This is a genomic window from Streptomyces sp. Ac-502 (assembly GCF_045222935.1).
Lineage (GTDB): Bacteria > Actinomycetota > Actinomycetes > Streptomycetales > Streptomycetaceae > Streptomyces > Streptomyces monomycini.
This window is the reverse complement of record NZ_JBHFFO010000001.1, coordinates 511,949-742,634: the sequence shown is the minus strand read 5'-3', so window position 1 is coordinate 742,634 and position 230,686 is coordinate 511,949. Positions and strand designations below refer to the sequence as shown.

Below are 230,686 nucleotides of genomic sequence, written 5' to 3'. Positions count from 1 at the left end.
CGCGGCTGGGACCTGGACCGGCTGCTGCACGGCGACCGGGACGGCCACGGCCGGACCGTCACGAGCGAAGGCGGGTTCCTCTACGACGTGGCCGACTTCGACCCCGGGTTCTTCGGGATCTCGCCGCGCGAGGCGATGGTGATGGACCCACAGCAGCGCATCCTCCTGGAAGCCACCTGGGAGGCCCTGGAGCGCACCGGCGTCGACCCCGCCCAGCTGCGCGGCGGCGACACCGGCGTGTTCATCGGCGGCGGCTCGGGCGACTACCGGCCCGAGGCGGGCCAGCTGGGCCACGCGCAGACCGCGCAGTCGGCCAGCCTGCTCTCCGGCCGGGTGGCCTACCACTTCGGTCTGGAAGGCCCCTCCGTCAGCGTCGACACGGCGTGCTCGTCGTCCCTGGTGGCACTCCACCTGGCCGCCCAGGCCCTGCGCGGCGGCGAGTGCTCCCTCGCCGTGACCGGCGGCGTGACGGTGATGTCCAGCCCGGTGAACTTCGTCGAGTTCGGGGAGATGGGAGCCCTCGCGCCGGACGGCCGCTGCCGGCCCTTCGCGTCCGCCGCAGCCGGCACCGGCTGGTCCGAGGGCGTGGGCGTGCTCGTCCTGGAACGGCTCTCGGACGCCCGACGCAACGGGCACGAGGTCCTCGCGGTGCTGCGCGGCTCCGCCGTCAACCAGGACGGTGCCAGCAACGGCATCACCGCGCCCAACGGCCCCTCGCAGCGCCGCGTCATCCAGCGGGCGCTGACCAGTGCGGGGCTGGCGCCGGCCGACGTGGACGCCGTGGAGGCCCATGGCACCGGCACCACCCTGGGCGACCCCATCGAGGCCCAGGCGCTGCTGGCCACGTACGGACAGGACCGCCCGGAGGACCGGCCGCTGCTGCTCGGGTCGGTGAAGTCCAACATCGGCCACACCCAGGCGGCCGCCGGCGTCGCCGGCGTGATCAAGATGGTGCTGGCGATGCAACACGGCGTGCTGCCCAGGAGCCTGCACATCGACGAGCCGTCGGCGCACGTCGACTGGAGCGCCGGAGCCGTCGAACTGCTGGCGGACGCGGCCGACTGGCCGCGTACCGGCCGCCCGCGCCGGGCCGGCATCTCGGCCTTCGGCGCCAGCGGCACCAACTCCCACGTGATCATCGAGCAGCCCGTGGAAACCGTCCCGGACGAACCCCGGCAGCCCCAGGAGGCAGGCGGTCCGCTGCCGGTGCCCGTGTCCGGCGCCGTGCCGGAAGCGCTGCGCGCCCAGGCCAGGCAGCTGCACGCCTACGTGACTGCCCGGCCCGGCCTCGGTGTCGCCGAGTTCGCGCTGTCCGCGGCCACCACCCGGTCGGCCTTCACCCACCGGGCCGCCGTCCTCGCCGAGGACCGCGAGGAACTGCTCGCGGGCCTGGCCGCGCTCGCCGACGGACTCGGCACTCCCCAGGTCCTGCGGGGCCGGGTGCCGGAGCGCCGCGGCAAGCTCGCGGTGCTGTTCACCGGCCAGGGTGCGCAGCGCGTGGGCATGGGCCGGGAGCTGTACGACCGGTTCCCGGTGTTCGCCGAGGCCCTGGACGCGGTGGCGGCACGTATGGACGCGGAACTGGACCGCCCCCTGCGGGACGTCATGTTCGAGGACGCGGAGCGGCTGAACGAGACGGGTTTCACCCAGCCCGCGCTGTTCGCCGTCGAGGTGGCGCTGTTCCGCCTGGTCGAGTCCTGGGGCATCCGTCCGGACTTCGCCGCCGGGCACTCCGTCGGCGAGATAGCGGCCGCCCACGTGGCCGGGGTCTTCTCCCTGGACGACGCGTGCCGCCTGGTGGCCGCACGGGCCCGGCTGATGAACGCCCTGCCCACGGGCGGCGCCATGGTCGCCGTACAGGCCACCGAGGAGGAGGTCCGGGTACACCTGACCGACGGCGTGTCCGTCGCGGCGGTCAACGGGCCGCGGTCGGTGGTCCTCTCCGGCGACGAGACCGCGGTCCTCGACATCGCGGAGAAGTTCACCGCCGACGGGCGCAAGACTAGGCGTTTGCGGGTGAGCCATGCATTTCACTCACTGCACATGGACGCCATCCTGGAGGACTTCCGACGCGTCGCCCGCAGCATCGGCTACGACACCCCGGCGATCCCGCTCGTGTCCAACGTGACCGGCGGGACGGCGACCGGGCAGCAGGTGTGCTCCCCGGACTACTGGGTGCGCCACGTCCGTGAAGCCGTCCGCTTCGGCGACGGCATCCGCACCCTCGCTGAACGCGGCGTGACCGTCTTCCTGGAACTCGGCCCCGACGGCGCGCTGTGCGCCATGGCCCAGGAAACCCTGGACACCCTGCCCACGCAGGCGGTCACCGTCCCGGCGCTGCGCCGGGACCGCGGGGAGCAGGAAAGCCTGGTCACCGCACTCGCCCGGCTGCACGTCGACGGAGCGAACCCGCGCTGGCCCGCCGTACTCACCGGGGCACCGGCCGCGCCCCGCCGCACCGACCTGCCCACCTACCCCTTCCAGCACCAGCGGTTCTGGCCGGCCGGCCGGCCCGCCACCGACACCGGCCCGGCGACGGCCGCGGACGACGGCTTCTGGTCGGCCGTACGGGAAGCGGACTTCGCCACACTCGAATCCACGCTCCACGTCGAGCGCGACGCGCTGTCCAAGGTGCTCCCCGCGCTCGCGGACTGGCGCCGCAGGCGCGAGGAGGCCGGCACCGTCGACGGCTGGCGGCAGCGGATCACCTTCCAGCCGCTGACCCGCACGCCCTCCCACACCCCGGCGGGCACCCACCTCGCGGTGATCCCGGCAGGACACGAGCAGGACCCGTGGGTCGCCGACGTCGTCACCGCCCTGGGCCCGGACACCGTACGCCTCACCGCGCCCGGCACCGACCGCACCACCCTGGCCGGACTGCTGCGCCAACAGGCCGCCGAAGGACGCGAGTTCCGTGCCGTGGTCTCCCTGCTCGCCCTCGCCACGGAACCCGCCCACCCGGCCCACGCCCCCGAGGCGCTGGCCCTCACCACCACCTTGATCCAGGCGCTCGGCGACGCGGACCTCGCCGCACCCCTGTGGTGCGTCACCCGCGCAGCGGTCACCGCCGTACCCGGCGACTCCACGACCGCACCCGCCCAGGCCGCCGTGTGGGGCCTGGGACGGGTGGCCGCCCTGGAGCACCCGCGGCGCTGGGGAGGCCTGATCGACCTGCCCGGAACCCTCGACGAACGGTCCGCGGCCCGCCTCGCCGAAGTCATCGCCGCACCCGGCGGCGAGGACCAGATCGCGATCCGGCCCTCCGCCGTACTCGGCCGCCGGCTGGAACCCGTCCCGGCCGGCCGGGACGTCCAGGAGTGGAACCCCACCGGAACCGTCCTGATCACCGGCGGTACCGGAGCACTGGGCGCCCACGTGGCACGCGAACTGGCCCGGGCGGGCGCACGGCACCTGCTGCTCCTGAGCCGCCGGGGCCCGGACGCCCCCGGCGCGGACGCACTGCGCGCCGACCTCAACGCGCTCGGCGCGGACGTCACCCTCACCGCATGCGACGCCGCCGACCGCGACGCCCTCGCGAAGGTCCTGGCGGACATCCCCGAAGAGGCGCCCCTGACCGCCGTCGTCCACACCGCAGGCATCATCGACGACGGCGTACTGGAAAGCCTCACCCCGGACCGCTTCGAGGACGTCTTCCGCGCCAAGGCCGCCTCGGCCCTGGCCCTGCACGACCTCACCAAGGACCTGGACCTGGCCGTGTTCGCCCTGTTCTCCTCGTCCTCCGGAGCGGTCGGCAACGCCGGCCAGGCCAACTACGCCGCCGCCAACACCTTCCTGGACGCCCTCGCCGAACAGCGCCGGGCCCAGGGCCTGGCCGCGACCTCGATCGCCTGGGGCGTGTGGGGCGGCGGCGGGATGGCCGACGACGACCGGGCGGCCGACGTGGCCCGGCGCATCGGCATCCGCCCGCTGGACCCGGACCTCGCCGTCGTGGCGCTGCGCCGGGCCGTCATGGACGGACGGCCCACCGAGGTCGTCGCCGACATCGAACGCGACCGGTTCGTCCGCTCCTTCACCGCCGTACGGCCCAGCCCGCTCCTCGGCGAGCCGGCCGGCACCGGACACCAGGCGGCGGACACCGGTACGGACGCCACCGACGCGGACGCCACCGGCGACGCGCTGCGCGAGAAGCTGACGGGCCTGCCGCCCGCCAAGCGCTCCGAAGCCGTACTGGCCCTGGTCCGCACCCGGGCCGCGGCCGTACTGGGACACCCCACGGCCGACGCCGTGGGCGCCGACCGGGCTTTCCGCGACCTCGGCTTCGACTCCCTGAGCGCCGTCGAACTACGCAACCAGCTCGGCGCCGCGACCGGACTGACCCTGACCGCCACCCTCGTCTTCGACCACCCCAACCCCGCCGACCTGGCCGCCCACCTGCTGAGCCTGCTCCTCCCCGACGAAGGACCGGGGGAGGGGGCCGGCGACGGCGACCTGGAATCCTCCGGCATCAGGGCCCTGCTCGCCTCCGTCTCCGTGGCCCAGCTGCGCGAGATCGGCGTGCTCGGCCCCCTGCTGAAGCTCGCCGAACAGACCGCGGCGTCCCACACCGAGACCGCCGCCGGGACGGCAGCGGACGCCTACGAAGAGTCGATCGACGCGATGGACGTCGCCGATCTGGTCCAGGCGGCACTCGACGGCAACTCCTCCCAAGAGCACTGAAAGAGCGGACCATGACCACATCCAGTGAAACCGTCGTCGCGGCCCTCCGTGCCTCGCTGAAGGAAGCCGAGCACCTGCGCCGCCAGAACCGCAAACTCGCCGCCGCGGCCACCGAACCCGTCGCGATCGTGGCGATGAGCTGCCGCTACCCCGGCGGCGTGAACTCGCCCGAGGACCTCTGGGACCTCCTGGCCTCCGGGAAGGACGCCATCGGCGCGTTCCCCACGGACCGCGGCTGGGACCTCGACGCCCTGCGCGACGCCGGCGTCGACCGGCGCGGCAACGCCGTCAGCCAGGAAGGAGGCTTCCTCGACGGTGTGGGCGACTTCGACGCGGACTTCTTCGGAATCTCACCGCGCGAGTCCGTCACCATGGACCCGCAGCAGCGGCTCCTGCTGGAGACCTCCTGGGAGGCGATCGAACGCGCCGGGATCGACCCGGTGTCCCTGCGCGGCAGCCGCACCGGAGTGTTCGTCGGCACCAACGGCCAGGACTACGCCTACCTGCTGGTCGGGTCCCTGGCCGACGCCACCGGTGACATCGGCACCGGAATCGCCGCCAGCGCCACCTCCGGGCGGCTGTCCTACACGCTGGGCCTGGAAGGCCCGGCAGTGACGGTCGACACGGCATGCTCGTCCTCGCTCGTGGCCCTGCACACGGCGGCCCACGCCCTCAGGGCCGGCGAGTGCTCGCTGGCCCTGGTCGGCGGCGTGAACGTCATGTCGTCCCCAGGCTCCCTGATGGAGTTCAGCCGGCAGGGCGGCCTCGCGGCGGACGGCCGGTGCAAGGCGTTCGCCGACGCCGCCGACGGCACCGGCTGGTCGGAAGGCGTCGGCATCCTCGTCGTCGAGCGCCTGAGCGACGCCCGCCGCAACGGACACCCCGTCCTGGCCGTCGTACGGGGCTCCGCCGTCAACCAGGACGGCGCCTCCAACGGCTTCACCGCGCCCAGCGGCCCTGCGCAGCAGCGGGTGATCCGGCAGGCACTGGCGAGCGCCGGACTGTCGGCCGCGGACGTGGACGTCGTGGAGGCACACGGCACCGGTACGCCCCTGGGTGACCCGATCGAGGCGCAGGCGCTGCTGGCCACCTACGGCCAGGGGCGGGCCCCGGAGCGGCCCTTGCTGCTCGGCTCGGTGAAGTCCAATCTCGGCCACACGCAGGCGGCGGCCGGGGTGGCGGGGATCATCAAGGTGGTCCTGGCGATGCGCAACGGTGTGCTGCCGCAGACGTTGCATGTGGACGCGCCGTCGTCGCACGTGGACTGGTCGTCCGGCGCGGTGGACCTCCTGACTGGGCCCCGTCAGTGGCCGAAGGCCGACCGGCCGTGGCGCGCGGGTGTGTCGTCGTTCGGCATCAGCGGAACCAACGCCCACGTGATCGTGGAACAGGCGGACCCGGCCGAAGAGCCGGCGCCGGAACCACAGCTGGTGCCCGCCGTGGTGCCGTGGCTGGTCTCGGCCAAATCGGAGGAGGCACTGGCGGCGCAGATCGAACGGATCTCCTCGCTCAGGGGAACCTCGGCACCCGTGGACGTGGGCTTCTCGCTCGTCTCGGGCCGTTCGATCTTCGCGCACCGTGCGGTGCTGCTGGCACAGTGCCCCGACGGAGAGCTGTCCGAGGCGGCCCGGGGCCGCGCGGAGACGGGCCGCTCGGAGACCGGCCGCCCGGTCGCGGTGCTGTTCTCGGGTCAGGGTGCGCAGCGGGCCGGGATGGGCCGGGAGCTGTATGCCCGGTTCCCGGTGTTCGCGGAGGCGTTGGACGAGGTGCTGGGGCATTTCGACGGTGAGTTGCGTGATCTTCGTGCGGTGATGTTCGGTGAGGTGGGGGGTCTGGATGGGACGGGGTTCACGCAGCCTGCGCTGTTCGCGGTGGAGGTGGCGTTGTTCCGGTTGGCGGAGTCGTTGGGGGTTCGTGCGGACTGTGTGGCCGGGCATTCGGTCGGTGAGGTTGCGGCGGCGCATGTGGCGGGGGTGTTGTCGCTGGCGGATGCGTGTGTGCTGGTGGCGGCCCGTGCGCGGTTGATGCAGGCGTTGCCGGTGGGCGGTGCGATGGTGGCTGTGCAGGCCTCCGAGAGTGAGGTGGCGGGGCGGTTGGTCGGCGGGGTGTCGATCGCGGCGGTCAACGGGCCGGAGTCTGTGGTCGTTGCCGGGGGCGAGTGCGAGGTGCTGCGGATGGCGGAGGAGCTGGCGGCGGAGGGGCGCAAGACCCAGCGGCTGTCGGTCAGTCATGCGTTCCATTCGCCGTTGATGGAGCCGATGCTGGCGGAGTTCCGGCGGGTGGCCGAGGGGCTGTCGTACGAGGCTCCGCGCATCCCGCTCGTCTCCAATGTGACGGGCGGACTCGCCACCGAGAGCATCGTCTGCACGGCCGACTACTGGGTGCGGCACGTGCGGGAGACCGTGCGTTTCGCCGATGGTGTACGTGCCATGGCGGCTGAAGGCATCGATACCTACCTGGAGTTGGGCCCGGACGGGGTGCTGACGGCGATGGCCCGGCACAGTCTGGACGCGACGGCTGTGGCTGTTCCGGCCCTGCGCAAGGACCGCCCCGAAGAGACCGCGCTGCTGACCGCGCTCGCCCACCTGCATGTCAACGGGGTCGGGGTGGACTGGTCCGCCTGGTTCGCCGGCACCGGTGCCCGCCGCGTGGACCTGCCCACCTACCCCTTCCAACATCAGTGGTACTGGCCCCGGCCGGCCGCGCAGTCGGGGGATGTGACCGGCGCCGGTCTGCTGCCCGCGGAGCACCCCCTGCTGGGCGCGACGCTCACCCTCGCGGACGATGGCGGGGTGGTGCTGACGGGCAGGCTGTCCCTCCGGACGCATCCGTGGCTGACCGACCACGCCATGGGTGGCAGTGTGCTCTTCCCGGGAACCGGTTTCCTGGAGCTGGCGATGTGCGCTGCCGACCAGGTCGGCTGTGACCGCATCGGGGACCTCGTCCTGATGCAACCTCTGGTGCTCCAGGAGGAGCGCGCCACTCAGATCCAGGTACTGGTAGGGGCAGCCGACGAGGCGGGCGCCCGCACGATCTCCGTACATTCACGCCCGGACGGTGACCCCGGCCTGCCGTGGTCCCAGCACGCGGGCGGCACGTTGACCTCGGGGGAGCGGATCGGGGACTTCGGTTCCGCGGTCTGGCCGCCGCCGGACGCGGAGGCCGTTGACCTGGAGGGCTTCTACGAGGGGACCGGGTACGGCCCGGCCTTCCAGGGGCTGCGCTCGGTGTGGCGCTGCGAGGACGGGGCCTTCGCCGAGGTGGTATTGCCGGACCAGGCCGCCGAGGAGGCCGCGTCCTTCGGACTGCACCCGGCGCTGCTGGACGCGGTGCTCCAGACACACCGCATGGCCGGGGTCGGCAGCGAGAACGACCGGTTCCTGCCCTTTGCCTGGCGGGGCGTGTCGCTGCACGCGGGCGGCGCCTCGGTCCTGCGGGTCCGGGTCGTGAAGACCGGCGATGACTCGATGTCCATCACGGCTGTCGACGTCGAAGGCGCGCCGGTCCTGTCCGCCGAGGCGATGGTGATGCGGGCCTACCGCGACCCCGGCACCGGCGAATCGACGGCACGAAGCGGCGCGGAGCACGGTGAGCTGTTGTCGTTGGAGTGGGTGGCGGGTCCGGAGGTGCAGCCGGCTGAGGTGCGGTGTGTGTCCCTGGGCGCGGATGAGCTGGGGGTCGGGGCGTCGGTCGGGTCCCTGTCGGAGCTGACCGGTGACGAGGACCTTGTGGTGGTCCCCGTATCCGGGCGTGGGGCCGGTGATGTGCCTGCCCGTACGCACGAGTTGACCGGCCGAGTCCTGGGTGTGCTTCAGGAGTGGTCGGCCCGGGAGGAAACGGGGTCCTGCCGTCTGGTGTTTGTTACGCGGGGTGCTGTGGCGGCTGGTGTGGGTGAGCCGGTGGTGGATGTGGCGGCGGCTGCGGTGTGGGGTCTGGTGCGTTCGGCGCAGTCGGAGAATCCGGGACGGCTGGCGCTGGTGGACCTGGAGGACGGGGCCCTCGACCCGGTGCTCGGAGAGCTGCCGGGTCTGCTGGCTGCCGGGGAGGCCCAGTTCGTGGTGCGTGGTGAGGCGCTGCGGGTGGGCCGGCTGGCTGAGCTGGGCGGTGGTGCGGGGGAGGTGCCGGGGGAGTGGGATGCGGACGGCACGGTGCTGATCACTGGTGGCACCGGGGGACTGGGACGTGAGCTGGCCCGGCATCTGGTGGCCGAGCGGGGGTGCGGCATCTGCTGCTGGTCAGCCGTAGCGGTCCGGATGCGCCGGGTGCTGGGGAGCTGCGGGAGGAGTTGGCGGCCTACGGCGCCGAGGTCGCGGTCCGCGCCTGTGATGTGGCGGACCGGGTGGCGGTTCAGGCTGCCGTGGGTGCGGTGTCTGCCGCGCATCCGCTGACGGCTGTCATCCACACGGCGGGTGTGCTCGATGACGGTGTGGTGACGTCGCTGACGCCGGAGCGGTTGTCGGGGGTGTTGCGTCCGAAGGCGGATGCCGCCTGGCATCTGCACGAGGCCACCAAGGACCTCAACCTGGCCGCATTCGTGCTCTACTCGTCCGTCTCGGGCGTGCTGGGGGCGCCGGGGCAGGGCAGCTACGCCGCGGGCAATGTGTTCTTGGATGCGCTGGCTTCGTACCGGGCGGGTGAGGGGCTGCCCGCGCAGTCGCTGTCGTGGGGTGCCTGGGCGCAGGGCGGTGGCATGACCGCCGCCCTCTCCGACGCGGACATGCAGCGCATGGCCGTCTACGGTGCCGTACCGCTCAGCCCGGAGCGGGGACTGGCGCTGTTCGACGCCGCCACCTCCAGCGACGCGCCCCACCTCGTCGCGCTCGGGCGGGTGTCCGGCCCGGCCCGTGCGCAGGGCCCCGTGCCGTCGGTGCTGCGCGGGCTGGTCAAGGGTGCCCGGCGTACGGCGGTGAGTTCCGCGGGCGGTACGGCAGCGGCCGCCTCGCTCATCGACCGGCTGCGGGCCGCGCGTCCGGAGGAGCGGACGCGGCTGATGGCCGACGTCGTACGGACCGAGGCCGCCGCCGTACTCGGGCACGCCTCGGCGAAGAATGTCGACGCGCGGCGGGAGTTCCAGGAGCTGGGCTTCGACTCGCTGACCTCCGTCGAACTGCGCAACCGGCTCTCCACCATCACCGGCCTGCGGCTGAGCGCGACCCTGGTCTTCGACTACCCCAACCCCACCGCTCTCGCCGACCACTTCGTCTCGGAGCTGGTGGACGAGGCCGCCACCGGCCCGGCCCTCCTGGCCGAACTCGAACGGCTCGACTCCGCACTCACCGCCAGCGATCCCGACGCCCGCACCAGGGCCGCCGTCGCCGCCCGTCTGGCGCAGCTCCTGGACACCTGGCGGGGCACCCCGGCGGAGGAGGACGACGCAGGGGTCGCCGACCGGATCGAGGCCGCCAGCACCGACGAGATCTTCGCCTTCATCGACAACGAGCTCGGCCGTCACAGCGATCGCTGAACCCGGCCCCCTTATTCACACGGAAGGTTCCACGGCATGCCGAACGACAAGAAGCTCGTTGACTACCTGAAGTGGGTCACGAACGACTTGCACCAGACCCGCCAACGGCTTCGGGAGGTGGAGTCCGCACAGCAGGAACCCATTGCCATCGTGGGGATGTCCTGCCGGCTGCCGGGTGGTGTGCGGTCGCCGGAGGAGTTCTGGCAGTTGTTGAAGGACGGCCGGGACGGCATCTCGGCGTTTCCCACGGACCGCGGCTGGAACCTGGATGTTCTCGCCGGTGACGGAAGCGGCAGCAGCGCGACCGCCGAAGGCGGCTTCATCGACGCCGCCTCGTTCGACGCGGACTTCTTCGGCATCTCGCCCCGCGAGGCCGTGACGATGGACCCCCAGCAGCGCCTCCTGCTGGAGACGTCCTGGGAAGCGTTCGAGCGCGCCGGAATCGACCCCGGGTCCCTGCGCGGCACCGACACCGGCGTCTTCGTGGGCACGAGCGGTATCGACTACACCAACACCGTGATGAACTCCCGTGAGGACATCGAGGGACACGGCAGCACCGGCCTCATCGCCAGCATCCTGTCCGGCCGGGTCGCGTACAGCTTCGGCCTGGAGGGCCCGGCCGTCACCCTCGACACCGCATGTTCCTCCTCACTCGTCTCCCTGCACCTGGCGTCCCAGGCACTGCATTCCGGGGAGTGCTCGCTGGCACTGGCCGGAGGGGTGACGGTGATCTCGACGCCGATGAGCTTCGTCGGCTTCACCAGGCAGGGCGGGCTGGCACCGGACGGCCGGTGCAAGGCGTTCGCCGACGGAGCCGACGGCACCGGGTGGTCGGAAGGCGTGGGCGTCTTCGTCGTGGAGCGGCTGTCCGACGCCCGCCGCAACGGACATCCCGTTCTCGCGGTCCTACGCGGCTCGGCCGTCAACCAGGACGGCGCCTCCAACGGCCTGACGGCCCCCAGCGGCCCCGCGCAGCAGCGGGTGATCCGGCAGGCACTGGCGAGCGCCGGACTGTCGGCCTCGGACGTGGATGCCGTCGAGGCGCACGGCACGGGCACTCCGTTGGGTGACCCGATCGAGGCGCAGGCGCTGCTGGCCACCTACGGGCAGGACCGTGACCCGGAGCGGCCGCTGCTGCTCGGCTCGGTGAAGTCCAATCTCGGCCACACGCAGGCGGCGGCCGGCGCGGCGGGACTCATCAAGATGATTCTGGCGATGCGGCACGGAGTCCTGCCGAAGACGCTGTACGCGGATGTCCCGTCGTCGCACGTGGACTGGTCGTCCGGCGCGGTGGAGCTGCTGACGGAGCCCAAGGAGTGGCCCAAGGCCGACCGGCCGTGGCGCGCTGGCGTGTCCTCCTTCGCCATCAGCGGCACCAACGCCCACGTCATCATCGAACAGGCACCGGCCGTGGAGGAGACAGCCGACGAGGAAGGGCCGCTGGCCTCGCCGTCGACCGTGCCGTGGCTGGTCTCCGGAAGGACCGAGGAGGCACTGGCCGCTCAGCTTGAGCAGATCTCCGCACTGACCGACCGGTCGCCCCTCGACCTGGGTTTCTCGCTGGCCACCACTCGGACGCACTTGGAACACCGCGCAGTCCTGCTGTCCGAGGACGGCGAAACCGTCGAGGTGGCGCGCGGATCCGCCGAGCACACGGCCGGGAAGCTGGCGGTGCTGTTCTCGGGTCAGGGTGCGCAGCGGGCTGGGATGGGCCGGGAGCTGTATGCCCGGTTCCCGGTGTTCGCGGAGGCGTTGGACGAGGTGCTGGGGCATTTCGGGGCCGGGCTGCGGGATGTCATGTTCGGTGAGGTGGGGGGTCTGGATGAGACGGGGTTCACGCAGCCTGCGCTGTTCGCGGTGGAGGTGGCGTTGTTCCGGTTGGCGGAGTCGTTGGGGGTTCGTGCGGACTGTGTGGCCGGGCATTCGGTCGGTGAGGTTGCGGCGGCGCATGTGGCGGGGGTGTTGTCGCTGGCGGATGCGTGTGTGCTGGTGGCGGCCCGTGCGCGGCTGATGCAGGCGTTGCCGGCGGGCGGCGCGATGGTGGCTGTGCAGGCGGCGGAGGGTGAGGTGGCGGGGCGGCTGGTCGGCGGGGTGTCGATCGCGGCGGTCAACGGGCCGGAGTCGGTGGTCATTGCCGGGGGCGAGTCCGAGGTGCTGCGGATCGCGGAGGAGCTGGCGGCCGAGGGGCGCAAGACCCAGCGGCTGTCGGTCAGTCACGCCTTCCATTCGCCGTTGATGGAGCCGATGCTGGCGGAGTTCCGGCGGGTGGCCGAGGGGCTGTCGTACGAGGCTCCGCGCATCCCGCTCGTCTCCAATGTGACGGGCGGACTCGCCACCGAGAGCATCGTCTGCACGGCCGACTACTGGGTGCGGCACGTGCGGGAGACCGTCCGCTTCGCCGATGGTGTACGTGCCATGGCGGCTGAAGACATCGATACCTACCTGGAGTTGGGCCCGAATGGTGTGCTGACGGCCATGGCCCAGCACATCCTGGACGAGACGGCTGTGACTGTTCCGGCCCTGCGCAAGGGCCGCCCCGAGGAGACGGCCCTACTCACGGCTCTGGCGCGACTGCATGTAGCAGGTGTCGGGGTGGACTGGTCCGCCTGGTTCGCCGGCACCGGTGCCCGCCGCGTGGACCTGCCCACCTACCCCTTCCGGCACGAGCGGTACTGGCCCCGGCCGGCCGTACTGTCCGGGGATGTGACCGGCGCGGGCCTGCTGCCCGCGGAGCACCCCTGCTGGGTGCGGCACTGACCCTCGCGGACGATGGCGGGGTGGTGCTGACGGGCAGGCTGTCGCTCCAGGCATACCCGTGGCTGACCGACCACACCATGGGCGGCAGCGTGCTCTTCCCGGCCACCGGATTCCTGGAGCTGGCGATGCGCGCCGGTGACCAGGTCGGCTGCGAGCGGGTCGAGGAATGCGTGCTGATGTCCCCGCTGGTGCTGACCGAGGAACGGGCCACCCAGGTCCAGGTGCTCGTCGCGGCCGCTGACGGCGCGGGCGCCCGCTCGGTCTCGGTGTATTCGCGCCCGGACGGCGCCCTCGACCAGCCATGGGAGCAACACGCGGGCGGCACGTTGACCTCGGGGGAGCGGATCGGGGACTTCGGTTCCGCGGTCTGGCCGCCGCGGGACGCGGAGGCCGTTGACCTGGAGGGCTTTTACGAGGGGACCGGGTACGGTCCGGCCTTCCAGGGGCTGCGCTCGGTGTGGCAGTGCGAGGACGGGGCCTACGTGGAGGTGGCGCTGCCGGACCAGGTCGCCGAGGACGCCGGATCCTTCGGACTGCATCCGGTACTGCTGGACGCGGTGCTCCAGTCCCGTCGGATGGCCGGTATCGGCAGGAAGGGCGACCAGCTCGTGCCGTTCGCCTGGCGGGGTGTGTCCCTGCATGCCGGAGGGGCTTCGGTGCTGCGGGCCCGGGTGGTGAAGACCGGTGAGGAATCGGTGTCCATCACGGCTGTCGACGTCGAGGGCGCGCCCGTCCTGTCCGTCGAGGAAATCGTCCTGCGCCGCCAACAGGGGGATGTGAGAGCCGCGTTGACGACACAACGTGGCGCAGGCAACGACTCGCTGTTGTCGTTGGAGTGGGTGGTGGCGCCGGAGGTGCAGCCGGCTGAGGTGCGGTGTGTGTCCCTGGGCGCGGATGTGTTGGGGGTCGGGGCGTCGGTCGGGTCCCTGTCGGAGCTGACCGGTGACGAGGACCTTGTGGTGGTGCCAGTGTGCGGTACGGACGGCGACGTTCCTGCCCGCGCTCACGAACTCACCGCTCAGGTGTTGGGTGTGCTTCAGGAGTGGCTGACCCGGGAGGAGGCGGGGTCCTGCCGTCTGGTGTTCGTGACGCGGGGGCTGTCCGGGCTGGTGTGGGTGAGCCGGTGGTGGATGTGGCGGCGGCTGCGGTGTGGGGTCTGGTGCGTTCGGCGCAGTCGGAGAATCCGGGGCGGGTCGCGCTGGTGGATCTGGAGGGGGCGGGGGCCTCGGCCCGGTGCTTGCGGAGTTGCCGGGGCTGTTGGCTACCGGGGATGCCCAGTTCGTGGTGCGTGATGGTGTGCTGCGGGTGGGCCGGCTGGCCGAACTGGGCGAAGAGGTGGGGGAGGTACCGCGGGAGTGGGATGCGGACGGCACGGTGTTGATCACTGGTGGCACCGGAGGGCTGGGGCGTGAGCTGGCCCGGCACCTGGTGGCCGAGCACGGTGTGCGGCATCTGCTGCTGGTCAGCCGTAGCGGTCCGGATGCGCCGGGTGCTGGGGAGCTGCGGGAGGAGTTGGCTGCTTACGGTGCCGAAGTGACGATTCGGGCCTGTGATGTGGCGGATCGGGCGGCGGTGGAGGCGGCCGTGGGTGCGGTGTCTGATGCGCATCCGCTGACCGCGGTGATCCATACGGCCGGTGTGCTCGATGACGGCGTGGTGACCTCGTTGACGCCGCAGCGGTTGTCGGGGGTGTTGCGTCCGAAGGCGGATGCCGCCTGGCATCTGCACGAGGCCACCAAGGACCTGAACCTGGCCGCATTCGTGCTCTACTCGTCCATTTCCGGCGTGGTCGGTTCTCCGGGCCAGGGCAACTACGCGGCGGGCAACACGTTCCTGGACGCGCTCGCCGGGTACCGGGCCGGGCGGGGGCTGCCCGCGCAGTCGCTGGCGTGGGGTGCCTGGGCGCAGGGCGGTGGCATGACCGCTGCCCTCTCGGACGCGGACATGCAGCGCATGGCGTCGTACGGAACTGCCCCGCTCAGCCCGGAGCGGGGACTGGCGCTGTTCGACACGGCCACCGCTACCGGCGCGGCACACCTTGTCGCGGTGGGCCGGGCTTCGGGGCAGGTGCGTGCCCAAGGGCCGGTGCCGCCGGTGCTGCAGGGGCTGGTCAAGGGCTCGCGGCGGGTGGCCGCGAGTGCCGCGGCGGGCGCCGGGACGGCCGCCTCGCTCATCGACCGGCTGCGGGCCGCGCGTCCGGAGGAGCGGACGCGGCTGATGGCCGACGTCGTACGGACCGAGGCCGCCGCCGTACTCGGACACGCCTCGGCCCAGGGCGTCGATGCCCGGCGCGAGTTCTACGAGCTGGGCTTCGACTCGCTGACCTCCGTCGAACTGCGCAACCGGCTCTCCACCATCACCGGCCTGCACCTGTCGGCAACCGTGGTCTTCGACAGCAAGACCCCCACCGACCTCGCAGCCCGGCTCTACGCCGACCTGGCCGCCCAGTCGTCCCTGGACGGCTCCGCGTCGCAAGCGGGCTTCCTCCCGGCCGCCGCACCGGAGACCGACTCGCTGGAGCGGATGTTCCTCGACGCCTTGGAGAGCGGCAAGGTCCCGGAAGCCCAGCACATGCTCTCCGCCCTCGGTGCCCTCCGCCCGAGCTTCGAGAACACCGCCGAACTGGAGGATCTGCCGCTCCCGGCCACCCTTGCCGAGGGTCCCGGCGCGCCGCGGCTGATCTGCGTCAGTACACCCACCGCCAACGGCGGCGTTCACGAGTACGTCAGGCTCGCCGCACCCTTCCGGGACGAGCGGCACGTCAGCGCGCTGCCGCTGGTCGGCTTCGCCACGGGGGAGCGTCTGCCGGCGAACCCCGAGACCGCGGTGCGGGTCATCGCGGAGAGCGCTCTGCGCGCGAGCGACGGCAACCCCTTCGTCCTGGTCGGGCACTCGTCCGCCGGTGCCTTCGCCTACCTGGCGGCGGCCCTGCTGGAGAACACCTGGGGCATCAGGCCCGAGGCCGTGGTGCTGCTGGACACCCTCAGCCTCCGGCACGAGCAGAACGAGAGCATCGACTACGCGGGCCTGATGCGACGCCACTTCATGGTCGACGAGGTCTCGCCGGTACGGATGACGAACTCCAGGCTCTCGGCGATGGCCCGCTGGATGGGCATGCTGAACCAGCTCGAAGTCCGGCACACGACCGTCCCCGTACTGATCGTCCGTGCCACCCGGGAGACCTTCGGCATCGGGACCGACACCGGGATCTACGGCGAGGACCACGGCAGCCCGGTCGACGTCCGCAACGTGGACGCGGACCACTTCTCCATGGTCCGCGACGACGCGCCGGAGACCGCGCGCATCGTCAAGGAATGGCTCGACAGCCTCGGCGCGGCGTGACGCCGGCTACGGCCGGCCCCGTAGCCGGGTGACGACGGCACGGGCGCGGAACGTTCAGGCGGGCGGCAACCGGGCCGCCCGCCTGCACGTGTCATGTTGATGCATCTTGACAGGCGCGGGCGGGCAGCGGAAAGTGCCGCCGCCGTGAGGGATGCTTCCCTTCACGGCGGCGGCACGGCCAACGGTCTGCTGTCAGGAGCAACCCCTACCAGGTGATGCGCAGCTCGGCGAAACCGCCCGACAACTGGCCCTCCTTCAGGCGCAGGTCCTCCACCGGGAGTTCCAGGCGCAGTTCCGGCAGCCGGGTGAACAGCTTGGTGAACACCGTTGTGAGCTCCAGGCGCGCGAGCGGAGCGCCGATGCAGTGCCAGATGCCGTGGCCGAAGGTCAGGTGCGGGTTGGGGGCCCGGGTGACGTCGAACTCCTCCGGCCCCGTGAATGCCCGCTCGTCGAAGTTGGGCAGGCCGAGGTCGAACAGGACCAGGTCCCCGGCCCGTATGGTCACCCCGCCGAATTCCATGTCCTCGCTGGCGTAACGCGGCGGCAGGACCGACCCGCCGGCGCGTGCGGTGCGCAGCACCTCTTCCACGGCACGCGTCATCACGGCGGGGTCGGCCAGCGCGGCCGCGCGCTGGCCGGGGTGGGTGGCCAGCAGGGCCACGCCGTTGTCCATGATGCTCGCGACGCTGTCCAGCCCGGCGAACAACAGCCCCATGGCCAAGTGCGCCACACGGTCCTCGGGCAGTTCACCGTCGTTCAGCCGGGAAATGATGTCGGGGCCGGGCTCGGCCCGCTTGTGCTCGACCAGTCCTTCCACGTACGCGTACAGCTCGTGCTGGGCCTTCATGGCGCTGTCGCGGTCGTCCAGCTTGGCGATGCCGGCCAGCAGCGTGGTCAGCTCGTCGCGGCGCTGCGGCGGTACCCCGATGACCTCGCAGAGCACGGTGAGGGCGAACGGCACCGAAAGCTCACCGTGGAAGTCGCCGGGAGACCCCTTGGCGATGAACGCGTCCAGCAAGGTGTCCGCGGCGTCCTCCACCTTCGGCCGCATCTCCATCACACGCCGGGCCGAGAACAACGGCGTGAGCAGGCGGCGGGTCTCGGCGTGCTGACGGCGCCCGGTCTCGGCGTCGCTGTCGCTGATCAGCAGGTCCAGGAACGGGCTGCGTACGTACTGCGCGGCGGAGGACGGATCGGGGTGCGTGCGGCCGATGCGCTCGTCGTGCAGCAGCTGCTTGAGTTCGGCGTGGCGGGTCACCAGCCACGCCTCGTCCCCGGCGGGTGTGCGCACCCGGTGGATCGGCCCCCGGTCCTGCAACGCGCGCAGGAGCGGGCTCAGCTCCAGCATCTTGGGCGGTTCGAGGTCGAGGCAGGGCAGGTCTTGGGAGGCAGCGGTCATAGGAGACCCCTTACGTGTGCTTCATGGCGTGACGGGTGAGGTGTGACGCTAGCGACCTCGGGACCGGGAAAACCCTACAAATTGCTCGGGCGCGGCCCCGGCTGCCGCCCTCCCCGACGGGGTGGCGGCTGTCCGCGGAGTGGAGACCCCGCCTCCGGGGAGCGGCGCGTGATCTAGGGAAACCCGCAGTCCGCCTTGTGGAAGATGGCAGGGAAACGGTCGGACGTGCGTGTCGGCGCTCTGTGCCCCAGGTCCGGCATTCCCACCGAGCGATTGGCGTCCTGATGTCGAACGAGGAGAAGCTGCGCGAGTACCTCAAGCGCGCGATCGCGGACCTTCACGAGACTCGTCAGCAATTGGACGAGACGGAGGCGAAGCAGACGGAGCCCATCGCGATCGTCTCGATGGCCTGCCGCTTTCCCGGCGGCGTCCGCTCGCCCGAAGAACTGTGGGAGCTGCTGCGCGACGGCGTCGACGCGATCTCCTCCTTCCCCCGCAACCGCGGCTGGGACCTGGACGCGCTCTACCACCCCGACCCGGCCCACCAGGGCACCGCCTACGCCCGCGAGGGCGGGTTCCTGCACGACGCGGGCGAGTTCGACCCCGGTTTCTTCGGGATCTCCCCGCGCGAGGCGCTCGCCATGGACCCCCAGCAGCGGCTGCTCCTGGAGACCGCGTGGGAAGCCGTCGAACGGGCCGGCATCGACCCGGCATCCCTCGCGGGCAGCCGCACCGGCGTGTTCGTCGGCACCGGCCACGGAGGGTACGACGCCGAGGGCGGGCGGCGGGCCGACGAGGTCGGCGGGCACCTGCTGACCGGCAACCACATCAGCATCGCCTCCGGCCGGATCTCCTACGTCCTGGGCCTGGAGGGACCCGCGCTGACCGTGGACACGGCATGCTCCTCGTCGCTGGTGGCCCTGCACCTCGCCGCGCACGCGCTGCGGCGCGGCGAGTGCGCCATGGCCCTGGTGGGCGGCGCGACCGTGATGTCCACTCCGCAGATGTTCGTGGAGTTCTCCCGCCAGCGTGGCCTGGCTCCCGACGGTCGCTGCAAGCCGTTCGCGGCCGCCGCCGACGGCACCGGCTGGAGCGAGGGCGTGGGTCTGCTGCTCGTCGAGCGGCTCTCCGACGCCGTACGCAACGGCCATCCCGTACTGGCCGTGCTGAAGGGCTCGGCCGTCAACCAGGACGGCGCGTCCAACGGACTGACCGCCCCCAACGGCCCCTCGCAGCAACGCGTCATCCGCCAGGCACTGACCGGCGCCGGCCTGACCGCCCCGGACGTCGACGCGGTGGAGGCGCACGGCACCGGCACCACGCTCGGCGACCCCGTCGAGGCGCACGCCCTGCTGGCCACCTACGGGCAGCAGCGCCCCGCGGACCGACCCGTGCTGATCGGCTCCATGAAGTCCAACATCGGGCACACCCAGGCCGCCGCCGGCATCGCGGGCGTGATGAAGATGGTCCTGGCGATGCGGCACGGGCACCTGCCCAAGACCCTGCACCTGGACGAGCCCACCGGGCACGTCGACTGGAGCGAGGGCAGCGCCAGGCTCCTCGCGGAGCCCGAGCCCTGGCCCAGCGCCGAGCGGCCGCGCCGCGCCGCCGTCTCCTCCTTCGGCATCAGCGGCACCAACGCCCACGTCATCCTGGAGCAGGCCCCCGAGGCCGCGGCCCACAAGGCCGGACCGGGCCCCGAGGCGGCCGCCCGTCCGGGCGTGCTGCCCTGGATCCTGTCGGCCCACACCGAAGCGGCCCTGCACGCCCAGGCCGCGCGCCTCGGCCGCCACCTACGGGACCGCGCCGACCTCGAACCGGCCGCCGTCGCCCACGCCCTCGCGGGCACCCGGACCCTCATGGAACACCGCGCGGTCCTGGTCGCGGACGACCGCGAGGCGTTCCTGCGCGGCCTGGACGCCCTCGCCGCGGGCCGCACGGCCACCGGCCTGGTCAGCGGTGTCGCCGCCAAGGCCCGCACCGCGTTCCTCTTCGCCGGGCAGGGCTCCCAGCGCCTTGGCATGGGACGCGAACTGCACGCCGCGTACCCCGCGTTCGCCGACGCCTTCGACGCGGTGTGCGCCGAACTCGACCCGCACCTGGACCGGCCGCTGCGCGACATCGTCTTCGCGGCGGAAGGCAGCGCCGAGGCCGCCCTGCTCGACCGGACCGCCTACACCCAGGCCGCACTCTTCGCCCTGGAAACCGCCCTGTTCCGCCTCGCCGAATCCTGGGGTGCGGCGCCGCAGTTCGTCGCCGGGCACTCCATCGGCGAACTCACCGCCGCCCACGTCAGCGGCGTACTGACCCTCCAGGACGCCGCACGGCTGGTCGCCGCGCGCGGCACGCTCATGCAGGCGCTGCCCGAAGGCGGCGCCATGGTGGCGATCCAGGCCACCGAGGACGAGATCCGCGACCGCCTCGCCGGCCACGAGGACCGTGCCGCCCTCGCGGCGGCCAACGGACCCGGCTCCCTCGTCGTCTCGGGCGACGAACAGACCGTCACCGAGATCGCGGCCCACTTCGCGGCACAGGGCCGCCGCACCAAGCGACTGCGGGTCAGCCACGCCTTCCACTCCCCGCACATGGACGGCATGCTGGAGGACTTCCGGCGCGTCGCCCGCGGCCTGACCTTCCACGCCCCCCGCATCCCCGTGGTGTCCACGGTGACCGGCACGCTCGCCACCGAGGAAGACCTGCGCTCGCCCGACCACTGGGTCCGGCAGGTCCGCGAAGCAGTACGCTTCTGCGCCGCCGTGCGCACCCTCGAAGCCGAGGGCGTCACCGCCTTCGTGGAGATCGGCCCCGGCGGCGTCCTCACCCCCATGGTCCAGGACAGCCTGACCACCCTTGAGCAGCCCGTCCCCCCTGTTCTCGTATCCCTCCTGCGCACCGGCCGCCCCGAAGCATCCGCCCTCACCGAAGGCATCGCCACCGCCTTCGCGCACGGCGCCCACATCGACTGGTCCGCCTGCCTCAGCACATCAGGCACGTCCGGCGCTCCCGGCGCCGAACTGCCCACCTACGCCTTCCAACGCCAGTGGTACTGGCTCGACCCGGCCGGCCGCGACGAGGAGGAGGCGGACGCCCCCGAAGCGGGCGAAGCCGGATTCTGGGCAGCCGTCGAACGCGAGGACCTCCAGGAGCTGACGGCCGTCCTGGCCATCGACGGCAGCGACGCGGACTCCCTGGGCACCCTCCTGCCCACCCTCTCCTCCTGGCGCAGGCAGCGCAGGACCCAGGCCGCGGCGGACCGCCTCAGCTACCGGACCCACTGGGCCCCGCGCACCGCCTCCGACGGCCCCGCCGCCACCGGACACTGGCTCGTCGTCCTGCCCGACGGCACCACCGACGACCCGTGGACCGCCCGCCTCCTGGACGCCCTGCGCGACCACGGCCTCCACACCGATGTACGCGAACTGTCCGCCACCCACGAACCCGGCGTCCCCTTCGCCCGGCCCGACACCCCCGTCGACGGCGTGCTCTCCCTGCTGGCCCTCGACGAGCGGCCCCACCCGCACCTGTCCTCCGTGCCACGCGGTCTGGCCGCCACCATCACGCTGACGCACGCCCTGGAGGCTGCCGGCATCCAGGCACCGCTGTGGTGTGTGACCCGCGGTGCCGTCGCCGTCGACCGGCACGAGGCGCTCGACAGCCCCGTACAGGCACAGACATGGGGCCTGGGCCGGGTGGCCGCGCTGGAGGCCCCGCAGAGCTGGGGCGGGCTCGTCGACCTCCCCGAGAACCTGGACGGGCGGACCGTCCCCGCGTTGCTGAGCGCCCTCGCCTCGCAGGAGGACCAGGTCGCGATCCGCCCGGCCGGGACCTTCACCCGCCGCCTGGAACGGATCACGCCCGGCGGCGACACCGGCGCCCGGTGGAGCACCCACGGCACCGTCCTGGTCACCGGCGGCACCGGCGCGCTGGGCGCACACCTCGCCCACTGGCTGGCCGACGCCGGAGCCGAACACCTCGTGCTCACCAGCCGCCGCGGCCCGCAGGCCCCCGGCGCGGCGGAACTCGCGGCCGCGCTCACCGACCGCGGCATCGAGGTCACCCTCGCCGCCTGCGACGCCGCCGACCGCGGCGCACTGGCGGCCGTCCTCGCCGACATCCCGCCGCACCTGCCGCTGACCGGCGTCGTCCACGCCGCGGGCGTACTGGACGACGGCGTACTGGACGCGCTCACCCCCGAGCGCTTCGAAACCGTCCTGCGCCCCAAGGCCGGAGCCGCACAGAACCTGCACGAACTCACCCAGGACCTGAGCCTGGACCACTTCGTGCTGTTCTCCTCCATCGTCGGTGTCCTGGGCAATGCCGGACAGGCCAACTACGCCGCTGCCAACGCCTACCTGGACGCCCTCGCCGAGCAACGCCACCGGCAGGGCCTCCCGGCCACCTCCGTGTCCTGGGGCCCCTGGGCGGGCGAGGGCATGGCCACCGACAGTGACGCCGCCGACCGGATGAGCCGCGACGGACTGCTGCCCATGGCCGCCGCTCCCGCACTCGCCGCTCTGCGCCAGGCCCTCGGCCAGGGCATGACGCACGTGACCGTGGCCGACGTCGACTGGAGCGCCTACGCTCCCGTCCTGACCGCCGTACGCCCCAGCCCTCTCATCGGCGACCTGCCCGAGGCCCGCCGCGCACTCGGCCCCGCCGACGCACCGCGCCGCGAACGCTCCCCTCTGCGCGAACGGATCGGCGCGCTGCCACCCGCCGAACAGGAACAGGCGCTCCTGGCCATGGTGAGGGAAGAGGCCGCGAAGGTCCTGGGCCACCCGTCACCGGACACCGTCGACGCCCGACGCGCCTTCCGAGAGCAGGGCTTCGACTCCCTGATGGCCGTCGACCTGCGCAACCGGCTGTCCGCCGCCACAGGCCTGCGGCTGCCCACCACCCTGCTGTTCGACCACCCCTCCTCCGTCGCGGTCGCCGCGTACCTGCGCTCCGAGGTGCTGGGCGCCGCCGGGCCCGCCACCGTCGTACGGGCCTCGGCCGCAGCCCAGGACGAACCGGTGGCGATCGTCGGCATGGCCTGCCGCTTCCCCGGCGGCGTGAACTCACCCGAGGCCCTGTGGCAGCTCCTCGCCGAGGGTGGCGACGCCATCACCCCCATGCCCGCCGACCGGGGCTGGGACCTGGACCGGCTCTACCACCCCGATCCCGACCACCAGGGCACCAGCTATGCCCGGGGCGGCGGGTTCCTGGACGGCGCCGCCGACTTCGACGCGCACTTCTTCGGCATCTCGCCGCGCGAGGCCCTCGCCATGGACCCGCAGCAGCGGCTGCTCCTGGAGACCACCTGGGAGGTGCTCGAACAGGCGGGTATCGACCCGGAGACCCTGCGGGGCAGCAGCACCGGCGTCTTCGCGGGCACCAACACCCAGGACTACGGCACGGTGCTGGACACGGCACAGGAGGAAGCCGGCGGACACCGGCTCACCGGCAACGCGATGAGCGTCGTCTCCGGCCGGGTCTCCTACACCTTCGGCTTCGAAGGACCGGCCGTCACGGTGGACACGGCGTGCTCCTCCTCCCTGGTGGCCCTGCACATGGCCGCCCAGGCGCTGCGCCAGGGCGAGTGCTCCCTGGCGGTCGCGGGCGGTGTGACGGTGATGTCCACCCCGTCCTCCTTCGTGGAGTTCGCCCGGCAGCGCGGGCTGGCCCCCGACGGCCGCTGCAAGCCGTTCGCGGCCGCCGCCGACGGCACCGGCTGGAGCGAGGGCGTCGGCCTGCTGCTGGTCGAACGGCTCAGCGACGCCCGGCGCAACGGCCACCAGGTGCTCGCCGTGGTACGGGGTTCGGCCGTCAACCAGGACGGCGCGTCCAACGGCCTGAGCGCCCCAAGCGGACCGTCGCAGCAGCGGGTGATCCGGCAGGCCCTGGCCAACGCCCAGCTGGACACCACCGAAGTCGACGCCGTGGAGGCCCACGGCACGGGCACCACGCTCGGCGACCCGATCGAGGCCCAGGCACTGCTGGCCACCTACGGCCAGGAGCGTCCGCCGGAGCAGCCGCTGCTGCTGGGCGCGGTGAAGTCCAACCTCGGGCACACCCAGGCCGCCGCCGGTGTGGCGGGCGTGATGAAGATGGTGCTGGCGATGCGGCATGGCATACTGCCGCGCACCCTGCACGTCGACGAGCCCACCGGGCACGTCGACTGGGCCGCGGGCGCGGTCGAGCTGCTCACCGAGCACACGGACTGGCCCGAGACCGGCCGGCCCCGGCGGGCCGCGGTCTCCGCGTTCGGCATCAGCGGCACCAACGCGCACGTGGTCCTGGAACTGCCCCCGGCCCCGCAACCCGAGCCGCCGTCCACCGCTCCTGACGGGACGGTCACCGCTCCTGACGGGCCGGCACCGCTGCTGCTCTCCGCCAAGAGCGAGAGCGCCCTGCGCGTCCAGGCCGCCCGACTGCGCGCCCACTTGGAACGCGAACCAGCGCCCCGGCTCACGGACGCCGCCCACACGCTGGCGACCCGCCGCACGGCCTTCACCCACCGCGCGGCCGTCCGCGCCGACGACCGTGATGCCGCGCTGCGTGCCCTGGCCGCCCTGGCCGCGGGCGAGGCCGACCCCGCCGTGGACACGGGCACGGCCCACCCCGGCCGGGACGCCGTCCTCTTCTCCGGCCAGGGATCTCAACGCCTCGGCATGGGGCGCGAGCTGCACGCCCGCCACCCGGTCTTCGCGGCGGCGTTCGACGCGGTGTGTGCCGCGCTGGACGAGCACCTGGACCGCCCCTGCGGGACGTCGTCTGGGGTGAGGACGCGGAAGCGCTGAACCGGACGGCCCACGCCCAGGCCGGGCTGTTCGCCATCGAGGTGGCCCTGTTCCGGCTCGTGGAATCCTGGGGCGTACGTCCCCAGTACGTGGCCGGGCACTCCGTCGGCGAGATCGCCGCCGCGCATGTCGCCGGGGTGTTCTCACTGGCCGACGCCTGCGCGCTGGTGGCGGCACGCGGACGGCTGATGCAGGCCCTGCCCGCCGGCGGTGCGATGGTGGCGATCAGGGCCACCGAGGAAGAGGTGCGCCCGCACCTGACCGAGGACATCGCGATCGCCGCCGTCAACGGCCCCCGGTCCACCGTGGTCTCCGGCGCCGAGGCCGCCGTACTCACGCTCGCGGCGCACTTCGAGGCCGAGGGCCGCAGGACCACCCGCCTGCGGGTCTCGCACGCCTTCCACTCGCCCCTGATGGACCCCATGCTGGCCGATTTCCGGGCCGTCGCCGAGGGCCTGTCCTACGGCGAGCCGCGACTGGCCGTCGTCTCGAACGTCACGGGCGAACTCGCCACCCGCGACCAGCTGCGCAGTCCCGAGTACTGGGTGACCCACGTCCGCGCCGCGGTACGGTTCGCCGACGGGATCCGCGCCCTGCGCGCGCAGGGCGTGACCCGCTTCCTGGAGCTGGGCCCCGACGGCACGCTCGCGGCCATGGCACGCGAGTCGCTGCCGGACGAGGACCTGGCGGGCCCGAACACTCCCGGCGAAACCGTTCTCGTACCCGCCCTGCGCCGGGACCGCCCGGAAGCGGCGGCCCTCCTCGCGGCCCTGACGCGACTGCACGTACACGGCGCCGAGACCGACTGGTCCGCGTTCCTCGACGACCGGGACGCGCGCGTGGTCGACCTGCCGACGTACGCCTTCCAGCACCAGAGGTTCTGGCCGACCCCCGACCACACCCGCACCGGAGACCTCGGCGCCGCGGGCCTCGAAGCGGCCGGCCACCCGCTGCTGAGCGCCTCTGCGGAACTGCCCGACGGTGACGGCCTGCTGTTCACCACCCGTCTCTCGCTCCAGACCCATCCCTGGCTGGCCGGGCACACCATCATGGGATCCGTCCTGCTGCCGGGCACGGCCTTCGCCGAACTCGCCGTCCGCGCCGCCGACGAGGCGGGCTGCGACCGCGTCGACGAACTGACCCTGGCCGCCCCGCTCGTCCTGCCCGAGCACGGCGGCGTACAACTCCAGCTGCGCGTGGGGCCCGCCGACGAGACCGGCCGGCGCACCCTGACCGCCCGCTCCAGGGAGGAGAGCGACGGCGACCGCCCGTGGCGGCAGCACGCCACCGGCATCCTCGCCACCGGCCCGCACCCGGCCGCCGACGGCTTCGACTTCACCGCCGCGCCCTGGCCGCCCGCCGACGCCGAACCCGTCGAGCTGACCGGCCTCTACCCGCGCCTGGCCGACCGCGGCTTCGACTACGGCCCCCACTTCCAGGGCCTGCGCACCGCATGGCGCCGAGGCGACGAGGTCTTCGCCGAGGTCGCGCTGCCCGCCGCGGCCGAAGGCGACGCGCCTGCCTACGGCCTGCACCCGGCGCTGCTCGACGCGGCCCTGCACGTCGTCACCTTCAACGGGGTCGACCAGGACGTCGTGCCCTTCTCCTGGGAAAGCCTCTCGCTGCACGCCTCCGGCGCCGCGGCGGTACGGGTCCGCGTGACCCGGCACAGCGCCGACACGGTGTCCGTGGACGTCGCCGACACCGCGGGCGAACCCGTCGCCTCCATCGGCACGCTCGTCCTGCGGCCGGTCTCCGCCGACCAGCTCGAAGGCGGGGCGAACCCGGCCGTCCGCGACGCGCTGTTCCGCCTCCAGTGGAACCCCGTACGCCTGCCCCCGGCCGAGGCCGCGGAGACCGTCGCGGCGATCGGTTCCCCCACCGACCCGTCGTTCCACCGGTACGCGGACCGGGTCGAGCACCACGCGGACCTGGCCTCCCTGGCCGGCTCCGGACGTGTGCCCGGCGCGGTGCTGGTGGCGCCGCCCGCAGGCACGCCGGAGGCGGTGGAGTCCGTGCACGCCGTGACGGCGTGGGCCTTGGACGTGATCCAGTCCGGGCTGGCGGATGACCGGTTTGCCGCTTCGCGTCTGGTGTTCGTGACGCGGGGTGTGGTGTCGGGTGCGGATCTTGCGGGTGCGGCGGTGTGGGGTCTGGTGCGGTCGGCACAGTCGGAGCATCCGGGCCGCTTCGGTCTGGTGGATGTGGACGGTGACGACGCCGATGTGGCGCTGGTACCGAGGGCGTTGGTGTTGGACGAGCCGCAGTTGCTGGTGCGTGGTGGTGAGGTCCTGGCGGCGCGGTTGGCTCGTGCTCAGGCACAGCGGGCTTTCCCCTGGGATCCGTCCGGCACGGTCCTGATCACTGGTGGTACGGGTGGTCTGGGCCGTACTGTCGCCCGGCATCTGGTGGTGGAACATGGGGTGCGGAGTGTGGTGCTGGTCAGCCGCAGAGGCCCGGGTGCCGGGGGTGCCGGGGAGCTGGTGGCTGAGCTGGAGGGGTATGGCGCGGGGGTGGTGGTCGAGGCGTGTGATGTGACGGATCGTATGGCCGTGGCCGATCTGGTCACCCGTCATGTTCCTACCGCGGTCGTGCATACGGCCGGTGTGCTGGACGATGGTGTGGTGGAGTCGCTGACTCCCGAGCGGTTGTCGGGGGTGTTGCGTCCGAAGGTGGATGCTGCCTGGTATCTGCACGAGGCCACCAAGCATCTTCAGCTGGATGCGTTTGTGGTGTTCTCGTCGGTGGCGGGCACGATCGGCAGTCCCGGCCAGGCCAACTACGCGGCGGGCAACGCCTTTCTGGACGCGCTGGCGCACCGTCGTCGGGCGGCTGGTCTGCCTGCGGTGTCGCTGGCGTGGGGGCCCTGGTCGCAGGACAGCGGCATGACCGGCACCCTGACCGAGGCCGACCTCCAGCGCATCGCCCGCCAAGGCATGCCCGAACTCACCCCCGCCCAGGGCGTGACCCTCTTCGACGCCGCGCTGGCAGCCGGCGACGCCCAACTGCTTCCCGTACGTTTCGACCTGGCTGCCCTGCGCGAGCAGGAGAGGTGCTCCCGCTGCTGCGCGGCCTGATCAGGACCCGCGCCCGGCGCTCGGCAGTCGGCGGTCCGGCCGCGGTGGCCGGTCTGGCGGGACGCCTGAGCGGGCTGGGGGCGGAGGAGCGGCGCGAGGTGCTCCTGGACCTGGTACGCACCCAGATCGCGGTCGTCCTGGGCCACGCGAACCCGGAGACGATCGAGGCGACCCGCGTCTTCCAGGACCTCGGCTTCGACTCCCTGACCGCGGTCGAACTCCGCAACCGCCTCAACAACGCTACCGGCCTGCGCCTCTCGCCCACCGCCGTCTTCGACTACCCCACGGCGGACGCGCTCGTCAGCTTCCTGCTGGACGAACTGTTCGGCGCGCAGGGGGAGGCCGAGCTGCCGGTGCGGGTGCCGTCGCCCGCGGAGGCGGCCGACGACCCGGTGGTCATCGTCGGTATGAGCTGCCGCTATCCGGGGGCGTCGCCTCGCCGGAGGATCTGTGGCGGCTGGTGTCCGACGGCGTGGACGCCGTCTCCGACTTCCCCACCGACCGCGGCTGGGACGTGGAAACCCTCTACAACCCGGACCCCGAGGCACTCGGTACCTCCTACAGCCGCTCCGGTGGCTTCCTCCACGAGGCGGCTGAGTTCGACCCCGAGTTCTTCGGGATGAGCCCGCGGGAGGCGCTGGCGACCGACGCCCAGCAGCGGCTGCTGCTGGAAACGGCCTGGGAAGCCATCGAGCGGACGGGCATCGACCCGGCATCGCTGCGGGGCAGCCGGACGGGCGTCTTCGCGGGCGTGATGTACACCGACTACGGCGACCTCCTCGTCGGCGACCAGTTCGAGGGCTACCGCAGCAACGGCAGCGCGGCCAGTATCGCCTCCGGGCGGGTCTCCTACACCTTCGGCTTCGAGGGCCCGGCGGTCACGGTGGACACGGCATGTTCGTCGTCGCTGGTCGCCCTGCACCTGGCGGCCCAGGCGCTGCGCTCCGGCGAGTGCTCCTTGGCGCTCGCCGGCGGTGTGACGTTGATGTCGACACCGACCACGTTCGTCGAGTTCTCGCGACAGCGCGGACTGGCGGCGGACGGGCGCTGCAAGGCGTTCTCCGACGCCGCCGACGGTGTCGGCTGGGGCGAGGGCGTGGGCATGCTCGTGCTGGAGCGTCTGTCGGATGCGCGCCGTAATGGGCATCGGGTGCTTGCGGTGGTGCGGGGCAGTGCGGTGAATCAGGATGGTGCGTCGAATGGTCTGACGGCGCCGAATGGTCCGTCGCAGCAGCGGGTGATCCGGCAGGCGCTGGCGAGTGCTGGTCTGTCGGCTGCTGATGTTGATGCGGTGGAGGCGCATGGCACGGGTACGACGTTGGGCGATCCGATCGAGGCGCAGGCATTGCTGGCCACTTACGGTCAGGGCCGTCCGGGGAGCGGCCGCTGAGGCTGGGTTCGGTGAAGTCCAACATCGGTCATGCGCAGGCGGCTTCGGGTGTCGCGGGTGTCATCAAGATGGTGCTGGCGATGCGCCATGGTGTGCTTCCGCGGACACTGCACGTCGATGAGCCGTCGAGGCACGTGGACTGGGACGCAGGTGCGGTCGAGCTGCTGACCTCTGCTGCTGAGTGGCCGCAGGGGGAGGGGCCGCGCCGTGCGGGAGTCTCCTCGTTCGGCGTCAGTGGGACGAACGCGCACGTGATCCTGGAGCAGCCCGAGCCGGTCGCGGCCGACGCAGCACCGGACACTCCGGTGACCGAGCCCGGCGCTCTGGCCTGGGTGCTTTCCGGCAGAAACGAGGCCGCGCTGCGCGGCCAGGCGGCACGCCTGCTGCCCCTGGTCGCCGGCCATGAGCCACTGTCCGCGCTGGATGTCGGCCACTCGCTGGTGACGGGGCGGTCGAACTTCACCCGCCGCGCGGTGGTGTGGGGCCAGGACAGCGACGCACTGGTACGGGCACTGTCCGCGCTCGCGGTGGGCGAGGCCGACGCCGGTCTGGCGGAGGGCTCGGCCGGTGCCGGGAAGACAGCCTTCTTGTTCTCGGGCCAGGGTTCGCAACGCCTCGGCATGGGGCGCGAGCTGCACGCCCGCCACCCGGTGTTCGCGGCGGCGTTCGATGCGGTGTGTGCCGCGCTGGACGAGCACCTGGAGCGTCCTCTGCGGGACGTTGTCTGGGGTGAGGACGCGGAGCTGCTGAACCGGACCGCGTACGCCCAGGCGTCCCTGTTCGCGATCGAGGTGGCGCTGTTCCGCCTGGCGGAGTCGTGGGGGTGCGCCCGGACTTCGTGGCGGGCCATTCGATCGGTGAAGTATCCGCGGCGCATGTGGCGGGCGTCTTCTCCCTCCCGGATGCCTGTGCGCTGGTCGCGGCACGCGGCCGGCTGATGCAGGCCCTCCCCGCCGGCGGGGCGATGGTGGCGGTCCGGGCGACGGAGGACGAGGTTCTCGCGCATCTGACGCCGCAGGTGTCGATCGCGGCCGTCAACGGCCCGTCGTCGGTCGTCGTCTCGGGCGCCGAGGAGGTGGTACTCGCCATCAAGACACACTTCGAGGGTGAGGGACGCAAGACCAGCAGGCTGCGGGTCTCGCACGCCTTCCACTCACCACTCATGGAACCCATGCTGGACGACTTCCGCGCGGTGGTGGCACGGCTGTCGTTCGGCACACCGGCGATCCCCGTCGTGTCGAACCTGACAGGCAGCCTCGCCGAACCCGACCAGCTCACCCGAGCCGACTACTGGGTCCGGCACGTCCGCGAAGCAGTGCGTTTCGCGGACGGGGTACGCGCTCTGGACGCGGCAGGGGCGACGCGGTTCCTGGAACTCGGCCCGGACGGTGTGCTGTCGGCACTGGCCCGCGAGTCCGCACCTGAGGAAGCCGTACTCGCCCCCGTCCTGCGCAAGGACCGCCCCGAGGGGACGACGCTGCTGGGTGCCCTGGCACAGCTGTACGTCCGGGGTGTGAACGTGGACTGGACGGTGCTGTTCGGTGGCACGGGTGCGCGCTGGGTGGATCTGCCGACGTACGCGTTCCAGCACGAACGGTTCTGGCCGTCGGGTAGGGCGGTGCGCGCGGGTGACGTGCGGTTCGCGGGTCTGGGCTCGGCGGGGCATCCGTTGCTGGGTGCGGCGGTGGAGCTGGCGGGTTCGGGTGGTTTGCTGTTCACGGGCCGGTTGTCGGTGTCCTCGCATCCGTGGTTGGCGGATCATGTGGTGCTGGGTTCCGTCCTCGTCCCTGGCACGGCGTTGGTGGAACTGGTGTTGCGAGCGGCCGATGAGGTCGGCTGCGATGTGGTGGAGGAGCTGACGCTCGCCGCGCCCCTGGTGCTGCCCGCCTCGGGCAGTGGTGTGCAGGTCCAGGTATGGCTGGGGGAGCCGGACGGTTCGGGTCGACGGCAGGTCTCGGTGCACGCGCGTGAGGACGAGGACCCGTGGACGCTGCACGCCGAAGGCGCGGTGACCACCGGGGCCGAAGCGGCTCCCTTCGATGCCGCCGTATGGCCTCCGAAGGGCGCGGAGGCCGTGGACGTGGCCGACTGCTACGACGAACTCGCCGACAGTGGGCTCACGTACGGCCCGGTGTTCCAGGGCCTGCGGGCGGCCTGGAAACTCGGCGGGGACATCTACGCCGAGGTGACGCTTCCCGAGGGCACCGACGGTGACGCCTACGGCCTGCACCCGGCGCTCTTCGACGCGGCGCTGCACGCGGCGGCACTGGGCGGCGGTGAAGCGGGCGGCGTCCCGTTCTCCTGGGCCGGAGTGTCCCTGCACACTTCCGGCGCCTCGCGCCTCCGCGTCCGTATCCGTGACACGGGCGGCACGTTGTCCGTCGCGATCGCGGATTCGACCGGTGCGCCCGTCGCCTCGGTGGAGTCACTGGTGATCCGCCCACTCCTGCCCGGACAGCTGCGGACCACCGACCGCGACTCCCTCTTCAAGGTCGACTGGAACCCCGTCCCGCTCACGGACGAGCGCGTCGAGCTGGGCACCGGTCCGGAGGGCGAGCCGTTGCGGACCCTCGCGGACCTGGAGCCGCCGGCGGGAGTGACCGTGCCCGGAGCGGTCCTGGTCTCGCCGCCCGCCGGCACCACTGGAACGGTGGAGTCCGTACACGTCGCTGCCGGCTGGGCCTTGGAAATGGTGCAGTCGTGGTTGGCGGATGGCCGGTTCGCGGCTTCGCGTCTGGTGTTCGTGACGCGGGGTGTGGTGTCGGATGCGGATCTTGCGGGTGCGGCGGTGTGGGGTCTGGTGCGGTCGGCTCTGTCGGAGAATCCGGGCCGCTTCGGTCTGGTGGATGTGGACGGTGACGACGCCGATGTGGCCGTCCTGGCGCACGGGCTGGCGACCGATGAGCCCGAGCTGCTGGTGCGTGGTGGTGAGGTGCTGGCGGCGCGCCTGGTCCGGACACAGCCCCAGCAGACTCATGCTTGGGATCCGTCCGGCACGGTCCTGATCACTGGTGGTACGGGTGGTCTGGGCCGTACTGTCGCCCGGCATCTGGTGGTGGAACATGGGGTGCGGAGTGTGGTGCTGGTCAGCCGCAGGGGCCCGGGTGCCGGGGGTGCCGGGGAGCTGGTGGCTGAGCTGGAGGGGTATGGCGCGGGGGTGGTGGTCGAGGCGTGTGATGTGACGGACCGTATGGCTGTGGCCGATCTGGTCACCCGTCATGTTCCTACCGCGGTCGTGCATACGGCCGGTGTGCTGGACGATGGTGTGGTGGAGTCGCTGACGCCCGAGCGGTTGTCGGGGGTGTTGCGTCCGAAGGTGGATGCTGCCTGGTATCTGCACGAGGCCACCAAGCATCTTCAGCTGGATGCGTTTGTGGTGTTCTCGTCGGTGGCGGGCACGATCGGCAGTCCCGGTCAGGCCAACTATGCGGCGGGCAACGCCTTTCTGGACGCGCTGGCACGCCGTCGTCGGGCGGCTGGTCTGCCTGCGGTGTCGCTGGCGTGGGGGCCCTGGTCGCAGGACAGCGGCATGACCGGCACCCTGACCGAGGCCGACCTCCAGCGCATCGCCCGTTCGGGTATGCCGCCGCTGTCGGCCGAACAGGGCCTGGCCCTGTTCGACGCCGCCCTCGGGACCACCGAGCCCATGGCCCTCCCCGTCCGCCTGGACCTCGCCGCGCTGCGCACACAAGGCGACCCCCAGCCCCTGCTGCGCACCCTCATCCGCACGAGGAACCGTCGTTCCGGCTCCCCCGCGGCCTCCGGCCTCACGCAACGCCTGGCCAGGCTGACCACGGCGGAGCGTCGCGAGGCGCTGCTCGATGTCGTACGCGGTCAGATCGCGACGGTCCTGGGCCACGCGAGCCCGGAGACGGTCGCCCCGGACCGGGCCTTCCAGGACCTCGGCTTCGACTCCCTGGCCGCGATCGAACTCCGCAACCAGCTGGGCAGGGCCACCGGACTGCGACTCCCGGCGACGACCGTTTTCGACTACCCGACGGCCGACGCCCTGGCGGGGCACCTGCTGGACGAGCTGTTCGGAGCGGCGGCGGAGACGTCACTCCCGGTGTCCGCTCTGCCGTCCCTGCCGCCTTTGACGGACGATCCGGTCGTCATCGTCGGCATGAGCTGCCGCTTCCCGGGGGCGTCGCCTCGCCGGAGGATCTGTGGCGGCTGGTGTCCGACGGCGTGGACGCCGTCTCCGGCTTCCCGGGCGACCGCGGCTGGGAGATCGACGACGCCTACGACGCCGACCGGGAAGGCGCCATCGCCACCCGTTCCGGCGGGTTCCTGTACGACGCGGCGGAGTTCGACCCCGAGTTCTTCGGGATGAGCCCGCGGGAGGCGCTGACCACCGATGCCCAGCAGCGGCTGCTGCTGGAAACGGCCTGGGAGGCGTTGGAGCGCACCGGACTGGACCCGGCCACCCTCCGCGGCAGCCGCACCGGCGTCTTCGCGGGTGTGATGTACCACGACTACTCGCAACTGCTCTCCGGGCGCGAGTTCGAGGGGTACCAGGGCAGTGGCAGCGCGGGCAGTGTGGCCTCGGGCCGGGTCTCCTACACTTTCGGCTTCGAGGGGCCGGCGGTCACGGTGGACACGGCATGTTCGTCGTCGCTGGTCGCCCTGCACCTGGCGGCCCAGGCGCTGCGCTCCGGCGAGTGCTCCTTGGCGCTCGCCGGCGGTGTGACGGTGATGTCCACCCCGCTGACCTTCGTGGAGTTCACCCGCCAGGGCGGGCTTTCCCTCGACGGGCGCTGCAAGGCGTTCTCCGACGCTGCCAACGGTGTCGGCTGGGCGGAAGGCGCCGGAATCCTGGTGCTGGAGCGTCTGTCGGATGCGCGCCGTAATGGGCATCGGGTGCTTGCGGTGGTGCGGGGCAGTGCGGTGAATCAGGATGGTGCGTCGAATGGTCTGACGGCGCCGAATGGTCCGTCGCAGCAGCGGGTGATCCGGCAGGCGCTGGCGAGTGCTGGTCTGTCGGCTGCTGATGTTGATGCGGTGGAGGCGCATGGCACGGGTACGACGTTGGGCGATCCGATCGAGGCGCAGGCATTGCTGGCCACTTACGGTCAGGGCCGTCCGGGGAGCGGCCGCTGAGGCTGGGTTCGGTGAAGTCCAACATCGGTCATGCGCAGGCGGCTTCGGGTGTCGCGGGTGTCATCAAGATGGTGCTGGCGATGCGCCATGGTGTGCTTCCGCGGACATTGCACGTCGATGAGCCGTCGAGGCACGTGGACTGGGACGCAGGTGCGGTGGAACTGCTGACCTCTGCTGCTGAGTGGCCGCAGGGGGACGGGCCGCGCCGTGCGGGAGTCTCCTCGTTCGGTATCAGCGGCACGAACGCGCACGTGATCCTGGAGCAGCCCGAGCCGGTCGCGGCCGACGCAGCACCGGAAGGAGCCGAACCGGACGCCGCCGAAGACGGGACAGCCGGGGCCGGGGCGCCGGTGCCGGTGCTGCTGTCGGGCCGGAGCGAGCCGGCCTTGCGAGCCCAGGCGGCACGGCTGCTGTCCCATCTGGACGGTGAGCTGGGCGGTGAGCCAGGGCCGCGGGTCACGGATGTCGCGTACTCGCTGGCAACGGGCCGCTCGGTGTTCCAGCACCGTGCGGTGCTACTGGCCGCGAACCGAGAGGATCTGCTGCGTTCGCTGTCCGCCTTGGCCGAAGGCCGCAGCGACGCTTCCATCGCGGCGCAGGACCGGGCCCGTGCGGGCAAGCTGGCGTTCCTGTTCTCGGGCCAGGGTTCGCAACGCCTGGGTATGGGGCGCGAGCTGCACGCCCGTCACCCGGTGTTCGCGGCGGCGTTCGATGCGGTGTGTGCCGCGCTGGATGAGCACCTGGAGCGTCCTCTGCGGGACGTTGTCTGGGGTGAGGACGCGGAGCTGCTGAACCGGACCGCGTACGCCCAGGCGTCCCTGTTCGCGATCGAGGTGGCGCTGTTCCGCCTGGCGGAGTCGTGGGGGTGCGCCCGGACTTCGTGGCGGGCCATTCGATCGGTGAAGTATCCGCGGCGCATGTGGCGGGCGTCTTCTCCCTCCCGGATGCCTGTGCGCTGGTCGCGGCACGCGGCCGGCTGATGCAGGCCCTGCCCGCCGGCGGGGCGATGGTGGCGGTCCGGGCGACGGAGGACGAGGTTCTCGCGCATCTGACGCCGCAGGTGTCGATCGCGGCCGTCAACGGTCCGTCGTCGGTCGTCGTCTCGGGCGCCGAGGATGCGGTACTCGCCATCAAGACACACTTCGAGGGGGAGGGGCGCAAGACCAGCAGGCTGCGGGTCTCGCACGCCTTCCACTCACCACTCATGGAACCTATGCTGGACGACTTCCGCGCCGTCGCCGACGGCATGACGTACGGAACGCCGCGCATCCCCGTGGTCTCGAACGTCACCGGCGAGCCCGCCACCGCGGAGCAGCTGTGCGCCGCGGAGTACTGGGTCAGCCACGTCCGCGAGGCCGTGCGGTTCGCCGACGGGGTCGGCGCGCTGCGCGCGCAGGGTGTCGAGGCGTTCCTGGAGCTGGGCCCTGACGGCGCCCTCTCCTCCCTCGCCGTGGAGTCCGCCGCGGACGAGGCGGTAGTGGCCCCTGTCCTGCGCAAGGACCGGCCCGAGGTGCCGGCACTGCTCACGGCCCTGGCACGACTGCACACCCACGGCGTGCCGGTTGACTGGCCCGCCGTCTTCGCCGGTTCGGGTGCGCGGTGGGTGGATCTGCCGACGTACGCGTTCCAGCGTGAGCGGTTCTGGCCGTCGGGTGGGGCGGTGCGCGCGGGTGACGTGCGGTTCGCGGGTCTGGGCTCGGCGGGGCATCCGTTGCTGGGTGCGGCGGTGGAGCTGGCGGGTTCGGGTGGTTTGCTGTTCACGGGCCGGTTGTCGGTGTCCTCGCATCCGTGGTTGGCGGATCATGTGGTGCTGGGTTCCGTCCTCGTCCCTGGCACGGCGTTGGTGGAACTGGTGTTGCGAGCGGCCGATGAGGTCGGCTGCGATGTGGTGGAGGAGCTGACGCTCGCCGCGCCCCTGGTGCTGCCTGCCTCGGGCGGCGCGATGCAGGTGCAGGTGTGGGTGGGGGAGCCGGACGACGGTGGCTGCCGTCCGGTGTCGGTGCATGCGCGTGAGGGCGAGGGCCCGTGGACGCTGCATGCCGGTGGCGCCCTGGCCCCAGCCACCGAAGCCGTGTCGTTCGATACCACGGTGTGGCCCCCGCAGGGCGCCGAGCCGCTTGAGGTGGCGGGCTGCTACGAGCGGTTCGCGGATGCCGGGTTCGAGTACGGCCCGGTGTTCCAGGGCCTGCGGGCGGCCTGGAAACTCGGCGGGGACATCTACGCCGAGGTGACGCTTCCCGAGGGCGCCGACGGTGACGCCTACGGCCTGCACCCGGCGCTCTTCGACGCGGCGCTGCACGCGGCGCTCCTGGGCGGCGGGGGAGCGGACGAGGGGGCTGTCCCCTTCGCCTGGAACGGAGTGTCACTGCACGCCGCCGGGGCTTCCCAAGTGAGGGTGCGCATCCGTCCCACCGAGGACGGCACGTCGATCGTCATCGCGGACACGTCCGGTGCGCCGGTGGCCTCGGTACGGTCCCTGACCGCGCGCCCGATCACCGTCGGGCAGCTGCAGACCGGCGACCGTGATTCCCTCTTCAAGGTCGATTGGGCCGGCATTCACCTCACCGGTGAGCCCGCGGGCTCCCTCACCCTGCTCGGCAAGGACACCGAGGGCATCCTCGACGGGCTCTCGCTCCGGCCGCACGCCGATCTCGACGACCTCGCGGAGGCCGGCGGCCACGACATCGTGCTCGTTCCGCCGACGACCGGGCCCACGGGAACGGTGTCGGCCGTCCACGCCGCGACGGCCAAGGCGCTGGACGTGATCCAGGCGTGGTTGGCGGATGGCCGGTTCGCGGCTTCGCGTCTGGTGTTCGTGACGCGGGGTGTGGTGTCGGGTGCGGATCTTGCGGGTGCGGCGGTGTGGGGTCTGGTGCGGTCGGCACAGTCGGAGAACCCGGGCCGCTTCGGTCTGGTGGATGTGGACGGTGACGACGCCGATGTGGCCGTCCTGGCGCACGGGCTGGCGACCGATGAGCCCGAGCTGCTGGTGCGTGGTGGTGAGGTGCTGGCGGCGCGCCTGGTCCGGACACAGCCCCAGCAGACTCATGCTTGGGATCCGTCCGGCACGGTCCTGATCACTGGTGGTACGGGTGGTCTGGGCCGTACTGTCGCCCGGCATCTGGTGGTGGAACATGGGGTGCGGAGTGTGGTGCTGGTCAGCCGCAGGGGCCCGGGTGCCGGGGGTGCCGGGGAGCTGGTGGCTGAGCTGGAGGGGTATGGCGCGGGGGTGGTGGTCGAGGCGTGTGATGTGACGGACCGTATGGCTGTGGCCGATCTGGTCGCCCGTCATGTTCCTGCCGTGGTCGTGCATACGGCCGGTGTGCTGGACGATGGTGTGGTGGAGTCGCTGACGCCCGAGCGGTTGTCGGGGGTGTTGCGTCCGAAGGTGGATGCTGCCTGGTATCTGCACGAGGCCACCAAGCATCTTCAGCTGGATGCGTTTGTGGTGTTCTCGTCGGTGGCGGGCACGATCGGCAGTCCCGGTCAGGCCAACTATGCGGCGGGCAACGCCTTTTGGACGCGCTGGCGCGCCGTCGTCGGGCGGCTGGTCTGCCTGCGGTGTCGCTGGCGTGGGGGCCCTGGTCGCAGGACAGCGGCATGACCGGCACCCTGACCGAGGCCGACCTCCAGCGCATCGCCCGTTCGGGTATGCCGCCACTGTCGGCCGAACAGGGCCTGGCCCTGTTCGACGCCGCCCTCGGGACCACCGAGCCCATGGCCCTCCCCGTCCGCCTGGACCTCGCCGCGCTGCGCACACAGGGCGACCCCCAGCCCCTGCTGCGCACCCTCATCCGCACCTCAGGCCGACGCGCCGCTGCGGCTCCCACCGAAAGCGATGCCGCGGCCGCCTTCGCTCAGCGCCTGACCGGCCTGTCGGCGGCAGAGGGACGCGAAGTCGTACTCGATGCCGTACGTGGCCAGGTCGCGGTCGTCCTCGGTCACGCCGGGGCCAGGGAAATCGACGAGGACCGCGCCTTCCTGGACCTCGGCTTCGACTCCCTGACCGCGGTCGAGCTCCGCAACCACCTGAGCGCTCTGACGGGTATCCGCCTGCCGCCACCCTGCTCTTCGACTACCCGACGCCGGCGGAACTCGTCGACCACCTCCATGCCCGGACCGCGCCCGAGCCGTCCTTCGGCCCGGAGGCACTCCTCGGTGAACTCGAAAAGCTGGAGAAGTCCTTCGGCGGGCTCGACATCACGGAGGAGATCCACGAGCAGATAGCCGGCCGGCTGGAGGTACTCAAGGCGAAGTGGAACGCTCTGCGGGACGTGACCGCGGCAGCCGAGCACGACGAGTCCCGGGCGGACGAGGACTTCGACTTCGAGTCAGCCTCCGACGAGGAGGTCTTCGACCTCCTCGACAACGAACTGGGCCTGTCCTGAACCGGCGGCGGTCCGCCGCCCGGTAGCGACAAGAAGCTCCCTCCCGGCGATGTGCCGGGAGGGAGCGTTCTTTCCGCGGACTGTCAGGGCCTTTCGGCGGACGGACCAGGCTGCGGCCGGCCGGCCGTCAGTCGGTGAGCAGCGCCTTCCGCAACCCCTCCAGGTCCTGCTCGCTCAGACCCAGTCCGTTCCGCAGGTAGGCGTCGAACGTGCCGAAGCGGGCTCTGACCTCGTGGAAGGCCGTGTCCAGGTATGAGGCCCTGGTGTCCAGGAGCGGCTTGAGGCGGGCGGCGGCCCCGGGCGGCTGCCGCGCGAGTTCGGCGGCGTTGACAGCGGCCAGGTAGTCGTTGCTGGCCAGGTAGTCGCGCATGACCGTGCGGCGGTCCACGCCGAGGGCCGTGAGCAGGGCGGCACTGGCCCAGCCCGTACGATCCTTGCCCGACGAGCAGTGGTAGACCAGTCCGTGGGAGCCGGGGTCGGCCTCGTAGGTGAACAGTGAGCGGTACGCCGTGAGTGCGGAGGGCTTGGAGACGGCCCAGCGGTAACCGGCGAGCTGCGTCCGCACGGACTCCTGCGGGGTGGCGGGCAGTTCGGCCGAGGTGTCCTCGCCGATGACGTCGGCGACGACGTAGCGCGCGCCCGAAGGTATGCGGTCCGGGGCTTGGGCGCGCTCGCGCGGCATGCGCAGGTCGACGTCCGTGCGGATTCCCAGGCGCTGGAGCTTGGCCAGGTCGGCGTCGGTGAGCGCGTGCACTTCGTTGGAGCGGTACAGCACACCCATCTTCACCCACCGGCCGTCGGCGGTACGGTAGCCGCCCGCGTCGCGGAAGTTGGCTGCACCCTCCAGGTGGAGCGAGCGGTCGGCGAGGGTGAGCGGGTCGCCCTGGTCGGGTACGAGACGGAACCACTGGCGGTCGGCGGCGGGCAGCCCCCGTACGGTGACGGTGGCCTCGGCCCCGCCGCGCGCCACGGCCCTGCCGCCGGTGTGGACGGTCACCGAGCCGACGCCTGGCGCCCTCCAGGACACGGTGAACGAGCCGTCCTTCCGCCGGGTCACCGTGGCGTCGGTGAAGGGAATCCCGTGCGCGGCGCGTGCCGCCTGCGGCGCGTACTGGCCCGCTCCGGCAGGCACGCCGAGGGCCTCGGCCGGGGCGGGAGAGGCGGTGACACCCACCGCCGACACGGTGGCCACGAATGACACGGCGATACGGCGGGCGGTCAGTACTGCCGCCGTGGAATGGGAGTTCATGGCGGGACCGTACGGCCTGGTATTGCTCGAAATAACCTAGAGATGACGAGTGCCGCCTGCCCACGGTGCCCCGGCAGCGGATACGGGGCGATGCCCCGGCCGGCGGGCAGCCTCTGGCATTTACCCCAGTCTTTCTTGAACAGGATGGTGGCGCGCGGCGGCTCGGACCGGTGGACACGGCCCGTGGTCCCCACCGGGACGGCGCCGCGAAACAGCCCTGCGGGGAAGAATCCTGTCGGCGAAGGTCGGGTACTACCAGCGTGTTCGAGAACCAGCAGAACCAGCATCTGTCACGGCGCCGTCTGCTCGGACTGGCCGCCCTCAGCGGCGCCGCCGTAGCCGGAATGACCACGATCTCCGCCGCTCCGCGCGCCGCGGCCGCCGGCCAGGGCGGCCCGCAGGCCGGCAGCGGTTCGTTCGTACCGGCCGTGGTGATCGGTACGGGATACGGCGCCGCGGTGTCCGCGCTGCGGCTCGGCGAGGCCGGCGTCCCCACGCTCATGCTCGAAATGGGCCGGCTGTGGAACGAGCCCGCCGACGACGGCAACGTCTTCTGCGGCATGCTCAAGCCCGACCGCCGCTCCAGCTGGTTCAAGACACGCACCGAGGCCCCGCTCGGCTCGTTCCTGTGGCTGGACGTGATCAACCGGAACATCGATCCGTACGCGGGCGTGCTGGACAAGGTGCACTTCGACGAGATGTCGGTGTACGTGGGGCGGGGAGTGGGCGGCGGGTCGCTGGTCAACGGCGGCATGGCGGTCGTGCCGAAGCGCTCGTACTTCGAGGAGGTCCTCCCGCGGGTGGACGCCGCCGAGATGTACGACCGGTACTTCCCGCGCGCCAACTCCATGCTCAAGGTGAACCACATCGACAAGGGCTGGTTCGAGGAGACGGAGTGGTACAAGTACGCGCGGGTCTCCCGCGACCAGGCAGCCAAGGCGGGCCTGGGCACCACCTTCGTTCCCAACGTCTACGACTTCGGCCACATGCGGCGCGAGGCGGCCGGCGAGGCGCCCAAGTCCGCGCTGGCGGGCGAGGTCATCTACGGCAACAACCACGGCAAGCAGAGCCTGGACAAGACCTACCTGGCCGCCGCGCTCGGCACCGGCAAGGTCACCATCGAGACCCTCCACCAGGTCAAGGCGATCCGCCGGCAGCCGGACGGCAGCTACGTACTGTCCGTGGACCAGATCGACTCCGACGGCAAGACCGTCGCCCACAAGGAGATCGGCTGCCGCCACCTGTTCCTCGGCGCCGGCAGCCTCGGCTCCACCGAACTGCTGGTGCGTGCCCGGGACACCGGAACGCTGCCCGACCTCAACGCCGAGGTCGGCGCGGGCTGGGGCCCCAACGGCAACATCATGACCGGCCGGGCCAACCACGTCTGGAACCCCACCGGGGCCCACCAGTCGTCGATCCCTGCCCTGGGCATCGACGACTGGGACAACCCCGCCGCCCCGGTCTTCGCGGAGATCGCGCCGATGCCGGCCGGCCTGGAGACCTGGGTCAGCCTCTACCTGGCGATCACCAAGAACCCCGAGCGCGGCACTTTCGTCTACGACAAGGCGAGCGACCGGGCCGTGCTGCGCTGGACCCGGGACCAGAACACGCCCGCGGTCAACGCGGCGAAGTCGCTGTTCGACCGGATCAACAAGGCCAACACGACGATGTACCGCTACGACCTGTTCGGATCCCAGCTGAAGAGCTTTTCCGACGACTTCAGCTACCACCCGCTCGGTGGCTGCGTGCTGGGCAAGGCCACCGACCTCTACGGCCGGGTCGCCGGCTACCGCAACCTCTATGTCACGGACGGCGCGCTCGTACCCGGATCCATCGGCGTCAACCCCTTCGTGACCATCACGGCGCTGGCCGAGCGGAACATCGAGCGGATCATCGCGGAGGACGTCAGGGCCGCGCGCCGGTGACACCGTACGGACCGCTGTACCCGCTGGTCCGGGCCCTCCCTCGCACGGAGGGCCGGTTCGGTCCTGCCCCGGAAGCCGCACCACGGGCTCTCCAGGGATTTTCCGGTGGGGGACGCGAGAGCACAGAGCGCGCGGCCGGTGGCCCGCATGCCGGTGCGCTTGCCGACCCCGTCCGTCATCGCTGAAAGGAAAACAATGGATTCCGCCCGACGGCCGATCCTCTTCGTCAGTCTTCCGGAGAGCGGGCTGGCCAATCCGCTGCTCGTACTCGCCGAGGAACTCTCCCGCCGGAATGTTCCGGATCTCTGGTTCGCCACCGACGAGCCGCGGCGCGGGGACGTGAAGAAGACCGGGGTGGGGTCCCCCGTGGAGTTCGCCTCGACGGGTGAGGTGGTCACCGAGCTGTCGGCGGTGACCTGGGACGACGCGGTCTACCGCGAGGTCACTCAGTCCTCGCGGTTCAAGGCGCACCGCGCGGTGGTGCGGCACTCCTACAAGCCCGGACGGCACGAGGAGAAGTTCCACAAGCTGGCGGCCGTCGTCGACGAGGTGAAGCCGGCGCTGATGGTCATCGACTGCATCAGCGCGTTCGCGATCGAGCTGGCGATCTCCCGCAAGATCCCCTTCGTGCTGAGTGTCCCGTTCGTGCCGAGCAACGTGCTGACCGCGTTCGTGCCCTTCACCAAGGGCTACACCCCGCGGGGCTTCCCGGTGCCGCACACGGGCCTGCCTTATCCGATGACGTTGCCGCAGCGCATGAGCAACGCGCTGTTCAAGTGGCGGAACCTGGCGATGTTCCTCACGCCCGAGATGAGCAAGGTGGTGGCGGAGGAGAACCGGCGGCGCAAGGCACACGGCATCGGGAAGCTCAGTCTGATGACGCGAATCGACCGCGCCGACCTGGTGCTGTGCAACTCGATCGCCGAGCTGGACTACCCCTTCGACATTCCGGAGAAGATACGCCTGGTCGGTGCGATGGTGCCGCCGCTGCCGGAGGCGTCGCAGGACGACGATGTGTCGCGATGGCTGGACGAGCAGTCCTCGGTCATCTACGCGGGCTTCGGGACGATCACCCGGCTCACCCAGGAGCAGGTCGACGCCATGGTGGAGGTCACCCGCCGGCTCGAAGGGCGGCACCAGGTGCTGTGGAAGCTGCCCTCGGAACAGCAGCACATGCTGCCGCCGAAGGAGTCGCTGCCGGCGAACCTCCGTGTCGAGAGCTGGGTCCCGTCGCAGTTGGACGTGCTGGCCCATCCGAACGTGAAGGTGTTCTTCACCCACGGTGGCGGCAACGGCTTCAACGAGGGTGTGTACTTCGGCAAGCCGCTCGTGGTGCGGCCGCTGTGGGTGGACTGCTACGACCAGGCCGCGCGCGGCCGGGACTTCGGCATCAGCCTGACCCTGGACCGGCCGCGGGACATGGACGTCGACGACGTGATCGACAAGCTCACGCGGGTGCTGGAGACCCCTTCCTTCCGTGAGAACGCGGAGCGGCTCGGCGCCCTGCAACGTGCGGCGGGCGGCCGGGAGACCGCTGCCGAGCTGGTCCTCGGTCACCCGGCCCTGGCATAAGGCCGCACGAGCACACACGTACGTACGAGGACTACAGGAAGACGAGGAAGAGGCAGCGGATGTCGTTCAAGTACCCCGTGTCCAGGCCCCACCTGGACGGCAGAGAGCTGGAGTATCTGACCGGTGCCGTCACTGACGGCTGGATATCGTCCCAGGGCCCGATGGTCCAGCGTTTCGAACGCGCCTTCGCGGACTACAACGACGTCGCGCACGGCGTGTCCTGTTCCTCCGGGACGGCGGCCCTGACGCTGGCCCTGCGGGCCCTGGGCATCGGCCCCGGTGACGAGGTGATCGTCCCGGAGTTCACCATGATCGCCTCGGCGTGGGCGGTCACCTACACCGGCGCGACGCCCGTTTTCGTCGACTGCGGGGACGACCTCAACATCGATGTCACCCGCATCGAGGAGAAGATCACCGCCCGGACGAAGGCCGTCATGCCCGTCCACGTCTACGGCCGCCGCTGCGACATGGACGCGATCATGGACATCGCGTACCAGTACAACCTGCGGGTCGTGGAGGACAGCGCCGAGGCCCACGGCATCCGCCCGGTCGGTGACATCGCGTGCTACTCGCTGTTCGCCAACAAGATCATTACGGCGGGGGAGGGCGGCATCTGCCTCACCGACGACCCCCGGCTGGCCGGACAGCTGGCACACCTGCGGGCCATGGCCTTCACCAAGGACCACAGTTTCCTGCACAAGAAGGTCGCCTACAACTTCCGCATGACAGCCATGCAGGCCGCCGTGGCACTCGCCCAGACCGAGCGCCTGGACGACATCCTCGAAACCCGCCGCGAGATCGAGCGGCGCTACGACGAGGGGCTCGCCGGCATTCCCGGCATCACGCTGATGCCGCCGCGTGACGTGCTGTGGATGTACGACCTGCGGGCCGAACGCCGCGAGGAACTGCGCGAGTTCCTGGCCGGGGAGTCCGTCGAGACCCGGCTGTTCTTCAAGCCGATGAGCCGGCAGCCCATGTACTTCCACCCCGACTGGCCCACGCTCAAGGCGAACACGTTCGCCGAGGACGGCCTCTACCTGCCCACGCACACCGGACTGACCGCCACCGACCAGGAATTCGTGATCGACCGGGTCCGCGCGTTCTACGGCGCCGGCTGACCGGGCCGTTCGAAAGGGGACACCCACCCATGACGCACACCGACCCGGCCCCGCCGCGGACCTGCCCGGTCTCGGCACAGACAGCCGCCACGGACGTGGCCGACCCCGCCGAGCCCGGCACGGAACCCCTGGTCGTCGAGTTCCCCGCGCGCGAGCCCGGCGTGCCGTTCCCCCGCCCGACTACGCCGGCTACCGCGGCCGCAAAGGGCTGGTCCTCTCGCACCTGTCCGACGGCAAACGCGTGTGGCTGGTCACCCGGCACGAGGACGTACGCGCCGTACTGACCAACCCGGGCATCAGCTCCAACCCCCAGCACGAGGGATTCCCCAACGTGGGGGAGACCCTGGGCGTGCCCAAGCAGGACCAGATCCCGGGCTGGTTCGTGGGCATGGACTCACCCGATCACGACCGGTTCCGCAAGGCCCTCATCCCGGAGTTCACCGTCCGGCGCGTGCGCGCGATGAAGCCCGCGATCGAGCGCACGGTGGACGCGCAGCTGGACGCCATGCTGGCCGCGGGCAACACCGCCGACCTGGTCGCCGACTTCGCCCTGCCCATCCCCTCCCTGGTGATCTCCTCGCTGCTCGGCGTTCCGCCCGCCGACCGCGAGTTCTTCGAATCCAGGACCCGCATCCTGGTGGCCCTCCGCTCCTCCACCGACGAGGACCGCATGGCCGCCGCCAAGGACCTCCTGCGCTACATCAACCGGCTGGTGGAGATCAAGCAGAAGTGGGGCGGCGACGACCTCGTCACCCGGCTGCTGGCCACCGGCACCATCGCCCCCCACGAGATGTCCGGCGTGCTGATGCTGCTGCTCATCGCCGGCCACGAGACCACGGCCAACAACATCGCGCTCGGCGTGGTCACCCTGCTGGCCAACCCGCAGTGGATCGGCGACGAGCGGGCGGTGGAGGAGACGCTGCGCTTCCACTCGGTCGCCGACCTGGTGTCCCTGCGCGTAGCGGTCCAGGACGTGGAGATCGCCGGACAGCTCGTCAGGGCGGGGGAGGGCATCGTGCCGCTGGTCGCCGCTGCCAACCACGACGAGAACGTCTTCGCGTGCCCCGACCGGTTCGACCCCTCCCGCTCCGCCCGCCACCACGTGGCCTTCGGCTACGGCGTGCACCAGTGCCTGGGGCAGAACCTGGTGCGGGTCGAGATGGAGGTCGCGTACCGCAAGCTCTTCGAACGCATCCCGGGCCTCGAACTCGCCGTGCCCGCCGACGGCTTGGACATCAAGTACGACGGCGTGCTCCACGGCCTGAAAGAGCTGCCGGTCCGCTGGTAGCCGGAACCCGGCCCCGTCCGCCCGGCGGCGCGCGCCACCGGCCGCCGGGCGGTCACTTCCACCGCAGGAGAGACGAACGACATGCGTATCACCGTAGATCCCGACCGCTGTGTGGGGGCCGGCCAGTGCGTGCTGAACGCACCCGCGGTCTTCGACCAGGACGACGACGGGCTGGTCACCCTCCTCACCGAGCCCGGCCCCGACCAGGAGTCCACGGTCCGCCTGGCGGGCGCCCTGTGCCCGTCCCGGGCGATCACCGTGCACGAGGGCTGAGCCCTGACCAGGGCAGGAGCCCGTGTCCGGACCCCGCCCCGTCCCATGACTGACGAGAGTGCTTGAGAGCGATCCGGGAGTAATGGTGCCCGTCCCCACAGATGACTACGCGATGAAGCCGCCCACCGACACGGCGGGGCCACCGGGCGGCCGCACACTGCCCGAGGTGTTCGAGACCGCCGTGGAGACCGCCCCTGACGCGGTGGCCCTCGTCGACGGGGACCGCTCGTGGACGTGGGCGCGGTGGCGGTCGGACGTCGACGCCCTGGCGCGTGGCCTCCAGGAATCGGGGGTCGCGCCCGGTGACGTGGTCGCTGCCCGGCTGCCGAACTGCTGGGAGTACGTCACCCTGCACCTGGCTGCCGCGGCCGTCGGAGCTGTCCTGCTGCCCGTCCACCAGGGCACCACGGCCCAGGAGCTCCAAGCACTGCTGACCCGGGTGGAACCCGTTCTGCTCGTCCTGTCGGACTCCGGAAGTGAGAGTGGGGCGACGGTCCGTTCGCTCCTGGAGAGTGTGCCGTCGCTGCGCAGCGTACTGCTGGCCGGAACACCGGCAGAGGAGCGGGGGATCAGGTCGCTGGACGGGCTCCTGGCGGCCTGGGCGGGCAGCGTACCCCAGCCGGTCGACGTCACTCCCGACATGCCGCTCGCCCTGATCCCCTCGTCCGGGACGACCTCGGCGCGGCCCAAGCTCTGCGTGCACAGCCACGACGGCCTGCTGGCGAACACCGCGGCCGTCACCGCCGAGGCCGCCGACGCCTTCACCGGTACGGTCCTCACGGCCTGCCCGATGACGCATCTGTTCGGCCTCCAGGCGATGCACGCGGCGCTGTCCGCCGCCTGCGGGCAGGTCCTGCTCACCGGCTGGGACGTGGACCGGTTCCTGGAACTGGCGCGGCAGCACGACCCCCGCGTCGTCTTCGCCGTCCCCGCACAACTGCGAGACGCCGTCGAGCGGCTGGCCAGGACGGACAAGCCGGCGGGGTTCGCGCCGTACCAGGTGCGCACGGCGGGAGCCGACGTCGCCCCCGCGCTCGCCGCCCGGGTCCGCGACACCCTCGACTGCGAACTGGTCGTGGTGTGGGGAATGACCGAAATCGGCACCGGCACCCGCACCCGGGCCGGCGACCCCGACGGCAGTGTGGGGAAGCCGGTCACCGGCGTGGCCGTACGGGTCGTCGACGAGGACGGCGAGCTGTGCGCGGCGGGGGAGCGGGGCGAACTCCAGTACCGGGGGCCGAGCCTGTTCCGCGGCTACTTCCGCGAGCCGGAGCTGACGCGTTCGGCCCTCACCGAGGACGGCTGGCTGCGCACCGGCGACCTCGCGGCCATCGGCGCGGACGGTGTGGTGGTGCTGCACGGCCGGGCGGCCGAGCAGATCAACACGGGCGGCCGGACGTTCTCCGGCACCGAGGTCGAGGCCCTGCTCGCGGGCCTCACCGGCCTGGGGCCGCTGGCCGTGGCCGGCGCACCGGACGACCGGCTCGGTGAGTACCCGTGCCTGGTCGTCACCGGCCGCGCGGACCGCACGATCGGCCTGCGCGAGGTGACCGCCTTCCTGCGCCGGCAGGGTCTTGCCGACCACAAGATCCCCCTCGAACTGGTCACCGTGCCCGAGCTTCCCCTCTCCGCCGCCGGAAAACCCGACCGCAGGGCGATCAAGCGGCTGCTCACCGGCCTCGCCGCGGTGACCGTTCCGGCCCGTCCCGGCGCGGTCCCCCCGGACACGGCCGAGGAGGCGCTGGACCTCGTACGCGACTGCGTCGGCCAGGTGCTCGGCCACGACGGCACGGCCGTCCCCTTCTCCTCCGACACGGACTTCCGCCGACTGGGGCTCGACTCCGTCCGAGCGGTCCGGCTGCGGAATCTGCTGCGCGAGGAGACCGGCCTGCCCCTCCCGGTCACCCTGGCCTTCGATCACCCCACTCCCCGGTCCGTCGCGCGCGTACTGGCCGAGCAGGAGGAGCCGTCCCCGGAGGAGCCGTACCGGATTCCGGCGGACGGCGCCGACCCGGTGGCGATCGTCGGCATGGCCTGTCGGCTGCCGGGCGGCGCAGATTCCCCCGAAGCCCTGTGGGACCTGCTCACCGACGGGACCGACGCGATGTCCGGCTTCCCGGACGACCGCGGCTGGGACCTCGACCGGCTCTTCGACGAGGACCCCGACCGCCCGGGCACCTCCTACGCGCGCGAAGGCGGATTCCTGCACGACGCGGGCGACTTCGACGCCGGTTTCTTCGGCCTGTCCGACCAGGAGGCGACGGCGACCGACCCGCAACAGCGACTGCTCCTGGAAGCGGCCTGGGAGACCTTCGAGCGGGCAGGCATCGACCCGGCATCCCTCAAGGGAACCCGTACGGGCGTGTACACGGGGGCGATGGACCGCGGCTACGCGGCCACCGCATCCGCCGCGCCCAGCGCGTGGGAGAGCATGCTCATCACCGGAACCGCCGGCAGCGCGGTCTCCGGACGCATCGCCTACACCTACGGGCTCGAAGGCCCCGCGCTGACGGTCGACACCGCCTCCTCGTCCTCCCTCGTCGCCCTGCACCTGGCCTGCCGGTCCCTGCGGTCGGGCGAGACCGACCTGGCACTGGCCGGCGGCGTCACCGTCATGGCGACGCCGGCGCCCTTCGCGCACTTCTCCCGGCTGCGCGCGCTGTCCCCCGACTCCCGGGCCATGGCGTACGCCGACGCCGCGAACGGCTCCGCGTGGTCGGAGGGCGCGGGACTGCTGCTGCTGGAACGGCTGAGCGACGCCCGGCGCAACGGACACCCCGTCCTCGCGCTCATACGGGGCTCCGCCGTGAACCAGGACGGCGCCTCCAACGGGCTCACCGCGCCGAGCGGTCCCGCACAGCAGCACGTCATCCGCCAAGCCCTGACCGACGCCGGGCTGACACCGCGGGACGTGGACGCCGTGGAAGGCCACGGCACCGGCACCCCGCTCGGCGACCCCATCGAGGCCCAGGCCCTGCTGGCCACGTACGGCCAGGAGCGACCCGAAGGCCGGCCGTTGTGGCTGGGCTCGGTGAAGTCGAACATCGGGCACACGCAGGCCGCCGCCGGGGTCACCGGAGTCATCAAGACGGTACTCGCGCTGCGCCACGACGTCCTGCCCGGCACGCTCCACGTGGACGCCCCCTCGGCCAAGGTGGACTGGACCGCCGGATCGGTACGGCTGCTGACCGAGTCCCGGCCCTGGCCACGGGAGAACGGACGCGCGCGACGGGCAGGGGTGTCCTCCTTCGGGCTCACCGGGACCAACGCCCACGTGATCCTGGAGGAAGCACCGGACGGGAAGACGGCAGAAGCGGGAGTCGTGGCTCGGGACGCACCCGGGACGGCCCTGGCCACGGAACCGGCCGACGACACGGCCGTGCCCTGGGTGCTGTCCGCCCGCAGCAGGACGGCGCTGCGCGCACAGGCACATCGCCTGAACGAGCATGTGGCCGCCCACCCCGGCCTGCGCGCCCAGGATGTCGCCCACGCCCTGGCCACCATCCGTACCCTGCACCGGCACCGGGCCGTCATCAGCGGACCCGACCGCGCACAACTGCTGGCCGCCGCGGCGCAGTTCGGAAACGGCGAGCGGGCCGCAGGCGTCACCCTGCACGATGCCACGCCGGGCGGGCTGGCCTTCGTCTTCTCCGGCCAGGGCAGCCAGCGCAACGGCATGGGCCGCGCGGCAGCCGAGGCGTTCCCCGTCTTCGGGCAGGCGCTCCGGGAGGCGTGCGCCACCCTGGATCCCCTCCTGCCGCGGCCGCTGACCTCGGTGATGTGGGCCGACCCCGGCTCCGAAGAGGCAGCCCTCCTCGACGACACCACCTACACGCAGCCCGCGCTGTTCGCCGTGCAGATCGCCCTGTACCGGCTGTTCGCGTCCTGGGGCGTGATCCCGGACCACCTGGTGGGGCACTCGGTCGGCGAGATCGCCGCCGCACAGGTGACGGGCGTGCTCTCCCTCCAGGACGCGTGCACCCTGGTGGCGGCCCGGAGCAGACTGATGGGCGCGCTGCCGCCCGGCGGCGCGATGGTGGCCGTACGCATCACGGAGGCCGAGGTGACCCCGTGGCTGGCGGAGCTGACGGACACGGTGTCGATCGCGGCCGTCAACGGTCCGCACTCCCTCGTCCTCTCGGGCGCCGAGGCCCCGCTCGCCACCCTCACGGACCAACTCGCCGCCGCCGGCCACAAGACCCGCAGGCTCCTGGTGAGCACTGCCCCCCACTCGCCGCTGATGGACCCCGTGCTGGACGAGTTCCGCGCGATCGTCCGCACTCTGTCCTACGCCGCGCCCACCATCCCCCTCGTCTCCACCGTCACCGGCCGCCCGCTCACCGGCGAGGAGGCACGCGACCCGGAGCACTGGGTACGGCACGTACGGCAGTCCGTACGCTTCAAGGACGCGATCGGCCGGGTGCTGGACGCACGCGGCACCGGCTTCCTGGAACTGGGCGCCGAGCCGGTGCTCACCCCGATGATCGACGAATGCCTGGAGACGGCGGACCCACGGCCCGGGGCCGTCGTGATCCCCGGTCTGCGCGCCGGAACCCCGGATCGGGACGCCCTCCTCACCGCAGTCGCCCGGGTGCACGCCCATGGCACCCCCGTCGACTGGAACGCGGTGCTCCCCGGGGCCCGCCCCGCGGCCCTGCCGACGTACGCGTTCCAGCGGCGGCGGTTCTGGCCGGCACCAACCCCGACAGGCGCGGCCGCCCCCGGTGGTTCCGCGAAGTCCGCGAACATCCCGGGCACCGCGACCGTACAACCCACCGCCGACGAGGGCGGAGCCCTGAGCGCCCGCCTCTCCGGCCTCGAAGACACCGAACAACAGACATACCTACTGGCCCTGGTCCTCGCCGAGACCTCGGCCGTACTCGGCGGACAGGAACTGCGCGACGAGAAGGGCAGCCACACGTTCAAGGAGCTGGGCGTCAACTCGGTGAACGCCGTCGAACTGCGCAACCGCCTCATCGAGGCCACGGACCTGCGGCTCCCCGCCACGCTCGTGTACGACCACCCCACGCCACACGCTGTCGTCCGCCTCGTACGCGGACGGCTGGCGCGCCAGGCCGCCCCCGCACGCGACGTGGCCTCTGTCGTGGCCGAGCTGGAGTCCCTGCTCGCAGCCGGTGCGGAGATCTCCGAGGAGACGGCCGCACGCTTGAAAGCGGCGACCACAGGACGCGACGGCGGTACGGACGCCGACTCCGGCGCGGCTCTGGACCTCACGTCGGCCAGCGACGAGGAACTCTTCCGGCTGATGGACGGGGAACGCTGACGCGGGGTGCGGATACTCTCCCGAGCACCCGCACCCACCCGCCCGCCTCGTCTCCGTCAAGGCCGTTGCCCTCGACGGCCGACGAGGTTCAGGGCCTGACCATGCCCGACGCCTGCAAACGCTCCATTGCGGCCTGGTTCCGGCAGAAATAGCCCGCTGCCGGAACGGGCACAGCCACGCACCGCGAACAGCGACCCCTCTCCGGAGTGGGGTATGCGTCCGCTTCTGAAATGGGCAATCGACATTTCTAGGGTTGCGGCTGAGATCCGGCAAGTGCATGGGTGGGTTCATGTGCTCAGGGGTGTGGCTGCGGGAACGTGGGAGTAGGCTCCGAATGGCAGCGTGAGGTCGGGAGGCGTCATCATGCGCGTCCGCATACGTGGCGGTTTTGTCTGCCTGATCGCCCACTGTCTCCTCCTGGGCGGCATCCTTGCGGCTCTTCGCAAGATGGCCCGCCCGAGTAACACGCAGGCCGTAGGTGGTGCCCACTCGGCGGGATTCACCGCACAGCAGAAGTGGACCATCGGTTTTCAGCGCCACGACGGTCATCATCACTCTCGCCACCCTGGTGCCGCTGACGTTGCAGACCGAGGCTGCGTTGGACCAGGCCCGGTCGTTTCCCCGGTGGTGTCCGGCCGTGGCACCTTAACGGGGTGCCCGAGCGACGGGTGAGCAGGGAATGAGCGAGGACGGGTGACCACCGTCCGGCACCTGTTGATGTCGGCCGAGTCCGGCAAGGTCGTCGAAATCCCCGACCTTGGCCCCTTGGACGAAGGCCGCGATCTCCTTGCGGGTGTAGCTCAACGCTGGCCCCCGCGTGCCGGGAATTGCGTACCGCCACCCCGCCGTCGGCGAGAACACCAGCTCAACGCAATCACCGGCCTCGCACGACGTCTTCCATCGGGGAGCGGGTGAGGAACGGACGGGCGTCGGCCTCGGCCTCTTCGCGGTGTGTGCGCTGAGCGGCGCCCACAGCACCGTCGCCGACACCTCTCCCTTACGCTCCCAAGGCCAGGGCGCCGATCACCGGCGCCGCGAATATGAGTGGGGCCGGGATGTGCGCGTACCGGTGCGCCCGGATGAGGGTGATCACGGCCCCGGCGAAATACAGAGCCAGTCCGATTCCCGCCATGACGCCGACGACCGGTAGGAACAGGCCGACCAGCAGGCCCGCGGCGCCCGCGGCCTTGGCCACACCGAGCCAGGTCCACCACGAGCGGGGAACGCCGTAGTCGGTCAATGAGCGTTCGGCCCAGGTGGTGTTCAAGAGACTGACGGTGGCGGAGAAGCCCGCCATGGCGGCGGCGAGCAAGGTGGTGGTGAGGTGGGCAGCGGACATCAGGAGTGCTCCTCGTACAGTGCCTGCCGGGCGTCGCGCTCCGGCAGGGTGTAGTGAGTTCGTCGCCGCGTGGACGAAACGCAGGCGCAGGAATGTGACTCGAACGAGCGTTCGGGATGCGGCTTCGTCATCGCGTGGCTGTGCCGTGCTGCGCGGGGCTGCTGACCATGGCCGCCTACTGTCTGGCGATGACGGCCCGCGGCACCTACCCGTACCCGCGCGGAACACGGTGGAACCCGGGAAACCCGGGAGTGGAGTACCGGCAGCCACATGGCCCGGAGGCTTGTCGGCCATACTCTCTGGCGCCTCACAGCCCTACGAAAATCGGACGATGCCCGTCCCAGGTGACGTCATCACAGCTGGGTACTGCGGACTGGGGCCCTTGAGAAGTCGGACGCAAGACCGACGTGAAGAACTGCCAGTGGGCCTGCGGGCTGGTCACCCAGGCTGGGCCCGGTGCCGCGGCCATGAGGCGGGGTGTGCGCTGAGCTGGAACGAGGGCCTGCGGCGGAGCACCATGGTGCATGCGTCGGCCGGAGTACTGTCACGGCAGACTCGCACACCGACCCTGGATGCCCCCTATGGTGGTGGCGCTGAAACGGCCCCGCACCGCTACTCAAGGTGACTCGACACGGGAGCGTCAGATGGGCGAGAGGGCACACGGACCCGCACATCGTGGACACGGCAGCGGTCCCGGGGCGTTCACACCGGACGGGAACGCGGTGGAGCTGTACTCCAGGCTTCCTGCCGGAGCCGAGCCGGAGATCATTGCTCAGGCAGTTCCACCGGGGGCCTCGATACTCGAACTGGGTGCGGGGGCCGGGCGACTGACCCATGTGCTGCTGGAGCGCGGATATCGAGTGGTGGCCGTGGACGAGTCGGAGGAGATGCTCCGCCGGATCAAGGGTGCCCGTACAGTGCACAGTTCCGTCGAGGAGCTGAACCTCGGTGAGCAGTTCGACGCCGTACTGCTTGCTTCACACCTGCTCAACACCGCCGAGCCGGCCTCATGCGGCGCGATGCTGCGAAGCTGTCGTCGGCATGTGGCGGGCGCGGGGCAGGTGTTGGTGGAGCGTCAGGGCGAGGACTGGTACGGCCCCCGCAGGGCACCGGTCGGCAGAGAGCGGGCGGGCATCCGCATGCGGGTCGTCTCCGTGGACCGCTCGGTGCCCGGCGCCTCCGACGTACGCATCGAGTACGAGATCGACGGGATGCGATGGACCCACTCCTTCCGCGCCCGGGATGTCCCGGACGCGATGCTGGAGCGCATGCTGACGGCGGCCGGGCTCCGCCTGGTCCGGTACCTCACCGAGGACCACAGTTGGGTGGAAGCGGTTCCCGTTTGAGCTTCCTCGTCCGCCTACGGGATGGTGGTGCTCAGCGGCCAGCGGCGGATCCGGTACGGCGTCCACCACAGGAAACGTCCCGCCCGGTGGATCAGGCCGGGTGGCAGATACCTCGCGATGACCGAAGAGGGCACACCGGTTTCCGGCAGACCGCGCAACAGAGCCCGGAACAGCTCGTCATGCTGGTGGGTGCGGATGACGAGGCGCTTGAACGAGCCGCTGCGGCGGTCACGGATCTCGATGAAACCGGGGCCACGGCGGTAACCGCACTTCGCGGCGTGGAACGAGTCGCGCCACCGGACGACAATATCGTCGCCGGAGCCGCCGAGGCCGCCCGCCCCGTCACGGATCACGGCGGTGGGCGGGTGGAGGTGGCTGAGCGGCTGCCAGTCGTCCGGCGTGCCCGTGCCGGGCTCGGGCAGGCGCAGCGTCCAGTCGACGGCGATGCCGAAGGCGGTGAGTTCGCGGACGGCTACAAGGGCCGTCACCGCGGCGGCGCCGTCGCGATCCGTCAGGTCGACGGTCCGGGACAGCCGGGCGAACTGGACATGACGGGCGGCAAGGGCCGCGACGGTGCCCACGTGGTCGCCGATCAGGTCGAGGGTGCCGACGTACACCCCTGGGATGTTCCTGGCCGCCGGGTCGCGTTCCCTCCACAGGTCCAGGGCCACTGGCGCGGGGGGCCGTGCGGCAAGCGGGCTCATCGGATTCCCCCGGTGGCGGCGAGGGCCGGGGCCAGGGGCTCGGCGCTGTGCAGGCGGCTGCCGTCCAGGCGCATCAGGTCCTGGTTGGCGACCTCCGGCGCGACATGGATGTACTGGCCGCCGTCGGTGAAGACGAGGCCGAGGCAGCGCCAGCGGGCGAGGATCTCATTGATCCGGCTCTCGGTCGCGTCCTCGTGGCGGGCAGCGGCCTTGTGCAGCACGGCCGCGGGGGAGTGCGGCATGTCGAGGAGGCGGAAGACGGTCATCTCCAGCGGGTCCGTCAGGTCGAGGAGGTGCCAGGCGAACCCGGGGCGGGTGTCGACGAGGACGATGCGGTCTCCGAGGTCGCAGTGGGTCAGACGGCAGTGCACATAGGCGTCCTTCCAGCCGCTCACGGCCCGCTTCAGACGGTCCAGGCAGGACGGTGAGATGCCGCGTTTGGGGGAGTCGAAGAGGTAGACCAGATCGGCGAGTTCGGAGTCGGGCAGGTCGTAGATGTGGTGGTAGTGGGAGGCGGGCCGCAGCTGGTCGAAGCCGAGTTCGGGCCGGTCGAAGTAGGGGCTGAAGCGTTCGACCTTGATGCGGGTGGCGTTGAAGGGCGGGGTGAGGTGATGCAGGGCAGGGACCTGGTCGGAAATCTCGTCGTAGTCCTCCTCCAGTTCGCCGGGGAAACCGTAGAGGTAATTCCAGTTCAGGTTCATGCCGACGGTCTCCGCGTCGCGCAGCAGCCGAACGTTCTGGCAGCCGGTCACGCCCTTGTCCATGATTTTCAGGACCCGGCTGCTGAGATTCTCGACACCGGCCTGGATGTAGCCGATGCCGGCCGCGTCGAGGGTCCGGAGCTGTTCGCGCCGCAGGTTCGACTTGATCTCGTAGCACAGCCGCAGGTCGTAGCCGGACTCCTGAAGCAGGGGCGCCATCGAGGTGAGGTAGGCCATGTCGAGGATGTTGTCGGTGACCCACACGTCGAGGATGCGGTATCGCTCGACCAAGCCGAGGATCTCGTCGACGAATCGCTGCGGGTTCTTGCTGCGGAACTCCATGAACGAACCGTTGAGCCCACAGAACGTGCAGTGGTGCTTCTCTCCCCACCAGCAACCGCGCGAGCCCTCCACGACGATGCGGGGCTCCACCCAGCTGCCCGCGGTGGACCGTGCGTGGCGGTCGAAGTAGTCGCCGTACTCGGGGGTGACCAGCGCCGCCGGGGGCAGGGGCTTGTCCTCCATGGGATTGGTGACGCAGCGGCCGTCGGTGTCACGCCAGCACAGGCCGGAGATCCCCGAGAGGTCGCCACCGTCCCGGAGCGCGGCCAGCAGCTGGGGGAACGTCGCCTCACCCTCACCGCGTACGACGAAGTCGACGAACGGGAAGTTCCGGTGCAGTGCCGCGCCCTGCGGGCCGTCGCAGTTCGCGCCGCCGAACACGGTCATGGCGTGCGGAGCGCGGGCTTTGACCGCCCGGGCGGTGGCGAGGGCGGCAGCGTTCTGTGCGAACGTCGTGGTGAAACCGACGACGTCGGGCGCACCGGCGGCGATCCCGGCGGCGGTCTCCCGAACGAACAGCGGGGCGAGTTCGTGCAGTTCCTGTGCCTTGGCGAGCAGCGGCTCGGGTGCCCGTTCCCCCAGCGCCCCGCTGAACGCCGTGACGTTCCAGCGGGGAAGCTCGTTGAGGGCGGCCGAGAAGATCCACTCGCTGTGTCCGGAGAAGTACGAGCTCGCGCAGAAGTCGTACTCCTCGAAGGTGAAGCCGGTACGTGCCGTCAGCCAGTCGACGTAGTCGAGGTTGGCGTGCACGACATCGACCCGGGCGTCCGGGAAGACGTCGAGGACCCGGCGTTTGAGGATGCCCAGGGCCAGCGACGGGGCGTCGATCGCCGACCACGGCATGTCCACCAATACGATGCGCATGACAGTTCGTCCCCTTTCTCACCGAGGCCGTCCGGTGTGCCCGCCGAGGTGGGCGGCGTCACCAGAGCCCGCGCCCGGACAGCGCGCGGCGGGCTGCGTCGCCCTCGGCCGATGGGGTGGTCTCGAATGCCGCGGTGATCTGCGCGGAGACGGCTCCGCGCGTGACCCCGGCGGGTGTGGCGAAGTACGCGTAGGCCACCGGCCTTCCGTTCTCCTGCCGGGCGGCGGCAGTCGGGCGATCCGCCCAGGAAGCAACGGAGCGGGGCGTATAGCGGCGCAGGGCCGCATGGCCCCGGCCGGTCGTGACGATTCCCTCGACGGCGATGTCGAACGACAGCGGCTGTTCGCAGACCAGCGCCGTGAACAGGGCCGTCATCAGTTCGTGCGTCACGGTTTCGCGCAGTACGACGGGCGCGTCCACGTCTGCGCTCGCGAGCCGCTCCGGGTGCCCGGCGACGAAGCCGAGCAGATACGAGGCGAATGCCTCCTCCGCGGACAGGCCGCGCCCGGTGTAGGGAACAAGCCGGAACCTGCCGAACTCCTCGGAGTGGAGGAACCCGGTGAGCAGTTCCGCGTCCTTGACGCCCGCCGCCGCGAGTATGCGCAGGCTGCCCGGGAACGCGGAGGCGATGCCGCCGTTCCTGCCCAGCTTCCAGATCGCCGTGCGGAACTGACGTGCGGCGCTGTCGAGTTCGGTGAGATCGACCGTTTCCAGGCACTCCAGCTCACCGGCTCCCGAGGCGACCGCTGCGGCGCCCTCGGCGGCCAGGCGTTGCCTGAGGCGTTCGTCCAGCAGCAGTCGCATCAGCAGGTCGGTGAGCTGCTGACCGTCCAGCCGGCGACCGGGGTGTGCCCTCATAGGGGCCCCTCACCTTGCCACTCGTCGACCAGCGCCTTGAGCCGGTCGTAATTGCGCAGGGACTTCTCCACCAGCCGGCCGTCCTCACGGAACACCGGATCCTCGTAGGTGACGCCGGTGAGATGCGGACAGCGGGACAGCAGATGGGCGGTGAGGTCGATCTGCTCGTCGAGGAGCACGCCGTGGTGCAGATCGCGGAACTTCCCGTTGACGATCTGGCAGCCTGACAGGTGGAGTTCGCGGCAGCGGCGCAGCGGGAGTGCCTCCATCCCGTCGAACATGTACGGGCCGGTGCGTCCGCGCAGCCACTGGTAGCTGAGCAGGTGACCGACGTCGAGCGTCACCCACACATCGGCGTCGTCGGCCAGCCTGGCGAAGTACTCGAACGCGTCGAGGCTGCCCAGCGCGAACGAGCCGCCCTCGGTGAAGCCGGGGAACTCGACATGCAACGGCGGAACCAGGAGCCGCGCGGCCTGGGCCGCATTGCGGGTGGCGATCTCCAGCCCGGGCTCGGTCAGCGGCGGTGGGAGCGGATACGGCAGCGGACAGCCGCGCAGGCTCCAGATGCCCAAGTCCTCCACCACCCAGGCGAAGCCGTACCGGGCGTGGAGCTCGTTGGCGAACTCGGCGGCCGGCCGGCGGTCGTAGCGCTCGGGCGTGCCCATGTTGAGTTCGGTGTGGTGAAAGGCCCGGGGAAGACCGGCAGGCAGCGCCTGACCGAACCGGTCGTAGGGGCGGACGTAGTCGGCTGCCCGGGGAAGAGCACGCGAGCGTGGCTGGAAGGAGTGGGACGCGTATCCGAAGTCACCGCCATGGCGCCGGAAGAAGGCCCGCAGCCGGGGGCTGATGTCGCCACCGTCGTCCGTGTCCACGAACCCGACGCCCCGCCCGCCGACACCCTTTCCTGACCATGGCATGTCCACAAGGACACCGAGACCCAGCCGGTGTGCCGGCCCGCTGCCCGCGGTGCGCGCGGCGGTGGGAGAGGGGGTGGTCACGTCGACCTCCTGGTGCGCTGGGCGGCTGCGGGTACCGCCGGATACGGCTCGGCGGCCGATACGTCGACCAGCCGCGCCAGCAGCCGCTGGCCACGGGCGGTGCGGGCCGTGAGCAGACCGTCGGGGTGCTGTTCGATGTCACGGCGCGGCAGCGCGTAGAACTGTTCCCACACCAGATCGGCGACCAGGATGCGGTCGGGTACCGCGTCGAGACGGGCGGGCACGGTACGTACCCACGGGTGCGGCCGCGCGGCATCGGCCGGGTGCGGGCCGCCCCGGTCCGCTGCGCGGCGCGACGGCGGGTGGACGGTGCTCACCCGGCCGGGCCGTACCACCTGGAAGACCCGCTCCAGCCGGGCGAGGGCTTCGGCGCGCGTCGGACCGCCGTGGACCGCCAGTGGGTAGCCGACCCGGCCGGCGAGGTAGCTCAGTTCGGGGTTTCCGGCCAGCCGGCCCGAGGTGTCCAGCGAGACCCCGAAACGCTCCGGGGACTGTGCGAGCCTGCTGCCCGGTTCGGGCACCAGGAGTTCGAGTGCGTCGATGCCGATGTGCCGCTCGTTGGCGACCAGGAACCGCAGGGACTCCTCGAATTCCTCCGGACGCTCGTCCAGGACGTGGCCCATCACCGAGAACCGCAGAGTGATCCCCGCCCCGGTGACGTTGTCCACGATCCGCTGGTAGTCGGCCGCGCGCACACCCCGGTCCATCAGGTCGAGCAGGCGCTGCGAGTTCCCCTCGTAACCGACGGCGATCATCGCACAGCCCACTTCGGCCAGCGTCCGGCAGAACGCCGGGTCGGCCAGGCTGGACTCCAGTCGGCTGCGCACCCCGAACCGGACCCGCACACCGCGCTCGCGCACGGCGCGCATCGCCTTCGAGACCAGGCGCAGATTGGTGTTCTCGTCCACGATCGCCACGAACCGTGTCCCCGTGTCACGGACCACCGTCTCGACCGCATCGGCGACCTGCCTCACGGTGGCCTGCTGGTACCTGCCGGGCGGCAGCGACCGGTTGCCGTACGCGCAGAACGCGCACCGCCCCCAGTAGCAGCCGACGCAGGAGATGATCGCCACTTCCATGCCCTCGTTGAGGTACGAGCGGACCGGCAGGCCGCCGTGGTCGGGAGGCCCGAGATCGCGGAGACGCAGGGCCGGCGGCCGGCGGGAGCGGCCGGCGGCCCCCGAGCGCGGCAACCAGGTCATGCCGGGCACTGCGGTCGAGGGAATCGTTCCGTCGAGGGCGTCGAGCCAGCGTTCGAGTGGCTCCTCTCCGGCGGTCCAGCACAGTGCGTCGACCGTGCGGCGGAGGCTCGGCAGGTCCGCGAGGTCCGTATCGCGGAGCATGACCTGCTGCCCACCCAGGCAGATCCTGGTGCGCGGGCGGAGCCTCCTGACCCAGGCGGCGATCAGGAGGGCGGGGCCGAGCTGGCTGAAGAATGCCACCGACAGCCCGACCACCCGCGGCGGATGGCGGGCCAGCAGTTGGTCCACCAGCCGGTGGAGCGCCTCCACCGCGGATCCGGATGCGGCGGGCGGCAGATCCGCCGCCCGCCGCACCGCACTGTCGAGTTCGTCGAGACCCCGCCAGGCGGATGTCAGGAAGGTGTTCCGCACGAACAGTTCGAGCGCCTGCCGGGCGAGTCGCACCGAGCGTGCGGCGCCGAGCTCACCCGGTGACGTCTTCCGCATGACCTGTGCGCGGATCTCGTGGATGTGCTGGTCGACGGCACGGGCCATCTCCCTGCGGTACCAGTCGCTCATACCGTCGCCGCCCTCGGCACGCGCCGCGACCTCCAACACGCCGGGGTCGCGCAGCAGTTCGTGGAGCAGGGCGATGTTGAGGTCGGCCTGGTGGACCCGCCGGCCCCGGCGCCGCAGATGGCCGGTGAGATAAGGCAGGCTCAGATACGGAAAGAACCTGGCTTCGGTCTGCGGTGGGAAGAGGAGGAGCACGTCGACGGGGTCACCGTCCACCGCCGATACGCGCGGCACGACCCACCTCCTTGACCGACGGACGGCCGTACATCACGGTGTGCTCTTCGCGGATGCGTGACGCAGCGTGCGACCCCGGGGACGACCGGGTCAGAACCGGACTCGACCCGCAGTAACGGGGCGGGCCTCAGTCGGCGGTCTGGTAGATGTCCTCCGCGTAGATATAGGCGTAGGCGTGGTAGGCGCCGCCGAGCTTCAGTTCCTTGGAATCAATCACTTCCAGTTCGTCGAGCTCCGAGAATTCATCTTCCACGGTCGTTTCGGAGTGCAGAGCGGTCATGATCCCTCCCTGACGGGAAAATGGCAGATTGCCGAATGGAAGATCAGTTTCGCGCTGATTTCGAGTCGCACCTCGTGTGCGTCGCCAGAGCGGCTCCCGTTCCACGGTAGTTCCGGGCCGCCGAAGTGCACAACGCCGATGGAGTCGCGAATGTGAGACATGCTCCGGGATCTCTGCGGACATCCGCAATCCGGAGCCCGTTGTATCGCTGACAGCGTCGACTGTGACTCCGGTGTCACCGGGCAACCCGATGTGCCTTCCTGTGGCACGCACTTCCGGCTCCGCGCGGTGCGGCACTGCCACGCCGGCCTTGACGACCAGGAAGAACAAGGAGAACCTCCCGTGATGGGGAAGGCACAGGACATGAAGCCCATGACGGCACAGGAATGGGATCTGACCTATCAATTCGGCGACCCGGTGTGGGACGAGCCGCCCACCGCGACCCTTGCCCGCCTGCTCACCCGCCACGCGCCGCCACCCGCAGAAGTGATCGATGTGGGATGCGGGCTGGGCGCCACGTCACGCTGGCTCGCCGAGCACGGTTACCAGGTCACCGGGTGCGATTTCTCGTCGCAGGCGATCGAACTGGCTCGCGCCCGGATCCCCGAGACGCTGACTGTCCGATTCGCGGTTGCCGACGTCATGCGCGTACCACCGCAGTTGGGCCAGTTCCCGGTGGTACTGGAGCGGGGGGTTCTGCATGCCATACCGCAAACGACGGACAGACGTCGCTTCGTCGAGGCGATGGCGCGTGTCTGTCTCACAGGGGGCTCTGGGTCCATGTAGGCGCGAGCGCCACGACGCTGGAAGCGGAACGTTGCGTGGCGCGGGGCCCCTCCCGCATGGCCGAACAGACCTTCCTCGCCCTGGTCGAGCCCTGTTTCACCGTTCTGGCGACCGACTACGCGCCGTTCGGCAGCCGCTCGGCCACATGGCAGGCGCGGCACGCCGTACTCCGCTGCCAGGCGCCTCCCGATCAGCCCTCGCCTTCGACCCGGCCACCTCGCGGATCGACTGCCGCGCCACCACAGTCGGCCCCGGCCTCATCGTCCGCGCCAGCCGCTCTCCCGCCCTCGAAGAAGGTGGCGTCCCGGCCGTTCCCAGCGGGTCCCTCACCGACAGCCACGTCTCCCCGCAGGGTTGTGTGACGGGCGTTCGCCACCTCCGGACGCCGGAAAACCCCTTGGGATTCCGGCGCCCGGGCGCCATCCGCCTCCTAGGCGCAATGCCGTCGCGTTACTTGTAGGCGTACGCTGCTGGCACGGTGTCGGGGGTGGTGCCGGTGGCTGAGAGTGTGCCTGAGCTGGCGGGGCTTGGCGTTCTGACCTGGGTGTATCCGCCAGGGCTGGTGGACCGGGTGGTCGCGGGCGTGTGGCCGGGCAGAGCGACGGAGACGGTTGTTGCCGGCCCGGCTGACGGTCTGTTTCGTGCTTGCTCTGGCGTTGTTCTCGCCTGCTCCGTATCTGGAGGTGCTGCGGCATCTGGTGGAGGGGCTGCGCGGCCGGCGTCTTGGGTGACTGGCGTGTTCCGGCGAAGTCTTCGTTGTTCCGGGCACGGGACCGGCTGGGGCCGGAGCCGTTGCGGGTGCTGTTCGCCGCCACCGCCCGGCCGCTGGCCGGACAGAGGGCACCCGGGGCCTTCTGGCGCGGGCTACGGCTGCTCGCGGTGGACGGGATCTGCTGGGATACGGCCGACACGGCGGCCAGCGAGGAGGAGTTAGGCCGCCCGGGCAACACCCGCCCTGGCAACAGGGCCGCGTTCTTGCAGGTGAGGATGGCCGCTGTGGTCGAGGTGGGCAGCCATGCGGTCCTGGACGCGGAGGTGGCCGGCTGTCGCGCCGGGGAGGTCACCCTGGTCGCCCGGCTGGTCCGCTCCTGCGGGCCGGGCCAGCTGGTCCTGGCGCCGGCCGGGAGTTCCTCGGCGTGCCGTTGTGGCAGTCGTTCACCGCGACCGGCTGCCATCTGCTGTGGCGGGTGCCGGCCAGCCGGGTACTGCCGGTACGGCAGCGCCTGCCGGACGGCTCCTGGCTCGCCGCGATCCATGCGCGAACCGACGGCAAGAAGAACTGTCCCGTGCGGGTGCGGGTGATCGCCTGCCGGCTCCAGGGGGTCCCCGGCGCTGAGCCGGATGGCTACCGGCTGGTCACCGACCTGCTCGATGGCGAGCACTATCCGGCCGGTGAGCTGGCCGGGCTCTGCCGGGAACGCTGGGAGACCGAGTCCGTCCTCGGAGAGATCAAGACCCACCAGCGCGGCGCCAAAGTGGCGCTGACCGGCAAGACCCCCGACGGAGTACGCCATCAGATCTGGGCTCATCTGCTGGTCCACCACGCACTGCGGGAACTGATGGCCAGAACGGCCGCTGCCCGCGGCCTCGATCCCGACCGGCTTTCCTTCACCGACACCCTGCGGTCCGCCCGGCGCAGTATCACCACCACACCGGGCGTCTTTTCTCCCTGAACTGCTGGTCACCGCACTCGCACGGCTCCGCGACGACCTCCTCGCCCAGCTCCTGCCGCCCCGACGAGTCCGCAGCCAGCCCCGTGCCGTCAAACGCAAGATGTCCAACTACCGGCTCAAACGGGCAGAGCACCACGCCTGGCCCCAGCCCACCAGAGCACCGACCGACCCCATCATCATCCACCCACCCTGAACTCGACACCGGTAACGCAACGGCATTGCCTTTGGGGCCTGTTGCGAAAGTGGAGTTATCGGACTGGATGTGCCCTGCGGCAGGTACCGTTTTTTGTCAGCCTCTCGGGGGCCGCTGCCTCTGGGGACCGTCAGTTGCCATCGGGAGGCTGCGCAGTGTCAGGGCAGCCGGCGGGGGCAGCGGTTTGTTGGCCGTGTCGGTGCGGAACGACTGGAGGAGATAGGCCACCAGGCGACGGGACGCTGCACCATCATCCGGTAGGGCGGTCACCAGACCGCAGTGTGCCAACAGGACCACGGCGAGGTCGGAAGGGTGAAAATCGGCCCGCAGCGCGCCCGACGCCTGGGCCCTGCGTACCAGGGTCGTGAAGTCCCGCTCGGCTCGCTGCCGGGACTGCGCGTGTTCCGACGTGGTTTCCGGGAAGGCCGCGACGAACGCGGCCGGGAACCCGCGTTCCTCCCGTTGCAGAGCACAGACCGTCTCGACCAGCTGCTGGAAGCCTTGCCACGGGTCAGGGGCGGCCAGAGCCTCGGTGAGCGCCCGCTCGCAGGTCTCCATCTGCTGCGCGAACGCGCCCCGCACCAGAGCGTCCCGGGTCGGGAAATGCCGGTACAGCGTCGCCACGCCGACCCCGGCCCGTCGGGCCACGGTCGCCATCGGGGCGTCGATTCCGTGCGCCGCAAAGACCGCACGGGCGGCGACGAGGAGGCGCTCCCGGTTGCGCCGGGCGTCCGCCCGTACCTCGTTCCGGGCTGTGATCCGAGAGGATTCCGCCATCACTGTCTCTCGCTTCCGGTCCAAGCGGACGATTGCGTCCACTTAAGAGTTTACGGTCGATGCCAGATCCCTGTTGGGCCCCGGCGGCGAAGGCAGAACGATGAAGGACCGCATGATGAAGGCAGTGCTCTACGACCGCTATGGCGGCCCCGATGTGCTCTATACGGGCCGCGTGCCACGACCCGAGCCGCCCCCGGCGAGGTCCTTGTGAAGGTGCGCGCGTTCAGCGTCAACGGCGGCGAACTGGCAGTCCGTGCCGGCCGTCTCCGCCTGCTGAGCGGCCGGAAATTCCCCAAACGCGTCGGCTTGGACTTCACCGGCGAGGTCGCCGCACCGGGTGCCGGAGTCACACGGTTCGCGGCCGGCGACCGCGTATGGGGGATCTTGGGCCGCACCGCCGGGTTCGGCAGCGCCGCCGAGTACGTGACCGTGCCCGCCGAGCGGGTCGGCCGGCTCCCCGACGGCCTTGACCTGGTGGACGCCGCCGCGCTGCCGGTGGCCACCACGGCCATCACCGCACTGCGGGACAAAGCCGGGCTGCGCCCCGGCGAACGACTCCTCGTCCGGGGCGCGGCGGGCGGTGTCGGCAACGCCGCCGTCCAGCTCGGACGGGCGTACGGCGCCGAGGTCACGGCCCTGGCCCGAGCAGCCAACCTCGACTTCGTCCGCGGGCTCGGCGCGCACCAGGCCGTCGACCACCGGACCGTGCGGTCGGCGGAACTGGGCCGCTTCGACGTGGTCCTGGACACCGCGGGGACCGACCTGCGGGCCTTCCGGCGCCTCCTGAATCCGGGCGGGCGCATGGTCACCATCGCCTTCGACTGGAAACGGCCTGCGGCGTCGCTCGGCTACCTCGCGGCCGGCACGGTCCACGGACACGGCCGGGTGCGTTTCTTCAGCGGCAACCCCACGCGGGCGGACTTCGACGACCTCGCCCGCCATGTGGTCGAGGGCAAGCTGAGCCCTGCGGTGGACACGGTCTTCCCCTTGGAGGAGACAGCAGCGGCACATCGGGCGCTGGAGGCGGGCGGCGTCCAGGGCAAGTACGTGGTCAGGGTCGCGTAGGACGTCTGTGGAGGTGCTGATCACAGCCACTCGTTGATGGCAGCGATGAGGACGGTCGCCTCGTAGCGGACCGCCAGCTTGTCGTATCGCGTGGCGACGGCGCGGTGCCTCTTGAGGCGGTTGATCCCGCACTCGGCCGCATGCCGCTGTTTGTAGTCGTCCTTGTCGAACTTCGGCGGCCGGCCGCCACGCGATCCACGCTTGAGGCGGTTGCGCGCCTGGTCGGCTTTGTCGGGGACGGTGCAGCGGATTCCGCGGCGGCGGAGGCAGGCGCGGTTTCCGTGGGAGGCGTATGCCTTGTCAGCGCGGGCCCGATGGGGACGGACACGTGGCCGACCCGGCCCGATGCGGGGCACGCGGATATTCTCCAAGACGGGTTCGAACTGCGGCGAGTACCCGCGCTGCCCAGCGGTCACCACGATCGACATGGGCTTTTGGCCTTGCTCGACGGCCAGGGACTGGAGCTGGGTGAGTATCCGGTGCCAGGTGCCGTTCCGCTGCCATCGGCGGAACAGGGCGTAGACCCGGTTCCATGGTCCGTACTCGACGGGTACGTCCCGCCATGGAACTCCCGTCCGGACACGAAACCGTATGGCGTCGATCAGCTGCCGCCGAGGCCAGACGGGTGGCCGCCCCGTCCTGGCACCCTTCGGCAACACCGGCTCCAGCACCGTCCACTGCTCGTCCGTGAGATCTCCCCGACTCATGAACGGTGATCATTCACAGCCCAAGATCCACTTTCGATACACGGCCTAGGTTCTGCGGTTTCGTGAGCACTTCCGCGTGATCGGAAGCACCGCTCGGGCATTTCCGCGTGATCATGGGCAGCGGTAACGTTCGGTAGCGGTCAGCTGTCGACTGTCAACGAACTTCCGGCGTTTGAGGGTCTTGTTGAGTGGTGGCTCCCGACGGCTGTTCAGGTGGCGATGTCGGCAAGCCTCGTAACCTCATCGAGGTCGTCCGTGGCGGGAATGAAGATGATCTCGTCTATGCCGAGATCGGTGTACTCCGTGATGGTCTGCTCGATCGTCGCCCGGGTGGTGCGGAGCACCGCGTTGGCGGCGATGTGTTTGGGGGCCAGCCGGTAGAAGTCCTGGATGTTCGCCCGTCCGGTCTTGGTGTCGCCCAGTGCGAAGTAGGCGAGGACGACGAGTTTCGGAGCGCCCTGGCGGCCCGCCTCCCGCCAGGTCCGTTTCGCCGCCTCGAATCGGGGCGCCGTCATTTCCGGCGGCAGCGAACCGCCGATGTAGCCCTCGCCCCAGCGCACCATGCGGTCCAGCGCACGTGCGGAGTAGCCGCCGAACAGCAGGGGGACTTGCCGGGTTCCCGACGGCACGGCCGGGTTCGGTCCGTTGCCGACCGGCGCCCCGCTCCAGATCTCGCGGTACGTCGCCAGGTCGGATTCCAGCCGCGCGCCACGACCGTGCATGTCGTGCCCGGCTACCGTGAACTCGTCCTCGCGCGATCCCACGCCGACACCGAGGGTGAGGCGGCCGCCGGCGATCCCGTCGATGCCCGCGATTTCCTTGGCCAGCAGGGCACCGGGCCATGCCGGGGCCAGCAGGACCGCGCTGAGCAGTCCGATCGTGGTGGTCGCCCCGGCCGCGGCCGCGAGCGCGACGGTGTCGCTGACACCGGGGTATGCGTAGCGCCCGGTCGTGGCGAGGGTGGAGAATCCCGCTTTCTCGGCCCGGGTCGCCCAGCGTGGGAGGGCCGACGCGGTGACATTGCGTACCTGATTGGGAAGGCCGATGCCGATCTGCACAGTGGTTCCTTTCCGTGGTGGGGGCAGTCCTGCTCAGGGCTTGCCGGGCAGGCTTCGGAAGAACTCCCGGATGTCGGCAACGAGTAGCTCGGGTGCTTGCAGGGCGGGGAAGTGCCCGCCGCGGTCGTACTCCCGCCAGCGAGTGACCGCGTGGGAGCGTTTCGCCAGGTCCTGGATCGCGTTGTCCCCGGGGAAGTTCGCCACCGCCGTCGGTATCCCCGACGGCAACGGCCTTGCCGCCGGCAGTTCGGCTGCGGCCTCGAAGTAGAGGCGTGCGGCCGAACCCGCCGTCTTGGTCAGCCAGAAGATGGTGACGTCGGTCAGGATCGCGTCGCGATCGATGGGGGCCTGCTGAGTCTGGGTGGGGTCGTAGTCGACGAACCACTCCAGGTTCCAGGCCAGTTGCCCGGCCGGCGAGTCGTTGAGCGCGTAGGCGATTGTCTGCGGGCGGGTGCTCATCTCGTGCATGTAGCCGGAACGCCCATGCCACCAGCGTTCATGGTGGAGCGCTCGTTCGCGATCCGCTTCGCCGAGTGTTTCGAGCTCGTCGGGGGACTGGGGCCAGGCGGCGAAGGCCAGCGCGTTGACGTGGACCCCGATCACCCGTTCTCCGGCTACCCGGCCGAGCTCGGGCGCGATGAGGCTGCCGAAATCCCCTCCCTGGACCGCGTAGCGCTCGTACCCCAGGCCGCTCATGAGGTGAGCCCAGGCAAGGGCGGTGCGGTTGACGCCCCAGCCGCGATCGCGGGTCGGACCGGAGAAGGCGTACCCGGGCAGTGAGGGAGCGACAATGTGAAAGGCGTCGGCCGGGTCGCCGCCGTGCGCGCGGGGATCGGTGAGCGGTTCGATGATCGCCTGGAAGTCGGCAACCGTGCTGGGCCACCCGTGCGTGATGATCAGAGGTGTCGCGTCCGGCTCGGGGGAACGGACGTGCAGGAAGTGGATGTTCTGCCCGTCGATCTCGACGGTGAACTGCGGGTGTGCGTTCAGCGCCGCCTCGTGCGCTCGCCAGTCGTAGCCCTCGCGCCAGTAATCGGCCAGGTCCCGCAGCCATGCCTTGTTGATGCCGTAGGACCAGCCGGCCCCAGGCAGCTCATCGGGCCAGCGGGTGCGGTCCAGGCGCTCCGCGAGGTCCGTGAGATCTGCTTGGGGTATGTCGATTCGGAAGGGGTGGGGTTCGGATGCCATGAGACTCTCCTGTTTGTGCAGAGCACAGTGCGGCGGCACGCCGCTGAAGGTGGTGTTGGGCGTGCGGCAACGTTCGCCTCTGCGCGTCATGGTTCGGCGACATGCGAACGTTTCGTGGAGCCATGTCGAAGTGGTGCGACGGGTGCGGCAGTTCGAGCACCGCAGGGCCGTGGGGTGATGTGGTCGGTTGCGGCCGACCGCTGCAGGTGGGCCGGGCGGGGGTTACCCGGCCGACTGGTTCAAGCGCCGTTCTCGACCAGTGCCTTGAGCCGCGGCAAGGTCTTCTCGATGCCTTCGGCGTTCCAGCGGGGCCACGGTGTGCGCACGAGCAGTCCGCGCACCGGCGAGGTGGAAAAGTCGCAGGTCTCGGACACCCGCGTGGTGCCGTCGGCCTCTTCGAGTTCGTAGCGCCAGCGGTGCTTGCCGGGGTGGCACCACGCGATGCGCCGGTCCGCCTCGAACTCCACAACCGTGTTGACGATCTGGTAACGCACACCGAACAGTTTCATGGCTGTTTTGAACGTGTCGTTCATGCCCAGCCGGGCCGGTCCCGAGACCGCGTTCTTCACGGTGCCTGAACCGTCGAAGTCGGCGTGGCGGTGCGGATTGGCGAGCACCGAGAACACCGCCGAGGGTGGGGCGGTGATGACGATGCTGCGTGAGATCAGGAGGGGGCGGGGTGCGGAGGACATGCGGTTCTCCTCGTCATTGCGGCCCGAAACGCAACATGACAACATGTTGCCATGCCTGAGAAGCTAGTGACACGACAACATGTTGTCAAGGATGGTGGCCGGGCCTGTGATGCCTACAGCGCGCTGATCGACCAGGTCGGCAGACTCGCCGACGTCGTCGAGGCGATCGGCAACGGCATCGCCCGACCGACCGGCCAGAGCCTGGCGCGCTGGCAGGTCCTCGCCGAGGTCGAACACGAATCCGCCCCGGTCGGGGCCATCGCCTGCCGGCTCGGCCATACGCGCCAGGCCGTCCAGCGTGTCGCGGACCTGCTCGTCGAGGACGAACTCGCCTGCTACCGGCCCAATCCCGCACACCAGCGGGCCAAGCTGCTCGAAGTCACCCCGAACGGCCGCGCCGCACTGCACAGGATGCAGACGGCCTACACCCAGTTGGCCCTCCGCACTACGGAAGGTCTCGCCCCGGAAAGGCTCGACCTCGCACGCGAGACCCTCAGTGAACTGCAGCACCGCCTCGAATCCGAACTCCCCTGATGCATCGGATGGCGCGGCAGTACCGGTGGCTCGACGTACAGATCCCCGGCGGGACCGCCACCAGGGCCCCCTCGCCCCCGGCCGACGAAACGGTCAGGACCCGGGCGCGGACCGTCGAAGACGCCCGCAGATCGAACACGCAGAGAACTCCAGCGCAAGGCATGAGGGCGATCTTCCTTGCCATGCTTACCTCTGCGACGAAGTAAGGGAGTTCGGCAGGAATGGCCGAGTAGCCAAAGCGCATTGGTGCCGGACCGTTCCGGCGCACGCATCTTCACCTATAGCGCCGGATCACTGTCCTTCCATCGCCGCTCATCCAGCCCGTGGAAGGACACCTTCGTGCCCAAGCCGCCCGCCATATGTTCCTGTCAGCACCCTCACGCCCGACATGGTGGCCGTCCTCTTCTCGTCGGCTGGCCTGCCATCGGCGCCGCACCGAACTGAAACCCTGTCCGCTGGGCCCGGGGGCTGAACTGTCCGAACGGTGTGCGGTGACTATCCGGTCGACATATGCGTCAGCTCGGCCCGGTCAGATCGCCGAAGTTTCCGGCTCCAGCTCGGGGGGCGAAGGCCATGGCCTCATCGCGGGTGGAGGACAACGCCTGCTCTCCCGCGCCGCGCGGAGCGCGCACCGCCCTCGCCGCGGGTCCGAACGGCCAGCTCCACCTGGACTACGTGCTGTCCATCGGATCCGGCGTCACCGCCCACCCCTTGCGGGCGGTCCCCGAGGCGCCCGCCCGCAAGGGCGCGAACGGCTGCCGGCCCCAGCCCCGCTACCGCCAGGCCCCGCTGACCGTGGCCGCGCACGCCGCCGGCCTGGGAGGCCGCGGCTTCAGCGAGGTCACCTGGCGGCAGGGCTCGCGCGGCCCCGATGCGCTCGCACTTCGCGGCCCTGCGCATCCGCCCGGCCGGAAACTCCGTCACCCGACCGCTCAGAGCCCGGGCCTCGGCCGAACAGGGCTGGTGGGACGGCATCCTGCCCGGCCCGTGGCTACTGGCCGAATGGCCGGCCGCGGCGGAAACACCCACCGAGTACTGGTTCTCCGACCTGCCCGCCGATACCGCACCGCAGGACCTGGTGCGCTGGGCGAAGCCGCGCTGGCGCGTCGAGCACGACTACCGCGAACTCAAACACGGCCCGGGACCCAACCACTTCGAAGGACGCTCCTGGCCGGGCTGGCACCACGTCACCCTGGTCACCGCCGCCCATGCCTTCCTCACCGAACAGCGGCTCTCCCCAGAAGCCCCCAGGCCGGCCTCACCCTCTGCCACGTCCTCGACCTCCTCCAGGACGTGCTGAAGTGCTGGACCGGCGTATGCACCACCTGTCACCGCCCACTTACCAGACAGCGGACGGCGACAAGACCCACTCGCACTTAACGGAGTCCTATTAGCCGAGGCGGTGGTGGTTGAGGACGTGTTGGGCGGTGTGGAGGAGGGGTTGGTTGTGGTGGAAGGAGTGGGCGCGCAGGCGGGCGAGGGCGTCGTCGGGGGTGAGGTCGTATTTTTCGGCGAGGACGCCGGCGGCCATGTGGACGGTGGGCGGGTAGCCCTGGGGGCCGCGCTGGGCGGGGCGGGAGGGGGCGTTGAGGAGGTGGGGGTGTTCGTCCAGGGCGAGCAGGGCGAGGATGCGGGCGTAGGCGGCGGCCCGGGTCTTCTGGTCGGGGGTGAAGGGGACGGGCTGGCTGCGGTAGAGGTCCATGGCGCCGACGGGGAGGGTGCCGATGGTCAGGGGCAGGGCCAGGACGCTGCGGGCGCCGTGTTCGCGGGCGATGGGGGTGTAGGCGGGCCAGCGGGCGGCCGTGTGGTGCAGGTCGGCTGCTTCGGCGGGTTCGCGGTGGGTGTAGGCGTCGGTGCACGGGCCTTCCCCGGTGACCAGCTGGGCGTCTTCGAGCGCCCGGGCGCGTTCGTCGGTGGCCGCGGCCAGCAGCCGCAGTTCCCCGGCGACGACCAGGGTGGCGCCGGCGAAGTCGGCGTGCAGGTCGTCGGCGCAGGCCCGGCAGGCGGTGGTGAGCGTCAGGCCGTCGGTGAACACGGCGGTGCTGATGCGCTGCCACGCCGCGGCGTGGTGGTCGTGGTCCACGGGGTGTCCCTTGAGCGGGGTACGTGCCGGGCAGGGGCGGGAGGGACACGTCCTTCCGCCGGGGTCCGGGGCGGGATGGGCCCAGGGTACGGGCCGGGGCGGGGCGGGCGGTCTTGCCTGGTCAGGGGCGGGGGATGGCGTCGGTGTCGAGGGCGCCGTCGATGAGCTGGCGGCACAGTCCGGTCAGGGCCAGCTGGTGGCTGCGGGCGTAGCGGCGCAGGGCGTCGAAGGCGTCGTCGAGGGTGGTGTTCCAGCGTTCGGCCAGGACACCCTTGGCCTGCTCGATGACGATGCGGCTGGACAGGGCGGCCCGCAGCTGGGCCCGCTCGACGTTGCCGAACATGATGGTGCGCTGCTGCAGGATGGCGATGGTCGCCACATCCGCCAGCGCCTGCGCGACCCGGACATCGGCCGCGCTCAGGCTCTGCTCGCGGGCATCGAAGAGGTTCAGGGCGCCCACGGCCTGCTGGCGCAGCCGCATGGGCAGGGCGTGGGTGGTGGCGAAGCCGGTCTGGCGGGCGCGTTCGGCGAACTGCGGGAACGCGGCGGTGTGCTCGGGGCAGACGAGGCTGATGTTGAGGCGGGCGGTGCCGCTGCGGTGGCACTCCACGCAGGGGCCCTGGTCGGTCTGCAGGGCGAACAGTTCCAGCAGCCGGGTGTGCTCGTCGGAGGCGGCGATCAGCTGCAGCCTGCCGTCGGGGTCGGTGAGCATCACTCCCACGGCCGTCACGTCCAGCAGGTCGTTGCAGCGGTCGCACAGCTGGTGCAGGAAGTCGATCAGGTCGAAGTCGTCGACGAGGGTGTCCACGGCATCGACCATGGCCGCCAGCAGCTGCTCTTCACGTGTCATGCCCGTCAGTCCCTTCGCCGGCACCTGCGTCCGGCCCGTTTTCATCATCTCTGAAGTGCAGCCGCCGGGCCACCACGTCCTCGGCGACCTCCGTCACCGGGCGGCCGTGGCGAAAGGCGTGGGCCCGCAGCCGCAGCAGCGCCTGCGCCAAGGGCACGCCGGCCTGCACGCTGACCATGCCGCTGGCCTGGTGGACGGCGGCCCGGTAGAACTCCGAGCCCTCTTCCCCGCAGGCGAACGCGCCCTGCTGCGGGCCGCCCTTGAGCAGCACGGCGGTCAGCGCGTTGGCCACCACCCACGCGTCGGTCATCGCGGCATCCGGCAGCGGGCCGGGCGCCGCGCGCTGCAGGGTCAGGGTGCCCAGACAGGCGGACCCGACATGCAGCGGGAAGCAGAAGAGCGCCCCGATGCCCAGGGCCGCGGCCTCGGGCAGCAGCGCGGGCCAGCGGCCGGCCGGCACCCGCGCCAGATCCGGCACCAGCACCGGCGCACAGCAGGCCGCCACCTCCGGGCCCGGCCCCTGCCCCAGCTCGTACTGCAGGTCCTCCAGCCGCGCACTCGCGCCGGCGGAGCACCACACCACCTCACTCGGGCCGCTGTCCGTCGTCACCGAGGCGGCGACACCGTCCACCCCCAGGGCCCGGGCGCACCGGTCCGGAGCGGCACCGACCAGGCCCGTATCACCGGCAGACGGGGGCAGGCCCTCCAGCACGGCAGCCAGGTCATTGTCGGCACCCACGCTCCACACCTCCTGTCCCAGCCGCCCTCTGGCTCGGGAGGCCAGCCCCTGCGGCGCGGCGCAGGGACGGTCTCAGTCTATGCAGTTCTGACCGCTCCAGTGCTCCGCTCTGACCGCTCAAGTGCTCCGCGCAGCAGAGGCCGGCATAACGGCTCCGAAACCTTCGTGCGGAGCCCGGCCGGGCGAAGAAACTGCTGCCGGATGCGCGCGGGCCCTGTGGAGCGCCGCAGCGAGGCGTAGGGTGAAAGTACGGCTGCCCGCAGGTGACGACCTCGTCCACCCAGGCTGACATTGGCTTCCGATCGGGGCAGCGTCGGCGGTGAATGCCGGAGATCGGAACACCCGATGCCCACGCACCGCAGGGCCGCGAGCCCGCCCCTTTCCGCACCGAGCTTGCGATGACGGCCCCGCGGCCGGAAGCCGTCGCCCTCGCCTCCCGCTTCGCGGGCCAGACCCACCCGGCCCGGCACATCGGCGAAGCATGCCGGACAGCGCTGCGCGGCGCGTATTCGGTGGGACTCACACTGGCGGCGGACGCCGCCCTGGCCCAACGCGTCTCACTGTGCGCCGCCGCCCGCTGGCCGCCCGCGGCGAAGCACTGCAGATCAACCTCGGAGAAGGCCCCTGCGTCCAGGCCCTGGACCGGCGCATGCAGGTACGCGCCGACACCCTTGACGACCCCGCCACCACCCGCGAGTGGCCCCTCTACGCCCAGCAGGCGATGGCTCACGATATCCGCGCGGTCTTCGCCCTGCCCGTCCTCAACGGGCCCGCCCCGGCACGGCAGGCCGGACTCGTCCTCTCGCTCTACCGCGACCGGCCCGGCCCGATCTCCGAGGCGGACCTGCGCACCGCCCAGGACCACACGGACGCCGCCGACCTCCTGCTCCTGACCACCCCCGTGCCCACCGAGGACGACCTCGCCCACGCCTGGCTCCTGCCCACCGAAGCCGTCGTCCACCAGGCCACCGGCATGATCAGCTACCGCCACACCCTCACCACCGGCCAGGCCCTGGCCCTGCTCCGCGCCCACGCTTACACCCAGGAAACAGACCTGACCACCCTCGCCCACGCCATCGTCCACGACCACCTCACCCTCCCCGACCCGCCGCCCTCCGACCCCCCACCGAACTGAGGGCCTCGAAGCCGGTCCGAACGGATTTGGTGACACGGACGTCTTGCATGAGGCAGATGAGGCCGTCGTGCGTACTGGGTGCAGGCGGTGCGTGATCAGAGAAGGCTTATTCGGCTTTCCTAGTCGCGAACTGTTCGAGACCGTCGTAGTAGGCGTCGGTGTAACGCCATGGGGCCAGGAACGTGGGTCACTACTGAGTTTGTGGCGTGATGCCGTCAGGGTGAGCCCGGTGGCTGTGAGGCATCCATCGATGACGTCGCTGCGGTCTGCATCTCGCGGAGACGGCGCCGCAGCACGCGGATCAGGTGGTCGGGGCCGGTGAAAGAGGTGTTGCACTGCCCCGTGCGCCGGAGCACTGAGCTGGTGGGCGGCGGTCAGCAGGTTCCGGTAGTCGGTCCAGGTGAAGCTGTGCCGGCCGCCCCGCTTGGATGTCCATGCGGGTGATGGCCCGCATCTCCCAGCCGGACCAGTAGGGCGATACGTGGTTCTCGATGCTGGAGGCGTCACCGCGCAGGGTGGTGGCCTCAACGATGCGGGCGTTCCACCAGCGGTCGTGCCATTCGCGGAAGGGCACTGCGCTGACCCGGGGATCGCGTAGCGCCCCGCGGGCGGACTGGGTCTCCGTCTCGGTGTCCCAGGCGCGCGATCGCCGGCAGATGCCGCCACGCGCACCCGCTGGTCAACACGTACACCGCCACCGTGAACACGGCCCGCTCATCGCTCGGAGCGGCCTCACCGACCTGCGGACGGGACGTGAACGGCGGCAGCGGGGCGATGGTGCCGCAGTTCACACCGTCGCCCCGCGGAACGCTCTCTTACCCCTTACCGATGAGCGGTGGGAACCGCGCACCCAGCACCCTTCCGGGAACGTTGCGCTCCGGGGGGATCAATATCTATTCCCGCGAGATGAGGGTTTCGCGGGGCATGCGGGAAGAGTTTTTGCCGCAGTGAACAGATCGAAGTTATTCAGTGCACACAGGCCGCCCCAGCGTGCTACTGTCGTTCTCAGTTGCAGTTGTGGTTCCCGAACTTCAAGTGCCCCCATTCGGCTCGTGCCGACGGGAGCGTGTTTGTATTTCCGGTCATTTTCCGGGCGGGGTAATCATTGCGGCGACACGGTGTCCGTAAAGTGCGGATTCCGATGTACTGCCCCGAAGGAGATATGACATGGCTGCTGGTACCGTGAAGTGGTTCAACGCGGAAAAGGGCTTCGGCTTCATCGAGCAGGACGGTGGCGGCGCTGACGTGTTCGCCCACTACTCGAACATCGCCGCCCAGGGCTTCCGTGAGCTGCTCGAAGGCCAGAAGGTGACCTTCGACATCGCGCAGGGCCAGAAGGGCCCGACGGCCGAGAACATCGTTCTGGCCTGACACTGAGGCACATTTTGCAGCTGGGGCCCGCATCCTTCGGGGTGCGGGCCCCAGCTGCACGCAGTTTCCGCGGCCGTTCCGCCGGCGGGACGAAACGGAGGTATCCGTAGTCTCGCCACGCGCGGGCCCCCTTCAGGGATGCAAGTGCTTCCTGAAGAGTTACACCGCAGTCGACGCCCGGACTTCGCGTCCCCCGTCGCGTCACATAATTCAGCATCTGTGCCCGCGTGAATTTCCGCCGGCCGGACGTGCTTTCTTTTACCATCGGTCCATACCTGTAATTCTCCATGTCGCTCATTGCTGCGGGAATTCCTTGATATGCGCCGCATCGAGGAAGGTTCCGCATGGACCGCACACCCACGAACGACCGTTTCACCCGCAACCGTGGTGGCAGCGCCGCCGCAGCAAAGGGCGGCAGCCGCTTCGGCTCGACGGCACCGCGCCGGTCCGGCGGGCCCGCCCGTTCCGGCGGTAACGGCCGCCGGAACGGATCGGCGCAGGGTGAGTTCGCACTCCCCAGGACGGTCACCGCCGCACTGCCCGCCGTCGACAGCTTCGCCGATCTCGGCATGCCCGAGCAGCTCTTGGCCGAACTCGGCAGGCAGGGCATGAGTACCCCGTTCCCGATCCAGGGCGCGACGCTGCCGAACTCCCTGGCCGGCCGCGACGTCCTGGGCCGGGGGCGCACCGGTTCCGGCAAGACCCTCGCCTTCGGCCTCGCGCTGCTCGCCCGCACCGCCGGACAGCGTGCCGAGCCCCGGCAGCCGCTGGGTCTGGTCCTCGTACCGACGCGCGAGCTGGCGCAGCAGGTGACGGATGCGCTCACTCCGTACGCCCGCTCCGTCAAGCTGCGGATGGCCACGGTGGTGGGCGGGATGTCGCTCGGCAAGCAGGCCGGCGCGCTGCGGGGCGGGGCCGAGGTCGTCGTCGCGACCCCGGGCCGGCTCAGGGACCTCGTCGCCCGTGGTGACTGCCGGCTGAACCAGGTGGGCATCACGGTGCTGGACGAGGCCGACCAGATGGCTGACATGGGGTTCATGCCGCAGGTCACCGCGCTGCTCGACCAGGTGCGTCCGGAGGGGCAGCGGATGCTGTTCTCTGCCACCTTGGACCGCAACGTCGACCTGCTGGTACGCCGCTACCTGACCGACCCGGTCGTGCATTCGGTCGACCCGTCGGCCGGTGCGGTCACCACGATGGAGCACCACGTCCTGCACGTGCACGGCGCCGACAAGCATGCCGCCACCACGGAGATCGCCGCCCGCGACGGCCGCGTGATCATGTTCCTGGACACCAAGCACGCCGTCGACCGGCTCACCCAGGACCTGCTCAACAGCGGGGTACGGGCCGCCGCGCTGCACGGCGGCAAGTCGCAGCCGCAGCGCACCCGTACGCTGGCGCAGTTCAAGACGGGGCACGTCAGTGTGCTGGTGGCGACCAATGTCGCGGCGCGTGGCATCCACGTCGACAACCTCGACCTCGTCGTCAACGTCGACCCGCCGACCGATCACAAGGACTACCTCCACCGCGGTGGCCGCACCGCCCGCGCCGGCGAGTCCGGCAGTGTGGTCACCCTCGTCACACCGGGCCAGCGCCGCGGCATGGTCCGTCTGATGTCGGACGCCGGCATCCGGCCGCAGATCACCCAGGTCCGCTCGGGCGAGGAGGCATTGAGCCGGATCACCGGCGCCCAGGCCCCGTCCGGCATCCCGGTCGTCATCACCGCGCCGGTGGCCGAACGCCCGCAGCGCAGCAACTCCTCCGGAGCCCGGGGTCGGGGCCGACGCCGCCCCGCTTCGGCGGCCCGGCGCGCGCCCGTACGTCAGTCCGTCGTCAAAGCGGCGGCCTAGAACCTTCGGGATCAGGAAGCTGACCCATCTCTGCAGGAGGCACCTTTTGTCGCTGATTCGGATGCAGCCCCTCCCGGCGGATGCCGGCCCCGTGCGCAGGAAGGCGGTTGAGGCCATGGACGCGGCCGGACCGCAGGTCTGGGACGACATGAGCGTCGAGGTGGCGCTGTCCGTCATGGCCGCCGCCCGCACGGGCCGGCTGGTCGTCTGCGACCAGGACAGCCGGTGCACCGGCCTGGTCACCCGGAACGAACTCACCGCCGTCCGCGACAGCTCCGCTTACACGGACCGCGTCCGCCTGCGCGACGTCCTCGGTGCCCACGCGCCGTTCGCCGCACCCGTGACCACGATGGCCGAAGCCGAGCACGCGATGCGCACCCGTCGGCTCGGCGGCCTGCCGGTGGTCGATGAGCAAGGTGAAGCTCCGGGCGCCCTCGCCCTCTCCCGCTGAACGGCCGCGCCCGGCCGGGCCGTCCTTCCCCCTCTTTCTTGCGAGGTCACATGCGCTGCGTCATCGCCCGTTTCCCCTTCGAGCTCACCAAGAGCGGCGTGCTGGAGTCGATGAAGGGCATCAAGCCCGAAGCCGGTACCGGTGAAACCGTGACCATCGGCCGCCGCCGCTATCCCGTCAAGCAGGTCGGCCAGGTCATCACCGGCCAGGACCGCCGTGATTTCACCGCAGGCGAAGTCGTCCGGGCCATGACGCGGCTCGGCTTCACCTGCCACACCCTCCCCGAGGCCGTGCCCGCACGAGTCCTCAGCCCGCTCCAGCAAGCCTCCGCGATGCTCGGCACCCCCGTCTCCGCCTGAACGAGGGAACAAGGCACGAGCCGACACCTGCACGCGGTGTGGGCCCGGCCGGCGCGTGCCGGCCGGGCCCACACCGCGTGCAGCGGGTTACCGCCGCAGTGGTTGCTCAGTGGTCGGAATAGCTGAAGTCGCCTACGGTCCAGGCCCTGACGTCGTTGATCGCGACACGGTACATCCCGCCCGTCTCCGGGATCCCGACCGTGCCCTGCGGGATTCGGGCGACATGGAAGTGCAGATGCGTAGGCGGCCCGTTCGTCACGGGGATGCCGAAGACGGCGGAGAACTCGCCCACACGGTCCGGATCCGTCAGCACCTCCGACACCCAGTGCCGCCACACTGCTTCGGGAGTCAGCCGACCGGTGGCGACAGCCCCACCGGTGGACGCGTTGGCAGCGGTGACGGCATGGCGGACCGAGTCGTACTCATGCCTGCTTTCGCGCGATGTCCTGTTCGAGCTGTGTGACGTGTTGCTGTGCACGGTCGGTCCGGTCCGCACGCTCGTGGACCCGGCCCTCGCCCCCGAGCACCGGCGTGGACACATGCCCTCTACCGCAGGCTGACCAGGGCCGAATCGTGCCGCTCGGCTGCGTCGGGCTTTGGCCGGGGTGTCGTTGCCCCGGGCGCTTTGCTGGCCGCCTGCCAGACCTTTGGCCGGGGCCGCCCTGGGAGTCGACCCTGCCCCCAGAGCACCACCTCCCGCACCAGCACCAAGCAGGGCACCCCCGCCGACCATCTTGTGAACTTCCTCAGCCGGGACTCCCGCGCACTCCGGAACCTGGCCGACTCGGCTGACCACGCGGCGAAGACGGTGCAGGCAGCGGAGGCGGCACGGCGAAGATCCACCGACGCGCCCAGCTAGGCCAGCAGACGCGCTCTCCGTGGCCAACGCACGAACCGGACAGGGGGCTCTGGTGCCAAGTGACGCAGCGAAGGGCGGACAGCGGTGGTGGATGGATCACGCCTCATGCTTCCTGCGGCACGAGTAGTGCTCGGGCAGCCCTTCGGGTCCTGGAAGGCTTGCGGGCTGACCGCAGCCGAAGCGGCAGAGCGGGATCGCTTGACCCGATGCATCGACCGGAACCCTGGCGGCCTCGGTTTCCCGGGGGCGGGATTCAAGGACGATCGCGCGGCTGCCGCGTCCCTGCTTCGGTGCAGCCCGCACCTCCGATGCCGGACGGTCCTCGGTGCACCTGTCGCGCCGGGCCCCTTGCCGTACGGGTGGCCGGCGCTCCTTGTCGTCCCGGGCGGGCCCGTTCGCCTCGAGGTACTGCTGCCACTGCTGGGCGGGGAGCCACCCGTGGTGGCCGCCCCGCTGGAACGGGATCCGCTCACCGGCCGCAGCTTCCACGATGAACTGGGTGAGGGTCAGGCCGCCTTCCCCTGTGAAGGTGCTCGACTGATGGGCGGGCACGAGGACGCGGTGCCGGCCTCCGCAGTACCCAGTGTCGGTGGGTTTCTCCGGGTCGTACGGCTTCTCCGGGCACCGGGTGAGCGCGCCGTTCGGGCTGCACCGGCCCTCCTCCAGGACGAAGTTGCCGTCCTGGACCGCGATGGGGTTCTTCTGTACGCGGATGACGGAGGCCGGCAGGTTGGGCGTGCGGACGTAGGGGACGGTGCCGATACCTGCGTGGTCGGGGTCGGCGAAGTCCCAGACCGACTGAAATACCGCCCCGGCGCCGGAATCCCTCCCGTGCACGCATCCCGCGGGCTGTCTGGGCGCTCAGCTGAGGCTCGTAGCCCAGGACGATGCCGTCGGCGCCGTTTATGCGTACATCGAGGCGCGCGTGCCCGTCTGCGCTCTGCGATGCGATGTCGGCGTGGAAGCCGTGATCTTCGGAGTCCTTCGCGACGCGTTCCTTGCGGGCGAGGTGCTCGTCGGACTCATGGCTGATGGGCTTCTCCCCGGGTTTCCGGTAGTGGGAGGCAAGCCATATGCCGTCACGCTGGACGAGGTACATGGGGACGCGCCGGCCGCGGAGATCCCGGCAGTCGGGGCAGATGAGCCCGCGCTTATCGACGGGCACACGTCCGCGCATGCGCAGGAGCACGTTCAGGAGGTCATGGCCTTGCGGGACGCCGAGGTCGAGGCGGTCCAGGTCGAGGTTGCGACCGGCCGGTTCGTAGTAGACGGGATTACGGAACAGGTCTTCGTCGCTGTCGATCTGAAGGTCGTCGCTCATCGGAACTCCCCGCAGCCGTCACGAGTAGGACTCACTACGCTACGGGGAGGGTCTGACAATCGTCCGCGGCGTCGAAGCGGGGGCGGCGGTCCGCGCGGATTCGGCAGGCTCTCACACCCTGGGCACCCCCTCATCGACTTCGTTGAAGGCACTCTGCGGCTGGGCGAACGCCGCACCGTCCCCGTGTCTCGCCGGACCGTGTCTTATCGGGCCGAACCCGGGAACCGCCGGGTGACTACTGTCGTACAAGCCCCGTGTACATCGGCCTCCCACGTCGCGGCGCGTGAGGGATCAGGTCATTTCTCCTCGATCAGCTGCCCGAAGCCGGGCCGGGGCGGGCGGTCAGGTGCGCTTTCCGAGGGTGGGCAGACCACCGGAAACTGTGCGGACGCTGCTGCTGGGCGCCCGGTCGTCACAGCCACGATGCAGACGCTGCGGTCGCCTTGCTCCCGGCTGCCGGGGCGGCCGCCATGTCCGTTCCGCAAGAACGCGGTCGAGCAGAACCTTCCATATCTCCCGTCGCTCGGAGCTGGCGGAGGGCATGAGGAAGACGCGCGAGCCGGCGCTTGGTTCCATGGACACGCTGTACCTGGGGCCCACATGCGTCACCCAGGTCACAGGGGCGGGGGACGGGTCGGGGCAGATGTGCAGGTCCGATCACCTCTGGTCGCCGAAAGCGGCTCGCGAGAGGGGAACGACTCCCTCCGTCACCATCCGATGGAAGCGACTGCCGGCTGCTTACGAGTTTCTTGCGCCCGCTTGCCGACCTTCACACATCGGCAAGCGGGCGCAGGTTCGGCAGCGGAACCGCCATGTCGCGGGCTCCGCACGAAGGAGGGGCGCTGTCGAGGATCGTCAGGGGCGACGATCTTCGGTACGTAGGAACTTCGGTACGTAGCTGCCTACGCACCGTCGCGACGCCATGAGGGAGTGCGTCGTACAAGGGCTGCAGAGCGGCGCTCTGCCCGTCTGGGGTGCGGGTGCGGTGGCGTGCCCGGGAGCGCATAAGGCAGCCGGGGTGGCTGTTGTGGAAGCTGTCGCTGAGCAAGAGATCCTTTCCGATGAGGTCGAGCCAGATGATGGTCATCTCGTGCTCTTCCAGCCATTGGTCCAGCCAGAACAGGTCGATGGGGGAGTACCCGTACTCGCCGAGGAGGTCGACTGTGGTCGCGATCGTGGGAACGCTGAAGGGCTGTCCGTACTCGTGCGCGTGCACGTGTGCTTCGGCTGCGTCATGTTCACCGAAGGGATATTCGCCTGCAAAGCCGTCTCTGTGGCCAGTTCCGCCCACACGGCTGATCTCATCGGCCAGGTACTTGGCCGCCAAGGGGCCGTCGCGAGTTCGCGCGGTGATGACCACCACGTCATCGGTCACGTCAACCGACTCGACCACCACCAAGGCCGGCAAGGGGCCCTGACCTGCGGATTTGTGTGCGCGCATTATGTGCGGTGTGGGCGTTACGGGCGAGACCTTGACGCCGAAATGACGCTCGTGATGTTCATTCGACGCTCGTCCTGATGGGGCGTCAGGTGTACTGCGTCGCTGGTCAGGCGATCGGGTGCGAAGCCCGGTCAAGCGGTGTTGCGGGGAGCTTCATGACGACCAGCGGCCATGCTCACCGACTCGCGCACCCCCAGCAGGTTCTTGGCCCACGGTCGGTACCGTGCTCATGATGCGCTGAACTGCTGCGATGCCGGCTGTGACTGCCGCTGGCGGAGTATTGGCCCGTGTATGGTCCGGTCTTGGCTTCTGCCGGCGGGAGCTGGGACGGGCTGGGCTGTCGGGGCGGTCCGGGGGCGGTCATCGCCAGGTGAGCACGTACGTGGAACCAGCTCCTCACGAGCGGAGACCGTCTCGACAACATCGGGACCGCCGTCATCGGCCATGGGAACCGCACGTCCGCGTTCACGCGCCGTCTCGTGACGGAACGATGTCCGCTCCGGCGTGGAGCGGACATCGGTACGGCTACCGATCGGCGTTGCGGCCAGGGAGTGTCGGACCCGCCGCGTACAGCCGGTCCCGGGCAGCGCCGGGCGGTGCCGACGGAGGGCTTCAGCCCAGGGGGAGTTCGAGGTAGGACGCGTTGCCGTCGGGGGAGCTGACGGTGAGGGTGTGCGGTGCCTCGTTGGTGTCGCTGTAGAACGCGTCCTTGCTGTCGATGACGAGCATCAGACGGCGCCCGGCCCGGACGTCGTAGCCGGTGGCCTGGAGTTCGAGGTCGACGGTGTTGGAGCCGCCGACGGTAGCGGCCGGCGCGGTGAACGGCGCGTGGGTGATGATGTGCGCATTGCCGTCGGCTCCTGCATCGAGCAGGTAGGCGATGAAGGTGGCTTCGCGCGTGCTGCCGGTGACGGTCAGGTGCAGCTTGGGGGTGCCGTGCAGGCGCAGGCGCTCGGAGGCCGCCGGCGCGGACCAGACAAGCGCGTCGGAACGGGGGATGTCAGGTGTCGCGTACACCTTGGGACGCCCCAGCATCTCTGCCATGCCGGTCCAGATGACGGTGTCGGCGACCACGGCCAGGGTGGGCGTACCGATCTGGAACGCCCGCTCCCAGCCGACCGACTCGGCTTCGGCCAAGTGCCCGTCGTCACCACCCTCGGCGGGTGTGGTGAGGTACAGCTTCCGGGTGTCTTGGGTGACCGAGTCCCAGTCGGGGTGGGTCTCCAAGGCGCGGGACCACATGATCTGGCTGACGACCTTGCCCTCGTTCCCGGTGCCGTTGTCCTCCTCCATGAGGAAGTGGTCGAACCACCGGTTGGCGGCGGACCAGATCCGGTTGGGCAGGCCGATCATGCCGGACATTTCCGGCCCTGAGTGGTCGCCGACCGAGAAGAGCAGCTGCTTGGGTCCTTCGAGCCTGTTGAACATCTCCAGTGTCTGGTTGGACGGGAAGAGCGTCTCGTGCCATGCCTGTGCGAACAGGACGGGTACCTGGCGCGCGTTGAGCGCGTCGATGTGTGTCAGCGGGGAGCGGTCCTCGGCCCACAGCAGGATGTTCTCGATGTCCGCGCCGGCCAGGACGAGGTCGAAGATCTCCTGTGTGCGCTTGCTGAGCCGGGCGTTCTTGGCGGCGCCCAGTAGCGCCGTGACGGAGGCCAGGTGGCGGGTGCGGTTCTCGTAGAACGCTTTGCCCAGGTCTCCCCAGGTGCTCATCGCCACGACGGCGTCGACCCGGGAGTCCTGCGCGGCGACGATCTGGCTGATGCCGGAGCCGTAGGAGTCCCCGAGGAACCCCACCTTGGTGGGCGGCTGCCCGAGTGCGCCGGTGAAGTAGTTGAGCGCCTCGATGCCGTCCTGGATGTCGGCTTCGCCGGCGACCTCGACCTCGCCCTCGGACTGGCCGAAGCCGCGGGCGCTGTAGGCGAGCACGTCGTAGCCCTTGACGGCGAACCGGAGGCCCTGGACCGCATACGCGAGCCAGCCCATGTCCGCCCACGGGGAGGGCATGATGATGGCCGGCCGCGGCGTGCCGTCGCCGTGGATCCACTGGACGGCGTCGAGCGCGTCACCGCCGGCTCCGGGGACCCGCACCTTGCTGAAGCGGGTCACCCTGCGGGCCTCGTCCACCTCGGAGGCGAGGGCGGGAGGCAAGCCGGAGGTGTCGCCGGTTTCCAGGGCGTGGGCGACGCCGGGGAGGTCGGTTTCCTCGGGCGAGATGTACAGGCCGGCCATGGGCGGAACCTGTAGGGTGCTCGGCTCGCCGGTCGGCCGGGCGGGGCCCGACTCCTCAAGCGGGGCGTTGAGCGCCAGCAGGCTTACCGGGTCGTTTGCGAGACGTCGTGCCCAGACGGTGCGCTCGGTCATGGCGGGGTGCTCCTTCTCGGAAGAACGTGCGACAGGATGCGGACGTCGGCGCGAATTCACCTGGTCGCCTGGTGGAGGGAATGGCAAGCGGCCGAGTGGTCAGCGGGGAGTGATTCCGGCGAACATGCTCGCCGTATGCCAACCGAGCAGTAATTGCCGTTTCATGCGGTGGTCGGCCCGCCGCATCAGGATGTACTTTCCGAATTCGACCGTCAATGGTGCCTCAAGATGGGGCGCTACATGGCCGGTTCTCGCCCGGCGGGCCGTCACGTGGGCCGCGGGCCGAGAACACCACAGGCCCGTCAAGTGCCCTGTCGGAACAACAGTCGCATCAGCTTCAGCCCGGCACCTCGGTCGTGACCGTCCGTGCCGGTCGCGGCCAGGAGAATCGGCGTGCCAGGCCGACCGGGTCCGGGGTCGTCGTCCGGTACGGCCCAGGGAGGCGTGCGGATCGTCTCCCCGCTGCTGTGGTCATGGGCGCGGTATTGTCCGGCGCGTACTTCGAACGTTAAGTCGGTCGTGCGCCCGAGAAGGCCAAACGTCAGCCTTGCGGCACCATTCTTCCAAACGGGACACGTCCCCCGCCTGGTGCGGCCGGAAGGTGAAATCCGAAGCTGTATGCGGGGCGCCCCGGGCGCCACTGACACGTCGTTTACCCAGCTCCCCATGAAACGGCCCACCTTGAAGGGCCGATTTCGGGATCAGCGGTACGGTGCGGCTGGTGCTCCGTGCGAATCGGTCGAGCAAGGCACCTCGCCTGCGCCTCAGCGCCAGGAACGGTCTCAGCTTTCACTCTTCTCTCCGCAGCCGTCATGAGTTGATCGCAAGAAGTGACGGAAAGCGGCTCGGGAGTTGCCCGCCACCGGGATCGGGACACTCGACTCACTCACTCTCGTCACGGACACCACACGAATCTCCGCTTCACCGATTTCGGCACGGACCATTCGGACACCCTCGAACGCGACCTGCCGGTAACTATGCTTTTCAACAGTGCTGCCACCCTTGTGCCGAGGGTCGGTGGCGCAAAATGTGGAGTGTGCCGACGAAAGGTGTGGCCTGTTCTGTTGCGGACTCATCGTCCTGCATCCTCTGGCTGATACGGACCCTGCCCGTATTTCGTCGCCGGCAGGAGACTCCTTTCACCCGCCGAGGACTGTTTCTCTCCTCGCCCGGGCCTGCGACACATCGGGCGCATGCATCGGCGCGTTCAGCCTGATGCCTGCAAGGGGAAAGGAAAGTACATGGCAGAATCGGTATACAGCGTCGGCATCGAGATGGCGGTGCAAACGGCCCTCGCGCTGGAACAAGGGGGCTACCGCCTCTTCGGTTTCAAGGGGGTCCAGAGCTCCACTCCCAACGGAGCGCCGGTGGTGTGGCTCAACACGGGTACGTTCTCCACGGAAACCGAGATCAGGTGGGAGCGGCAGTTCGAGGCCTACGGCTCGACGAGCGAGATCAAGCCGGGCGTCGAAATCAGCGGACGGAACTCCCAGCCCATCAAGTTGGGGGAGAAGTTCACCATCATCTCTGATCTGGGAATCGGAGAGGTCTCGACCGGTGGGCCGTCCGGGATCATCACGGTCATCAACAACCGGACGAAGCCGTTCGCGGTCGGCGTCTCGCAGGCTCAGACCGGCCAGCGTGCCGCGCCGTTGTGTGCGGTCCAGCTCTACGGCCTCAACTCGGCCACCTTCCTCCCGGTGGAGAAGGTCCTCCTCACCTTCGCCACCCAGCCCTTCCAGGTGGGCACGGTCATCGTCCAGATGTTCGCTCCCGGGCTGTTGATCGACATGGGCACGGAGCAACAGCGGAACGTCACCTTCGACATCAACCATGGGTGGTCCGCAGCGGGGAACCCGCCGTGGGCGTACAAGGTGAACTCGGGTGATCTCATCACCCCGCTGCTCATGACGCACTCCATGGACCTGGCCATGCAGGTCGAGGAGGTGAAGGTGCTTCCCTGAACAGCCGGCGACAGGAATGTGGCCCCTTACCGGTATCCGGCCGGTAAGGGGCCGTTTCCTGCCGGCGGGTGCGCAGGCCCGGGGGCTGCGCGGACGCACACGCGAGCAGGGCCCGTTCCTCGTCCAGGGGTTCGTCGCCGGTGCTGCGCGGCGTGGGGGTGGTCACCGCGTCGAGTCGCCGGTCCCTCGGTGCCCATGCCGTACGGGCCTGTCGTCCGGGTCCTCAAGGCCGCAGGTCACCACGCCTCGGCCGGCCCGTCGGCGGACCATTCGGCCCACGGACGCGGTGGAGACGGGTTTCGGGCCCCTCGGCGGGACGTACACTCGGCCCATGGGTCGCATCAATGACACGAGGGACAGCCTGCCGCAGGCCACCTCCGTGGTGCGCCCGAACGCTGCGGGCCCGGAGGGCGTCGGGCCGTATGCGGCGGTCGACGTCGGGGTGCCCGAAACCGGCCGCCTCGCGTTGCACGGCCACGGCTAGCGACTCGTCACGCGCCCCTGGCGCCCTGCTGTTCCGGGAACACCGCGGGACTTCCTCTGCCGCGCCGGCCTGACGCTCGCGTCCGGCTCTCCTCGGACACGCCTCGGTCACACGTTCCGCCACCACCCGTTCCACGTCATCACCGCGGTCTCGGCGTTCCGCCGGCACTGTTGCCCGGCTACGGCCGCACGACCGGGTCTGGCCGCCTTCGAAGGGTTCATTGTGAAGCTGAGCGAGTTGCTGGCCGGGCAGGACTACCAGGTTCTCCGTGGTGATCCGGAGCGGACGTCGATCACCGCGGGAGTGGCCTTCGACGCCGACCGGGTAATGCCGGGTTCACTGTTCATCGCGGTTCCCGGTCACCTTGGGGGCGGTCCCCGCGCCGTGGCACCGGCCCTCGCCCGTGGCGCTGCGGCAGTGTTCGTGGACGGCAGCGCTCCGGCTGTACCGGAGTCGGTGTGGGCCGGGGCGGCGGAGGTGTGCGCCGTGCGGGTTGCGGACAGCCGCGTGGTGGCGGCGGTCGCCGCCTCCCGGTACTTCGGGGAGCCGGGGCGGCAGATGGACATGGTCGCGATCACCGGCACCAACGGGAAGACCTCGGTGTCGTACATGGTCGAATCGGTGCTGCGGATCTCCGAGGGCGCCAAGGTGGGCGTCATCGGAACCGCCGGAAGCCGGATCGGCGACGAGCTGATCCCGATGCCGCGGTCGGTGCTGACCACGCCCGAGTCACCGGATCTGCAGTACCTGCTGGGGTGCATGCGGGACGCCGGGGCCGGCAGCGTGGTGCTGGAGGCCACGTCCATGGGCCTGCTCACGCACCGGGTGGACCGTACGTTCATCGATGTCGGGGTGTTCACCAACCTGACGCAGGACCACCTCGACGACCACGGAACGATGGAGAACTACCGGGACGCCAAGCTGCGTCTGTTCCAGGGCCTGTGCCGGCGCGCGGTGGTCAACGCCGACGACGCCGTGGGCGCCGGGATCCAGCAGATGATGCCCGGCGCGGTGACCACGTACGCCCTTGACGCGCCGGCGGACTATCACGCGACCGACCTGGCCGCGGACGCCTCCGGAACGCGGTTCATCCTGCACCACGACGGCCGCAAGTACCCGGCCGCGATCCCGGCTCCGGGCCGGTTCTCGGTGGCCAACGCGCTCGCCACCGTGGCGGCCTGCCACATCCTGGGGCACGACCTGGACGCGCTGGTGGCCGCGCTCGAACAGACGCCCGCTGTCCCCGGCCGCTTCGAGCGCTTTCGGACCCCGCGCGGCACCTTGGTGATCGTGGACTACGCCCACTCGCCGGACTCCCTGAACAAGGTCCTGGCCACCATCCGCGGCTTCGCCACCGGCCGGATCGTCACCGTCTTCGGCTGCGGCGGGGACCGGGACACCACCAAGCGGGCGTCGATGGGAAGGATCGCCGGGACCCACTCCGACCTGTGCGTCCTCACATCGGACAACCCGCGCAACGAAGACCCCCGGGCCATACTGGACCAGGTCGCCCCCGGCCTCACGGCGACCGGCACCCCTTTCGAACGGTACACCGACCGCCGCCAGGCGATCGCCTTCGCCCTTGCCGAGGCGGGACCGGACGACATCGTCCTGATCGCCGGAAAGGGCAGCGAGCCGTACCAGATCGTCGGTGAAGAACTGCTCCCCTTCAGCGACATGGCAACCGTGCACGAACTCGCGAGCCCGTGACCGGAAATGCGGTGCCTTCGGAAGGGAGCGCCTGATCGGTCTCCTTGAGTCACGCTGTGCCGAGGTGGGGACGCTGGGACAGCTGGACGGGTCAGGGAGGCTCCGCTGGAGAGGGCCTCGTCATGTCCACATCTGCAGGATCCTCGTCCGCAAACACCCAGCTGTCTGGAAGAAGTCAATCCCGATGCGGGCACGTGGCCGCCGTTTCCTGCCCGTGCCGTGTCATCGCATCCGGCTGGTGCCTCTCACCGGCTGATACGTCCGCAGTTGGTGCCGCTCTTGCCGGCCGACTCATCTGCGATCACTCCGCCCCAGGAGACGCAGTAACCCTTGGCTTCGAGATGGACCGGCCCCGCGTACGAACGGTAATAGCCGCCTTCGTCGGCGTAGTCTCTGGTGTCGTCCCGCTGGACCCAGACGTACATGTAGACAGCAGGACCGGTGGCGCTCCGGATGGTCACGGCACAGTTCTTACCCGTCGCGGCGTTGTAGGTCAGATAGGACGTACCTGCCTTCCCTATGTCGGCCTGGTTCACGACCTTGTAGCCGGCGCCACACGCCTTGTTGTAGGCGGCCGCAGCCTTGGCCGGAGCTGCCGCTGCCCCGGTGGCGGTGGCCATGACGCCCCCGGTCGCCAATGCCACCGCGGCCCCCGCCAGCCGGATGTACCCCCAGCGTCGCATCATGTGCCCTCCCCGAAACCATGCCCGGTGCGCCACCCACGCCCCGCCCATCTTGCTGGGACCCGGGGTGACGCTCTTGCCTGCAAAGACACAGTCGAAGCCCCGGCCAGTTGCACCCCTCACACCGCGAGCCGCCGCCATTGGCAGATTTCAGCCCCAGCACTCACACCGGCCCCGTCCGGCATGCCGGACGGTGTATCAAGCACTGCCTGACACCGAAGCCAGGTCGACCGATCGGCGTACCCCTCCCGTCCACGAACCCCCGGGCGTGCGGCGGCGGAACGCCGAGGCAGCGGCGTTCATCCGCGCCCGTCTCTCTTGCTCTTGACAGGCTCGCTGCCTGAGCGTAGGACTGCAGACAGGGCTTACCTTGTACGGGGCCAACTTTGGGCAACGACCAGCGCCGTCAACCAGCGCGGGCACGGACCACCGCGGCCCAGGCGCCGACGACGCAAGCCACCATCCAGGACACGTACGGCCAGGCCGGAGTGGTCCTGTGATCTGGGAAAAGCGACCGGCCCGAGCCCCCGGCCATGGAGAAACCGCATCGTATCCGCGTGGCTGGCGCCGACTGGGCCCCTGGCACCTCTACAGGCCATCCTGGCCCGCCTCCTCGCCGCTGTTCAGTACTCACCAGGAGTCCACGACCGGCAAAGCCGTCGTCGCCGTTTGACCACGGACCGCGCTGAGACCACGGATCTCCCTGATGAAGCCGTGCTTGCAACTCCGCCTACCGGCGACCCATGGGGACAGCGGTACACCGACCGTCATGCCCAGCCGTGAACCGCTGCCCGAGGAGGGCACCATGTCACTGGCCACCCCCTACCCCACTCAGCTCGAACTCCATGCCCCACCGCGAATCGCCCGCTGGCGACCACTCGCGCAATGGTTCCTCGCCATCCCGCACCTGCTGATCGCCTACGCGCTCGGCGCGTTGCGCGAGGTACTCACCCTCGTCGCCTTCTTCGCCGTGCTGTTCACCCGGCGTGTCCCCCGCCCGCTCTTCGACGCGATCGCCATGACCTTCCGCTACGAGTGGCGCGTAGCGAGTTACGCGCTGTTCCTGCGCGAGGACTACCCGCCCTTCGACTTCCGGGCCACCGCCACCGACGACGGCGTCGACTCGCACACTCTCGTGACGTTCACCTACCCCGGGAACGTGTCGAGGTGGCAGCCATTGGTCAAATGGCTGCTCGCCCTCCCGCACTACGTAGTGCTCTTCGCGCTGGGCATCGCAGCGACGGCCGTCGTGATCGCGGGATTCTTCGCCGTGCTGATCACTGGCGCGTATCCTCAGGCGCTCCGCGGCTTCCTCGTCGGTGTCTACCGCTACAACCTGCGCGTACAGGCCTACGTCGGCCTGCTCACCGACGCATATCCGCCCTTCAGCCTGCAAGCGGGATGAGACCGTTCCGGACTGCCGGCGCGGAACGCGGGACCACTGTCCGAACTGTTGCTACTCGACGGTCGAGCCGGGCAAGGGCCTCTCGGCCAACGTCGGCTCGACCCCTGCACTCCGGCTTGGCGGCAGCACCACCGGCCGGGGCGCACGATGTACCAGGGCGTCTGGCCCGCACGCCCTCGACGGTGCGCCGTGCTGTGCCCGGACGGAACTTCGGGCTCTACGGCCCGAGGCGTGGCTTGGTGGCCGGCGGGCGGCGGGCGGCGGGCGGCGGGCTGGTACGGCCCAGATAGACCGTGGGCAGCCAGCGAGCCCAGAAGACCACCTCGGGGCAATGGGGCAAAGTCCACGACGTCAGTCCCGGCAGCGCGGAGCCCGCATGCTGACGGCAACGCGGGCGCGAGGTGGGTGACCTTCACCCGTACGGGGTAACCGGCGGGTTTCTGGGCGTCTTTAATCGGCCACCTGGCTACCTTCGTCCCGTCACCCCCAGACCTCGGGTGCTGTCGCGCCGCACAGCACACGATCTCGCCACCACCGGGCGCGGGGCGTGTCAACCGAGGATTACGCCATGGCGAAGCCCCCACGCCCTACGGCCGGGCCTCCGGCCTCCTTCGACCCAAGAAACGTTTCTGGTCCGGACGGCCGTACGCACTCCTATCGCGTGCAGGGGTTCACCGTGATCGAGCTGCGCGGTGAAATCGACCTCTACACGGCCGATCACGCCGGTACCCCGCTGGAGACGGCTTGCGCCCGCCCCGGCCTCCGGATTCTGGTGGACCTCCGCCCGGTGGACTTCTTCGACGCCTCCGCCCTGTCCCTGCTGTGCCGGGCCCGCCGCCGCGCGCTGGCACACGGCGGCTATCTGGGACTCATCTGTGCTCACCCGTGGCACCTGCGCATCCTGCACATAGCCGGGCTGAGCGAGGCTCTATGTCCACAGCCCACAGTGGAGCAGGGCATCGCGGCGGCCCTCCTCCACTTACAGACGGAAACCGCGTGTGACAGGGACGGGGCGAGCGTAACGGTGACCGGGCAGGCCGGCACCGGCTCCTGACGCGCCGGACCGTACGTCGAGCCCAGCCACGCCCGTACGGCCCGGTGCGTGTCCGTACCTCAAGGGGCGGGTTCGGCGCGTGCCCGCCTCGTACACGCTTCCGCGCCCCTACAGCGGCGTCCGCGACTACGTCGGCAGGGTGCTGCGTCGCAAGCCCCAGCCGGTCGACCCCCGACCGCCATCGGCCCGTGCCGTCACCCGCTGGATCCTCACCCACCCCGGCACTCTGGCCGATGGTGACCGACTTCAGCTCAAGGCCGCACTGGTCAACTGCCCCGGCCTGGACGGACTCACCAGGCACGTGCGCTCCTGCGCCCGCACGGGATTCGCACATCTCCGCAAGCGAGTCCTGTTGGCGTGACCGAGCGGCACGCGGCCACAGGAACCGGGTGGTCAGGGCCACTTCGGTAGCCATCAGCGAGTCGACGCCGAGCTGGTCGTGAACGCACCTCGGCCAAGTGCCGCGGTGAGTGGTGCAATACCTTTGCCAGCACCTCGGACAGCCTTGACCAGCACCTCGGACAGCGTCTCCACGGCCAGTGCGTGTGCCTGTCCGGCCTCGGCGTCCAGCAAGCGTTGCCGCAGTTTGTCCGCCGAGCACATCGCCGCCGCGAAGCGGGAGGGCACCGCCGGCAGGATCCGCCGTACCCGTCCCCAGTCGGAGCGGCCGGCGAAAACCACGTCGGTGCCCTGGCGCAGGTACTCGTTGAGCGCGTCGAGCGCCTCCTCCGCGGTGATCGGTGCCATCCGCAGGCGCTGGACGGTCAGCGGGTCGGTCGCATGGGCGGAGACTTGGAAGGGGCCATCGCGGGGCTCTCCATGTAGGTGAAGGTCGGGGCGGAAGCGGTGGCCGTCATTGTCAGTGTGCTCGCGGCCGGCTCGCCCCGCCCGAGCCGCATCAACGTGAGGCGCTTCCGTCCCCGCGGCGTTGGCGAAGTGGCGGGGGCTCTTGCGGCTTGCGGCGACGGCCCGTTCCCACGCCTCTCGCGCCGGACCGGCGCGAGAGGCGTGGGAACGGGTGTGTGAGCAAGGCGATGCACGCCGCTCAGGCCGCTCGTCCACCGCACGGAGTAAACTGGGTACCACCGAGAGTATTTCGTACACCGGCCCAGATGCCGACGTCGTTCTCGGAGAACGATGACCTTTGGCGGACGACGCAGGCGAACTGCCCGTCGTGGTGCCTCTCAGGTGGACCGAGCCATGACGGTGCTCGCCGAACCGACGACCCTCTCTTCCGGCCGGCGAACGGCGAGGCTTTCCCTGACGCCGGCGGACCGCTGCGATGGCCCGCTGGACGGTGCCTGGTGGCCCTGTTCCCGCGACCTGGGACGTGAACTGCCCGCTCTCGCCGCGTCATTTACGGCGAGCGGTCTGATGGAAACGGTTGGGCCGTCAGCGGTTCCGGCCGCCCGCCGGGCGGGTACGTGGAACACGCTGTCCGGCCCCGCCGACGATGCGGCCGGGCGGGAGAGCGAGGCCGGAGCCGCCCGCACGGCTCCGGCCCCCGCGCGGCCCGGAAGGACTACTCATGACATACCGACGCCCGCTGTCCGGCCGCCCCGAGCGCACCACCCCTCGGCCTGGGGCCGCCGCGGCGGCCGGGGAGCCGTTGCCCGGGCCGGGCCTCGCCGAGGTCCGCATCGTGGCGGCGTCGCCCGAGGCGGCCCGGCTGGTTGCCCAGACGCTGCGCGACCGCTATGGCGCCGCGGAGCAGCGCAGTTACCCCGCCGACGCGTCCGACGGCGGTACCAGGCTCCACCTCACGCTCGACACCACCCGTACCCCTGGTGCCGGGGAGCCGCCCCGGCCGTGGCCGGTCGCCGGCCGGCCCCACCATGACGAACTCGCGAACGCCGTTCCGCGGCGGTCCGTACCCACCACCCCGGACGGACCGTCCGGAGACAGGCCGACCCGATGACCATCATCAGTGTGCCCCCGAGCGCCCCGCAACGGTCTCTTCCTGCCCGGTTCGCCCTGCTCCCTCAGGGCACCGGCTTGCACCGCATCGACGGCGCGTGGTGGCCGCGCACCCGCCACCTGGCCGCCGAACTGCCGCCCCTGCTGGAAGGGTTGGCCTCCCGCTGGGGCCGTATCACGCGGGTCACCGTCGACGCCTCGATGTGGAACGCCGGCCCCCACCGTCTGGTGCTCGGCCGCCGGGTGATCCACATCAGCCGGTCCGCCGGGATGGGGCACCGGCACACCGTATGCCTGCTCTCCCTCGGCACCGGCCGGTGTGACCTGCTGGTCATACCGCCCGACACCCCGGCGGAGCGGGCCGGCCGCCTCATGGCGGATGCCTCCTGCACGGGCGGCGGAGGCGGGCGGGGCTTCGGCACACACACCGCGGCCGGCTGACGGCCCCGCGGCGGCACGGAACGCCGCCTACCCCCAAATTCCGGCACCCCAAACGCGCAGGCCCAAGCCCCCGGCCGCACCGGACCCCTCCGATCCGACCAGGCCGAGGAGCCACGCATGACCACGACCACCGCACCCCAGGCACCGCCCGAACGCCCCGGGAGGCCACCCGCCTATGACGGGACCTCCCCCTTCCCGTCCTCCGGGCATCCCGCTCCGCGTACCGGCGCCCAGCGTCTCCAGATGGTCCTGACAGGGCTCATCGTGACGTTTCCCCTGCTGGCCGTGGTCCTGGCCGGATGGCTGCTGTGGGGACGCCTGCTCGGCCCGGCCGACCTCCTCATCGCCGTCGTCTTCTACGTCGTCACCGGCCTGGGCGTGACCGCCGGATTCCACCGGGGCCTGACCCACCGCAGCTTCACCGCCACCCGGGCACTGCGCCTGGCTCTGGCGGTGGCCGGCTCGATGAGCTTCCAGGGGGACGTCATCGGCTGGGTCGCCACCCACCGGCGCCACCACGCCTTCACCGACCGCCCCGGCGACCCCCACTCACCGTTCCGCTACGGCACCAGCCTGCGCGGGCAGCTGCGCGGTCTGGCCCACGCCCACGTCGGCTGGCTCTTCCACCGCGAAACCAGCCTCACGGTCCCCGCCGAACGCTACGCCCCCGACCTGCTCGCCGACCGCGGGCTGCGCGCCGTCTCCCGTGCCTTCCCCGCCCTGTGCGTCCTCAGCCTCGCCCTGCCCTTCGCTGCCGGCTGGGGCGTCGGCGGCACCCTGCACGGCGCGCTGACGGCGCTGCTGTGGGCCGGTCTGGTGCGCGTCGCCCTGCTCCAGCACGTGACGTGGAGTGTGAACTCGCTGTGCCACATGGTCGGCCGCCGCCCCTTCCGCACCCGGCGCCACGACCGCGCCACCAACCTGTGGCCGCTGGCCCTGCTCTCCTTCGGCGAGAGCTGGCACAACCTGCACCACGCCGAGCCCACCTGCGCCCGCCACGGCGTCGACCGCGGCCAGCTCGACCCGACCGCCGCCGCCATCCGTCTCTTCGAACGCCTCGGCTGGGCCACCGACGTCCGCTGGCCCAGCCCCGCCCGCCTCGACCACTGCCGCCGATGACCCGGGCCATCTCCGTCCAGGCCGCGTAAGCAGTGGTGCCGGAGCGGGGCCCGGCGTGCCCGTGGAGGGTCGGCCGCGGGCTCCGGCGCCCTTTCCTTTCGGGTGCCCTGCCGGTGTCTGCCCCGCCGGGCAACTGTCGCAGGCGCCGGAGAGGGATGAACGGTGTCAACGGCCGGACGCGGAACAGCACACGGACGCAGACCGGCACGGGCCGCGAGGCACCGGTCGTGCGCCGCCTCGCCGTGGGGAGCGGCGGACGGCACGGTAACAACACCCGCCCGCCCGCTCTCCCGGCCGCAGCCGAGGTGATCGTGTGGGCCGCGTCGTGCTGGGTACGGTGGTCCGAACCGGTCGGGTACCGGAGTACGGTGGCAGTACCGGGCGTATCTCGTATGCCGTCATCCCTTTCGGTGTCGCTCTCGGCGAACGGCAAGCCCGGGGGCCCGTCGGCTCCCGAGGACGTGGGAGCGATGTATTCGCAATCCTCCATCTACAGCCGCTGCAACAGCCGTTCGGCGCCGACCGAAGAGATGCTCTTCGGTCTGACCTGCGTCATCTGCGGCATCGACTACCGGAGCGCACCGACCGCGGAGGCCTTGGTGGTCTCCCGCAGCGCTGAGGGGTCCACACTGGCCTGCCGGGGCGTGTGCGCCCGCCTGGCCAGCGGGTCCGCCAGCGGCCTGGACGAGAGCCCGCCGCCCCTGGCCGAGCGCGTACGCCGGTACGAGGCGCACGCCCGGAAGCACGCCGGTCAGACGCAGGACGACCAGCGGGGGAGTGCCGCATGAGCCTGATGACTCCTCGTCGCTGGACGGAGCCGCGGACCGCAGCGGCGCCGACGACGATCGCCCCCTGGAAGAGGCTCTGGGCGCGGCGGAGGAGGACTTCGGGCTCGTCGAGGGCCGGGAAACGGTCGAGCCGGCCCTGGCACGCCTGACCGAACGTGAGCGTCGCATCTCGTACCTGCGGTTTCTCAGAAATATGACGCAAAGCGCCATCATCGCCGAACTCGGCGTCCCCCCTGTGCACATCTCACGCCTGCTCAGCAATGCCGTGGTGCCGGGGTAGGAAACGAAACCACCGGCAGCCGGTTGTTCGGGACAGCACCGCACCCACCGGTCAGCGCTTGAATGCCTTCCTGGCCTTGGCGGCGGCTTGCTTCAGGCTCCCCATCGAGCGGTCCGTCCTGCCTTCGCGCTGTGTCTGCCTGTTCTGGGTGGTTCGGCCGAGAGCCTCCTTGATCCTGCCTTTGGCTGTCTGTGCTGTGTTCCTGATGGCTCGTCCCATGGTCATGGTGGTCCTCGTCTCATGGCGAGATCATGCGTGCTGTTGTGGACGGGGGCTGCCGGTGTGGCTGGTGCCCGACGTGCCGACGGGGGTGCCGTCGGCTTCCAGGAGGGTGGCGCTGAGCGCGAGAAGGGCCACGTCGTCCGCCGGGCCGACGGGAAAGGTCGCCAGCAGGGCGGTGAGGTCGTCGATGACGGCGGCCGCGCGGGGCGCCGTACTGGTGGCTGCGTGGTGGGTGAGGTGTGCGGCCAGGCTTTCCTCGTCGAACCGGGCGCCGTGCGAGGTGCGTGAGGCGGTGAGGCCGTCGCTGTGCAGCACAAGTGCCTCGCCCGGTGCCAGGTGCAACGTGCGGGAGACGATCGGGGCATCGGCGAGGGCACCGAGGAGCATGCCGCCGGACAACTGCACCGGTTCGGCGCGGGGGCGTAGCCCCTGGCGGGCCGGCCGCAGGTGGTACGCGGGAGGGTGGCCGCCTCCGGTCAGGGTGATGGTGAAGCCGCCCGCGGGGTGGGGAGCCAAGGTGCCGAGGATCAGGGTGCACAGGCGGACGTCGGCGGCCGGGTCTGCCAGCAGGGCCGTGTTGAGCGTCTCCAGAACGGTGCGGGGGTCGGGCTCCAGGAGTGCCGTGGAGCGGAGGGTGTGGCGGATCATGGAGGTGAGCGCGGCTGCCGTCGTGCCTCTGCCGCTCACGTCACCGAGGCAGAAGGCCCACCGGTCGGCGCCGAGGGGGAAGATGTCGTAGAAGTCGCCGCCGATGTCGTGGGGGAGGCCGTCGTGTAGTGGCAGGCTGCCTGGAGGCCCGGCACGTGGGGGAGGGCCGGGGGCAGCAGGGAACTCTGCAGGGCCGCGGCGAATGCGGCGGTCCGGGATCGGTCCTGCTCGGCCCGGTCGTGTGCCGCGCGTGCGACCTCCAGCAGTTCGCGTTCCCTGCGCAGCATGCGCAGTGCGGACAGCCGCAGTTCGAGTTGGTCCATGACCAGTGTGGCCAGGTCGGTCAGCGCGGCGGCCTGCTCGGGGGTGATCCGGCGGGGCCGGGTGTCCAGGACGTCGACGGCGCCGAGCCGGTGACCGTCGGGAGTGGTGATCGGTGCGGCGGCATAGAAGCGGATGCCGGCCGGGCCGGCCACCATCGGGTGTGCGCGGGTCAGGGCATCGTGCCGGGTGTCGGGGATGACCAGGGGAGTGTCGGAGAGGATCGCCGAGGTGCTCAGGCAGGCCTCCCGGCCGGTCTGGGCAGCGCCTTCCAGCCCGTAGGCGGCCTTGAACCAGACCCGGTCGGAGTCGACGATCGTCACCGTCGCCATCGGGACGTCGAAGAGCCGTCCGGCCAGCGCGGCGATCCGGTCGAACGCCCCGTCCGGAGGGGTGCCCAGGATGTCGTAACGGCGCACCGCCGCGATACGTCGCGCCTCGCGTGACCGGCAGTCCGCGGAGACGGCTCCGGGCTCCCCGTCCTGTTCGTCGACCGGCATGCGCCCACCTCGCTTCGGTTCACTCGGGACGCTGCGTACGGGCCTTGTGCGCGAGGCCGTGGCGTTCCCCCAGGGGCAGCACCAGTGCCCGCAGCGCCGCGGGGCCGGACGGCCTGCGGACCTGCCCGATGTCCTGCCACCCCCACGCCCGGAAGGCGCTGTGGGCGGCGTGGTCGGCCTGATCCACCAAAGTCGCGCCGAGCGAGGCGTGGTTGTCCGCAAGCAGCCGTGTTTGCAGCCGCCGGGCGAGGCCGGAAGCGTGTTCGTGCGGGTGGACCACGATCTCCGTGACGGCGAGGGTGTGCCCGGAGGAGGTCAGCTGCTCGACGGACCGGGGGAGACCGCCCTCGAAGCCGATCCACCAAGCCCCGTCGCGTGCGACGGGGAAGCCGAAGGCACAGCCTGCCAGGGTGGGCGTCTCGGCGACCAGGAGGGAAAGCCCGGGCGCCGCACGGAGTCCGCGAGGCGGCGAAGGAAATCCTCCCTACGGCGGTAGGTCTCGCCGGACGCGGCCTCCGCAGACTCCACGTACAGGTCCGCCAGGTCATCCCGGAGCGCCTCGGCCTGCCAGCGGTGCAGGCGGCGCAGGCGCACCGCTTCCAGGGCGGACCGTTCCTGCCCTGGCCCGGGGCCCGTCACGGTGCACCAGGGGGCCATGATGGCGCCGGTGTGCTCTCGCGGTGACTTGCAGGAATGCCGCTCAGCAGCAGGGCGGTGTCACTGGGCGTGAGGATGCGTCGCAGTGCGAGCGGCGGGTGATGCAGTCGCAGGGTTCCGCCTCTCCGGGTGGCCTGCGCGGCGGCGTGCAGGAAGGCGTTGAGGCCGCTCACGTCACAGAAGGTGACGGCGGTCAGGTCGACGTCGATGGTGCGTATCCCGCCGTACAGGCACTCCCGCAGGGACGCGCTGACCAAAGGCGCCGTCGCCAGGTCGATCTCACCGGCCAGAGTGATCAGCGCACGGCTTCGCTTGTCGTGCCGGTAAACGTTCAGATCGGGCAGGGGCATGGCGCCTCCGGTTCCGGGCGACCGGGCCGGGACGGGGGCGGTGCGGGCCGGGGCCCCGGCAGGGATGTGCGCTCAGCAGCAACGCGCCGTCGGGGTCTGGAACGTCGACGTCCTGATGTGAGGGTAGCCCCGGGCCCAGCGGACCGGGAGCTGTGGGGGGCATCAATACCCGTACGGCCGAGAGGCGTTGGGGTATGGCGGTAATGGGGCGGTCAAGGCCGGGTAAGCGGTCGGGGACGCGACAGCGTACTAGCCGGGGGCCGGCCGGGCCGCGCCCGAACGGCACGGCAGGCCCGGTCACAGGCCCGCCGTGTCGCGCTGTTGCCCCTGTCAGGCCCTCCGGTCCTTGAAGGATCCGGTGGTCCTGCGCCGCGGGCGCAGGCGTCCGCGGCCTCCGTCCCTGTGGTCCCGGCGGTCGTGCAGGGCGGGTGGAGCGGCGGTGACCGGCTGCGACCGGGTGGGCTCGTGGGCGCCGCGGCGGTCCGGAAGGCGGCGGCTGTACCGGTACAGCGCGATCCGGTCGTCGTGCTGGGCGTTCAGCAGATGGATCACGAATACTCCCAGAGCGGTCATCGCGAGTAGGACGGTGACGGTGAGACCGGTGCCCATGGCCGCGTCACCTCCCGTCGGCCGTGCAATCGCGCGCGGCCATGGCGCCGCCCTCCGCTTCCCATGTCTCGGTGCGGACCGGCGGGTCCGCCTCGGCAGGGGCCGCGAGGTGCCGGGCCGACTCGGCCGCCATGAGATCGCTGCCCGTCCGGGCGGTGTGCGGATCCGAAGCGGCGTCCATGAGCCGTGCGGCGGCGGCCGCGCCGGTCTCCGGAGGAACGATCAGCAGGTCCCAGCGCCCTACGCGGTAGGAGAGCAACAGGAGTTGATGGGGGTCCTGCTCTTCGGTGAACCAGCCCACCTTGATCACACGGCCGTTGGCCGGGATCGCGCGTGGCACGGCCGGCCAGTGCGTCGGGTTCACCGTGATGCGCGTGATACGGCCCCACAGCGGTTCCAGCCGTTCGGTCAGGGCGGGAAGCTCACGTGCGAGGTCGCGGGAGCGGGGCCACCAGGCGCCGTCGAGCAGCCCGGTCTGCGGGCCCGCGGGCTTGAGGGAGAGGCGGACCGGCGGGTGGCCGGAGGGACTGACGTCCGGCGCGGCCGGCGGGGGTCGTTCGGTGATCACCGTCATGGTGTCGACCCGTCCCCGGACCTGGCGTGCCCGGCCCGGTGTTTAGATCCGAGAGAGATACCGGCAAGGAAGCCGGTCAGAAAATGCTCTCGGTGTCACCAGCGTACTCCGCCGTCAGCGCCGACCACGACTGCCGACGGCCGGAGCCCTGGACAGAGAGCTGACCAGGGGAGTGGTGGTTCAGGAGTAGGCTGGTTGCACCGAGGGCTCCTCGTACGCGGGCTCCGTTGCCTGTGTCGTTCTCGGCGAATCACCACACCGGGGCCGCCCCGGGCGAGGTCATGTGATGACCACGAACACACTCGGTCCGCCGGTGATCGGCAGACGGGCCTTCCGGTCGTGGACGCCTCGGCAACTGCTGCCGTACTCGGGTGCGGACGGTGCGCCATGACCGTTGATCCCCTGCTGCCCGTGATGCTGCCGGACGGCGCCCGTGCCCATCAGGCGGGCCCAGGGGTAGCCGTACTGAGGATGGAGACGACCCCTCGCCGCGACGGGACCTTCGACGGCACGTGGTGGCCGAGATCCCGGGATCTCGAAACCGAGTTGCCCGGCTTGATGCGCGTGCTGACCGAGCGGCTGGGTCCCCTCGCACGTCTCGGACTGGATGCGAGCGCCTGGGACGCGCACCCGCACCACTTGGTCGTCGACGGTCACCTGATACGTATCGACTGGTCCGAGGTCGGCGACGGCACGATGCTCGTCACCCGCGGGCGGCAGGACATCTTCTCCTTCCTGATGCTCCCACCACAGGCCGACGCGTCCGCCGCACGCGCAGCCATGGCCATGGCTGTCCAGGACGGCAACAGCGCATCGGCCGCGGAGATCTTCTCCGCCGCCGGAATCATTCCCGCTTGAGGGGCAGAGCCGGCCTTGGCCTGCCCCGCGGTCTTTGTGTGTTCGCCGCGCTGGACGGTCAGGCCCTGCCCGGTTTTCGACGACCTCAGCCCGTGCCGCGTCTGAGCCGCCGCCCCGCTACGAAGCCTTTGCCCAGGGCCTGCTCCGTCGCCGTAGAGGTGCGGGCCGGCGTCAAAGTGGACAGGCCGGGACCGGGCTGGGCGCGAGAGTGCCCGGTCCCCTACTGCGGGAGACCGAGCACATTCTCCGGGTGCTGCCGCTCGTCTGGGGGAGGCCGGTTCGACAGCCCGTCTTCCGGGGCCTCACTCAGGGCCAGCAGCGCGGGGAGACCGGCGTGGGGTACGAACCGGTCGAGCAGGACACCGATGCGCCAGTCGTGGTCGTCACGAACGGCCTGCACGATGGCTTCGATGCTCTGTAGCCGGGCGTATGAGACGCCCAAGAGAACACCTCCGACCCCGGGGGACCGGCAGCCGGTCCCTGGCTTCACCCTCCTCTCTTCCGCGGAGTTTTGTTCTGCGGAGAGGCTGCTGACGCGTTTGCCGCATTCCTTGTCCACTCGCGTCGCCGAGGCGGCGCCTTCTTTCTGCTCCGGTGCCGGTATCGGACCGTTTCCGGTATGGGGCTGATCGCTGTGGATGCGGAAGGAACGGTGAAGCCGGTGGCGACCACGTCACCCGGGCACGCGGCACGCGGCCGCCGATCCCTACGGACACGGATCCACCGCCGTCCGGGACGACGCCGGCCGGCGCGAAGCCATCGTCGGCCGGGCCGCGCCGCGGCTCCGGAGGACGTCGACGCGGTGATCGACAACGTGGGCGGCGAGCAGCTCCGGGCATCGATCGCCGTGGTCAACCGGGGTGCCCGTATGGGCCTCGTCGGCGCGCTGGGCACCCAGCTCACGGAGTCCGGCACCCCGACGACGGCCATCGGACATTCTCCCCACTGGCCTGGGCATCATGCTGCGCGGCACCGTCCTCCACGCGGACCACCTCGACCTGACCCCCGAGTGGCACCAGGACGTGGAGCGGTTGCGGGCCGACCGGATGGACAGGGGCGTCTCCAGTTCCAAGGACCCGTTTGCCTCGCCCTACGGGCCACCGGGCCGGCTCTGCCCGGTGGCGCCCACCCGCTGTCTGGAGTGCCGCAACGCGTTCGTCCTGCCCTCGAACCCGCCGCAGCTTCTGCTGTTCGCCGCCCACCTGGAGCGGCTTGTGCCGCGGCTGTCCCCGCAGCACTTCCACGCGCTGTGGGGACGGCAAGCTCAACCACTGCACCATGGACGACGAACCCGCTGGCGCGAGATGCTCTTCACCGGCAAGCCGGCCCGCACCGGCGGCAAACTCACGAAGAACAACCTCTGGCGCGAGGCCGGCGTCAGCCGGGCCACCATGAACCGCGCGGCTGGCGTGCTCGCCGACTGGGACGCTCGGGCCGGCCAGAGCCCGGCGAGCCGGCGCGACCAGAAGCAGACCGAACGGATCGCTCTTCTTCGCCGCCAGCTCAGGAACAGCCGACAGGAGCGACGGCGTCCAGAAGCAGGTCGACGCAGCCGCCACCGTCATCGCCGTCCTGCTCGCAGGGAACACCGCCTTGCGCGAGCAGGCCGCCAAACGTTCGGCCGTCCTCGTTCCGCTCGCCAGGTCGCAAGCCATCCGCGAGTGAGCCGAGTGGGACTGGTGCAGTCAGGCTCGGCCGGGCCGGAGCCCGGCCAGCAAGCTCCGGACCCTGCGCTCGATCTCATCGCGGATCGGCCGGACGGCCTCGACCCCCTGCCCGGCTGGGTCGGCGAGCCTCCAGTCCAGGTACTGCTTGCCGGGGAAGACGGCGCAGGCATCCCCGCAGCCCATGGTGATCACGACGTCGGACGCCTGCACGGCCTCGGTGGTCAGCACCTTGGGAATCTCGGCGGCGATGTCGATTCCGGCCTCGGCCATCGCCGCCACGACGGCCGGGTTGACCGCGTCGGCCGGGGCCGATCCGGCCGAGCGGACTTCGATGCGGCCCTGGCCGAGGCGGGTGAGGAAGGCGGCGGCCATCTGCGAGCGGCCGGCGTTGTGGACGCACACGAACAGCACCGACGGCTTGGCAGCGGTGTCAGACACGGGCGGAACCTGCTTCCTCGGCGGCAGCCGCAGGGGCCGGCAGGGGCTTGGACCGGGGAAAGTACCGGCGGGCGGCGAGGGCGACATGGACCAGGCCGATCAGCACGGGCACCTCGATGAGCGGGCCGACCACCCCGGCCAGGGCCTGGCCGCTGGTGGCGCCGAAGGTGGCGATGGCGACCGCGATGGCCAGCTCGAAGTTGTTGCCCGCGGCGGTGAACGCCAGCGTCGTCGCCCGCGGATAGTCCAGTCCGGCCGCGCGGCCCAGGGCCATGGAACCGGCCCACATGAGGGCGAAGTACACCAGCAGCGGCAGCGCGATCCGGGCGACGTCCAGGGGCTGGGAGGTGATCGCGTTCCCCTGGAGGGCGAACAGGACGACGATGGTGAACAGCAGCCCGTACAGGGCGAACGGCCCGATCCTGGGGATCAGCTTGGTCTCGTACCAGGTGCGGCCCTTGGTCTTCTCGCCGATCCGGCGGGTCGCGAACCCGGCGACGAGCGGGATGCCGAGGAAGATCAGTACGCTGCGGGCGATCTCCCACACCGAGATGTCCAGCGTCGTCCGGTCCAGGCCGAGCCAGCCGGGCAGCACCTGGAGGTAGAACCAGCCCAGCGCGGAGAACGCGATCACCTGGAAGACGGAGTTCAGGGCGACCAGGACGGCGGCGGCCTCGCGGTCGCCGCGGGCCAGGTCGTTCCAGATGATGACCATGGCGATGCAGCGGGCCAGCCCGACGATGATCAGCCCGGTCCGGTATTCCGGCAGGTCCGGCAGGAAGAGCCAGGCGAGGGCGAACATGACGGCCGGTCCGACGATCCAGTTGACGACCAGGGAGGGGATCAGCAGGCGGCGGTCACGGGTGACGGTGTCCAGACGGTCATAGCGGACCTTGGCCAGGACCGGATACATCATCACCAGCAGGCCCAGGGCGATCGGCAGGGAGACGCCGGTGACGCTGACCTCGGCCAGCGCGTCCCCGAGTCCGGGGACGAGGCGGCCCAGTCCCAGGCCGAGACCCATGGCCAGCAGGATCCACGCGGCCAGGAAGCGGTCCAGGAAGGACAGGCGGGCGGCCACCGGTCCGGCGGCGGGCGTGGCCTCGGCGGTCATGAGGCGGCCCCGGAAACGATCGCGGGCTGGGGCAGCGGCTGTCCGGCCGGGCGGGCCAGGAGGCCGGCGAGCCGGTCGGTCATCTCGGGCAGCAGCCAGTAGTACACCCAGGTTCCGCGGCGTTCGCAGTCGATGAGGCCGGCCTGGCGCAGCAGCTTGAGGTGGTGGGAGATCGTCGGCTGAGACAGCTCGAAGGCCGGGGTCAGGTCGCACACGCACACCTCACCGCCGGCCCGGGAGGCGATCATCGACAGCAGCCGCAGCCGCACCGGATCACCCAGGGCTTTGAAGACCTTCGCCAGTTCGGTGGCCTGGTCCTCGTCCAGCGGGACGGTCAGCAGCCCTGGGCAGCAGGCTCCGGCTGGGCCGAGCCCTTCGACCTCTTGTTTCGACATCCTTCTATGTTGACGAACGTCGATGCAGGGCGCAAGCTGCCTTGCATCGAAACCTTTCGATGCAACGACATCAGGGAGGACGTCATGTCCCGTGTCCAGCTCGCCCTCAACGTCGCCGACCTGGAGGCATCGGTGGAGTTCTACTCCAGGCTCTTCGGCGTCGAGCCGGCCAAGCGCCGCCCCGGATACGCCAACTTCGCCCTCACCGAGCCGCCGCTGAAGCTCGTCCTCATCGAGGGCGAAGCGGGCCAGGAGACTCGGCTGGACCACCTCGGCGTCGAGGTCACCTCCACCGAGCAGGTCGTCGCGGCCACCGGCCGCCTCAAGGAGGCGGGCCTGGCGACCTTCGAGGACAACGACACCTCCTGCTGCTATGCCCTGCAGGACAAGGTCTGGGTGACCGGTCCGGGCAAGGAGCCCTGGGAGGTCTACGTCGTCAAGGCCGACGCCGACCAGATGGGCAAGAGCCCCGCCCTGGACGGCGACGCCTGCCGCACCAGCGAAAGCACGGCCGCCGAGCCCGCCCGGTCAGCCACCGGTTGCTCCTGCGGCAGCTGACCCGCCGGCACCAGGCAGCCGCGCGCCGTCGAGACCCCACAGTGACGCGCGGGCGGCTGCCCGGCCGCCACCGGCGAGCACCAGGAAGTCCCTGGCCCGCAACGCCGGAGACGCACCGCGGACAGAGATGCACACGGACACCGATGTGCCACCTGAGACACAGCAAAGTCTGGAGAAGACTGGGTGGCCCGGCTCGTTCGGCACGTCGGCCTCAGAGGCGTGTCCTCGAAGTGGGGCCAATACTCGTGCACAGGTCACACCACAGTGATTGCGATGTGAAGCCGGAGTTCGCTCCTCAACAGGGCCACATCTCATCGCTGAAGCCATGCAAAGGAGTACCGTGACAGTAGTCAGCCCTCGTCCGGGTGGTATTCCACCCAGACCCCGTAGTGTGCTTCCGGCCCCGGTTGCTGGCACTGTTCCGACCGGAGGCTGCCATGCCCAGTTCGTCCTTCCCCCTTCCGGATCCGCCCTCGTCGAACGGGCCGCCTGGGCTGCCGCGTGAGGCGCGGATCACCGCCGCGCTGATCGACCTGGCCGACACCCTGGTCGACGACTTCGACCCGGCCGAATTCCTCTACCGCGTCGCCGAACACTGCATGGACCTGCTCGACATCGGCGACGCCGGCGTCATGCTCGCCGTGCCCGGCGGTCCGCTGCGCCTGGTCGCCGCCTCCTCCGAACGCGTACGCCTGGTCGAACTCTTCGAACTCGACGCCAGCGAAGGCCCCTGCTGCACCGCCTTCGACCAGGCCGTCCCCGTCGACCACACCCTCAACGCCACACCCTCACCGCGCTGGCCGCGCTTCAGCACCCGCGCCCACAGTGCTGGTTACACCTCCGTGCACGCCACCCCGATCCGGCTGCGCGGCGACACCATCGGCGTGCTCAACCTCTTCCGCCGCGTCCCCGGTTCACTGCCGGCAGCCGACCGGCACCTGGCCCGCGCCCTGGCGGACGCCACCGCCATCTCCCTGCTCCAGCAGAGCACCCTCGACCAGCACCGCACCGTCCGCGCCCAGCTCGAAAAAGCCCTGGACACCCGCACCATCATCGAACAGGCCAAAGGCTTTCTGACCGCCCGCCACGAAACCGACCTGGACACGGCCTTCCACCGCCTGCGCGCCCACGCCCGCCACCACCACCTGCGCCTGGTCGACCTCGCCCGCGACATCGTCGACGGCACCACCACCCTGCCCCCACCCCCGGGCACCGGCAAGACTCCCACCCCCCCTGACACCTGAGCGCGGGCACGGGCCCGAGCTGCACAAGACCGGGCGGTTCGGTGGGCACGTCGGATCTCCACGGACCGCTCGCCCGTGCTCACCGATACGCGCGCCCACGCCTCCAAGCCTGCTGGGTTCACAGAGCACAGACGCCGATGTGTCTCGTGAGACATGGCGAATTCTGGAGAACGACGGCTACCGCCGCCTGCCACGCACCCGGGCGCATGCCTGTCGCCTTTCGGAAGAACACCGAGAAGTTGGATGCGTCGGGGAAGCCGAGCGTGGCGGCGCAGCGAGCCGCGGTGAGGCGGTCGTGCGCGAGGAGTCGTTTAGCTTCCAGGACGATCCGGTCGACGATATACGCCTTCGCGGTGCGGCCGGTGGCCTGCTGCACCGCTCGTGAGAGGGTGCGGGGCGCGTATCCCAGAGCACGGGCGTAGTAGCCGGCGTCGTGGTGTTCCCGGAAGTGCGCTTCGACGCTGGAGCGGAACCTCAGGAACAGCGGGTGGCGGGAGCGTGCTCCGGAGTGGGGTGGCCGCAGCCGGGCGATGAGCGCGGAGAGCAGGATCTGGGGCAGTTCCGTCGAGAAGTTCTCGGATGGTGCGGACGCTTCGAGGAGGAGATGGTCGCGGGCCACGCCGATGAAGGGCCAGTCGGCGTCGGGGATGCTCCAGTGCGCGACGAGGTCCGGGGAGGCGACGAGTTCCCGGGTGGCGTGGGTGACGGGCGCGGTCGGCACGAACAGCACGAGGTGTCCCGCCACACCGGCGATGTCGTCCCACTGGTGTACCGCGCCGGGTGGGATCCATACCGCGGACCGCTCCTTGAGCGGGTGGTGGAGGAAATCCACCGTGACCGAGCCGTGTCCGGTGTCGACGACGGCGAGGACATGGAAGTCGGCGCGCTGCGTGCCGCCGTCGTTCAGCTCGCGCAGGCGGTCGAACGACATCGTCTCGACCGCGGCGGCGCGGCGCCCTGCGGGCTGGTAGGTCATCTGCCGGATCACACGCACGTGTCCAGTTTCCACCATCGGGCGACCAGTCACGCCGATGCCTTGCCCGGGTGCGGAAGTTTCAATGAACACACGGGGAAATCGCCTATGACACTGACCGGAAGAGCCAGCATGAACACGCCGCCGTCGCAGCCGCTTCTGCCCGCTTACGACCACCGGCCCGGGACCGGGCCGACCCTGGTGTTCCTGCACTACTGGGGTGGTTCCGCCCGCACTTGGGACCTCGTCGTCGACCGCCTCGCGGGCCGTGACGTGCTCACAGTTGACTTCCGCGGATGGAGCCGGTCGAGCGCTCTGCCCGGCCCCTACACGCTCGGCCAGCTCGCCGACGACACGCTCGCCGTGCTCGCCGACGCGGGGGCCACCGACTATGTCCTGGTGGGGCATTCGATGGGAGGCAAGGTCGCACAACTGGTCGCGGCCACCCGGCCCGCCGGCCTGCGCGGCATCGTCCTCGTCGGCTCCGGCCCGGCGAAGCCCGCCGCACAGATCACCCCCGAGTACCAGGAAGCCCTCTCCCACGCCTACGACTCCACCGAATCCGTAGCCGGGGCACGGGATCACATCCTCACCGCGACCGAACTGCCCGCTCCGGTCAAGGCACAGATCGTGACCGATTCGCGCACCGTGACCGAAGCCGCCCGCACCGAGTGGCCGCTGCGCGGCATCGCGCAGGACATCACCGAGCACACACGCATGGTCAGCGTTCCCGCCCTCGTGGTCGCCGGAGAGAACGATCAGGTCGAGCCCGTCGACGTGCTCCGTTACCACCTGGTGCCCTATCTCTCCCAAGCCGACTTCATGGTGATCCCGCACACCGGCCACCTGATCCCGTTGGAAGCCCCGGCCGACCTCGTCGGGGCCATCACGGCCTTCGCGCCAGCAGCCTGACCATCCGCGCGGTCCGACGACGGGTTTGCTCTTGATCACCCGCCTGCCCCCTGCATGACAGGCCGCTCCCTCATCCCGTCGCCAGACGCGGACTACGTGGACATGTTTACAAAGAGCATCGGGCGCGGATGCAGCGTGCTGGAGGTTGCGGCTGGGGGTGGCGCGGTCGGCGTCGACCCACAGCTTGGACTTGTCCCGGTCGTGGCCGGTCCGGCTCCCACGGGCGAACTCCAACTGGTCGACCGCCTTGGCCGGCGCCGGCCCGCTCGGCGCCGGCGGGGCGGCCGACCGCGGCGGCTTGGCGTCCTCGTGAGAGGTATCGGCAGAGCAGGCCACCACGGACAGCAGCTGAACGGAACAGGCAACGGCCGCGGCGCGGCGGAAGAGGTGCACCACGCCTCTAGGTGAATCGGCGTCAGGTTCCTGGAGCTACCCAGCCGTACGACAGTGCCGAACCGCGTACGTCAAGAGGCAGGGCCCGCGGGCCAGAAGCAGCAGTGCGGGCGGAAGCGAGAGCGGACGCCCTGAGGAAGAGGCGGCAGGCAGAGCCTTCGTGGTGTCTGCCCGTTCAGGCGCCGGGGGCGCGGCATCTGCATGGGCCGGGAAGTCTGCGGGCTGTGGTGGGGCGGGCGCTGCCGGCAGGCAACCGGCAGGACAGGCCGACCATGGCCGAATGGCCGGCGCTGGACCGGTCCCAGCCGGTGCTGCCGTTGGTGCCCGGTGCTCCTGAACGCCGCAGCCACGACTACGTCCGGGCCGGCACGACCACGCTCTTCGCCGCCTACAGGTCGCCACCGGCAAGGTCATCGGCTCCCTCCACCGCCGACACCGGGCAGTGGAGTCCGAGCGCCGCGGCCGGGCCCTGGGCTTCGACCGGCCGCCCGGGCCCAACCTGCGCGAGATCATGAACGCAATCCTGTACGTGGACCGCACCGGCTGCCAGCGGGCCTACCTCCCGCACGACTTCCCACCGCAACAGACGGTCTACGGCTACTTCGCAAAGTGGCCGAAGGGAGGCCACTTTGCCCAGCTCAACGGGCTGTTACGGGCTCGGTGCGCCAGCAGGAAGGCCGCACAGGCACCCGTCGGCGTACGTGATCGACGCGACATCCACCTCCGTCCCCCTCCTCGGTCTCCTTCAGTGCGTCCAGGTGCTCTTGCGCCACTACGCCAAGTTTCTGGACGGCGTCCGGGAGCAGGCCGACCGGCTCATCGAGCAGTCCATGCGGGAGTGGGACCGCGTCAGCGGAGGAGGCGCTACCGCGTGGTGAACCGCTCTACGAGCTCCGGACTGTGCCGCAGTTCCGGGGCCGCCGCGGGCGACTGCGCCGCGAACCTTGGGCGCGGTATGCCGACCGCGGCTACGACCACGAGCTCTACCGCCACCGACTGCGACAGCGGAGCATCGTTCCCAGATCGCTTACCGTGGGCAGGTTCACGGATCAGAGCTGGGCCGTGTCCGGTGGGTCGCCGAAGCGGCCATCGGCCACCCTCCACTGCCCCGTTATGTTTTCCGTGGTCCTGCAAGAGGACCGCTGGCCTTCGGGCCCGGCATGGCTGTTGCCCCCTGTCGAAGGCATGACCTGGGGGGCGGTGTCACCGGGCCCGGGGGTGCCGTCGGAGACGCTGATAAGAGGTCCGACCGCTGCCTGGCCTGGCGCAATGCCCGGTCTTCGTGGGCGGCAGGTCTGCATAACGTGGATGCGCGCGTACGACACCAACGCCGAGGCCGGCACCGACAACGTTCCGGGCAGGTGCGATGTTCGACACCGAAGACGTGAGCGTGTTCCTGGGCCTGGACGTCGGCAAGAGAGCCCGTCACGGGCACGGGCTGACCCCGGCCGGCAAGAAGGTCTTCGACAAGCCCCTGCCCAACAGCGAGCCGAAGCTGCGGGCCGTCTTCGACAAGCCGGCCGCGAAGTTCGGCACGGTCCTGGTGATCGTCGGCCAGCCCGCCTCGATCGGCGCCCTGCCCCTGGCCGTGGCCCGCGACGCGGGCTGCCAGGTCGCCTATCTGCCCGGCCTTGCCATGCGGCGGATCGCCGACCTCTACCCGGGCGAGGCAAAAACCGACGCCAAGGACGCCGCCGTCATCGCGGACGCGGCCCGCACCATGCCGCACACCCTGCGGTCCCTGGAACCGACCGACGAGATCACCGCCGAACTGGCCGTGCTCGTCGGCTTCGGTGAGGACCTCGCAGCCGAGGCCACCCGCACCTCCCACCGGATACGCGGCCTGCTCACCCAGTTCCACCCCAGTCTGGAACGCGTCCTCGGTCCCCGCCTCGACCATCAGGCCGTCACCTGGCTCCTGGAGCGTCACGGCTCCCTGGCCGCCCTGCGCAAGGCCGGCCGCCGCAGGCTGGCCGAGGTGATCCGGCCCAAGGCGCCGCGCATGGCCACCCGGCTGATCGACGACGTCTTCGACGCGCTCGACGAACAGACCGCCGTCGTCCCGGGCACCGCCACCCTCGACCTCGTGATCCCTTCCCTGGCCGCCTCGCTCGCCGCTGTCCACACCCAGCGCCAGGCGATGGAAGCCCAGATCACCACCCTGCTGGAGGCTCACCCTCTTCACCAGGTCCTGACCTCGATGCCCGGCGTCGGCGTCAGGACCGCCGCCGTCCTGTTGGTCACCGTCGGCGACGGCACCAGCTTTCCCACCGCCGCCCACCTCGCCTTCTGCGTCGGCCTCGCCCCCGCCACCAAGTCGTCCGGCACCTCAAGCCACGGCGAACACGCTCCACAAGGCGGAAACCGGCAGCTCAAACGCGCCATGTTCCTGTCCGCCTTCGCCTGCATGAACGCCGACCCCGCCTCCCGCACCTACTCCGATCGCCAGCGAGCACGCGGCAAAACCCGCCGAGTAGCCGAGGGGAGTCTCACCCCTCGGCCCCCGGATGCAACGTTCACAGGTGCATGGGCACCGATTTGGCCGGTACTCGGGATGTACCGCTTCGCGCCGCCGTCCTGGGCATCTGGGGGCTGTGAGGTTCGGCCTGTTGCTCATGACGGTGCGGGATGACAGAGGCGCCGCTACCCGATAGGTGGGTCAGGGGGCGGTCCGGGTCTCCTGGCGGATCGGGGTGCCGGCGTGGTGCAGGCTCGTGAGGACCTGCCGGTAGGAGGCGAACAGGCCGGTCTCCAGGTAGTCGATGCCCGTCTCCTGGCAGTACTGGCGGACGATGGGCTGCGCCTTGCGCAGGTGCGGGCTGGGCATGTTCGGGAACAGGTGGTGTTCGATCTGGTAGTTCAGGCCGCCCAGTGCGATGTCGGTGAACCAGCCGCCGCGTACGTTGCGGGAGGTGAGAACCTGACGGCGCAGGAAGTCGGGGCGTTCGGTGCCGCTCAGGGTCGGCATGCCCTTGTGGTTGGGAGCGAAGATGGAGCCCAGGTAGACGCCGAACAAGCACTGGTGAACCGCCAGGAAGGCCACCGCCATACCGGGCGGGAGCACCACGAACAACGCTGTCAGGTAGAGCGCGAAGTGAGCGAACAGCAGCGTGCCCTCCAGGCCCCGGCGCTTGAGCGAACGGTTGGCCAGTGCCCTGACACCGGCCACATGCAGGTTGAACGCTTCCAGGAGAATCAGCGGGAAGAACAGGAACGCCTGGGCGCGGCCGAGCAGCCGGGGGAGCCCGGCGGCGGCGCGTGCCTGGGCCTGGGACCAGACCAGCAGGTCCGGGACGACGTCCGGGTCCAGCTCTTCATGGTTGGGGTTGGCGTGGTGGCGGGTGTGCTTGTCCTGCCACCAGCCGTAGCCCATGCCGATGCCCAGGTTCGCAGCTCCCCGGCCGGAGCGTTCGCTGGCCCGGCGCAGCCGGAACACCTGGCGGTGGGCCACATCGTGGGTGACGAGGGCGACCTGGCCGAAGACCAGGGCCAGGAACGCGGCCACGGCCAGACTCCACCAGCTGTCGCCGACCAGGGCGAAAGCGGCCCAACCGATCACGTACAGCGCGGCCACCAAGGCGACCCGCACCGCGTAGTAGGTTGGCCGCCGTTCCAGCAGGCCGGCCTCCGCGATCTTCTTGGAGAGCGGGGCGAAGTCACTGCCGCCCTTATGCTGGGGCGGCGGCAGAACCGGGTGCAGCGGGATGTCAGAACTCATACAGCCAATCTCGCCGGCCCCAACGGGCCGGCTGTGCTCACGGACTACGACAGGGCCGGACACTGCCTGCGGTGCGACCCCACGGTGTACCGGAAGACGGGGCACTACACCGAGCGAGTTCCGTGGACTCATCGGCAGTGGCATAGGCGTTGGGGTACTTCGCCCTCCGGGCGGGTCCTCACGCGACCGGGGGCTGGGGCCTCTGTATTCACCGTAACCCTCCCCGCCCTCCTTGAACAGACCGACTCCGGCCAAGCACTCACACATGACAAGGTGACAGGGGAAGGGCCGGGCGCACGGGCACCTTGCCGGATGGAAGGGAGAGCGGAGGGCGGGTAGTCAGCCGCTGCCCCGGCACGTCTCCGGGAGGCATCACCGTCGCCATGGGCATCAGACCCTTAAGCAAGCAGTCCGCGGCACTTGGCATATGCGGTCACTAGGGCCATCGCCCCCTGTGTATCCGGTTGATCCGCACGGTCGGCCAGAGACGGCACAGTGCTCATTCTCGGCCCGCGCCACCAGCGTCCTGGGCGGCATCCTTCACCGAGGACACCGTCACCGGGCTCTACCCTCACCATTCCTGTATCGCCTCACGTGTGCCGTGAACCTGCTGCCTGCTGCCTGCTACCGGCGCTCCCGGTCCCGTTCGCGCTCCTCGCGGTCCCAACGGCTCTCGTTTTCCCGGCGGTACCAGCGGTCCCAACGTCCACGGCGGTCGCGGTCCTCTCGGTAATCCCGGTACTCCGTGTGACCCCGGCCCCCGCGCAGACTGCCTTCGCGTCGGCCGTAGTGGAAGACTCCGTAGAGCAGCACGGCCGCGGCCACCCCCCCAGAGAGGCTGGAGGAAGCCGAAGCCGACCAGGGCGGCAGGACGAGCGCGGATGTTTCTTCCGGGCAGGGAGGATCGCAGCTGGGGGTGCTGAGGGAGCAAGACAGTGCCGTTGAGCAGGGATCGGGTAATGGGTGTCCCATGTGCGCGCTGCTCGTCCCGTCCGTCCCCCTCAGTCCCCATGCTGTTTCGCCCGGGCCCCGCGAAAGACAGGGAACTCCCTGTGACCTGTGGAGGTCCGATCATGGTCCTGTGGGTCATTCCCTTCCTGCTTGTCCTGGTGCTGATCGGTTTCGGCTTCGCCATGAACCTCCTGTGGATCGCCGCAGCCGTACTCCTGGCAGTACCGCCGGACCGTCCCGCCTGCCCCGACGAACTAGATCATCCAGCCGTGCACCCTCACGGCCAGCGTTCAACAACACTCACTGACCTGGGAAGTCTCCGGAGCGCTCACGCGTCATCGCGACGCCGGGATGCGGTGGCGGAGGTCGCCATAACGAAGCGGGCTGTGCGGGCGCAGGCTGGCTCACTGCCTTTGGCTTCCAGGTCAGCCAGTCAATGGCGTTCGGCGGTCTGCCCGTGAAGGTCCAGCAGTCTGGTGAGTAGGCTCCCGAGGCAGTCTGTTGTCACGGGGGCGGTCGGGTGTCGTGGTACTGGCACGGGCATTCGGCCAATTACCTTTGGTGCGCCCGGACGTGCCTACGCAGGCCACCGCATTGTGCGGGCGCGCGCTCGCCGGATACCACAGATCGCGGGTGGCGGGATGCGCCTCCTGGGTGGGCGTCCGTTCACGCGGTCGTGGTTACGTTGCCCTCCGCCGGGCCCGGGACGACTCGACGTACGCAGCACCCGTCGTGCTGCGCGACGAGAGGAATCCGCGTATGCCTGACTTATCGGCCCTCGCAAGCAGGCTGCTGAATGTGGCCTCCTGGCTGACCAGCCCGCTCAGCCCGGACGACTATCTCGGACTGATCGACCCCCTGCTCGGCGCCCGCTTCCCAGTAGGGCGGGTGACAGGGGTGTGGCCGGAGACCGCGGATGCTGTCACGCTTGCTCTCCGGCCCGGCCGGGGCTGGTCGGGGCACCGTCCCGGGCAGTACCTTCCGGTCGGCGTCGAGATGGACGGCGTATGGCAGTGGCGCACGTATTCCCTCACCTCGGTGCCGGGCCGAAAGGACGGGCTCCTGACGATCACCGTCAAGGTCGCGCCCGACGGCAGAGTGTCACCGCATCTGGCCCGCCGCTCTCCACCGGGCACGGTGCTTCGACTCGGCCCCGCACGAGGCGAGTTCGTTCTTCCGGACCGTCTCCCGCCCCGCATCCTCCTGGTGACCGCCGGCAGCGGTATCACCCCGGTCATGGGCATGCTCCGTACGCTCATGAGCCGTCGGCCACCGCACCCCGATGTCGTGCTGGTGCACAGCGCGCCCTGTGCTCGGGAGGCCATCTTCGGTCCCGAACTGCGCGCCGCTCAGCGGCGGTTGGAGTGGCTGGACTATGTCGAGCACCACACTCGGCCGCACGGCAGGCTCACCCCGGACGATCTGGCTCGGCTCTGCCCCGACTGGCCGGAGCGGGAGACCTGGGCCTGCGGTCCGGCCGCCCTGCTCGACGCCGTGGAGTGCCACTGGGGCCGGGCGGGGCTCGGCGAGCGGCTCCATGTGGAGCGTTTCCAGCTGGCTCCGGTCCTGCTGCCGGATCGCCATGCCGCTTTTGGTGGCCGGGTGCTGTTCACCCGTACCGGTACTGAGGTCACCGGGGACGCTGTCACCCCGCTTCTCGTCGTCGGCGAGTCGGCGGGGGTGGTGATGCCGTACGGGTGCCGGCGCGGGATCTGCTTCGGTTGCCTGACCCCGCTGACGTACGGCCGCGTGCGTGACCTGCGTACCGGCGAAGTCTACGACCGGGCCGGCCAGATGATCCAGACCTGCGTCTCGGCGGCGGCCGGACCGCTGGCCCTCGACGCCTAACCACCAAGGATTCCCCGTGACTGTGACCCCTCCCGCTTCCCTCGAAGCGGCCCTCGGTAAGGACGTCAGCGAGGAGCTCGGTGCGGAGCTCGATCGGATCCGCTCCGAGATCATCGTCGCGCGCGGTGCCGACGACGCCCGCTACATCCGCACGGTGATCACCGCCCAGCGTGGCCTGGAGGCGGGAGGGCGGGCCGCTCTGGCCGTCTCGCTGTTCCCGCCCGCCTGGGCGGCGGGTACAGCCATGCTCGCCGTCGCCAAGATCCTGGAGAACATGGAGCTGGGCCACAACATCCTGCACGGCCAGTGGGACTGGATGGGCGACCCGGCGATCCACTCGGCCACCTGGGAGTGGGATTTCCTCACGCCCGCCGAGGCGTGGAAGCACACCCACAACCACCTGCACCACGCCTGGACCAACGTCGTCGACCGCGACCGGGACCTCGGATACGTCGTCTTCCGGATGAGCGCCGACCAGCGCTGGCGTCCGCGCCACCTCGCCCAGCCGCTCTACAACTTCGCGCTTGCCCCGCTCTTCGAATGGGGCATCGCGCTCTACGACCTGGAGCCCGATGCCGTCGCCGCCGGCCGCAAGACGTGGCGTTCCTTCGCAGCCGACCTGACCGGGTTCCTCACCAAAGCCGCCCACCAGCTCGCCAAGGACTATGTGCTCTTCCCGCTGCTCGCGGGGCCCTCCGCCCTGCCGTGCCTGCTGGGCAACCTCACCGCCAACACCGTGCGCAACCTGTGGTCGCACACCATCATCTTCTGCGGCCACTTTCCCGGCGCCGTACAGACCTTCACCGAGGAGCGCATGGAGGGCGAGACGCGCGGGCAGTGGTATCTGCGGCAGATCCAGGGCTCGGCCAACATCGAGGGCGGCCCGCTCTTCCACGTCCTCAGCGGAAACCTGGGCCACCAGATCGAGCACCACGCCTTCCCCGATCTGCCCAGCAACCGTTACGCCGAGATCGCCCCGCGCGTGCGGGAACTCTGCGAGAAGTACGGCATCCCGTACGTCACCGGCCCGTTGTGGCGGCAGTACGGCTCCACCTGGGGACGCATCCTGCGCTTCGCCGTGCCGGGGCAATGAACTCCACGGACGGAATCCAGGCGTTCGCTCGGAGGGTGAGTCCTGGGTCTGTCTGCCCGCACGCCTCGTGGGCCCGGAATTCTCTGCCTGGCCTGCCAGCGGTTCAGCCGGCGCAGACGCACGGTATCCATGGCGGACAGCTGGGAACTGTCGGGTTCGTGCGGGTGCTGCGGCGTGTGCACGAGGCGCCTCGGTTCAGGAGACCGGAAGACGTGCAGGACAGCATCATGCCCAACTTGCGGCGCGTGGACGGGATCCGGGGCGTCTGCTTCGCAGCATAGCTCCGGATGGACGCTGCGTTGCCGTCTGCTGATAGCCCGGAATCACGGTGGCGCGGGCAGGTAGACGGTGAAGGCGCGGCTCCTCTTGTCGAGGACGAGGGTGTCGGCGGCGGGACCGCTCCCAGTTCCTCGCCGACCGTGTCAGCGCTGGCCAGACGACCGTGGACGGCCTGTTCTACCGGCTGGCTGATGGCAGCGCCCGCCTCGGCGCCCGTGGCCTGCCCGCGAAGCTGTGAGCACGTGCGGGGCCGAGACTGCGGATCCGGTAGCGGCTGAGCGAGCCGGTGCCCGGGCCGTTTCGTCAGGCCGGGGATTTGCGCTGCCTGCTCAGGAACGCGGCGGTCGTAGGAGGCGTGTTGGCCCTTTGCAGTGCATCAGCCAGCTCCGTGAAGGCATCGTTGCGCGCCACCACCTCAAGGAATTTGTGCAGGGCGTACTTGTCGGTCCACAGTTTTTGTGCGATGTGGATGATCAGTGACTGCAGCTGTTCTGTCTCGTTCACGGCGAAACCTTTCTGTCGTTGGCGGCGCAGCGTTATCGGCCACTGTGCACCCGGCGCGGTGCCTCGCTGCTGCGCCACGTGCGGTGGAGCGGCGCGTGGCCGCGTCTCGCCGACAGCGGGACGGGGCCGCTTGCGTCAGGCGCCTCACCGGTGCTGTGCCAGGCTGGGCGGGAGCGGTGCAGGAGCGGTGGCGAGGGAAGGCCGTCTGCCGGCGAACGAGGCGCTGGCGTTCATGTCTGCCGCCGGGCGGGCTGTCCGTCGGAGTGCAGCCGCCACAGCGGCGGTTCGGACCGGGCAGGCGCGGTGTGCTGCAGCTGGCGGCGCAGGGCCAGGAGGGCGGCCGCGGGCAGGCCCAGTTCCTCGGCGAACCGGCGGGTGGTGGCGTACTGGATGCCGGTGGCCGCGGTGTGCCGCTCCCAGTCGGTGAAGCGCCGGTAGAGGAAGGCGGGGTCCACCTGTTCACCGGGTCGGCGCTCTGTCCTGCCGTGTGCCGCTCGCTGCCGGCCGGCGCGTGCGCGTTCGCGGTCGACTTCGGAGAAGCCGCACACGCGGCGACTGGCTTCTTCGGCTTGCGCCAGGTCGGTGGTGGCGTCGAGCGCCTGGGCCAGGCGGTTGATGTCCAGGACGCGAGTCAGGGGGAGCCGGTAGACGTGTGCGCTGGCGGGGCCGAGTACGACAGGGCCCGGTGCGTCGCGGATACCGCAGACGCCCTGGATGCCGCGGGCCGCGGCCACCAGAAGGGCGCTCGCCTCGGAGGGGTGCCAGTCGAAGACGTCGCTGACGCAGTGCGTGTGGGCTGTGGTGAGGGTGAATTCCGGGTCGTCCAGGCGGGGCAGGAGTACGGCTTCGGGCACTTCGCAGTCGAGTCCGGGGCCGGCGATGTGGACCGCGGCCGGCAGGCCGGTGCGCCGGCACGCCGCCACGACGAGCGCGTCGCCCAGGGGACTGCGCAGGGTGGGTTCGCAGCCGTCGGCCAATACATCCCCGCCGACATCGACGATCTCGATGCGGTCGGCGCCGCAGTACTCGGCGGCCTGGGCGATCTGGCGGGCCAGGCCGACCGCGCCCTCGTAGGGATCGATCAGGCCGAGCGCGGGCCGCAGGTCGGCCGCGAGCCGGGGCAGCAGCGAGCCGGCGGGAGGGAGGGGGCCGACGCCGGGGTGACCAGGTGAACTCGGTCTCCGGGGCGTTCGGTGCCGGTGAAGTCCGTACGGCGCCGGGGACCGGGAACCGGGTCGACGACCAGGCGTTCCCAGGCGTAGGTCAGGATGAGGGCCGGGACGTCGTCCCCGTGCAGAGCCGTGTGGACCATCGCCGTGGTGATCGCGTCCCCGCCGCCTCCGGCGGCAATCAGGAGTTTCGCAGTCAATACCGTTACCTCCTCGGGTTTCCCGGCGGCGCCCGCCGGCCGGGGTGCGGGACGCAGGCCGGAGGCGGTGTTGCGCCCTATGCTTACGCCTTCGAGTCCTCGGCGGCTATCGTGCTTTGAGAGTCGTTCCTCAGTTCCCTTTCCGGAAGAGGGAAGGTGTTGTCCATGACCGCCTCTGCTCCCGTCCAGATGACCTCGGGCAGGCCGGTTCCCCCACAGACTCCCTACCAGCAGTACGTCTACGTCTATCCCCACCAAAAGGCCTACCGGCGGCGGAAGAACGGGCCGTTACTGAGCGAGTTATGGGGCAGCGAACAGCTCGGCTCCCTCTCGCTGTACGTGCACATACCCTTCTGCGAGATGCGCTGCGGGTTTTGCAATCTGTTCACCCGCACCGGCGCCCCGGAAGAAATCACCGGCGCGTTCCTGGACACGCTGAGGCGGCAGGCCCAGGTGACCCGCGAGGCGATGGACGCAAGCGGGCGCCCCGTGCGCTTTGCGATGTCCGCCTTCGGCGGCGGCACCCCCACCTACCTCACCCCCGCGGAGCTCACCCGGCTCTGCGACATCTGCGAGAACGAGATGGGCGCGGACCTCGGCGCCGTTCCCTGGTCGGTGGAGACGTCCCCGGCCACCGCGACCGCCGACCGGCTCGCGGTGCTCGCCGAGCGCGGCGCCACCCGGCTGAGCATCGGCGTGCAGAGCTTCATCGACGAAGAAGCCCGCGCCGCGGTACGCCCGCAAAAACGCCCCGAGGTGGAGGCGTCCCTGGCCCGGCTGCGCGAGGCGGGTTTCCCCGTCTTGAACATCGACCTCATCTACGGCATCGACGGCCAGACGGAGAGCTCCTTTCGCGTCTCCCTGGACGCCGCGCTGGCCTGGGAGCCGGAGGAGGTCTACCTGTATCCGCTGTACGTGCGTCCCCTGACCGGCCTGAGCGCCCGGCGCGCAAGGGACCGTCGGCAGTGGGACGAGCAGCGCCTGCGCCTGTACCGGTACGGCCGCGACCACCTGCTGGCCCGCGGCTACGAGCAAACGTCGATGCGGGTCTTCCGACGGCTGGGAACGCCCGCCGGTCAGTCCGCGGACGACGCGAGCATCAACGAGTACAACCAGCAGGCCGGCATGGTGGGACTCGGTGTCGGTGCCCGGTCGTTCACCACCTCCCTGCACTACACCACCGACTACGCGGTGGCCGTGCCGGAAGTGCGGCGCATCATCGACGACTACATCGCCACCCCTCGCGAAGACTTCCGCCGGGCCCAGTGGGCCTTTGCGATGGACGACGGAGAACGGCGCCGGATGTACGTCCTGCAGCGGCTCCTGGAGACCGCCGGACTGCCGGTCGCCGGCTACCGGAAGCTGTTCGGCACGGCGCCGGCGGACGACTTCCCGGCCGAGTTCGCCCTGCTCCGCGACAAGCGGTGGCTCGACGCCGGCGAGCACACCGTGCTCAAGCTCAGCCCGGAGGGGATGGCCTGGTCCGACGCCATCGGCCCGCTCTTCTTCTCCCCCGGGTCAACGAAGCCATGGCGGGGTACCAGGACAAGTAGCACCCGCGCGGAGCAGCCGTGCGAGGGACGACACCAGGTGGCATCCCTGTACGCGGGCGGCACACCACAGCACTGACGTGTTTTCGCTCCCCACTGGTTGACCCGCTTTCGAAAAGATTCCTAGCCTGTCGCACGGCCGTTCCATGCAGTGCTCTGAGTGACCAATCCTGGAGAGTTCCGCCCACGAAGCGGGCCGCAGGGACCTGGAGGGTGGCACCATGGCGGAATCCCAGCAGCCCCACTTACCGCTTCCGCCCAAACCGGTGGACGTGGACGTGATCGAAAATGCCATCAGCGAACTGCTGCGCGGCCTCGGCCAGGGCGGCAAAAGCGAGGTGATGGCACAGACCCCGCGCCGAGTGGCGGAACTGTACGCCCAGTCGATCAATCCGGGCGACATCGATATCGAAGAAGACTTCAAGGTCTTCGACAATCCCGGAATGCAGGACCTGGTCCTGGTCAACGACGTGCACTACGTCTCGCTGTGCGAACATCACCTGGCGCCCGCCTTCGGCGTCGCCCATGTCGGCTACGTCCCGGACCGTAAAGTGGCCGGCTACTCCAAGCTCAAGAAGGGGCTCAACTACCTCGCGCGCCAGCCGCAGCTCAACGAGCGTCTGGTCGTCGACGCGGTGGACTTCCTGGAGGCCCGGCTGCAGCCGAAGGGCATCGCCCTGATTCTGCGCAGCGCGCACTGCTGCATCGCGCTGCGCACCAACGCCCCGAGCCAGGAGGTGGTCACGGTCATCGAGCGGCGTGGCGTACTGTGCGAGGAGCGCTACTGGTCGCCGCTGTGGACCAGTGCCGTCGCGCAGAAACCGGCCTTCCTGGGGAGGTAGGTGAGCCACATGGACCACGCAGCAGCACAGCCGGCGTCCGTTGCCGACGAGGACGTACGCCGGCTCGCCGACCAGATGCGCCAAGCGCTGCAGACCTGCTCCGTTCACACCGTGGGGCCCCTGGCGGCGTACGGCAGATGCACCGACGCCCTCGACGGGGGACGCATCAGCTCGCAGCAGTTTGAGGAGATCGGCCGCAGGCTGGTCGCGCTGTCCGAAGAACGCATGCACGCGTACGAGTCCCAGGGGAGCACCCCGACACCTCGCCGAAGATCAGCCGGGAGAGGCGGCTGATCAGCTTCGTCGACGCGCTCTTCGCCCTCGGCCTGCGCACGACGAAAGAGAGCTGAGCGGGCAGTGGAGAAATGGCCGGACACCCTCATCGCCGTGGTCGGCAAGGGACGCAACTGCCCGCCGGCGGTCTACCAGCTGGCCCGTGAGGTCGGAGCGATCGTCGCACGGCAGCCCGGCTGCCTTCTGGTGACCGGCGGGCTCGGGGGCGCGATGGAAGCAGCGGCCCGCGGCGCGAAAGAACACGGAGGCCGCGTGCTGGGCCTGCTGCCGGGCGTCTCCAACCGCACCACCCAGCCGCACGCCGAGGTGGACCTCCGACTGGACACCGGTCTGACGGCCAACGGCCGCAACATCGTGCTGGCCAGTGTCGCCCACGCCATGATCGCTGTCCCGGGTTCGCACGGAGCGCTCCAGGAGATGATCGTGGCCGTCGACGCCGGCCGCACCGTATGGGCAGTGGGCGAACACACCACCCGCCTCCCGGGCGTCAACTACCTCGCCTCCACGGCCGAACTGTCCGCACACCTGGATGCCTTCACCACCGCCGCACCCCCCGACCCGGGGTAGCCGGTGTGCGGTCCACCCCGAGGAGTGCCCGATGAGCGCCACCGTCCTGACCGCTGACCTGGTGGTGCTCGCCCACGAGGCCGGCAGCTGGCACCTCCTGCTGGTCCGCAGGGGCAAGGACCCCTTCGAGGGCCGGTGGGCCCTGCCCGGCGGCAAGGTCGGCGCCGACGAAGACGCCACGGCGGCGGCCCGCCGCGAACTGCGGGAAGAAACCGGCCTGCAGGTCGCCGACAGCGAACTCATCCCGCTGACCTGGCGCACCGCACCGGACCGGGACCCGCGGGGACGCTATGTGAGCTTGGTCTACGCCGCCCTGCTGCCCCAGCCGCAGCAGGTGCACGGCGGCGACGACGCCGCGGCGGCCTGGTGGCAGCCGCTGCCGGTCCCCGTGGACAGCTTCCCGGACGCCGCAGCGGAACCCCACCTCGCCTTCGACCACGCCGGCATCCTGCGGGAAGTGCTGGCGTCCGCATCCCTCGGCCGCTCGTCCGTCCCGCATATCAGGGAGGCCACCGCGGCGGACCACCGCGAGTTTCTGCGCCTGCTGCAGACACACACCCCGGCCGGCCACAGCGCCGCAGGCGCCCCCGCCCCGGGGCCCGGCCGCCGGATGCACGTAGCCGCGCTCGGGAGCTTCCTCGTCGGCTGCGCCGGGCTTCTGCCCCCAGGCACCCCAGCGGCGACAGGCCAGGTCCTGGTCCACCCCCGCTGGCAGGGCCGCGGCATCGAAGAGCAACTGGCCGCCGCGCACGCCAAGGAGAGTTCCCCACGGTGACCCGCAAGAACACAGCGTCCACGGCCGCACCGCACACCACACGCCGTCCCCGGGCAGCCGGCCCGGGCCGCGGCGTGGTCCTGCTGCTCACCGTTGGCACCGGTCTGTCCGTGGCCAACAACTACTACGTGCAGCCGCTGCTGGGCGACATCGGACGCGACCTCGGCCTGCCGGAAGGACAGGCCGGCCTGCTGGTCACCGTGGCGCAGAGCGCCTACGCGGCGGCCCTGCTCCTCGTTCTCCCCCTCGGTGACCTGCTCGAACGACGCCGGCTGATCGTCGGCCTGTCCTCGGCCTGCGCCGCGAGTCTGGTGCTCATGGCGACCGCCCGGTCCCAGCCGGCCCTGTTCCTGGGCGCCGCGCTGGTGGGACTGTGCTCGGTCACCACCCAGGTGATGGTGCCCTACGCCGCCTCCCTGGCCGCTCCCGACCAGCGCGGGCGCGTCGTGGGCACCGTCATGGCCGGACTGCTGTGCGGCATCCTGTTCGCCCGTACCGTGGCCGGCGCACTGGCACAGTGGGGCGGGTGGCACGCCGTCTACTGGTGCGCTGCCGGCCTGATGGCCCTCCTGGCCGCCGCGGCAGCGCTCTTCCTGCCCCGCTACCAGGAAACGGGCACACCCGGCTACCGGCACCTGGTCGCCTCGGTGTTCCAGCTGTTCGCCCGCGAACCGGTGCTGCGGCTGCGAGCGGTGTACGGAGCACTGTCCTTCGGGGCCTTCAGCGTGCTGTGGACCGCCCTGACCTTCCTGCTCTCCGCCCCTCCGTTCAGCTACTCACCCGGAGTCATCGGCCTGTTCGGCCTGGCAGGACTGGCCGGGGCGCTGGCGGCGGCACGCGCCGGACGCCTCGCGGACCGGGGCCTGGCGCACCTGGTGACCGCAGTCTCGTCCGTACTGCTGCTCCTGGTGTGGATCCCTCTCGGACTGGGCGGCACACTGCTGCCGGTCCTGGTCCTGGGCATCGTGGTTCTCGACCTCGCGGCGCAGGCCCTGCACATCACCAACCAGAGCGAGATCTACCGCCTGGCACCGCAGTACAGGTCCCGTCTCACCGCGGCCTACATGACCACGTACTTCCTGGCGGGAGCCGGCGGATCGGCCCTCGCCTCCCTGGCCTACGCCCGCCTGGGCTGGCCCGGCGTCTCGGTGCTCGGCGCGATGCTCGGCACAGCGACCACCTCGCTGTGGGCGCTCGCAACCCTGCGCCGCCGGTCCCGGCACAGGAGAGCCCCGTGAGGCCGCAGGAGGCGTGCCGCTGCTCCGGCGCCGCCCCGGAAGGGCCGGAGACCGTCCGTGCGAGGGCGCAAGAATTCGTGACCTTGTACCACCGCGAGAATCCCGCCGCCGGCTGCCCCGGCCGACGACTGGAAGAAGTAGCCGCAGAGATCTCCGACACCGGGACGTACACGCACACGGCAGGCGAACTGGATTTCGGAGCCAAGGCCGCCTGGCGCAACAGCGTCCGCTGCATCGGCCGCCTGTACTGGCGCTCGCTGACCGTGCGCGACCGGCGGCACGTCCACAGTGCCGACCAGATCGCCCAGGAAGCTGTTCGGCATCTGCGGCAGGCCACCAACGGCGGCCGGATACGTCCGTACGTGACCGTCTTCGCCCCGGACCTGCCCGGGCATCCGGGCCCGCGCCTGTGGAACGACCAGCTCGTGCGCTACGCGGGCTACTCCCGGCCCGACGGCTCGGTCCTCGGCGACCCGGCGAGCGCCGGCATCACGGCCGCGGCCCAGAAGCTGGGCTGGCCCGGCGGCCCGGGCACCCCTTCGATGTGCTGCCTCTCATCGTGCACGGCCACGGCGACAAGCCCCGGCTGTTCGACCTGCCGGAATCCGCCGTGCTCCAGGTGCCGATTGAGCACCCCGAACACGCGTGCCTCTCCCGGCTGGGCGTGCGCTGGTACGCGGTGCCGGCCGTCTCCAACATGCGCCTGGACATCGGCGGCATACGCTACCCCCTGGCCCCCTTCAACGGCTGGTACATGGGCACCGAGATCGGCGCCCGCAACCTGGCCGACACCAACCGCTACAACCTGCTGCCCGACATCGCCCGCCGGCTGGGCCTGGACACCACCCGCGACCGCACGCTGTGGAAAGACCGCGCACTGGTCGAACTGAACATCGCCGTACTCCACTCCTTCGAGGCCGCAGGCGTCACCATCAGCGACCACCACACCGAAGCGCGGCACTTCCTGACCCACATCGACCGCGAGGAACACGCTGGACGGACGGTCTGCGCCGACTGGTCGTGGATCGTGCCGCCCCTCTCCGGCGCCGCCACCCCCGTCTTCCACCGCTACTACGACACCGCGCAGCGCTACCCCGCGTTCGTCTACCAGCCGAAGGCGCAGACCGACAGCGCCTGCCCCTCCTCGCAGCAAACCGCCCGACGGGACCCGGCCGGCACGTCAGACAGTCCCGACGGCGTCACATCCCACGACGGCTCCGCAGACCCCCGCGGCTGACCGCCGCCGAAACAGGCCGATCCCGCTGTACGCCCCTCATCACGCGCGCACTTGCAGTCTGCAGCCCGCACCGGAGCACCCCACGAGCAGCCGGACACGGCCAACGCACGAAAGCCGGGAACGCGGCCGCAGCCGGCTCACGGTCCACCGCGCACCCACCTGGCCCTCGCTTGCGGCACACCTCGGACACCGGCCCCGGACTCCCCGAATCCGCCACCCGCAGCACCCGTCTCCCGCGCCCCGCCCGGCGCAGCCCGGCCGCGCGACGGCAGGGAGACCACGACCAGACCGCAGAGCAGCAACGCGCCCCCGCACACCGCTACCGCACCCGGCCGCTCGCCCAGCAGCGCCACGCCCAGCACCGTTGCGACCAGCGGTTCGCCGAGGCTCAGTGTGCCCGCGGTGGCGGCACTGATCCGGAGGACACCACGGGCGAAAAGAAGATAGCCCAGCGCCGTCGTGCCCAGCGCCAGCCAGCCGATCAGCAGCAACGCGCGCGGCGCCGACAGACCGCCGGGCGCTCCAAGCAGCCACGGCGACAGGACCAGCCCCCACATACCACGCTCACCGGCGCCGCGGACGTGGTGTCCGCACCGCACCGGGCGAGTTGCCTGGTCGCCGCGATGTACGAACCGAAGCTGCTGCCCGCCACAACCCCAAGCAGCACACCAGACACGTCCGCCCGGGCAGCCCCGTCCGGCAACAGCAGCAGCCCGATACCGATCAGCGAACACGCGGTACCGCACCACCAGACCGCAGGGGCGAGCTCGCCCTCCCGCCACCGCGCCCACAGCCCGGTGACCACCGGCACGGTCCCGAAGGTCACCGCCGTAGCCAGTGCCGCCCCCGTACGCTCCACCGCCTCCAGGAAACACACCTGGAAGGCAGCCGTCACCAGCACGCTGGCCACCATCCACCACCGCGCCGCCGGCCGCCACAGCGTACGCAGCCCCGCGACCCGCACCGTGAACAGCCCCAGCACCGCACCGCCCAGCAACATCCGGCACGCCCCCAGGCTCACCACAGAAATGTCGGCGTCAGCGATGAGCTGCGCGGGCCCCACCGTGCCCCACAGCACCGCCGCAGCCGTAACAGGCACAATCCCATTCAGCCGGGTACCCACGATGGCCATACCCCTCGATTCGCCGTACCGAGCAGAAACACGGCACGGTCCGCGGACCGACCGCACCCGAGCGCCGACACCTCCCAACGCCGACGCTAACGAAGCGTCGCGGCGCACGCCCATAGTGGGGAACTCCAACGACGAGCCGCATCGGCCGCGTTCGTTCGTCAGCTCCTACGACACCACCGCGCTGACGGCGCAGGAAACGCTGTCCTCGGACAGCGGCGCGGTGCAGAGGCACAAGAGCCGCACCAGGCAGCCTCCGAGAGGTTCGCCGTCGTGGCGCAGGTGGGTGGATCCGTAGCACCGCCGATGGAGGTCGAAAGACCTGCTGGCTCGCCGACGGTGCCGTGCACTCGGGAACCGCAGCCGAGTACGCGAGCCTCTGCGGCCCGCTGGTCGCCCTTTGTCCGCACGACGCGCGGGCGCGGTTCCCGCAGCCGTTCGATCTCGCTGCCGCCGAGACCTACGCTATCGAAAAGGAGACGTTCGGAGGTCGGCTCGACGCGCTCGACCTGTCCGCGTACGACCGGGACGAGCTCGACGGAACACTGGCGCCGCTGGTCCACTCCTACAGCGAACAGTGCACCACCCAGCTCCTCCTGTGGGCCGCGACCACCTTCGGCGACTAGGGTGCGTTCCTCGAAACCGTCGGCAGCCGAACGATCGAGGGCGGGACCAAGCGGCTGCTCGACGCGATCACCGGCGAGTCCAAGGCCGAACTGCGCCTGTTCACCCCGGTGACGGCGGTCGAGGGCGATGGGGCCAGGGCCACCGTGATCACCCGGGAGGGCGACCGCGTTCGAGCACGGCACGCCGTCGTCGCGCTCCCGCTCAACGCTCTGGGCGACGTGACCATCACTCCTGAGGTGGCCCGGTCGGTGCGCACGATGATCGAGCAGAAGCACCCGGTGAAGGCGCTCAGGAGTCCTTTCAGAAAGATCGTTGTGTGGCACGGTGGAGGGACGGTGTTGTCGTTCCTCGGGGGTGAGGATGGCCCGGCGCAAGCCGTGGGAGGTCAGTGACGAACTGTGGGCGTTGACCGGACCGCTGCTGCCCCGGCGTGAGCGGCGCTACCGGTACCCGGGCCGCAGGCGGATCGATGACCGTAAGACGCTGCAAGGCATCCTGTTCGTGCTCTGTACCGGCATCCAGTGGGAATACCTGCCGCAGGAGTTGGGCTTCGGGCCCGGCCCGACATGCTGGTGCCGTATGGCCGTATGGCCGTATGGCCGTATGGCCGTATGGCCGAGTGGCGGAAGGCCGGCGTCCGGGCAACCCTTCAGCAGATGCTGCTGATCCGCCTGCGGGCGGCGGACCGGCTGGACTTCTCCCGCGCCGCCATCCATGCCTCGCCTGTGCAGGCCGAGCGGGGGCGAAGCCGCCCAAAAGCCGGTCCGAGTCCGGTTGGCCGAGGGCGGCCGGGCTCCAGGCACAGACGCTCCATGCCGAGCGGAGCTATGACCATGAGGTTTACCGTCGCCGTCTGCGACAGCGAAACATCGTTTTGAAGATCGCTCATCGCGGGCAGCCGCACGGCTCGGGACTGGGCCGCATCCGCGGTTCGTCGAAGCAGCCATCACCCACCTCCACGGACCCCGCCCGGCTCCGAGTCCGTTGGGAGGCACGCGACGACATGCACAACGCCTTCCTCCAACTCGCTCACGGCATGATCCTCGCTCACAGACTCCCAGCTTTCTGCAAGGTCTCCTCAACCTCGTCGGCGCCGTGCATGTTGGCGACGTGGCGCTGCCGCATGCTGTCAACTGGCTGTGGCTGCGCACCGCCCGTGCGTCCCGGGTGCACCGTCACCAACAATGACCAACGCGCCCCCGCACGCCGTCACCGAAAACCTCATCAGCTTGGGCGTGGCCGCCGCTGTCGACGACGTCGTCACCGTCGCCCAGGAACCCACCCGGCTCGGTGCCGTCGGGCATGGCATGCAACCGAGGCACGGTCACTGCCGCCGAAATCGCCCGGAGACTGCGGTGACGGGCGGCGTGCCGGCCGGTTGCAGCATCTGACCGGCGGCCAGTGTGCGGTAGACGGGACTCTCCGCCAGGAGTTCCTCATGCCTTCCGGAGGCGATGGCCCGGCCGCCTGACAGGACGACGATCCGGTCGGCGTACCGCACCGTGGACAGCCGGTGCGCGATCACCAAGAGGGCGCATTCCGCCGAGACGTCCCTCATGACCGTGGTCAGCGCGGCCTCGTTGACGGCGTCGAGGTGGGAGGTCGGCTCGTCGAGCAGAAGGATGGCCGGGCGGGCGAGCAGGGCACGGGCCAGGGCGATCCGTTGCCGTTCCCCGGCCGAGAGCGTGCTCCCTCGCTCGCCCAGTACGCCGGACAGACCGCCGGGCAGCCTCCGCACGACGTCTTCCAGTTGGGCGAGTTCGACGACGCGGCGGATCTCGGACTCGTCGGCGTCGGGTACGGCGTAGGTGATGTTGTCCCGCAGTGAGCCGTGCACGACGTGGGTGTTCTGGTCGACGACGGCGATACGGGCCCGGCATTCCCCGCGGCTCAGCTCGGCCGCGGGCTGCCCGTCGAACAGAAGTGTCCCGGTGTCCGGTTCGTAGAACCTGGCCACCAGCGCGAAGATGGTGCTCTTGCCCGCTCCTGACCGGCCCACCAGGGCGACCTGCCGTTGGCGCGGGACGGTGAGGGAGACGCCGCGCAGCACCGGCCGGTGCGGGTCGTAGCCGAAGCCGATGTCCCGCAGAGCGAGGGCCGGCGGCCGGTCCGTCCCGGCCGTCGCTGTGGGCTTCCGTACGCCGGCGGCCGCGGAGAGGGGCCGGGAGGGTTCCGCGGGCAGCGACAGGGCCTGTTCGATCCGCCGGTAGGCGCCCATGCCGCGCTGGATCAGGCCGACCGCCCGGAACACCGAGGAGAGCGGCATCACCAGGTAGGAGGCGTACAGCAGGAAGGCCACCAGGTCACCGAGCGAGTTGGCCTGCCCGCTCACCCGCATACCGCCGATGACCAGGACGATCAGAAAGGAACCCTGAACGGCGAGTTCGACCGCCGGGCTCATCACGGACGCCAGTTTCGCGGTGCGCACGCCCGCACCGTACGCCGATTCGACGCGTGCTCCGATGCGCTGTCCCTCGCGTTCCTCGGCGCGGTGCACCCGTACCATCGGCAGGGCGCCGAGCGCCCGTTCCAGATCGGCGGCGATCGCGCCGATCGCATTCTGCAGGCGTTCGGACGCCGCGCGGATGCCCTTCAGCAGGGCGGCCACGATCACGGCGGCGAGCGACACGGTCGCGGCGATCAGGAGCAGCAGCAACGGATCGATCAGTGCCATCAGGACGACGGCCCCCACGGCGGCGAGAGCTCCGGTCACCAGGTCGACCAGGGCCTGGGAGACCACTTCCCGCAGCAGGGTGGTGTCCGTGGTCACACGGGAGATCAGATCGCCGCTCCGGTGCCGGTCGTACTCCTTCATCTCCAGCCGGAGCAGCCGCGCCACCAGGCCGTGGCGCAACCCCTGACGATGCCCTCGCCCATGCGCTCCAGGACGAAGCGTCCCACCGAGCCGGTCACCGCTTCGGTGAGGAACAGCCCCGCCAGGACCAGCAGCAGGGGCCAGGGCGCCGGGCCGTGCCCGTGTGCGTCGACGATCCGCTGGGCGACGAGTGGCTGGGCCAGGCCGAGGGCCGAGCCCGCCAGCGTGAGCACCGTGGCGACGACGACGGAGGGCCGGTGGTCGGCGGTGAGCCGGTACATGGTGGCGACCGCGGCCCGGGTGGAGCGGTCACCACCGGGCGGCGCCTCCCCGCACGCCGCGGTGGCGGGGTCGGTCACCGGTCCGGCCGGCTGACCGGCGCGACCGTCACCAGCCGGGCGAAGTAGTCGTCCGGTACGCCCTCGTCCACCGGGCGCCCCGCCACCTCGATCCAGGCGTGTGCGGTGAAGGGCGGCACCACGCGCACCCCGGTGCACCAGGTCGGCCAGCTTCCGCCCAGCCGGCACAGCAGTGCGGCGCCCAGCGAGCGGGGCAGACATCCGCGCGGCCCGGCGCAGCGCAGGCTCACGGCACACATCGCGTCCCGCGCGTGCTTGGCCTGGGTGGCGGAGGCCGGTACGGCCCCGCGGCGCACGAGGCCGAGCACGGCGCGCAGCCGGCGGGGCGGCAAGAAGGACAGGGCGACGGCGGGGACCAGGACGAGACGTGCCGCCAGGCGCCGGGCGAGGGGAACCCCGGTGGGCCGGTCCAGTGCGCTCGGTGTCGTCATTCGGCCAGCCCCGCCGTCCGCAACTCCCGCACCAGGGAGGCGACATCCTGCGCCGCCCGGGACCGGTCGATGTCGTACTCGGCCACCAGCGCGTCGGCCGCCGCCGCTTCGTCACCGCCCGCCAGCAGCGTGGTCACCACGAGTGTGCCGCTCGGGCTCAACTCCCAGTAGTCACCCCCGCGCTCGTCCAGGAGAACCGTGCCGTAATCGGTCTTCGCCATGGAGACATCGGCGCCGAACCGCAGTGCCATGAGAGAACACCTTTCTTTCGTGAGCCGACGGGGAGTGCGCGCTAGCGAGCCGTACCGGCCTGGCCTGCTGTGACCTGCGAGAGGCCCCGCAGCCACACTTCGCAGGCGATGGTCGAGTACAAGATCGCGTCCCTCAGTCCTGGTGCGGAGGGACGTTGCGCCAGCCGGCGCAGAACGGCGCCGTCCACCAGGCCCAAGCGCTCCAGGTGCGAGTTCTCCCACAGCGCCATCAGGTCACCGCGGTGTTCCCGCAGCCCGTTGGAGGCGTCCATGGAAGCCTGGGCCTTGTTGGTGCGCCGCAGGCAGGTCTGCGGTACGACTCCCTGCATGGCGGCGGTCAGGAGGGGTTTGTACCGCCAGGGGGACACCCGTTCGTCGGGGCGGACCGCGAGGCACGCCTCGATCACACGGTCGTCGAAGAACGGTGACGCCATGGGCAGCCCGGCCCCGGCCGCCATCCGGTCCCACTGCCGGACGATGCGCGTGCAGGACCGGATCTGTTCCAGATCGGTGTGCAGGCCGCGGTCCGGATGCAGGGGCACCGCACACTGGGCCGCCGCGCCCAGTGCCTGTTCGGCCATCCGCTCGGCATCAGGGGTGACCCAGTCGAAAAGGCGCGGTGGCACACCCCAGCCGAGACCGCTGCTGACGGACGTGGGCAGCGGGTCACGCAAGCGATGGCCGCAGTCCGCCAGCCACTTGCCGTACGGGCGGGTGTCGGCGAGGGCGCGCACCGTGCCGCCGAGGGGCCATTGCCACAGCGCCCGGAAACCGCGCAGCTGCTTCAGCGCGAACAGCGGGCGGGTCCGTACCAGCCGGTGGTAGTACGCCTCGGAGCACCAGGCCACGTTGTCGCCTCCGATGCCGGTCAGATGCAGCCGGCTGCCCCGCCGCGCCAAGCCCGGCAGGTGATGCAGGGCCCGTGACCGGTCCATGACGCCGATAGTCGGTTCGTCCAGAAGATCGTCGATACCGAGCAGGTCGGTGTAGACCAGCGGGGAGGCATCAGCGTCCCACACCACGTGCTCGACGTCGGGCAGGAACGTTGCGGCCTGTTCGGCCCAGTACAGGTCGGTGTCGGCGGGATCGCGCCCCGGCCAGGTGCTGGCCACCACCCGGGACGGCGACCGGTCCGCCAGGAAACAGATGGACGTGGAGTCCAGGCCGCCCGACAGGTCGCAACTGACCACACCGCCGTGCCGCGTACGGGCATCGACGGCCTCGGCGAGTGCATCGCGGACGAGGGCGCGCTCTCGGCAAGCGGCCGGTCCGGCTCAGGCGGTGTCCACCAGCGCGACCGGCGTGCCGTACGCCCGTCCGCCGAGATGATCAGCGCGTCCTGCGGGGGCACGGCGGTCACCCCGCGCCAGACCGACGTCTCGCACAGCGGATGCGGGACGGGCCACAACAGCCGGACCGCCAACTGTTCCTCATCGGGTCCGGTGCCGAGCGCGGCAGCGAGAACATCGGCGCGCGTAGCCGCCACCTGCACACCGCCGATGGCGGCGTGGAACACCAGCCGGAGACCGGACGCGGTTCCCTGCACCCTGATCCGGCCGTCGAGTACCGCCACGAGGTGGCAGCTGCCGGGCAGCGTGCGTGCCAGTACGTCGAGGTCGGCGAGGTCCCGCAACCGCCCGGCCCGGCGCTCCAGTTCGGCAGTGTCGAGCGGGCAGCAGCCGACCGCCGCGACGGCGGTCGTCCCCACGCGGGCGGCCACGATCTCCTCGTCGTGCCACCGGCCGACCAGCCAGGGCCGCCCCGAGGCGTGCGAGAGGACACGGGTTCCTGGGTGGGTGACGGAGCGGGCCGCGGCAGCCGCGTCCTCGCGGTCGGCGAAGACCGCGAAATGCGCGTCGCCGCGGCCCGGACCCGCACTCTCGTGCGATTCAGTCATGGCTTCGATTCAACGAGCCGTCGACCGTCAGTTCTTGCTCAGAACGAGACGGTCGTTTCCGTGCCGCGCGAGCAGCCCGGTCTTCTGGCGGAACGAACCCAGTCGTACGAGCGTCGGGGTTTCGTAAGCCTTCTTCATGACGTCTCCTCGATGCGGTGAGCGCCGCTCTCCAGGAACGGCCACCTGTCGGCATGCCGACCCGTGGTCGCCCGTGTCCAGGCTCATCGGGAGTCCGGAACCAAAGAGCGGAGGCGCATATCAAAGGTAGCTGTGAGTCACCTGTGATGCGCAATGGAAAGTAGAGAAGTGCTTTTATATGAAGTAGTGCGAGCAAAAGATTGTCGCATTGTTTCTTTTTTATTTGCTTACGAGAGGAAGCGTGACCATTTGGTGACGTGGTGCTTTCGATGGGTGCGGCACTCCTCGTGCGAGGGTGCCTCTATGTCTTTTGTCAGGCGAGGCGTGGGGTTCTGGTGTGGCAAAAGGTGCTGTCGCGGAGCATCGCGAAGAGCGCGTTGATGCGTTGTCGGATCAGGCGGAGAAGTGCCTGGGTTCGGGGTTTTCCTCGGGTTCGGAGCTTTCGTCTCGGGTTCAGCACTTGTCGTAATAGGTGCGGAAGGCGGGGGCGTGCAGGGGGGCGAATGCGGAGAGGAACATCGCGCGATTCAGGACGCGGTCGCCGCCGCGTGGTGCGTGTTCGCCGTGGATTGAGGTTCCGCACGACTACGGGGACGGCGCCGAGCGAGCGGGTCAGGGAGGGGTGACGACGTCGAGGGTGCAAGTGCCCGGGGCCACGACGGTCTGCTCGTCGAGGGCCTGGAAGACGCCGGCGCCCAGTCGGGTGGCCATGCGCGGGGCCTTGGGCCAGATCACCTCGGCCAGTCTGTGGTGGCTGGCTTTGCGCGGGACGGCCGGGGATCCGTAGCGTTCGAGGAGCCAGGTGACGGCCAGCCCAGACGTGGCCCGAGGGCGCGTTCCAGGGACGGGTGGAGCTGGGGGAGCAGGCCGCGGATGCGGTTGGAGGTGCGGAGGTGCGGCCGGCCTCGGCGGCGAGGTCCTGGCCGAGGCCGACGAGCACGGTCGGCTCGGTGGTGATCTCGTCGGTGAGTTCCCGCGAGCGCAGGGTGTGTGGCATGGTCCGGGCTGCGTCCGCGATCACCGCGGTGTCGCGGGCAGTGGTCTTCGCCTCGATGGGGTAGAGGTTGGCGATCCGCCGCATCGACAGGCCCGGCAGCTAGAAGTTTGCTGAAGATGCTGGCTGGTCGGCGTGGGTTTTGGTGCGGGCTCGCCCCTTGCCGTCAGGGGGTGGCAGGGGTGAGTGTCCAGGTCCTGTCGGTTCGGGTGAGTCCGAGGTTGATCAGTCGGCGGAGGTTGAGGGCGGCGGCTCGGGTGTGGAGCCAGGTGTTGTTCTTCAGGGTGCCGAGGTAGCGCAGTCGGCGGTTGCCGTGGGCGGTGAGCCAGGCGACGCCGCGTTCGGCCGGTGGTCTCCACCGCTGGTAGGCGGCTTCCCTGTCGGGGTCGGTGACGGCCTGGCGGCGGGCGGCGGCCTGCTCGTCGTGGTGGGGCCATATGGTGAGGATCCGTCCGATCTTGCAGGTGGTGCATCGTGGCAGGAGCGGGCAGTCGGCGCACAACTCGGCGAAGAACGCCTTGCGTTGAAGGTGTTGTCCGGCCGGGTCGCCGAGCGGGACGGTATGGCCGGCCGGGCAGGTCACCTGGGCGGTGGCGGTGTCGATGCGGAAGCCGTCCAGGGTGAATCCGCCGGGGACAGCGGACTTGAGCGGGGCGGGTTTGCAGTGGTCGCCGGCGTCCTGCTCCCGTACGGCACGACGACGCTGTTTCTGATCTGTGGCAGCGCCGTCCTGGCGTGCGCCGGCCTGGTATCCGCGAGCCCGGCGATCCGCTCCTTGCGTTGACCGTGCCGATCGCCGAATTCTGGTGTTACGACGAACCGGTACGTGCCCACCACTGCTCTGTGACCTCTCCTTGGCAGGGCGCGGTGCCGCAGGCGCGGCCATGCCGAAGCAGCCCTCGGCCGGCGGGGCCCTTATGGGTGCCTCGCGTCATTCTTTCTGCGGGGCGGGTACTCGCGTCGGGCCTTGGGAGGTGGTCACATCACGGCGTCGGTCTGAAGCGGGCCCGCGGTGATGCGGAGTGTGCGGACGCGGACCGGCTCTTCCTGGTCGAGATAGAAGATGTGCATGAACGGGGCGCGCACCACCTGGTCCGGTGCGCTCTTCTTGGCCATGGTGGCCTCGCCGCGCAGCAGGCGGACGCCGTCGCCCGCGCTCCAGTACTCCAGGACCTGGTGGGTGATGCTCAGCGGTTCGTCGATCTTGACGAAGAACGCCTTGATGGCCTCGGCGCCGTGGATGTGCTCGGTGCCGAAGAACATGTCGGTGTTCTCGGTCAGCGGCGCGAAGCCCTCACCGAACTCCAGGGTGTCGATGGCGTCCATGAATTTCAGGACCCAGCCGGGTACGGCCGTCGCGTGTGCGGTCTCTGCCATGGTGTTGGTCTCCTGGTCAGGCTGTCGCGGGCAGGGAGGCGAGGAAGGCGTCGATCTCGGCGTTGACGCCTTCGGGGTTCTCGCGAGCGGCGAGGTGTGCGGTGTGCTGGAGGACACGGAAGGTGCTGCCTTCGACGGCGTCCGCCATCTTCCGCACCACGTGTACCGGGAACTGGCTGTCCTCCTCACCGGCGATGATCAGGACGGGCACGTTCTGGATGGTGTTCAGGCGGCGGTGCTCGTCCTTGCGTCCTATGAGGATGCTGCGCAGCGCCCACGCCACCGACTTCGGGTCGTTGCGCAGAACGGACTGGGTGAACTCAACGAACTGAGGGTTGCTGGCCTCGGCGGTAGGGCCGGCGAAGGCCGCCCTGGCCGCCTTGGCGGCCAGCGGCGGCATCTTCGCGTGCAGCGAGAGGAAGGTGGACAGCGCGCTGGCCCAGATGCTCTCGACCGTCGTGGGCAGGGAGGCGGTGCAGTTGATACCGATTGCCGCCGCGGTCCGCTGCGGGTAATAGGCAGGGAAGACGCCGGCGAGCATGCCGCCCCAGCTGTTGCCCACCAGGATGCACGTGTCGATGTCGAGCGCGTCGAGGATCTCGGCGAGCGCGTCGGAGCAGTCCTTGAGGTCGATGATCTTGCGTAGCGCGTCGGACCTGCCGTGTCCGGGGCTGTCGATGAGCACGACGCGGTGGGTCGGGGCGAAGTGCTCGTACTGGTACTGCCACATGGTGCCGTCCATCATCAGGCTGGGCCAGAACACCATGGCGGGGCCGTCGCGACGGCCGCCGACGCGCACGTTGATCAGGCCCAGCGAGGTGGGGATCAGCTTCTTGGCAACTCCTTTGAGCCAATGCGTGGTCATGATCGGTCCTCTCCGTGACCAGGGGGACGTTCAGCCACTAGTACCGTAACGCTACTAGTTGCGAAACGCTACCACTTGGCTCCGGGTTGAGGCGCTCAGCTGCCCGGCGCCGCGGAAGCCGGCCCTCCCGGCCGGTCGGCGCCGCTCTCCCCGGCGGCCGTCGGACGCAGGGTCGAGGCTTCGACCGGCTGATGGCAGCTGCTGCACGCGAGGTACGGATTGGTCGGGTTGCCGCACGTCGTGTGCATCAGCGGGTGGTGCGTGACATCGGTACCGGTCGCATGGGTTTCGGCCCAGCGCGTGACGGCCGCGATGGCGGGAACGACCAGCTCGCGGGCGCTGTCGGTGAGCGCGTACTCGTACCACGGCTTGTCGGAGCGGTAGGCGCGCTTGGTGAGCAGGCCCAGCTCGGTCAGGCTGTTGAGCCGGGCGGTGAGGATGTTCGGCGAGATTCCCAGAGCCCGTTTGAGTTCACCGAAGCGGCCGACGCCGAAGAACACCTCCCTCAGGATCTGGTAGTTCCAGCGCTCGGAGATCGCGGCCAGGAACTCCTGCCCGTGCTGGAAGTTGACGCGGTTCTTGTGGTCGGACACGGCTTCTCCTCTTCGGTGGCCCCGGTGTGGTTTCACACCAAAAGTAGTCCCACAATGCTGCTACCTGTGGTGTCCGCCTGGCGCCGGCCGTCGCCCGGCGGCTCACGGTGGGGATGGGAATGTCCCAGCTCACCGTGCAGCCGACCGCTTCCCCAGCCGCGCGGCACACGTCCTCGCCCACCAACTACGCGAGATGCCCCCGGCCCCACGCCCTCGCCACACACCCGGCGAACGCCTGACGCCCTGGCCTCCCAGTCACGCGACAGTCGCGAGCGGGCCTTCCGCGTCCCCCTCCGGGCGCTGCCGCGACCGCCGCGCGGGGCACGCTCTCCGTGCGGCAGGCTGACCCGGCGTGTGTGGGACTCGCTATAGCCCTGCAACAAGAGGCCTTGTCACTTGAAACGGAGGGGCCCGCAATGGGACCTCATAGCACCGGCACGTCGTGCTCGCTGTGGCCTTCCTCGCCGCCCCCGCGGTTGACGCGGCTCCCGACCGGCCCGACGGCCTTCACCAACCCGCATCCAGCCCGACCCCGTTGACCACCCCGGAATCACGCCACCCGCTCGCCAGCGCCTTCGCCCCACCAGGCCTACGGAACAGCGGCTCTCCCCCAAAGCCCCCGGACCGGCCTCACCCTCTACCACGTCCTCGACCTCCTCCAGAACGTGCTGAGGAGCTGGGCCGGCGTGTGCATCATCTGCCGGGCAGGTGAGCGCGGCGTTCAGGAGTGGGCCGACGTGGGCGACGGTGAAGAGGTCGATCTCGCCGTGCAGTTCGATTACGGTGACGCCGTTGACGACGTAGGCGTACGCGTTGCCGCCCGCCTCAGGCAGGGCTTCCGGTCCTTCCCACGGCCCCGCGTCCCGGAAACCTGGCCTACGGTTTTGTCCATAACCGGTCGTGGGTCGGCACGCCCCGCACCGACGATGACGGGATCGCGTGCTGAGCGCACAGCACCACCGGGCACTCGGGTGACGAACAGCAGGATAGGAAAGCTGCCCACGGGAAACGGCGGGGCACTCGCCGTTGCCCCGAATGAGTGAGCACGCACGGGAGGTTGGTCGGAACGCCACCGGACCTGCGCGCGAGCGGCCGGCGGAGACGTTCCCTCCCCGATCGCCAGCCCGGCCGTCAGCAGCCCCCAGCCCTGCCCGCGGACTTGGGAACACCGCAAGCACCCTCTATGTGTCTCCTGCTGAGAAAGAGAACGTCTGGATCCTTCGCCAGGGGAAGTGCCCCGGAGAGCGGTCGCCCGGTGAGCGTGCCCGGATGCAAAGGACGACCGTTGAGCACAGCAGCCCCAAGGCTACCCGGATGGGTGAACATGGCCGAAGCGCGGGCGGACAGGTGCCAGGGATGAACATCATCGGACGATTCGAACGGGCCATGGAACGCTGGACGGCCACCGTATGGACCACGGTACGCAAGCCCGCCAAGAAGCCGTTGGACGTGGTGGTCCGGCTGCGCCGGGAGTGCGATGACCACGCCCTGATCGTGGGACGGGGACGCACGGTGGTGCCCAACTGCTTCGTCGTCGAGCTGCCCGCGGCCAGCCATCGGCGGCTGGCCGGCCACCAGGAGCAGCTCGGTCCCGAACTGGCCGCCGAGGTCCGGCGCTACGCCGCTGAGCGGTCCTACAGCTTCGCCGGCCCGGTCACCGTGGGGCTCACGGCCCACCAGGACGGCGGGCGCACCCGCTACCGGGTGCGCAGCCGCCTGGTCCCCTGCCAGGCTCCGGCACTCGCGGACGACCTGACCAAGGCACTGCCGGTGGTCGCTGCGCCCCGGGCGCACGTAAGCACACGCGCCTGACCCCGGGCAGGTCGGGCAGGGGGCGCCTTGGGCGGGCGCGGACACAGGCAGCAGAACTGAGGGCATGGCGGTAACAGGCACCACGGGCCCAGGTTTGCGTCACAACGTGCCCGACCCATGCGGGCCTTCGCCCGTAACGGCCCCGGCCGAGCCATGGCCGTCTCCCGCGCGGCTCTGCCGCTCACCGTCTCACGGTCCCGCTCCCCAGACCGTTAGCCCTTGCGGCCACGGGGCTGGTGCGGGTGGCTGACCTTGATGCGCCCCCGGTCGGCTATACCGGACAGACGAAGCGTGGGCGCGGCGGGGTCCGCGGGAAACGTGGTGTCGTTGACGACCTTGCCATTGCCACGGATGACGACCGCGTCGGTGTGCACTGCCCAGCCCCTCGGCACCACGAGGGTGATCGGGCCGTTGCTGACACATGCCGCCTCGATGATCACCACACGGTGGGGGCAGTGCGCCTGGGTGAAGTCCAGGTGAATCCGGCCGTCCTTCTCCGCGACGGCGCGGATATGCTGCGGCACCGGCCATCGGCCCTCCTTGCGTACACGGGCGTTGTGCCCCGCGCGCAGCTCCATGGCGGCGGGCTCCGGGGCCGGCGGCGGGGCCACATCCTGGGCGAGGGCCGCGAGGTCGTCGCAGGTGGCGGCCTGCCACAGCGAGTCCAGACGCTCGTGGAGCAGAGGAAGGTCCAGCCGCCCTTCGACGTATGCCTGTTGCAGAATCCAGGCCACGCGTTCTCGCTCGGCCTCCGACGCGCGCATAGGGAGCGGCTCACGGTCGACACCGCCCACGGTGGCCTCCCTTCCCTTGCCGTTCGGGCACCAGGCTGGCACAGCCGTGAACGGCGCTCATCGTTCTCAAGGGCGACCCTGCCCAGTAAGGGCTGAACGGCTCGGGGGAGGCGGGGCGCACTCCGACCGCTCACTGTTCCGCTTCCTGCCGCTCCCCAGGCCGTAAGCGTAGCGGTTGGATGTGCGGTGTTGTCCGAGCCGAACGCGCGCGTGCCCGGCCGACTTCGGCTCTCGGGCCTCGGCCGGCGCGCTGATCGGCGTGGCCGTGGCAACCCTGCGCTGGGCGGGGAGCACGGCCATGCCGACTTCGACCGCACCATGGGACCCGTCGCCTGAGCCGCTGATCCGCGAAGACCTCCGCAGTCGCTCCGGCACCTGCCTATGAGCTTTCACCGGCCGGATGCCGCTTGCTGGGGCCGGCCGGGCGAAGGAGATGCGCCGAGGTGAGGTGGACGGCGGCGGCCAGGGCGGGGCCGGGGAGCGTGGCGGGGGAGCCGGATGCGGCATTGATGGCGAGGTCGGCGAGTTGGACGGCGCCGGCCAGGACGAGCATCGGGTGCAGGTCGCGTCTGGTGACGGCGAGCCAGGTCACCGCCGCGGCGATCAGCAGGGAGCGGGCGCCGTACATCTCGGCGAAGAGGTCGGGACCTGCTTGCCCGGTGGCGCCGGGGAACGCCGCGGGAGCGAGCAGGGCCAGCAGGCCGAAGGCCGCTGAGACGGCCGCCACCAGTACGTTCACGAGACGGAGAATTCGTTCGTAACGAGAAGCGTTCATGGTGTGAATCATTTTTGGACGCTACCATTCCTGCCATGGTGGAGAAAGAGGCGCGTTCGCCGGTGGGTACCGTCACCTTCCGGCTCGGGGTGCTCGGCGCCTGGCAGGAAGCCCGCTATACCGAGCGGCTGGCCGGGCTCGAACTGAAGCCCAAGCACGTGGCCCTGCTCAGTGTTCTGCGGATCCGGGGGCCGAGTCGCAGCTTGAGCTGGCCGGCGTCATGCGGGTGGCGCCCAGCCTGGTCGTCCAGCTCGCCGACCACCTCGAAGCGCTCGGCGCGATCGAACGCGTACGCGATCCCGCCGATCGGCGCCGGCAGCGCCTGACCCTCACCGAAGGTGGCAGCCGCCTGCTCGGCGCGGCCGGCGGCCTCGCCGAAGCGCTCGACGAGGAGCTGACGGCGCCGCTCACCCCGGAGGACCGTGCGGCGCTTTCCCGCATCCTCGAACGCCTGGCCGCCCGCGCGGGCATTCCGACTGAGTGACGAGACGACGGGGCGGCCCGCGGCTCTCGGCGGGGAGCGGGATGGACTGGGCGGCCGGGCCGGGGGCGGCCTTGCCCGGCCCGTGTCCGGCGCCCGTCCGTGGAGCTGGACGGCCGGAGCTGCTGCGGCGCCGAGGCGGACGTAAGCGTTCCGGCCGCCGCCGGGGCCCGTCCCGCTGTGGTGGGGTGCGGCGGATGCCGCCGCGTGATGGCCGACGCGTGATGGCCGGCGGCTCTCGCGCCGGCCTGTGTGGCGACGTGTCGGGGTGTCAGCTGTGCGTCCCCCGCTCGTCGTAGCGGGCGCGGGCGGTTTCGACCGTGTCGAGGTGGTCGACGACCCACCCCAGCATGGCGCGCAGCGGTGATTCAAGGCTCCGGCCCAGGGGGTGATGCGGTACTCGATGGCCACCGGTTCCGTGGACAGGACCACTCGCTCCACCACGCCGTTGCGCTCCAGCCGCCGCAGGCATGCGGTCAACGACTTCGGTGTGACGGCGGGCAGGTGCTGGTTCTTGGGCGCCGTCGGCGTCCCGTGTATCGCCCAGCGCGATGTGCCGCGGGCGGATTCTTCGTGAGCCGCGCGCCAGCGACCGACCAGTCCCTGCTGAGCTCGTCCAGCAGCTCGATGCATGCGAGGGTGATTACCTCACAGCCGGACAGGCGGAGCCTCCGTTCCCGGATCCGTTGCCGGCTCGCCTGGCGAGCTCAGGTGGTCGGGCGGGTGGCCTGCTGGAGCCTCCAGTATTCCGGAGCAAGCCGCGGCGGGCAGGGGCGCGAAAGGCAGAGCGCCGCGAAGTTCAGGCGACTGTACGACGTGACGGTGCGTCTGCCACGCTGTGCACGGCCTCAACGCCACGGCGCTCCGGGCCAGGAGGCCCGGAGCGCCGCTGTCCGCCGGGTCAGGCCAGGAGGAACGCCGCGGCGGTCACAGCGCCGCAGGACGCGCCGGCCACGGTCTGGGCGACGGTGTGGTACGTCAGCACGACCCGCGACCAGCACACCGCGATGGTGAGCAGGTAGGCCAGCAGCCACCAGGGCGAGTGCACGACGGCGAGCAGGGCGGGGGCCGCGGAAGCCACCGCGGAGTCCACGGAGATCTTCCAGACCGTGTTGACGGCCAGGAGGACGACGGTCATGGCCCACAGGGCGAGCATGGCGACGAGAATGCCGGTCGGGGCATGGCCGAGGACCATCACGATCGCCCCGAGTCCGACGGACGTCAGGATCACCAGGAAGATGGGGCCCCGCTATCGTACGGTCGACAACGTGCCGGTCACCCCAGGTGCCGCGCTTGCGCTGCCACTCGATGTACCCGGCCGGGACGAGCCCGGCGCACAGTGCGCCGAGCAGGCCCCACGGCAGACCGGTCCAGTCGCCCGCGGCCGCCAGACCGATGCCCGACATGCCCACCACGAGGACGTTGCGGGGCTGGAGCACGTCGGTCACGGCGCGCGCGGCCGTCGTGGTCGAGGTGGTGGTCGTCATATGGCTGTCTCCGCGGTGTCGAGCAGGCCCTGCACCAAATCGGTCTGCGTGCACGGCGTGGTGACGCGCAGGCCGGGCCGGGGCCGCCAGGACGCTTGGTGCACGGTCCTCCGGCCACGGTCGGCTTGGAAGGCGACCTGATACTCGGTGCGGCCGTCGGCGTGGCCCAGGCGCGCCACCACCGGCGCGTACGTCCCGGCGCCGACGTCGATGTACAGGGTCGCCTGATCGCCGGGTGGTCGGCACCGCACGCGCGGCTCGGGTCCGTCCTCGGGCCGCCAGGGTGGGATCTGCTCGGGGGTGTTGAAGTGCTCGCTCACGTGTCCATTGTGCGAGGGGCTCCGAAAGTGGCTGACCGCCGGTCTGCAAGGCGCGGGCCTGGTGCCGTTTGAGGGGTTCGGCGAAGAAGTCGGTGAGGCTCCGCTCGCCGTGTGAGTGGGTCTGCTCCCAGCCGCCGAAGCGGTAGGCCTCGTGCCCGGCCAGACCCAGGCGGCGGCCCTGGGCGACCATCTCCGCGTATGGCGGTGGCGCAGGGCTACAGGTCACCCGGCCCTCGGCGTCCGGCGGATTCTTGCGTGCGCAGTGCTGTCCGTCATCGATTTCGTTGACGGTGCGGGAGCGGTCCGGAGCCAGGAGCAGACGATCCACCTGCTGTCGGTGCAGTGCTTCGGACTGCTTGCCGGGCTTGCCGGGCCCAGCCAGGACGCACGCTCCGGCCAGCAGCGTCGACGTCGGTCACCGACGGCGGAGAAAGCCCCGGAGGCCGAGACTCCCTGCGAATGCGCCAAGCGCGCCGATCACTTCGAGGCAGGGGATGTCGAAGCCCCGGCCCCGGTCCGACGTCGTCCCGGTCAGCCTGGAGACACGGCCCGACGGTGAAGCGTCTCGTGGCACGCCCCCGATCAGGAGGGCCTGTGCTCGTGGGTGTCTTCGGGCCGGATCAGCCGCTCGGCTGCCCCGTAGCTCAGGCTGATGCGAAACCAGATGTCAGGCAGGCCAGCAACTGGCCGGGCGCGTCTTCCTGGAGGAGGTGGCCGGCGGCCTCGATCCAGTGCAGTTCGGCGTGCGGAACCCGTTCGTGCAGCCACTCGGCGTACTCCGGAGGGAGAATGCGGTCCTCGCGGCCCCAGACGATCCGTACCGGAATCGACACATTGCCCAGCAACTGCTCGTACGCGACCGTGTCCGCCTGCCTGATCTGGCTGTACTGACGGTAGAACGCCGCCTGCCCTGCCTCCCCTGCCACGGTGCGAGGAACGCGTCGAGGATTCCCGGCCGGAAGCCGGCGTGCGTGGCGTGCCGCAGATGGCTTGCGACCAGCGCTTCGTGGGCGTAGTCCGGAAGCTTGCGGAAGACTTCCTCGTGCTCCAGGAAGAGCCGGAACAGTCCCCGCTCCCACTCGCCGCCGGTCACCGCGTCGAAGAGGGTCAGGTCCCGGTAGTTCCTCTGCTCCAGCAGGAGGGTCCGCAGTGCTACCGCCCCGCCGATGTCGTGAGCCACGACGCTGGGGCGGGACAGTCCCCAGTGGTCGAGGAGCTGTGCGAAGTTCCTTGAGTGAGCCGCGAGGCTCAGGTCCTGGCCCTCGCGCTGCTCGGACCGGCCGAAGCCGAGATGGTCGAAGAAGAAGACCGTGCGGGTACGGGCGAGCGCGGGAGCGATGTCCCGCCACAGGAGGGAGGAGTACGGCGTGCCGTGCACCAGTACGAGTGGGTCACCGCTGCCCAAGGCCCCCCACCGCACCACCCCTCCGGGTGTCTCGAATGCCTCGTCCAGTGTCCAGTCCACCATTTTCTCCTCTCCTGCCTCGTGAGCACCACCTTCCACGCGGAGCGTTCTTCGATGCCTCATCACAAGAATCTGCCGCACCCGCGGGCCTCGGGCTCGTCCGCCTCGCCCTTTGTCTCGAAGCGAGCCTGCGCGCGGGCGCGGTTGCCCGGAGGGCCCCTGATGAGTGCGCTGGAAGCTTGAGGCGGCGCGTTTTCCGAAGCTCGTATCGCTCGTAACGACTTCATCGCGCGCGCCGTTGACGCATCCTGGCGGTGCGGGTGGGCGGGCGCAGTCCCCCTTGGTCGGGCTGGTGGCGTCCTCCGTCGGCGTCATCGTGGGGGAGCGGTGACGCTGATTTTCCGACTTCCGGCGGACAGGCAGCCGACGCTGCGGCGCAGTTCGTGGGCGCTGTAAAGGAAGGGCTTGCTATGGCGCGGTGACCAGATGCGGGGTGGCTCGCGCCACCGAAGCCCGAAGCGTCTGTCGAGCGCCCACGCTGGAAGCTGAGCGAGATGGACTGCCAGGTGCGCGCGTTGCCACCGGGGAGGCATCGCTGTGCTGGTCGCACCCGCAACGCGGTGCTGGTCAGCGCCCGCACGTCAGTGAGGGCGTAGGCGACGCGACTTTGTGCATTTCGCTCGCATCGCGCGGGCTGTCGGTCAGCCTATTCGCCCACGGCAGACGAGTGCGAAGGACTGGAACCTGCTCCAGGGCCATGTGAACGTAAAACGCCCCCGGAGGGGCAGGGGCTCAACAACAGCTCGCCGGGCGACATGTGAGGAGTCTGTTCTGTCGACCTGGCGCTCTCCGACCTGTTCGGATGACTTTCCCAACCGCCTTACGAGTCCTTGCCGCATGGCAGCAGGCCGGCGTCCGGGAAGACCTGCGGCAGGTGCTGCTGGGCCGCCTGCGGGCGGCGGACCGGCTGGGCTCCTCCCGCGCCACCATCGATGCCTCGCACGTGCGGACAAACGGGGGTGAAGCCGCCCAAAAGTCGGCCCGGGTCCGGCTGACCGGGGCCGGCCGGGCTCCAGGCACCATGTGCTGACCGACGGCGGCGGCATTCCGCTGCGGGTCTCGCTCACCGGCGAGATCGCCCACCGCGGGCAGCCACACGGCTCGGGGCCGGGTGCGACGGGTGGCCGAAGCAGCCATCGCCCACCTCCACGGACCACGCCGACTGCGCGTTCGCTTGACGGCTTGACACAGCCAGCGGAACTCCTGGCGGCGCCCCGCCCCGCTCTTGTTCACTGAGCCTTTTCAGCGTTGCCGCTCCAGGGTGAGGACAGCCCTGGCGATTGACGTCATTCGATTCGGGCTGCAGCGGGCGTGACGGAAGATCCTCCAGGTCTTCAGCCGGGCGACACCACGCTCGACCGGGACTCTTGTGCGGGCGAGCGCGTGATTGACGGTCTTCTGGGTCAGGGTGAGCTCTTGGCGGGGTCGTCGTTTGACCGCCGTGGTCAGCCAGGGGCCGGCTCCTTGGTAGGCGAGGTCGGCCACGAGTGGGACGCCCTGGCGTCCGCAGATCCTGATGATCCGGTGGGTGCGGGCGGCGGTGAGGTCATGGGTTCGGCCCGGCAGAGCGGGCGAGAGCCACAGCAGCCGTCCCGCCGGATCCGTGACCACCTGCACGTTCACTCCGTGACGCCGGTGCCTGGCCGAGTAGTCCGCCTGGCCGTCGCCGACGCGGTCGCACTCGACAAGAGTCCCGTCGAGCAGGGCGAAGCCGGGATCGCTCTCCCGCAGGACCTTGAGCAGGCCCGGCGCACGGACGGCGAGCAGAGTGATGACGGCGCCGACGTAGGCGTGAGCGGTCCCGACGGAGATGCCGAAACCGGCCGAGAGCTGGGCAAGCGTGTCGTGGCGGCGCAGGTACACCAGACCGATCAGGGCACGCTGGTGCGGCGGGAGCTTGCACCGGCGGTCACCTTCGCGGGTGACGATGAGCATCGTGACCCACTCGACCACGGCGTGCGGCAAGTCGAGTGCGGCAGGATAAGGAACCAACGAGGCACCTGCGCTGTTGAGTCGAGACGTTGAACACCTCCCTCAACGGCACGGGTGCCTCGTGCGTTGCGCACCGCCTCACCATCACCCGATCAGTGGGCAGACTGAAAAGGCTCACTCCTACTACGTCGGGGCCGGGGCTCTTCCAGACACCGAAAAAGGCGCCTGACACGGGCTCTGCCCGTCAGGCGCCTGACTGCTCGATGAGCTGACCGACCTGCTCGCGGATGCCGTTCGGAGTCAACCCCAGTTGAGCCATGCCCACAGGGCGAACGCCACGACGAATCCGGCGGACAGCTGAACCGTCAGCCGCTTGTTCGCCGGGGCCGATTTGCTGGCCGGAGTGCCCAGCGGGTCCTCGCCCTGCTTCACCGCTATGAGCATGTCCGCGCGCCGCCCTATGACACCGAGAATCATCCCGACGGACACGGTGGAATAGATGGAGAGGAGTTTTGTGAGATCGTGCCCCCGCAGCTTCCCGAGCACCGTCAGGAAGACAATACCGAAGAGGGGGATCATGGCGATCTGCTTCTTGGCCCGGGACGTTGGCATCATGGGCAGCCAGACCGCGAGGAAAAGGACCGTCGTGCCGGCCGCGATGAGCCACCAGACATTTACGGGGATGTGCGGGGCGTGCAAGATTCTCTCCTTACCACTGTGGGGCCCGCGAGCGGGCCCCACAGCTCAGCTCTACAAAAGGGTCGGTCAGCCGAACAAGCCGGTGACGCCCGAATAGATCGAACCGGCGGCGTCGCCGAACACTTCCTTGGCCTTCGTGCCTGCCGACTTTACTAGACCGGCACCCTTCGTGACGGCGCCCTTGAACTTGCCGCCGACGAAGCCGACGGTGGTACCGAGCGCGGACGCCCAGAATTCATCGCTGCCGAATCCGTAGGCGACACCGGTGAAGATGCTGCTGCCGACTCCTGAGAGGAGGGATATGCCTCCCGCGACAGCGCTGACGCCCTGCGCGACGCCCGGGGCCGGAATCAGGTTCGCGGCCGCCGCGGCCCAGCCGGTCCAGGTGCTGGTCTCACCCATGTAACCGGCCCAGTCGCACCAGGTCTGCTTCCCCGGCGGGCAGCCGCCACTGCTGCCGTCGTCGCCGCCGCCCTTGCTGCCGGGCAGCTCGGCCTTGTCGTTCTTGGCGTCGTCCTCGGGCCGCTGCTTCTGCTTCGCGGCCTCCTCGACCCTCTTGCGTGCGGCTTCCGCGGCCGCGCGCTGCTCGGCCTCGCGCTTGTTCTGGGCGATCTGCTTGGCTTCGCTGGCGGCCGCACGCGCGGCCGCAGCGTCCTTGCCGGCCTCAATGGCGGCTGTCTTGGCACGGCTGGCCGACGCTTGGGCGCTGGCCGCGGAGGCCACTGCCTGCTGTGCGGAAGCGGTGGCCTGGGTGGCCGAGTAGTTGGCCTGGCGGGAGGCGACCTGCGCCTTGGCGGCCGCGGCCTTGGCCTTCTTGGCGGAGGCGGCCGCGGAGGCGGCCGACTTGTCGGCCTGGCTGGCGAACTCCTGCGCCCGGTTGGCGTGGCCCTGGGCCTCCTTCGCCTTGGCCTGGGCCTGAGCGGCGTACTTCTTGGCGTCGTCCGCCTTGCCCTGGGCGCGGGCCGCGGCCTCGAAGGCGGTCTCGGCGTTCTCGTACGCCTGGGAGGTGGCCTTCGCCGCGACGCTGATCTGGGCCTGGATCGCCGCGGTGTGGGCCGCCGCGTCCTGGTCCGCCTGGGCGGCGCGGTACTGGGCACGCTCGACGAAGACACGGCGCATGGTGTCGGTGCCCTCAAGGGCGACCTGCGCGGCGGCCTTCATCATCGGCCCGCCCCGCTCCAGCTGCTGCAGTGCCTGGAAGCGGTCGTCCTCGGCCTGCGCCTTGGCGTAGCCCTCGGTGAGGAAGGAGTGCAGCGCCTCGGTGGAGCCGTCGTCGAGCGCCTTGGTCGCGGCGTCCTTCACCGCCTTGCCCGCCTCGTTGACGACCTTGAGGATCTGGAAGCGGTACTCCTCCTTCTGCCCTTCGAAGGCCCCCTTGGTCAGGAATTCCTGCACCGCCTCGGGTCCCTTGTCCAGCGCGGCCTCGGCAGCCGCTGCCGTGCGGGGCGTGCCGATCCGGCTGAAGAAGACGGCCTTCTCCCGGTCGTCCTGGTGCTCGGCGTCGATCCGGTCCTGCTTGATCCACGCCTTCACGTCCTCGTCGGAGCCCGACAGGGCGTCCTCGGCGGCCGCGCGGGTCCAGGTGCCCTGGCTCGACAGCAGGTTGACGGCCGCCTGGCGGGCCGCCCCTACGGCCGCCTGGTCGTCCTTGCCCAGCTTCTCGCCGGCCTCGGACATCAGCCGCTTGGTCTCCTCGCCCGTCTGGGCGGCCTGTGTCTGCTGCTTGGCGAGGACCGGCTTGAGGTCGTCCTCGAAGCGCTTGGCGTCGCGCGCCTGCTCGATCGACGCGGCGAGGTCGGCCTCCAGCATCTTCTCCTCGGCGGCCCGGGCGACGTTGAAGACCTCGGTGGCCTGCTCGGTCGCCTCACCGGCCGTCTTGGCGGCCTCCAGCGCGGCGGCGGCGTGGGCCTTGGACTTGTTGGCCGCGTCCTGGGCCTTGCCCGCCTCGTCCGCGGCCTTGTCGGCCGCCTTGGCCGCCGCGTCCGCGTGCGCGGCCGCGTTGTCGGCCGCGGTACGGGTCTGGCGGGCGGCCTTGGCCGCCTGGTCGGCCAGGGAGACCGCGCTGTTGGCGGCGGTGGTCGCGCGGTTGGCCTCGGCGCGGGCCGTGGCAGCCGCCCGCCTGGCGTGGGCCGCTTCGGCCTGCGCGGCGCCCGCGCTGGCACTCGACTGCGCGGCGGCCTCGGCCGCCGCGGCCGCGTTGCGGGCGGCGCTGGCCGCCGCGGCACCGGACCTGCCGGCCGCCGCGGAGGCGTTCGCCGCCTGGCCGGCCGCGGCCGCGGCGGTACGGGCACCCGCCGCCGCATCGCGTGCCTGCTGGGCGGCCTGGCGGGCCGCCTTGGCCTGTCCGGCGTCCGACACCGCGGCGTTCGCCGCGCGGTAGGCGCGGGACGCGGCCTGGCTCGCCGCGGCAGCGGCGGAGGCGGCGTTGGAGGCGGCGCGCGCTGCCGTACGGGCCGCGGCCACCGCGTTGTTGGAGGCGCGGATGGCGGTACGGGCCGCATCGGCGGCGCCCTCGGCGGCCTGTGCGGCCTTGGTGGCGAAGCGGCCGGCCTTGTCCGCGTCGGACTTGGCCGCCGCGGTCTGCCGCGCGGCCTCCTCGGCGGCCGCCTTGGCCTTCGCCGCGGCCTTGTCCGCGACCTCGGCAGCTTCCAGTGCCTCGTCGGTCTGGAGCTTGGCCTTCTTGCCGGCTTCGGTGGCGACTCGGGCAAGTTGCGCGACCGTCATCGTTTCCTGGTCGCGCGCCCGGGCCAGTTCCTGGCCGCGCTCCAGGAACTCGGCGATGTCCCCCGCGTCCCCGTTCAGCGCGCGCTCGGCGGCCTGCTTGACGGCCGGTCCGCCGGAGTTCATCACTTGCAGGACTTCGAAGCGGTTGTCCTCGTTGGTGGCCTTCTCCAGGCCCTCTTGGAGGAACTTCTCCAGCACCGCGGGGGCGCCGTCGTCCAGGGCCCGCTGGCCCTCGCGGTTGACGGCCTTGCCGCCCGCGTTCATGGCGCGCAGGACCGCGAAGCGCCGGTCGTCCTGGAGCGGCTTCTCGTATCCGTCCTTGACGAAGGCGAGGACCTCCTCGTCGGAGCCGGTCAGTGCCTTGTCCGACGCGGCGGACACGCCCTTGCCGGCGCTCGCCATCGTCTTGAGGATGGCGAACCGGGCGTCTTCCACCTCGGCCCGGTGCAGCGCGCCGCCGAGGAACGCGTTCATGTCGGCGGCCGAGCCGGTCAGCGCCTTGGCGGCCTCCCGCTTGGTCGCCGCGCCGCCGGCCTTCCACGCCTCCACGGCCCGCGCGCGGGCGTCCTCCACGGGCGCCCCTTCGCCGGGTGTCGCCGGGAGCGCGTGCGCCACGGTCGTACCGAATATCACCGCTGCCGTGGCCGCCGCGGCCACGGCGGTGAGTCTGCCGCGCAGCTGCCGAACTTGGCGCGACATGCTTGACGGTTTCATGTCAGGTGCTTCCCCATCCGGGATCTCTTGTTGAAGTCGAGAAGCGCGGCCACGCGTTCGGAAAGATGATCACACACGCGAAACCTTGACAATGGGGGCTTCTTGCGAGTGGCGGGCCCGTGAGTGGAAGCAAAGCGACGGGCGCGGCGCGTCAACCACCCTTTGAGGAAAGGATGTTGAGGGCGGGGTGGTGCCTGGGTATCGATGGATACGTGAGCCGATAGGCGGACGGGTGACGCTTTGATAACAAAGCTCCAGGGTTTGATGATGTGTGACGCCGAGTGATAATCCTTCCGCTGGGGGCGGTTTGCTCCCTTCAGCCTTCACCAACCGAAACGTGAGTCATCGATGCGGATACCCCTGCGGCCGCTGGCCCTTGGCCTGACCGGAAGCGCCCTCGTCGCCGGCGCCGTCCTGCTGACCGGAGCGGCCAGTGCCGCCGACCAGACCTCGGGCCCCGGCGCGGACCGGATCTCGGTCGCCGCCGGCTCGTCCGAGCAGCCCCCGCTCGCCATCGAGGACTTCTCCTACCCCGGTGCGGACCGCATCCTCAAGGAGAAGAACCTCAAGCTGAAGCACGGTGACGGCCACATCGTCCTCGCCGAATGCGACAGCAGCCCGAACCTGCTTCGGTTCATCGCCCGCGACCGCGCGGACTTCTGCTTCAAGGTCTCCGGGGACAGCGGCTACCTCGCACTGGAGGTCCCCGCGGTCGGCGGCGTGCAGAGCCACGACTACAAGGCCAAGGTCAACATGACCGTCGGCACCGAGAAGAAGTCCTTCGACGTCCCGAAGAACTCCTGGAAGGGAATCGGCGAGAACGCCGACCCCGCGGGCCGGGAACACACGCTGCTCGAAATCATCGCGAGCAAGTAATCCCGTCCGGGCCTGGGCCCCCGTCCGGAGGGCCCGGCCCCCGGAAGGCGCTGCCGCGCCGGCCCTCGCGAGCGCCCCGCGCCTTTCCCGCCCCCTCCCCGCAATCTCCCTCCCAAGAATTGAGGAAGCAAGAGTGTTTGGCAGACGTCCGCGCGCCGCATGGCTCACCGGAGTGGCCGCGACCACCGTCGCGGCGAGCATGCTGACCGGTGTCCCCGCCCATGCAGTCGTCGGTGACGCCGCCAAGGACGGGGCGAACCCGTTCACGGCGAAGCTCGACATCGGCAGCGGCCAGCGCGCCTGCACCGGCGCCCTGGTCGACCCGCAGTGGCTGCTCACGGCCGCCAGCTGCTTCGCCGACAAGCCCGGCCAGGACCAGGTCGCCGCCGGCAAGCCGAAGCTGGCCGCCTCGGCCACCATCGGCCGCACCGACCTGTCCGGCAAGGGCGGGCAGGTGCGCACCGTCACCGAACTCGTGCCGCGTACGGACCGGGACCTGGTGATGGCGAAGCTGTCCGCACCGGTCGAGGACGTCACCCCGGTCGCCGTCGCCTCCGCGGCTCCCGCCCAGGGTGAGACCCTGCGCGTGGCCGGCTACGGCCGCACCAAGGACGAGTGGGTCCCCGGCCGCCTGCACAGCGGCGGCTTCTCCGTGGACGCGGTGGACAAGAGCACGCTCGCCGTCACCGGCAAGGACGGTGCGAGCGTCTGCAAGGGCGACACCGGCGGCCCGGCCCTGCGCGAGACGGAGGCCGGCGGCCCCGAGCTGGTCGCGGTCAGCCACGCCTCCTGGCAGGGCGGCTGCTTCGGCTCCGAGGAGACCCGTACGGGCGCCGTCGAGACCCGCGTCGACGACCTGCACCGCTGGGTCCAGCAGATCCGCCTGACGGCCCTGCACAGCCATGTCACCGACGTCGTCACCTCGGCCGACTTCAACGGCGACGGCCGCCCCGACGTCGCGGCCGTGCTGGACGACAAGAACCTGCACGTCTTCTACACCGGCCCGGACGGCACGCTCGAATACGGCCGCGAGCTGTGGAACCACGACGGTTCCTGGGGCCGCAAGCGCGCGATGACCGCCGGCGACTTCGACGGCGACGGCCTGACCGACATCGCCGCCCTCAACGTCGACGGCTACCTCGACCTGTACCCGGGCACCAAGAGCGGCAAGCTGGGCTCGCCCCGCTCGATGGCCAAGGAAGGCTCCTGGAAGACCGTCTCCAAGTTCGCCCGCTACAAGGCCGACGACTCCGGCCGCGACGGCCTGGTGGGCATGTGGAACGACGGCTCGCTGTACGCCTACACCACCACCGCCGACGGCCGGCTGTCCGGCTTCAAGCGTCAGGTCTGGCACGACAAGACCTGGTCCAAGAAGCACCTGACCACCGCCGACTTCAACGGTGACCGCCGTGACGACATCGCCGCCGTCTCCCAGACCGGCGGCCTGGGCCTGTACACGGGCAACACCAAGGGCACATTCGACTACGACAAGGCGATGTGGCCCGACGAGAGCTGGGGCGGCTTCCGGGCCGTCATGGGTGGTGACTTCAACGGCGACGGCAAGGCCGACATCGCCGCCATCAACAGCTCCGGCGGCCTGTACCTCTACCCGGGCAACGGGAAGGGCACCCTCGGCTCGCGCACTGCCATGTGGCCCAGCACGTCCTGACCCCCGCAGCAGCGCATGACGAGAGGGGCACCCGGCAGCATGACCGGGTGCCCCTCTCCGTTTTGCCCCCTGGCCAGGCAGGTGCCCCGCGCGGTGTTCGCTCGTTACGGCTGGTCACGCTCGACGGTGGCAGATGAGGTGCGCCGCTATTGCGGTGCGAGCCCAAAAGGGTTTCAGGGCTGAATTCGCGTCAGTTCGCCGCCAGGTCCGGCCCGGTCATTCCGTACCGTCGCGAGCGCGGCCGGGCCGAACTCCCGGCGTGGAAACCACCTGGCACGATGCCCTCATGAATGCCGATGAATCGTGGGAATCCGTGCCGACCGTCAACGTACGGCTGTGGCGTGCCGATGCCATCGTGCTGTTCGACTGGCTGATGAGCACCGACCTGAACGCCGTGACGATCACGCACCCGGCTCAGAAGCAGGCGCTCGCAGATCTGCTGTCCCGGTTCGAGTGGGCATGCGATGTAGACATCACGGAGTCCACTGCGGAAGAGATCGCCGCAGCCCAGGAAGAGGTGGCCAAGGACATGGGCTGGTAGATGCCTGGGGTTGTGCGTGGAGAACCCACGGAGAATGGGGGAGCTGATTGGAGCGCTCCTGCCAGTAGGCAGGTCGGTCGCGGTCGCGGCCGGGCGCCGGTCACCGTGCCTCGTCGAACGCCATTCCGCGCAGTTCGGCGCGGGAACCCACACCCAGTTTGGGGAACGCCTTGTAGAGGTGGTAGCCCACGGTGCGGGGACTCAGGAAAAGGCGCGCGCCGATTTCGCCGTTGCTCAGCCCCTGTGCCGCGAGATGCACGACCTGGTGTTCCCGCACGGTGAGGGAGGACTCGTCAGCGGCTTTGGCGGGCGCCGCGGCCCGGGCGGAGCGGTCGCCCGCCGCTGCCAGTTCCATACGGGCCAGCCGGGCCCACGGCAGGGCGCCGATCCTGTGCAGATGGTCTTCGGCCAGCCGCAATTGCTTGCGGGCGAACTTGATGCGGCGCTCGCGGCGCAGCCACTCGCCGTACAGCAGCAGGGTGCGGCCCGTTTCGAAAGGGGAGACGTCGGCCTTGTCCAGGGCGGCGGTGAAGAGTTCTTCAGCGCGGTCGCCCTGGGCGAGCAGGGCTTGACAGCGCAGCCGGGCCGCGAGCAGGTGCGGGCCGTCGTGCGGGTGGAGGCCGCCGATGCGCCGTAGTGCCTCCTCGGCGCGCCGGGGTTCGCCGGCCCGGACGCCGGCCTCGACGTAGTCGGGGAGGACGAGGCGGCGCAGCATGAAGTGGCCGGCCGTACCGCCTTCCGAGCAGACCTCGCCCAACAACTGCGCGGCGTGCGCCGGCCGGCGCTCGGCCAGGCTGTTCAGGCCCAGTGCCCAGTGGCCGAGCGTCACCGCGCTGGCGATGCGGCGCGGTACGGCGATGTCCAGGGACTCCCGCGCCAGGAGCAGACAGCGGGCGCTGTCGCCCTGGGCAGCGGCCATCCAGGCGAGCATCGCGCGGAGGTGGCTCGCGGCGCCGAGCTGTCCGGTCTCCAGGGCCAGGGCGAGGGCTTCGTTGCCGTGGGCGGTGGCTTCGGACCACGGGCCGGTGACCATTTGGAGGGCTACCAGAGGCGCAAGAGACATGGGCAGCGCGCCGATCGCGCCGTTGCGGCGCAGGGTGTCCACGGCCCGTTGGAGGGTGTCGCGCAGGGGCAGGGTGACGTTCAGCAGGTGCGGCAGGAACGTCGGCGGCCAGACCCACGGGCGGGGGTCCTCGGGGCGGATCCAGGTGTCGGGGATGCGCGCGCCGCGTACGTCGGCGTCGGCGGAGCCCGGGGGAGCGGTGGTGCGGTCGGCGGCCAGGCCGCTGAGGTACCGCAGGTGCCGGGCGAGCGGATCGGGGGACTCGCCCCGCTGTACGCCGGTACGGTCGCCGTCCGGCGTGGCCAGACGTTCCAGCAGACCGGCCACGTGGGCCAGACGGCCGGGATCGTCGGCGACCCACGCGGAGCGGGCGGCCATGGCCAGGGACTCCCGGGCGTGGTACGGATCGGAACGCCCGGTCAGCTCGGCGCCTTCGAGGAGCGTCACGCACGCTATGGACGGGTCGCCGGAGGCATGGGTGATGGTGCCGCGTACCCGCACCAGCCGGGCCCGTAGAGCCGGCCGGTCCACCAGCGGCTCCGCCTCCTTGAGGAGGGCCTCGGCCTCGGTGGCCTGGGCCGCGGTCCAGGCGCAGTCGGCGGCGTCGATGAGCAGCTGGGCCCGTAAAGGGGACGACGGCGCGAGGGCGGCGGCGCGGCGCAGGGCCTTGGCGGCGGTGGCGACGCCCCCGGTGGACCGGGTCCGGGCGGCCATCTCCGCCAGCAGGCGGCAGACCTGCTGGTCCGGGCCCACGGCCGCGGCGGCTCGATGCCATACGTGCCGGTCGTCGCCCGCGTCTAGGGTCTCGGCCAGGGCGATGTGCGCGGCGCGGCGCAGGCTCAGGGGCGCGCCCTGGTAGAAGGCGGAGCGGACCAGGGGGTGCCGGAAGCGCAGGTGCTGCTGGTCGAGGGTGAGCAGGCCCGCGCTCTCCGCGGCGGCCAGTTCGTCCATGGCCCGGTCGGTGTCACCGGCGGCGCGCAGGATCACGGCCAGTTCGCCTTCGCCCTCGGCCGCGGCCAGCAGGCAGGCGTTGCCCGGCCGGGCGAGCAGGTCGCTGATCCGGTGCCGGTAGAGCCGTTGCAGCCGTTCGGTGAGCGGCAGTTCCTCGGGCAGCGCCGCCGCGCCGTCGAGCTGGGCGCGGCTGAGGGCGAGGGGGAGTTCGGTCAGGGCCAGCGGATTGCCGCCGGCCGCGCGGAGCAGCCTGTCGCGGGTGGCGGGGGCGGTGTGCGGCAGGTGCCGGGCCAAGAGGGTCGTGGCGGCGGCCGGGGCCAGCGGGCCGACGGGCAGCTCGGCCAGGCCCGGTGCGGGAAAGGGGCGCGAGCCGTCGCGTACGGCGAAGACGATGCCGACGGCTTCCGCGCCCAGGCGCCGGGCGACGAACAAGAGGGCGTCCGCCGACGGGGCGTCGAGCCATTGGGCGTCGTCGACCAGGAGCAGCAGTGGAGTGGTGCGGGACGCCTCCGACAGGAGGGTGAGCGCGGCGAGCGCCACCAGGAACCGGTCGGCGGGGGTGCTCTGAAGGCCGAAGGCCGAGCGCAGGGCGACGCTCTGGGGCGGCGGAAGCCGGTCCATGGAGCCGAGTAAGGGCAGGAGTAACTGATGCAAAGCGGCGAAGGGGAGTTCGGCCTCGCTCTCGACACCGACCGCGCCGAACACCGTCACGTCCGGTTGCGCCTCGTGCCTCAGCTGCTGCAGCAGTGCGCTCTTGCCGATACCGGCCGCGCCTCTCAGGACGAGAGAGCCGCTCCGGCCCTCCCGCAACGCGGCAGCGATCCGCGTCAGTTCACGTTCTTCCTGCTCACGCCCGACGAGCATTCGGTGTGCCTCTCTTGGTGACCGCCCCCGCCGACTGATGCATTGACTGATGCGCGGCGGTTCATGCCGTCCCGTTACGTGATCCTCGTCCGCCGTGCCGCACAGAAAGCGCACAGGAAGACTCGTAACCCGACAGATGCCCGGCCGTCGGTCTCCGGCGGAAGGTAGCTGCCGAGGCCGATCACCGGATGCTTTGCACAGAGCGCCGACTCGGCCGCACAGGACCGTTCTCACGAGGAATGCACGCCTGGCGTGGGTGGATATATGTCGGTATCTGAAGTGGATTCGAGTCACACTCAGCATGCGGCGGAAGCGCCGCACTCCGGCCCACCGGGCCCGTTCGAGGTGGTGGACGGCCGGCTGGAGCCCGCCGAGATCCTGGCGGCGGTGCGTACGGTGATCGCCGGCCAGACCTGGCCCCGGGGGCCGGCCCGGCTGGAGGACGAAGGGCCCGGCCGGTGCACCGTGCGCGTCGAGGGCACCGCGCTGACGATCCGCAGCGCCCCCTGCCGCACCGGCCACCCGGCACGCTCGACCCCGTTCCGTCCGGACCCGGCGAGCGCCGCGTGCTGGTGACGGCGTCCGGACCGCTGCCTCCCCGTGCGCAGACGGTGTTCGCCGCGCTCGTGGAGGAGCTCGGCCGGCGGGCCCGCTGCTACACCGACGCCGAGATCGCCTCCATCGTCGACGCGATGCCGCTGCTCAGCCGCTTCGACGCCCCCGAACCGGCTCTCGCCGACTGGGCCCTGGTCTTCCGCGACCACTACGTGGAGAACAGCGTCGGCTTCCTGCTCGCCATGGAGAGGGCCGGGCTCGACCCCGCGTGGGTCTACGCCCTGTCCAAGGGCGACCGCACCCTGCACCGCGACCGGGTGCACGCGTGGTTCGTGCATCGCGGCTACGCCAGCGACGTGCTGGACAACTCGGTGATCAACGGTACGGCGGACGAGTCCGCCCGTGCCGAGGCGCTGGCGGTCGACGCCCGCGTGGAGGACTTCGTCCGACGGGCGCACGCCGTCGGCCGCAGGGTCCTCGTCATCGACGACGGCGGCCTGCTCGCCCAGGGCCGCGGGAGCGACAACGGCCTCGTCGAACGGGTGGACGCGGCCATCGAACTCACCGTCAGCGGTCTCAAGCGCATCAGGAACGCCCCCGGCCGGCTCGCCGTCCCGGTACTGAACATGGCCCGCTCGCGCCTGAAGTCGCACCTGGGTTACAACGAGATCGCCGACTCCTGCATCCGCAGGCTGCGGGCCATCGTCCCCGGCGAGAAGTTCATCGGCCGGCACGTCCTGCTCCTCGGTTACGGCACGCTCGGCAAGCGCGCGGCGCAGGCCCTGCGCGGGCTCGGCTGCCGCGTCCACATCGTCGACACCGACATCCTGGCGCTCATCACCGCCGCGGAAGACGGCTTCGAGACACACCGCACCATCGCCCAGGCGCTCACCCTGCACCGCCCTTTCCTCGTCGTGGGCAGCAGCGGCGGCACCGCCATCACCGAGCAGGACGTACCGCTGCTGCCCGACGGCACGTTCCTGGCAGGCTTCGCCACCAAGGACTTCAGCGTGCTCAGCGAGGGCCGCTGCGGTGCCACGGCGACACCCGTCCCGCACGTCGGGGTGCGCCACCACCTGCCGCACGGCGCGACGGTCACCCTGCTCGGCGACGGCCGCTCACTCAACCTCTTCGAGTACGAGGGCATCGCCAACCGGGGGTACGACGCGTACCGGGCCGGAACCCTGCTCGCGGCGAAGAGACTCTGCCGGGACGCGGATTCCCTCCCCCGGGGGTCCACCTCGACGTCGTCGACGAACTCATCGACGAGGCCGGGCTCTTCGCCGCGTACTACGACTGCTACCTGCGCGACGGGCAGCCCGGCGGCACCCTCCCGTACGGCACCACCGCCGCGCCCGCGGGGACGCACATGCCCAGTAGGACACACGTGTGCGTCATCGGCCACGGTGTCGCGGGCCGGCTGCACCGCCAACTGCTCACCGGGCTGGGCGTACGCGTCTCCGTCGTCGACCCGCTCGCCACCACGCTGCCGTCCGCGACTCCCGCCGTCACCCGGATCGAGGACGTACCGCACGATCCGCCGGTCGACGTCTGGTCGGTGTGCACGCCGACTGCCGCGCACCTGGAGACGGTCGCCGCCGTACTCGAGCGGGACCCACGCGCCCGGCTGCTGGTGGAGAAGCCGGTCTGCCGTTCCTGGGAGGCCCCCGAACTGTCCGCCCTGCTCGCCAAGTACGACGAGAGCCGTCTGGTGGTGATGAACCAGTACGCGCACACCACGGCACTGGGCGTACTCAAAGCCGCCATGAAGGAGTGGGCGCCCGGCCACCGCGTCGACACCGTCCGGATCGCCTTCGGCAAGGACCGGCGGGCGGACATTGCGGCGGGCCGCTTCGTCGACCGGGACTACGGCGTGTTCGGCTACGAGTGGCTGCACATGCTCGCCCTGTTGGGCGGGGTCCTGCCGCGCCACGTCCAGCACCGCTACCTGACCGCCGACCCCCGCCCGGGGGACCTGCGGGTCGCCCACGACCCGGAACTGACCAGCGTCGCGGCCCACGACCTGTCCCGCCCGGACGGCGGCCCCACCGTGGAGCTGTACTCGACGATCACCGGGCCCCGGGCGGCACCCGGCTGGACGGTGCCCGCGTGGTGCCCCCGTCCGCTGCCGGGCCGCGAGAGCCGGCAGCGGCTGGTACAGGTCGGTGCCGGACCGGTGCGCTTCACCCTCGAACTGGCCCCGGTCAGCCTGCCCGGCGGCACCCCACTGCCCCGCAACATGCACCGGCTCACCATGTGGCGGCCCGCAGGCGAGCGCGAGTGGCTCATCCACGACTCCCCCATGGAGAACGCCCTGCGCTGGGCCCTGTCCGCGCTGTTCGCCCCGGGAGCGCGCCCGGAGACGGACCTGCGCGGCATCGGCCGTATCAGCCGGCTCGCCGCCCTGGCCCGCAGCCGTGAGCGGCTGCCCGTCGGCGCGCTCAGCCGCCGTGCCCCGGACCCGACTGTGGAAGTGAAGCCATGAGCAGTGTCTGCCTCGTCATCCCCAGCAACCCCTTCGACCAGTACTTCATCCAACTGCCCCTGGACGCGGTGACCGCGGCCGGCCAGCTACGGGCCGCGGGCCACTCCGTCACCATCTGGGACCAGCGCCTCCAGGACGCGCCGGCCGGCGACGCGTACGACGTACTGGTCGTCTTCACGGCCATCGCGGACCGGGCCCAGTGCTACCCCTCGACCTGGACCCGGTACGGGCGGCTGTGGAACGGGCCGTCGCCCGCTTCCCCTCGGCCCGCACCGTCGCGGTCGGCCCGCACGGCACCCACCTGCCCGGATCGACGCGCGCCGACCTCGCCGTCGATCACATAGCCGTCGGCGAGACCGACTCGGCGACCGTCGGCGCGGTCGCCGACGTACTGTCGGGCGTCGAAGAGCCGGTGCTGTGCGACCGGAGCGCCCCCCACAACCTGCTGAACTCCCCGGACTCCCGCCCGCGGCCCTACCCCAACATCCCCCTCGACGCCTTCGCCTTCCCCGCCTTCGACCTGGTGCCCACCGCCGACTACACGGCCGAGGTCATCTCCGGCGGGCTGCCGCTCCCCGGCCCGTGCGGCATGGTCCTGGCCGCCCGCGGCTGCACGTACGGCTGCACCTTCTGCCACCTGCCGTTCGGTACCCGCATGCGCAACCAGCCGCTGGACCGGGTGCTGGCGGAGATCGGCGCCCAGCAGGCCGCGGGGCTGGAATTCGTCTTCTTCCTCGACTATGTCTTCGGCATCAACCGCACCTTCTACGGCGAGCTGTGCGAGCGGCTGCGCGGCCGCGGCCTGGGCTGGGTGGGACAGACCCGCGCGGAGATCGTGCTCAAGAGCGACGTGTCCCAGTGGGCGCGGGCGGGCTGCCAGGGCATGTGGCTGGGCGCCGAATCCCCCGCCATCGCCGGCACCGGCGTGCACAAGCGGGTCAGCGAGGAGCAGATCAGTCAGGCGGTGATCAAGCTGCGCGACGCCGGCATCGTGCCCTTCGCGTTCGTCCTCATGGGCCTGCCTGATGACGAGGCGTGCGTCTCGGGCCGGCTGGTCGACTGGGCCGCCGGACTGCCGGCCTGGTTCGGCATCAACCAGCTCTTCCTGCGGCCGGGCACCACGCTCTACGACCAGCTCGCACCCGCGCACAACGGCGGCCGGACACCGACGACCTGGCGGGAGGTGCAGGAGGTCACCCGGCACTACCGCGCCACCTACCCGGCCGACCTGGACGCCCAGCAGAAGAGGCTGACCGAGCTGCCGAACTACCTGGGCAACGCCATCGTCCCGGCGGCGGGGTGAGCGCCGTGCTGCGCTTCGGCATCATCGGATGCGGTGTGCTCGGCTCCTTCCTCGGACGGCTGCTGACCCACGAGCGGGAGGGGCTGCCGGACGCGGCCCGGCTGACGGCGGTGGCCGGCCGCGACGCACAGCGCACCAAGGACACGGCCGACGCCCTGGGCTGCGACCCGCTGACCGTCACCGACCTGCTCGCCCGCCCGGACATCGACGCCGTGGCAGTGTGCACCCCGAGCGGCACCCACGCCGAGCTGGGCGTCCGGGCGCTGCGTGCGGGCAAGCACGTACTGGTCGAAAAGCCCATCGACGTCACCCCCGACGCCGCCGACCGGCTGCTGGGTGCCGCACGAGAGACCGGCCTGACCCTCGGCGTCGTCTCCCAGCACCGCTTCGACCCCGCCGTCCGCATCGTCAAGTCCGCCGTGGACAACGGCCGCTTCGGGCGTCTGACCTCGCTCGTCGTCGAACTGCCGTGGTGGCGCGAGCAGGCGTACTACGCCGTCGGCTCCTGGCGCGGCACCCGGGAACTGGACGGCGGTGGCGCCCTGATCAACCAGGCCGTGCACCTGGTCGACCTGGCCCAGTGGCTGGCCGGGCCGGTCACCGAGGCCGCCGCGCACACCGGGCTGCTGGCACACCACGACATCGAGGTCGAGGACGTGGCGACCGCGAGCCTGCGGTTCGCCTGCGGCGCGCAGGGCGTGCTGCTGGCCACCACGGCCGCGTACCCGGGACGCACCGCTCGCCTGGCGGTGCACGGCGACCGCGGCGGCGCGGTGATCGACAACGACGAGCTGGTCTACTTCCACGCGGCCCGGGACGGCGAACAAGCCGCGGTCTACGGGGCGTTCGACGCGGGCAACCAGGTCGCGGACATCCTTCCACGGCAGCGGACCGAGCTGGTGCGCGACCGGAGCGGGCTGCTGTACCAGCCGCACCGCGACCAGATCGCCGACTTCTGCGCCGCCGTGCGCGAAGGCCGTCCACCGCTGGCCGACGGACCCGGCGCCCGCCGGGCGCTGGAAGCGGTGACCGCCGTCTACGCCTCGGCCCGCGCCGGCACCGCGGTCCGTACTCGCCATGTCGCCCCCACGGATCCTGCCGGCTCCGCCGACAGGCCGGACGTCCCCGAAAGGACAGCACCGTGACCGAGACCGCGCCCGCGCAACTCGTCACCGACGCCGCGCCGCGCCCCACCGCGCAGGACCGCAAAACCGCGCTCGCCGGGCTCTTCGACCGCAGCGCGCCGACCTACGAGCGGGTCGGGGTCGACCACTTCGCCGAGCTGGGACGGCGCCTTGTCGGACATGCCGCCGTCCTCCCCGGCGACCGGCTGCTGGACGTCGGGTGCGGCACCGGCGCCGTACTCGTCCCGGCCGCCGAAGCGACCGGCTCCACCGGCAGTGCGATCGGCGTCGACCTGTCCTCCGGCATGGTGTGGCGCTCTCGCGAGGCGCTGCGTGAGGCGGGCCTGACGCACGCCCACGCGGTGGTCGCCGACGCCGAGACGATCGACTGGGACGCCGGGGAGCACGCGGTGCCGCCGCCCGCGAACGGGTCGCTCGACGCCGTGTTCGCCGGTATCTCCCTGTTCTTCTTCCCGCACCCGCACCAGGCCGTGGCCCGCTACCGGGAACTGCTGTCCCCCGGGGGCCGGCTCGCCATCTCGTGGTGGGGACGGCCGGACCCCGCTGGGACCCGGTCTTCGCCGCCAGCGCGCCGTACGGACGGGGAGGCTCCTCGCACGCCTTGCCCGAGGACAGCCCCTTCCGCTCCGTCGACGCGCTGCACACCATGCTGAAGGAGGCCGGTTACGCCTCCGTGGAGACCGACGAGCAGCAGTACGTGACCCGTTTCCGAGGGGCGCACCAGTGGTGGGACTGGGTGTGGTCCACGGCCGGGCGGATGTTCTGGGAAGGCGTACCGGCCTCGTCGATGGAGCGGGCCAAGGCGGCGGTCGACGCCGAACTCGACCGGCTGCGGGCCCCCGACGGCAGCCTGACCAACACGTCGGCGGTGCGCTTCACGATCGCGCGTACGCAGCCGTCGACGGCCACGGAGACGATGCCGTGACGGGGGTCGGCGAGACGGTACAGGCCGATGTCCGGGCAGGGAGCCGTGAGGTGGGGCAGGCCGATGCCCGGGCAGGGATTCATGAGGTGACACAGGCCGATGCTCGGACGGCCACCGCCCCTGCCCCCTGCCCCCTCTTCTCCCCGCCCTGGCTCCGGTGCGCCGCCGAACTGACTGGCGCCGGCCCCCTGGACACGTCATCGGCGCTGGCCCTGGGCCTATGCCTCACCGACGCCCCGGCCGGCACCGCCGATCGCATTTTCGTCCAGGCCGACTTGTCCGCCGGTCACCTGCGTTTCACCGGCGAGGGCTGGGACGAGCGGCCCACCCTGGTGCTCACCCTGAGCGTCGCGGACGCCACGACCCTGTTGTTCGGGGACGGCAGACAGCGGGTGCAGCTGTTCGAACGCGGTGGGCTGCGTCTGGAAGGCGTCTTCCTGTTCGTCTTCTTCCTGGACCGCATGCTCCAACAGGACCGGTCCGGCGTCCTGGCCCGGCTGCGGACCGTGACCGAGGGCCTGGCTCCGGCCGCGGACCACGGCCCGGCCGCCGCACAGCGGACATCCGCGGGAACCGGTCGCCGCCCGTCGTACCCGCCGGAGCCCGAAACCGGCGACGAGGACCCGGACACGGAGGCGAGAAGGCAGGCCGAGCGGGTGCTGCCGCGCACCATGTCCGTACTGCGCGACGAGATCGGCCGTAGTACGCCCGGCGCGCAGTTCGCCATCGCGCACCACGACTCGGGCACCAGGCTGTCCGTGGCCCTCGGCGACTGCCGGCCCGGCGTACCGTTCACCCGCGACGCCCTGCCGATCTGGTACTGCTGCTCCAAGCCGGTCGGCGCCGTGGCTGTCGGCCGGCTGTGGGAGCGGGGCCTGCTCGACCCGATGCGGCCGGTCGCCGCGTACCTGCCGTGGTTCACGGGCGACGGCAGGGAGACCGTCACCCTGTACCAGCTGCTCACCCATACCTCGGCCGTACCGATGGGGCTCGACCCCCTGCACGGCACCATGGCCGCACCCGTGGCGCTCCGTCGCGAGCAGCTGCGCGCGATGACGGTGCCCCGCGACGTCCGGCCGGGCACGAGGATCACGTACGGACCGTGGTGGGCGTGGTTCCTGCTCGCCGATGTGGTCCGGGCGGTCGACGGACGTGCCTACGAGCGGTTCCTCGCCGAGGAGGTCCTGGCGCCCTGCGGTATGCGCGACACCCGGGTGGTCCTCACACCGCGGGAGTACCGGCGTACGGCGGACCGGCTGCCGCTGATCCATGTCGCCGGGGGCGGCGCCCCCATCCAGCCCACCCACTGGTACGCCACCGAAGCGTCCTGCACCCGGCCCATCCCCGGGCTCAACCTGCGCGGCCCGATGTCGGACCTCGTGCTGTTCTTCGAGGCGCTGATGGACGGCGGCCAGGGCCGGGTGGACCGCGTACTGCGGCCCCAGACCGTCATGGCGCTCACCGCTCGCCACCGGGTGGGCCTGGTCGACCCCTTCGGCAACGCCGACTGGGGGCTGGGCTTTCGCAACGAGTCGCACCACCTGGGGGACATCTGCACGGCCTTCAGCCGCCACGCCTCGCTGCGCACGTTCGGCCACTACGGACTGTGGACTTCGGCGGCCTTCGCGGACCCTGACGCCGGACTCGTCGTGGCGCTGCACCTCAATGGCAAGACGTGGCAGGAGGAGCATCAGAAACGCATGATCGCGATCGGCGACGCCCTCTACGAGGACCTGGGCCTGGCATGACCCGGCCGCCTTCGCCCCTTCTTCCTCCTCCGGCCTTCCGGCCAACGGCCCTCATTGCTCACGACCATGAACGGAGTCCCGCATGACCAAGCCCTCGGTGTCCGACTCGCCGCACGCCATCATCGATCTCGCGGTCGCCTTCTGGAAGTCGAAGGTCCTGCTGAGCGCCGTGGAGCTGAAAGTCTTCGAGACCCTGGCCCGGCAGCCGGCGACCGGTGCGGAGCTGTGCGCCCGCCTCGGCATCACCGGCCGCGGCGGCGCCGACTTCCTCGACGCCCTGGTGTCGATGGGCCTGCTGGAGCGGCAGGACGGCGTCTACCGCAACTCCCCGACGGCCGACCGTCATCTCGACCCCGGCAAACCGGGCACCGACATCTCGGGATACCTGGACTTCCTCAACGCGGGCTTCCCCTGCTGGGCCGGTCTCACCGAAGCCCTGCGCACCGGCGGACGGCTCGACTTCTCCCGCGCGCTCGCCGTATCCGGCGGTTCCGGCGGCGCGGCACCTGCCGACCCCGAACCGCTCGCCTCCGACGCCGGCAACGACACCTTCGGTGCCGCGTTCGCCGCCCCGGACCAGGTGACCGGCTTCCTGCGGGCGATGACCGGATACAGCATGGGCGCCAACCACGCGTTGGCCGAGACGTACGACTGGCACAAGGTCGGCTCCGTGGCGGACGTGGGCTGTGCCGAGGGCGCTCTGCTGGCCCAGATCCTCACCCGCCACGAGCACGTGGAGGGCATCGGCTTCGACCTGCCCGCGGTCGAAGCGGGATTCACGGCCCACACCAAGCAACTGGGCATCGCCGACCGGGCGCGGTTCGAGGGCGGGGACTTCTTCACCGGGCCGCTGCCGACGGCCGACGTCCTCATCATGGGCCACGTCCTGCACGACTGGGACCTGGACACGAAGAAGATGCTCATCCGCAAGGCGTACGACGCGCTGCCCCGGGGCGGTGCGCTGCTCATCTACGAGTCCCTGATCGACGACGACCGCAAAGCCCGTACCACCGGTCTGCTGATCAGCCTCAACGTCTCGCTGGTCTCCGCCGGGGGACTGGGGTACACCGGCGCCGACTGCCGGGCGTGGATGGACGAGGCCGGTTTCCGGAACGCGTCCGTCCGCCACCTCGACGGTCCGGAGTACCTCGTCGTCGGTACCAAGTAGCCGGCGTCGAAGGAGCGGGAGTGACGGGAGCGGCAGGCGGATGACGCGGGGGCGGGCAGGCGAACGGCCCGGCGTCCGGCTGCCGCCGTCCGGTCGTTCGTCCGGCCGTCCCCGTCCGACCGCTTCCTCCGGGCTGCCCCACCCACCCCTCCACCGGGAGAGAGCGAACACCGATGAATCACCCGGCCCGGCCCGGCGGGGCCGCACCTGACAGGCCCTGTGTCCCCATTCCCCCCACGGCGCCTGCCGACCACCCCAACCTCGCTCGAACCACCCAGCGCGGGCCGCTTCCCGATTTCCTGCCCACCGGGGACAGCGTCGCGGACGTCGTCCCCGTCGTCGCTCCCACGGGTGACCACATCTGGCTCGTCACATGTTTCGGCCTGGGCCGCAAGGTCCTCACCGACGACCGGTTCAGCCGCGCCACAGCGGTCACCCCCACCGCGCCGGCCATCCACCCGCTCCGTCCCGACCCGGCCGCCCTCACCAGCCTCGATCCGCCGCAGCACACCCGGCTGCGCAGACTGGTGAACCGGTCCTTCACCCCGCAGGCCGTCGCCCGCCTGGAGGACGGCATCCGGCACACGGCCCGTCAGCTGCTCGTCGGCCGCACCCGCATCGACCTCGTCGCGCAGTACGCCATGCCCCTGTCGGCCACGACGATCTGCCGCGTACTCGGCGTCCCCGAAGCCGACCACACGCGCTTCGCCGGCTTGGCGGACCGCGCCCTGGGTATCACCACCGGGATCTTCGAGGAGCAGAGCCTGGCCCGTGACGCGATGCGCGACTACATCCGGGATCTGATCACCGAAGCCCGGCGCCGCCCCGGCGGCCACATGCTGGGCTCGCTGGCCACCGCGCACGACGAGAGCGGAGCGCTGAGCCACCAGGAGCTGACGGCCCTGGTCGAGCTGCTCCTCAACGCGGGCTACGAGACCTCCGTCGGCCAACTGGGCCTGGCCGTCGTCGCCCTGCTCGACCACCCGGAGCAGTGGCGCCTCCTGGCCACGGCGGCGCACCCGGAGCGCGCGTCGTCCGCGGCTGTGGAGGAACTGCTGCGCTACGCCCCCGTCGTACCGATGAGTTTCTCCCGCGTCGCGCGGCAGGACCTGGTCCTCGGCACGGTCCGGATACGTGCCGGAGAAGCCGTCGTGGTGTCCCTGCTGCACGCCGGTTTCGACCCGCGTACGCATCCGGACGCCTCCCGCCTGGATGTCACCCGCCCCCACGCCCGCCACCTGACCTTCGGACACGGCGCCCACACCTGCCTGGGCGCCCAACTGGCCCGCACCCAGCTGCGCGTGGCCCTGGAGGAACTGGCCGCGGCGGCTCCCGGCCTCACCTCGCGGGTTCCGCTGCCTTCCCTCCGCTGGCGGCGGCCCGAGGCAGTCGTCCGCGGGCCGGTCGCGCTGCCGGTGACCCTTTCCGGGAAGGCCTCGGGTGCAAGAGCGAGTTGACCGGCCACCGAGGGCGTCGAGCTTCCGGCCGCCACCGGCAGCGGCGCCTGCTCAAGCTGACAGCCGCTCGACATACCGCCCCCGAAGGAATACATCGAAAGATGTATCCGACCTTGTACTTGGGAATGAAATGTCCACTACCGCGTTAAGGCCGTACCTCCCCCTGCTTTTCGCTTGTACAGTATTTTTGCGACTTCGGTGCAGGGCGAGCGGTGAGGCGGCATGGGGGCATAAATGGTAATGGGGGAAGACTATGCCTTTCTCGAATGGGCTGCGAAGTGCCAGCCCTTAGCGGGCTCCCTGCTTTCCGGTACGGGTTGCGTCTTGGCGGCGATGCACTGGCGCAGGGAGTTCAGGAGCAAATGACGAAAAAATTTGTCGCCTTCGGTGCCGCGGTCATGGGCATGGCCATCATGACTGCCTGCGGTCCGACCGGGGGTGAGCCCGGCTCATCGGGCCAGGTGACTACCGGTACCTCCAGTGCCAACGAACTGAGCGGAGCCCGGAAAAAGATCTTCTTTGATCTCCTGGAGAACACCAAGAACAAGCCCTCCGGGGTCAGCGACGAGGAACTCGTCAGGCAAGGCAACGCGATCTGCGCCGCCGACGGCAACGGTGGTGTGGGCGGCGCCATCGGCAGCGCCGTCGATGTCACCCGAGAGACCAAGAAGAAGCTCGATATCTCCTTCAAGGACGCGGTCGCCGTGGTCGGCGCGGCTCGCGCGGCCTGCAAGGCGCAGCCCTGAACTGACCTCGCGCTTTCACGAGGTGGGCTGTCCGGCTGGTGATCGCGAACGCAGAATACTCGCGGTCGCCCTGGGTCTTCACGGCGACCCGGTCGGCGGGGTAGCGGCACCTCGCCGCGGCCGAGGCGGCTGTTCCCGAGGCCGGGTTCGGAGCAGGGATGTGAAGGGCCCCGCACGGAACCGGGAGGCCGGAGTTCACGTGCGGGGCCGCTCACGAGGTGTGGGTCGTCAGACTCCGATCAGGGTGTACGTACCCGTACCGTCCGGCCGGCCGCTGGAGTACTGGCGTATGAACTCCCCGTCCGCGTACCGGTCATGGCCCATCATGGAGCCGGTGTACTTGTTCTGCACACCGATCTTCGAGCTGCCGGGCACGTCGCGGTAGATGTAGAACCGCTGGAGGTCGTCCTCCGCGCAGGGGGCCGTCTGCAGGACCGCCCGTTCGGTGGACGCGTTCTGCGAGGCGATGGTCGCGCACCCGCCGTTGCCCCAGTTCCACAGGGACGCCTCAAGGACCCCGTCGCGCTCCGTCACGTTGCACAGGCGCCAGTTGTCCAGGTGGGCGCTGAAGATCGACGAGGGCCGCAGGCGGACACCGTCGGACTCCAGGAGCGGCGCGCCCCAGGACAGGGGCTTGCCGGGTACGGCGATCTTGTAGACCTGAGTCTGGCAGTCGAGCGCGGCCCGCGCGCCACGCCCGGTGGCCTTGGGCTGTTCGGCAGACGTGCCGCTGGTGAGAGCCGGGCGCTGCACGAGGCGGTCCCGCACCTGCTTCGCCGTCGGCGCCACCGCACCTGCCGGGTGCTCGGCCTTCGCGGCGGCCGAGCCGCAGTCGAGGAGGGTCTGTGCCTTGGCCATGATGCTGCCTGGGGGCACCCGGTCCTGGCAGCGCACCGCGCCTTCCTCAAGGGTGGTGTACGTGGTGAAGTTGCCGCCGTCCGGACCCTCGGCCCACTTCAACGCCCAACCGCCGCCGCTCTGTTGCACGCGGTTGCAGTTGAGGCTCGAGTAGGTGCCGGTGACCTTCTTGGTGCCCTTGTAGGCGCCGTAGTAGCCGGGCTGGTTGAAGTTCCACGTGACCGCGTTCGACTCGGTGCTGGTGGAGGTGTAGTCGACCTTGACGTCCAGGCCCAGGCTCGCGCCGACCTTGCCGAGGGCCTCGGTGCCGAAACCGCCCTCGACCTTGCCGTTGAGGCCGACGGAGACCGTGATGGTCGTCTGGGTGGTGGTGGTGACGGTCTGGGTGCCGGTTGTGCCCTCGGTGACGTACCAGCCCTTGAAGTGGGTGATGGTCGGCAACACTTCGGTGGACTTGATGTACGGGTGGCGTCTGCCGAGATCGGCCGCCGTGCAGGTGTCGCCGGGCGCGGGCGTCTGCGCCGTCGTGGTGGCGGGTGCCGCGGCAGCCGGTGAGGCGGCGAGGCCCATGGCGGCGACTGCCACGGCGGCCGCCGTGGCGGTCACCGCCATGAGTGATCTTCCGACGTGTCTGACGGGTCTTGTGGGGCGCATCGTTGCCCATTTCCTACTGGTCGTGTACATGTCCGGTCGTAGGTGAATGTAGCGGCCACAGGGGTGGTGACGTGAGGTCGGAACTGGCCACAAAGGGCCATGGAGGGGCTTATTCCGTCCTGGTGTGAACGGGCCGGTCGCGTCGTTCCGCTGTCGCCGCCGCTGGTGCCGAACGCGAGGGAGGCCCCTGGTGCATGCCGCCGGACCAGGTTCACGACCTGCTCGAAGAACGTCGCAAAGGCATGCCGTGCATGACGATCAGTCCAGCGTGCCGGTTTCCCGATACACGGAGCCGCCGTCCCAGCGTGAGACGGCCATTTCGCTCTCCACCTCGTGAGCAGCGCTCTAACGGCCGCCGAGACTGCTTCCGCCGTCGACGTCGAGGACATGACCGGTGATGAACCCCGCGTCGTCGGACAGCAGGAAGGCCACGGCCGCGGCGACGTCGTCGGGAGTGCCCAGGCGTCCCAGCGGGATCGAGGCGATCGCCGCGCGTTCCGCTTCGCTGCCGACGGGGCGCGTACGGCGGAACAGTTCGGTCGCGGTGGGGCCGGGCGAGACCGCGTTGGAGGTGATGCCGTCCGGCGCGAGCTCCAGGGCCCAGGCACGGGTGCACCCCACGAGCGCGCTCTTGGCCGCCGCGTAGGAAGTCCGGTTCCTGGCACCGTACGTCGCCCGCGAGGTGATGTTGACGATGCGGCCGAAGCGCTGCGCGCGCATACCCGGCAGCAGGGCCTGGACGATCTGGACCGATGCCCGCAGGTTCAGGTCCACCACCTGATGCAGGGTCGCCAGGTCGAGGTCCTGGAGGGGCTGGGGTTCGGCGATTCCGGCGTTGTTGACGACCCGGCACACCGCGCGTTCCCGGGTGACCTCGTCCAGCAGCTGTGCGGTGGCGTCGGTGTCGGAGAGGTCGCAGCGCAGGAACGTACCGGGAAACTCGCCTTCGGGCGCGGTCCGGGCCACGCCGATCACCTCGTACCCCGCCTTCGCGAGCCGCTGGGACAGCGCGAGCCCGATACCCTTGCCGGCGCCGGTGACCAATACGCGCGATACCTCTGACATGCCGTTCACCTTGCTCCCGGTCTTCCGCTTACGGTTTTGTGCCGAGCCGCCGAGCCGCCGCGGCCGCCGAGCCGGTCAGTGGCAAGGACAAGCGTGGCTGGACAGCACCCTCGACCATGCTGAGACAGCGAGTCTGTTCGAGGACAGAAGGCTCAGAAGCCTACTCCAGTCTCATGCTCCCCTCCCGTATGGAGGTTCCATGGACGTCCAGATGAGCACCGAGGCCGACAGTGACCTCGGTGCACTTGAGGTACTTGAGATGGACGAGCTGCAAGTCAGCGGTTCGCCCACGGCCTGCAACCACATCGCCAAGACAGTGTCGGGCCTCGTGGCACGGGGCGCCCGGCATGTCGCCCTTCCCGAACCCTTGATCCTCGGCGATGGCGAGGAGAAATCGCGGCGTTCACGAAGGCAGGTCTCGTTCACCAGATCGGCTCCCTTCTGTGATGGCTGCCCTGCCGCATCACCCGCTGGCCGGTCGTGGGGTGACGAAGCGGAACAACGGCCGCGAGAGCTGAGACCTGGGAGACAGTCAGTCGCACAGGGCGGCTGCGGGGGCCTTCTGCAACCCCTTGCTCAGCGGGAAGGGGGCTTTCCTCCAGCTCGGCGCCGAGGTCGTAGATGTTGGCGGCGAGGACCAGCTGCCGTGCGCCGTCGGCGGTGGTCAGGGCGATGCTGAAGTACCCGGGACCGCCGCCGTCGGTCTCCCAGGCCGTGACCGAGTTAGCGTCCGGCTCCGTGCCGCACGACACGTCCATGCGCTGCACCCCGAGCCCGTACGCAGGAGCGTCGGGAAACCGCACCGTGGTCTGGAGCTCGCGTTGTTGGGCCGGGCGCAGCAACGTGCCGGAGAACAGCGCCCGGTGGAAGCGGGCCAGGTCGTCGGCAGTGGAGATCATGGCTCCCGCCGTCCAGTCGTAGGACGGGCTGAAGCGGGTCAGGTCCCGTCCCTTGAGGTCGTAACCGTGCAGGTGCGGCCCATGGATGTCCGGGTCGGTCAGCGGGAAGGAGGTGTGCCGCAGGCCGAGCGGCGCGAGGATCCGCCGCTGGATCTCGGCGGGCGCGCCGCGGTGGGTGACCGCCTCGATCACCAGCCCGGCGAGCAGGTAGTTGGTGTTGGAGTACTTCCAGCCGGTGCCGGGCGCGAAGTACGGTGCGTGTCGGACAGACCGGGCGATCACCTCGCGCGGGGTGTGGACGTGGCCCCAGTCGTGGTCCTTCAGATAGGGGGCGAAGAACTCCGGCTCGGTGGTGGGGTCGTAGATCCCCGACGTGTGGTTGAGCAACTGGCGGATGGTGACGGCCGCGCCGTCGTTGCCGTTGCCTTGGACGACGCCAGGCAGCCACCTCTCCACACTGTCGCCGAGCGAGAGCCGCCCCTCGCCCTCCAACTGCAACAGCACCGTCGATACGAACGCCTTGGTGTTGCTGGCGATCCGGAACCGCTGGTCCGGCCGCGCCCGCTCGCCGCGCGCCGTGTCCGCGAGCCCGGCCGCCAGCCGTGACTGCCGCTCTCCGCGCCTGACGTACGCCACCGCACCCGGGAAGCCGTCCGCGACCGTCTGCTCCATGGCCTCCTGGAGACGGGCGGATGGCGAGGCCGGCGCCGTGGACCCGGCGGCAGCCCATCCCGTTTTCGCCAGAGGTACGGCACCGGCCACCGCCGGGACGGTCCCTGCTACCCCGACCGCCACTGCCACCGCGCACACACCTGCCCACCGTGTCGCGGCCCTTGCCCGTGCCTTCACCGCTGCTCCCGCACCTGTCGCCCACATCGTTCGTGCCCCAGTGTGCCGTGCTGCCACACCAGTCGCCCATCCTGCCGACACCCGGGCTGTACGGGGGACAACCCCCGTACGGCTGAGGGCCCGCCGTTCAGGCCGACAGACGCAGCAGCGCCTCGTGGTCCGGTGTCCCCGGCGGTGCCTGGTAGACGATCAGCCGCTGGCCTTCGCTGCGGGCCACGTCGTACGCCTCATAGGTCAGCGACAGCCGGCCCGCCACCGGGTGGTGGTACACCTTGCGCCCGTTGGTGCGCGCCCGGACGTCGTGACGCTGCCACAGGGAAGCGAAGGCGGCGCTGCGGCCGGAGAGCTCGTCGACGAGTTCGCGGATGTCCGGTGCGCCCGGGTGCAGCACCACGGCGGCGCGCAGATGGGCCACCACGCCGTGGGCCACGTCCTCCCAGTCGGCGTACAGCTCCCGGGCGGAAGGGTGGAGAAAGGCGTAGCGCGCGGTGTTGCGTTCCCGCTCGGGCCAGTCCTCGATGCCGGAGAAGAGGCGCAGCGCACCCTGGTTGGCGGCCAGCAGGTCGCTGGACCGGCTCAGCACACAGGCCGGGTACGGGTGCGTGATGTCGAGCATCCGGCGGACCTCCTCCCGGACCGTGCGCGCGGCGCTGCCCGCCCGCGCGTCGGTGAACGGGGCCGGCGGTCGGCCGCGGCTCAGCTCCGCGAGATGGCGGCGCTCGTCGTCGGTCAGCTTGAGCACCTGCGCGATCGCCGCCAGCACCGCGGGACTCGGCCGCTGCTGCTTGCCCTGCTCCAGACGTCGGTAGTACTCGATGCTGACGCCGGCCAGGATCGCGACCTCCTCACGCCGCAGCCCGGCCGTACGCCGACGCCCCGCCGACGGCGGCAGACCTGCCTCCTGTGGTGCGACGCGGCCCCGTCGGCTGCGCAGGAAGTCACCCAGCTCCGTTCTGTTCCCCATCGGCACGTTGCTCACAGATGCAGTATGCATTCACCGGGGCGGGCGAAGGGGGCCCTGCCAGGGCACCCTTCGGCAGGGTCTCCCAGCGGGCGGGCTCCCGGGGCACGCTGAACCCACCGCGGCGATCTGCGCGCGGCGGGCAGGGAACCTGACAGGGGCGACGCGGAGGCCCACGAAGAAAGGACGGTGGGCCCGGCTGTGTCCACTCAAGCCGAACTCACTCGCCGGGGACGCCATCTCGTCCTGGCGGTCTGTTGCACGAGCGTCTTCCTCAGCAATCTCAACAACACGGTGCTCAACGTGGCGCTGCCGGCGATGCAGCGTGATCTGCGCAGCCCGCTCTCCGGACTGCAGTGGACCATCGACGCCTACCTGATCGTGCTGGCCGCGCTGCTGATGCTCGCCGGTTCCGCCGGGGACCGGCTCGGCCGCCGCCGCGTCTTCCGGACCGGCCTGGCCCTGTTCACCCTCGGCTCGCTCCTGTGCGGGCTCGCCCCGGGCCTGGGCTGGCTCATCGCCTTCCGCACGGTCCAGGCGGCCGGGGCCTCGATGCTCAACCCGGTGGCCATGTCCATCCTCACCAACACCTTCACCGCACCACGGGAACGTGCCCGGGCGATCGGTGTCTGGGGCGCGGTGATGGGTGTGTCGATGGCGGTGGGCCCGATGGTGGGCGGGGTGCTCGTCCAGGGCCTGGGCTGGCGGTCGATCTTCTGGCTCAACCTGCCGATCGGACTGGCCGCGTTCGTCTGCGCCGCGCGCTTCGTACCGGAATCCCGTGCGCCCCGGCCACGCCGGGTGGACCCGGTCGGACAGGTCCTGGTCACGGTGCTGCTGGGCTGCCTGACGTACGCGATCATCGAGGGCCCCGGCACCGGCTGGACCGCCCCGCGCACCCTCGCCTGCGCCCTGGCCGCACCGGCCGCGCTCCTCGCACTCGTCCGCTACGAGCGGCGGCGCACCGAACCGCTGGTGGACCTGCGGGTGTTCCGCAGCGCCGGGTTCAGCGGCGCCAGTGCCACGGCGGTCTGCTCCTTCTTCGTACTCGGTGGCTTCCTCTTCCTCAACACGCTCTACCTGCAGAACGTACGCGGTCTGTCGGCCATGACCGCGGGCCTGTACCTGCTGCCCATGGCGGTCATGAACATCGTCGCCTCGCCGCTCTCCGGACGGCTGACGGCCACCCGCGGGCCCCGGCTGCCGCTCCTCCTGGCCGGGGCCGCCACCGCCGCGGGCGGTGCCCTGCTCGCCACCGGCGGCGCTCTCACGACGGACGCGCTGCTCTTCACGGCGTACGTCCTGATCGGCGTCGGTGTCGGACTGGCCAACACGCCGGTCACCGACGCGGCCATGTCCGGCCTGCCGCGGGAACAGGCCGGCGTGGCCGCGGCGATCGTTGCCACCAGCCGCCAGTTCGGGCAGGCACTGGGGGTCGCGGTGCTCGGCGCGGTACTCACCGCCAACCTGCACCGCTCCGGTACGCCGTTCACCCAGGCGGTGCTCCCGGGATATTGGATCGTCACCGCCTGCGGCCTGGCCATGGTCGCCCTCACGTTGGCCACCACGCGCCGTCCCGCGCCCGCCGCCGGGGCCGCCGCGCCCGCGCGACAGCCGTCGGCTCCGGAGGTGGCCGAGGTGGCCGAACCGCGAGCTTGACGCGGGCCGGGCCCGGGATGGACGCGGTCCCTCCTCCGGTTCCGGCGTGAGGTCATCGCGTACGGAACCCGCAGCCCGCATCCCGTGGTGACGACGCTCGGCAGATCGCTGACCAGGCCGAACGTGGATGCCATCAGGTTGCGGGCAGCGTCGTCGTCGTGCAGCGCCTTTGCCTGAACGTGCGGATCGTGCCCGCTCACGGGTCCTCCCTGCCCCGGCGGCCGGCCAGGCCCAGAGCGCTCCCGTCCGGTCGCATTCCGCAGGACGAGTCTGCAAGGTGCCCCGGAAGCTGCCGCCCCGGCGGGAGCGTGAGCGGGCGGCGCACGTCGGTTCGGTACGTCTGCCGGTGCGGGCAGGGGAGTGGGTCCAGCCCCACCCATCCGTGGGTCCAGACCCGTACTCCGCCGCTCACGTGCTCCGTAGCGTCGGCATCACGACACGACGGAGGAAGTCCATGACGAACATCAGTGACAGCACAGCCGGTACGGCGCACCTCGGCGAGCCCGGCGTCCAGCGGGCCTTCGCGACGGTGCGCAAGTGCGTCAAGCTCTACGGCGCCCTCTGCGCCCTCGCCCTTGTGACGGTGGCCGCGGTGGCGGTGAGCGGGCACGCGGTGACCACGTTCATGTGGGTGCGGGCCGCCGTGCTGCTCGCGATTGCCCCGGTGGTCCACCGGCTGGCGGTGCGCGCGGCGCAGGGATCGCGACGGCACTTCGAGCGGGTGTGCACGCTCACCGCCGTCATGCCGATCGCGATCATCGCCGTCGACGCGATCCCCGGTGTCTGCCCGCCGTGGTACGCCGTGCTGCAGGGCGTCTGCTCCGTGCCCCTGATCGGTGCCGCGTTCCTGACCCGGGGGCCGCGCTGCGCACCGCGTTTCCCAAGCAGCGGCCGGAAGGCCGATCCTGAGCAGGCACGGGGCACGCCTGGGGGCACGCTCTACGCGCTGTGCACGATCTGGATCAGGTTGCCGCAGGTGTCGTCCAGTACGGCGGTGGTGACCGTGCCCATCTCCAGGGGCTCCTGGGTGAAGGTCACGCCCAGTCCGCGCAGCCGCTCGAACTCGGCCCGCACGTCGTCCACGGCGAAGGAGGCGGCCGGGATGCCGTCCTGGACCAGCGCCGTCTTGTACGGCTGCACCGCGGGGTGGCCACAGGGCTCCAGCAGCAGCTCGGTCCCGTCCGGATCCTCGGGGGAGACCACGGTCAGCCACCGGGCCTCCTCGCCCAGGGGGACGTCGTGCTTCTTCACGAAGCCCAGCATGTCGGTGTAGAAGCGCAGCGCTTTGGCCTGGTCGTCGACGAAGACGCTGGTCACGTGAATTCTCATGGGGTGCTCTCCGGCGTGTCGGTGTTGAGCCATCGGGTCACGATGTGCTCAAGGGGTGCGGTGTTCAGGTCGTGGAACTTGTAGCGGCCCTGGCGCCGTGAGCGGACCAGGCCGGCGGATTCGAGTACGGCCAGGTGCTGGCTGATCGCCTGCCGGGACAACCCCAGGCCGTGCTTGGTCACCAGCCGGGCGCATATCTCGAACAGCGTCTGGCCGTTCCGCTCCGCCAGTTCGTCGAGGATGCGCCGGCGGGTGGGGTCGGCCAGCGCCTTGAAAACATCCTCTGCCATGACCTCACCATAGGCAAGTGGAGACTTGCCTGACAAGGCGGGGGAGCCGACGGTACCGGGACGGGGAACTGCCGGGTCCGTGCCGGACGACCGATGTCCTCTCGTCGCCGTCCGGGCACGTCAGGCGCCAACTGGACGCGGACATCGGCACGGTGGCGGCGTTTGGCGTACGCGCCCTTCCGTGCGGAACAATGCCCGGGTGGAAGATCGAATAGCGCTGTCCCCCCTGCGTCCCGTCCGCGGAGCGGCCCGCTGCGCCGTGGCCGCCCTCGTCCTCGCCGGTGCCGCCTGGGTGGCCCGGGCCCTGTGGCAGATCCGGCTCGCCGCCGCCGGCATGCCGGCGTCCGGGCCGCCGGACCAGGGCGAGGGGCGGCACCGCCCGCTGACCGCCCTGGAGGACGGCTACCACATCGTCACCACCCTGGGCGGCGTGGCCACGGTGCTCTGCGCGATCACCTTCCTGATCTGGCTCTCGCGCGCCCGGGACAACGCCCGCGCCCTCTCCGGAGAGCCGCCGCGCTACGGCTGGCCGTGGGTCTACGCGGGCTGGATCGTGCCCATCGCGAACCTGTGGGTACCCCGCGGAGTCGTGGCCGACATCCACCGGGCGAGCGCCCCGGGAGAGCGGCTGCCGCACGCCGTGAACTGGTGGTGGGGCCTGTGGCTCGTCGGGATGCTGAGCGGGACGGGCCTGATGTACACCGTCTCCACGGACCACGTCATCGAGCGTGCTTACCAGAACGTGTACCCGCTCCTGGCCGCCGACACGGCCGTCGTCGCGGCGGCGGTGGCCGCCGTCTTCGTCGTCCGCGCCCTCACCGCGGCACAACGGCGACGCGGCGACGTCTGAGTACGGTACATCCCCGCCGCGGCCACCGGGCGCGCATGACCGGGGAACCGGACGGGAGCTAACCTGCGGACTTGTGACCAGGGTGCATCAGCTCGCCGGCGTGGCCGGCTCGGCCGTGTCGGAGGCGACGTCCGCGGCGTACTACGCGTCGATCGCGCAGGCCGAGGAGAGCGGCGACGGCACGGTGCGGCACCGGCTGCGTCCGGAGGTCGGCGACGGCACCATCGAGGTGACATCGCTGCGCAGCGGGTTCGACATCGTCCGCTACGACGTCGCGTTCGCCGGCGGACACCAGGTCGGGTTCCGGTTCCCGGGGGACCACTTCGAGCTGGAGCACTGCGTCGACGGGCGGATGCACATCCGCGAGGCCGGAGCCGGCGCCGGTGACCTGCGCGCCCGCTCGGTGGCGCTGAGTCCCCGCGGTGCCATCGACGGCGTCGTGGCGCACGGCGACGGCGAGCGGTACCGAGCGGTGTCGGTCACCGGAACCTGGTCCGGACTGGAGTCCTACCTCGGCGGCCTCGGCGCGGGCGCCCTGCCGCCCACCGGACCGGAGAGCGTCGCCCGCGACCGGTACCTGGGCCGGTCCGCCGCGTTGCGCCCGGTCGCGGGCCCGCTGGAGGAGATCTTTCTGCACCGGCGCTCCTCCCCAGGACGCCTGCTGTTCATGGAGTCCCGGCTCGTGGCGGCACTCGCCGCGCTGGTCGACGGGCTCTCGGCCGGGGCATCGCCCGACGACGCATCACCCGCCGGCGCCCGGGGCCGCGCCGAGCCGAGCCTGGCCGACCACGAGACGGCCGCGCTGCGCCGGGTGCCCGGGCTGCTGTGGCGGGAGCGCCACGCACCGCCGACGCTCGCCGACCTGGCCCGGGCGTCGTCGATGTCGGTGCGGCGCCTCACCACCGGATTCCGCGCGCTGTACGGGACATCGGTGATGGAGTACCACCGGCGTCGCTGCCTGGACCGGGCCGCGGCGCTGCTCGTCGAGACCGACTGGCCGGTTTCCCGGATCGCCCACGAGGTCGGTTACGCCTCGGCCGGCAACTTCGGCTACGCCTTCCGGCGCGACCGGGGCACGTCGCCCGCCCGGTTCAGGCAGGCGCACTCCTGACACCAGCCGTCCGGGCCGCGGACGGGCGCGCTCCTGCCGCGGCCCGCCGAGGGCTGCCCCGCGCTCCACGCCCCGAGCCGAGCCCTCCACGCCCTCGGGCCCCGCCCTCCATGCCCCGGCCCCGCGCTCCACACCCCCGGGCCCCGCCCTCCACACCGCGGCACGTCCGCGGCGCCGACGATGGGCGCACCACAGGCACCCTCGGAGGGAGTCCGATGACCGTCCGCACCGCTTCCGTACCTCCACGGAATTCCGCACCACCACGGACCGGAACAGGTCTACTGATCATGGTCCTCGGCGGTCTCTCGGCGGTGTCACCGTTCGCCATCGACATGTACGCGCCCGGCTTCCCGGAGATCGTCACCTCCTTCGGGACCTCGAAGACGGCCGTCCAGCTCTCCCTGACGGCGTGCCTCGTCGGGCTCGCCGTCGGACAGGTCGTCCTCGGCCCGGTCAGCGACGCGACGGGGCGACGGCGCCTGCTCCTGGCCGGTTCCGGCGCGTTCAGCCTGCTGTCCCTGGTCTGTGCGTCCGCCCCGACCATCGTCGTGTTCGACGCGGCCCGGCTGCTGCAGGGCGTCGCGGGCGGCGCCGGCATCGTCATCGGGAGGGCGGTCGTCAGCGACCTGTTCACCGGCGCCCCGGCGGCCCGCCGGCTCACCACGCTGAGCGTCATCGGGTCCACCGCGCCGGTGCTGGCGCCGGTGGCCGGCGGCCTCCTCCTCGGCGTCGGCTCGTGGCGGCTGGTGTTCGTGGCACTGGCCGTGACCGGGCTGGTGCTGCTGACCGCGATCTGGGCGTGGGTACCCGAATCGCTGCCCGTCGAGCGGCGGAGGACCGGCGGCCTGCCGGCCGTGCTCGCCGCGATGGGCGGGCTGCTGCGGCGCCGGGAGATGGCCGGCCACCTCCTGGTCATGGGGTGCGGTCTGGCCGCCCTGTTCGCCTACATCACCGGCTCGCCCTTCGTCTTCGAGGGCGTCTACGGGCTGTCGCCCACCGAGTACAGCCTCGTCTTCGCCACCAACGCCGTCGGTACGGTGGTGGCCGGGACGGTCTTCGGACGGCTGGCCGGCCGGGTACGTCTCAACCTCCTGCTCACCGTCGGCGTGGCCGTCACCGTGGTCTCCCTGGCCACGCTGGTGACCCTGCTCGCCGTCGGCATCAGCACCTTCCTCACCACATGGGCCTGCCTGTTCGGCCTGACCTCCGGGTTCGGGCTGCTGCTGCCCGCGTCGACCACCATCGTCCTCGCGGTGGGCAGTGACTCTCCCGGAGCCGCTTCCGGGATGCTCGGCGGCGCCCAGTTCGTCCTCGGCGCCGCGGCCGCGCCCCTGCCCGGCGTGCTGGGGGACACCACCGCCATGTCGACGGCGGTCGTCGTCCTGGGCTGCGTACTGCTGTCCGCGACAGCCCTGGTCACGCTCGCCCGGCCGTGGGAGGGCCATGGCGAGCCGGCCGTCTCACCCGAGTGAGCCGCGTACGGCACCCGGGCCGCGCCCGCGTGCGGTCACGGCCTCCACTCCTCCCGCCACTGCCGGTGCAGTTCGTACGGCAGCGCTAGCACCTTCAACCGCAACAGGGCTCTCATTTCGCTGTGCGGCCAGTCGCGCGCGTCGTGATCGGGGTCGTCGATCGCCTCCTCGCAGTCCCGGGCGAGGCCGCGACGGGCGAGGGCGTCGTGGCGTATCCGTTCCGGGACCGGACAGCGGCACCCGGACGCCTCGGCGCCCGGGCAGCCGGGTTCGTGGAACAGGTCGGCGGTGCTTGCGTCCTCGGCCAGGCGGGCGTGCAGGAAGGCGGTCAGGAGGGTGAGCTGCGCCGTTGGGGCGGTGGCGGTGCGGGACGTTTCCGTGGCCGGAAAGCGCTGTACGTCGGTATCGTCCGGCCGGTGCCGGGACATCATGCGTCGTATGTCGCGGCGCATTTGTAAGGTGCGGAGCCTGGCTGCCGCCGCCTCGGACCGCATCCGGAGGGCCCGGTCGGCCGCCTGCTGTGCGGAGCGGCACAACTGCTCGCATTTCTCGAACGTGTTCCCGGTCGTGGGACGGCCGATGGTCTGGTGCACGGTGCCTCCCCGGCGACCTACGGACAGCAGCCCTGGTGCTCACGAATGTGCCCGAGAAGAACGGAAACGGGCAGGTGGTTTTCAGCCACTCGCCGACGGCGCGCCGCCGCGGCCCGCCCCGGCGACGACACTGGAATGATGGACCAGCGACAGCAGATCGCGACACTGGTCGGCGACGTCCTCGGCCCCGCACTCGTCGGCAGCTACCTCCACGGCTCGGCCGTGCTCGGCGGCCTCCGGCCGGCCAGCGACCTGGACGTTCTCGCCGTCTCCCGGCGGCGCATGACCGCACGGCAACGGACAGCCCTTCTCGACGGGTTGCGCGGCGTCTCCGGATTCACCGGCGGAGCCCGCCCGGTCGAACTCACCGTCGTCGTCCAGGACGAGGTGCGCCCGTGGCGCTACCCGCCGACCGGCGACTTCCTCTACGGCGAGTGGCTGCGCGACGCGTTCGCGACCGGTGCGGTCCCCGAGCCGGAACCGATGCCGGATGTGGCCCTGCTCGTCACCATGACGCTGGCCGGTGACCACCCCCTCACCGGCCCGCCCCCGGCACAGGTTCTCGACCCCGTTCCGTGGGCGGACGTGGTACGGGCGAGCGTGCGGGGCATCCCCGGTCTGCTGGACGACGTGGACAGCGACACCCGCAACGTCGTACTGACCCTCGCGCGCATCTGGACCACCCTCGCCACCGGCGTGATCAGGACGAAGGACGCCGCCGCAGACTGGGCCCTCGGCCACCTCCCGCCGCAGCACCGCCCGGTCCTGCGCCACGCCAGGGAGCTGTACCTCACCTGCCGGTACGCCGAGGAGAGCTGGAGCGGCGACCTGAAGGCACGGGTACGCCCGCTCGTGGACCACGTGCTCGCCGAGATCCGTCAACTGCCCGGCGGATGAGCGCGGTTCGGGGGAGCGGTTCACCGGCTCGTCCGGCACTCCTCGCCCTCGTGCCGCGGGGTCGGTCGCCACGTCGATGGTGCACAGGACGCCCCCGTACGCGGCGGGCGCACCGGCCAGCAGGCCGGCCGCCCGTCGTACCGCGGGCCAGGAGGGCCGTCCCGCGTGGTCGGCCCGCCGGTGGTTGAGCCGGGCGCTGCCGCCGTCGGGACTCAGGCCGACGGTGATGCCGGCCGCGCCGAGCCGCCGCACGGCGTCCGCGGTGAGCAGCGTGCCGTTGGTCTGCGCCGAGACGGCGACGGCGCAGCCCCCGGGCAGGGCGTCCCGGCCGGCCCGCGCGTGACCGATCAGTGCGGCGGGGCCGACGGTAAGGGGCTCCCCGCCGTGCAGATCGACCCGTAGCGAGCGCACCGTTCCGGCCAACGCCCGCAGCGGCCCGGGGAAGGGGAGGCGACTCCGCCGATGGGATCATGTCGCGTGATGAACGCAGAGGCGGAAGCGCGGATACAGGCGCGGGTACGGGTACAGACGCAGGTACAGGTACAGGTACAGGCCGAAAGGAACGTGACGGGAGCGACAGGCGCGGAGCCCGTCGGGAGCGGGTCCGCGGCGACCGGCTGGCCGGACGTACCGGGCGACACCGCCCTGACGATCAAGGTCCCGGAAGCCGACCCGCTGGTCCGTGCGGGCTTCCCCGCCCACGTCACCGTGCTGTACCCGTTCCTGCACGAGAGCCGTGTCGACGCCGCGACGCAGCACGCGCTGACCGGTCTCTTCGCCGGGCACGACGCCTTCACGCTGACCTTCGACTCGTTCGGCCGCTTCCCCGGCGTGCTCCATCTCGACCCGTGGCCCCACGATCCGGTGACCGCGCTGACCAAGGACCTCACCCGGCGCTGGCCGGAAGCCGTGCCCTACCGGGGGATATTCGGCGCGGGCCTCGCCCCGCACCTGACGATCGCGAACCACGAGGGCCCGGCGACCCAGGAGGCCGCGTACGACGCGTTGCAGGCCGAGCTGGCACCCGCGCTGCCGCTGAGCTGTTCCGTGGGCGCGGTCCACCTCATCGTCTGGGACGGGCGGCGCTGGCAGGACCGGGCGGCGTACCGCCTGGGTGCCCCGTACCGTGTCGCTTGACCTTGTCGCAGCGACAACGTTTCTACTGAAGCCATGCGAATCGGAGAGCTGGCCGGCATCGTCGGCGTCACCACCCGTGCCGTACGGCACTACCACCGCACCGGGCTGCTGCCCGAGCCGCCGCGGCAGCCCAACGGTTATCGTGAGTACTCGCTGCGCGACGCCATCGAACTGGCCCGGATCCGGCGGCTGGTCGAGCTCGGCCTGAGCCTGGACGAGGTCAAGGACGTCCTGGCGGACGACGCGGGCAAGGACCTCATCGAGATCCTCACCGAGCTGGACGCCGACCTGGCACGCCAGGAGGAGGCCATCCGGCAGCGCCGCGCCCGCCTGGCCCGGCTGTTCGAACAGGCCGAGCGGACCGGCCGGCTGCCGGAGGAGGCCCCCGTCTCGCCCGAACTCGCGGCCGTCTTCGACGACATGGCCCGCGCCTCGGCGCTGGTGCCCGGGCCGGAGCCGGCGATGGCGGCCAAGGAGCGGCAGCTCCTGGCCCTGCTGGAGACCGGGGCGCCGGGCGGCGACCGCGGCTGGTTCGACGGTCTGATGCACACCTTCCGGGCCGATCCGGCGGCGGTACGGCGTGCGTACGAGGTCTATGCCCTGATGGACGAGCTGGCCGAGGCCGCCGAGGACGACCCGCGGGTGGAACAGGCCGCCCGGGCCGTCGTCGACTGCATCCCGGACGAGGCGCTCCAGGCGATGAGCCTGCACGCCGACGGCGACGCGGGGGCCGGTGACGGGCTCGCCGACGCCTTCTTCTCCGACTTCACCCCCGCCCAGGCCGCCGCGGTGTACCGCGCCATCGAGCTGCTCAAGGAGCGTGCCGGGTAAACGCGTTGAGGAAGGCCGTGCGCTGGTCCTTCGCCGCGCTCGTGCCCGGCGAGCTGGTACTCGTCCTGTGTGTGGCCGGCGGGGTGCGCATCGTCCCGGCCGTCCGGCTGGCCACGGAGCTGGCCGTGCTCACGCTCGCCGCCGCGGCGGCCGCTCTGATCTGCCTGGACCACCGCCGCCACCGCCGCTCGGGCCTCGGCCGCCGGGCCGCCTTCTTCGCCGCGATCGCCGACACCGTCCCGGCGCCGGTGCGCAAGCTGACCGCCCACGAGGTGTTCCTCTCCACGAGCTTCCTGCGCTGGGTGACCCGTCGTGGCCCGCACGGGGTGCGCGACGGTGACCTGCCCGTCCCGTACGCGCCGGGACGGGCGGCGAATATGTACGGCTTCCTGTTCGTCTGCGTCGTCGAGACCGTGGGGCTCGCCTTCGTCATCCCGTGGCCGGTGGTGCACGCGGTGACGCTCGTCCTCGACATCTGGGGCTGTTACTTCGTCATCGCCCTGCACGCCTCCTGCGTGGAGCACCCGCACGTGATCGGCGCGGACGGCTCGCTGCGCCTGCGCTACGGTGCCCTGCTGGACATCCGTATACCCGTCGGCCGGGTGGCCTCCGTCCGCCGGGACCAGAAGTTCCCGGACGGCAAGCCGGCCGTCGTGGACAAGAACGGTGTCGCCGACATGGCCGTGGCCGGCCGGACGACGGTCCTCGTCGAACTCACCGAACCGGTGCGCTTCGTACGCGCCCTGGGCAAGCCCGCCGAGGCCCGCGCCTTCCGCTTCTACGCCGCGGACCCCGCGGCCGTCGTCACCGCGCTGAAAACCGGGGCCGTAGCAGCCGCGGGCGACCGTACGAGGGAGACCGCCGCGCTCCAGCCGGCGGCCACCGGCCACCGGCCACCGGCCACCAGCCACCAGCCGTCGGCCGACGGCTAAAGCGTGCGCCGCTCGGGACGGACGTTCCGGAACGGCGCCCAGTCGCCCTACTTGGCCTCGACCCGTCCGAACGCGTCCGGGCCGGACGTCAGCGCGTCGCACGCCGACTCCCAGGCGGAGTCCCCCGGGTAGAGCTGAGTCCGGAGGTAGGCCAAGGTGAGCCGCTGCACCGCGGACACCCGGTCGGGGCTCTCGTCCGTGGTCTCGGCGACGTCGTAGCCGGAGACCCCGCCGAGCCCGTGCTCCGCGCCGAACAGGGTGAGCAGGGACTTGGGGCCGGGGGAGAGGACGTACGGGTCGGCGTGCCAGTCGGGGCCCTGGACCGTCAGGTGGGAGGAGTCGTCCTTGTCGCCGGCGACCACGAGCGCGGGCGTCGTCATGCCGGAGAAGTCCATGCCCGCGAGGAACGGAAGCGCCTCGGCCATGGCCTCGGTGAGGGCGTCACCGCCACTGCCGGGTGCGGCGAGCAGGACACCCGCCTTGATCCGGGGCTCCGTCAGGTCGACCACCGTTCCGTCGTCCGGGTCGGTGAGCCGGGCGCCGAGCAGCATGCTCGCGGTGTGCCCGCCCATCGAGTGCCCGGCCACGGCGGTCCGGTCCCGGTCCAGGCGCCCGGGAAGCTGCGGGACCGCCGCTTCGAGTACGTCGAGCCGGTCGAGGATGTGCCGCATGTCCTCGGCCCGCGAGCGCCAGTGCAGGGGGGCGCCGGGGGTGGCGGGGGCCAGGGTCAGGGTCCTGGAACTGAGGTGGGTGGGCTGGATCACGGCGAAGCCGTGCGCCGCCCAGTAGTTGGCGAGGGGCGCGTAGCCGTTCAGCGAGGAGAGATGGTTTGAGGGGCCCTGGCCGTGCGAGAGGAGGACGACCGGCAGGTCGCCCCCGGTGACCGGCGCGGAGATCCGTACCTGGAGGTCCACGGCCCGGCCGGGCACAGGCAGCGTCACCGGGCTGACCGAGAGGACGGGGGTGGGCGAGCCGAAGGTGCCGACCGGGGAACTCGTTGCATTCATGAGGCGCATGTCCCTTCAAGGGCCGCTGCCGGTGGCCGCGTTGGGCGGACACGGGAAGAGGCGGGCAGGCGCGTCCGGCTCCCGCGGAAGCAGAAACGGAACGCTGTTCCGTTTACGATATGGAACAGCGTTCCGCTTTGTCAACGGAAGGTGGGTGCCTACAGGCCGAGGTCCAGGGCCAGGCACGAGAAGTGGCTCCAGGACCCTTCGGGGTGGTGCGCGTGCCGCGCGCGGCTCCCCGGTGAGGGCTGCTCCGTGACCGTGTCCTCGTACGGGATGCGCTCGGGCAGCGTGCCGAACCTGGCCTGCCGGGCCGCTGTCGTGCTGTCCGTCGTGGTGCCGGTGTTCATCGCGGGCCTCCGTGTGGGGCGAGTGTGCGACGACTCTGGCAGGTGACGCGTCACCGGTCAAGGAGGTGACGGTGCAGGGGTGTGGCGGTGCCGGCGGTGGCGGGTGGGTCGGGACGGCGTCGAAGGCGTCCCCGGCAACTCGCGTGCTGCGGAGGGCTGGTGGGGCGAAGCCGGTGCTCAGCTACAGCGGACGTGAAACTCGGTGCGCAACGAGCGCAGTACGTCCAACTCCTCGCCAGTTCGGGCGCGGCCGCATCGACCTGCTGTCCCTCCACGCCGCGCCGACTGCGCACGTACGCATCGAGGTGGTCGAGAGTGAGCAGCCCGGCGGAGATCCGCCACAGTGGGTCGGTGAACAGGGCGTAGGGCAGCGGTCGGTACGGTCAGCGAGCGGCCGCGGCGGGTGTGCCCCTCTTGCGCGCGCGGTAGGCAGCGGCCTTGATCTTGTTGCCGCAGGACTCCATGCCGCACCACTGCCGCCGCGCGCCCCGCGAACGGTCGATGTAGACACGCGTGCACTCGGGATTCCCGCACTCCTTGAGCAGCGGCACGTCCGGCCCGCTCAGCAACTCCACCGCCAGACGGGCCACTGCGGACAGCGCTTCCTCCGGGGTGGCGTCGGTCCGGCGGCCGGCGCTCGTGAGCTGCGGGGCCGCGGACGGCTTCCGGGCGGCCTTGTTGAGTACGTCCAAGGCCCGGGCACCGAACGGCTCGCCGAGGCGTCGCGCGGTGATCAGTTCGTAGACCGCCTCCCGTACGGACTTCGCGCGCTCCACGTCGGACGGCCGGGCGGGCGTCACGGAATCCACCAGTCCGGACTCCACGAACCACGCGTCCAGCCGCTCCGGCGCCGCGAACACCTCGAACCGGACGGTGCGGCGGGCGCGGAGCGTCGCGGCGAAGTCGAGGGCGGGATGCCCGCAGACGAAGACGTGGTCGGCATTCACGATCACCATCGTGACGGGTGACCAGGGGTGCGGCAAGGCGCGCCCCCGGTCGCCGGTCGGAGGCATCAGGCGGGGATGCCTTCCGTGCCATGCGTATCGCCCGTGTTCTACGGGTCGGACGTGTTGTCCGTGTCGTCCGGGAGCACCTGACAGCCGGAGCGCAGGCGCAGCCGGCGGCCGGTCCAGCGGCCGCGCAGCCACCGGTCGTGACTGGCCACGACGATCGCGCCCGGCCCGGCGCCGAGGGCGTCTTCGAGTTCGTCGCACAGGCGCGGGGAGAGGTGGTTCGTCGGCTCGTCGAGCAGCAGGAGGTGCGGCGGGTGCGCCACCAGGAGGGCCAGCGCGAGCCTGCGGCGCTGGCCGACCGACAACCGGCCCACCGGCTGGTCGAGATCCGCGACACTCAGCAGTCCCAACGAGCCGAGCGGAACCGCCGCTGCCCGCTCGGCACCCAGCGCCTCCGTGTACGTGTCGCGCGCCGAGCGGTCCGGGCGCTCGAACACGGTGTCCTGTGCCAGCAGGCCCACGGTCAGGCCGGGCCGTCTGCGTATCCCGCCCTCGCCCGCGGCGTCGAGCCGCCCGGCCAGCAGGGACAGCAGCGTCGACTTCCCGGCCCCGTTGCCCCCGGTGACCAGGAGCCGGTCCCCGTCGGTAATGTCCAGGCGCGCGACGCTCAGCCGGCCGGGCACGTCCGCGTCACGCAGCGCGACGAGCGGGCCGTCCGCCGGATCGCTGCCCACCGGTCCGCCGTCCGCCAGATCACTCCCCACCGGCGGGCCGGTCAGCGCGCCGACGTGCAGGCGCAGCGGCTTGGGCGGTCTGCCGACCTGCGTCCGTTCCAGATCGTCGAGCCGGCGGGCGGCGTTGCGTACCCGCCGGGAGACCTGTTGCTGGACCCGGCCGGCCCGGTGGCCGTACCCCATCTTCTCGTTGTCCCGCGGCCCGCGGTCCGGGGCGACACGGCGCGCGGTGACCCCGGCCGAGCGGCGCAGCGCGGCCAGTTCCTCCTGCTCCGCCGCGTACCGCTGTTCCCAGCGCTCGCGCTCCGCCCGTTTCTCGGCACGGTAGGCGCTGTAGTTGCCGCCGAAGCGAACCGGACCGTTCACCGCCGGGTCGAGATCGAGCAGGTCTGTGCAGACCGCGTCGAGGAACGCCCGGTCGTGGCTGGCCGCCACCACGACTCCGGGCAGGGTGCGGATCTGCTCCGCCACGAAGGAGGCCGCTTCGTCGTCGAGGTGGTTGGTCGGCTCGTCCAGCAGGAGGGCCGCGGGCCGGCGGACGAGGAGCGCGGCCAGCGCGAGCCGGCCGCGCTGCCCGCCGGACAGCGACCCGAGTGTCCGGCCGTGCCCGAACCCGCCGAGGCCGAGCCCGTCGAGGACGATCGCGGCCCGCCGGTCGGCGTCCCAGGCCTCGCTCTCCTGGGCGTGTTCCAGTTGCTTCCCGTACGCGTCCAGCAGTGCGGCGTGTCCGGGGTGGTCGTCCGGTGTGCCGGCGAGCAGCCGGGTGAGCCGGTCGAGCTCGGCCAGGTCGGCGCGGGCCTCCCGCAGGGCGTCGTCCAGCACCCGCGCGATCGTCGTGGCACCGTCGAACGGCATCTCCTGGTGCAGGAAACCCAGGGCGTACGGGCGGGTGACCTGGCCGGCGTCGGGCTCGTCCACTCCCGCGAGCAGACGCAGCAGTGTCGATTTGCCGACACCGTTCTCTCCGATGAGACCGACGCGCCGGCCGGGGGAGACGGTGAGGGAGACGCCGTCGAGCACCCGTCGGGTGCCCAGCGTACGGACGAGATCATGGGCGAGCAGGGCGGGTCGGGGCATGGTGGTCCTCCTGATGTGAGGGCGGTACGCCGCACGCCGGGTGGGCACCTCGGACGCGGGCCAGGCCGTGGTCCGCCGTCTCACACCTCGGGGGCCGCCGTCTCCCGCAGCTCTCCGCCGGCCAGCCGCAGCCACCGGTCGATCCCGATCCGGGCGAGGAACCGTTCGTCGTGGCTGACCACGACGAACGCGCCCTGGTAGGACGCCAGCGCGCTCTCCAGCTGCCCGGCGCTGACCAGGTCGAGGTTGTTCGTCGGCTCGTCCAGGAGCAGCAGTTGCGGGGCCGGTTCGGCGCACAGCACACACGCCAGGGTGGCGCGCAGCCGCTCACCACCGGACAGCACGTCGACGGGGAGATGCGCCCGGGAGCCCCGGAAGAGGAAACGCGCGAGCAGATTCATCCGTTCCGCCGCCGTACGGCGCGGCGCGAACGCGGCGAAGTTCTCGGCCACGGTCCGGGACAGATCGAGCACGTCGAGGCGCTGCGAGAGGTACGCGATGCGGCTGTCGGCCCGCTTGACCTGTCCCGCGTCGGGTGCGAGGCCGCCTTCCAACACGCGCAGCAACGTGGTCTTGCCGGCGCCGTTGGGGCCGGTCAGCGCGATGCGTTCGGGGCCCCGGATCGACAGGTCGACCCCGCCGCCGGCGAACAGCGGCCGCTCGCCGTGGCTGACACGCAGGCCCTCGCCGAGGAACAGGTTGCGCCCCGCGGGCACGTGGGTGTCGGGCAGATCCAGCGTGATGCGCTGCTCGTCGCGCACGGCACGGCCCGCCTCGTCCAGCCGGGCCTTGGCCTCGCCGACCCGGGAGGCGTGCATCTGGCCCGCCCGGCCCGCCGACTCCTGGGCCCCGCGCTTCATGTTCCCGGCGAAGATGCGGGGCAGCCCCGCGTTCTTGAGGTTGCGCGAGGCGTTGCTCGCACGGCGCTCGGCGCGCTCGCGGGCCTGCTGCAACTCCCGCTTCTCGCGCTTGAGTTCCTGCTCGGCGTTGCGGACGTTCTTCTCGGCGACCTCCTGCTCGGCCTGTACGGCTTCCTCGTACGCGGTGAAGTTGCCACCGAACAGCCGCAGGGCGCCCGGCTCCAGCTCGGCGACGCGTTCCATGCGGTCGAGCAGGGCCCGGTCGTGGCTCACCAGGAGCAGGCAGCCGTTCCAGTCCTCCAGTACGTCGTAGAGCTTGTGCCGCGCGTCCAGGTCGAGGTTGTTCGTCGGCTCGTCGAGCAGCAGCACGTCGGGCCGCTTGAGCAGTTGCGCGGCCAGGCCGAGCGAGACGATCTGACCGCCGCTGAGGGTGCTCAGGCCGCGGTCCAGGGTCAGTTCGGTGAGGCCGAGCCGGTCGAGCTGGGCGCGGGTGCGTTCCTCGATGTCCCAGTCGTCGCCGATGGTCGCGAAGTGCTTCTCGTCCACGTCACCGGACTCCACGGCGTCCAGGGCGTGGATCACCTCGGCGACGCCCAGCACCTCGGCCACGGTGAGGCCGGCGGCGAGCGGGAGGCTCTGCGGGAGGTGGCCGAGAGTGCCGGAGACGGTGACCGACCCGGCGGCGGGACGCAGCTCACCGGCGATCAGTTTGAGCAGGGTGCTCTTGCCGGAGCCGTTGGGCGCCACCAGACCCGTACGGCCGGCGCCCACGGTGAAGGACAGGTCCCGGAAGACAGGGGTGTCGTCGGGCCAGGAAAAGGACAGGTTCGAGCAGACGACGGAAGCGTCGGACATGGGGGTACCTCGGAGAACACGACGGGCCCGGCAGACACCGGTGCCCGGAGAGCGGGCAGGAGGGCGCGACAATGCAGCCACCACGGCGGTGCGTCCGCGCACCGGCCGGCGGCCGTCAGGTCCGGGTATCACCCGGAGATGTCGTCGTCACCCGCCACAGCTGCGTCTCCTCGATCCGAGATCAGGTCGTCGCCAGGCTAACACCCGTACGTGGCAGGCGTGCACGACCGGCCCGGCGGTGCACCCGAACCGGCCGTACGCCGTCGAGGCGAAGCCGGCCCTGCTGTGCACGGCCGCCGCCCCAAGAAACTGGACTTGTGGGTCACCATCCCGCAGGAATCGCTGGTCAAGGTGCCCGACGAGACCGCAGCCGCGGACCATGTCCTGGCCTCCCGCGAAGAGGGCTTCGAAGACCAGGTCAGGGAGCTGACGGACGGCGAAGGCGCGCATGTGGTGTACGACGGGGGCGGCACCGCGACGTTCCGTTCCTCGCAACGGGCGCTGCGCCCGCACGGAGTTAACGCCTACTACGGGCCGTTCATGGGCGTCCCGTCCATCGTCCCGACCGACCTGTCCGACAGCATCTTTCTGACGCTGGACGACGTCCTGTGGTGCACCGCGACCAGCAGCCGGAACTGTCCTCGCTCAATTCCTGGGGCGCCTGGCGGAGTTGGCGTGACAAGGTCGTCGAGCGCTATCGCGACCAGGGCCCCGACTGTCCGCTCAACGCGGTCATGGGGCAGCTCGGCCCGGCGTCGAAGGGGGCCCAGGCCGTGGTGCGGGAACTTTACGCCCAGTGGCAGGGTGAACTGGCCGCGGGCATCCGGTGTATGCAGAGCCAGGGCGGGATCGAGCCCGCCCTGGACGCCGAGCGCGGCGCACGGGCCCTGCTGGCCGGCATTCAGGGGGCGTGCTGATCCACCTCACGACCGGGAGCCTGGCACATCTGGAAGCGGCCCTGGATCAGGGGATCGAGTTCCCGCGCCGGCCGCGGGCGCAGGCGTAGGGCCGCACGCCGGTCGCGTCGCGACCCGCGGACCTCCTGACGACGTCCTTCAGGCCGTGCTGGGGTGACGGTGGTCGTCGGGGAGCGAGGTGGTGCGGTCCTGCTCGTCATGGACGAGCAGCGAGAGCAGGGACGCCACGGTCAGGCCGGCTTCGGCCGGGTGGCGCAGCACCTTGCTGGGGTCGATCCGGTAGGTGTTGCTGCGGCCCTCGCGGGTGTGCGAGAGGTAACCGTCGCGCTCCAGGTCGGAGATGATCTTCTGGACGGCGCGCTCGGTCAACCGGCAGTGTGCCGCGATGTCACGGATACGGGCGTTGTGATCGTCGGCGATAGCGGCCAGCACCCGGGCGTGATTGGTCACAAATGTCCAGCCACTGTGCGGTTCGGGTACTCCGTTGTTCGTCTCGGTCAGTCCATCCATGCTCCAACTCTACCGACCGAACATTCACGCGTCTCGATACACGCAAGGATTTTCGTGTATTAGTTGACGGGTGTCTGTCGATGGGCGAGCCTGAGATGGACGGCGGACGAGCCGACGACGGGAGAGGAAGGCCATGCCGGAAGCTGCGCACTGGGCGTGCCTCCCCGAAGATCCTGCTCAAGGCAACGGGGACGGCGGCCCGCCGGCCGTGCACACGCCGAGCCTGTCGCGGATCGAGGCTTCGCGAAGTGGCGACCGCACAGTGGTGTCGGTGCACGGAGAGCTGGACCTGGACTCGTGCCAGAAGATCGAAGGCGGTCTGCACGACGCCTTGAGCCACTCGTCCGGGGGCATCGACCTCCACCTCGGCGCGGTGCCGTTCTGCGACGGTTCCGGCCTCAACATGCTGCTGCGGCTGCGCCTGCGGGCCGTCGCGCAGGGCAAGACCGTCGTCATCGCTTCCGGCAGCCGTGCGGTCGAGCGGCTGCTGGAGCTGGCGGAAGCCCGCGAACTGTTCGTCCCCCCGGAGCCGCACCCCGACCCGGGCCCGAACCGTGCCCCGGACGGTGGACACCTGATGTTCTCCACGATCGACGACTCGGCCCGCTACGAGGACGCTTCCCGGGACCTGCCCAAGGAGGTCGCACAGCTGCGCCGTGCCATGCAGACCCGCCCGGCCATCGACCTGGCCCGGGGCATCCTGATGGCCACCTTCACCCTGAGTCCGGAAGCCGCCTGGTCCGTTCTGGTCAGTGCTTCCCAGAACACCAACATCAAACTGCACCGTCTCGCTCAGGACCTGGTCAACAGCGTTCAGGGGGCCGCGTTGCCCGAAGCGGTGCAGGGGCATCTGGGGGCCGCGGTCGCCAAGGCGAAGGCGGCTCCGACGGTCCCGGCGCAGCAGGGCGCGGCCACCGTGCGCAACACCGTGTCCGAACCGTGGTGCGCGGCGCCCGGCGAGTGAGCACGGAGCAGCGTCCCCGCGGTGGTCGGAAACCCCCGCCGCAACACCCCCGGCAAACCGGGCCGCCCCCGGCCCGGCTCCGCGAACCCGGCGGGCGGCCCGGCCCCCTCACCCAGTTGATGGATTCCGGCGCGCACGTTGACGAGATACCTCGGGAGCGCAGCGCCTCGGGGAGTCGCGTACCGCACACTGACGGCATGGACCACATCAGTCAGCCTAAGGCGGTGTCCTCACAGCGGTTCCCGCCGCGGCCGGAGAGCGCGGGGCAGGCCCGGCGCTTCGTGCGGACCGCCCTGGCCGACCGCGCGCCGGACGCGGTGGAGACCGCCGAGCTGCTGGTCAGCGAGCTGATGACCAATGTGGTGCGGCACGCGCGCACGGAGGCCGAGGTGTCGGCCCGGGTGCTCGACCACCTGGTCCGCGTCGGAGTCAGCGACGGCCGTCCGTGCCGCAGGCCGGTCCCCACGGGGGAGCCCGCCCCGTACGCCGGAGCGGGACAGGGACTGACGGTCGTCCGGCACCTGGCCTCCCGGTACGGCGTCGACGTCGAAGACGCGCGCAAGACGGTGTGGTTCGAGTTGTGGCTCGACGGACGGCCACCGCCGCCCTCCGACTGGCGGAGCGCCGCGCCGCCCTGCGGCCCGACCCGTACCGTGACGCTCGTCGACCTGCCCGGCACGCTGTACCTGGCGTCCCAGCACCACCGGCACGCACTGCTGCGGGAGCTGACGCTGGCCGCGTTCGCGGGTGCGGACACCGGAGTGGACCCGGAAGACCTCGCCGCCGCGCACGACGCGAACCACGCGATCAGCGCGGGCATGGCGGCAGCGCTGGACGGAGAGCCGTCGGTGACCCACGTCCACTCCCTGAGCGTCACCCTGCCGGCGGGCGTCGCGCGAGCGGTACGGATCCTGGGCCGGGTGCTCGACGCGGCCGAGGAGGCGGCCCGGGACGAGCGCCTGCTCACCTGGCCGTCGCTCCCCCAGAACCGCGCCTTCCGCCGCTGGCTGCTCGACCAGGTCACCGGCCAGCTCGCCGGCGGGCCGCCCACCGCGTGGACCATGGTGCCCCGCGAGCCGAGCGCCAGCCCCTCGGAACTGGTGCCCTGGGACGCCAGCCAGGTATGGGCGAGCAGGGTGCCCACCATCGCGGCCGACGACACGAACCGGATCATCGTGGTGAACGGGCCGGCCGCCGACATGCTCGGCTGGCAGGAGGACGAGCTGGTCGGCCAACGGCTCACCGTGCTGATCCCGGAGCACCTCAGGGACCGGCACGTGACGGCCTTCACCCGCCTGCTGCTCACCGGCCGGCCCCGCATCCTGGGCCGCTCGGTACCGCTCCCGGCGCTGCACCGGGACGGCAGGCTGGTCCCCGTCCGGCTGTTCATCCAGACCCAGGTGACGGCTGACGGCCGTACCGTCTACGTCGCCCAGCTCGCCCCCAGGACCGCCCCGCCCGTCCCCGCGCCACTGGCCGCCGGAGCGAGCGAGGCCGTCTCCCCGCAGCGGCCCGGCGGGCCGGAGCTGCCGGACGATCCGGAGCGCGTCACGGGCGCGGACGGTGACGAGCCCGACGGGCCGGCCCGGGAACGCCGGCTGCTGGCCGACATCGGCGAGTCGCTGAGCAGCACCCCGAACCTGGACGAAGGGCTCCAGCGGGTCTGCAAGATCCTGACGCAGCGGCTGGCCGACTGGTGCGTGGTGGACCTGCTCGACGACGGCGAACTGCTGGAGCGGTTCTGCGTCGCGCACCGCAACTCCACGGAGCTGCCCGCCGAGGCGTACGCGGGCCGCCTCCCACCGGTGACCGGCGCGGCACGGGGACCGCTGGCCCGGGTGCTGCGCGGCGCCGGACCGCTGCTGCTCACCGAGGGCCCGGAGCCGAGCCAGGTCAGGAGCCCGCTCGACGTCCACGACCGCGAACTGTTCGAACGGGTGGGGGCCAACAGCGCGGTCATCGCCCCGCTCCGGACCCGCGGGGCCGTCTTCGGCGCCCTCACGCTGATCCGCACCGACGGCGAACGGCCGTTCACCGAGGAGTCGCTGCCCCTGATCGGCGACCTCGTCCGCAGCCTCTCCCTGGGCGTGGAGCACGCCCGCCTCTACCAGGAGACCCGGCACATCGCCGAGCGCCTCCAGCGCTCCCTGCTGCCCGTCCTGCCCGAGGTCACCCACCTGGAGATGGCCGCCCGCTACGCACCCTCCTCCACGACCGCGCAGATCGGCGGCGACTGGTACGACAGCTTCGTCGTCCCCGGCGACCGGACCGCCGTGGTCATCGGTGACGTCACCGGACACGACCTGGAGGCCGCCGTCGCCATGAGCCAGCTCCGCAGCATGCTGCGCGGGATCGCCATCGACCGCCAGGAACCGCCCGAGGAAGTGCTGCGCCGTCTGGACGTCGCGAACCACAGCCTGTCCGAGGAGGCCACCGCCACCTGCATCTACGGCCTGGTCACCGGCCCCGCGAGCGGGCCCTGGCAGCTCAACCACTCCTCCGCCGGGCACCTGCCGCCGCTGCTGACGACCAGAGAGGGCGACACGCGCTACCTCGACGCGGGCTCGGGCCTGCTGCTGGGCATGGAACCCGACATGCCCCGCCCGGGCGCCATCGACCCGATCCCGGCGCACGCGACCGTCCTGCTCTACACCGACGGCCTCATCGAACGCCGCGACGAGTCCCTCGACCACGCCATGGACCGGCTCCGCCGGCACGCCGCCGCCCTGGCGGACGAACCCCTCGACGTCTTCTGCGACGAACTGCTCATCGCGCTGAGCGCCGACAGCGCCGACGACATCGCCCTGCTGGCCTTCCGTCCCGTACCGCGCGACTGAAGGCCGGCGCCCGCCTCACGGCGAGAAATAGGTCCCGGGCGGCACCCCGACCACGCGCCGGAACGCCGCCACGAACGCGCTCGGCGACGCGTACCCGACCCGGCACGCCGCTGCCGCCACCGTCGCACCGCCCGCCAGCAGCGGCATCGCGCTCTGCAGACGCGCCCGGGTACGCCACTGGCCGAACGGCATCCCCGTCTCCGCGGCGAACGCGCGGGCCAGCGTCCGCGCGCTGGCCCCGACCTCCGCACCCCACTCGGCCAGGGTCCGGTCGTCCGTCGGACACGCGCGCAGGCCGTGCGCGACGCGGCGCGCCCGGTCGTCGCGGGGGAGGGGCGCCAGCACGGTCGCCACCGACACCGGTCGCAGCTGATCGAGCAGGACCGCCTCCGCACGCTCCCTGGCGTGCGCCGTCAGACTGTCGGCCGCCAGATACCCGATCAACTCGCGCAGCAGGGGCGACGCTCCGACGACGGTCGGTGCCGTCCAGCGCACCGGACAGCGGTCGGGCTCGTAGTACAGGCTGTGGCCCTCGACCGGGCCGGAAGCCCCCGTCTCGTGCTCGACGCCGGCCGGTATCCACAACGCCATGGTCGGCGGCAGGACCCAGGTGCTGCCCCGGGCACGTATGGCGACGACCCCCTTCTCCGCCCAGGCCAGTTGGTGCGACGTGTGCCAGTGGCGCCCGTACCACTGGCCGTCGGCGACCACGAACGTGCCGACCACCACCGCCGCGTCCGGAAGCCCGTCGCCCGGTACGAGATGTCCGTACCGCGACAGGATGTGTCCCCCTACCTCGTGGTGGACGTCGTCCGCGCTTCTTAACATCGCCACATGGCCTCCATGAATCGCTTGCACCAGTGGATCTGCAGTTCCGGCAGGTGGGCGCGAGGGGTTGAGCAGAACCTGCTGCCCTGGGCCCTCGACGGAGTCGAACTCGGCACCGAGACCCTGGAGATCGGTCCCGGTTACGGTGCCACCACACGCGTCCTCACGCGTCGCGCACCGGGTCACCTCAGTGTCCTCGAAGTCGACGCGGAGTTCGCCAAGAAACTCCAGGACGACTACGGGGGCGGGTCGACGTCGTACATGGCGACGGGACGTCGATGCCGTTCCCCGACGGCGGTTTCGACACCGTCGTGTGCTTCACCATGCTGCACCACGTGCCGTCCCCGGACCAGCAGGACCGGCTCTTCGCCGAGGCCCGGCGGGTGCTGCGCCCCGGTGGCGTCTTCGCCGGCTGCGACGGCTGCGCGAGTACGGCCTTCCGCCTGCTGCACCTGGGCGACACCTATGTGCCCGTCCCGTCGGAGACCCTGCCGCGGCGGTTGCGTGCCGCCGGGTTCGGCCCGACCGAAGTCACCCTCGGGAAAGGGAGGTTCCGCTTCCGCGCCGTGCGGGAGTGAGCCGCGTCCGCCACGCGTCCGAGGGTGGGGGGCGGGGGAGCGCGGTCATACGGTCCCCGATCACGGAACGGGGGTGGGGACCGTATGACCACGCGCTACCGAGGGGCAGGCAGGAGGTCAGGCCGGCAGGCCGTCCGCGGTGGGAACGACGAGCCCGAACAGGTCGGTGACCGTGGTCAGGGCGGCGGTCCGGAGGGCGGCGGCAGGCAGGACGGTGCCGTCCGGCGCGGCGAGGGCGCGGGTGGCGGTGGTGTCGGCGACGACGGTGGGCCGGTACCCCAGGTTGAAGGCGCCCTGCGCGGTGAAGGTGACGCACATGTGCGTCATGAAGCCGGCCAGCACGAGATCCTTGCCGCTGCCCGGCCCGAAGCCCAGCTCGCTCAGGGTCCGCTCCAACTCGGTGGCGTGGAAGGCGTTCGGGAACCGCTTGACCACGACCGGTTCCCCCGCGACGGGGGTGACCTGGTCGCTGATGGCGCCGATGTCGGCGCGGATGTCGTACGGAGTGCCCTCGCCGCCGTCGTTGACGATGTGGACGACCGGGGTGCCCGCGGCACGGGCGCGCTCCAGCAGGCGGGCGGCCGCCCCGAGGGCCTGGTCGGCGCCGTCGAGGGCCATGACGCCGGTGCGGTAGGTGTTCTGGAAGTCGATCATGAGCAGGGCGGACTCGCTCAGCCGCGGCGGGCGGCCGTCCAGACCGATCACGTCGCGCAGGGGGTGGCGGGGGAGTTGGCGTTCATCGGGAACCTTTCGTCATGAATCAGCAGAAAAGGGAAGGGAACGGCAGGGCAGGGGCTTCGGCCTCGCTGTGCCAGGGGAGAAAGACGGGTGGGTGTGCCGGTGGTGCGGCGGATCAGCCGGCCCGGGTACGGAAGCGGCGGCGGTAGGCCGCCGGGGTGGTGGCGAGCTGCCGCCTGAACGCCCGGTGCAAGGTCTCCGCCGAACCGAGTCCGGCAGCGGCCGCGACCTGGTCGAGCGGGCAGCTGGTGGTCTCCAGCAGGCGCCGGGCCAGTTCGACACGGGCCGCTTCGACGTAAGCGGCGGGACTGCTGCCCGTCTCCTGTTTGAAGACGCGGGCGAAGTGCCGTTCGCTCAGGCACATCCGGGCGGCCAGGGCCGGTGCGGACAGATCCGCGTCGAGGTGGTCGGAGATCCACAGCCGTAGCTCGTCGATGTCCCGGCGCTCGGCGGCGGGACGGCTGAGCGGTACGGAGAACTGGCTCTGGCCGCCCTGCCGTTTGAGGTACATCACGAGCTGCCGGGCGACCGCCAGGGCCGTCTGCTCGCCCAGGTCCTCGGCCACCAGGGCCAGCGCGAGATCCAGACAGGCGCTGATCCCGGCCCCGGTCCACAGCCGGCCGCAGTCGGAACGGACGAAGACCGGGTCCGGGTCGACCACGACGTCCGGGTGGTCGGCGGCGAGCTGGGCGGCGGTCGACCAGTGGGTGGTCGCCCTTTTCCCGCCCAGCAGCCCGGCCGCGGCCAGCAGATGCGCGCCCACACACACCGAGGCGACCCGCCGGGCGTACGGGGCGGTCTCCCGCACCCACGCCACGACAGCGGGATCGGTACGGGCCACCGGGCCGTCGTCGGTCATGTCGACCGCGCCCGGTACGACCAGGGTGTCCACCTGCTCGCCGACGTCCGCGAAGGCCACGTCGGCGAGCAGCCGCACACCCGCCGACGTACGGACCGTGCCGGCGGCCGGCCCGGCGAGGCGCACCTGGTAGCCGGCGCGGCCTCCGGTCTCCCGGTTGGCCAGCGCGAAGACCTCGGCCGGGCCGGTGACGTCGAGAAGATCGACATCGGGGAAGACCGCGATGACGACACGGTGCGCAGTGGGCATGAAGCGATCCTCACCGCTGCCGTCGGCGACCGCAATGACGATTACCTGTCACATCCGGACACGGCCGTGCGGACGGTCGCGCCATACGAGCGTGTACCGCCAGAACAGCCGACGGCGCAGGCGGGCGCCGGGCAGGATGCGGCGGGCCTCGCGGGCGACGGTGGCGAAGCCGGTGTCGGCGGGGCGGGTCAGGGCGGTCATCGCGACCGGCCGGGGTGCGGGCGACGTACGGCCGTGGTGCTTGAGCCAGCCGGTGGCGGCGTTGAGCGGGGAGGACACGGCGGCGAGCAGGTGGTCCACGGGCGTCTGCTGACGGGCCAGGCCGACGACGACCAGGGTGCCGCCGGGGGCCAGGTGGTCGCGCAAGACGGCGAGCGCGTCGGCGAGTGGCAGGTGGTGGAGGACGGCGACGCAGGTGATGACGTCGTAGGCGCCGCCCGGGATGCCGGTGAGCGCGTCGGCGACCGTGAAGGTCACGGTGGGCGCGTTCGGGTTCGTGTTCGGATTCGGGTTCGCGGGTGGAGCCAGCTCCCGCGCGCGGGCGACGATCGCCGGGTCGGGGTCGATGCCGTGCACTGTGGCGGCCCGGGTGGCCAGCAGCCTGGCCAGGTCACCGCTGCCGGAGCCGACGTCCAGAGCGCTGTCGAAGCGCCGGGGAAGCTGCCGCAGGATCCACGGGTGGAAGTAGGCGTTGTGGTCCCAGGGACGCGCGGCGTTGAACCGGTCGAGCGCCCGGAGGAGGCGGGGCAGCAGTGGCGTCATGCCGCCAGTTCATCAGACCGGTCCCGGTGGCAGGCCGGACGCCGCCAGGCCCCGGTCAGAGTCTGCTCACGCCCTGCTCAAGCCCGCCCGGGCGCGGTCGGGCGGCCCGTCACGCGCGGCACCTCAGGCTCGGCGAAAAGTGCCGGGCGTGATGCCGTACACACGCTGGAACCAGCGGCTGAAGTGCGCCCGGTCGGCGAAGCCGGTGGCCGAGGCCGCGTCAACCGGCGCGGCACCGGACCTGAGCAGCGTACGCGCGTGCCGCAGCCGTAACTGCCGCTGGTAGTCGCTCGGCGTAAGACCGAACTCGGCGCGGTACGCCCGGTAGAGGGCGAACCGGCTGCATCCGGCGGCCGCCGCCAGCTGCTCCGCGGTCATCGGCTCCAGGAAGGCCTCGTCCAGCACGTCCCGGGCCCGGTGGGCCGCTTGGCGGCGGGCGGCGGTCGGTCGGTGTCCGGGCCCGTACGGGCGGCGCCGTCCTGGACGCGCCGCGGCGGGCCGTGGCGGTGACGGCGGCGGTCAGCCGCTCGTGGCGGACGAGCGGACTGGCGGAGCCGACGAGCGCGGCGTGCAGCCGGGCGAGGGCGTCGGTGAGCGCGCGGTCGGTCGGTACGGGGTCGGGGAAGAGCGGCAGCGCGCCGGTGCGGCCCTCGATGGCGTCGCTGATCATGTCGCTGACCACGGACGGGCCGATGTGCATGATCCGGTACCGGTATCCCAGGTCGGTCGCGGACCAGCCGTCGTGCATCTCGTCCGGGTTGAAGGCCATCACCATGCCGGCGCCGTTGGTGTGGGTGCCGCCCCGGCAGTGGAAGCTCTGCGCGGCGGCGTCCCGGACCGGTGGGCCACCGCCTCAGGCTCGCGCGCGCAAGGAGGGCACGGCCGCAGGGCGGGAGACGCCGGTCCGCCACAGCGGGGAGCAGGACAGCAGAAGCAGTACGGCACCGAGCGGGATCAGGTCCTTGAAGGTGAAGGTGAGCAGGGAGGTGACGAGGACGAGGACCGGCGCCCACGGCGCGAGGGTACGCAGGGTGGCCAGCCGGCCGGTGAGCAGCAGCTGGCCCACGAAGAAGAGCAGCGGGCCGACGGTGTAGAAGGCGAGCTCGACGCCCGGTACGGACTGGAAGTCGCCCGTCAGCCTGGCCATCTCCGTATGGCTGTCCGCCATCAGTCCCGTCGTGATGTCGACGCTGAACTGCACCGCGAGCGCGACGGCTCCCGCGCCGCCGGTCCAGAATCCCGCCGACGACCACAGGTCGCTCCCCGCGGCCTTCCGCAGGGCGGCGAATCCCTGAGCGAAGAAGACGAGGCCGACCAGAAAGCACAGGTGCCCTGCCGTCCAGGCGAGCCCCGGCCCCCTGACACCGTCGAGCCCGTCGAGGAGACGGATCACACCGTAGGCGCCGAACAGAAGGGGGCCGAAGAGGAGGGAGCGCTGTGCTGTTGTCGTCATGCTTCAAGGGTCGTGACGGTCGGCCTGCCGTTCATCCGGGACATCCCTGGTAGTACCCCGAGGGCGGGCTGAGGGGTGGTCAGGGAGCCGAAGTCATTCTTCGCGGGGCGGGGCGGGGCGGGGCGGGGGCGACGGCATCCGTGTGGCCCCGCCCGTACCGGGTCAGCTCCAGGTCATCTTGATCTCCCGCTCGAAGTCGCGGTAACCGGCGCGCCGGAAGGCGTTCGCCATCGGGACGTTGCCGAGGTCGGTGGACGCGCGGACACGGGGGACGTGCTGCTCGGCGAGGACGCGGGTGCCCTCGGCGAGGACGGCGTCGATGTAGCCGTTGCCGCGGTGTGCGGGCAGGACCGCGATGTAGGCGTTGATCGGGTTGTAGGCGTTGCGGGCCGGGACGACGAAGCCCACCGGCTCGCCGCCGGGCAGGGTCGCGACGCGCCACCAGTCCCGGGGGCTCGGGTAGCGCGCCAACTCGTCCTCGTAGTGCCGGACGGCCGCTTCCCGTACGGACATCCGGGTCAGGTCGTCACGTCCGTGGGCGTCCAGCGTCCCGTCCAGGGCCGAGACCATCAGGGCGACAAGTTCCTCGGCGTCGTGGACCGGCCGGAAAGCGAGGCGCTTCCCGGGCTCGGGGAGCGGCGATTCCGGACGCCATTCCAGGCGCAGCCGTTCGACGAAGAGCCGGGCACCGGTCCGTTCCAGTACGGCCATACGGTCTTCGACGGCTTGCCTGGTCGCCGGGTCCTCGCGCCAGTGCGGCGGGACGAAACGGCTGTATTCGACGGGACTGCCATCGGCGGGGCGTGGCCCGCCCGGGAGGGTGGCGGCCATCGCGGTGCGCAGAAGCCGCACTCCGATGTCCACGTGGTCGCGTTCCGCGGCACCGTCCTCGATGTCGACGATGTCCAGGAGCTGCGGTGGGTCGCCGGCCGACCGGCACCACCAGGCCACCCTGGCCAGCAGGCGGTCGCCGCGCAGGGCGACCCACATCCATTCCGGACGCCGGCGGCCGGCGGCGAGGTCGTCCGCCAGTTCGTCGTCGAGGGCGTACGGCAGCCGGCGGAAGAGGGCGAGTTCGTCGCGCCCGGTGATCGGGCGCAGGGTCAGGTCGTTCGCATCATTCATATGCACGGTCGAGGCACGCTCCGGTGAAGGCGCTCGTCCGCTCCGGGGTCAGACGCGGTCCGTACTCCGGGAGGACACCAGCGCGACGATCATGGGGATCATGGGCTCACCCCGCCTTTCGGTGTCGTGTCCCCGCACCCTTCATGGCGAGGTACAGCGGTACTGTCTATCCGGCCGAAACCCTGCCCGCAAGCACTTTTGATCACCCTGGTGGCAGGCAGAGGCGGCTTGTCCCGGTCGCCGCGGTACGCCCCGAAGTCCCCTCGGCGCCCGAGGACAAGGAGCATGCATGCGCTTCACCGACCGCCGGCACGCGGGCCGGGCTCTCGCCCAGTGGCTGCGCGCGCCGACCGACACCGGAGCCGGTCCAACCGGCACATCAGACACGTCCGCCTCATCCATCTCATCCACCTCGTCCGGAGCACCCGACACCGCGACATGGCCGTACGGCGCGGCCGACCCGCTCGTCCTGGCCCTGCCGCGCGGCGGTGTGCCCGTTGCCGCCGCGGTCGCCCAGGAGTTCCGGGCGGACCTCGACGTGCTGGTGGCCCGCAAGATCGGCGTGCCCGGTTCGCCCGAGACCGGTATTGGCGCCATCGCCGCCGAGGAACAGCCCGTCTTCGACCACCGGGCCCTGCGGTTCCTGGGCCTGGCCGAGGACGCGCTCGCCCCCTCCGTCGCCCGCGAACGCGCCGAACTGCACCGGCGGGAGGACCTGTACCGCGAGGGCTGCCCCGAACCCCGCATCACCGGGCGGACCGTACTCCTCGTGGACGACGGCCTGGCGACCGGCCTGACCGCCCTCGCGGCCCTGCGGCACCTGCGCCGTCGGCAGCCCGCGCACCTGGCGCTCGCCGCACCGGTCGGTTCCCGCGACGCCGTCATGGAACTGTCCGGGGAGGCCGACCGTGTGCTCGTCCTGCACCAGCCGGACCACTTCCGTGCGGTCGGCGAGTGGTACGACGACTTCCGCCAGGTCGGTGACGACGAGGTGATCGCCGTGCTCCGCGCCGCGTCCTCCGCGGCGTGAGGGGAGCGGACCGTACCGCGAACCGAAAGGCAGCCACATGAGCGCACAGCACTCTGCCGGAGGCATGGGCCGCGACACCCGCGACTGGTGGCGGCAGGCCGTCGTCTACCAGGTCTACCCGCGCAGTTTCGCCGACTCCGACGGCGACGGCGTCGGCGATCTGCCCGGCGTCACCTCCCGGCTCGGCCACCTCGCCGACCTGGGGGTGGACGCCGTCTGGCTCAGCCCCTTCTACCCCTCCCCACTCGCCGACGGCGGCTACGACGTCGCCGACTACCGCGACGTCGACCCGCGCCTGGGCACCCTCGCCGACTTCGACACGATGGTCGGCGAGGCGCACCGGCTGGGTCTGAAGGTCATGGTCGACATCGTGCCCAACCACTCCTCGGATCAGCACCGTTGGTTCCAGGAGGCGCTCCGGTCCGCTCCCGGGTCCGCCGCGCGGGAACGGTACGTCTTCCGCGAGGGCACGGGCGAGCGCGGCGCGCTGCCGCCCACCGACTGGGTCTCCTGCTTCGGCGGACCCGCCTGGACCCGGCTGCCCGACGGCTGGTGGTACCTCCACCTCTTCGCCCCGCAGCAGCCCGACTTCAACTGGGACCACCCCGAGGTGCGCGCCGAGTTCCGTACGACGCTGCGCTTCTGGGCCGACCGCGGGGTGGACGGCTTCCGCGTCGACGTGGCCCACGGCCTGGCCAAGGACCTGGCCGCGCCGCTCCGCGACATCGGCAGCGTCGAGGCGTACGAACCGGACGACCTGCCCGAGGACGGCAGCCACCCCTTCTGGGACCGGGACGAGGTGCACAGGATCTTCCGTGACTGGCGCAAGGTCTTCAACGAGTACGACCCGCCGCGCATCGGGGTCGCCGAGGCCTGGGTGCGCAACTCCCGCCGCACCGCCTACGCCACCCCGCAAGAACTCGGCCAGGCCTTCAACTTCGACTTCCTCACGGCGTCCTTGCACGCCGGCGAGGTGCGCGCCTCCATCGACACCGCGCTCACCGACGCCCGCGCGGCCGGGGCCACCGCGACCTGGGTGCTCTCCAACCACGACGTGATCCGGCACGCCTCCCGGCACGGCCTGCCCGACGGCTGCGACGAGGAGGCGTGGCTGCTGTCCGACGGCCTGGCGCCCGCCCTCGACCGCGCATACGGGCTGCGCCGCGCCCTCGCCGCGACCCTCCTGATGCTGGCGCTGCCCGGCGCGGCCTACGTCTACCAGGGTGAGGAACTGGGCCTGCCCGAGGTGGCCGACCTCGACCGTGCCGTCCTCCAGGACCCGGTGTGGACCCGTAGTCAGGGCCGGTCGAAGGGCCGGGACGGCTGTCGGGTGCCGCTGCCCTGGCGGCGCGGCGGCAGCTCGTACGGCTTCGGTGGCGGCGGTGCCTGGTTGCCGCAGCCGTCGTACTGGGGCGAACTGTCCGTCGAGGCACAGGAAGGCGATCCCGCATCAACCCTGGAGCTGTACCGCGCCGCACTGCGCCTGCGCCGCGAACTGCTCGTCGACGAGGCCCTGGAGTGGGTCAGCGGGCCGGACGCGGCCGCCGAAGGGCTGTTGCACTTCCGCCGCTCGGGTGGCTGGCGCTGTCTGACGAACCTGTCCGACACCCCGCAGACGATGCCCGGCGGCACGCTGCTGCTGTCCTCCGCGCCTGTGCCGGGCGACGCGCTGCCGCCGTGGACCACGGCCTGGCTCCGTACGGCGTCGGACTGAGCGGCAGAAGGGCACCCCAGGCCCGGACGAGGGGTGCGTGGGGCGGCCGTGTCCGCCGGCCCGCCACCGCTGTTTCCTCCACGACCGGCGCATGCCGCGGCCGCGCGGCCCCGCGCCATTTCCGGGAGGAGACCGCTCATGAGGAGTCGCAGAGGACTGGGAAGGAAGGCCGGCGCCGCGGCGGTCGTGGCCCTGCTGTGCGCGGGAGCCGCGGCCCCGGCCGCACCGGTCGCCGTGCGGCCGGGGCCCGGTGCCGGACAGGACCACGTCACCGTATGGACCGACACCGGCCGGGTACGGGGCGTCCGCACCGCCCGGCACCGGCTCTTCCAGGGCATCCCGTACGCCGGGCCGCCGAAGGGCGCGTACCGCTGGGCCGCTCCCCGCCCGGTGGCGCCCTGGCGCGGGGTCCGGGACGCGACCCGGCCGGGGCCGCTGTGTCCGCAGGTCCCCTCCCCGTACGCGCAGGTGTCCAGCGAGGAGGAGGACTGCCTGGTTCTCAACGTCACCGCGCCCGCCCGTGTACGGGGGCGCGCTCCCGTACTGGTGTGGATTCACGGGGACGGCTCGGTCGGCGGCGGCAGTTTCTTCGACGCGCGTCGGCTCGCGGACCGCGACCTCGTGGTCGTCACGGTCAACTACCGGCTGGGGATCTTCGGCGGCTTCGCCCACCCGGGCCTCAAGGGGCCGGGGACCTTCGCCCTCCAGGACCAGCAGGCCGCGCTGCGCTGGGTACGGCGCAACGCGGGCGCATTCGGCGGGGACACGGGCAACGTGACGGTGGCGGGCTCCTCGTACGGAGCCTCGGCCATCACCGCGCACCTCACCTCGCCGGGCGCCCGGGGGCTGTTCCACCGGGCCGTCCTGGCCAGCGGTGAGGGCATGATGGACATGCCGGCCGGGACCATGGGGCCCGGAGTGCCGGGCTACCCGTGGTTCGTCTGGCGCCGAGGCCGGGAGATGGAGGACATCAGTGCGGAGATGACCTCCTCGCTCGGCTGCGCCGCGGACGATCCCGCACGGACCCTGCGGTGCCTACGGTCCCTGCCGGTCAAGAAGATCCTCGAAGTGCCGTTCATCATGAACGCCTTCCAGGCCTTCGCCTACGGTAACGAGACCCTGCCGGAACTGCCGCCGCGGGCCCTGCGCGCGGGCCGCTTCCCACACGTACCGGTGCTTTCCGGAGCGACCCGCGACGAACACCGGACGTTCGTGGGCATGCAGTACGACGCCGTGGGCAAGCCCTTCACGCAGGCGCATTACGGTCAGAGCCTCGCGACCGCGTTCGGCGGGAACGCGGAGCGGGTGCGCGCGCGGTACCCGCTCTCGCAGTTCCCTTCCCCGGCCATCGCCTGGTCGGCGGTCGTCACCGACCGGATGTGGGCCCGCGGCACGCACGCGCAGCACACCGCGCTCGCACGCCGAGTCCCGCTGTACGCCTACGAATTCGCCGACCGTGACGCCCCCATGTACCTGCCCCTGCCGGGCCGGTTCGACTTCGGCGCCTATCACGCGGGCGACACGCCCTACCTGTTCGAGGAGGCGGCGGCGCAGCGGCGCTTCACGGCGGCGCAGCGGTGGCTCTCGGCCACCATGACGGACCAGTGGGCCGCCTTCGCCCGCACCGGCACGCCCAACGGGCCCCGCCTGCCGGTCTGGCGCCCCTACCGGAACGCCGACGCGCGTCCGTACACCCAGTCCCTGGCGCCGGACCGGATCGCGCCGGTCGATTACGCCGAGGAGCACGCGCTGGAGTTCTGGCACCGGCTGCCCTGAGGTGACGTCACCGAACCCCCGGGTACGCGGGGGAGCGGCGCGGCGGACGGAGAGGTGCACGTTCCGCCCGACGCGCCGCCGAGATGCGAACTACCGGGTCAGGCGCCGACGTAGGAAGCCAAGTGCTCGCCGGTGAGGGTGGGACGGGTGGCGACGAGCTCGGCCGGGGTGCCCTCGAAGACGATCCGGCCGCCGTCGTGGCCGGCGCCCGGGCCCAGGTCGACGATCCAGTCGGCGTGCGCCATGACCGCCTGGTGGTGCTCGACGACGATCACCGACTTGCCGGAGTCGACCAGCCGGTCGAGCAGGCCGAGCAGTTGCTCGACATCGGCGAGGTGCAGCCCGGCGGTCGGCTCGTCCAGGACGTACACGCCGCCCTTCTCGCCCATGTGCGTGGCGAGCTTGAGCCGCTGTCGTTCGCCACCGGACAGGGTGGTCAGCGGCTGGCCGAGGCTGAGGTATCCGAGCCCGACGTCCGCGAGCCGGGCCAGGACGCGCTGGGCCGCCGGAGTCCGCCCCTCACCCGCGCCGAAGAACTCCGCGGCCTCGGTCACCGGCATCGCCAGCACCTCGCTGATGTCGCGGCCGCCGAGGTGGTACTCCAGCACCGACGGCCGGTAGCGCTTGCCCTCGCACTCCTCGCAGGTGGAGGCGGTGCCGGCCATCATCGCCAGGTCGGTGTAGACGACCCCGGCGCCGTCGCAGTGCGGGCAGGCGCCCTCGGAGTTGGCGCTGAACAGCGCCGGCTTCACGCCGTTGGCCTTCGCGAACGCCTTGCGGACCGGGTCGAGCAGCCCGGTGTACGTCGCCGGGTTGCTCCGCCGCGAACCGCGGATCGGCGCCTGGTCGACCGCCACCACCCCCGCGCCCGCCGGGACCGAGCCGTGCACGAGCGAACTCTTGCCGGAGCCCGCCACGCCGGTCACCACGCACAGCACCCCGAGCGGCAGGTCCACGTCGACGTTCCGCAGGTTGTGCCGCGTGGTGCCGCGGATCTCCAGCGCGCCGGTGGGCTTGCGCACCGTCTCCTTGAGGGCGGCCCGGTCGTCGAAGTGACGGCCGGTGACGGTGTCCGCGGCGCGCAGTCCCTCGACGGTGCCCTCGAAGCAGACCGTGCCGCCCGCCGTACCGGCGCCGGGGCCCAGCTCGACGACGTGGTCGGCGATCGCGATCGTCTCCGGCTTGTGCTCCACGACGAGCACCGTGTTGCCCTTGTTCCGCAGCCGCAGCAGCAGGTTGTTCATCCGCTGGATGTCGTGCGGGTGCAGGCCAGTGGTGGGCTCGTCGAAGACGTACGTGGTGTCGGTGAGCGACGAGCCGAGGTGGCGGATCATCTTGACGCGCTGGGCCTCGCCGCCCGACAGGGTGCCCGCCGGCCGGTCCAGCGAGAGGTAGCCGAGACCGATCTCCACGAACGAGTCGAGGGTGTGCCGGAGCGTGGTGAGCAGCGGTGCCACCGAGGGCTCGGCGAGACCGCTCACCCAGGCGGCCAGGTCGCTGATCTGCATCGCGCAGGCGTCGGCGATGCTGGTCCCGGCGATCCGCGACGACCGGGCCGCCTCGCTCAGCCGGGTGCCGGCGCACTCGGGGCAGGTCTGGAAGGTGACCGCCCGGTCCACGAACTCCCTGATGTGCGGCTGCATCGCCTCCCGGTCCTTGGACAGGAACGACTTCTGGATCTTGGGGAGCAGCCCCTCGTAGGTGAGGTTCACGCCCTCGACCTTGACCTTGGTCGGCTCCCGGTGGAGGAAGTCCCGCATCTCCTTCTCCGTGAAGTCGCGGATCGGCTTGTGCGGGTCGAGCAGACCCGATTCGGCGTAGACCCGCACGGTCCAGAAACTGTCCGACTTCCAGCCGGGGATGGTGAACGCGCCCTCGGCGAGCGACTTCGTGTCGTCGTAGAGCTGGGTGAGGTCGATGTCGGAGACCGTGCCCCGGCCCTCGCAGCGCGGGCACATGCCACCGGTCCGGCTGAAGGTGGCCTTCACCGCCTTCTTGCTGCCGCGCTCGACGGTGATCGCGCCACTGGCCCGGACCGAGGGGACGTTGAAGGCGAACGCGCCGGGCGAGCCGATGTGCGGCAGCCCGAGCCGGCTGAAGAGGATGCGCAGCATCGCGTTGGCGTCGGTGACGGTGCCGACGGTGGAGCGCGGGTCGGCGCCCAGCCGCTGCTGGTCGACGATGATCGCGGTGGTCAGCCCCTCCAGCACGTCCACCTCGGGCCGGGACTGCGTCGGCATGAAGCCCTGGACGAAGGCGCTGTACGTCTCGTTGATCATCCGCTGCGACTCGGCGGCGATGGTGTGGAAGACCAGGGAACTCTTGCCCGAGCCGGAGACCCCCGTGAACACCGTCAGCCGGCGCTTCGGGATCTCGATGCTGACGTCCTTGAGGTTGTTCTCGCGCGCGCCGTGCACGCGGATCAGGTCGTGGCTGTCGGCGACGTGCGGCGCAGGCGGCTGCGGTTCCGGTCGTACGGCCTTGCTCATCGGGTCTCCCTCGTTCACGGACTCCGCCTGCGCGGTCTCTCCGGCACGGACGGTGCCGTCCATGGCCATGACGCTAGCCGCGGACGGGGGCCGGCGCTTCTCGATTCGTGATCGATGCGGCCGGCCGTGCCGGACCTGGCGGGCGGTGGACGCGGCGGGCGGTGGACGCGGGCTTCTTCGGACCAGTGATCCACTGATGGGCATTTTGTGCAAAGATTCCCTGCCCGGCCCGGGTGGGCCGGGGTGACAAGGGGAAAATTCGTGACATCAACGATCCTCAGAACCGCCGTCGGCACGGTGCTCACCGTGGCCGCGGTGGCCGTGTGCCTGCCCGCCTCGTCCGCCGCCGCCGCGCCGCGGAGCGCCGCCGCGGACCAGGCGACGACGCAGACCTTCAGCCGCACCGCCGACGCCGTACTGACACAGCGGACGGCGGCGCTGCTCGACAACCGCTCGGGCCGAATAGCCGAGCTGCCCCGCAAGCAGGTGCGCCTGTCGGCGCGCCTGGCGCGGACCGAGGACGCCGGGGTGTCCTCGCTGCGGGCCCGCAAGAAGCGGCTCGCCGACCTGGGGGAGGCGTACACCGCCGCCGACACCCGCGTCACCGTGGACAGCACCCGGCTCACCGGCCGGCACGCCACGGTGGAGGTCACCGAGAGCACCACGCTCACGTACAAGAAGATCCGCGGTGACGAGCCGGCCACCACCGGCTTCAAGGCCCGCCACGAGATGGACTTCACCGCGGCCCCGGGCGGTACCTGGGAGCTGACCGGGATCAGGTCCCGGGACGAGGGCCCCGGCGCGATCAACGCCCCCACGCTGCGGACGGCGGCGGTTGCGGACGACGGCGACACCATGCCCAACGCGCCCCGTGCCAGTATCTCGCGGCCCGCGCGCCCGGCTCCCCGCAAGCAGCTGACCGGCGGTCTCGACTACGCCGCGATGGCCGCGTACTCGGAGAAGTACTGGCGGAACTACAACCCCGAGTACCGCAAGTTCAACGCGGCCGGCGGCGACTGCACGAACTTCCTCAGCCAGGCGCTGAAGACGGGCGGCTGGAAGACGGAGGGCGGCTCGGCCTCGGACTACCGCAAGTGGTGGTACGACGCGAGCCACCAGTCCGACAGCTGGGTGGGGGCCAACGAGTGGTCCTGGTACGCGCTGAACTCCAAGCGCGTGACCAGCCTGGCGAACGTCTACCAGATGGACGTCGGCGACGTCATGCAGATGGACTTCGACGGGGACGGGTCCAAGGACCACTCCATGATGACGACGTACCGCAGCAGTTACGGCGTGCCGTACCTGACGTACCACTCGACCAACACCTACCGGAAGTCGGTGGCGAGCATCATCGCGTCCTACCCGGACTCGGTCTACTACGCCTACCGCACCTGACGGCAGGGGCCGGGCGGCCCGTCGTGCCGCCCGGCTGCCGCCCGCACGGCGGACCGTGGGCCCGGCGGACCGGCCGGGTCCACGGTGTGACGCAATACGGTCCCGGTGTGACGCAATACGGGGCGCACGGGGCTGATGGGCGGCATGACTCCTCTGTGATACTTGGGCCAGAACACGTGTTTTGGTGCCAGGGGGTAGGGAAATGTCGAAGAAGAGCGTGCTCGGCGCGCCGGCGCTGGTCACCGTGGCGGCGCTCGCCCTCGGCCTGACGGCCTGCGGCTCCGACGACCAGGGTGGGGACACGAAGGCGGCGCCGTCGCAGGACGCCGCCCAGCCGAGGCCGGCCCCACCGGAGGGCAAGGGCAAGGAGACACCGAAGCCGAAGCCCGAGGAGAAGTGGGACGGCAAGGTCAAGGTGCTCGGCGACGGCTCGACGTCGTACACCGGGCCCCAGCCCCACCAGCCCAAGCCCATGAAGCTCAAGCCCGGCGAGAAGCCGCCGCAGTTCGTGGTGTTCTCCTGGGACGGCGCGCTGGAGGGCGACGACCATCTCTTCTCGCATTTCCGGGAGGTGGCCAAGGAGAACAACGCCAAGATGACGTTCTTCCTCACCGGCACGTATCTCCTGCCGAAAGCGAAGGCGACGATGTACAAGCCGCCGCAGCACAAGCCGGGCGCTTCGGCGATTTCGTACGCGACCAACGAGCACATCAAGGACACCCTGCGCCAGGTCCGCGGCGCATGGCTGGACGGCAACGAGATCGGCACCCACTTCAACGGCCATTTCTGCGGGGCCAAGGGCGGCGGCGACTGGAGCGTCGCGGAGTGGAAGAGCGAGATCGACCAGGCGTACTCCTTCGTCCAGAACTGGAAGACGAACACCGGCTACACGAGCCTGCCCCCGCTGCCCTTCGACTACAAGAAGGAGCTGGTGGGCGGGCGCGCGCCGTGCCTGGAGGGCCAGGAGAACCTGCTCACCGCGGCTAAGGAATACAGCTGGCGCTATGACGCCAGCTCGCCCGGCGACTTCCAGATATGGCCGTCGAAGAAGAACGGCATTTGGAACTTCCCGTTGCAGCTGCTGCCCTATCCGCAGAGCGAGAAGCAGGTCCTGTCCATGGACTTCAACTTCCTCTACAACCAGTCCGGTGACAACACCAAGGGCGACCCGGCGAAGTACGCGCAGTGGCGGAAGCTGACCCGGGACGGTTACCTCAACGGATTCAACCGCGTCTACCACGGGAGCCGGGCACCGCTGTTCATCGGCAACCACTTCGAGGACTGGAACGGCGGCATCTACATGAAAGCCATCGAAGACCTCGTGAAGTCGGTCTGCAAACGGGACGGGGTGCGCTGCGTCACCTTCAAGCAGGTGGCCGACTGGCTGGACGCCCAGGACCCGGCGGTCCTGGAGCGGATGCGCGGACTCGACCCGGCGCAGATCACGGACTGGGCGTCGGTGGTGAAGTAGCCCGGTCACGGCTACCGGCCACGGCCACCGGTACGCCAGAAGTCACGAAAGCCCCTGGCCCGCGCACCCCGAAGGGATCGCGGGCCGGGGGCTTTCCCGGTGCGCGCCCCTACCGGACGGCGGTCATGTAGCGCGTCCAGATGTCGATCGGGTACGGGCTGCCGACCGCGCCCTTCGCCCGGCCGCCGATGCCGTCCAGTGGCAGCAGCTCCTGGCTCTTGGGGTCGATGCGCGCGAGCGAGACGGCGGTCGACACGGTGCCGCGGTAGCCGACGAACCACGCCGACTTGTTGTCCTGTTCGGTGCCGGTCTTGCCGGCCGCTCCCGGGCCCGCCGCCTTCGCCGCGGTGGCCGAGCCCCGGCTGACGGCCTCGCGCAGCGCGTCGTCCACGGCGCCCGCCACGTTCTGCGGCAGCACCTGCGCGGCGGCCGGCTTCTCGACCGGCACGTCACTGCCGTTGCGCATGAGCTTGCCGACCGAGTACGGCTCGCTGTGCTTGCCCTGCCCCGCGAACGTGGCGTACGCGTCGGCCATACGGATCGCGCTGGGCGTGGCGGTGCCCAGGGCGAAGGACGGCAGCTTCTCGCCGAGGCTGCTCTCCAACAGCCCGGTCTGCACCCCCACCTTGCCGACCCGCTCCAGGCCCACGTCCATGCCCAGTTGCATGATGCTGCTGTTGACGGACTGCGCGACCGCGCTCTTGAGGGGGATCCGGCCCCAGGACCTGCCGCCGTCGTTCTCCGCCTTGGCGATCTTTCCCGCGCGGTCCCAGTACGGGCCCTCCGGCGTCCGCAGCGTGATCTTGTTGTCGCCGTCGTAGACCGTGGCCGGTGTGATCGGGGTACGGGGCTTGCCGCGCTCGCGCTCGACGCCGTCACGCAGTGCCGCCGCGTAGACGAACGGCGTGAAGGCGCTGCCCGCCGGCACCACCGAGGAGTTGGCGTCGTTGAAACCCTGCTCGAGGTAGTCGGGACCGCCGTACAGGGCCACGATCCGCCCGTCCGTGGTCACCGAGGCCGCGCCGATGCGGGCGTGGCGGTCGGCGGTACGTCGGCCCGGGTCGAGCTTGGTCCGTACGGACTCGACGGCCTTGGTCAGCGCGGTCATGCGGGGCGCTTCGAAGGTGGTGTGGATCTGGTAGCCGCCGAGGGCGAACTCCTTCTCGGAGATGTCGGTGTGCGCGCCGACATAGGCCCGGGCGGTCTCCACGAGGTAGCCGTTCTGGCCGGTCAGGCCGGCGGGCTTGGGCGGGGCCTGCGGCTCGGGGAAGCGGGTGTAACGGCTTCGCTCCTCCGGGGAGAGCTTGCCGATGGCCACCATTCGGTCCAGCACCCAGTTCCAGCGCTCCACGGCGCGCTCGCGGGGCTCGGCGCCGAGCGCCGGGTCGTAGAGCGCGGCGCCCTTGAGGAGGCAGGCGAGGAACGCGCCCTCGCTGGCGTTCAGCTGGGCGGCGTCCTTGCCGTAGTAGGCGTGCGCGGCGCGCTGGATGCCATAGGTGCCGCGCCCGAACCAGCTCGTGTTCAGATACCGCTCAAGGATCTCGTCCTTGGTCATCTTGTTGTCGAGCTTGATCGCGATGAACATCTCGCTGAGCTTGCGGGTGAAGGTCTGGTCCTGGTTGAGGTACGCGTTCTTCACGTACTGCTGGGTGATGGTGGAGCCGCCCTGGGTGTCGCCGCCGGTCACCATCCTGGTGGCGGCCCGGAGGATGCCGGTGGGCGAGATGCCGCTGTCGGAGTAGAACGTCTCGTTCTCGGCGGCGAGCGCGGCCCAGCGGACGTGTTCGGGGACGGCGTCGAGCGGGGTGTCCTGCCGGTTGATGTCGCCGGTACGGGCCATCTCGGTACCGTCGGCCCAGTAGTAGACGTTGTCCTGCTGGGTGGCGAAGGCGTTGAGGTCGGCGGGTATCTCGGTGCGCGCGTACATGATCGCCACAAGGATGGACAGTACGCCGAAGCAGGAGCCCGCCAGTCCCAGCGTCTGGCGCCAGGACGGCACCCAGCGCCGGAAGCCGGTGCGTCCCGGGCGTGGGTAGGCCGGGCGGCGGAGCCGGAGTCTGCGGCGGTTGGCGGCCCACCACCGGTTGAGGACGGACCATCGGCCGCCCGCGGCGGCGGTGGCCCGGGCGTGTGCCCCTTTTCGACGTTCGATCACCGCTCGACCCTATGGGATTACTCCCCGTACGAATGTTCTGCTCTGCCACGAAAACGTTACGTTTCCCTGGCGCGGGGGCGACGGGACGACGGGATCGACGGTGGAGCCGCCGGCCGGCCGTGGTGCGGGCCGGCCGGCGGCGGGGCGGACCGCCGGAGACCGGGGTGCGGCGCCCCGGCCGGTCGTCGTGCGCACGGGGGACGGCCGGGGCGGCCGCGTGGTCTCCGGCGGCCCTGGGGAGGACATCGAATTCGGCGGCCGCCGGGCTCGCCGAACCGAATGTGGGCCGGTTGTTCGAACAACGGCCGGAATTCGCGGGCGTGGTGCGAATCTTCCATGATGCCGGGTGTGCGGTTACGCCGCGGTTACAGGCCGGATTCCGTGGAATAAGGGCACACCGAGAATGTCCAACCGCCCGAAGAAGGCGGTTGGACGTGACGCCGGAAGGTCAGAACTCGGAAGGCAGACTCGGTGCCTTGGGCACCGCCGGGCAGTCCTCGGTGCAGGTGAAACCGAGCGCCGGAGTCTCGGGCGTCACCGCCGCGGGCTCCTTCGGCAGGCTGCTGTCCGAGGGCAGTTTCGACGCGCAGGCCTTGGCCGCGGCCCGGTACGCCTTGGAGACCGGGTTGATGTCGCTCCCCGGCTTCAGCTGGAGCTGCCCGTTCTCCTTGACGGTGATCCCCGGGAAGTCCTTGATCCCGTTGTCCTTCATGCACTGCGTGAAGGCCTCGGCCTGCCGCTCCCGCGTCGCCGAGTCCCCGGCGGCCTTGCCCGTACCGCTCGAAGCGGACGCCGAGGACGCTTCCCGCGCCGTGTCGGCGACGGACCGCGTCGAGGCGGCCGGGGCCGCGGACGACGAGGTCTGGACCGCCAGGACGGTCCCGCCGGCCGCCAGCGCCGCGATGAGCAGCGGTACGGCGAACAGCCTGCGCTTCCTACGGGGTGGTGTTTCTTCTTCGGACGGTGCCGACATGTCAACTCCTCTGGGACGCTGGATGTCTGGAAGCCAGTTCACCAACCGGGCGGTTACCACGGCGGAACATCGGGTGTTAGGCGTCTGTAACCCCCGACCAGCCCTTACGCCGCTGTAACCGCCCACCGCGCAAGATCACGGACAACGGTGCCGAACCGACGGTGGGGGCCATGCGGATTCTGGTGGTGGAGGATCATCGCGATCTCGCGGAGACGCTGGCCGCCGGCCTGCGCCGGGAGGGCATGGCGGTCGACGTCGCCCTGGACGGGGCGGCCGCGCTGGAGCGCACCGCGGTCAACCGGTACGAGGTCGTCGTCCTCGACCGCGACCTGCCCGGCCTGCACGGCGACGAGGTGTGCCAGACGCTGATCACCGAGGGCTACCCGGCGCGGGTGCTGATGCTGACCGCCGCCGCCACGATCGAGGACCGGGTCGAGGGCCTGACCAGCGGGGCCGACGACTACCTGCCCAAGCCGTTCGCCTTCGCCGAACTGGTCGCCCGGATCCGCGCGCTGGGCCGCCGCAACCAGCCCGCGCTGCCCCCGGTCCTGTGCCACGCCGACCTCAAGCTGGACCCGGGCAAGCGCACCGCGCAGCGCGCGGGCACCCGGCTCGACCTCAGTCCGAAGGAGTTCGCGGTGCTCGAACTGCTGCTGGCGGCCGGCGGGCGGGTGGTCTCCGCCGAGGAGCTGCTGGAGCGGGCCTGGGACGAGGCCGCCGACCCGTTCACCAACACGGTCAAGGTGACGGTGAGCCGGCTGCGGCGCAAGCTGGGCGACCCGCCGCTCATCGAGACCGTCGCCCAGGCCGGCTACCGGATCTGAGGGAGGCCGGTGATGCGCCGCACACTCCGCCCGGCCCGCCGCGCGTCCGGCGGCCGCCCATCCGGCGGTTCCGCGTCCGGCGGTACCGCGTCCGGCCGTCCAGCGTCCGGCCGTCCCGCGCCCAGCGGTTCGGCGCCCGGCCGCCCCGCCCCCGGCCGCCCCGCCTCCGGCCCCCTGGCCAAGGTGCGTTGGACCATCCGGCTCCGGCTCACCCTCCTCTACGGGGCGCTCTTCCTGGTCACCGGCGTGCTGCTGCTCACCGTCGTCTACCTGCTGGTGGCCGGGCGGCCGCCATGGGCCGGCGTCGAACCGCCCGCTCCGCCGGCCGCCTCCGTGACACCCAGCGGCCTCGGCCTCGGCGCCGACGTACCGGCCCCGACGGTGGACCTGGAACAGCAACTGAACCAGCAGCGCAGCGACTACCTGCAAAAACTCCTCACCTCCTCCGGGATCGCGCTGGCGCTGCTGACTTTCCTGTCGGTGTGGCTGGGCTGGTTGATGGCCGGCCGGGCGCTGCGGCCGCTGCGCACCATGGCGGACACCGCGAGGGAAATCTCGGCCAGCGACCTGCACCGGCGGCTCGGCGCGCCCGGCCCGTCCGACGAGATCAAGGACCTGGCCGACACGTTCGACGCGCTGCTCGACCATCTGGAGGGAGCCTTCGAGGCGCAGCGCAGGTTCGTCGCCAACGCCTCCCACGAGCTGCGCACCCCGCTCACCTTCGAACGCAGCCTGCTGGAGATCACCCTCGCCGACCCCGACGCGAGCGCCGCCGAACTGCGGGAGACGTGCGTCCGCGTGCTGGGCAGCAACGCCCGGCAGGAGAAGCTGATCGAGGCGCTGCTGACGCTGGCCCGCAGCCAGCGCGGCCTGGACCGGCGGGTGCCGGTGGACCTGGCGGCGCTGGCCGCCGACCACCTGGACCGGCCGCGGGACGCCGACGGCCCGTCCGGTGTGCGGATCGGCAGCGAACTGGCGCCCGCCGCCGTGCTGGGCGACCCGCCGCTGGTCGAGCGGCTGATCATCAACCTGGTCGACAACGCGGTCCGGCACAACGTGCCCGACGGACAGGTACGGGTGCGGACGGGCCTGCGCGAGGGCCGGCCGGCGCTGAGCGTCCGCAACACCGGGCCCGAAGTCCTCCCGTCCCAGGTCGAGCTGATCTTCCAGCCGTTCCAGCGGCTGCGCGCGACCCGCCTCGGCGGCCACGACGGCCAGGGCATCGGCCTGTCGATCGTCGCCGCCATCGCGGCCGCCCACGACGCGGATCTGCATGCCGAGGCGCTGCCGGAAGGCGGCCTCGAAATCCGCGTCGAATTCCCACCCGTCGCACACTGACACCGCTGGGAATTCCCCTTCTTCTGGACGTCAATATTCCGCTGTCTGGACACTGCGCGGGCCCGGCGCGTTACGGGTATGTTCGCCGCAAGAGCTGCCGCCGCGCGCCCCGGATAACGGTGTGGCCGCGCGGCGTTGCAATTCACGGGGGAGCTCGGCGTGCGCACAAACGGGAATAACCGCGGTGACCGGACGGAACCGACGGGGATTCCGTTGTCGTTCGGTCAGCAGCGGATGTGGTTCGTCAACCGGCTGGAGAACGCGGGCGCCGCGTACACGATGGCCATGGCGGTCCGGCTCGTCGGCAGGCTGCGCACGGCGGCGCTGGAGGCGGCGTGGGCCGATGTGGTCGGCCGCCACGAGGCACTGCGTACGGTCTTCGCCGAGGCGGACGGGGAGACCTGGCAGCAGGTGCGGGACGAGCCGCCGGCCGGACTCGGCGACCGAGGCGTCACCGAGGAGGAACTGGCGGCGGTCCTCGCCGCCGAAGCAGGCCGGGAGTTCGACCTGCGGGCCGAACCGCCGTGCCGGGCGACGCTGTACGCCCTCTCCCCGCGCGAGCACGTACTGCTCCTGGTGGTACACCACATCGCCGTCGACGGCCGGTCCCTGGAGGTGCTGGCCCGCGACCTGTCACGCGCCTACGCCGCCCGGTCGCGGGGCCGGACGCCGGAGTGGCCGCCGCCCGTCGCGTACACCGACTTCGCCCGGCGACAGCAGGAACTGCTCGGTGCCGAGCAGGACCCGGACAGCGTGTACGGGCGGCAGCTCGCCTACTGGCGCCAGGCCCTGGCGGGTCTGCCCGCCCAGCTGGACCTGCCCTGCGACCGGCCGCGTCCCGCCGAGCCCCGGCACGAGGGGAGTTCGGTACCGGTCCGGATCCCGCCGGGTGTCCACCGGGCCCTGCTGAAGATCGCGGACGACTGCGACGCCACCCCGCCCACGGTCGTACGGGCCGCGCTCGCCGTCCTGCTCTCGCGCCTGGGCGCGGGTGACGACATCCCCATCGGCTCCCCGGTCGACGCGCGCACCGACGAGACGCTGGCGGAGCTGGTCGGGTTCGTGGCCAACACCCTGGTCCTGCGGACCGACCTCACCGGGGACCCCGCCTTCACCGACCTGGTGCGGCGGGTCCACGCCACCGGCCGCGCCGCCGAGGCCCACCAGGACCTGCCCTTCGAACACCTCGTCGGCGTGCTCAACCCGGACCGCTCGCTGGCCCGCCACCCGCTCTTCCAGGTGCTGCTGGTGATGGAGGACTCGCCCGGCTCCGCCTGGGACCTGCCCGGCCTGACCGCCGTACCGGAGCGGGTCGGTATCGAGGCGGCGCGCGACGACCTGACGTTTGGCCTCTTCGACCTCTACCTCAACCTGACCGAACGCCATGACGCGGACGGCCGGCCCGACGGCATCGACGGCGGGCTCTGGCACAACGCGGAACTCTTCGACCGGGAGACGGCCGCCCTGCTGGCCGCCCGGCTCACCGCGGTCCTCACCCGGGTCACCGCGGACCCGGCGCTGCGGGTGAGCGAGACCGGCGTCCTGCTCGACGGCGAGGAAGCGCGGCTGCTCACCGGGGTGAACACCGGCCGGGCGGCCGCCCCGGACACGACCGTCCCCGCACGGTTCGCGGAGGTCGCCGCCCGCTTCCCGGACGCGGCCGCGGTCGTCTCGGACGCGGACACCCTCACGTACGCGGAACTCGACGCACGGGCGAACCGGTTCGCCCGGTACCTGCACGCCGGGGGAGTGGCGCCGGGCCACCGCGTCGGCGTCGTGCTGCCCCGCTCCGCCGGACTGGTCGTCGCCCTGCTGGGCATCGCCAAGGCCGGTGCGCTGGCCGTACCGGTGGACCCGTCCTACCCGGCCGAGCGGGTGCGGTACCTGCTGGAGGACTCCGCCCCCACGCTGGTCGCGAGCGGGGAGGAGGCGCTGCGGCAAGCTTTCCTGCGGGACTTCCCGGCCGCGCCGCTCCCGGTACGGATCTCGCCGGAGGCGGGCCTGTACGTGATGTACACCTCCGGTTCGACGGGCACGCCCAAGGGCGTCACGGCCACCCACGGCAACGTCGCGGCGCTCGCCCTGGACACGTGCTGGGACGACATCGGCACCGGGCGCGTCCTCTTCCACGCCCCGCACGCCTTCGACGCTTCGACGTTCGAACTGTGGGTGCCGCTGCTCAACGGCGGGTGCGTCGTGGTGGCACCGGAGGCGGAGCTGACCGGGAGCGCCCTGGCCAGGCTGATCGCCGCCCACGCGCTGACGGCCGTCCACGTCACGGCCGGGCTGTTCCGGCTGCTGGCCCAGGAGACGCCCGACTGCTTCGGGGGCCTCCGGCACGTCCTGACCGGCGGTGACGTGGTTCCCGCCGAAGCCGTCGCCCGCGTCACCGAAGCGTGCCCGGACGCCACGCTGCACCACCTGTACGGGCCCACGGAAATCACCCTGTGCGCCACCACGTACACCGTCCCGCCGGGAGCGAAGGCGCCGGTGGTGCTCCCGATCGGCGGTCCGCGCGACGGTGTACGGGTCTTCGTCCTGGACCGGGCGCTGCGCCCGGTACCGCCCGGCGCCGCCGGTGAGCTGTACGTCGCGGGGCGGGGCGTGGCCCCCGGCTACCTGAACCGCCCCGCGCGCACCGCGGAACGTTTCGTCGCCTGCCCGTACGGCGGCGGGCGGATGTACCGCACCGGCGACCTCGTGCGCTGGGACCGCCACGGCCGCCTGGTCTTCCTGCGCCGCGCCGACGACCAGGTGAAGGTCCGGGGCTTCCGGATCGAGCCGGCCGAGGTCGAGGCCGTCCTCGGCCGGGCGCCGGGCGTGGAGCAGGCCGCCGTCGTCGTCCGCGAGGACCGGCCCGGTGACAAGCGGCTGGTCGCGTACGTCGTCGGGGAGACGGACGGCGTACGGACCTTCGCCGCCGAGCAGCTGCCGGACCACATGGTCCCCGGCACCCTCGTCCCCCTGGACGCGCTGCCGCTGTCGGCCAACGGCAAGGTCGACCGGGCCGCGCTGCCCGCCCCCGACCGCGCGGCGGCCGTCTCGGACCGACCGCCCCGCACCCCGCAGGAACAGACCCTGTGCCGGCTCTTCGCCGAAGTCCTGGGCCTGGAGCGGGTCGGGATCGACGACCGGTTCTTCGACCTGGGCGGCGACTCCCTGCTGGCCATGCGCCTGACCAGCAGGGCCCGCACCGCCCTGGGCGTCGAGATCCCCCTCACCGTGCTGTTCCAGTCGCCCACCGTCGCGGCGCTGGCCGGACTGCTGGACGCGCTGGGCGCCGGCCGCCCGCGTGTGGTCGCGGGACGGCGGCCGGAAATCCTGCCGCTGTCGTTCGGACAGCAGCGCATGTGGTTCGCGAACCGGCTGGAGGACACCGGCGCCTACAACATGGCCATGGCCGTCCGGCTGACCGGCAGCCTGGACCTGCCCGCGCTCCGCGCCGCCTGGGCGGACGTGATCGCGCGCCACGAACCGCTGCGTACGGTCTTCCCCGAGCGGGACGGCGTACCGCACCAGCTGGTGCTGGACGGTGACAGGCCGGAGGACGTCCTGGAGCTGCCGGTCGTCCCCGCCGACGAGGCATCGCTCGACGCCGTACTGACCGAGCACATCGGCCGCCGCTTCACCCTCGACACGGCACCGCCCCGGCGGGCCACCCTGTTCGCCCTGTCCGCCGACGCCCACGTACTCCTGGTGGTCGTGCACCACATCGCCGCCGACGGCTGGTCGATGGGCGTCCTGGCCCACGACCTGTCGACGGCGTACACGGCGCGGAGCACGGGTCACGCGCCCGACTGGGCGCCCCTGCCGGTCCAGTACGCCGACTTCACCCTCTGGCAGCACGCGCTCCTCGACAGCGCCAACGGCCTGCTCGACACGCAACTCGCCCACTGGACCGAGGCCCTGGCCGGCCTGCCGGACCACATCGAACTGCCCACCGACCGGCCGCGCCCGGCCACGGCGAGCCACCGCGGCGCCGTGCTGCCGTTCACCGTCGACGCCCGGACGCACCAACGGCTCGGCGCCGTCGCCCGCGCGTGCGACACCACCCTGTTCACCGTCGCGCAGGCCGCGGTCGTCCTGCTGCTGTCCCGGCTCGGCGCGGGCGAGGACATCCCGCTCGGCACCCCCGTCACGGAACGTACCGACGAGTCCCTGGACGGCGTCGTCGGGTTCTTCCTCAACACCCTGGTGCTGCGCACCGACGCCGGGGGCGATCCGACCTTCACCGAACTGGTGGCGCGCGCCCGGGACGCCGACCTCGCCGCCTACGCCCACCAGGACCTCCCGTTCGAACACCTCGTGGAGGCGCTGAGGCCCGCCCGTTCGACCGCCCGGCACCCGCTGTTCCAGGTGCTGCTGGTGCTGGAGGACGAGCTGCACCCCGCGTGGGACCTGCCCGGCCTCGGCACGGAACCGGTCCCGGTGTCCCCGGCCACGGTCGAGTTCGACCTGGTCTTCGGCCTGGGGGAGCGGCCCGGCGGCTCCGGCCTCGACGGCTACCTGGAGTTCGCCACCGACCTCTTCGACCCGGACGGAGCGCAGAGCCTGGTCACCCGGCTGCTCGCGGTGCTCGACCAGGTGGCCGGCGACCCGGAGCTGCGGGTCGGCGAGGTCGAACTGCTGGCCCCCGAGGAGCGGCGGCGGCTCGTCACCGGCGTCAACGTCGGTACGGCGGACGCCGGCGCCCGTACGGTCCTCGGCCAGTTCGACGCCACCGTGCTGCGGTCCCGCGCCGACACCGCCGTGACGGCGGGCGCCACGTCGCTGACGTACGGCGAACTGGACGCGCGGGCCAACCGGTTCGCCCGGTACCTGCGCTCCAGGGGCGTGACCTCCGGCGACCGGGTGGGTGTGGCGCTTGCGCGGTCGGTGGAGCTGGTGGTCGCCCTACTGGGTGTGGCGAAGGCCGGGGCGGTGTCCGTGCCGGTGGATCTGTCGTATCCGGCGGAGCGGGTGCGGTGGTTGCTGGCGGACGCGGCTCCGGTGCTGGTGGTGGGGGAGGCGGAGGTACGCGAGGCGGCGCTCGGCGGTTTCCCGGCTGCCGCGTCGCCGGTGGAGGTGTCGCCGGAGTCGGCGCTGTACGTGATGTACACGTCCGGATCGACAGGTGTGCCCAAGGGCGTCGTGGCCACGCATGGGGGTGTGGCGGGGCTGGCGCTGGACTCCTGCTGGGGAGACATCGGCTCGGGCCGCGTCCTGTTCCATGCTCCGTACGCCTTCGACGCCTCGATCTTTGAGCTGTGGGTGCCGTTGCTGAACGGCGGGTGCGTGGTGGTGGCGCCGAAAGTGGGCCTGGACGGCGGGGCGTTGTCCCGTCTGGTCGGTGAGTACGCGCTGACGGCCGTCCATGTGACCGCTGGGCTGTTCCGGGTGCTGGCGCAGGAGAATCCGGAGTGCTTCACCGGCCTCCGGCACGTCCTCACCGGCGGCGACGTGGTGCCCGCCGAAGCCGTCGCCCGAGTGGCCGAGGCGTGCCCCGGCGCCGAGATCCGCCACCTGTACGGGCCGACCGAGACCACCCTGTGCGCCACCGCGTACGTCATCGAGCCGGGTGAGAAGGTACCGCCGGTGCTGCCGATCGGCGAGCCCCGGGACGGCCTGCGGGTGTTCGTTCTGGACGGCTTCCTGCGGCCGGTGCCGGTGGGTGTCGCCGGGGAGCTGTATGTGGCCGGGCGGGGTGTCGCTCGGGGGTACCTTGGCCGGGCGGCGCTGACCGCCGAACGCTTCGTGGCGTGCCCGTACGGCGGTGGGCGGATGTACCGGACCGGCGATCTGGTGCGCTGGGACCGGGACGGCAACCTCGTCTTCCTCGGGCGGGCCGACGACCAGGTGAAGATCCGCGGCTTCCGCATCGAACCCGCCGAGGTGGAAACCGTTCTCGGACGGTGCCCCGGCGTGGACCAGGCCGCCGTCGTCGTACGGGAGGACCGCCCCGGCGACAAGCGCCTCGTCGCGTACGTCGTCGGAGAGGCCGCCCGTCTACGGGAGTTCGCGGCCGAGCGGCTGCCGGACCACATGATCCCGTCGGCCACAGTCGTCCTGGACGCGCTGCCGCTGACGGCCAACGGAAAGGTCGACCGGGCGCTGCTGCCCGCCCCCGACTACGCCACGGCGGAGTCGTCGGCCCGCGCGCCCCGTACCCCGCAGGAACAGATCCTGTGCCGGCTGTTCGCCGAGGTGCTGGGTCTGGACGCGGACCGGGTCGGTGTCGACGACGGGTTCTTCGACCTGGGCGGGGACTCGCTGCTCGCGACGCGGCTGGCGAGCCGGGTCAAGGGCGCACTGGGTGCGGAGATCCCGGTACGGGCGCTGTTCGAGGCGCCCACGGTCGCGGGGCTGGCCGGGCGGCTGGACGAGTTCGAGGCCGTGCGGCCCGTACTCGTACCGGTGGACCGGCCCGATCCGCTGCCGCTGTCTTTCGGGCAGCAGCGGATGTGGTTCCTGCACAGCCTTGAAGGACCGAGCGCCACCAACAACATTCCCCTCGCCGTCCGGCTGACGGGAGAGCTGAACGTCACGGCGCTGGAGGCGTCCTGGGCCGACATCGTGGCCCGGCACGAGACGCTGCGCACCCGCTACCCCGCGCACGGCGACAGTGCGCGGCAGGAGATCGTGGCCGCCGCCGAGGTGCCCGTACACCTCGCCACCGTCCGGATCGGTGCGGACGACGTGGAACAGGCGCTGGCCGCCGGTGTCGAGCAGGGCTTCCACATCGAGATCGAACTGCCGTGGCGCGTGACCCTGTTCGAGGTGTCGCCCACTGATCACGTCCTGCTGATCGTGGTGCACCACATCGCCGCCGACGGCTGGTCCATGGGCGTCCTGGCCGACGACCTGGCGACCGCCTACGTCGCACGGGCCGCAGGCCACGCGCCTGGCTGGGCACCGCCGGCCGTCCAGTACGCCGACTTCACCGTCTGGCAGCGCGACCTGCTCACCCAGGACACCCCGGACGGCCTGTTCGGCAGGCAGGCCGCGTTCTGGTCCGAGGCCCTGGCGGGCCTGCCGGAACACCTGAAGCTGCCGTTCGACCGCCCCCGACCGCCGGTGGCGACCCACCGGGGAGCGTTCCTGCCCTTCACGGTGGACGCCGCCGTGCACCGGCGGCTCCTGGAGATCGCCAGGCAGTGCGACGCGACGCTGTTCATGGTCGCGCAGGCCGCCGTCGCGGTGCTGCTGTCCCGGCTCGGCGCCGGGGAGGACATCCCGCTCGGCACCCCCGTCGCGGGCCGTACGGACGAGGCCGTGGACCACCTGGTCGGCAACTTCCTCAACACGCTGGTGCTGCGGACAGACCTCAGCGAAAACCCCTCTTTCACCGAACTGGTCGGCCGCGTACGGGAGACCGACCTCGCCGCGTACGTCCACCAGGACCTGCCCTTCGAGCACCTGGTGGAAGTGCTGAACCCGGTCCGCTCGCTGGCCCGGCACCCGCTCTTCCAGGTCGCCTTCGCCCTCCAGAACGCGCCCGAGACGCACTTCGACGCTCCGGGGCTGGAGTCCCGGCCGGTACCGGTGCGGATGTCCACCTCGAAGTTCGACCTGTCGGTCCTGATGTGGGAACGCCGGGGCCCGGACGGTGCCCCCGCGGGCCTGGACTGCTACCTGGAGTTCGCCACCGACCTGTTCGACCCCGCCACGGCGCAACGGCTGGTGGCCCGGCTGCTGCGGGTGCTCGACCAGGTCACCGCGGACCCCGCCGTACGGGCCGGTGCGGTGGACGTGCTCGGTGACGACGAGCGGAGCCGGATCGCGGCGGCGGTGGCGCCACGCCGGGCGGCCACCCGGGACGCGACCGTGCCGCAGTGCTTCGAACGGGTCGTCGCCCGGCACGGCGACGCGGTGGCCGTGGAGTCCGCCGACGGCACGCTGACCTACCGGGAACTGGACGCGCGGGCCGACCGTTGCGCCCAGTACCTGCACGCGAAGGGCGTCACCGCGGGCGACCGGGTCGCCGTGCTGCTCGACCGCTCGGCGGAGCTGGTCGCGGTACTGCTCGGCATCGCCAAGACGGGTGCGACAGCCGTGCCCCTCGACACGGCGTACCCGGTCGAACGGGTGCGGTTCCTGCTGGAGGACGCCGAGCCCGTCCTGGTCATGACGCGCTCCGAAGTGCTGGAGGCACTGCGGTACTTCCCGGCCGCCCCGCCGGCCGCGCAGGTCGCGCCGGACTCCGGGCTGTACGTCATGTACACCTCCGGCTCGACCGGGACGCCCAAAGGCGTCCTCGCCACGCACGCGAACGTCACCGCGCTCGCCCTCGACCCCTGCTGGCACGGCATCGGCAGCGGCCGGACGCTCTTCCACGCCCCGCACACCTTCGACGCGTCCACCCTGGAGCTGTGGGTGCCGCTGCTCAACGGCGGTCGCGTGGTCGTCGCGCCGCCGCTGGACCTGGACGGGGACACGGTGGCCCGGCTGACCGACGCGCACGCGCTGACGGCCGTCCACGTCACCGCCGGGCTGTTCCGGGTGCTGGCGCAGGAGACGCCCGACTGCTTCAAGGGCCTCCGGCACGTCCTGACCGGCGGTGACGTGGTCCCCGCCGAAGCCGTCGCCCGGGTCACCGAAGCCTGCCCCGGCGTCGCCGTCCACCACCTGTACGGACCGACCGAGACCACCCTGTGCGCCACCATCCACACCCTCGCCCCCGGCACGCAAGCACCGTCCGTCCTGCCGATCGGCCGCCCGCGCGACGGCGTACGCGTCTTCGTCCTGGACCCGCTGCTGCGCCCGGTGCCCACGGACGTGGCGGGTGAGCTGTACGTCGCCGGGGAGGGCGTCGCGCGGGGGTACCTCGGCCGTGCGGCGCTGACCGCCGAGCGGTTCGTGGCGTGCCCGTACGGCGGTGGGCGGATGTACCGGACCGGTGACCTGGTGCGCTGGGACCGGGACGGCAGGCTCGTCTTCCTCGGGCGGGCCGACGACCAGGTGAAGGTACGGGGCTTCCGTATCGAGCCGGCCGAGATCGAAGCCGTCCTCGGGCAGTGCCCGGGGGTGGACCAGGCCGCCGTCGTCGTACGGGAGGACCGGCCCGGGGACAAGCGCCTGGTCGCGTACGTCGTCGGGGAGGCGGACGGCGTACGGGACTTCGCGGCCGAGCGGCTGCCGGACTACATGATCCCCGGCGCCGTCGTCACCCTCGACGCGCTGCCCGTCACGGACAACGGCAAGGTCGACCGGGCCGCGCTGCCCGCACCCGACTACGTGGCGGCGGCAGCCGCATCGGCCCGCGCGCCCCGCACCCCGCTCGAAACGCTGTTCTGCGGCCTCTTCGCGGAGGTTCTCGGGCTGGTGACGCCGGACGCGCGTGCCGAGCCGCCCGCCCCGCGGCCGGACGTCCGGCCACCGGACGTACCGCGCCCGGATGTGCCGGAACCGGTCGTCCCGCGCCCGGCCGGTCCGCACCCCGGCGCCCCGCGGCCCCCGGCAGCCCCCACACCCCCGGCGGCCCCCGAGGCCCCGGCACCGGCCTTCGGCATCGGCGCCGACGCCAACTTCTTCGAACTCGGCGGCGACAGCATCATCTCCCTGCAACTCGTCGCCCGCGCCGCCCGGGCCGGGTACCGGATCAGCGCGACCGACGTCTTCCAGCACAAGACCCCGGAAGCCCTCGCGCTCGCCGCCCGGCCCGTCACGGAGGAGGAGACCCGGCACGACGACGGCGACGGCCCCGTCCCCCTCACCCCGGTCATGCGGCAGCTCGCCGACCGGCAGGCACTGGCCGGGCCGCTGCACCAGACCGTCATGGTCTGGACCCCCACCGGCCTGACCGCCGCCGACCTCACCACCGCCCTGCAAGCCGTCCTGGACCATCACGGCGCCCTGCGGCTCCGCCTCGGCCCCGACGACACCGGTGCTCTGCACATCAGGCCGCCGGGTTCCGTCCAGGCGGCGGACCTGCTGCGGACCGTACGGCTGCCGGGACCGGCCGAGCAGATCACGGCGACGATCGTCCGTGAGCAGTGCGCCGCCGCGACCGGCCACCTCGACCCGCGCGCCGGCACCGTCCTGCAAGCCGTCCGGTTCGACGTGGGCCCGCACCGGCCGGGCCGGCTCTTCCTCGCCGCCCACCACCTGTGCGTCGACAGCGCGTCCTGGCGCGTCCTCCTAGACGACCTGGCGCTCGCCTGCGAGGCGGTCCAGGCGGGCACCACCCCGGCCCTGCCACCGGTGCGTACGTCCTTCCGCCGCTGGGCGGACCTGCTGCGGCAGGCCGCCCACGACCCCGCCCGTACTGCCGAACTGCCGCTCTGGCAGCGGGTCGGCGCGCCCACCGCCCCGCTGCTGCCGGCCACGCCCACCGGGCCGGGCGGGTCCGGGGAACTGCGCATGACCCTGGCCCCCGACACGTCGGCAGCCCTGCTCACCACCGTCCCGGCGGCCTTCCACGCCGATGTCACCGAAGTGCTCCTCGCCGCACTGGTGCTCGCGGTCGCCGAATGGCGCGGCCGCCCCGGCGCCGTCCTGGTGGACCTCGAACGGCACGGCCGCGAAAGCGGCCTCGCACCCGGCACCGACCTGTCCCGCACGGTCGGCTGGTTCACCAGCGTCCACCCGGTCCGGCTCGATCCGGGCGGGACGGAAGCCGGAGCCCGCACCGGAGCCGCCGACCCGGGGACCGTACTCAAACGCGTCAAGGAGCAGCTCAGGGAACTGCCCGAGCACGGCATCGGCCACGGACTGCTGCGCCACCTGAACGCGCGGACGGCCCCGGCCCTGACCGGACTCGCCACGCCGTCACTCCTGTTCAACTACCTCGGCCGCGTCCCCGCCGCGGACGAGCGCCGGACGGCCACCGCGTGGACCGCCACCGGCGACGCCCGCCCGCCCGAAGGCGTACGCACCCACCCGGTCGACCTCGACGCCCGCACCGTGGACACCGACGACGGACCCCGGCTGACGGCGCACTGGGCCTGGGACCCGGCGCTGGTCTCCGAGGCCGGCATGCGGCGGCTCGGCCACGCGTGGTTCCGGGCCGCCGAGGCCCTGGTGGCGTGCGCCGCGCAAGCGGACGCGGGCGGGCGTACCCCGTCGGACCTCGACCTCGTCGCCCTGACGCAGGACGACATCGACCAGCTCGAAACGGAATGGGGAAAGTAGCCGTGAGCAAGCCCGGACTGGCCGACATATGGCCGCTCGCGCCGATGCAGAAGGGCATGTTGTTCCACGCCCTGTACGACGCCGAGGCCACGGACGTCTACCGGGGCCAGGTGGTCCTGGACCTGGACGGCCCTCTCGACACGGACGCCCTCAGGTCGGCGGGACACGCGCTGTTACGCCGGCACCCGACCCTCAGGGCCGGGTTCCGCACCCTGAAGTCCGGCGACACGGTGCAGATCGTCCCGCAGCGCGCGGACCTCCCGTGGCAGGAACTGGACCTGCGCACCGTCCCGGCCGGCCGGCGTGCGGACGCCCTGGACGAGGCGGTACGCGCGGAGTGGACCCGGCGCTTCGACCTCGCGGCACCGCCCCTGCTGCGCCTGACCGCCCTCCGCGTCGGCGACACCCGTACCCGCGTCGTGCTGACCGTCCACCACATCCTCTGTGACGGCTGGTCGACGTCGATCATCGCGAACGAACTGGTCGAGCTGTACCGCAACGGCGGCGACGAACACGCCCTCCCGCCGGTCACCCCGTACCGCAGCTACCTCGGCTGGCTGGCCCGCCGCGACAGCGCGGCCGCCGCCGAAGCATGGCGGCAGGCGCTGCGCGGGGCATGTCCCACCCTCGTCGCACCGGAGACGGGCAACCGCGCGCCGGTCGACCCCGACGAGGTAAGGGTCGAACTGCCCGCCCCGCTGGTGACGGACCTCGCGGCGCTGGCCCGCCGCAACGGGGTGACCATGAGCACCGTGATGCGCGGCGCGTGGGCCGTGCTGCTCGGCACCCTGACCGGACGCGACGACGTGGTCTTCGGCGGGACCACGGCCGGGCGCCCGCCGGAGATCCCGGGCATCGACACCACCGTCGGCCTGTTCATCAACACCCTTCCTGTACGGGCCCGCTGGTCGGCCACCGACACCGTCGCGCAGCTGCTCACCCGCCTCCAAGAAGCGCAGGCGGCGCTGCTGCCGCACGAACACCTGAGCCTGGCCGAGGTCCAGAACACCGTCGGGACCCGGACCCTGTTCGACACCCTGACCGTCTTCCAGAACTACCCCGTCGACCTCCTGGACCTGACCGGGACCACCGCACGGTCGGTGTCGGGGGACCTCGACCTCGCGAGCGTCGGCGGCCGGGACGCCGCGCACTACCCGCTGACGTTCACCGCGATGTCCGAGCGCTTCCGGCTGACCTACCGCCCCGACCTGTTCACCCGTGCGGACGCCCAGCTCCTGGCCGACCGCCTCGTGCGCGTCCTCGGACAGGTGGCCGCCGGCCCGGCCACCCGGATCGGCGACCTCGACGTCCTGGTCGACGGCGAACGGGACCGGCTGCTGTACGGCGTGAACACCGGTGCCCCGGGCGCCGCGCCGACGACCGTGCCCGGCCTCTTCGAGCGGACCGCGCGGCGGTACGCGCGGGAAGCGGCGGTGGTGTCCGCGGCGGAGTCCCTGACCTACGAGGAGCTGGAAGCTCGGGCGAATCGATTCGCCTGGTACCTGCGTACCAAGGGGGTGGCTCCCGGCGATCGGGTGGGTGTGGCGCTTGCGCGGTCGGTGGAGCTGGTGGTCGTCCTGCTGGGTGTGGCGAAGGCCGGGGCGGTGTCCGTGCCGGTGGATCTGTCGTATCCGGCGGAGCGGGTGCGGTGGTTGCTGGCGGACGCGGCTCCGGTGCTGGTGGTGGGGGAGGCGGAGGTGCGCGAGGCGGCGCTCGGCGGTTTCCCGGCTGCCGCGTCGCCGGTGGGGCTGTCGCCGGAGTCGGCGCTGTACGTGATGTACACGTCCGGATCGACAGGTGTGCCCAAGGGCGTGGTGGCGACGCATGGGGGTGTGGCGGGGCTGGCGCTGGACTCCTGCTGGGGAGACATCGGGACGACGGGGCGCGTCCTGTTCCATGCGCCGTACGCCTTCGACGCTTCGACCTTTGAGGTGTGGGTGCCGTTGTTGAACGGCGGGTGCGTGGTGGTGGCGCCGGAGACGGTGGACCTGGACGGCGCGGCGTTGTCCCGTCTGGTCGGTGAGTACGCGCTGACGGCCGTCCACGTGACCGCTGGGCTGTTCCGGGTGCTGGCGCAGGAGACTCCGGAGTGCTTCGCCGGCCTCCGGCACGTCCTCACCGGCGGCGACGTGGTCCCCGCCGAAGCCGTGGCGAGCGTCATGGACGCCTGCCCCGGAGTGACGGTACGCCACCTCTACGGCCCCACGGAGACCACCCTCTGCGCGACCACTCTCGCCCTCGGCCCTGGCGCGAAGGCGCCCTCCGCCCTCCCCGTCGGGGGGCCACGGGACGACGTACGGGTGTTCGTTCTGGACAGTTTCCTGCGGCCGGTTCCGGTGGGTGTCGCCGGGGAGCTGTATGTGGCCGGCAGCGGGGTCGTGCGGGGGTACCTCGGCCGGGCGGCGCTGACCGCCGAACGCTTCGTGGCGTGCCCGTACGGGGGCGGGCGGATGTACCGGACCGGCGATCTGGTGCGCTGGGACCGGGACGGCAACCTCGTCTTCCTGGGCCGGGCCGACGACCAGGTGAAGATCCGCGGCTTCCGCGTCGAACCGGCCGAGGTGGAGACCGTCCTCGGGCAGTGCCCGGGTGTGGCGCAGGTCGCGGTACTGGCGCGGGAGGACCAGCCGGGCGACAAGCGCCTCGTCGCGTACGTGGTCGGGGAGGCCGCCCGCCTACGGGAGTTCGCGGCCGAGCGGCTGCCGGACTACATGATGCCGTCGGCAACGGTCGTCCTGGACGCGTTGCCGCTGACCGTCAACGGAAAGGTCGACCGGGCCGCGCTCCCCGTCCCCGACTACGCGGCAGCGGCGTCCGCCTCGGACCGCGTGCCCCGCACGCCCCAGGAGCAGATCCTGTGCCGGCTGTTCGCCGAGGTGCTGGGTCTGGACGCGGACCGGGTCGGTGTCGACGACGGGTTCTTCGACCTGGGCGGGGACTCGCTGCTCGCGATGCGGCTGGCGAGCCGGGTGAAGGGGGCGCTGGGGGCGGAGATCTCGGTCCGGGCGTTGTTCGAGGCGCCCACGGTCGCCGGGCTCGTCGGACGGCTGGACGAGTTCGAGGCCGTACGGCCGGCGCTGGTCCCGGCCGTACGCCCCGATCCGCTGCCGCTGTCGTTCGGACAGCAGCGGATGTGGTTCCTGCACAGCCTCGAAGGACCGAGCGCCACCAACAACATCCCGCTCGCCGTCCGGCTGACGGGAGAGTTGGACGTCACCGCCCTGGAAATCGCCTGGAGCGACGTCGTGGCCCGGCACGAGACGCTGCGCACCCGCTACCCGGAGGACGGTGGCAGCGCCCGCCAGGAGATCCTGGCAGCCGTACCGGCACGGATACCCGTGACCGCCGTCGCCGAGGGGACGGTGGACGCGGCGCTGGCCGCCGAGGCCGCCCGCGGGTTCCGGCTCGACACGGAACTGCCGTGGCGGGTCACGCTGTTCGAGGTGTCGCCCGCCGAGCACGTCCTGCTGGTCGTGGTGCACCACATCGCCGCCGACGGCTGGTCCATGGGCGTCCTGACGCGGGACCTGTCGGCGGCGTACGCGGCACGGTCCGAGGGCCGCGCGCCCGGCTGGGCGCCGCTGCCCGTCCAGTACGCCGACTTCACCCTGTGGCAGCGCGAGCTGCTCGACCGGGGCACCGAGGA

Annotated in this window: 166 protein-coding genes and 25 pseudogenes (2 of these 191 cut by a window edge); 103 read left to right on the top strand and 88 right to left on the bottom strand. The window is 71.2% G+C overall.

The window, feature by feature from the left end; translation table 11 throughout:
• The 8 genes and pseudogenes from ACEXOX_RS03405 to ACEXOX_RS03370 form a co-directional block, all read left to right on the top strand.
• On the top strand, positions 1-4,677 hold the end of the coding sequence (locus tag ACEXOX_RS03405; RefSeq protein WP_406518997.1) for a type I polyketide synthase. 12,537 nt of this gene lie to the left of the window's left edge; only the last 4,677 of its 17,214 coding nucleotides appear in the window; the start codon falls outside the window, past its left edge; it ends in the stop codon at positions 4,675-4,677.
• Positions 4,674-9,065: a type I polyketide synthase gene (locus tag ACEXOX_RS03400; protein ID WP_406526210.1), complete on the top strand. Its 4,392-nt coding sequence runs from the start codon at positions 4,674-4,676 to the stop codon at positions 9,063-9,065. Before ACEXOX_RS03405 ends, ACEXOX_RS03400 begins: the two co-directional genes overlap by 4 nt.
• Positions 8,948-9,295, top strand: a pseudogene (locus tag ACEXOX_RS03395) (KR domain-containing protein); the annotation flags it as partial. The gene ACEXOX_RS03400 and the pseudogene ACEXOX_RS03395, both read left to right, overlap by 118 nt.
• A 72-nt stretch (positions 9,296-9,367) precedes the next feature.
• Positions 9,368-10,141: a phosphopantetheine-binding protein gene (locus ACEXOX_RS03390; protein ID WP_406526209.1), complete on the top strand. Its 774-nt coding sequence runs from the start codon at positions 9,368-9,370 to the stop codon at positions 10,139-10,141.
• A gap of 36 nt (positions 10,142-10,177) precedes the next feature.
• The gene (locus ACEXOX_RS03385) at positions 10,178-12,898 is read left to right on the top strand and encodes a type I polyketide synthase (protein WP_406518995.1); all 2,721 of its coding nucleotides are present in this window, start codon (positions 10,178-10,180) and stop codon (positions 12,896-12,898) included.
• 20 nt (positions 12,899-12,918) lie between these two features.
• Positions 12,919-13,602 (top strand): annotated as a pseudogene (locus tag ACEXOX_RS03380) (polyketide synthase dehydratase domain-containing protein); the annotation flags it as partial.
• A gap of 266 nt (positions 13,603-13,868) precedes the next feature.
• Positions 13,869-14,087 (top strand): annotated as a pseudogene (locus ACEXOX_RS03375) (hypothetical protein); the annotation flags it as partial.
• A gap of 68 nt (positions 14,088-14,155) precedes the next feature.
• A complete protein-coding gene (locus ACEXOX_RS03370) occupies positions 14,156-16,240 on the top strand; it encodes a type I polyketide synthase (RefSeq protein ID WP_406518994.1) in 2,085 nt (694 codons plus the stop codon).
• Between the two features lie 205 nt (positions 16,241-16,445).
• Here the strand turns inward: ACEXOX_RS03370 and ACEXOX_RS03365 are convergent, their stop codons facing one another.
• On the bottom strand, positions 16,446-17,639 hold the full coding sequence (locus ACEXOX_RS03365; RefSeq protein ID WP_406518992.1) for a cytochrome P450: 1,194 nt from the start codon (positions 17,637-17,639) through the stop codon (positions 16,446-16,448).
• 284 nt (positions 17,640-17,923) lie between these two features.
• On the opposite strand from ACEXOX_RS03365, the gene ACEXOX_RS03360 reads away from it, so the two are divergent.
• From ACEXOX_RS03360 to ACEXOX_RS03350, 3 genes and pseudogenes are all read left to right on the top strand, one after another.
• On the top strand, positions 17,924-24,421 hold the full coding sequence (locus ACEXOX_RS03360; protein WP_406518991.1) for a type I polyketide synthase: 6,498 nt from the start codon (positions 17,924-17,926) through the stop codon (positions 24,419-24,421).
• Positions 24,349-26,130: pseudogene (locus tag ACEXOX_RS03355) on the top strand (acyltransferase domain-containing protein); the annotation flags it as partial. The gene ACEXOX_RS03360 and the pseudogene ACEXOX_RS03355, both read left to right, overlap by 73 nt.
• A pseudogene (locus ACEXOX_RS03350) lies at positions 26,104-38,097 on the top strand (SDR family NAD(P)-dependent oxidoreductase); the annotation flags it as partial. The pseudogenes ACEXOX_RS03355 and ACEXOX_RS03350, both read left to right, overlap by 27 nt.
• A gap of 406 nt (positions 38,098-38,503) precedes the next feature.
• Here ACEXOX_RS03350 and ACEXOX_RS03345 read toward each other — a convergent pair.
• The gene (locus ACEXOX_RS03345; protein ID WP_406518990.1) at positions 38,504-39,625 is read right to left on the bottom strand and encodes a tyrosine-protein phosphatase; all 1,122 of its coding nucleotides are present in this window, start codon (positions 39,623-39,625) and stop codon (positions 38,504-38,506) included.
• A 260-nt stretch (positions 39,626-39,885) separates the two neighbouring features.
• Between ACEXOX_RS03345 and ACEXOX_RS03340 the strand changes: the two genes are divergently transcribed.
• The 6 genes and pseudogenes from ACEXOX_RS03340 to ACEXOX_RS03315 all read left to right on the top strand — a co-directional run bounded on the left by ACEXOX_RS03340 (position 39,886) and on the right by ACEXOX_RS03315 (position 51,085).
• Positions 39,886-41,550 carry a GMC oxidoreductase gene (locus tag ACEXOX_RS03340; protein ID WP_406518989.1) on the top strand — a complete coding sequence of 555 codons (1,665 nt, stop codon included), beginning with the start codon at positions 39,886-39,888 and terminating at the stop codon, positions 41,548-41,550.
• Between the two features lie 195 nt (positions 41,551-41,745).
• A complete protein-coding gene (locus tag ACEXOX_RS03335; RefSeq protein WP_406518988.1) occupies positions 41,746-43,122 on the top strand; it encodes a glycosyltransferase in 1,377 nt (458 codons plus the stop codon).
• A 59-nt stretch (positions 43,123-43,181) separates the two neighbouring features.
• A complete protein-coding gene (locus ACEXOX_RS03330) occupies positions 43,182-44,240 on the top strand; it encodes a DegT/DnrJ/EryC1/StrS family aminotransferase (protein WP_406518986.1) in 1,059 nt (352 codons plus the stop codon).
• A gap of 29 nt (positions 44,241-44,269) precedes the next feature.
• Positions 44,270-45,528: pseudogene (locus tag ACEXOX_RS03325) on the top strand (cytochrome P450).
• An 81-nt stretch (positions 45,529-45,609) separates the two neighbouring features.
• Positions 45,610-45,801: a ferredoxin gene (locus tag ACEXOX_RS03320; protein ID WP_406518984.1), complete on the top strand. Its 192-nt coding sequence runs from the start codon at positions 45,610-45,612 to the stop codon at positions 45,799-45,801.
• Between the two features lie 82 nt (positions 45,802-45,883).
• On the top strand, positions 45,884-51,085 hold the full coding sequence (locus ACEXOX_RS03315; RefSeq protein ID WP_406518983.1) for a beta-ketoacyl synthase N-terminal-like domain-containing protein: 5,202 nt from the start codon (positions 45,884-45,886) through the stop codon (positions 51,083-51,085).
• Positions 51,086-51,820: 735 nt separating this feature from the next.
• On the opposite strand, the pseudogene ACEXOX_RS03310 reads toward ACEXOX_RS03315, so the two are convergent.
• Positions 51,821-51,949 (bottom strand): annotated as a pseudogene (locus ACEXOX_RS03310) (DUF397 domain-containing protein); the annotation flags it as partial.
• Between the two features lie 133 nt (positions 51,950-52,082).
• Positions 52,083-52,424 (bottom strand): DoxX family protein, encoded by a 342-nt coding sequence (locus tag ACEXOX_RS03305; RefSeq protein ID WP_406518981.1) that lies wholly within the window; start codon positions 52,422-52,424, stop codon positions 52,083-52,085.
• 644 nt (positions 52,425-53,068) lie between these two features.
• Between ACEXOX_RS03305 and ACEXOX_RS03300 the strand changes: the two genes are divergently transcribed.
• Positions 53,069-53,770: a class I SAM-dependent methyltransferase gene (locus tag ACEXOX_RS03300; protein WP_406518979.1), complete on the top strand. Its 702-nt coding sequence runs from the start codon at positions 53,069-53,071 to the stop codon at positions 53,768-53,770.
• Positions 53,771-53,784: 14 nt separating this feature from the next.
• Here ACEXOX_RS03300 and ACEXOX_RS03295 read toward each other — a convergent pair whose 3' ends face one another.
• The 6 genes from ACEXOX_RS03295 to ACEXOX_RS03270 form a co-directional block, all read right to left on the bottom strand.
• Positions 53,785-54,387 carry a DUF5825 family protein gene (locus ACEXOX_RS03295; protein WP_406518978.1) on the bottom strand — a complete coding sequence of 201 codons (603 nt, stop codon included), beginning with the start codon at positions 54,385-54,387 and terminating at the stop codon, positions 53,785-53,787.
• Between the two features lie 83 nt (positions 54,388-54,470).
• The gene (locus tag ACEXOX_RS03290) at positions 54,471-56,381 is read right to left on the bottom strand and encodes a RiPP maturation radical SAM C-methyltransferase (protein ID WP_406518977.1); all 1,911 of its coding nucleotides are present in this window, start codon (positions 56,379-56,381) and stop codon (positions 54,471-54,473) included.
• 58 nt (positions 56,382-56,439) lie between these two features.
• Positions 56,440-57,240 (bottom strand): hypothetical protein, encoded by an 801-nt coding sequence (locus ACEXOX_RS03285; protein ID WP_406518976.1) that lies wholly within the window; start codon positions 57,238-57,240, stop codon positions 56,440-56,442.
• Positions 57,237-58,238, bottom strand: a complete 1,002-nt coding sequence (locus tag ACEXOX_RS03280; RefSeq protein WP_406518974.1) for a DUF692 family multinuclear iron-containing protein — start codon at positions 58,236-58,238, stop codon at positions 57,237-57,239. The genes ACEXOX_RS03285 and ACEXOX_RS03280 overlap by 4 nt, the downstream gene beginning before the upstream one ends.
• Positions 58,235-60,229, bottom strand: coding sequence for a B12-binding domain-containing radical SAM protein (locus ACEXOX_RS03275; RefSeq protein WP_406518972.1), 1,995 nt, complete (start codon positions 60,227-60,229; stop codon positions 58,235-58,237). Before ACEXOX_RS03275 ends, ACEXOX_RS03280 begins: the two co-directional genes overlap by 4 nt.
• 127 nt (positions 60,230-60,356) lie before the next feature.
• A complete protein-coding gene (locus ACEXOX_RS03270; protein ID WP_406518970.1) occupies positions 60,357-60,509 on the bottom strand; it encodes a hypothetical protein in 153 nt (50 codons plus the stop codon).
• A 345-nt stretch (positions 60,510-60,854) separates the two neighbouring features.
• Here ACEXOX_RS03270 and ACEXOX_RS03265 point away from each other — a divergent pair, with 345 nt between their 5' ends.
• From ACEXOX_RS03265 to ACEXOX_RS03250, 4 genes and pseudogenes are all read left to right on the top strand, one after another.
• Entirely contained in the window at positions 60,855-61,295 is a 441-nt protein-coding gene (locus ACEXOX_RS03265) for a class I SAM-dependent methyltransferase (protein ID WP_406518969.1), read from the top strand.
• A gap of 548 nt (positions 61,296-61,843) precedes the next feature.
• Positions 61,844-62,026: a transposase domain-containing protein gene (locus ACEXOX_RS03260; RefSeq protein ID WP_406526208.1), complete on the top strand. Its 183-nt coding sequence runs from the start codon at positions 61,844-61,846 to the stop codon at positions 62,024-62,026.
• Positions 62,019-62,093: pseudogene (locus tag ACEXOX_RS03255) on the top strand (hypothetical protein); the annotation flags it as partial. The gene ACEXOX_RS03260 and the pseudogene ACEXOX_RS03255, both read left to right, overlap by 8 nt.
• A 338-nt stretch (positions 62,094-62,431) precedes the next feature.
• On the top strand, positions 62,432-62,968 hold the full coding sequence (locus ACEXOX_RS03250; protein ID WP_406526681.1) for a hypothetical protein: 537 nt from the start codon (positions 62,432-62,434) through the stop codon (positions 62,966-62,968).
• Positions 62,969-63,257: 289 nt separating this feature from the next.
• Here ACEXOX_RS03250 and ACEXOX_RS03245 read toward each other — a convergent pair whose 3' ends face one another.
• Positions 63,258-63,938, bottom strand: a complete 681-nt coding sequence (locus ACEXOX_RS03245) for a TetR/AcrR family transcriptional regulator (RefSeq protein ID WP_406518967.1) — start codon at positions 63,936-63,938, stop codon at positions 63,258-63,260.
• A 100-nt stretch (positions 63,939-64,038) separates the two neighbouring features.
• Here ACEXOX_RS03245 and ACEXOX_RS03240 point away from each other — a divergent pair.
• Positions 64,039-65,003 (top strand): annotated as a pseudogene (locus ACEXOX_RS03240) (NAD(P)-dependent alcohol dehydrogenase).
• A gap of 20 nt (positions 65,004-65,023) precedes the next feature.
• Here ACEXOX_RS03240 and ACEXOX_RS03235 read toward each other — a convergent pair.
• From ACEXOX_RS03235 to ACEXOX_RS03220, 4 genes are all read right to left on the bottom strand, one after another.
• Complete coding sequence (locus ACEXOX_RS03235; protein WP_406518966.1) at positions 65,024-65,710, bottom strand: transposase; 687 nt, start codon at positions 65,708-65,710, stop codon at positions 65,024-65,026.
• A gap of 209 nt (positions 65,711-65,919) precedes the next feature.
• Positions 65,920-66,768, bottom strand: a complete 849-nt coding sequence (locus tag ACEXOX_RS03230) for an LLM class flavin-dependent oxidoreductase (RefSeq protein WP_406518964.1) — start codon at positions 66,766-66,768, stop codon at positions 65,920-65,922.
• 33 nt (positions 66,769-66,801) lie between these two features.
• Positions 66,802-67,956, bottom strand: a complete 1,155-nt coding sequence (locus ACEXOX_RS03225; protein ID WP_406518963.1) for an epoxide hydrolase family protein — start codon at positions 67,954-67,956, stop codon at positions 66,802-66,804.
• Positions 67,957-68,195: 239 nt separating this feature from the next.
• A complete protein-coding gene (locus ACEXOX_RS03220) occupies positions 68,196-68,648 on the bottom strand; it encodes an SRPBCC family protein (protein WP_406518961.1) in 453 nt (150 codons plus the stop codon).
• A 51-nt stretch (positions 68,649-68,699) separates the two neighbouring features.
• On the opposite strand from ACEXOX_RS03220, the gene ACEXOX_RS03215 reads away from it, so the two are divergent.
• Entirely contained in the window at positions 68,700-69,182 is a 483-nt protein-coding gene (locus ACEXOX_RS03215; RefSeq protein ID WP_406518960.1) for a MarR family winged helix-turn-helix transcriptional regulator, read from the top strand.
• A gap of 666 nt (positions 69,183-69,848) precedes the next feature.
• Positions 69,849-70,482, top strand: a pseudogene (locus ACEXOX_RS03210) (IS701 family transposase); the annotation flags it as partial.
• 90 nt (positions 70,483-70,572) lie between these two features.
• On the opposite strand, the gene ACEXOX_RS03205 reads toward ACEXOX_RS03210, so the two are convergent.
• From ACEXOX_RS03205 to ACEXOX_RS03195, 3 genes are all read right to left on the bottom strand, one after another.
• Positions 70,573-71,265, bottom strand: coding sequence for a GAF and ANTAR domain-containing protein (locus ACEXOX_RS03205; protein WP_406518959.1), 693 nt, complete (start codon positions 71,263-71,265; stop codon positions 70,573-70,575).
• A 121-nt stretch (positions 71,266-71,386) separates the two neighbouring features.
• Complete coding sequence (locus ACEXOX_RS03200) at positions 71,387-72,115, bottom strand: ANTAR domain-containing protein (protein WP_406518958.1); 729 nt, start codon at positions 72,113-72,115, stop codon at positions 71,387-71,389.
• Positions 72,105-72,854 (bottom strand): GAF and ANTAR domain-containing protein, encoded by a 750-nt coding sequence (locus tag ACEXOX_RS03195; RefSeq protein WP_406518956.1) that lies wholly within the window; start codon positions 72,852-72,854, stop codon positions 72,105-72,107. Before ACEXOX_RS03195 ends, ACEXOX_RS03200 begins: the two co-directional genes overlap by 11 nt.
• Positions 72,855-73,416: 562 nt before the next feature.
• Between ACEXOX_RS03195 and ACEXOX_RS03190 the strand changes: the two genes are divergently transcribed.
• The 5 genes from ACEXOX_RS03190 to ACEXOX_RS03170 all read left to right on the top strand — a co-directional run bounded on the left by ACEXOX_RS03190 (position 73,417) and on the right by ACEXOX_RS03170 (position 78,020).
• Entirely contained in the window at positions 73,417-73,989 is a 573-nt protein-coding gene (locus ACEXOX_RS03190) for an ANTAR domain-containing protein (RefSeq protein WP_406518955.1), read from the top strand.
• 1,167 nt (positions 73,990-75,156) lie between these two features.
• The gene (locus ACEXOX_RS03185) at positions 75,157-75,360 is read left to right on the top strand and encodes a cold-shock protein (RefSeq protein WP_014145516.1); all 204 of its coding nucleotides are present in this window, start codon (positions 75,157-75,159) and stop codon (positions 75,358-75,360) included.
• 344 nt (positions 75,361-75,704) lie between these two features.
• Positions 75,705-77,210: a DEAD/DEAH box helicase gene (locus tag ACEXOX_RS03180; protein WP_406518954.1), complete on the top strand. Its 1,506-nt coding sequence runs from the start codon at positions 75,705-75,707 to the stop codon at positions 77,208-77,210.
• A gap of 61 nt (positions 77,211-77,271) precedes the next feature.
• Complete coding sequence (locus ACEXOX_RS03175; protein WP_406518953.1) at positions 77,272-77,661, top strand: CBS domain-containing protein; 390 nt, start codon at positions 77,272-77,274, stop codon at positions 77,659-77,661.
• Between the two features lie 50 nt (positions 77,662-77,711).
• The gene (locus ACEXOX_RS03170; RefSeq protein ID WP_406518952.1) at positions 77,712-78,020 is read left to right on the top strand and encodes an SCO5918 family protein; all 309 of its coding nucleotides are present in this window, start codon (positions 77,712-77,714) and stop codon (positions 78,018-78,020) included.
• Positions 78,021-78,126: 106 nt separating this feature from the next.
• Here the strand turns inward: ACEXOX_RS03170 and ACEXOX_RS03165 are convergent, their stop codons facing one another.
• From ACEXOX_RS03165 to ACEXOX_RS03150, 4 genes are all read right to left on the bottom strand, one after another.
• Positions 78,127-78,498 (bottom strand): hypothetical protein, encoded by a 372-nt coding sequence (locus ACEXOX_RS03165; RefSeq protein ID WP_406518951.1) that lies wholly within the window; start codon positions 78,496-78,498, stop codon positions 78,127-78,129.
• Between the two features lie 477 nt (positions 78,499-78,975).
• Entirely contained in the window at positions 78,976-79,716 is a 741-nt protein-coding gene (locus ACEXOX_RS03160) for a hypothetical protein (protein WP_406518950.1), read from the bottom strand.
• Between the two features lie 1,253 nt (positions 79,717-80,969).
• Complete coding sequence (locus ACEXOX_RS03155) at positions 80,970-81,599, bottom strand: hypothetical protein (protein ID WP_406518948.1); 630 nt, start codon at positions 81,597-81,599, stop codon at positions 80,970-80,972.
• A 654-nt stretch (positions 81,600-82,253) separates the two neighbouring features.
• The gene (locus ACEXOX_RS03150) at positions 82,254-84,005 is read right to left on the bottom strand and encodes a CocE/NonD family hydrolase (protein WP_406518946.1); all 1,752 of its coding nucleotides are present in this window, start codon (positions 84,003-84,005) and stop codon (positions 82,254-82,256) included.
• Positions 84,006-85,246: 1,241 nt separating this feature from the next.
• Here ACEXOX_RS03150 and ACEXOX_RS03145 point away from each other — a divergent pair.
• From ACEXOX_RS03145 to ACEXOX_RS03135, 3 genes are all read left to right on the top strand, one after another.
• On the top strand, positions 85,247-85,969 hold the full coding sequence (locus ACEXOX_RS03145; RefSeq protein ID WP_406518945.1) for a hypothetical protein: 723 nt from the start codon (positions 85,247-85,249) through the stop codon (positions 85,967-85,969).
• Between the two features lie 331 nt (positions 85,970-86,300).
• On the top strand, positions 86,301-86,453 hold the full coding sequence (locus ACEXOX_RS03140) for a hypothetical protein (RefSeq protein ID WP_406518944.1): 153 nt from the start codon (positions 86,301-86,303) through the stop codon (positions 86,451-86,453).
• Between the two features lie 222 nt (positions 86,454-86,675).
• Positions 86,676-88,163, top strand: a complete 1,488-nt coding sequence (locus ACEXOX_RS03135; protein ID WP_406518943.1) for a UDP-N-acetylmuramoyl-L-alanyl-D-glutamate--2,6-diaminopimelate ligase — start codon at positions 86,676-86,678, stop codon at positions 88,161-88,163.
• Positions 88,164-88,408: 245 nt separating this feature from the next.
• On the opposite strand, the gene ACEXOX_RS03130 is transcribed toward ACEXOX_RS03135, so the two are convergent.
• Positions 88,409-88,828: a spore-associated protein A gene (locus ACEXOX_RS03130; protein ID WP_406526207.1), complete on the bottom strand. Its 420-nt coding sequence runs from the start codon at positions 88,826-88,828 to the stop codon at positions 88,409-88,411.
• A gap of 787 nt (positions 88,829-89,615) precedes the next feature.
• Here ACEXOX_RS03130 and ACEXOX_RS03125 point away from each other — a divergent pair.
• From ACEXOX_RS03125 to ACEXOX_RS03115, 3 genes are all read left to right on the top strand, one after another.
• Positions 89,616-90,251: a DUF4389 domain-containing protein gene (locus ACEXOX_RS03125; RefSeq protein ID WP_406518942.1), complete on the top strand. Its 636-nt coding sequence runs from the start codon at positions 89,616-89,618 to the stop codon at positions 90,249-90,251.
• A 568-nt stretch (positions 90,252-90,819) separates the two neighbouring features.
• A complete protein-coding gene (locus ACEXOX_RS03120; protein WP_406518940.1) occupies positions 90,820-91,305 on the top strand; it encodes an STAS domain-containing protein in 486 nt (161 codons plus the stop codon).
• A 79-nt stretch (positions 91,306-91,384) separates the two neighbouring features.
• Positions 91,385-91,666, top strand: a complete 282-nt coding sequence (locus ACEXOX_RS03115) for a hypothetical protein (protein WP_406518939.1) — start codon at positions 91,385-91,387, stop codon at positions 91,664-91,666.
• A 53-nt stretch (positions 91,667-91,719) separates the two neighbouring features.
• On the opposite strand, the gene ACEXOX_RS03110 is transcribed toward ACEXOX_RS03115, so the two are convergent.
• Complete coding sequence (locus ACEXOX_RS03110; protein WP_406518937.1) at positions 91,720-92,052, bottom strand: hypothetical protein; 333 nt, start codon at positions 92,050-92,052, stop codon at positions 91,720-91,722.
• Positions 92,053-92,442: 390 nt separating this feature from the next.
• Between ACEXOX_RS03110 and ACEXOX_RS03105 the strand changes: the two are divergent.
• From ACEXOX_RS03105 to ACEXOX_RS03080, 6 genes and pseudogenes are all read left to right on the top strand, one after another.
• Positions 92,443-92,658: pseudogene (locus tag ACEXOX_RS03105) on the top strand (DUF5994 family protein); the annotation flags it as partial.
• Positions 92,659-92,833: 175 nt separating this feature from the next.
• Positions 92,834-93,223 carry a hypothetical protein gene (locus ACEXOX_RS03100; protein WP_406518936.1) on the top strand — a complete coding sequence of 130 codons (390 nt, stop codon included), beginning with the start codon at positions 92,834-92,836 and terminating at the stop codon, positions 93,221-93,223.
• Positions 93,220-93,663: a DUF5994 family protein gene (locus ACEXOX_RS03095; RefSeq protein ID WP_406518934.1), complete on the top strand. Its 444-nt coding sequence runs from the start codon at positions 93,220-93,222 to the stop codon at positions 93,661-93,663. Before ACEXOX_RS03100 ends, ACEXOX_RS03095 begins: the two co-directional genes overlap by 4 nt.
• A 117-nt stretch (positions 93,664-93,780) precedes the next feature.
• Positions 93,781-94,782, top strand: a complete 1,002-nt coding sequence (locus ACEXOX_RS03090) for an acyl-CoA desaturase (RefSeq protein ID WP_406518932.1) — start codon at positions 93,781-93,783, stop codon at positions 94,780-94,782.
• Between the two features lie 470 nt (positions 94,783-95,252).
• Entirely contained in the window at positions 95,253-95,570 is a 318-nt protein-coding gene (locus tag ACEXOX_RS03085; RefSeq protein WP_406518930.1) for a hypothetical protein, read from the top strand.
• On the top strand, positions 95,560-95,850 hold the full coding sequence (locus ACEXOX_RS03080) for a sigma factor-like helix-turn-helix DNA-binding protein (protein ID WP_406518928.1): 291 nt from the start codon (positions 95,560-95,562) through the stop codon (positions 95,848-95,850). The genes ACEXOX_RS03085 and ACEXOX_RS03080 overlap by 11 nt, the downstream gene beginning before the upstream one ends.
• A gap of 51 nt (positions 95,851-95,901) precedes the next feature.
• Here the strand turns inward: ACEXOX_RS03080 and ACEXOX_RS03075 are convergent, their stop codons facing one another.
• The 7 genes from ACEXOX_RS03075 to ACEXOX_RS03045 form a co-directional block, all read right to left on the bottom strand.
• Entirely contained in the window at positions 95,902-96,069 is a 168-nt protein-coding gene (locus ACEXOX_RS03075; RefSeq protein ID WP_406518927.1) for a CsbD family protein, read from the bottom strand.
• 30 nt (positions 96,070-96,099) lie between these two features.
• On the bottom strand, positions 96,100-96,759 hold the full coding sequence (locus tag ACEXOX_RS03070) for a PP2C family protein-serine/threonine phosphatase (RefSeq protein ID WP_406518926.1): 660 nt from the start codon (positions 96,757-96,759) through the stop codon (positions 96,100-96,102).
• A complete protein-coding gene (locus ACEXOX_RS03065) occupies positions 96,756-97,541 on the bottom strand; it encodes a GAF domain-containing protein (protein ID WP_406518925.1) in 786 nt (261 codons plus the stop codon). Before ACEXOX_RS03065 ends, ACEXOX_RS03070 begins: the two co-directional genes overlap by 4 nt.
• A gap of 19 nt (positions 97,542-97,560) precedes the next feature.
• The gene (locus ACEXOX_RS03060) at positions 97,561-97,821 is read right to left on the bottom strand and encodes a hypothetical protein (RefSeq protein ID WP_406518924.1); all 261 of its coding nucleotides are present in this window, start codon (positions 97,819-97,821) and stop codon (positions 97,561-97,563) included.
• Between the two features lie 355 nt (positions 97,822-98,176).
• Positions 98,177-98,548, bottom strand: a complete 372-nt coding sequence (locus tag ACEXOX_RS03055; RefSeq protein WP_406518923.1) for an STAS domain-containing protein — start codon at positions 98,546-98,548, stop codon at positions 98,177-98,179.
• A gap of 330 nt (positions 98,549-98,878) precedes the next feature.
• Positions 98,879-99,157 carry a hypothetical protein gene (locus ACEXOX_RS03050; RefSeq protein WP_406518922.1) on the bottom strand — a complete coding sequence of 93 codons (279 nt, stop codon included), beginning with the start codon at positions 99,155-99,157 and terminating at the stop codon, positions 98,879-98,881.
• Between the two features lie 7 nt (positions 99,158-99,164).
• Complete coding sequence (locus ACEXOX_RS03045) at positions 99,165-99,731, bottom strand: DUF5994 family protein (RefSeq protein WP_406518920.1); 567 nt, start codon at positions 99,729-99,731, stop codon at positions 99,165-99,167.
• A gap of 387 nt (positions 99,732-100,118) precedes the next feature.
• Between ACEXOX_RS03045 and ACEXOX_RS03040 the strand changes: the two genes are divergently transcribed.
• Positions 100,119-100,589 (top strand): DUF5994 family protein, encoded by a 471-nt coding sequence (locus ACEXOX_RS03040; protein WP_406518919.1) that lies wholly within the window; start codon positions 100,119-100,121, stop codon positions 100,587-100,589.
• Between the two features lie 220 nt (positions 100,590-100,809).
• On the opposite strand, the gene ACEXOX_RS03035 is transcribed toward ACEXOX_RS03040, so the two are convergent.
• The 4 genes from ACEXOX_RS03035 to ACEXOX_RS03020 form a co-directional block, all read right to left on the bottom strand.
• Positions 100,810-101,031 carry a hypothetical protein gene (locus ACEXOX_RS03035; protein ID WP_406518918.1) on the bottom strand — a complete coding sequence of 74 codons (222 nt, stop codon included), beginning with the start codon at positions 101,029-101,031 and terminating at the stop codon, positions 100,810-100,812.
• A 1,243-nt stretch (positions 101,032-102,274) separates the two neighbouring features.
• Entirely contained in the window at positions 102,275-102,694 is a 420-nt protein-coding gene (locus tag ACEXOX_RS03030) for an arsenate reductase ArsC (RefSeq protein WP_406518917.1), read from the bottom strand.
• Positions 102,687-103,808, bottom strand: coding sequence for an ACR3 family arsenite efflux transporter (gene arsB, locus ACEXOX_RS03025; protein WP_406518916.1), 1,122 nt, complete (start codon positions 103,806-103,808; stop codon positions 102,687-102,689). Before arsB ends, ACEXOX_RS03030 begins: the two co-directional genes overlap by 8 nt.
• The gene (locus ACEXOX_RS03020; protein ID WP_406518914.1) at positions 103,805-104,203 is read right to left on the bottom strand and encodes an ArsR/SmtB family transcription factor; all 399 of its coding nucleotides are present in this window, start codon (positions 104,201-104,203) and stop codon (positions 103,805-103,807) included. The genes arsB and ACEXOX_RS03020 overlap by 4 nt, the downstream gene beginning before the upstream one ends.
• An 84-nt stretch (positions 104,204-104,287) precedes the next feature.
• Here ACEXOX_RS03020 and ACEXOX_RS03015 point away from each other — a divergent pair, with 84 nt between their 5' ends.
• Together ACEXOX_RS03015 and ACEXOX_RS03010 are read left to right on the top strand one after the other, a co-directional pair.
• Positions 104,288-104,761 carry an ArsI/CadI family heavy metal resistance metalloenzyme gene (locus tag ACEXOX_RS03015; RefSeq protein WP_406518913.1) on the top strand — a complete coding sequence of 158 codons (474 nt, stop codon included), beginning with the start codon at positions 104,288-104,290 and terminating at the stop codon, positions 104,759-104,761.
• Positions 104,762-105,198: 437 nt separating this feature from the next.
• Positions 105,199-106,005: a GAF and ANTAR domain-containing protein gene (locus ACEXOX_RS03010; RefSeq protein WP_406518911.1), complete on the top strand. Its 807-nt coding sequence runs from the start codon at positions 105,199-105,201 to the stop codon at positions 106,003-106,005.
• 118 nt (positions 106,006-106,123) lie between these two features.
• On the opposite strand, the gene ACEXOX_RS03005 is transcribed toward ACEXOX_RS03010, so the two are convergent.
• On the bottom strand, positions 106,124-107,017 hold the full coding sequence (locus tag ACEXOX_RS03005; RefSeq protein ID WP_406518909.1) for a helix-turn-helix domain-containing protein: 894 nt from the start codon (positions 107,015-107,017) through the stop codon (positions 106,124-106,126).
• Positions 107,018-107,110: 93 nt separating this feature from the next.
• Here ACEXOX_RS03005 and ACEXOX_RS03000 point away from each other — a divergent pair, with 93 nt between their 5' ends.
• The 5 genes and pseudogenes from ACEXOX_RS03000 to ACEXOX_RS02980 all read left to right on the top strand — a co-directional run bounded on the left by ACEXOX_RS03000 (position 107,111) and on the right by ACEXOX_RS02980 (position 110,915).
• Positions 107,111-107,890 carry an alpha/beta fold hydrolase gene (locus ACEXOX_RS03000; RefSeq protein ID WP_406518908.1) on the top strand — a complete coding sequence of 260 codons (780 nt, stop codon included), beginning with the start codon at positions 107,111-107,113 and terminating at the stop codon, positions 107,888-107,890.
• Positions 107,891-108,570: 680 nt separating this feature from the next.
• Positions 108,571-108,731 (top strand): annotated as a pseudogene (locus ACEXOX_RS02995) (IS630 family transposase); the annotation flags it as partial.
• A pseudogene (locus tag ACEXOX_RS02990) lies at positions 108,726-109,023 on the top strand (transposase); the annotation flags it as partial. The pseudogenes ACEXOX_RS02995 and ACEXOX_RS02990, both read left to right, overlap by 6 nt.
• 18 nt (positions 109,024-109,041) lie before the next feature.
• Positions 109,042-109,161, top strand: a complete 120-nt coding sequence (locus tag ACEXOX_RS02985) for an integrase (protein ID WP_406526206.1) — start codon at positions 109,042-109,044, stop codon at positions 109,159-109,161.
• A gap of 488 nt (positions 109,162-109,649) precedes the next feature.
• Positions 109,650-110,915, top strand: a complete 1,266-nt coding sequence (locus ACEXOX_RS02980; protein WP_406518906.1) for an IS110 family transposase — start codon at positions 109,650-109,652, stop codon at positions 110,913-110,915.
• A gap of 27 nt (positions 110,916-110,942) precedes the next feature.
• Here ACEXOX_RS02980 and ACEXOX_RS02975 read toward each other — a convergent pair whose 3' ends face one another.
• Positions 110,943-112,001, bottom strand: coding sequence for a fatty acid desaturase family protein (locus tag ACEXOX_RS02975; protein ID WP_406518904.1), 1,059 nt, complete (start codon positions 111,999-112,001; stop codon positions 110,943-110,945).
• A gap of 1,710 nt (positions 112,002-113,711) precedes the next feature.
• On the opposite strand from ACEXOX_RS02975, the gene ACEXOX_RS02970 reads away from it, so the two are divergent.
• Positions 113,712-114,800 carry a ferredoxin reductase gene (locus ACEXOX_RS02970; protein ID WP_406518903.1) on the top strand — a complete coding sequence of 363 codons (1,089 nt, stop codon included), beginning with the start codon at positions 113,712-113,714 and terminating at the stop codon, positions 114,798-114,800.
• 16 nt (positions 114,801-114,816) lie between these two features.
• A complete protein-coding gene (locus ACEXOX_RS02965) occupies positions 114,817-115,893 on the top strand; it encodes a fatty acid desaturase family protein (protein ID WP_406518901.1) in 1,077 nt (358 codons plus the stop codon).
• A 582-nt stretch (positions 115,894-116,475) separates the two neighbouring features.
• Here ACEXOX_RS02965 and ACEXOX_RS02960 read toward each other — a convergent pair.
• The 3 genes from ACEXOX_RS02960 to ACEXOX_RS02950 form a co-directional block, all read right to left on the bottom strand.
• On the bottom strand, positions 116,476-116,676 hold the full coding sequence (locus tag ACEXOX_RS02960; protein ID WP_406518899.1) for a hypothetical protein: 201 nt from the start codon (positions 116,674-116,676) through the stop codon (positions 116,476-116,478).
• Between the two features lie 230 nt (positions 116,677-116,906).
• Positions 116,907-117,758 carry a DUF1152 domain-containing protein gene (locus ACEXOX_RS02955; protein WP_406526205.1) on the bottom strand — a complete coding sequence of 284 codons (852 nt, stop codon included), beginning with the start codon at positions 117,756-117,758 and terminating at the stop codon, positions 116,907-116,909.
• Complete coding sequence (locus ACEXOX_RS02950; protein ID WP_406518898.1) at positions 117,758-118,045, bottom strand: DUF1152 domain-containing protein; 288 nt, start codon at positions 118,043-118,045, stop codon at positions 117,758-117,760. Before ACEXOX_RS02950 ends, ACEXOX_RS02955 begins: the two co-directional genes overlap by 1 nt.
• 165 nt (positions 118,046-118,210) lie before the next feature.
• Between ACEXOX_RS02950 and ACEXOX_RS02945 the strand changes: the two are divergent.
• The 8 genes and pseudogenes from ACEXOX_RS02945 to ACEXOX_RS02910 all read left to right on the top strand — a co-directional run bounded on the left by ACEXOX_RS02945 (position 118,211) and on the right by ACEXOX_RS02910 (position 124,548).
• Positions 118,211-119,598: pseudogene (locus ACEXOX_RS02945) on the top strand (STM4012 family radical SAM protein).
• Positions 119,599-119,873: 275 nt separating this feature from the next.
• Complete coding sequence (locus ACEXOX_RS02940) at positions 119,874-120,437, top strand: GTP cyclohydrolase I (protein ID WP_406518896.1); 564 nt, start codon at positions 119,874-119,876, stop codon at positions 120,435-120,437.
• A 9-nt stretch (positions 120,438-120,446) separates the two neighbouring features.
• Complete coding sequence (locus ACEXOX_RS02935) at positions 120,447-120,731, top strand: hypothetical protein (protein WP_406518895.1); 285 nt, start codon at positions 120,447-120,449, stop codon at positions 120,729-120,731.
• Positions 120,732-120,794: 63 nt separating this feature from the next.
• Positions 120,795-121,298 carry an LOG family protein gene (locus tag ACEXOX_RS02930; protein ID WP_406518893.1) on the top strand — a complete coding sequence of 168 codons (504 nt, stop codon included), beginning with the start codon at positions 120,795-120,797 and terminating at the stop codon, positions 121,296-121,298.
• A 31-nt stretch (positions 121,299-121,329) separates the two neighbouring features.
• Positions 121,330-122,073 carry an NUDIX domain-containing protein gene (locus ACEXOX_RS02925; RefSeq protein WP_406518891.1) on the top strand — a complete coding sequence of 248 codons (744 nt, stop codon included), beginning with the start codon at positions 121,330-121,332 and terminating at the stop codon, positions 122,071-122,073.
• Entirely contained in the window at positions 122,070-123,311 is a 1,242-nt protein-coding gene (locus tag ACEXOX_RS02920) for an MFS transporter (RefSeq protein ID WP_406518889.1), read from the top strand. The genes ACEXOX_RS02925 and ACEXOX_RS02920 overlap by 4 nt, the downstream gene beginning before the upstream one ends.
• Positions 123,260-123,778: pseudogene (locus tag ACEXOX_RS02915) on the top strand (nitric oxide synthase oxygenase); the annotation flags it as partial. The gene ACEXOX_RS02920 and the pseudogene ACEXOX_RS02915, both read left to right, overlap by 52 nt.
• 77 nt (positions 123,779-123,855) lie before the next feature.
• Complete coding sequence (locus tag ACEXOX_RS02910; RefSeq protein ID WP_406518888.1) at positions 123,856-124,548, top strand: nitric oxide synthase oxygenase; 693 nt, start codon at positions 123,856-123,858, stop codon at positions 124,546-124,548.
• Between the two features lie 137 nt (positions 124,549-124,685).
• Here the strand turns inward: ACEXOX_RS02910 and ACEXOX_RS02905 are convergent, their stop codons facing one another.
• Complete coding sequence (locus ACEXOX_RS02905) at positions 124,686-125,039, bottom strand: EamA family transporter (protein WP_406518886.1); 354 nt, start codon at positions 125,037-125,039, stop codon at positions 124,686-124,688.
• A complete protein-coding gene (locus ACEXOX_RS02900; protein WP_406518885.1) occupies positions 125,030-125,680 on the bottom strand; it encodes a DMT family transporter in 651 nt (216 codons plus the stop codon). The genes ACEXOX_RS02905 and ACEXOX_RS02900 overlap by 10 nt, the downstream gene beginning before the upstream one ends.
• 341 nt (positions 125,681-126,021) lie before the next feature.
• Between ACEXOX_RS02900 and ACEXOX_RS02895 the strand changes: the two genes are divergently transcribed.
• From ACEXOX_RS02895 to ACEXOX_RS02885, 3 genes and pseudogenes are all read left to right on the top strand, one after another.
• Positions 126,022-126,303, top strand: coding sequence for a hypothetical protein (locus ACEXOX_RS02895; protein ID WP_406518884.1), 282 nt, complete (start codon positions 126,022-126,024; stop codon positions 126,301-126,303).
• 33 nt (positions 126,304-126,336) lie between these two features.
• Entirely contained in the window at positions 126,337-126,696 is a 360-nt protein-coding gene (locus tag ACEXOX_RS02890) for an FAD-dependent oxidoreductase (RefSeq protein ID WP_406526204.1), read from the top strand.
• Positions 126,665-127,370, top strand: a pseudogene (locus ACEXOX_RS02885) (transposase); the annotation flags it as partial. The gene ACEXOX_RS02890 and the pseudogene ACEXOX_RS02885, both read left to right, overlap by 32 nt.
• A 258-nt stretch (positions 127,371-127,628) precedes the next feature.
• On the opposite strand, the gene ACEXOX_RS02880 reads toward ACEXOX_RS02885, so the two are convergent.
• The 11 genes and pseudogenes from ACEXOX_RS02880 to ACEXOX_RS02830 form a co-directional block, all read right to left on the bottom strand.
• Positions 127,629-129,158 carry an ABC transporter ATP-binding protein gene (locus tag ACEXOX_RS02880; RefSeq protein ID WP_406518883.1) on the bottom strand — a complete coding sequence of 510 codons (1,530 nt, stop codon included), beginning with the start codon at positions 129,156-129,158 and terminating at the stop codon, positions 127,629-127,631.
• Entirely contained in the window at positions 129,116-129,478 is a 363-nt protein-coding gene (locus ACEXOX_RS02875; RefSeq protein ID WP_406518882.1) for a hypothetical protein, read from the bottom strand. The genes ACEXOX_RS02880 and ACEXOX_RS02875 overlap by 43 nt, the downstream gene beginning before the upstream one ends.
• A complete protein-coding gene (locus tag ACEXOX_RS02870; protein WP_406518881.1) occupies positions 129,475-129,909 on the bottom strand; it encodes a lasso peptide biosynthesis B2 protein in 435 nt (144 codons plus the stop codon). The genes ACEXOX_RS02875 and ACEXOX_RS02870 overlap by 4 nt, the downstream gene beginning before the upstream one ends.
• Positions 129,906-130,160, bottom strand: coding sequence for a lasso peptide biosynthesis PqqD family chaperone (locus tag ACEXOX_RS02865; RefSeq protein ID WP_406518879.1), 255 nt, complete (start codon positions 130,158-130,160; stop codon positions 129,906-129,908). Before ACEXOX_RS02865 ends, ACEXOX_RS02870 begins: the two co-directional genes overlap by 4 nt.
• Before the next feature lie 41 nt (positions 130,161-130,201).
• Positions 130,202-132,057 (bottom strand): annotated as a pseudogene (locus ACEXOX_RS02860) (lasso peptide isopeptide bond-forming cyclase).
• Between the two features lie 27 nt (positions 132,058-132,084).
• Entirely contained in the window at positions 132,085-132,195 is a 111-nt protein-coding gene (locus ACEXOX_RS02855) for a keywimysin-related RiPP (RefSeq protein WP_406518878.1), read from the bottom strand.
• Positions 132,196-132,508: 313 nt separating this feature from the next.
• Positions 132,509-133,291: pseudogene (locus ACEXOX_RS02850) on the bottom strand (transposase); the annotation flags it as partial.
• Between the two features lie 64 nt (positions 133,292-133,355).
• The gene (locus ACEXOX_RS02845) at positions 133,356-134,075 is read right to left on the bottom strand and encodes a transposase (RefSeq protein WP_406518877.1); all 720 of its coding nucleotides are present in this window, start codon (positions 134,073-134,075) and stop codon (positions 133,356-133,358) included.
• 92 nt (positions 134,076-134,167) lie between these two features.
• Positions 134,168-134,566 carry a nuclear transport factor 2 family protein gene (locus ACEXOX_RS02840; protein WP_406518876.1) on the bottom strand — a complete coding sequence of 133 codons (399 nt, stop codon included), beginning with the start codon at positions 134,564-134,566 and terminating at the stop codon, positions 134,168-134,170.
• Positions 134,567-134,582: 16 nt separating this feature from the next.
• The gene (locus ACEXOX_RS02835; RefSeq protein ID WP_406518875.1) at positions 134,583-135,431 is read right to left on the bottom strand and encodes an alpha/beta fold hydrolase; all 849 of its coding nucleotides are present in this window, start codon (positions 135,429-135,431) and stop codon (positions 134,583-134,585) included.
• 95 nt (positions 135,432-135,526) lie between these two features.
• The gene (locus ACEXOX_RS02830; RefSeq protein WP_406518874.1) at positions 135,527-136,024 is read right to left on the bottom strand and encodes a winged helix-turn-helix transcriptional regulator; all 498 of its coding nucleotides are present in this window, start codon (positions 136,022-136,024) and stop codon (positions 135,527-135,529) included.
• A gap of 1,356 nt (positions 136,025-137,380) precedes the next feature.
• Between ACEXOX_RS02830 and ACEXOX_RS02825 the strand changes: the two genes are divergently transcribed.
• A complete protein-coding gene (locus tag ACEXOX_RS02825) occupies positions 137,381-137,836 on the top strand; it encodes a DUF3662 domain-containing protein (RefSeq protein WP_406518872.1) in 456 nt (151 codons plus the stop codon).
• A gap of 212 nt (positions 137,837-138,048) precedes the next feature.
• On the opposite strand, the gene ACEXOX_RS02820 is transcribed toward ACEXOX_RS02825, so the two are convergent.
• Positions 138,049-138,600, bottom strand: a complete 552-nt coding sequence (locus ACEXOX_RS02820) for a DUF1707 domain-containing protein (RefSeq protein ID WP_406526203.1) — start codon at positions 138,598-138,600, stop codon at positions 138,049-138,051.
• 409 nt (positions 138,601-139,009) lie between these two features.
• On the bottom strand, positions 139,010-139,405 hold the full coding sequence (locus ACEXOX_RS02815) for a hypothetical protein (RefSeq protein WP_406518871.1): 396 nt from the start codon (positions 139,403-139,405) through the stop codon (positions 139,010-139,012).
• Positions 139,406-139,625: 220 nt separating this feature from the next.
• Here ACEXOX_RS02815 and ACEXOX_RS02810 point away from each other — a divergent pair, with 220 nt between their 5' ends.
• Positions 139,626-139,889, top strand: a complete 264-nt coding sequence (locus tag ACEXOX_RS02810) for a MarR family winged helix-turn-helix transcriptional regulator (RefSeq protein ID WP_406518870.1) — start codon at positions 139,626-139,628, stop codon at positions 139,887-139,889.
• Between the two features lie 438 nt (positions 139,890-140,327).
• On the opposite strand, the pseudogene ACEXOX_RS02805 reads toward ACEXOX_RS02810, so the two are convergent.
• The 5 genes and pseudogenes from ACEXOX_RS02805 to ACEXOX_RS02785 all read right to left on the bottom strand — a co-directional run.
• Positions 140,328-140,519: pseudogene (locus tag ACEXOX_RS02805) on the bottom strand (hypothetical protein); the annotation flags it as partial.
• A 268-nt stretch (positions 140,520-140,787) separates the two neighbouring features.
• Positions 140,788-141,373 (bottom strand): annotated as a pseudogene (locus ACEXOX_RS02800) (hypothetical protein).
• A complete protein-coding gene (locus ACEXOX_RS02795; protein WP_406518869.1) occupies positions 141,370-141,693 on the bottom strand; it encodes a hypothetical protein in 324 nt (107 codons plus the stop codon). Before ACEXOX_RS02795 ends, ACEXOX_RS02800 begins: the two are co-directional and overlap by 4 nt.
• Before the next feature lie 644 nt (positions 141,694-142,337).
• Positions 142,338-142,526, bottom strand: a complete 189-nt coding sequence (locus ACEXOX_RS02790; protein WP_406518868.1) for an alpha/beta fold hydrolase — start codon at positions 142,524-142,526, stop codon at positions 142,338-142,340.
• A 122-nt stretch (positions 142,527-142,648) separates the two neighbouring features.
• Positions 142,649-143,161: pseudogene (locus ACEXOX_RS02785) on the bottom strand (alpha/beta fold hydrolase); the annotation flags it as partial.
• An 808-nt stretch (positions 143,162-143,969) separates the two neighbouring features.
• On the opposite strand from ACEXOX_RS02785, the pseudogene ACEXOX_RS02780 reads away from it, so the two are divergent.
• A pseudogene (locus tag ACEXOX_RS02780) lies at positions 143,970-144,341 on the top strand (IS5/IS1182 family transposase); the annotation flags it as partial.
• 59 nt (positions 144,342-144,400) lie between these two features.
• On the opposite strand, the gene ACEXOX_RS02775 reads toward ACEXOX_RS02780, so the two are convergent.
• The 3 genes from ACEXOX_RS02775 to ACEXOX_RS02765 form a co-directional block, all read right to left on the bottom strand.
• A complete protein-coding gene (locus tag ACEXOX_RS02775) occupies positions 144,401-145,150 on the bottom strand; it encodes a transposase family protein (RefSeq protein ID WP_406518867.1) in 750 nt (249 codons plus the stop codon).
• 240 nt (positions 145,151-145,390) lie between these two features.
• Positions 145,391-145,789 carry a hypothetical protein gene (locus ACEXOX_RS02770; RefSeq protein WP_406518865.1) on the bottom strand — a complete coding sequence of 133 codons (399 nt, stop codon included), beginning with the start codon at positions 145,787-145,789 and terminating at the stop codon, positions 145,391-145,393.
• Between the two features lie 66 nt (positions 145,790-145,855).
• A complete protein-coding gene (locus ACEXOX_RS02765; RefSeq protein ID WP_406518864.1) occupies positions 145,856-149,212 on the bottom strand; it encodes an ALF repeat-containing protein in 3,357 nt (1,118 codons plus the stop codon).
• A gap of 363 nt (positions 149,213-149,575) precedes the next feature.
• Here ACEXOX_RS02765 and ACEXOX_RS02760 point away from each other — a divergent pair, with 363 nt between their 5' ends.
• From ACEXOX_RS02760 to ACEXOX_RS02750, 3 genes are all read left to right on the top strand, one after another.
• On the top strand, positions 149,576-150,103 hold the full coding sequence (locus tag ACEXOX_RS02760; protein WP_406518863.1) for a hypothetical protein: 528 nt from the start codon (positions 149,576-149,578) through the stop codon (positions 150,101-150,103).
• A 133-nt stretch (positions 150,104-150,236) separates the two neighbouring features.
• Complete coding sequence (locus ACEXOX_RS02755) at positions 150,237-151,772, top strand: trypsin-like serine protease (RefSeq protein WP_406518861.1); 1,536 nt, start codon at positions 150,237-150,239, stop codon at positions 151,770-151,772.
• A gap of 259 nt (positions 151,773-152,031) precedes the next feature.
• Positions 152,032-152,313 carry a hypothetical protein gene (locus ACEXOX_RS02750; protein WP_406518860.1) on the top strand — a complete coding sequence of 94 codons (282 nt, stop codon included), beginning with the start codon at positions 152,032-152,034 and terminating at the stop codon, positions 152,311-152,313.
• A 100-nt stretch (positions 152,314-152,413) separates the two neighbouring features.
• Here ACEXOX_RS02750 and ACEXOX_RS02745 read toward each other — a convergent pair whose 3' ends face one another.
• Positions 152,414-155,191, bottom strand: coding sequence for an AAA family ATPase (locus ACEXOX_RS02745; protein WP_406518859.1), 2,778 nt, complete (start codon positions 155,189-155,191; stop codon positions 152,414-152,416).
• A gap of 279 nt (positions 155,192-155,470) precedes the next feature.
• On the opposite strand from ACEXOX_RS02745, the gene ACEXOX_RS02740 reads away from it, so the two are divergent.
• From ACEXOX_RS02740 to ACEXOX_RS02685, 12 genes and pseudogenes are all read left to right on the top strand, one after another.
• The gene (locus tag ACEXOX_RS02740; protein ID WP_406518858.1) at positions 155,471-155,767 is read left to right on the top strand and encodes a hypothetical protein; all 297 of its coding nucleotides are present in this window, start codon (positions 155,471-155,473) and stop codon (positions 155,765-155,767) included.
• 116 nt (positions 155,768-155,883) lie between these two features.
• Positions 155,884-156,816 (top strand): annotated as a pseudogene (locus ACEXOX_RS02735) (hypothetical protein); the annotation flags it as partial.
• 299 nt (positions 156,817-157,115) lie between these two features.
• A complete protein-coding gene (locus tag ACEXOX_RS02730; protein WP_406518857.1) occupies positions 157,116-158,231 on the top strand; it encodes a Gfo/Idh/MocA family oxidoreductase in 1,116 nt (371 codons plus the stop codon).
• Entirely contained in the window at positions 158,228-158,575 is a 348-nt protein-coding gene (locus ACEXOX_RS02725) for a hypothetical protein (RefSeq protein WP_406518856.1), read from the top strand. The genes ACEXOX_RS02730 and ACEXOX_RS02725 overlap by 4 nt, the downstream gene beginning before the upstream one ends.
• Positions 158,467-159,534 carry a B12-binding domain-containing radical SAM protein gene (locus tag ACEXOX_RS02720; RefSeq protein ID WP_406518855.1) on the top strand — a complete coding sequence of 356 codons (1,068 nt, stop codon included), beginning with the start codon at positions 158,467-158,469 and terminating at the stop codon, positions 159,532-159,534. The genes ACEXOX_RS02725 and ACEXOX_RS02720 overlap by 109 nt, the downstream gene beginning before the upstream one ends.
• A 5-nt stretch (positions 159,535-159,539) precedes the next feature.
• Positions 159,540-160,679, top strand: a complete 1,140-nt coding sequence (locus tag ACEXOX_RS02715; protein WP_406518854.1) for a Gfo/Idh/MocA family protein — start codon at positions 159,540-159,542, stop codon at positions 160,677-160,679.
• Positions 160,676-161,332: a class I SAM-dependent methyltransferase gene (locus ACEXOX_RS02710; RefSeq protein WP_406518853.1), complete on the top strand. Its 657-nt coding sequence runs from the start codon at positions 160,676-160,678 to the stop codon at positions 161,330-161,332. The genes ACEXOX_RS02715 and ACEXOX_RS02710 overlap by 4 nt, the downstream gene beginning before the upstream one ends.
• Positions 161,281-161,604, top strand: coding sequence for a hypothetical protein (locus ACEXOX_RS02705; protein WP_406518852.1), 324 nt, complete (start codon positions 161,281-161,283; stop codon positions 161,602-161,604). Before ACEXOX_RS02710 ends, ACEXOX_RS02705 begins: the two co-directional genes overlap by 52 nt.
• Before the next feature lie 86 nt (positions 161,605-161,690).
• Positions 161,691-163,352 (top strand): serine hydrolase domain-containing protein, encoded by a 1,662-nt coding sequence (locus tag ACEXOX_RS02700; protein WP_406518851.1) that lies wholly within the window; start codon positions 161,691-161,693, stop codon positions 163,350-163,352.
• An 82-nt stretch (positions 163,353-163,434) separates the two neighbouring features.
• Positions 163,435-164,520, top strand: coding sequence for a methyltransferase (locus ACEXOX_RS02695; protein WP_406518850.1), 1,086 nt, complete (start codon positions 163,435-163,437; stop codon positions 164,518-164,520).
• 173 nt (positions 164,521-164,693) lie between these two features.
• The gene (locus ACEXOX_RS02690) at positions 164,694-165,977 is read left to right on the top strand and encodes a cytochrome P450 (RefSeq protein ID WP_406518849.1); all 1,284 of its coding nucleotides are present in this window, start codon (positions 164,694-164,696) and stop codon (positions 165,975-165,977) included.
• A 266-nt stretch (positions 165,978-166,243) separates the two neighbouring features.
• Positions 166,244-166,723, top strand: a complete 480-nt coding sequence (locus ACEXOX_RS02685; protein ID WP_406518848.1) for a hypothetical protein — start codon at positions 166,244-166,246, stop codon at positions 166,721-166,723.
• A 228-nt stretch (positions 166,724-166,951) separates the two neighbouring features.
• Here ACEXOX_RS02685 and ACEXOX_RS02680 read toward each other — a convergent pair whose 3' ends face one another.
• The 4 genes from ACEXOX_RS02680 to ACEXOX_RS02665 form a co-directional block, all read right to left on the bottom strand.
• Complete coding sequence (locus tag ACEXOX_RS02680) at positions 166,952-168,193, bottom strand: hypothetical protein (protein ID WP_406518847.1); 1,242 nt, start codon at positions 168,191-168,193, stop codon at positions 166,952-166,954.
• A gap of 387 nt (positions 168,194-168,580) precedes the next feature.
• The gene (locus ACEXOX_RS02675) at positions 168,581-169,300 is read right to left on the bottom strand and encodes an SDR family oxidoreductase (RefSeq protein WP_406518846.1); all 720 of its coding nucleotides are present in this window, start codon (positions 169,298-169,300) and stop codon (positions 168,581-168,583) included.
• Between the two features lie 422 nt (positions 169,301-169,722).
• Complete coding sequence (locus ACEXOX_RS02670; RefSeq protein ID WP_406518845.1) at positions 169,723-170,871, bottom strand: serine hydrolase domain-containing protein; 1,149 nt, start codon at positions 170,869-170,871, stop codon at positions 169,723-169,725.
• A gap of 304 nt (positions 170,872-171,175) precedes the next feature.
• Positions 171,176-172,012, bottom strand: coding sequence for a helix-turn-helix transcriptional regulator (locus tag ACEXOX_RS02665; RefSeq protein WP_406518844.1), 837 nt, complete (start codon positions 172,010-172,012; stop codon positions 171,176-171,178).
• A 198-nt stretch (positions 172,013-172,210) separates the two neighbouring features.
• Between ACEXOX_RS02665 and ACEXOX_RS02660 the strand changes: the two genes are divergently transcribed.
• Positions 172,211-173,668, top strand: a complete 1,458-nt coding sequence (locus tag ACEXOX_RS02660) for an MFS transporter (RefSeq protein WP_406518842.1) — start codon at positions 172,211-172,213, stop codon at positions 173,666-173,668.
• Positions 173,669-174,607: 939 nt separating this feature from the next.
• Here the strand turns inward: ACEXOX_RS02660 and ACEXOX_RS02655 are convergent.
• Both ACEXOX_RS02655 and ACEXOX_RS02650 read right to left on the bottom strand, forming a co-directional pair.
• Positions 174,608-174,997, bottom strand: coding sequence for a VOC family protein (locus tag ACEXOX_RS02655; protein WP_406518841.1), 390 nt, complete (start codon positions 174,995-174,997; stop codon positions 174,608-174,610).
• Positions 174,994-175,287, bottom strand: coding sequence for an ArsR/SmtB family transcription factor (locus tag ACEXOX_RS02650; protein ID WP_406518840.1), 294 nt, complete (start codon positions 175,285-175,287; stop codon positions 174,994-174,996). Before ACEXOX_RS02650 ends, ACEXOX_RS02655 begins: the two co-directional genes overlap by 4 nt.
• Before the next feature lie 199 nt (positions 175,288-175,486).
• Here ACEXOX_RS02650 and ACEXOX_RS02645 point away from each other — a divergent pair, with 199 nt between their 5' ends.
• From ACEXOX_RS02645 to ACEXOX_RS02635, 3 genes are all read left to right on the top strand, one after another.
• On the top strand, positions 175,487-176,137 hold the full coding sequence (locus ACEXOX_RS02645; RefSeq protein ID WP_406518839.1) for a DUF4328 domain-containing protein: 651 nt from the start codon (positions 175,487-175,489) through the stop codon (positions 176,135-176,137).
• A gap of 73 nt (positions 176,138-176,210) precedes the next feature.
• Positions 176,211-177,248, top strand: coding sequence for a helix-turn-helix transcriptional regulator (locus ACEXOX_RS02640; RefSeq protein WP_406518838.1), 1,038 nt, complete (start codon positions 176,211-176,213; stop codon positions 177,246-177,248).
• Between the two features lie 215 nt (positions 177,249-177,463).
• On the top strand, positions 177,464-178,720 hold the full coding sequence (locus tag ACEXOX_RS02635; protein WP_406518837.1) for a multidrug effflux MFS transporter: 1,257 nt from the start codon (positions 177,464-177,466) through the stop codon (positions 178,718-178,720).
• A 35-nt stretch (positions 178,721-178,755) separates the two neighbouring features.
• On the opposite strand, the gene ACEXOX_RS02630 is transcribed toward ACEXOX_RS02635, so the two are convergent.
• On the bottom strand, positions 178,756-179,313 hold the full coding sequence (locus ACEXOX_RS02630) for a DUF6221 family protein (protein WP_406518836.1): 558 nt from the start codon (positions 179,311-179,313) through the stop codon (positions 178,756-178,758).
• 135 nt (positions 179,314-179,448) lie between these two features.
• On the opposite strand from ACEXOX_RS02630, the gene ACEXOX_RS02625 reads away from it, so the two are divergent.
• The 4 genes from ACEXOX_RS02625 (at position 179,449) to ACEXOX_RS02610 (ending at position 183,110) form a co-directional block, all read left to right on the top strand.
• A complete protein-coding gene (locus ACEXOX_RS02625; protein WP_406518835.1) occupies positions 179,449-180,210 on the top strand; it encodes an aminoglycoside adenylyltransferase domain-containing protein in 762 nt (253 codons plus the stop codon).
• A 564-nt stretch (positions 180,211-180,774) separates the two neighbouring features.
• Entirely contained in the window at positions 180,775-181,347 is a 573-nt protein-coding gene (locus ACEXOX_RS02620; RefSeq protein ID WP_406518834.1) for a 2'-5' RNA ligase family protein, read from the top strand.
• 33 nt (positions 181,348-181,380) lie between these two features.
• On the top strand, positions 181,381-182,178 hold the full coding sequence (locus ACEXOX_RS02615; RefSeq protein ID WP_406518833.1) for a MerR family transcriptional regulator: 798 nt from the start codon (positions 181,381-181,383) through the stop codon (positions 182,176-182,178).
• Positions 182,179-182,195: 17 nt separating this feature from the next.
• A complete protein-coding gene (locus ACEXOX_RS02610; RefSeq protein ID WP_406518831.1) occupies positions 182,196-183,110 on the top strand; it encodes a hypothetical protein in 915 nt (304 codons plus the stop codon).
• Between the two features lie 47 nt (positions 183,111-183,157).
• Here the strand turns inward: ACEXOX_RS02610 and ACEXOX_RS02605 are convergent, their stop codons facing one another.
• The 5 genes from ACEXOX_RS02605 to abc-f form a co-directional block, all read right to left on the bottom strand.
• The gene (locus tag ACEXOX_RS02605) at positions 183,158-184,117 is read right to left on the bottom strand and encodes an alpha/beta hydrolase family protein (RefSeq protein WP_406518830.1); all 960 of its coding nucleotides are present in this window, start codon (positions 184,115-184,117) and stop codon (positions 183,158-183,160) included.
• A 158-nt stretch (positions 184,118-184,275) separates the two neighbouring features.
• A complete protein-coding gene (locus ACEXOX_RS02600; RefSeq protein ID WP_406518829.1) occupies positions 184,276-184,467 on the bottom strand; it encodes a hypothetical protein in 192 nt (63 codons plus the stop codon).
• A gap of 383 nt (positions 184,468-184,850) precedes the next feature.
• Entirely contained in the window at positions 184,851-185,414 is a 564-nt protein-coding gene (locus ACEXOX_RS02595) for a CGNR zinc finger domain-containing protein (protein ID WP_406518827.1), read from the bottom strand.
• A 107-nt stretch (positions 185,415-185,521) separates the two neighbouring features.
• Positions 185,522-187,231: an ABC-F family ATP-binding cassette domain-containing protein gene (locus ACEXOX_RS02590; protein WP_406518825.1), complete on the bottom strand. Its 1,710-nt coding sequence runs from the start codon at positions 187,229-187,231 to the stop codon at positions 185,522-185,524.
• 80 nt (positions 187,232-187,311) lie between these two features.
• Entirely contained in the window at positions 187,312-188,946 is a 1,635-nt protein-coding gene (gene abc-f, locus ACEXOX_RS02585) for a ribosomal protection-like ABC-F family protein (protein ID WP_406518824.1), read from the bottom strand.
• Positions 188,947-189,156: 210 nt separating this feature from the next.
• Between abc-f and ACEXOX_RS02580 the strand changes: the two are divergent.
• Positions 189,157-189,480 (top strand): annotated as a pseudogene (locus ACEXOX_RS02580) (zinc-binding dehydrogenase); the annotation flags it as partial.
• 74 nt (positions 189,481-189,554) lie between these two features.
• The gene (locus ACEXOX_RS02575; protein WP_406526680.1) at positions 189,555-189,863 is read left to right on the top strand and encodes a hypothetical protein; all 309 of its coding nucleotides are present in this window, start codon (positions 189,555-189,557) and stop codon (positions 189,861-189,863) included.
• A gap of 138 nt (positions 189,864-190,001) precedes the next feature.
• On the opposite strand, the gene ACEXOX_RS02570 is transcribed toward ACEXOX_RS02575, so the two are convergent.
• Positions 190,002-190,373 carry a helix-turn-helix transcriptional regulator gene (locus tag ACEXOX_RS02570; protein ID WP_406518823.1) on the bottom strand — a complete coding sequence of 124 codons (372 nt, stop codon included), beginning with the start codon at positions 190,371-190,373 and terminating at the stop codon, positions 190,002-190,004.
• A gap of 271 nt (positions 190,374-190,644) precedes the next feature.
• On the opposite strand from ACEXOX_RS02570, the gene ACEXOX_RS02565 reads away from it, so the two are divergent.
• Together ACEXOX_RS02565 and ACEXOX_RS02560 are read left to right on the top strand one after the other, a co-directional pair.
• Entirely contained in the window at positions 190,645-191,337 is a 693-nt protein-coding gene (locus tag ACEXOX_RS02565) for an ANTAR domain-containing protein (protein WP_406518822.1), read from the top strand.
• A 197-nt stretch (positions 191,338-191,534) separates the two neighbouring features.
• On the top strand, positions 191,535-194,174 hold the full coding sequence (locus tag ACEXOX_RS02560; protein WP_406518821.1) for a SpoIIE family protein phosphatase: 2,640 nt from the start codon (positions 191,535-191,537) through the stop codon (positions 194,172-194,174).
• A 15-nt stretch (positions 194,175-194,189) separates the two neighbouring features.
• Here ACEXOX_RS02560 and ACEXOX_RS02555 read toward each other — a convergent pair whose 3' ends face one another.
• A complete protein-coding gene (locus ACEXOX_RS02555; RefSeq protein ID WP_406518820.1) occupies positions 194,190-195,002 on the bottom strand; it encodes an AraC family transcriptional regulator in 813 nt (270 codons plus the stop codon).
• Positions 195,003-195,088: 86 nt separating this feature from the next.
• Between ACEXOX_RS02555 and ACEXOX_RS02550 the strand changes: the two genes are divergently transcribed.
• Complete coding sequence (locus ACEXOX_RS02550) at positions 195,089-195,580, top strand: class I SAM-dependent methyltransferase (RefSeq protein ID WP_406526202.1); 492 nt, start codon at positions 195,089-195,091, stop codon at positions 195,578-195,580.
• Positions 195,581-195,697: 117 nt separating this feature from the next.
• Here ACEXOX_RS02550 and ACEXOX_RS02545 read toward each other — a convergent pair whose 3' ends face one another.
• The 7 genes and pseudogenes from ACEXOX_RS02545 to ACEXOX_RS02515 form a co-directional block, all read right to left on the bottom strand.
• Positions 195,698-196,294, bottom strand: coding sequence for a cysteine hydrolase family protein (locus ACEXOX_RS02545; protein ID WP_406526201.1), 597 nt, complete (start codon positions 196,292-196,294; stop codon positions 195,698-195,700).
• A 139-nt stretch (positions 196,295-196,433) separates the two neighbouring features.
• Positions 196,434-197,426 carry a GlxA family transcriptional regulator gene (locus tag ACEXOX_RS02540; RefSeq protein WP_406518819.1) on the bottom strand — a complete coding sequence of 331 codons (993 nt, stop codon included), beginning with the start codon at positions 197,424-197,426 and terminating at the stop codon, positions 196,434-196,436.
• A 48-nt stretch (positions 197,427-197,474) separates the two neighbouring features.
• Complete coding sequence (locus tag ACEXOX_RS02535; protein WP_406518818.1) at positions 197,475-198,188, bottom strand: class I SAM-dependent methyltransferase; 714 nt, start codon at positions 198,186-198,188, stop codon at positions 197,475-197,477.
• A 123-nt stretch (positions 198,189-198,311) separates the two neighbouring features.
• Complete coding sequence (locus ACEXOX_RS02530; protein ID WP_406518816.1) at positions 198,312-198,566, bottom strand: helix-turn-helix transcriptional regulator; 255 nt, start codon at positions 198,564-198,566, stop codon at positions 198,312-198,314.
• A gap of 196 nt (positions 198,567-198,762) precedes the next feature.
• A pseudogene (locus ACEXOX_RS02525) lies at positions 198,763-198,957 on the bottom strand (AraC family ligand binding domain-containing protein); the annotation flags it as partial.
• An 84-nt stretch (positions 198,958-199,041) separates the two neighbouring features.
• Positions 199,042-199,641: a hypothetical protein gene (locus ACEXOX_RS02520; RefSeq protein ID WP_406518814.1), complete on the bottom strand. Its 600-nt coding sequence runs from the start codon at positions 199,639-199,641 to the stop codon at positions 199,042-199,044.
• A 162-nt stretch (positions 199,642-199,803) separates the two neighbouring features.
• A complete protein-coding gene (locus ACEXOX_RS02515; RefSeq protein ID WP_406518812.1) occupies positions 199,804-200,766 on the bottom strand; it encodes a GNAT family N-acetyltransferase in 963 nt (320 codons plus the stop codon).
• Positions 200,767-201,055: 289 nt separating this feature from the next.
• On the opposite strand from ACEXOX_RS02515, the gene ACEXOX_RS02510 reads away from it, so the two are divergent.
• From ACEXOX_RS02510 to ACEXOX_RS02500, 3 genes are all read left to right on the top strand, one after another.
• A complete protein-coding gene (locus ACEXOX_RS02510; protein WP_406518810.1) occupies positions 201,056-201,796 on the top strand; it encodes a phosphoribosyltransferase in 741 nt (246 codons plus the stop codon).
• Positions 201,797-201,833: 37 nt separating this feature from the next.
• Complete coding sequence (locus ACEXOX_RS02505) at positions 201,834-203,510, top strand: glycoside hydrolase family 13 protein (protein WP_406518808.1); 1,677 nt, start codon at positions 201,834-201,836, stop codon at positions 203,508-203,510.
• A 138-nt stretch (positions 203,511-203,648) separates the two neighbouring features.
• The gene (locus tag ACEXOX_RS02500) at positions 203,649-205,286 is read left to right on the top strand and encodes a carboxylesterase/lipase family protein (protein WP_406518806.1); all 1,638 of its coding nucleotides are present in this window, start codon (positions 203,649-203,651) and stop codon (positions 205,284-205,286) included.
• A 98-nt stretch (positions 205,287-205,384) separates the two neighbouring features.
• Here ACEXOX_RS02500 and ACEXOX_RS02495 read toward each other — a convergent pair whose 3' ends face one another.
• Entirely contained in the window at positions 205,385-207,775 is a 2,391-nt protein-coding gene (locus ACEXOX_RS02495) for an ATP-binding cassette domain-containing protein (protein WP_406526200.1), read from the bottom strand.
• 261 nt (positions 207,776-208,036) lie between these two features.
• Here ACEXOX_RS02495 and ACEXOX_RS02490 point away from each other — a divergent pair, with 261 nt between their 5' ends.
• Positions 208,037-209,170, top strand: a complete 1,134-nt coding sequence (locus tag ACEXOX_RS02490) for an amidase domain-containing protein (RefSeq protein WP_406518805.1) — start codon at positions 208,037-208,039, stop codon at positions 209,168-209,170.
• A 202-nt stretch (positions 209,171-209,372) separates the two neighbouring features.
• On the top strand, positions 209,373-210,641 hold the full coding sequence (locus ACEXOX_RS02485) for a hypothetical protein (protein WP_406518803.1): 1,269 nt from the start codon (positions 209,373-209,375) through the stop codon (positions 210,639-210,641).
• A gap of 109 nt (positions 210,642-210,750) precedes the next feature.
• Here ACEXOX_RS02485 and ACEXOX_RS02480 read toward each other — a convergent pair whose 3' ends face one another.
• Together ACEXOX_RS02480 and ACEXOX_RS02475 are read right to left on the bottom strand one after the other, a co-directional pair.
• Positions 210,751-212,796: a transglycosylase domain-containing protein gene (locus tag ACEXOX_RS02480; protein WP_406518802.1), complete on the bottom strand. Its 2,046-nt coding sequence runs from the start codon at positions 212,794-212,796 to the stop codon at positions 210,751-210,753.
• A 448-nt stretch (positions 212,797-213,244) separates the two neighbouring features.
• Positions 213,245-213,769 (bottom strand): hypothetical protein, encoded by a 525-nt coding sequence (locus ACEXOX_RS02475; RefSeq protein ID WP_406518800.1) that lies wholly within the window; start codon positions 213,767-213,769, stop codon positions 213,245-213,247.
• Between the two features lie 170 nt (positions 213,770-213,939).
• Here ACEXOX_RS02475 and ACEXOX_RS02470 point away from each other — a divergent pair, with 170 nt between their 5' ends.
• From ACEXOX_RS02470 to ACEXOX_RS02455, 4 genes are all read left to right on the top strand, one after another.
• Complete coding sequence (locus ACEXOX_RS02470; RefSeq protein ID WP_406518798.1) at positions 213,940-214,593, top strand: response regulator transcription factor; 654 nt, start codon at positions 213,940-213,942, stop codon at positions 214,591-214,593.
• A 12-nt stretch (positions 214,594-214,605) separates the two neighbouring features.
• Complete coding sequence (locus tag ACEXOX_RS02465) at positions 214,606-215,931, top strand: sensor histidine kinase (protein WP_406518796.1); 1,326 nt, start codon at positions 214,606-214,608, stop codon at positions 215,929-215,931.
• A 213-nt stretch (positions 215,932-216,144) separates the two neighbouring features.
• Positions 216,145-227,040, top strand: a complete 10,896-nt coding sequence (locus tag ACEXOX_RS02460; RefSeq protein ID WP_406518795.1) for an amino acid adenylation domain-containing protein — start codon at positions 216,145-216,147, stop codon at positions 227,038-227,040.
• A 2-nt stretch (positions 227,041-227,042) separates the two neighbouring features.
• Positions 227,043-230,686, top strand: partial view of an amino acid adenylation domain-containing protein gene (locus ACEXOX_RS02455; RefSeq protein ID WP_406518793.1) — the 5' portion only. It continues 1,231 nt past the right edge of the window; only the first 3,644 of its 4,875 coding nucleotides appear in the window; its start codon is at positions 227,043-227,045; its stop codon lies beyond the right edge, outside the window.

What these genes read in the sequence shown, in the direction of transcription:
- ACEXOX_RS03390 (WP_406526209.1), top strand. Translation starts at nt 9,368, where the DNA reads ATGACCGCCGCCCTCTCCGACGCGGACATGCAGCGCATGGCCGTCTAC.
- ACEXOX_RS03385 (WP_406518995.1), top strand. Translation starts at nt 10,178, where the DNA reads ATGCCGAACGACAAGAAGCTCGTTGACTACCTGAAGTGGGTCACGAAC.
- ACEXOX_RS03365 (WP_406518992.1), bottom strand. Translation starts at nt 17,639, where the DNA reads ATGACCGCTGCCTCCCAAGACCTGCCCTGCCTCGACCTCGAACCGCCC.
- ACEXOX_RS03360 (WP_406518991.1), top strand. Translation starts at nt 17,924, where the DNA reads ATGTCGAACGAGGAGAAGCTGCGCGAGTACCTCAAGCGCGCGATCGCG.
- ACEXOX_RS03345 (WP_406518990.1), bottom strand. Translation starts at nt 39,625, where the DNA reads ATGAACTCCCATTCCACGGCGGCAGTACTGACCGCCCGCCGTATCGCC.
- ACEXOX_RS03335 (WP_406518988.1), top strand. Translation starts at nt 41,746, where the DNA reads ATGGATTCCGCCCGACGGCCGATCCTCTTCGTCAGTCTTCCGGAGAGC.
- ACEXOX_RS03330 (WP_406518986.1), top strand. Translation starts at nt 43,182, where the DNA reads ATGTCGTTCAAGTACCCCGTGTCCAGGCCCCACCTGGACGGCAGAGAG.
- ACEXOX_RS03320 (WP_406518984.1), top strand. Translation starts at nt 45,610, where the DNA reads ATGCGTATCACCGTAGATCCCGACCGCTGTGTGGGGGCCGGCCAGTGC.
- ACEXOX_RS03315 (WP_406518983.1), top strand. Translation starts at nt 45,884, where the DNA reads ATGGTGCCCGTCCCCACAGATGACTACGCGATGAAGCCGCCCACCGAC.
- ACEXOX_RS03305 (WP_406518981.1), bottom strand. Translation starts at nt 52,424, where the DNA reads ATGTCCGCTGCCCACCTCACCACCACCTTGCTCGCCGCCGCCATGGCG.
- ACEXOX_RS03300 (WP_406518979.1), top strand. Translation starts at nt 53,069, where the DNA reads ATGGGCGAGAGGGCACACGGACCCGCACATCGTGGACACGGCAGCGGT.
- ACEXOX_RS03290 (WP_406518977.1), bottom strand. Translation starts at nt 56,381, where the DNA reads ATGCGCATCGTATTGGTGGACATGCCGTGGTCGGCGATCGACGCCCCG.
- ACEXOX_RS03285 (WP_406518976.1), bottom strand. Translation starts at nt 57,240, where the DNA reads ATGAGGGCACACCCCGGTCGCCGGCTGGACGGTCAGCAGCTCACCGAC.
- ACEXOX_RS03270 (WP_406518970.1), bottom strand. Translation starts at nt 60,509, where the DNA reads ATGACCGCTCTGCACTCCGAAACGACCGTGGAAGATGAATTCTCGGAG.
- ACEXOX_RS03265 (WP_406518969.1), top strand. Translation starts at nt 60,855, where the DNA reads ATGGGGAAGGCACAGGACATGAAGCCCATGACGGCACAGGAATGGGAT.
- ACEXOX_RS03245 (WP_406518967.1), bottom strand. Translation starts at nt 63,938, where the DNA reads ATGGCGGAATCCTCTCGGATCACAGCCCGGAACGAGGTACGGGCGGAC.
- ACEXOX_RS03235 (WP_406518966.1), bottom strand. Translation starts at nt 65,710, where the DNA reads ATGAGTCGGGGAGATCTCACGGACGAGCAGTGGACGGTGCTGGAGCCG.
- ACEXOX_RS03225 (WP_406518963.1), bottom strand. Translation starts at nt 67,956, where the DNA reads ATGGCATCCGAACCCCACCCCTTCCGAATCGACATACCCCAAGCAGAT.
- ACEXOX_RS03220 (WP_406518961.1), bottom strand. Translation starts at nt 68,648, where the DNA reads ATGTCCTCCGCACCCCGCCCCCTCCTGATCTCACGCAGCATCGTCATC.
- ACEXOX_RS03215 (WP_406518960.1), top strand. Translation starts at nt 68,700, where the DNA reads ATGCCTGAGAAGCTAGTGACACGACAACATGTTGTCAAGGATGGTGGC.
- ACEXOX_RS03200 (WP_406518958.1), bottom strand. Translation starts at nt 72,115, where the DNA reads ATGACACGTGAAGAGCAGCTGCTGGCGGCCATGGTCGATGCCGTGGAC.
- ACEXOX_RS03185 (WP_014145516.1), top strand. Translation starts at nt 75,157, where the DNA reads ATGGCTGCTGGTACCGTGAAGTGGTTCAACGCGGAAAAGGGCTTCGGC.
- ACEXOX_RS03180 (WP_406518954.1), top strand. Translation starts at nt 75,705, where the DNA reads ATGGACCGCACACCCACGAACGACCGTTTCACCCGCAACCGTGGTGGC.
- ACEXOX_RS03175 (WP_406518953.1), top strand. Translation starts at nt 77,272, where the DNA reads ATGCAGCCCCTCCCGGCGGATGCCGGCCCCGTGCGCAGGAAGGCGGTT.
- ACEXOX_RS03170 (WP_406518952.1), top strand. Translation starts at nt 77,712, where the DNA reads ATGCGCTGCGTCATCGCCCGTTTCCCCTTCGAGCTCACCAAGAGCGGC.
- ACEXOX_RS03150 (WP_406518946.1), bottom strand. Translation starts at nt 84,005, where the DNA reads ATGACCGAGCGCACCGTCTGGGCACGACGTCTCGCAAACGACCCGGTA.
- ACEXOX_RS03145 (WP_406518945.1), top strand. Translation starts at nt 85,247, where the DNA reads ATGGCAGAATCGGTATACAGCGTCGGCATCGAGATGGCGGTGCAAACG.
- ACEXOX_RS03140 (WP_406518944.1), top strand. Translation starts at nt 86,301, where the DNA reads ATGGGTCGCATCAATGACACGAGGGACAGCCTGCCGCAGGCCACCTCC.
- ACEXOX_RS03125 (WP_406518942.1), top strand. Translation starts at nt 89,616, where the DNA reads ATGCCCAGCCGTGAACCGCTGCCCGAGGAGGGCACCATGTCACTGGCC.
- ACEXOX_RS03120 (WP_406518940.1), top strand. Translation starts at nt 90,820, where the DNA reads ATGGCGAAGCCCCCACGCCCTACGGCCGGGCCTCCGGCCTCCTTCGAC.
- ACEXOX_RS03110 (WP_406518937.1), bottom strand. Translation starts at nt 92,052, where the DNA reads ATGGCACCGATCACCGCGGAGGAGGCGCTCGACGCGCTCAACGAGTAC.
- ACEXOX_RS03100 (WP_406518936.1), top strand. Translation starts at nt 92,834, where the DNA reads ATGACATACCGACGCCCGCTGTCCGGCCGCCCCGAGCGCACCACCCCT.
- ACEXOX_RS03095 (WP_406518934.1), top strand. Translation starts at nt 93,220, where the DNA reads ATGACCATCATCAGTGTGCCCCCGAGCGCCCCGCAACGGTCTCTTCCT.
- ACEXOX_RS03090 (WP_406518932.1), top strand. Translation starts at nt 93,781, where the DNA reads ATGACCACGACCACCGCACCCCAGGCACCGCCCGAACGCCCCGGGAGG.
- ACEXOX_RS03085 (WP_406518930.1), top strand. Translation starts at nt 95,253, where the DNA reads ATGTATTCGCAATCCTCCATCTACAGCCGCTGCAACAGCCGTTCGGCG.
- ACEXOX_RS03075 (WP_406518927.1), bottom strand. Translation starts at nt 96,069, where the DNA reads ATGGGACGAGCCATCAGGAACACAGCACAGACAGCCAAAGGCAGGATC.
- ACEXOX_RS03065 (WP_406518925.1), bottom strand. Translation starts at nt 97,541, where the DNA reads ATGCCGGTCGACGAACAGGACGGGGAGCCCGGAGCCGTCTCCGCGGAC.
- ACEXOX_RS03055 (WP_406518923.1), bottom strand. Translation starts at nt 98,548, where the DNA reads ATGCCCCTGCCCGATCTGAACGTTTACCGGCACGACAAGCGAAGCCGT.
- ACEXOX_RS03050 (WP_406518922.1), bottom strand. Translation starts at nt 99,157, where the DNA reads ATGGGCACCGGTCTCACCGTCACCGTCCTACTCGCGATGACCGCTCTG.
- ACEXOX_RS03045 (WP_406518920.1), bottom strand. Translation starts at nt 99,731, where the DNA reads ATGACGGTGATCACCGAACGACCCCCGCCGGCCGCGCCGGACGTCAGT.
- ACEXOX_RS03040 (WP_406518919.1), top strand. Translation starts at nt 100,119, where the DNA reads ATGACCGTTGATCCCCTGCTGCCCGTGATGCTGCCGGACGGCGCCCGT.
- arsB (WP_406518916.1), bottom strand. Translation starts at nt 103,808, where the DNA reads ATGACCGCCGAGGCCACGCCCGCCGCCGGACCGGTGGCCGCCCGCCTG.
- ACEXOX_RS03020 (WP_406518914.1), bottom strand. Translation starts at nt 104,203, where the DNA reads ATGTCGAAACAAGAGGTCGAAGGGCTCGGCCCAGCCGGAGCCTGCTGC.
- ACEXOX_RS03015 (WP_406518913.1), top strand. Translation starts at nt 104,288, where the DNA reads ATGTCCCGTGTCCAGCTCGCCCTCAACGTCGCCGACCTGGAGGCATCG.
- ACEXOX_RS03010 (WP_406518911.1), top strand. Translation starts at nt 105,199, where the DNA reads ATGCCCAGTTCGTCCTTCCCCCTTCCGGATCCGCCCTCGTCGAACGGG.
- ACEXOX_RS03005 (WP_406518909.1), bottom strand. Translation starts at nt 107,017, where the DNA reads ATGGTGGAAACTGGACACGTGCGTGTGATCCGGCAGATGACCTACCAG.
- ACEXOX_RS03000 (WP_406518908.1), top strand. Translation starts at nt 107,111, where the DNA reads ATGAACACGCCGCCGTCGCAGCCGCTTCTGCCCGCTTACGACCACCGG.
- ACEXOX_RS02980 (WP_406518906.1), top strand. Translation starts at nt 109,650, where the DNA reads ATGTTCGACACCGAAGACGTGAGCGTGTTCCTGGGCCTGGACGTCGGC.
- ACEXOX_RS02975 (WP_406518904.1), bottom strand. Translation starts at nt 112,001, where the DNA reads ATGAGTTCTGACATCCCGCTGCACCCGGTTCTGCCGCCGCCCCAGCAT.
- ACEXOX_RS02970 (WP_406518903.1), top strand. Translation starts at nt 113,712, where the DNA reads ATGCCTGACTTATCGGCCCTCGCAAGCAGGCTGCTGAATGTGGCCTCC.
- ACEXOX_RS02935 (WP_406518895.1), top strand. Translation starts at nt 120,447, where the DNA reads ATGGACCACGCAGCAGCACAGCCGGCGTCCGTTGCCGACGAGGACGTA.
- ACEXOX_RS02925 (WP_406518891.1), top strand. Translation starts at nt 121,330, where the DNA reads ATGAGCGCCACCGTCCTGACCGCTGACCTGGTGGTGCTCGCCCACGAG.
- ACEXOX_RS02900 (WP_406518885.1), bottom strand. Translation starts at nt 125,680, where the DNA reads ATGGCCATCGTGGGTACCCGGCTGAATGGGATTGTGCCTGTTACGGCT.
- ACEXOX_RS02870 (WP_406518881.1), bottom strand. Translation starts at nt 129,909, where the DNA reads ATGACGACACCGAGCGCACTGGACCGGCCCACCGGGGTTCCCCTCGCC.
- ACEXOX_RS02865 (WP_406518879.1), bottom strand. Translation starts at nt 130,160, where the DNA reads ATGGCACTGCGGTTCGGCGCCGATGTCTCCATGGCGAAGACCGATTAC.
- ACEXOX_RS02855 (WP_406518878.1), bottom strand. Translation starts at nt 132,195, where the DNA reads ATGAAGAAGGCTTACGAAACCCCGACGCTCGTACGACTGGGTTCGTTC.
- ACEXOX_RS02845 (WP_406518877.1), bottom strand. Translation starts at nt 134,075, where the DNA reads ATGGCCGCGCCTGCGGCACCGCGCCCTGCCAAGGAGAGGTCACAGAGC.
- ACEXOX_RS02840 (WP_406518876.1), bottom strand. Translation starts at nt 134,566, where the DNA reads ATGGCAGAGACCGCACACGCGACGGCCGTACCCGGCTGGGTCCTGAAA.
- ACEXOX_RS02835 (WP_406518875.1), bottom strand. Translation starts at nt 135,431, where the DNA reads ATGACCACGCATTGGCTCAAAGGAGTTGCCAAGAAGCTGATCCCCACC.
- ACEXOX_RS02825 (WP_406518872.1), top strand. Translation starts at nt 137,381, where the DNA reads ATGAACATCATCGGACGATTCGAACGGGCCATGGAACGCTGGACGGCC.
- ACEXOX_RS02820 (WP_406526203.1), bottom strand. Translation starts at nt 138,600, where the DNA reads ATGCGCGCGTCGGAGGCCGAGCGAGAACGCGTGGCCTGGATTCTGCAA.
- ACEXOX_RS02815 (WP_406518871.1), bottom strand. Translation starts at nt 139,405, where the DNA reads ATGAACGCTTCTCGTTACGAACGAATTCTCCGTCTCGTGAACGTACTG.
- ACEXOX_RS02810 (WP_406518870.1), top strand. Translation starts at nt 139,626, where the DNA reads ATGCGGGTGGCGCCCAGCCTGGTCGTCCAGCTCGCCGACCACCTCGAA.
- ACEXOX_RS02765 (WP_406518864.1), bottom strand. Translation starts at nt 149,212, where the DNA reads ATGTCGCGCCAAGTTCGGCAGCTGCGCGGCAGACTCACCGCCGTGGCC.
- ACEXOX_RS02760 (WP_406518863.1), top strand. Translation starts at nt 149,576, where the DNA reads ATGCGGATACCCCTGCGGCCGCTGGCCCTTGGCCTGACCGGAAGCGCC.
- ACEXOX_RS02745 (WP_406518859.1), bottom strand. Translation starts at nt 155,191, where the DNA reads ATGCTCGTCGGGCGTGAGCAGGAAGAACGTGAACTGACGCGGATCGCT.
- ACEXOX_RS02730 (WP_406518857.1), top strand. Translation starts at nt 157,116, where the DNA reads ATGCCCAGTAGGACACACGTGTGCGTCATCGGCCACGGTGTCGCGGGC.
- ACEXOX_RS02725 (WP_406518856.1), top strand. Translation starts at nt 158,228, where the DNA reads ATGAGCAGTGTCTGCCTCGTCATCCCCAGCAACCCCTTCGACCAGTAC.
- ACEXOX_RS02695 (WP_406518850.1), top strand. Translation starts at nt 163,435, where the DNA reads ATGACCAAGCCCTCGGTGTCCGACTCGCCGCACGCCATCATCGATCTC.
- ACEXOX_RS02690 (WP_406518849.1), top strand. Translation starts at nt 164,694, where the DNA reads ATGAATCACCCGGCCCGGCCCGGCGGGGCCGCACCTGACAGGCCCTGT.
- ACEXOX_RS02685 (WP_406518848.1), top strand. Translation starts at nt 166,244, where the DNA reads ATGGGCTGCGAAGTGCCAGCCCTTAGCGGGCTCCCTGCTTTCCGGTAC.
- ACEXOX_RS02680 (WP_406518847.1), bottom strand. Translation starts at nt 168,193, where the DNA reads ATGGCGGTGACCGCCACGGCGGCCGCCGTGGCAGTCGCCGCCATGGGC.
- ACEXOX_RS02675 (WP_406518846.1), bottom strand. Translation starts at nt 169,300, where the DNA reads ATGTCAGAGGTATCGCGCGTATTGGTCACCGGCGCCGGCAAGGGTATC.
- ACEXOX_RS02670 (WP_406518845.1), bottom strand. Translation starts at nt 170,871, where the DNA reads ATGGAGCAGACGGTCGCGGACGGCTTCCCGGGTGCGGTGGCGTACGTC.
- ACEXOX_RS02665 (WP_406518844.1), bottom strand. Translation starts at nt 172,012, where the DNA reads ATGGGGAACAGAACGGAGCTGGGTGACTTCCTGCGCAGCCGACGGGGC.
- ACEXOX_RS02655 (WP_406518841.1), bottom strand. Translation starts at nt 174,997, where the DNA reads ATGAGAATTCACGTGACCAGCGTCTTCGTCGACGACCAGGCCAAAGCG.
- ACEXOX_RS02650 (WP_406518840.1), bottom strand. Translation starts at nt 175,287, where the DNA reads ATGGCAGAGGATGTTTTCAAGGCGCTGGCCGACCCCACCCGCCGGCGC.
- ACEXOX_RS02635 (WP_406518837.1), top strand. Translation starts at nt 177,464, where the DNA reads ATGACCGTCCGCACCGCTTCCGTACCTCCACGGAATTCCGCACCACCA.
- ACEXOX_RS02625 (WP_406518835.1), top strand. Translation starts at nt 179,449, where the DNA reads ATGATGGACCAGCGACAGCAGATCGCGACACTGGTCGGCGACGTCCTC.
- ACEXOX_RS02615 (WP_406518833.1), top strand. Translation starts at nt 181,381, where the DNA reads ATGCGAATCGGAGAGCTGGCCGGCATCGTCGGCGTCACCACCCGTGCC.
- ACEXOX_RS02605 (WP_406518830.1), bottom strand. Translation starts at nt 184,117, where the DNA reads ATGAATGCAACGAGTTCCCCGGTCGGCACCTTCGGCTCGCCCACCCCC.
- ACEXOX_RS02600 (WP_406518829.1), bottom strand. Translation starts at nt 184,467, where the DNA reads ATGAACACCGGCACCACGACGGACAGCACGACAGCGGCCCGGCAGGCC.
- ACEXOX_RS02590 (WP_406518825.1), bottom strand. Translation starts at nt 187,231, where the DNA reads ATGCCCCGACCCGCCCTGCTCGCCCATGATCTCGTCCGTACGCTGGGC.
- abc-f (WP_406518824.1), bottom strand. Translation starts at nt 188,946, where the DNA reads ATGTCCGACGCTTCCGTCGTCTGCTCGAACCTGTCCTTTTCCTGGCCC.
- ACEXOX_RS02570 (WP_406518823.1), bottom strand. Translation starts at nt 190,373, where the DNA reads ATGGATGGACTGACCGAGACGAACAACGGAGTACCCGAACCGCACAGT.
- ACEXOX_RS02560 (WP_406518821.1), top strand. Translation starts at nt 191,535, where the DNA reads ATGGACCACATCAGTCAGCCTAAGGCGGTGTCCTCACAGCGGTTCCCG.
- ACEXOX_RS02555 (WP_406518820.1), bottom strand. Translation starts at nt 195,002, where the DNA reads ATGTTAAGAAGCGCGGACGACGTCCACCACGAGGTAGGGGGACACATC.
- ACEXOX_RS02540 (WP_406518819.1), bottom strand. Translation starts at nt 197,426, where the DNA reads ATGCCCACTGCGCACCGTGTCGTCATCGCGGTCTTCCCCGATGTCGAT.
- ACEXOX_RS02535 (WP_406518818.1), bottom strand. Translation starts at nt 198,188, where the DNA reads ATGACGCCACTGCTGCCCCGCCTCCTCCGGGCGCTCGACCGGTTCAAC.
- ACEXOX_RS02530 (WP_406518816.1), bottom strand. Translation starts at nt 198,566, where the DNA reads ATGACCGCGGAGCAGCTGGCGGCGGCCGCCGGATGCAGCCGGTTCGCC.
- ACEXOX_RS02520 (WP_406518814.1), bottom strand. Translation starts at nt 199,641, where the DNA reads ATGACGACAACAGCACAGCGCTCCCTCCTCTTCGGCCCCCTTCTGTTC.
- ACEXOX_RS02515 (WP_406518812.1), bottom strand. Translation starts at nt 200,766, where the DNA reads ATGAATGATGCGAACGACCTGACCCTGCGCCCGATCACCGGGCGCGAC.
- ACEXOX_RS02510 (WP_406518810.1), top strand. Translation starts at nt 201,056, where the DNA reads ATGCGCTTCACCGACCGCCGGCACGCGGGCCGGGCTCTCGCCCAGTGG.
- ACEXOX_RS02505 (WP_406518808.1), top strand. Translation starts at nt 201,834, where the DNA reads ATGAGCGCACAGCACTCTGCCGGAGGCATGGGCCGCGACACCCGCGAC.
- ACEXOX_RS02500 (WP_406518806.1), top strand. Translation starts at nt 203,649, where the DNA reads ATGAGGAGTCGCAGAGGACTGGGAAGGAAGGCCGGCGCCGCGGCGGTC.
- ACEXOX_RS02495 (WP_406526200.1), bottom strand. Translation starts at nt 207,775, where the DNA reads ATGAGCAAGGCCGTACGACCGGAACCGCAGCCGCCTGCGCCGCACGTC.
- ACEXOX_RS02485 (WP_406518803.1), top strand. Translation starts at nt 209,373, where the DNA reads ATGTCGAAGAAGAGCGTGCTCGGCGCGCCGGCGCTGGTCACCGTGGCG.
- ACEXOX_RS02475 (WP_406518800.1), bottom strand. Translation starts at nt 213,769, where the DNA reads ATGTCGGCACCGTCCGAAGAAGAAACACCACCCCGTAGGAAGCGCAGG.
- ACEXOX_RS02470 (WP_406518798.1), top strand. Translation starts at nt 213,940, where the DNA reads ATGCGGATTCTGGTGGTGGAGGATCATCGCGATCTCGCGGAGACGCTG.
- ACEXOX_RS02465 (WP_406518796.1), top strand. Translation starts at nt 214,606, where the DNA reads ATGCGCCGCACACTCCGCCCGGCCCGCCGCGCGTCCGGCGGCCGCCCA.